We start from the raw sequence: 230,686 nt of genomic DNA on the forward strand, positions 1-230,686 counted from the left end.
CTGACCCGCGCCATGCCTCGCGCGCAACGCCCGGAAGCCGGTCTGACGTACCTCGCCGGTTTGCTGCACAACTTCGGTTACCTGCTGCTGGCCCACGTCTTCCCGCCGCACTTCTCGCTGATCTGCCGCCATCTGGAGGTCAACCCACACCTGTGCCACAGCTACGTCGAGCAACATCTGCTCGGCATCAGCCGCGAACAGATCGGTGCCTGGTTGATGCGCTACTGGGATATGCCTGAAGAGCTGGCCACGGCGCTGCGCTTCCAGCACGATCCGTCCTACGCTGGCGCTCATTGCGAGTACGCGAATCTGGTGTGCCTGTCGGTACGCTTGCTGCGTAAAAACGGCATCGGTTCAGGGCCGGAAGAGGACATCCCGGATGAACTGTTCGAACGCCTGGGCCTGCCACGCGAAAAAGCCGAAGAGTCCGTGAAAAAGGTACTGGACGCCGAAGTGCTGCTGCGCGAACTGGCGTCGCAATTCGCGACGTAGTGAGGGCGTCTGCGATAGGAACCCCCGGCGGCAACCACCGCCCAGCGGGAGACTGGTGATGCCGGTCGGTGTTCAGGTCATCGAGGGAAGACAACCCATGCCCTCCAGCGTGGCCTCCACCGCCTCGTCCAGCGGAGTGTGCGGTTCTTGGCCGAGTGTGGCTTGCACGTGCGCGCTGCTCATCCGAACCGGCGTGTACCACAGGTATCGCATCTCAAGTAGTTCGCGAAACGTCGCCACAAAAGGTGAAACCAGCTTAACCAGCCACCAAGGAAAAGCACGTAGCTTCGGCTGCCTACCACCACGCCCGGTTACGACGCGGCAGATCGCTTCAGCCATTTGCATTCCGTTGGCGTCCCAATGGCCAGCCATGTGAAATACCGCAAACGGCGCCAAGGCATCGCGACGCTCTAGCAATTGCACCATCGTGCGTGCCGCATCGGGAATATAGGACCATTGATGACCCACGCCGGCCAGGTTGGGAAGATTTATGGTCGCCACCGGCTGGCCCGGCTTAACCAAACCTTGCGAAAACCAACTACTGCCAGACTTCGGCCCGAAGAAGTCGCCGGCCCGTACGATAATCACCCGGCATCCCTGAGTCGTTGCAGACGCCAGGCGACGCTCCAGTTCCACACGAATGGCACCCTTGCGGGTTTTCGGTTGCTGCGGTGAATCTTCATGAAGCACTGGAAAGGCGCTCGGACCAAAGTTGTACACAGTGCCGGGCAGTACGACAGTGGCACCTTGCGCGCTCGCCGCTGCAAGGGTGTTGTCGAGCATAGGCAGCACAAGCTCGCCCCAACGGCGATATCCCGGCGGGTTCACTGCATGCACAATCACCGAGCAGCCAAGTGCTGCTACCATGACATCGTTGCGATTCATCGCATCACCGACGATCCAGGTAATGCCGTCCCGTTTCCCTGCGGCGTGCTGCTCTCCTCGACGGAGTGCGCGCACATCCCACCCGCTATCGCACAGCTGCCGCGCCATTTCGCCACCAATGCCACCGGTGGCGCCGAGAACCAGCACCGTGTTGTTGCCCGCCATGTTGAATCTCCGCTGCGTTGGAATGGAGAAAGTCTGGGCCGGATTACACCCGAATAGAATTGTTCAAGATGAGGCTGCTGCTATACATTTATGTATGGACTACGACATTAGCTGGGAACTTTACCGCTCCTATTTAAGCGTGCTGCAAGAAGGATCATTGTCCGGTGCGGCACGTGCAATGAGTGTGGCGCAACCGACGGTAGGCCGGCACATTGCGGCGCTCGAAAAGCAGCTCGGCGTGACCCTCTTCACCCGCTCTCAACGAGGCCTATTGCCTACCGAAGCAGCATTAGCGCTGAAGCCCTATGCCGATTCGATGAGGGCACATGCCACGGCCTTGAAACGAGCAGCTGAAAGTCTTGGGGACGGAGTCAAGGGAACGGTGCGCATCACTGCGAGCGAAGTCATCGGTGCAGAAGTCCTGCCACCCGTCATAGCGCGACTGCAGAGCAATTACCCAGCGTTGAAAGTCGAACTCGTTTTGACCAACCGGGTGCAAGACCTGCTTCATCGAGAGGCCGATATTGCAGTTCGTATGGCACAGCCTAAGCAAGACTCGCTCATTGCGCGACGCGTTGGAGAGATCGAGATCGGTTTGCATGCACATGAGCGCTATCTGCAAGCTCGTGGCACGCCCAGCACCTTGGTCGACCTCTCGCAGCACGCGCTGATCGGTTTCGACGAGGAAACACCATTTTTGCGCGCTGCTAGACAAGCGCTACCAGAATGGCAACGAGACAACTTCACACTGAGAAGCGATAGCGATCTCGCGCAACTGGCGATGATCCGCGCGGGCGCGGGTATTGGTGTGTGCCAAGTAGCGCTAGCCAAGCGCGACCCGGCATTGGTCCGCGTGCTTGCGCAACAATTTGGGGTCAGGCTGGAAACATGGCTGACCATGCACGAGGATTTACGCAACAGCCCACGCTGCAAAGTTACGTTTGATGCGCTTCTGCAGGGGCTTCAGCAACACATGTCCTAGGGAAACCCTTATACGGCGCCAGGCTTTCAGCACGATCCGCCGCTTGCCTGCAGGGGTTTTCTGATCAGGCCACTTTCTTCTTCGGCTTGAGGAACTTGGTCAAGCCCTGAAACCAGATCACCAGGCCCGGATTACCCGTGATCTGGATGTCCTTGTCCTGAATCCCCTGCATAAATGCCAATTGCTTGTTTTTAGCCCGCATCGTGGCGAAACCGAACCCAGCATCCTTGAACGAAATCGAGAACGCTGGCTCGGCGACCACGCCTGGACGGCTGGTGAGACGCTGGCCGCTCACGACGAAATGGCGCGCGACCGTGCCGTCGAATGTCTGCAGCTGGAAGGTCAATTCCTTACCGGCCAATTGATTCTGAAAAGCGGGATTGTTGCGGCTGGCTTTGGCCATCATTCGGCCAAGCATCCACAGGAGAAAACGAAATTTCATGCACACAGCCTCAACAGGGGCGCCGCTCAGGTCAAAAGCGGCCAGCGGTGCAGTGTAGCGGTTTGCCGCCCCGACAACAGTAGTGAAATGTTACTTGATCGGCGAGGATCGCTACAGAAGTCGGATTGTTCGACAATTAAACGTCTGCGCACCACACATTCTTCAAAGCCAAAAAAAGGGCATCCAACCTGATTGGAGTGCCCATTTTTGCTGCTGTTCGCTTCCCGCTGAAACCTCAAGCAGATTAAGGGTTAACGCTGTCTTTCAAAAATTTGCCAGGTTTGAAGGCTACGGTGTTACTCGCCTTGATTTTGACTGGCTCACCAGTTTGCGGGTTTTTGCCGGTGCGGGCACCGCGGTGACGCTGCAAGAAAGTGCCAAATCCCACCAGGGTGACGCTGTCTTTACGATGCAGTGCGCCAGTGATCTCTTCAAGCACCGCGTTGAGTACCTTGTTGGCTTGTTCTTTGGTGAGATCCGCTTTTTCAGCAATGGCGGCTGCGAGTTCTGGTTTACGCATATAAAGCCTCTTTGACGTTTTTTTGTTGTTATGTCCGTGCTGTTCTTCCCGAACAGCGACCAAGGCGCCGCAACAGCTCTACTATGCGGCAGACGAGAATGAGGATGGCATGCCATCGGGGCCCGCGCCAGCCTGTGCGCGACGTTTGTAGAAACAAAAATGGGGCTTATCCGACAGAACGACCTGTATTTACGCCAAGAGGGGCGGCAAGCCTTTGTTCAGTGCCATTTTTTCCATGACAGCGGTGCCGGTCAGGGCGTAACCCAGCAGGTTACCGTTGGCGTCCCGGCACAGGGCTTTGATATCGGCACCCTGCCCTTCAACGGTCCACACCCCTTCCATGCCGCGCGGTACTGGCGAAACCACCAACGGACACACCGGCGTTTTGACGGTGATCGGCATAGGGCCATAACTGACAGCGGTCGGGTTGCCGGCAAGGGTTTGCGCCAGTGCGCGCGCGCAGCTCATCAACGGCACGACGTAGAGCAGATTCAAGCCATCAACTTCCGCGCAGTCGCCCAGGGCGAAAATATTGGCATGGGATGTCTGCAAATGACGATCAACCACAATCCCGCGACCGGTCTGCAAACCTGCCGCAGCAGCCAGATCGACACGTGGACGCAACCCAATGGCCGACACAACCACGTCACACGAAAGCACTTCTCCATCGGAAAGATGGGCCTCAAGCCCATGCTCGGTGCGTAGCAGGCGCGTCATCACCGGCCCTAGATGGAAGCGAGCCCCAAGCCCTTCCAACCCCGCTTGCACCGCAGCAGCGGCTACCGGGTGAAGCAAGGTGGGCATGACTTGCTCGCAAGGTGCGACCAGGTCCACTTCATAACCACCGAGGATCAGGTCGTTGGCAAACTCACAGCCAATCAAACCGGCGCCCAGCAGCAATACCCGATGTTTACCTGCGGCCGCAGCGCGAAACCGCGCGTAATCCTCAAGATCGTTGATCGGGAATATCGCGTCACTGGCATCACCTTCTACAGGAACACGCACGGTTTCAGCGCCCCAGGCGAGGATCAGGTCGCGGTAGTACACGACCTCTTCGCCGATCCACAGGCGCTTGTGTCCCGGATCGATGCCGCTGATACGCGTATGGGTGCGCACTTCTGCTTTCAATTGCTCAGCCATGGCGCCGGGTTCGGCCATGCTCAAGCCATCGGCTTCCTTGTTCTTCCCAAAACCGGTGGAGAGCATTGGTTTTGAGTAGGAACGCCCGTCATCCGCAGTAATCAGCAGCAGCGGCGTTTCGCCATCGAGCTTGCGAAATTCCCGGGCGAGATTGTAGCCCGCCAGGCCAGTGCCCACGATCACGACAGGTGCGTTCATTCGGTTCTCCTGATTGAGGTGTAAAAGGTCGAACGGCAGATCAGCCGATTTCGATCATTTCAAAATCCATTTTGCCCACACCACAGTCCGGGCATAGCCAGTCCGCGGGCACATCTTCCCAGCGGGTTCCCGGCGCGATGCCATCGTCCGGCCAGCCGTCGGCCTCGTTATAGATCAAGCCACACACAATGCACTGCCACTTCTTCATCGGTAAATACTCTCGGTTCTCAGGCTGTCCTGGCCCAAGCGGTCGATGGGTAACTCGATTGCCGCCAGGCTCAGGGCGTTTTGTACTGATCGGTGCGCTCAGATGCAAGCGCGATCGACGCAACAGGGCGGTCCTCAGGGGTCAGGCCCAGCAATCAAACATGCTAAGCTCGCCACTTCGACTGTTGCCAATAATTACCCACCGTGTCCCACCAACGCCTTCTTCTTGTTGCCCCTGACTGGCTCCAGCAAAATCAGCTGATGGAGTTACCCGATTCTGTGACCCTCGATTGGCTATTCAATCAGGACTCGCTGACCCGCCGCCTAACTCGCCTTTCTGCCAATAGTTTCAGCGTGACCCCCCTGTTCGAGGGCTGGCAAACCCTGCGTGCGGACGAATGTGCAGCACTGGACTTGCCCGCTCAAAGCCTTGGCTGGGTGCGCGAGGTGTATTTGCGCGGCAATGCCCAAAAGTGGGTCTTTGCCCGTAGCGTCGCGGCACAAAGCGCCCTGCTGGAAGGCGGATTGAACATGGATGAGCTGGGCACGCGGTCACTGGGCGAGTTGCTGTTTTGCGACGCGGCGTTCGAGCGCGGCGCCCTCGAGGTGTGCCACTACCCCGGCGCGTGGCTGCCCGCTGATGATGCTGTCGAAGGCTTGTGGGGGCGACGCTCATGTTTCAGCCGTGGCGCCTTGAGCTTGTTGGTGGCTGAGGTCTTTCTGCCGAATCTGTGGCACGCGATTGAAGTCGCCGGGCCCGTTGTTACGGAGCATCATTGATGTACCTGAGCCTGCTTAAATCGCTGAACCGCCTAAATCCCCGGGCATGGGACTTTATCCAGCTGACCCGCATCGACAAGCCCATCGGCATTTACCTGCTGCTGTGGCCGACCCTGTGGGCGCTGTGGATCGCGGCCAAGGGCGTGCCGTCTTTGAGCAATCTGCTGATTTTCGTGATCGGCGTGATTCTGATGCGTGCCGCCGGTTGCGTGATCAATGACTTCGCCGACCGTAAAGTCGACGGCCACGTAAAACGCACCGAGCAGCGCCCGCTGGTCAGCGGCAAGGTCCGCTCGCGTGAAGCGCTGGTGTTGTTCGCGGTACTGGTGGGCTTGAGTTTTCTCCTGGTGTTGCTCACCAACTCGCAGACCGTCTGGCTGTCGTTCGGCGGCTTGGCACTGGCGGCGTGCTACCCCTTCATGAAACGCTACACCTACTACCCGCAGGTGGTGCTGGGCGCAGCGTTTTCGTGGGGCATGCCGATGGCGTTCACCGCCGAGACCGGCGACCTGCCGGCAGCGGCCTGGTTGCTGTACATCGCTAATCTGCTGTGGACTGTGGGCTACGACACCTACTACGCGATGACCGACCGCGAAGACGACCTGAGAATCGGGGTCAAATCCACAGCGGTGCTGTTCGGCGATGCCGACCGCGTGATCATTCTCAGTTTGCAGGGCCTGGCGCTGGGCTGTCTGCTGCTGGCCGGGTCACGCTTTGAGCTGGGCACGTGCTTCCACGCAGGTCTGCTGGTGGCCGCTGGGTGCTTTGTCTGGGAGTTCTGGTACACACGCAATCGTGAGCCGCAACGCTGTTTCAAAGCGTTTCTGCATAATCATTGGGCGGGGTTGGCCATTTTTGTCGGCATCGTCGCCGACTATGCACTGCGTTAACCGTCAGCGTTCAAGCAGACGGCTAACGCAACTGCCAGGCGCTTAATGCTTGGCGGCGTGCCACATGTCCATTTTGCCGTCGCCCATCATGTCTCCCGCCTTTTTGTCCATTTTGAAGGTGTAGAGCGGTTTGCCGTCATAGGCCCATTGCATCGTGCCATCATCGCGCTTGATCGTTGTCCACTCGCCAGCCGCTTTGCCGTCGGCAGGCGCCATCAGGGGTGGCCAGTTTTCAGCGCACGAGCCATTGCACATTGATTTACCGTTAGCGTCCTTGTCGAAGGTATACAGCGTCATTCCCTTCTGATCGACCATCATTCCGTTCTTGACCATGGCAGGGTCGGCAGCGAACGCCATCCCGGACGAAGCCAGTACCGCCGCGGTAAGCAAGCCAAGCAAGGTTTTCGAGATTTTAGCCATTTTAGATACATCCTCTTTTGTTTTAAGAGCGAACTCTAAGCTTAGACTCAAAATACGCAGGCATACTGGCCACTCCCAAGCTGTCACACGACTGCAATAATTCCGTTATCTAATGCGACTCAAGACAGTTAAATGACAAGAGGACAGAGCATGGCTGGCAGGAGCATTCTGATAGTTGACGACGAAGCGCCTATTCGCGAAATGATCGCCGTTGCGTTGGAAATGGCCGGCTACGATTGCATGGAAGCCGAAAACTCCCAGCAAGCCCATGCCATCATCGTTGACCGCAAACCGGACCTGATTTTGCTCGACTGGATGCTGCCTGGCACCTCGGGCATCGAATTGGCCCGCAGACTCAAGCGAGATGAGCTGACCGGCGACATCCCGATCATCATGCTCACCGCCAAAGGTGAAGAGGACAACAAGATCCAGGGCCTGGAAGTCGGTGCCGACGACTACATCACCAAGCCGTTCTCACCCCGCGAACTTGTCGCACGCCTCAAGGCGGTGTTACGCCGCGCCGGGCCGAGCGATGTCGAAGCACCAATTGAAGTGGGCGGCCTGTTACTCGATCCGATCAGTCACCGCGTCACCATCGACGGCAAGCCCGCAGAAATGGGCCCGACCGAATACCGTTTGCTGCAATTTTTCATGACCCACCAGGAACGCGCCTACACCCGTGGCCAATTGCTCGATCAGGTGTGGGGCGGCAATGTGTATGTCGAAGAGCGCACCGTAGACGTACATATCCGGCGTCTGCGAAAAGCCCTCGGCGACGCCTACGAGAATCTGGTTCAAACTGTTCGCGGCACGGGCTACCGTTTTTCCACCAAGAGCTGATCCCGCGCGTCTTAGCGCGTCGGCTGCTGACAGGCCTGATTGACCGCCCACTCGACAAGGATGCGTTTGAATTGAACCAAAACTGGCATGGCACCCTGATCCGTCACATGCTGCTATTGGTGACCGCCTGCTTGGTGATCGGTTTGGTCAGCGGTTATTACGGCTGGAGCCTGGCGATTGGGCTGGCGGTTTACCTGACATGGACACTCAAACAATTACTGCGCCTGCACCAGTGGCTACGCCAGCATAAACCCGACGAGCCGCCGCCTGACGGTTATGGCTTGTGGGGCGACGTGTTCGACAGCATTTATCAGCTGCAACGCCGTGACCAACGCGTTCGTGGCCGATTGCAAGCGGTGATCGACCGCGTTCAGGAGTCCACTGCGGCCCTCAAAGACGCAGTGATCATGCTCGACAGCGACGGCAACCTGGAATGGTGGAACCGCGCGGCGGAAACCTTGCTCGGCCTGAAAACCCCGCAAGACAGCGGTCAGCCTGTCACCAACCTGGTGCGTCATCCACGCTTCAAAGAATACTTCGAGCAGAACAATTACCTTGAGCCGCTGGAGATCCCCTCGCCGATCAATGATCGCGTGCGCGTGCAGCTGCTCATCACCCGCTATGGCAATAACGAACACCTGATGCTGGTCCGCGATGTGACCCGCCTTCATCAGCTTGAGCAGATGCGCAAAGACTTCGTCGCCAACGTCTCTCATGAGCTACGCACGCCACTGACGGTGATCTGTGGCTATCTGGAAACCTTGCTCGATAACGTTGAAGAGATAAACCCGCGCTGGACTCGTGCTCTGCAGCAGATGCAACAGCAGGGCGCGCGTATGCAAACCCTACTCAATGACTTGCTGTTGCTGGCCAAACTAGAAGCCACCGACTATCCATCGGGCAACCAACCGGTCCTCGTACCAACGCTGTTGCAGACCATCAAAAATGACGCCCAGGCGTTGTCCGGGCAGCGCAACCAGCGCATCACTCTGGAAATCGACAGCACACTCGGACTCAAGGGCAGCGAGCCCGAACTGCGCAGTGCGTTTTCCAATCTGGTGTTCAATGCGGTGAAATACACCCCGGCCGAAGGCGCAATCCACATCCGCTGGTGGGGCGACGAGCAAGGCGCACACTTGCGCGTACAGGATTCAGGCCCCGGCATCGAGGCCAAGCATCTGCCGCGCCTGACCGAACGGTTCTACCGCGTCGACTCCAGCCGAGCGTCCAATACCGGTGGCACAGGGCTTGGCCTGGCCATCGTCAAGCACGTGCTGTTACGCCATCGAGGCACACTGGATATCAGCAGCGTGCTGGGCAAAGGCAGCAGTTTTACCTGCCATTTTGCCCCTGCCCAAGAGATCAAGCTCTGAGCAAACCCTAGGCAAGCTGGCCGGTAGCCGCTACATTGCGCTCTTATGCTCGCCACTTTGGCTGCGGCAACCCCCTCGATAATACGGAACCTTTAAAACTCCACCATGGACCCTTCCCCTAGTTATAACCTAGCCTCACTTTTTGCCGATTTCGGCATGATTCTTTTTGCAATGGTCCTGGTTCTGCTCAACGGCTTTTTCGTTGCCGCCGAGTTCGCCATGGTCAAGCTGCGCTCGACCAAGGTCGAATCCATCGCCGTTAAAAACGGCTGGCGCGGTCATATCCTGCGCACGGTCCACAGTCAGCTGGACGCCTATCTTTCAGCTTGCCAGTTGGGTATCACCCTCGCCTCCCTCGGCCTTGGCTGGGTCGGTGAGCCTGCGTTTGCCCACTTGTTGGCACCGCTGCTGGACATGGTCGGCGTACAGTCGCCGGAATTGATCAAGGGCATATCGTTCTTCAGTGCGTTTTTCATCATCTCTTACCTGCACATCGTCGTCGGCGAGCTGGCCCCCAAATCCTGGGCGATCCGCAAACCCGAGCTGTTGTCGTTATGGACGGCCGTGCCGCTGTATATGTTCTATTGGACCATGTACCCGGCGATTTACCTGCTCAACGCCAGCGCCAACGGCATCCTGCGCATCGCTGGCCAAGGCGAACCCGGCCCGCATCACGATCATCAATACAGCCGTGAAGAACTGAAGCTGATTCTGCATTCGAGCCGAGGCCAGGACCCGAGCGATCAAGGCATGCGCGTGCTGGCCTCCGCCGTCGAAATGGGCGAACTGGAGGTGGTCGATTGGGCCAATTCCCGCGAAGACCTGGTGACCCTCGACTGCAATGCACCGCTCAAGGAAATCCTGGCCCTGTTCCGCCGTCACAAATTCAGCCGCTACCCGGTCTACGATGCAGAGCGTGGCGAATTCGTCGGCCTGCTGCACATCAAGGACTTGTTGCTGGAACTGGCCGCGCTGGACCATATCCCCGCGTCGTTCAACCTCTCCGAGCTGACCCGGCCATTGGAGCGCGTATCCAAACACATGCCCCTGTCACGCCTGCTGGAGCAGTTCCGCAAGGGTGGCGCGCACTTCGCACTGGTTGAGGAGGCCGACGGCAAAGTCATCGGTTACCTGACCATGGAAGACGTGCTGGAAGTATTGGTCGGCGATATCCAAGACGAACACCGCAAGGCCGAACGCGGCATTCTTGCCTACCAACCCGGCAAGCTGCTGGTGCGGGGCGATACGCCGCTGTTCAAGATCGAGCGCCTGCTGGGTATCGATCTGGACCACATCGACGCGGAGACACTCGCCGGATTGATCTACGAGACCCTGAAGCGGGTGCCCGAAGAAGAGGAAGTGCTGGAAGTCGAAGGCCTGCGCATCATCATCAAGAAGATGAAAGGGCCGAAAATCGTCCTGGCCAAGGTGCTCAAGCTCGATTGACCTGGAAAGGCCCATTCGTTCCCACGTGATGACGCAATCTACTGTGCGGTCTGTGTGGGAACGAGTTCATTCGTGATAGGGGTGTTCCGGACCGCCTCAGTTCCCGCCTACCGCAAAATTCGGCAGGCTGTCGACGCGCTCCGCGAACCGATAGGGAATCGACTCCAGCCCCAGCCCACCGTTACGCTGCACCACGAAATGCAGATGGGGCCCGCTGCTGTTACCGGTATTGCCGGAACGCGCCAGCGCGCTGCCGACAACGACGCGCTGACCTTCCTTGACGCTCACCGAGCCACGCATCAGGTGTAAATAGACACCCATGGTGCCGTCGTCGTGCAGTATCCGGACAAAATTACCTGAAGGGTCCGCACCGTGGCCCGATTGACCATTCTCGGTTTTAACCACCGTCCCCGCCCGAGCGGCAATGATTGGCGTGCCTTCGGGCATGGCAATGTCCATCGCGTAACGGCTTTTAATACCAAAGTGGCTGAAGGCGCCATTGGGACCCTGGCTCAAGCGAAAAGGCCCGCCCTGCCAAGGCAGCGGGTAACTGTAACCCTGAGGCTGACGCCCAGGGTCGCCCAGCGAGTAGCGCAGCTTGGGCGTGTAACTCAGCGCCTTGCCCGCCTGCCGGGGACTGAGCACGGCCAGACGCACAGCGCTGCGGGCGGGAATGACACGGTGGATCGGCTGCCCCGTGGTGCCCAGCACATTCTTCAGCGCCGTGACCTGCAACTCCACCTCGACAGGCGCATACGAATCGTTGCGCACAAACAGGCTGTGCACGCCCTTGTCCTTTTTGATGTTCAGATGCACCTGTTTTTCAAGGTGCTCGACGATCCGCTCGCGAGGCACCACCACCGTAGCACCCGCCGTTGGCCTGTCGGTAAACGAGACCACGCCATTGGCATCGGTGAATTTATAGATGGTCACCGCCACCGACGATTGCGCGGTCAGCAACAGAGCACACAGGAGTAAGCAGCGCTCGAGCATCGTGATTGATATCTGGGTAGTGGGAGGCAGGGAGAGCGTAGCAGCGATTTGCCGCCATTTGGGGGTGGCGGTATCAATCAGTAGCAAAGAGGCAGGGAAATCAGACAAACCGCGTCAGCACCTTCGCAGGCAAGCCTGCGAAGGTGCTGACGCTCAGGGATCAACCCCCCGGTACGAAGTGCTTTTGCGCCGTGCCGCGGGCGATCAGGCGGGAGACGTAGTCGAGTTTCTGTGCGTCCTGGTCGACAAAGCGGAAGGTCAGTTGCAGCCAATCGCTGTCGGGTTTGGGTTCGTAGGCGACGATGGCGTGTAGGTAGCCGTTGAGACGGGCGACTTCGGCGTTCTCGCCTTGTTCAAGGTCGAGTACGGCGCTGTCGAGCACCTGTGGCAGGACGTCACCGCGACGCACCACCAGCAGCGCTTCCTTGAGGCTCAGCGCCTTGATCACGCATTGCTGGTTACCACTGGGCAACCGCAATTGGCCTTGACCGCGGCCGCCAAGGGCTGGCGCAGCAGCAGGCGCAAAGGCCCGGGCAGACGAGTTGATCAACGGCGCCGCTTTCGGCCCGGTAGCTGGCGCAGCGGCCGGCCTGACCACTTCCGCCTTGCCACCGGTCAGGGCGCTGAGGGAATCGTTACCGAACGCCGAGTTCATCTTGGTTGGCGCGCTGGCCAACAGGGTGTCGAGCTTGCCGACTCTGGCCAGCGCCTTCTTGACCTTGGTCAGCAGCTGCTCATTGGTGAACGGCTTGCCAATAAAGTCGGTGACACCGGCCTGGATCGCCTGGACCACGTTTTCCTTGTCACCACGGCTGGTGACCATGATGAACGGCAAGGCCTTGAGGTTGTCCTGCCCACGGCACCAGGTCAGCAGTTCCAGACCGGACATCTCCGGCATTTCCCAGTCGCATAACACCAGATCGAACGCCTGACGCTCCAGCAAGACCTGAGCCTTGCGACCGTTGACGGCGTCTTCGATGTGAATGCCGGGAAAGTAGTTACGTAAACCTTTTTTCACCAGATCGCGAATAAATGGCGCGTCATCCACCACCAGTACACTGACTTTACTCATTGATCTTTCCTTTAAAATCCCGACAAGCATAGCGCTGGTTGATGGCCAATTGCTAAACCGATTAACGACGCCAGGACTTTTCGTTCGCGGGCGGCTTGAACTCAAAGCCCGTAACGAAAACGCCCGACAATGAGCCGGGCGTTTTTTTGCAGGCAGTCTTATTTATCGTCAGGTTTGACCAGAACATTAGCGCTATCGTCAATGACGCCCTGCACTTCTTCCCTCATGCGCTTGAGGCCCATATGGCGGACGTCGGTACCGCGCACCAGATAGATGACCAGCTCCGAAATATTACGGGCATGGTCGCCGATACGTTCCAGCGAACGCAGCACCCAAATCACGCTCAACACCCGCGAGATAGAACGCGGGTCTTCCATCATGTACGTGACCAGCTCGCGCAGCGCGGTTTTGTATTCGCGGTCGATGGTCTTGTCGTACTGGGCCACGGACAGCGCCAGATCGGCATCGAAGCGAGCGAACGCATCAAGTGCATCACGGACCATGTTGCGCACCTGATCGCCGATATGCCGCACTTCAACGTAACCACGCGGCGATTCGCCTTCTTCACACAGCTGAATGGCGCGCTTGGCAATTTTGGTGGACTCATCACCGATGCGCTCCAGATCGATCACAGACTTGGAAATGCTGATGATCAAACGTAGGTCGGAGGCCGCTGGCTGACGACGCGCAAGAATACGCAGACATTCTTCATCAATGTTGCGTTCCATCTGGTTGATCTGGTCGTCGATGTCACGAACCTGCTGGGCCAGGCCCGAGTCGGCTTCGATCAACGAGGTCACCGCATCGTTGACCTGTTTCTCGACCAAGCCACCCATTGCCAGCAGATGGCTGCGCACTTCCTCCAGTTCGGCGTTGAACTGCTGGGAGATGTGATGAGTAAGGCTGTCTTTATCGATCATGCTTATTGTCCTTGGAACGTCCAGTTAACTACGAGACCGCAGCAGTACTTCAGGGCCAACGAGCCAGGCCCTAGCCGTAACGACCGGTGATGTAGTCTTCTGTCTGTTTTTTCGCCGGGTTGGTGAACAGCGTGTCGGTATCACCGAACTCGACCAGTTTGCCCATGTACATAAAGGCGGTGTAGTCGGAGACCCGCGCCGCCTGTTGCATGTTGTGGGTCACGATGACAATGGTGTACTTGGCTTTCAGCTCGTAGATCAGCTCTTCGACTTTCAGCGTCGAGATCGGATCAAGTGCCGAGCACGGCTCATCAAGCAGCAGGACTTCCGGCTCCACAGCGATGGTACGTGCGATCACCAAACGTTGCTGCTGACCACCGGACAGTCCCAGTGCCGACTCGTGCAGGCGGTCTTTGACCTCCTCCCACAGTGCCGCACCCTTGAGCGCCCACTCGACCGCTTCATCGAGCACACGTTTTTTGTTGATGCCCTGAATACGTAGCCCGTACACCACGTTTTCATAGATGGTTTTCGGGAACGGGTTGGGCTTCTGGAACACCATGCCGACGCGGCGACGCAGTTCAGCCACGTCTTCGCCCTTGCGATAGATGTCGTGGCCGTACAGGTTGATGGCGCCTTCCACACGGCAGCCATCAACCAGGTCGTTCATCCGGTTGAACGTGCGCAACAAGGTTGACTTGCCGCAGCCGGACGGGCCGATAAAGGCGGTCACGCGTTGTTTCGGGATGTTCATGCTGACGTCGAACAACGCCTGCTTGTCGCCGTAGAACAGGCTCAGACCCGGCACTTCGAGCGCAACGGTTTCATTCGCCAGATTCAGGCCTTGCTTATCGCGTCCCAGGGCGGACATGTTGATGCCATGGGTATGGGTTTCGTGCTGCATAGGGTTACTCCATACGCTAACAATTCGTTTCATCGAACCGCCCTCCTCGCATGAGTGGGCGGCGCTCTTCAAATCAGCTATCCAGCGCTTTGTACTTCTCGCGCAGGTGGTTACGAATGGCCACCGCAGACAGGTTGAGCAAGGCGATCACCAGTACCAGCAGCAGCGCCGTGGCGTACACCAGCGGCCGCGCGGCTTCGACGTTCGGGCTCTGGAAGCCGACGTCATAAATATGGAAGCCCAAGTGCATGATCTTCTGGTCAAGGTGCAGGTACGGGTAGTTGCCGTCCACCGGCAGCGACGGCGCCAGTTTCACTACACCCACCAGCATCAACGGCGCCACTTCACCGGCAGCACGGGCGACCGCCAGAATCATCCCGGTCATCATCGCCGGGCTGGCCATGGGCAGCACGATCTTCCATAGGGTTTCAGCCTTGGTTGCGCCGAGTGCCAGCGAGCCCTCGCGAACGGTACGCGGAATACGCGCCAAGCCTTCTTCGGTGGCAACGATCACCACGGGAACGGCCAGCAGTGCGAGGGTCAGAGACGCCCAGAGCAAGCCTGGCGTGCCGAAGGTCGGCGCTGGCAAGGCTTCAGGGAAGAACAGCCGATCCACCGAACCGCCGAGCACGTAAACAAAGAAACCCAGACCGAATACCCCGTACACAATCGCCGGCACCCCGGCCAGGTTATTCACCGCGATACGGATCAACCGGGTGACCGGGCCTTGCCGTGCGTACTCTCGCAGGTACACCGCAGCCAGAACGCCGAACGGAGTGACGATCATGGCCATGATCAAGGTCATCATCACAGTGCCGAAAATCGCCGGGAAGATCCCGCCTTCGGTGTTGGCTTCACGCGGGTCTTCGCTGAGGAACTCCCACAATTTCTTGAAGTAGAAACCAAGCTTGGTAAAAGTGCCCATGGCATTCGGTTGGTAAGCGTGAACCACTTTGCCAACGCTGATCACCACTTCGGTGCCGTTGGCATCGCGGGCTGTCAGGCTGTCGCGATTGAATGCCTCATGCAACGAGCCCAGTCGCCCCTCAATCGCCTGGTAACGAGCGTCCAGTTCGGCGCGCTCGCTGTCCATGTCCGCTTGAGCGGCAGCATCGAGCTTGCCGTCGAGTTCCAGTTTGCGTTTGTGCAGACGCAGACGCTCGATGCCATGGTTGATGGCACCAATGTCTTTTTTCTCGAGCCTGCCAAGCTCACTGGCCAGGGTTTCGACGCGCTTGATTCGCTCTTGAAGAATCGGCCAGGCTGCTTCACCTTCGGCGATGACTTTGCCGTCTTCCTTGAGGTTGACCAGGTAGCCGTAGTAATTACCCCACTCACGTCGCTCCAGGGTCATCAGCTCGGCAGGTTTGCTCTGCTCCGTCAGCCATTCGCCGACAACCCAGGTGAAATCGCTTGGGTTGGTATCACGGTTACCGACCTTGAACAGCTCGCGAGTCATGAACTCCGGACCCACATCGGGTACCGGCAAGCCCGCACCCTTGAGGCGAACGCGAGGTACTTCCTCGGCCTGTACCACTTCACCGATCAATACATGGTTAGTCTGATTGGGCACGTTGTACTGCGCGCGCACCACATCAGCCGGCCAGAAGTGACCCAAGCCACGGACGGCGATCACTGTCAGCAAGCCCAGAGTCATGATCACCGCGATGGACACAGCGCCCGCGCTCATCCAGACGCCAGGGGCACCGCTCTTGAACCAACTCTTGAGGGAGTTCTGTTTCACAGACTTCTACCTTCCTTAGAGAGACGAATATTTCTTGCGCAGACGCTGACGAATCAGCTCCGCTAAGGTGTTCATCACGAAGGTGAACATCAGCAGCACCAGCGCTGCCAGGAACAGCACTCGATAATGGCTGCCGCCGACTTCGGACTCTGGCATCTCAACCGCGACGTTCGCCGCCAGAGTACGCATGCCTTCGAACAGGTTCATGTCCATGATCGGTGTATTACCGGTGGCCATCAGCACGATCATGGTCTCGCCGACAGCGCGGCCCATGCCGATCATCAAGGCCGAGAAAATGCCAGGGCTGGCGGTGAGGATCACCACCCGCGTCATGGTCTGCCATGGCGTCGCACCCAGGGCCAGCGAGCCCAGAGTCAGACCGCGCGGCACGCTGAATACGGCGTCTTCAGCGATGGAGTAGATGTTCGGAATCACTGCGAAACCCATGGCCAGCCCGACCACCAGTGCGTTGCGCTGATCATAGGTAATGCCCAGGTCGTTGGTGATCCACATGCGCATGTCGCCGCCGAAGAACCAGGTTTCCATATACGGGCTCATGCCCAACGACAACCAGCCCACCAGCAACACCACAGGTATCAGGATCGCGGCTTCCCAACCATCCGGCACTCGCAGCCGGAATGACTCAGGCAAGCGGCTCCAGATAAAGCCCGCCAACAGAATACCAATCGGTGTCAGCAGCAACAGGCTGAAGATCCCCGGCAAATGCCCTTCCAGATACGGCGCCAGAAACAGGCCAGCGAAAAAGCCGAGAATCACTGTCGGCATCGCTTCCATCAGTTCGATCACCGGCTTGACCTTGCGGCGCATGCCCGGGGCCATGAAGTAAGCGGTGTAGATCGCAGCGGCAATCGCCAGGGGCGCCGCCAGCAGCATCGCGTAGAACGCCGCTTTCAAGGTGCCGTAGGTCAATGGCGCGAGGCTCAGCTTGGGCTCGAAGTCAGTGCTCGACGCAGTGGACTGCCAGACGTACTTCGGTCCGTCGTAGTTTTCGTACCAGACCTTGCTCCACAGCGCGCTCCACGAAACTTCCGGGTGCGGGTTGCGCAGGCTCATTGGCAGCAACTTGCCGCCCTCTTCGACGATGACCTCGTCAGCACGTGGCGACAGTCCCATGACACCTGGGCCCTGAGCCACCTGATCGACCAACAGCGTGCGATGCGCGGTGCTATGGAACACCCCGAGCTTGCCGGAAGCGTCGAGGGCGACGAAGCCTTTACGGCGCTCTTCGCCGGTGATTTGTACGATCGGCGTGGTGCCCATCTGGAAGTCACGGATGTGCTCCAGGCGCAACTCGCCGTCGGTATCGCGGGCCATGAACCACTGAGCCAGACCGCCCGTGGTGCTGCCGATAATCAGCGACACACCGCCGACCAATTGCGTACTGGCGGAGACTTCAGCGTTACCGTCTTCCAGCAGTTTGTAGCGGCCGTTGAGGCTGCGATCACGCAAGCTGAAGACGTCGGCCTGAGCGCGACCGTTGATCACGTACAGCCACTGCTGGCGCGGATCGATAAAGATTGCCTTGACCACTTCGGTCATGTGCGGCAGTTCGATGCGGGTCAACTCGCTGGTGGTCTCCCCGGTCATCATGTTTTCTTCCTGGGACAAGGAGAGCACATGCAATTGCGAGCCGGTGGAACCCGCTACCATCAGGACTTTGTCGCTGGCGTTGAGGCTGACGTGCTCCAAGGGCCGGCCTTGTTCGTCCAGGCTCAGCGCCGCTTCGCCAAATGGATACGTGATGGTCGGACTGATGGTCTTGACGTTGCCCGGGTAGGTGATCAGGTAGTTGTGTTTGAACACCAGTGCCTGACCGTTGGACAGACCCAGCACCATCAACGGGCTGCCTGGCTGATCTTTACCGATAGCCGTCACAGTCGTGCCCGTCGGAATCGGCAAGGCGACATGCTTGAGCTCGGTCCCGTCGTCGATGCGGAAGAACAGCGCTTCACCCTTGTCGGATACTCGCAGGCCAACCTTGTTCTGCTCTTCGATGGCAATCATCAGTGGCTTGCCCGCATCCTGCATCCAGGCCGGATTGAGCGCCTTCTCGGTGGTCAGTTTCGCACCTTGGAACAAGGGCGCGACCACGTAAGCAAGATAGAAGAAAATCAGCGTAATAGCGGCCAGCACTGCCAGGCCACCGACCAGTACATACCACTGGGTCAGACGGTCTTTAAACGCGCGTATACGGCGTTTTCGCTTGAGCTCGGGCGCATTGAAGTCAATTCGCTCGGGAGGGGAATTTTGAGTCATGGTGGAATTGGCCAGATCATTCATGCGCTCACCCTAGCGGTCCTTTATTACAAAAACATGACAATGCGGTGACGCAAAAAATCCGCAGCCCAAAAGTACTGGCAGCGGACTACGAAATTAGTAGCGGGACCCCGTTGAATCAGGTCCCGCTCAGGTATTGAGATCGGGGCAAAAAGTGCGTGCCCCGCGTCAACCCTTACTTAGCAGCGCCTTCCTGCAAGCCCAGGTCAGCCAGTGCTTTTGCAGCAACCTTGGCTGGCAACGGGATGTAACCGTCTTTGATCACGACTTCTTGACCCTGTTTAGACAGGACCATTTTCACGAACTCGGCTTCCAGCGGTGCCAGAGGCTTGTTCGGCGCTTTGTTCACGTAGATGAACAGGAAGCGCGACAGTGGGTATTTGCCGTTCAGTGCGTTTTCTTCGCTGTCTTCGATGAATTCAGTGCTGCCTTTCTTGGACAGGGCAACCGTCTTCACGCTGGACGTTTTGTAGCCGATACCTGAGTAACCGATGCCGTTCAACGAGCTGCTGATCGAGCTTACAACCGAAGCAGAACCTGGCTGTTCGTTAACGTTAGCGCGGAAGTCGCCTTTGCACAGGGCTTCTTCTTTGAAGTAGCCGTAAGTGCCGGATACCGAGTTACGACCGAACAGTTGGATCGGTTTGCCAGCCAGGTCGCCGGTCACGCCAACATCACCCCATGTTTTGGCTTCGGCTTTGGCGCCACACAGACGGGTCGCGGAGAAGATCGCGTCCACTTGTTCCATGGTCAGGTGCTGAATCGGGTTGTCTTTATGTACAAAAATAGCCAAGGCATCGACCGCGACCGGGATTGCAGTTGGCTTGTAGCCGTACTTCTGCTCGAAAGCCGCCAATTCGGTGTCTTTCATTTTGCGGCTCATCGGGCCCAGGTTCGAGGTGCCCTCAGTCAACGCAGGTGGTGCGGTGGCCGAACCGGCTGCTTGAATCTGAATGTTCACGCTTGGGTATTCTTTTTTGTAAGCCTCAGCCCACAAGGTCATCAAGTTTGCCAGGGTATCGGAGCCGACACTGGACAGGTTACCCGAGACACCGGTGGTCTTGGTATAGCCTGGAATAGCTGGGTCAACAGCAGCAACCGCAGTGGCGGTGGCAACGCCTGCGGCGACGAAAGTCAGAGCCGCCATCAATCGCTTAAGTCTCATGCCTTGCTCCTAGCAAAATTGGATAGGTATTGGATCGACGCCAAGTATCTAAGGGCCGTGTGAACACTCTATGAAAGCAATGTGACAATTAGATGAAAGGCCATCATCGACTTTCAATGATAGCCGTTCAGTTCAGGAGGGGGCGGCGGCATTCGCCCAGCAGGCAAGGCGATTCAACACTCAGCGTTGCTTGCGCAACAAATGGATGCCAATCAGCATGCCCATGACGCAGAGGGCTGCCACGTACCAGGCCGGCCCCATTGGACTGGTCTTGAGCATGAGGGTCACCACCATCGGCGTCAGACCGCCAAATATCGCGTACGCCAGGTTGTACGAGAACGACAGTCCCGAGAACCGCACGGCTGCCGGAAAGGCCTGGACCATGACGAACGGCACCGCACCGATGACGCCGACAAATAACCCGGTGACGGCGTACAACGGAAACAGCCAGTCGGGGTGCGCCAAAAGGCTGTGATAGAACGTCCATGAACTGACAAGCAACGCCAGGCAACCGAGGATAAACACCCAGCCAGCGCCAAAGCGATCCGCCAGAGAACCCGCGCCGACACAGCCCAGGCTCAGGCAGACAATCGCCAGACTATTGGCCTTCAGCGCCGTCGCGGGGGAGAAGCCGTAAACCGTTTGCAATACCGTTGGGGTCATCAGGATCACGACGATGACGCCAGCCGACAACAGCCAGGTCAATAGCATCGATAACAGGATCGCCCCGCGATGGTCGCGCAACACGGCCTTGAGCGGCACCTCTTCGGCCAGCGCCTTGCGCAGCTGCAGCTCGGCGAAAACCGGCGTTTCATGCAGCCAGCGGCGCAGGTAAACAGACAGCAGACCAAATACGCCCCCAAGCAAAAACGGAATCCGCCATGCGTAATCGAGCATCTCCTCAGCGCTGTAGAGGCTATTGATCAGGGTGGCGACCAGCGAACCCAGCAAAATGCCCGAGGTCAGGCCGGCGGTCAGGGTGCCGCACGCGTAGCCAATGCTGCGCGGCGGCACATGCTCGGACACAAATACCCAGGCGCCAGGCACCTCACCGCCAATCGCCGCACCCTGAATAACCCGCATCAACAGCAGCAGAATCGGCGCCCACAGGCCAATCTGCGCGTACGTCGGCAACAAGCCCATGATCAGGGTCGGTACGGCCATCATGAAAATGCTCAGGGTGAACATTTTCTTGCGCCCCAAAAGGTCGCCGAAGTGCGCCATAACGATGCCACCCAGCGGTCGCGCCAGGTAACCGGCAGCAAAAATACCGAAGGTCTGCATCAGTCGCAGCCACTCAGGCATATCCGCAGGGAAAAACAACTTGCCGACCACAGTGGCAAAAAACACGAAAATGATGAAGTCGTAAAACTCCAACGCTCCGCCCAAGGCAGAAAGCGACAAGGTCTTATAGTCGCTGCGGGTCAGCGGGCGCGAGGGCTGCACGGTACTTGAGGACACAGTGGACATGGCAAGGGCTTCTCTTGGGATTGCTGAGCATCAGCAACGCTGGCTGAGGCTTGACGGCTTGCACACTTCCTCACTAAGGAAAACGCTGACATGGGCATCAAAATTGCCCTTATAGCGAAAAGTACAGAGTCGATCGGGTCCGGCACGATAGCAAATTCTCTAAAAAGCACACAGTCAGGCGCTTTACGCAGTCAAAATGAGAACCGAGTGGTCGTCGCATGGTCCATCGATCGATATACTCGCAGACCGTAAGAGACAATCCAGCGTACTCCGGGTTGCTGTGCGAAATCGCCGCTGAGCCCAATCCAGCCGCTTTCGCAGAGTTTCCCCTTAAGGCATCGCTGAAAGCGGATGAACGCAATTTGTTCATGAACATCGTTTTCACTGAGGCCTGTTAACCGCACCAAAACATTAAAGAGTCATGGGTCGAGGCACCCTAGGCATGATTGAACTCGAACAAGAAGATCCGATACCGCAGGGCGACCTTGCATTGCAAATTACTGCTTTGCCCCGCGAAACCAATGGTTTCGGCGATATTTTCGGCGGCTGGCTGGTCTCGCAAATGGACTTGGCGGGAACTGCCATGGCCAGTAAAGTCGCTGGCGGCCGCGTTGCGACCGTAGCCATTGATCGCATGGCATTCCTGATCCCGGTCGCAGTCGGCGCGCAATTGTCCTTCTATACCCAGGCCCTGGACATCGGCCGCAGCTCGATCCAGATGATGGTCGAAGTATGGAGCGATGACCCACTGTCCAGCGAATGGCGCAAAGTCACCGAAGCGGTGTTTGTGTTCGTCGCCATCGATGGTAGCGGCCGCACTCGCTCGGTACCGGCACGGCGATAAGCCTGGGTATCGGTCTGCTGGGGTAAACTCGTTGACTGTCGCACGGTCTACTTTTATCACTGTACTTGAGTGAGCACCCCCGCATGCCAACGCCCCATGTCGAATCCGTCAAACTCGGTGAGCTCAACTGCTGGCGCATCCGCCACGGTCAGGCCGAGTTACTCGTCGCCCAGCAAGGCGCGCACATCCTCAGCTACCAAGTGGACGGCGAGCCGCCACTGATCTGGCTAAACGACAAAGCTGTCTTCAAACAAGGCAAGCCGATCCGCGCCGGTATTCCGATTTGCTGGCCCTGGTTTGGCAATCTGGAGCGCAACCCTGCCAGCGTACAGGCGATGCGCAACAGCAGCGAACCGGCCAACGCCCACGGCGAAGTCCGGGTACTAGACTGGGAATTGCTGGGCATTGGCAATGATGGCGACGCGTTACTCGCCGAATTCGTATTGCCGCAGGCTGAAGGTCATTTGCCTGGTTGGCCGCATAACGTCGCCCTCAAACTGAGCATTCGTCTGGACGAGCAGTTGCATGTCAGCCTGCTCAGCTACAACGCTGGCACCGAAGACGTTACCTTCAGCCAGGCATTGCACAGTTATTTCGCGGTCAGCGATGCACGACAGGTCCACGTCGAAGGCCTGGACGGCTCGCGTTACCTGGACACATTGAAAAACTGGGAAGACGAGCATCGGCAGGACGGCGACCTGCATTTCACGGCCGAGACGGACCGCGTTTACCTGGACACACCGCACCATCTGAGCATCGTCGATCCGGGCTGGCAGCGACGGATTCAGATCATGACCAGCGGCTCAAAGTCAGCGGTGCTGTGGAATCCGTGGGTCGACAAGACCAGGACCTTAAGCGACATGGCCGAAGACGGCTGGCAGCACATGGTTTGTGTCGAGACCGCCAACGTCCTGTCCGATGTCGTCACGTTGGCGCCAGATGCCATGCACACCCTGAGTGTCAGCATCTGGGCCGAGCCGCTGGCGGCGTTGCCGGAAGCGTAACCGCTACAGGTCCGCTTCGACCACGACGCGGACCTTCGAAGCATCCAGCGCGTAGGCCGCATCGGCCATGTTATTGCTGACCGCCTCGACCTTCAGCGTGCCGATCACCCACAGCGGCGTGTAGATATCGTCCAGCTTCAGGCCTTTTGGATAACGCACCAGCACCAGTTGATTGGGTGGCGGCGGCGGCACATGGATGCATGCGCCCGGATATGGCACGAGGAAGAACAGGGTACTGCGGCCTTTCGCGTCTGTTTCCAGCGGCACGGGATAACCACCAAGACGGATATTTTTGCCATTCATGGCGGGTACGGTCTTGGCCGAGTACATCACGGCAGGCAAGCCTTTGCTCTGCTTCAAACCGCCTTTGCTATCGAACGTCCCCTGCGCTTCCGGGGAGTTGTGATCGATTTCAGGCATGGCCTCGAGGGCTTTTTGATCCGACTTGGGCATCAGCTCGAGCCAATCGGTTTCTGGCAGCTCGGCGCGGGCCAGCCCGGAAGCCAACAGCAGCGCTATAAGGAGGAGACGGCGCATGGGAGAGCTCGGCAATGTATGTGGTCTCACTAGCTCTCTGCGCAGCAATAGCGCAGAGAGCCGATGAATAACTGTCAGTCTTTTTTGATCATGCCGTAAAGCACCAGCAGCACCACCGCACCCACCAATGCGCCGAGGAAACCCGCGCCCTGGCCTGCCTGATAAATGCCCAGCGCCTGACCCCCGTAGGTCGCAGCCAGCGAGCCCCCGATACCCAGCACAATGGTCATGATCCAACCCATGCTGTCATCGCCTGGCTTGAGGAAGCGAGCCAGCAAGCCCACGATCAAACCGATAAAAATGGTTCCGATAATACCCATGCCTTTTCCTCTGTATTAATTGGACGAACCAAGGCCTGATGACGGCATTAGCGTCCTGTCATCAGAGAACCGCTGGCAGGATTGGTTCCACATGCGTCTATTGCAGCTATTACAGCTTGATCAGCGCTTCGACTTTTTTGATCTGCCGATCAAGGGTGGCGCGATCAGCACAGCGCAAGGTGGCGTGACCCACTTTGCGCCCAACCTTGAACGCCTTGCCGTAGTGATGCAGATGGCAGTCATCGATGGCGACGACCTTGTCCACAGCCGGCACTTCACCGATGAAGTTGAGCATGGCGCTTTCGCCGACCTTGGCAGTGGAGCCCAACGGCAAACCCGCCACCGCCCGCAGGTGGTTTTCGAACTGGCTGCACTCGGCGCCTTCGGTGGTCCAATGCCCCGAGTTATGCACACGGGGTGCAATCTCGTTGGCCTTCAAACCGCCATCGACTTCAAAGAACTCGAACCCCAGCACGCCGACATAATCGAGTTGCTTGAGTACGCGACCGGCGTAATCCTCAGCCAGCGCTTGCAGCGGATGCGCGGTGCTGGCAATCGACAGACGCAAAACCCCATTTTCGTGGGTGTTGTGCACCAGCGGATAGAAGCGCGTTTCGCCATCGCGGCCGCGCACGGCAATCAGCGACACTTCACCCGTGAAGGGCACGAAACCTTCCAGCAAACAGGCAACACTGCCCAACTCAGCAAACGTGCCGACCACATCAGCCGCTGTACGCAGTACTTTCTGGCCCTTGCCGTCATAACCGAGGGTGCGGGTTTTCAGCACGGCAGGCAGACCAATGCTGGCCACTGCGGCGTCCAGATCGGCTTGCGACTGGATATCAGCGAAGGTAGGCGTTGGAATGCCGAGGTCCTTGAACATGCTCTTTTCGAACCAGCGATCACGGGCAATCCGCAGCGCTTCGGCACTTGGATAAACCGGCACGAACTGCGACAGGAACGCCACGGTTTCTGCTGGCACACTTTCGAATTCGAAGGTCACCAGATCGACTTCATCGGCCAACTGGCGCAGATGATCCTGATCGCCGTAATCGGCACGCAGATGTTCGCCCAACGCAGCGGCACAGGCATCCGGCGCCGGGTCGAGAAAAGCGAAACTCATGCCTAGCGGGGTCCCTGCCAGAGCCAACATGCGACCCAACTGGCCGCCACCGATTACACCGATCTTCATGGAAAAACCTCAGGCGTCGCGTGGGTCTGGATTGTCCAGGACGCTGTCTGTCTGCTCAGCGCGGAATTTCTTCAGCACTGCATGGAATTGCGGGTGCTTGGCGCCGAGGATACTGGCCGACAACAATGCGGCGTTGATTGCGCCCGCTTTGCCGATAGCCAAGGTCGCCACAGGAATCCCGGCAGGCATCTGCACGATAGAGAGCAGGGAATCAACGCCCGACAACATCGACGACTGTACGGGCACGCCCAGCACGGGCAGATGAGTCTTGGCCGCACACATGCCTGGCAAATGAGCCGCACCGCCAGCACCGGCAATGATCACTTCAATGCCACGGGCTTCAGCCTGTTCGGCGTACTGGAACAGCAAATCCGGCGTCCGGTGGGCTGACACCACTTTGACTTCGTAAGGGATGCCTAGCTTTTCCAGCATATCGGCGGTGTGGCTAAGGGTGGACCAATCGGACTTGGAGCCCATGATCACGCCAACCAGTGCGCTCATCGTCGTGCCTCTTCTATTGGACGCCCGCAGGCGCGTCAAAAAACAAACAAGCCACGCGGGAGAACCGGCGTGGCTTGCTGTACGAATTATGGCCGGTCGAACCGGCCAAAGGCCGCGCAGTATACCGTAAAGCACAGGGAAGACAGCCCCCTTGGTGACCATCTGTCCGCAGGGCCCTGGCGAGGTCTGCACACGGCACCCGCGACCGAAATCCTTCATGGCAAAAGGTCCTACATCTTCTGTACGCAACTTACTACTTTAGGTGACGCCAACAGCAACTAACAAATCGCAACCGTTTCGGCTTAGCTGCTTTCATGTCTGAAGCAAACACAGTTCCGGGCAGACCCCGTCATCCAGTACGGACATTAATCAACGAAAACTATCGCCATCGAGATCGCCCATGCTCATTCATTTAAGAACACTCGCTTTAACACTAAGCACCCTGCTTACGATCATCATTCCACCGGCTTCCGCTGATGAGAAATTCACGAAAACTCCGCTCTACTTCTATGTATTTCTGCACGACGATATCCCACAAGCTGAACGCGAAAATATCGCTAAAGACTACTTCTCGTGGCTGCGCAAGGACCTTGAAAGCTTCACCCGGCGCAGGGTGTACATAGACTTCATACAGAACGTCGCGCCCATAACCCAATACCCGTATCAAGGTGAAAACCTGACAAAAATACTGGACGGCTGGCAACGAGAAGTGAATGACTACATCGACAAAAACAATCTGCCCATGAACAGCAGAACCAAGTATTTGCTGTTAACACACGAAAAAATAAACGGGATGACTTTGGGTGTCGCCAGAGACAAGAGTTACGCAGGCATTGCATCGCTGGGCAGTTACTCTGCCGCCGCGCATGAAATAGGTCATCTGCTCGGCGGGACGCATGAGCACTCAGAAGTTTTATTCAAAGGCAGTTGGTGGTGTGAAACCAATATATTCCCGACCCGCATCAACGTAAGAGCGAACTGTTACCACTACAGCGACAAAAACAAAGAAGCCATCGCCGCTTATTTGAGCGAATCGCCTTAAGCACTCAAGACGCACCCTGTGCCGCACCGCCTTCCAGCTTGCGCCACAACAACCGCACGTTGGCCTTGCGCACCAACGCACAACGGTACAAACGAATTTCCAGCGGCACATGCCATTGTGGGCCACCACACACCACCAACTCACCCCGCGCCAGTTCAGCACGCACGCTGAGCTGCGGCACCCAGGCGATGCCCAGGCCTTCGAGCGCCATGCTTTTCAGGCTGTCCGCCATGGCTGTTTCGTAGACCGTAGTGAAGCGCAAGCTGCGCTGACGCAGCAGCAGGTTCACCGAGCGCCCCAGAAATGCTCCGGCGCTGTAGGCGAGCAACGGCACACTGGCATCGCCTTCAAGGTCGAATAACGGTTGGCCGTTGGCGTCTGCCGCGCAGATGGGCAACATCTCCGTATGCCCAAGGTGCAGCGAGGGGAAAATTTCAGCGTCCATCTGCAGCGCCGCATCCGGGTCGTAGAACGCCAGCATCAGATCGCAACCGCCCTCACGCAACGCATGTACCGCATCGCCAACGTTGGTCGCCACCAGCCGGGTGGCAATGTTCAGCCCTTCGTTACGCAGCTGGGCAATCCAGCGCGGGAAAAAACCCAAGGCCAAAGAGTGCGCCGCCGCGACTTGCATGACTTCGCCCTGCCCGCCCTCCAGGTGATGCAGATGACGCAGCACCTCGCCAAGCTGCTCGACGACGGTGCGCGCGGTTACCAGAAACAGTTGTCCGGCAGCCGTCAGCTCGATGGGCGTGCGCGAGCGATTGACCAACGTCAGGCCCAGTGCCGACTCAAGGCTGCGAATCCGGCGGCTGAAAGCAGGTTGCGTCACGAAGCGACGCTCGGCCGCCTGGGAAAAACTGCGGGTGGCGGCCAGGGCACTGAAGTCCTCCAGCCATTTACTTTCCAGGTTCATCACGTCCTCCAATCACGGCAGGGACGGACTTGCAACGACCCGCCCCGCACCTGCAAAAAAGCAACTACATCTTGTTCATACGCTCGTCACAATCGTAACGTCACATCGACATTATGCCGTTTGTGCATAGGCCAGCGCTTAACAGCATTAGCCCAAAATTGCCCACAAGCCTAGCATCAGCGGCGTTCCGGCATTATCCGTGCCTTTCTTGAGACTATCTCTATCATGTCCTCCGCTGCATCATTGCGCATCGAAAAAGACCTGCTTGGCGTCCTTGAAGTACCCGCTGAAGCGTACTACGGCATCCAGACCCTGCGGGCGGTGAACAACTTCCGTCTCTCCGGCGTTCCGATTTCGCATTACCCGAAGCTGGTCGTGGCCCTGGCCATGGTCAAGCAAGCCGCCGCTGACGCTAACCGCGAACTCGGTCACCTCAGCGAAGCCAAGCACGCTGCCATCAGCGAAGCCTGCGCCCGTTTGGTTCGCGGCGATTTCCACGAGCAGTTCGTGGTGGACATGATTCAAGGCGGCGCTGGCACTTCAACCAACATGAATGCCAACGAAGTCATCGCCAACATCGCGCTGGAGGCCATGGGCCACAGCAAGGGCGAGTACCAATACCTGCACCCGAACAATGACGTGAACATGGCGCAGTCGACCAACGACGCTTACCCGACGGCAATCCGTCTGGGCCTGCTGCTCGGTCACGACGCCCTGCTCGCCAGCCTCGACAGCCTGATTCAGGCATTCGCCGCCAAGGGCCAGGAATTCAACCACGTTCTGAAAATGGGCCGTACCCAGTTGCAGGACGCCGTGCCGATGACCCTCGGTCAAGAGTTCCGGGCCTTCGCCACCACCTTGAGCGAAGACCTCAATCGTCTGCGCAGCCTCGCTCCGGAACTGCTGACCGAAGTGAACCTGGGCGGCACCGCCATCGGCACCGGCATCAACGCCGACCCCCGCTACCAGCACCTGGCCGTATCGCGTCTGGCGCTCATCAGCGGTCAACCGCTGGTGCCTGCCGCCGACCTGATCGAAGCCACGTCCGACATGGGCGCCTTCGTCCTGTTCTCCGGGATGCTCAAGCGTACTGCGGTCAAGCTGTCGAAAATCTGCAACGACCTGCGCCTGCTGTCCAGCGGCCCACGTACCGGCATCAATGAAATCAACCTGCCAGCACGTCAGCCAGGCAGCTCGATCATGCCCGGCAAGGTCAACCCGGTTATCCCGGAAGCGGTCAACCAAGTGGCTTTCCAGATCATCGGCAACGACCTGGCACTGACCATCGCCGCAGAAGGGGGTCAATTGCAGCTGAACGTGATGGAGCCGCTGATCGCTTACAAGATTTTCGACTCGATCCGCCTGCTGCAACGCGCCATGGATATGCTGCGCGAGCATTGCATCGTCGGCATCACCGCCAACGAAGCACGCTGCCGCGAACTGGTCGAGCACTCGATCGGCCTGGTCACCGCCCTGAACCCATACATCGGTTATGAAAACGCCACCCGTATCGCCCGCATCGCTCTGGAAAGCGGCCGTGGCGTACTGGAACTGGTGCGCGAAGAAGGCTTGCTCGACGACGCCATGCTCGCCGACATCCTGCGCCCGGAAAACATGATTGCGCCACGCTTGGTGCCATTGAAGGCCTGACCTTCAGCCCCAGGCAGCAACACGCTCACCAGGCTGAGAGACTAGACACCTCTCTCCCTTTTGAGGGCCCGAAGATCACTCTTCAGGCCCTTTTTTTTGCCAGCTTGTTTTTACTTTTCACTAGACACGCCATAGCCTTGGCCGATCACCCAAAGGAGAAGTGCCATGAATCGCGAAACCCCGCCACCCGCTCAGCAGGTCATGGTGCTCTACACCGGCGGCACCATCGGCATGCAGGCCAGCGCCAACGGGCTGGCTCCGGCTTCGGGATTCGAGGCGCGGATGGCCGAGCAACTGGCTGCCCAACCAGAACTGAAGGTACCGAACTGGCGGTTTCGCGAACTACTGCCGTTGATCGACAGCGCCAACATGACCCCCACCTACTGGCAGCGTCTGCGTGAAGCGGTGATCGAGGCCGTGGATGTCGATGGCTGCGACGCGGTATTGATCCTGCACGGCACTGACACCCTGGCCTACAGCGCGGCGGCGATGAGCTTTCAGTTGCTCGGGCTGAGCGCACCCGTGCTGTTCACCGGTTCGATGCTGCCCGCTGGCGTCGAGAACAGTGATGCCTGGGAAAACCTCAACGGCGCCCTGCTTGCCCTGGGCCAAGGCTTGGCGCCGGGCGTGCAGCTGTACTTCCATGGCGAGCTACTGGCACCGACCCGCTGCGCAAAAATTCGCAGCTTTGGTCGTCATCCGTTCGCCGCGTTGCAGCGCTCGCGGGAGGGTAAGTCGGCGCAGTCTGTGCCCGCTGCACTGGATTACCGTCAGCCGAAAAGCATCGCCAACGTCGCCGTGCTGCCCTTGTTTCCCGGCATCAGTGCGCAACATCTGGATGGTTTACTCGACAGCGGGATTCAGGCGCTGGTCCTGGAATGCTTCGGCAGCGGCACGGGCCCGAGCGACAACCCGGCATTCCTCGCCAGCCTGCAACGCGCCCGGCAACGCGGCATCTGCGTGGTTGCCATCACTCAGTGTCATGAAGGCGGCGTCGAACTGGACATCTACGAAGCCGGCAGTCGTCTGCGCGGGGTTGGCGTACTGTCCGGCGGCGGCATGACCCGCGAAGCCGCGTTCGGCAAACTCCATGCGTTGTTGGGCGCAGGGCTTGCGCAAGATGAAGTACGACGCCTGGTTGAGCTGGATGTGTGTGGGGAGTTGCGATAACCGTCAGGCCGCCTTCGCGGGCAAGCGCGCGCCCATTAGGGCGCGGCATACAACTTGCTCCACTCCCGGTTGTTACCCACCGCCGGAATTCGCTCATGCTGCATTCCCATCTCACCACCCTCAATGCCGTGTCGCTGGTACTCAGCACCTTCGAGGCTGAAGGTTTGTCCGGCGATGCGCTGCTGGCAGGCAGCGGGATCACTGCTGCGGACTTGGGCAGGCCCGATATTCGTATCGCCACCCACCAGGAAATGCAGGTCTGCGCCAATGCCGTTGCACTGCGCAAGGAAATCGGCCTGGAGTTGGGACGGCGCATGCACGTGTCATCCTATGGTGTCCTCGGTTACGCCCTGCTCACGAGTGCCACCTTAGGTGACGCCTTGCGCCTGGCGCTGATGTATCCGGCGCTCTTGGGAACACTGTTCGAACTGCGCCTGCATGACGATGGCGACCGCGTCTGGCTAAGCGCCAGCGATTACCGCGACAGTGAATCGCTGGCGGTTTTTAACGCCGAGCTGTGCCTGGCCTCGCTGAAAGTCATTTGCGATGACTTGCTCGGCAAGCCCCTGCCATTACTCAGCGCACGTTTCGCCCACGACGCCCCTGATTACACCGCCAGCTATCACGAAAGCTTTGCCTGCCCGTTGCAGTTCAACGCCCCCTTGTATGATCACGCCTTCGCCTTCGACAAACGCTGGCTTGAACAGCCGTTGCCGCTGGCAGACCCGATCACCCATCGCGACATGCACGCACGCTGTCGCCGGCAAAATATCGAGTTCACAGGTCGCCAGGCCTGGCTCGAACGCATCCGCCAATTGCTCGACGAGCTACGCTTCGAGCGAGCCAAGCACTTGCTGCATGAGGCCCGGTTACCCATCCACCGCATTGCCGAGGAACTGGGCTTCAGCGAGACCGCGAGCTTTCGTCACGCCTTCCTGCGCTGGAGCGGCGTCGCGCCCAGCCACTTCCGATTCTGATGCTGTTTGCACCCTCGCCTCGGTTTAGGGCGTGACGCCTCAATAAGAGGCGATATCCGGTCAGTGTTATTGGCCATATTTATCCCCTTTTGGCCGTTGCCGTCGTTCACTGATCCGCCGCGCACCGCAAGAATGAGGCACAGCCACAGCCCTAGGGGAGAATAAGAAGATGCTGACGATCTACTCGGATGATCATCACTTGCACCACGGTCGCTGCGAACTGATAGACGGGCAACTGATGCCCTGCTTTGAAATGCCCTCGCGCGCCGATCACATCCTGCAACGCGTACAGGCACGCCACCTTGGTCCGGTCGAGACGCCGCGTGACGCTGGTCTTGAACCGCTGAAGCGCATTCACAGTGAGGCGTACCTGACGTTTTTCCAGGGCGCATGGCAACGCTGGGCCGAGTTGAACCATGAAGGCGACTTGCTGCCCTTCACCTGGCCTGCGCGAACCTTGCGCGAAGTAATTCCTGCCAACCTGTTGGGTCAGTTGGGTTATTACAGCTTCGATGCCGGCGCACCGATTACCGCTGGCACCTGGCAAGCCGCCTATAGCGCAGCGCAAGTCGCTCTGACCGCTCAGGCCGCCGTCGAAAATGGCGCTCGTAGCGCGTTCGCATTGTGCCGACCACCCGGCCATCACGCCGCTAGCGATTTGATGGGCGGTTACTGCTACCTGAATAACGCCGCCATCGCCGCTCAGGCATTTCTCGATCAGGGCCGGCAGAAAGTGGCGATTCTCGATGTCGATTACCATCACGGCAACGGCACTCAATCGATCTTCTACTCACGCAACGATGTGCTCTTTACCTCGATCCACGGCCATCCTGAAGCCGAGTTTCCCTTCTTCCTCGGTTACGCCGACGAGCATGGCGAGGGGCCGGGCGAAGGTTTCAACTTCAACTACCCGCTGGCCGCTGGCAGCGACTGGGACCACTGGAGCGCTGCGCTGGAACAGGCCTGCAAGCAAATCGAGGCCTACGCCCCGGACGTGCTGGTGATTTCCCTCGGTGTCGACACGTTCAAGGACGATCCCATCTCGACGTTCAAGCTCGACAGCCCGGACTACCTGCGCATGGGTGAGCGCATCGCCCGTCTCGGCTTGCCGACGCTGTTCGTGATGGAGGGCGGTTATGCCGTCGAAGAAATCGGCATCAATGCCGTGAATGTGCTGGAAGGTTTCGAAAGCGCCTGACCCCACCGACTTATCAGGAAGATAACAATGAACAGACTCAAACGTCTTATTGCACCCGCCCTGTGTGCTTCCCTGCTCTGCGGCGCGGTCCAGGCCGAAGAGCAACGCACGCTGCGCGTTTACAACTGGTTCGACTACATCACCCCGCAGACGCTGGTGGACTTCCAGAAAGACACCAAGACCAAACTGATTTACGACATTTTCGACACCAACGAGGCGCTGGAAGCCAAGCTGCTGACCGGCAACTCCGGGTATGACGTGGTCGTACCGTCCAACGTGTTCCTGGCCAAGCAGATCGAGGCCGGGGTATTCCAGCCGCTGGACCGCAGCAAATTGCCGAACTGGCCGCACCTCGACCCCAAGCTGATGAAACTCCTGGAAGCCAACGACCCGGGCAATAAATTCGCGGTGCCCTACATGTACGGTACCATCCTGATCGGCTTCAACCCGGACAAGGTCAAGGCCGCGCTGGGTGACAATGCACCGGTCGACAGCTGGGACCTGATCTTCAAGGAAGAGAACATCAGCAAGCTCAAACAGTGTGGCGTGGCCCTGCTCGACTCACCGTCTGAAATCATGCCGCTGGCCTTGCAGCACTTGGGCTTGCCGCCAAACAGCACCAAGCCGGCCGACTACGCCAAAGCCGAAGCGCTGATGCTGAAGATCCGTCCGTATATCACCTACTTCCATTCATCGAAGTACATGGCGGATATCGCAAATGGCGACATCTGCGTGGCCGTCGGGTACTCGGGCAGCTTCTCGCAAGCGGCCAACCGCGCCAAAGAAGCCAAGAACGGCGTGGTCGTCGACATGCGCCTGCCTAAAGAAGGTGCCCCGATCTGGTTCGACATGCTCGCCATCCCTAAAGGCGCCAAAGACCCTGAAGACGCCTACACCTTCATCAACTACCTGCTGCAACCGAAGGTGATCGCGCCGATCAGTGATTTTGTCGGCTACCCGAACCCGAACAAGGACGCCACTGAGCTGGTCGATCCGGCGATTCGCAACAACCCGAATCTGTACCCGACCGAAGCGGCGATGAAAACCCTCTACACCCTGCAACCCCTGACGCACGATGCGGAGCGGGCGCGTACACGCGCCTGGACCAAGATCAAGTCGGGGACCTGATGCTGGAGCGGGCTTGCTCGTGATGCGGTATGGCTGACATACCGCATCACACCATTCGCATACAGGAAGCACGTAAGGCTTGTCGAACTTACGCCTTCCAGGCGTGCCGCAACTTGGCCAGCGCCTCGTGAATACCGGGTTCAGGCACCGCCGCAAACCCCAATACCAAGCCTGCCCGGTTATCCACGGGCGCGCTTGAGTCTGGCAACCAATAGTCGCTCAGCGGGTTGATTTCGACGCCTACACCTGCAGCCTTGGCCACCAGTTCACGCTCGCGCGCCAGGCTGTCCACGGGCACGGCGACATGCAGCCCCGCCACCACTTTGGGCATCGCCCCGCACCCAGGCACGTCTTCAGGCCAGCCTGCCAACAGCGCATCGCGACGACTCAGAGCCGCACGGCGCATGCGCCGGATGTGTCGCTGGAAATGCCCGGCAGCAATGAATTCAGCCATTACAGCCTGCGTACTGACTTCGGAGTGCCGCATGTCCAACGCCCGCCGTTGACCGAACGCACTCACCAATCCCAACGGCAGCACCAGATACCCCAAGCGCAACGCCGGAAAGGCGATCTTGCCAAAGGTGCCGACATACAAAACACGCCCGTGCCGATCCAGTGCCGCCAAGGGCGCCAGGGGCGCACCGCTATAACGGTACTCGCCGTCGTAATCGTCCTCGACGATCCAGCCTTGGGTGCGCTCGGCCCAGGCCAACAACTCCAGGCGCCGTGCCAGGCTCATCGTCACGCCCGTGGGGTATTGGTGCGACGGGGTGACGTAGGCCAGTGTGTAATCACCTTGCGACAGCGAAGTGCACTGCATGCCCTCGTTATCCACTGCGATACCGTGCAAGCGCGCACCGGCGATGGCAAACGCATGACCGGCCGCGCGGTAGCCGGGATTCTCCACCGCGACCGCATCACCCGGCGCCAACAGCAGCTGTGCACAAAGGCTGATCGCTTGCTGTGCGCCACTGGTGATCACTATTTGCTCAGCGCTGCAGTGCAGACCACGCGAACTGCGCAAATACGCTGAAATCAATTCACGCAGGCGCCAATCCCCGGCCGGCTCGCCGTACCCCAGCGTCCCAAGATCCGGCTTTCGCCAGAAAGCCGCGTGTAACTTACCCCAAACACCGAACGGGAACAGGTCAAACGCTGGCACACCGACCCGAAAGGCTCGCGGCGCATCGCCCTTTGGCTGGGGTAAATGATGCTGTTGCAGAAGGTTGAGCGCTGGGCTGTGGATAACTTTATTGGGTAAAAAACCAGGCATTTCGGGTGTGTTTGTGGATAAACCTGTGGGTAAGCCTGTTAACAACCCTGTGGATGGTTTTGTGGATAAGTAATTTGATGTGCGCTTCGTTGCACTCGGCTTTGTCGGTAATTGCGCAACGTAAGTGCCATCCCCGATACGGCCTTCGATGAAACCCTCGGCGTAGAGCTGGTCATAGGCGCGCATCACGCTGTTGCGCGAAATGGACAGCGACGTCGCCAGGTCGCGAGTAGCCGGCAGACGCGTGCCACTGCTCAGACCACCGTCGAGAATCCGCTGGCGCAAGAGTTGATACAGCTGCCGGCTTAGCCCGCGACGACGATCAAGTTCGATACCCGCAGGGTTGAACGGAAAAGACAGCGCGCTGGCGGACATGACATTGGCCCTACTAAATTGACGTGGAATGGCTCTTACAACCAACCAATAGCCTGCCTAGGATTTAGCCATCAGCCAAGGAAAAGCTTTATGTACATACCTCGCGCATTCAACGAAGACGACCTTTCAACCCTTCATCAGCAAATCGAAGGCACGCGCTTGGGCATTCTCGTGACCCATGGCGCACGCGGTCTCCTGGCCAACCACATCCCGCTGTTGCTCAGCCCTGAGCAAGGGCCTTATGGAACCCTGCATGGGCACTTGGCCAAAGCCAACCCGCAATGGCAGGAGATGGAGAGCGGCACCGAGGCCTTGCTGATTTTCCCTGGCCCGGACGCTTACGTCAGTCCGTCGTTTTACCCGAGCAAGGCTGAACACGGCCAAGCGGTCCCGACCTGGAATTACCTCGCGGTCCACGCTTACGGGCCTGCCGAGGTGTTTCATGACGCCCATCGCCTGCGCGATCTGGTTCGCGCGCTGACAGAGAAGCATGAAGCAGGTCGCGCCAAACCCTGGACGCTGGAGGACGCACCTGCCGACTACATCGACAAGATGCTCGGCGCTATCGTCGGTTTTGCAGTGCCTATCAGCCGACTGGAAGGCAAACGCAAGCTCACCCAGAACCGCAACGCTCCCGATATTGCCGGCGTGCGTGATGGCCTTGCCGCGAGCTCCGCGCCCAATGACAACGAAATAGCCCGATTGATGCGCTAAGGAGAAACCTGTGACCGCTATTCAGATCCGCTCTGTCACCCCGAACGATCACACTGCATGGCTACCGCTGTGGAAGGCGTACCTGAAGTTTTACAACACTGAACTCGCCGACAGCGTCACTGAAAGCACCTGGCAGCGCATTCTCGACCCCAGCGAGCCGACCCATGCCGCGCTGGCCTGGAACGATGGCAAAGCCGTCGGCATGGTCCACTTCATCTACCATCGCTCCAACTGGAGCATCAAAAATGCCTGTTACCTGCAGGACTTGATCGTAGTGCCGGAGCAGCGCGGCACCGGCGTCGGACGACAGTTGATCGAATTCGTCTACACCACGGCGCGTGAAGCCGGTTGTGACAAGGTTCATTGGTTGACCCACGAAACCAATGCCAGGGCGATTCAGCTGTATGAACGCATCGCCGAACGTCCTGGCTTCATCCAATTTCGCAAAGCACTCTAGGACTGGAACCTGCTCATGCCCACCACTGAACTGCACTGGCAACCCGCGACGCTCCCGGACAAAAGCACGCTGCATGGCCGCTTCATCCGCCTGGAAAAACTCGACCCTGTGCGCCACGGCGACGATCTATGGACTGCACTCCAAGGCCCAACCTCGGACCCGGCGCTGTGGGACTATTTGCCCTATGGGCCGTTTTTTGAGCGAAGCGAATTCGATGCATGGCTGAGTCGCCACGCCGCCGACACTGATCCGTGGTTCTACAGCGTGGTCAATCAGCAGACAGGCATTGTCGACGGCTGCCTGAGCCTGATGTCCATCGTCCCCGCCCATGGCCGGATCGAAATCGGTCATGTCACGTTTGGCGCCGCCATGCAGCGCACGCCCAAGGGTACCGAGACGATTTACTTGTTGGCCAAGGCCGCGTTTGCTCTGGGCAATCGGCGCCTGGAGTGGAAATGTAACGACGATAATCAGCGCTCCAAACGAGCCGCTGAGCGCTTCGGCTTCACCTTTGAAGGCACGTTCCGTCAGCACATGGTCATCAAAGACCGGAACCGCGACACCACCTGGTACTCGATCACCGATAACGAATGGCTGGCACTCCAGGCAGCGTTTGAAAGCTGGCTGGCGGTGGATAACTTCCGGGATGGGCAGCAAGTGAGAACGCTGGAGAGCTTCCGGGAACGGTGAAAGCTCATTGCGGGCAAGTGAAACCAACCCGGTCAGTAAAAAAACCGAAAAAAAAGGGGAGCCACATGTGCTCCCCCCAGAGTAAACCGTTAAACGCGTATCGAATCAGCCCTCGATTTCGACCAGGATCTCAATCAGGATTTCGCCCGGGTTGACCCGGTCGCCTTTGGCCACGTGGATCGCGAAGACCTTGCCGGCGATGGAGGCTTGTACCTCGGTCTCCATTTTCATCGCTTCGCTGATCAGTACAGCCTGGCCGGCTTTGACGATGTCGCCTTCCTTGACCAAGACATCCACGATATTGCCCGGCATGGTGGTGCTGACATGGCCCGGCGAGCTGGCCTGCGCGCGCTTGCCGATACCGCCACCGACGAATTCGTTGAGGGGCTCGAACACCACTTCTTCCGGCATGCCGTCGATGGTCAGGTAGAAATGACGCTTGCCCTCGGCTTTGACGCCGACGCCAGTGATGTCGACGCGGTAGCTTTCGCCGTGCACATCGATCACGAACTCGGTCGGTACACCCTCGCCGCCCGCCCTGCTCACGCCACCCGCGTCAGGGATCGGCAGCAACACTTCAGGGGTCAGGGTGCCGGCTTCGCGCTCTTCGAGGAATTTGCGTCCAATGTCCGGGAACATGGCGTACGTCAGCACGTCTTCTTCAGACTTGGCCACCGCGCCGATTTCCAGACGCAGCCTGGCCATCTCCGGCTTGAGCAAGTCAGCTGGACGCACATCGATCAGCTCTTCGTTACCGATGGCCTGACGACGCAGCGCTTCATCCACCAGACCTGGCGCCTTGCCGTAGCCGCCTTGCAGGTAGAGCTTCACTTCGTTGGTGATGGTTTTGTAGCGCTCGCCAGCCAGCACGTTGAAAAACGCCTGAGTGCCGACGATCTGCGACGTCGGGGTCACCAGCGGCGGATAGCCGAGGTCTTTACGCACACGAGGGATTTCGGCGAGTACTTCGCCCATGCGGTTCAGCGCGCCCTGCTCTTTGAGCTGGTTGGCGAGGTTGGAAATCATCCCGCCTGGCACCTGATTGACCTGCACACGCGTGTCGACCGAGGTGAATTCGCTTTCGAACTGGTGATATTTCTTACGCACGGCGTAGAAGTACAAGCCGATTTCCTGCAACAGCTCCAGGCTCAAACCGGTGTCGAATTCGCTGCCCTTGAGCGCAGCAACCATCGACTCGGTACCCGGATGGCTAGTGCCCCACGCGAAGCTGGAGATCGCGGTGTCGATGTGATCGGCGCCGTTTTCAATCGCCTTGAGCTGACACATCGCGGCCAGGCCAGCGGTGTCGTGGGAGTGGATGAACACCGGCAGCGACAGCTCCGTCTTCAGCGCCTTGACCAGCTCGCCCGTGGCATACGGTGTCAGCAGGCCTGCCATGTCCTTGATCGCGACCGAGTCGCAGCCCATGGCTTCCATTTGTCTGGCCTGAGCCACGAAAGCGTCAATCGTGTGAACCGGGCTGGTGGTGTAAGCGATAGTGCCTTGGGCGTGCTTGCCCGCCGCCTTGACCGCTTCGATGGAGACACGCAGGTTGCGCACGTCGTTCATCGCATCAAAAATGCGGAACACGTCGATACCATTGACCGCCGCCTTGGCGACGAACGCACGCACCACATCATCGCTGTAGTGACGGTAGCCCAGCAGGTTCTGGCCGCGCAGGAGCATTTGCAGACGGGTGTTGGGCAACGCCGCGCGAAGCTGACGCAGACGCTCCCACGGGTCTTCCTTCAAAAAGCGAACGCAGGCGTCGAACGTGGCGCCGCCCCAGACTTCCAGCGACCAGTAGCCGACTTTGTCGAGCTTGTCGCAGATTGGCAGCATGTCTTCAGTACGCATGCGGGTTGCGAGCAGCGACTGGTGGGCATCACGCAGGATGGTGTCGGTTACAAAGATTTTTTTGCTCATTGTTGTATTCCTCACAGGCCTGCGTGGGCGGCAATGGCGGCGGCGATGGCCAAAGCCAGCTCTTCGGGTTTGCGCTTGATCGAGTAGTTGGTCAGTTCGGGATGGCTTTCAACAAAGCTGGTATTGAACTGACCGCTACGGAATTCCGGGTTACGCAGGATTTCCTGGTAGTACGCGGCGGTAGTCTTGACCCCTTGCAGACGCATGTCGTCCAGGGCGCGCAAGCCACGGTCCATGGCCTCTTCCCACGTCAGTGCCCAGACGATCAGCTTCAGGCACATCGAGTCGTAATACGGCGGGATGGTGTAGCCGGTGTAGATCGCCGTGTCGGTACGCACGCCAGGACCGCCGGGCGCGTAATAACGGGTGATCTTGCCGAAACTCGGCAGGAAATTGTTTTTCGGGTCTTCGGCATTGATCCGGAATTGCAGGGCGAAGCCACGGTGAATAATGTCTTCCTGCTTGACCGAGAGCGGCAGGCCGGAGGCGATGCGGATCTGCTCACGGACGATATCGATACCGGTGATTTCTTCGGTGATGGTGTGTTCCACCTGCACCCGAGTGTTCATCTCCATAAAGTACACCTCGCCCTCGGCGAGCAGGAACTCCACGGTGCCAGCGTTCTCATAACCCACAGCCTTGGCCGCACGCACCGACAGGTCGCCGATGTAGGCGCGCTGTTCCGGGGTCAGTTGCGGGCTGGGGGCGATTTCGATCAGCTTCTGGTTACGGCGCTGGATCGAGCAATCGCGTTCGAACAGATGCACGACGTTGCCAAAGCTGTCACCGAGGATCTGCGCTTCGATGTGCTTGGGATTGACGATGCATTTTTCGAGAAACACTTCCGCAGAACCAAACGCCTTGGTCGCTTCCGAGATCACCCGAGGGAACGCCTGCTCCAGTTCTTCACGGCTGTTGCAGCGGCGGATACCCCGACCACCGCCGCCAGACGTGGCTTTGAGCATCACCGGGTAACCAATGCGCTCGCCTTCGACCAGCGCTTCAGCGATATCGGCGACGTTGCCTTCAGTGCCAGGTGTCACCGGTACACCGGCCTTGATCATGCTGCGGCGTGCTTCGGTCTTATCACCCATGCGACGGATGACTTCTGCCGACGGCCCGATGAATTTTATTCCACGTTCGGCGCAGATGTCCGCCAGTTCGGCGTTTTCCGAAAGGAAACCATAACCGGGATGCAAAGCATCACAACCGGTTTCTACCGCGAGATTAACCAGCTTGCGTGGGTTCAAATAACCGGCGAGTGGTTCAGCACCAATGCTGTGCGCTTCGTCAGCCCGTTTGACATGCAAGGCATGACGGTCGGCGTCGGAATAGACCGCAACCGAGCGAATGCCCATCTCGGCGCAGGCGCGCACGATCCGGACAGCAATTTCACCGCGGTTGGCGATCAGGATTTTTGTTATCACTGGCGTTTCCTCGACCGTTAGAACAGACGAACCGGCTGGGCCGGTCGGCGTGTAACCGCGTGTTACGTGCGGCCACATTGTGATAGCTACCCTATGCCTGAAGAAGGATTAACAAAAATCAATAAAAGTTGGGATATGCATAAGTAAAACCTTATAGTTGGTTTTTCAACCATCTTCAGAGGGGGTCAGCTATGCGTAAGTCATTGATGCGTATTACATTGCGTCAATTGCGGACGTTCAACGAAGTCTGTGACCTGAAGTCTTATAGCCGCGCCGCCGATGAAATGGCCCTCACACAACCGGCCGTCAGCCTACAAATTCGTCAGTTGGAAGAGCTGATTGGCCAGCCGCTGTTCGAGTATGTCGGCAAAAAACTGTACATGACGGAGGCCGCCGAAGCGCTACAAGCCGCCAGCAGAGACATTTTTGGGCGTCTGGAAAACCTGGATATGCAGCTGTCGGACATGCAGGGCTCGCTGCAAGGGCAACTCAAACTGGCCATCGAATCCAGCGCCAAATACTTCGTGCCGCATCTGTTTGCCGCGTTTAAGCGCCAGCACCCCGAAGTGATGCTGAACCTGACGGTGGTCAATCGCGCGCAGGTGATCAAGCGCCTGTCGGATAACCGTGATGATCTGGCGATTATGTCGATGGTGCCGCAGGACATGGGCCTGGAGTTCATGCCCTTCCTCAACAACCCGATCGTCGCGGTGGCGCCGTCGGATCATCCGCTGTGTCAGGTCGAGCAATTGACCCTGAAGGACCTTGAACCCTACCCCTTGCTGATCCGCGAAGCCGGTTCAGGCACGCGCAGAGCCTGCGAGGAGTATTTCAAGGAGAAGCGCGTGCACTTCACCCAAACCCTTGAGGTTTCTTCGGCTGAAGCTCAACGCGAATGCGTGGTGGCCGGTCTTGGCGTGGCGTTGTTGACTCGCCATGCTCTGAACCTAGAGCTGGCCACCGGGACGCTGCGCGAGCTTCCGGTGGCCGAATTGCCGCTGTACCGCAGCTGGTGCGTGGTGCAAGCCAAGGCCAAACGGCTGTCGCCGGTCGCGCATGCCTTTCTTGCATTCATCCGCACCGAACGCGCGCAGATCAGCCAGCTTGCTGAGCGTTTCGACGGGAGCCTTCCGAGGCCGTCTGCCACACATTAAGTGAGCCAAACTCGCCAATATCACCCACCTCGAAATAGTCGGAAAGCTTCTGCGCCAGTTTGCGCTGCTCAGAGTAGCTTTCGATCGCACGACGGAATTCCATGCGTCGCTGATCTTCCTGCTGTCGCCGGGTGTTTTTGGACGTATTAGCGGAGGTAGCGCTGGTGGCGCGCTGCTGCTGCGAGTCATCGTAGTGCCGAGGCATATCCTGTCTCCCATTGCGTTTGCGGGAGCTTGAGCATGATCGCCGTCAATGACGGTTGCACGGCGATAAGATGACAGGACGATGAAGCTTTGCGCTGTTGCGAAGGCGAGACGCCCAGCAATCAGTCGTCGAGCGCCTTGACTGACTTGGGCGACAAGCGAAGGCTGCGCAGACTGCGTTTAACGCTTTTAAGATGGTTGACCAGACTCGGGCCACGCGCCATGGCGACGCCCATCGCCAGCACATCGATCACCACCAGGTGGGCAATACGCGAGGTCAGCGGCGTATAGATTTCGGTATCTTCGTGAACATCAATCGCCAGATTGATGCTCGCCAACTCTGCCAATGGCGTCTGGCTCGGACACAAGGTCACCAGCGTGGCACCACTTTCACGGACCAGATTTGCAGTGATCAGCAGGTCTTTGGAGCGTCCGGATTGGGAGATGCAGATCGCCACGTCGGTGGGCTTGAGTGTCACCGCCGACATGGCCTGCATGTGCGGGTCGGAGTACGCCGCAGCCGTCAGCAGCAAGCGGAAGAACTTGTGCTGCGCATCCGCCGCCACCGCGCCGGATGCGCCAAAACCGTAGAACTCTACGCGCTGGGCCGACGCCATCGCCGTCACCGCCAACTGCAACGCGTGGGGATCGAGATGCTCACGAACCTCCATCAACGTGTGCAGGGTGGTGTCGAAGATTTTCAGGCTGTAATCGGCAACCGAATCATCTTCGTGGATCGCGAACTGACCAAAGCTGGCACCAGCGGCCAGGCTTTGCGCCAGTTTGAGCTTCAAATCCTGAAAGCCGGTACAGCCAATGGCACGGCAAAAGCGGACGATGGTGGGCTCGCTGATACCCACGTTGTGCGCGAGGTCAGCCATGGAGCTGTGCATTACAGCCGCAGGGTCAAGCAGCACGTGGTCGGCAACCTTGAGTTCCGACTTACGCAGCAGATGGCGTGACTGGGCGATGTGGTGCAACAGGTTCAAAGGGCTGGACTCGGCTAGTAAGGCTTGGGCGGGATGTAGCATGCTTGTAGTTATACTACATGCCCTGCGGCCCGCCCAGCTAAACGAGCTCGGTTTGACGATCTGCAACCTTTCCGCCGCCCTCATCATGCCAGCGCGGGCATGCCTGCGAATCAGGCAAAGCAGTCCGTCAGGCACACCGAGTTGCGGCCTTCGCAGACACGTCAGCCCGGAGGGGACCACGTCTGCTGCCCATGCTCGCGCAACAACCGCGTCGCAGCCTCTGCATCCACCGGACGGCTGATAAGGTAGCCCTGCACTTCGTCGCACTCGTGAGCTTTGAGGAAGTTCAGTTGTGCCTCGTTTTCCACACCTTCGGCGACGACTTTCAATTCCAGGCTATGGGCCATGGCGATGATAGCGCGGGTGATGGCTGCGTCTTCGGTGCCTTCGCCCAAGCCACGAATGAACGCCTGGTCGATTTTCACGTAATCCACGGGGAAGCGTTTCAGGTAACTCAACGACGAATAGCCAGTGCCGAAGTCGTCGATGGCCAGTTTCACGCCCAACTCATGCAGCTGATGGAACGTTGCGATGATGTGCTCCACGCCGTCGAGCAGCTGACTCTCAGTCAATTCCAGCTCAAGGTAGCGCGGTGCCAAGCCGGTTTCCTCAAGCACTTGGCGGACCAGACTGACCAACTTGCCCTGACGCAATTGATGGACCGAAAGGTTGACTGACACCCTGATCGGCTCCAGCCCCTGGCGCTGCCATTCACACGCCTGCCAACAGGCCTGACGTAACACGAATTCACCAATCGGCCCGATCAGCCCGGTCTCTTCCGCCAGCCCGATAAAGTCCCCTGGCGGCACCATGCCCATCGTCGGGTGCAGCCAGCGCACCAGCGCCTCAGCCGCGTTCAAACGGCCGGTCGCCAGACACAGCTTGGGCTGGTAGAACACCTGCAGCTGATTCTCGTCGAGCGCCTTGCGCAGCTGATTTTCCAGTTGCAGACGCTCCAGCGTGCTGGCTTGCAGGTTCTCGGTATAGAACTGAAAATTATTGCCGCCCAGATGTTTGGCATGCTGCATGGCCATGTTCGACTGACTGACCAGCGCCGAGATCTCTCGGGCCGAGTCTGGCAACAGGCTGATGCCCACTGACGCGCTGACCACCAACTCATGCCCGGCCACCGAAAGAGGCTGCCGTAATTTGGCCAGCAGGCGGCTGGTGACCCGTGCCAGGCTGGACAGGTTGCCGTAGGCATCGAATAACACCGCAAACTCATCACCGGATAACCGCGCGATGGTGTCGGCCTCGGGCAATGCGCTGGTAAGACGCCGCGCCACTTGCCTCAACAGTTGATCGGCGACTTCGTGGCCCAGGCTGTCATTGAGCAGCTTGAAGCGATCCAGATTGATGTGCAGCAACGCCAGGCTTCTACCGCCCTGTCGCACGCGCTGGCTGGCTTCACGCAAGCGCTCCTTGAACAACGAGCGGTTGGCCAGGCCGGTCAACTCATCGTAGTGCTTCAAATAGCGCATACGTTCTTCGAATTCGCGCCTTGCCGACAGGTCGGCGAAGAAGCCGACAATGTGGCTTACATTACCCCGCACATCGCGCACTACGTTCAATTGGAGCCATTGCGGATATAGCTCGCCATTTTTGCGAGTCTCAACCAGTTCGCCCTGCCAGCTATCGGTTTGCTCCAGCGATTCATGGATCGCTTGAAAATGGCGCCGGGCATCGCGGCTGCACGCCAGCTCAGTGACCTTGCAGCCCTTCATGTCTTCCTGCGGGTAGCCGGTCACTCGGCTGAACGCCCGATTGACCGCCAGCAGGGTGTATTTCGGATCAAGAATGACAATGCCTTCGCTTGCGGCTTCGAAGACCGTGGCGGCCAAACGGCGCTGTTCTTCCAGCTGTTTACTGGCGCTGATGTCGCGGCGGGTACCGAGCATGCGAATCACCCGGCCATCGCTGCTGCGCTCCACGGCGCGGCCACGGTCCTCGATCCAAACCCAGCGCCCGTCACCATGCCGGAAGCGATAGGCAACTTTATAGTCGTCCGTATGCCCCTTCAGATGGTCAATCATCGCGAGTTGCATCAACGGCAAGTCTTCGCGATGTATGCGTGGCTTAAGGTGGCTGAGCATGGCGGTCACGTGTTCCGGTTCCAGACCGAACAATGCTTTGATCTGCGTGTGGTGGACTTCATCGGTTTGCAAGTTCCAGTCCCACAGGCCCAGCTCACTGGCCTCAAGCGCCAGCGCCAGCCTCTCCTCACTCTTGCTCAGCGCCTGATTGGCCTCATCCAGCTCAAGGCTGCGCTGGACGACTCGGGCTTTGAGCCCGACCTGGGCCTCGCGCAATTCCCGCTCGGCCTTGCGTCGCTGTTCGATTTCCCGCGCCAACTCATGGTTGAGCTGCTCATCGTGGGCCTGTGCCTGCTGCAGATGCTCAATCAGCGCCTGATTCTGAAAGCGCTGAACCAACCCCTGACGGATCAAGCGATTAACCTGCAGGGCCACGACAATCAGCGCCACCAGTAATATCAGGCCAAGCCAGCCCCAGCCATGCTGCTCATCGCCATGCAAAAAAAGAAAGGTGATCGGGGGCAACAGGCACGACAAGGTAAAGGTCAGAAACGCCGGGATACTCACCGCGTAAGCAATACTGGCCGACAGCGTCGCGGCACCGATCAAGCCAAACACCCAGGCTTGCTGCTGAAAGCTATCCACCGGGACCAAGGCGATTGCCGCGCTGGCGAGGGTCAGGCCGCTGACGCCTGCACCCAGCAAAAACATCCCACGCCAGATCGGCTGCGCCTGGCGCAACAATGGCGCGGCGTTAAACGCCGCGACCTGGATGACGCGTAAACCCACCAGCGTCGTCAGCCACCCCAGCCAAACGCCGACCAGCAGATAACGCTGCGGGCTCCAGAGCAACCAGGCGCAGACCAGACCGTTGAGTAACATGAACAGGGTGGGCAACAGCGAACCCTGGTAAAGCAAACGTGTGCGTTCCACCGCAATCTGAGTGGCAAATTGCTCGCGGATAACTCGACCTGATGCGGTTGAGGCACCCGAGGAGCTGAGACTGGAGGTCATAGGCAGTGTTCTTATAATGGTGGAGCCCAAACGTCGACGGAGCATACACAAGCCGCTCGACAGACCAAACTCCCTTGACTCATAAAAACCGCAAAGAGGCCGCTCCACAGGGCTGTTTTCAAACCTCCCGGGCACGGCCTGCCATGCGTGCAGCCCTGACTTACCGGTCGTCATCGATAGGGCATTTATCGGCTTAAGCAAAGCTTGGTTTGCCCGACATAGCCCAGCACCCTAGAATGCGTCGATGCGCGATGATCTCTCCCTTCTGCTGAACTCCCTCAACGATGCCCAACGTCAGGCCGTAGCTGCCTCCGTGGGTCGTCAGTTGGTACTCGCCGGTGCTGGCTCCGGCAAAACCCGTGTGCTGGTGCATCGCATCGCCTGGTTGATCCAGGTCGAGCATGCCTCGCCACACTCGATCCTCTCGGTAACCTTCACCAACAAGGCTGCGGCCGAGATGCGTCACCGCATCGAACAGTTGATGGGGATCAACCCGGCTGGCATGTGGGTCGGTACCTTCCACGGCCTGGCGCACCGCTTGCTGCGGGCGCACTGGCAGGAAGCCGGACTGAACCAGAGCTTCCAGATCCTCGACAGTGATGACCAGCAACGCTTGGTCAAACGAGTGATCCGTGAACTGGGGCTGGACGAGCAGCGCTGGCCGGTACGTCAGGCGCAGTGGTTCATCAACGGGCAGAAAGACGAAGGCCTGCGGCCCAAGCATATTCAGGCCAGCGGCGATCTGTTCCTGACCACCATGAAATCGATCTACGAAGCCTACGAGGCCGCCTGCCAGCGCGCAGGGGTCATCGACTTCTCCGAGCTGCTACTGCGCGCCCTGGACCTGTGGCGCGACAATCCCGGCCTGCTGGCGCACTACCAGCGCCGCTTCCGGCATGTACTGGTCGACGAGTTCCAGGACACCAACGCCGTGCAATACGCCTGGCTACGGTTACTGGCCCAGGGCGGCGACAGCTTGATGGTGGTCGGCGATGACGATCAATCGATTTACGGCTGGCGCGGCGCCAAAATCGAGAACATTCATCAGTACTCGTCTGACTTCCCTGACGCCGAAACCATCCGTCTGGAGCAGAACTACCGCTCCACCGCCAGCATTCTCAAGGCCGCCAACGCCCTGATCGTCAACAACAGCGGGCGCCTGGGTAAAGAGCTGTGGACCGATGGCGGTGACGGCGAACCGATCAATCTGTTCGCCGCGTTCAACGAACACGACGAAGCGCGCTACGTGGTCCAAACCATCGAAAGCGCATTAAAGACCGGCCTGATGCGCAGCGACATCGCGATCCTCTACCGCTCCAACGCTCAATCGCGGGTGCTTGAAGAAGCGTTATTGCGCGAGCGGATTCCTTACCGGATCTATGGTGGTCAGCGCTTCTTCGAGCGCGCCGAGATCAAGAACGCCATGGCCTACCTACGCTTGCTCGACGGTCGCGGCAACGACGCCGCGCTGGAACGGGTGATCAACGTCCCGGCACGCGGCATCGGCGAAAAAACGGTCGAAGCCATTCGCGAACATGCCCGTCACGCCGACGTGTCGATGTGGGAAGCGATGCGCCAGCTGATCGCCAATAAAGGCCTGACTGGCCGCGCAGCCGGAGCGCTGGGTGGATTTGTCGAGCTGATCGAGAATCTGACCGCGAAAGTCATGGAGATGCCCCTGCATCTGATGACCCAAACCGTGATCGAGCAGTCCGGGTTGATCACCTACCACAAGGAAGAGAAAGGCGAAAAAGGCCAGGCTCGGGTAGAAAACCTTGAGGAATTGGTCAGCGCCGCGCGCAACTTCGAGAATGCCGAAGAAGACGCCGAGCTGTCACCGCTGGCCGGGTTCCTTGGCCATGCGTCGCTGGAGTCGGGCGATACTCAGGCCGATGAACATGAAGACAGCGTGCAATTGATGACGCTGCACAGCGCCAAGGGCCTGGAATTCCCCCACGTGTTCCTGGTGGGCATGGAAGAAGGCCTGTTCCCCCACAAGATGAGCCTAGAAGAGCCCGGGCGTCTTGAAGAAGAACGGCGACTGGCGTATGTCGGCATTACCCGCGCCATGCAGAAACTGGTGATGACGTATGCTGAAACCCGTCGCTTATATGGCAGCGAGACGCGCAATAAGATCTCGCGCTTCGTCCGGGAGATTCCGCCACCCCTGATTCAAGAGGTGCGCCTGTCCAACAGCGTCAGCCGTCCGTTCGGCGGCACGCAGAACATGGGCACAAGCAGCCTGTTCAATGGCACCGGCATCCCGGAAACCGAGTTCAGCCTCGGACAGCGGGTTCAGCATTCGGTGTTTGGCGAAGGAGTGATCCTCAATTTCGAAGGTGCCGGCGCTCAGGCACGGGTGCAAGTTAACTTCTCAGAAGGCAGCAAATGGCTGATGATGGGCTACGCCAAGCTGGAAGCGATCTGAGCCACTGAACATGTAGGATCAGCCTCAATATCTGAGGCTGCAGAGATATGCCCTACAGGCCACTCTTTGTGAGCCTGTTATAGGCCCAAGCAAAAGCCAGAAACATTTAGGCGCTAGCCATTGTCATTTCTCCTGTGCAACATGGCGCGCGTGCAATCCATAAATGGGAATTCCTTTATGCAACGTTTTCTAAGCATCGCTCTGGCGCTGTGCATCGGGCTCACAATGAGCCTCGAAGCCAACGCAGCGCGCTTCGGTGGCGGCAAGAGCTTCGGCTCGGCGCCCAGCCATCAATCCCGTCAAGCTGCGCCGGCCTCTCCGTCGGCTGCGCCTAACGCCGCTGGTCGCCCTGCTGCCGCTGCTGCTGGCGGTGCTTCTCGCTGGCTCGGCCCGTTGGCTGGCCTCGCGGCAGGCGGCCTGCTCGCCTCGATGTTCATGGGCGGCGGCTTCCAGGGCATGCAGTTCTTCGACATCCTGATCATCGCAGTCATCGGCTTCGTGATCTTCCGGTTCATCGCCGCGCGTCGACGCAAGCAACAAGAGCACATGTCCCCTGCCGGTCATGCGCCGTTCCAGCGTGAAACCCTCGAGCAACCGGCTCAGCCATCGGTTTTCGGCGGCTCGTCTGCAGCCCCGGTTGCAGCTCCGGTGATCAATGCACCGGCCTGGTTCAATGAACAACGCTTCCTCGAAGCCGCTCGCAGCCACTTCCAGTCGCTGCAACAGCACTGGGATGCCAACGAAATGGACAAGATTGCCGAATTCGTCACCCCACAAATGCTCCAGTTCCTCAAGAAGGAACGTGCAGACCTGGGTGATGGCTTCCAATCGACCTTCATCGACAACCTGACCGTGCAGCTTGATGGCCTGGATGATCGCTCGGATAAAACCGTGGCGACCTTGACCTTCTCCGGCGTGTCCAAAACTTCGCGCTTCGACCAAGGTGAAGTGTTCAGCGAAAGCTGGAACATGGAACGTCCGCAGGGTGACAACCAGCCTTGGCTGGTCGCCGGTATCCGCCAGAACGGCTGACGCTCGGCAGTGCTCGCAAGCGAATTGCACCGATAAGCAAAACCCCGGATAACCGGGGTTTTGTTTTTTTTTGGGCAACCGTTGTTTTGAGAAAACCTTACGCTACTGTATAACCCGCGCCATCAAGTTAGAGGATCCAGGCCGTGGAAGAAGTTATTGAAGAACTGCGTGAAAAAAACGAGCGGGTACCCGTACCCCTTGAGTTGCCCGAAGATGATGATCTGGTCGAGATCGAAGAACAGCTGTTCATCAACATTCCCTTCGTCTTCAAAGAGTTTTTGCTGACTGTCAGCGACGTGGTGTATGGCAGCCTGGAACCTGTGACCGTCATGGACCCGCAGTCCCATACCTACCTGCCCGAGGTTGCCGCAACGGCGTGGGATCTGGGCGTGCCTCGCGAGTTGATCCCGATCTGTCAGAGCGGCGATGACTATTACTGCGTCGAAGAAGACGGCACTGTCGTGCTGTGGTCCGCGGAAGAAGAACTGGTGACCGAAGAAAGCTGGGAGTCAGTCTGGCACTGGGCCCGGGATGTCTGGCTGGAAAGCTGAGACGTGCAACTCAGCGCCGCACACTGCGGCGCTGAAAGGAGTCGCCTCAATGCTCGGGCGGCTCCTGATGGTTACCCAAGGTTTCCAGCAAAGCGATCTGCATCCGCGTATGTACACGGATGCACCAGCGCCACAACACCGCGGCAACGATAGTGGCCACCACCCCAATCACCAGCAGTAATTCGTTAGTCGGCAGGATGCTCGCCGACAGCGCAGCCAGCAGCAGGAAAATCACCAACATCGACAGCAAAGGGATCACTTCTGCGATCACCCGACGCACGCGTTCGGTGTGGCGTCCGGCCATGGCGGGCTTAACGCTCATCTCGGCCAACAACATCGAAAGCGCCTTGAGCTTGCGGTAGGCCGCGATCAAAAACGGCAGCGACACCACCCCAGATCAACGCCTTGTGTTGGCTGTCATCGCGGGGCCAGTCGCTCAAATAACCGCCAATGCCCTCGGCGAAGTAACCGCCACAGAAGAAAATCGCCACCACCAGCGCCAGATTGACCCCGACCTGCAACAAAATCCTGCGGATCATCGACGCCAGCAACGCGCCCTGCCCCTGTGGCTGGATACTGCGCAGCCATTCCCCATACAGCCCGAAGACCCGCGCGATACGCTTAGGCATCATTGCCGCGAGCTTCATCGATAAAGGGTCCGCCGAGCGGATCAGGTAAGGCGTCAGCAAGGTGGTGATCACCGATACCGCCACTGCCACCGGATAGAGAAAATCGCTGGTGACCTGCAACGTCATGCCGAGGGCGGCGATGATGAAAGAGAACTCGCCGATTTGCGACAAACCCATGCCAACCCGCAAGGACGTGCGCCCATCATTCCCGGCGATAAAGGCACCCAGGCCACACGACAGCATCTTGCCCAGCACCACAGCGACACTGATCACGGCAATCGGCCAGGCGTAATCGAGAAGGATTTTCGGGTCGATCATCAAACCGATGGCAACGAAGAAAATTGCACTGAACATGTCGCGAACAGGTTCAATCAGCTGCTCTATTTTCAGCAACTGCCGCGATTCCGCCATGATCGCACCAATCAGAAAAGCGCCCAGCACCATGCTGTATTCAAGCTTGGCCACCAGTAGGCAAAATCCGAAACACAGACCGAGTACCGTCACCAAAAGCATTTCATTGCTTTCAAATCTAGCCACATACGCCAACAGGCGCGGGACCAGAAGAATACCGATCACCAGCGCTACAACCATAAACAGCGACAGCTTGCCGACGGTGGAAAATACCTCGCCGGAACTCACGGAGCCGCTGACCGCGATGCCGGACAGCAAGGCAATAATGCCAATACCGAGAATGTCTTCGACGATCAGGATCCCAAAAATCAGCTGGGCAAAACGCTGATTTTTCATCTTCAGGTCGTTCAACGCTTTGACGATGATGGTGGTTGAAGAAATCGCCAGAATCGCCCCGAGAAACAGCGAGTCCATGGCGTTCCAGTTGAAGAAACGCCCGATTTCGTAGCCGATCCAGATCATCAGCACGATTTCCAGAAAAGCCGCGATAAAGGCCGTGGCACCGACCTTGAACAGCTTGCGCAGGCTGAATTCCAGGCCCAGACAGAACATCAGGAAAATAACACCCAGCTCGGCCAAGGTCTTGATTGTATCCTCGTCGTGGATCAGGCCGAACGGCGGTGTGTGCGGGCCGATAATGAAACCGGCAACGATATAGCCCAGGACCACGGGCTGTTTCAGACGATGAAAAAGGACCGTTACGACGCCGGCGACCAGCATGATTACCGCCAGGTCCTGGATAAAACTGATGGCATGCATGGCGTGAAACTCCTTTTTTATGCGCTGAAAAACCCGACTCCAATGTAGGAAGTACCCGCGACCAAGGCTTTTTGCAGGTTAACACCGCACCTCTACGGAGAAAGTCGGTGCAATATATGGAAACAGATGGGCGCTTCGGCGTGACGGCGGCGGGTCCGCCAGCGTCCGGATAACTGATCTACAAGAACGCGAGCACCAGCATAGGTGCACTTCTGACACACCCACCCTGTGAGCACGCTATGGAACCCGGAAACACCCAGCTGTCGATGACTGTATTGATGACCCCGGACATGGCCAACTTCTCTGGCAACGTGCATGGCGGCACCCTGCTCAAGTACCTCGATGAGGTCGCTTATGCCTGCGCCAGCCGTTATGCCGGGCGTTATGTGGTAACCCTGTCAGTGGACCAGGTGATCTTTCGTGAACCGATCCACGTTGGCGAGTTGGTGACCTTCCTTGCGTCAGTCAACTACACCGGCAATACCTCGATGGAAGTGGGGATCAAAGTCGTCACCGAGAACATCCGCGAACGTTCGGTGCGCCACACTAACAGCTGCTTTTTCACCATGGTGGCGATAGACGACGAGCGCAAACCCGCTGCCGTACCTCCACTGGAACCGGCCAACAGTGAAGACAAACGTCGCTTCCTCCAGGCCAAGCAACGGCGGCAGATTCGTCAGGAGCTAGAAAAACGCTATCAGGACATCAAGGACGAAGCGCCTTAAGCGCCCACCGGGTCCGCTCGACGCGCACGCATCGAGCGGACCGCAAGCAAAGAAAGCAACAGGGATGAAATTTAAGCTGCACGGTATGACTGTAAATCGTCAGACCCAGTTAAGCTGGACGTTCTTTGTTGGAGCACTTTTTCATGCTGACCTTGGGCAACCTTTTTGTGCTGATGCTGCTGGCCACGGGCGGCGCCTGGCTGTGGCATTCCCATGGTTTGCGCGAGCGAGCACTGGCGCGAGTCAAGCAACACTGTGCCAAACTCGACGTCGAGCTGCTGGACGGCAATGTCGCTCTACGGCGTATAACGTTCGCCCGCGATGCCAACGGCAGAAAGCGCCTGGCCCGTGTGTATAACTTCGAATTCACCGTCACCGGCGAGCAACGCCACCCCGGCACCATCACCATGTTCGGCGCACACACCGCACTCATTGAGCTGGCGCCCTACCCGTTCGAAATCAAAACTCCGCCACCCAGCGCCAATGTGATCGAGATGAGTCAATGGCGTCAGGAACACAATAAGCGGAAACAATGAGCCCGTCGGTATAACGGTTCCCCGTTGTGGATAACTCGCTTTAGAGCAAGCAGACAGCCAGTCCCGCTTGCAACGCGGCCTCGTCCTGAGGCGCGGTGAATATCAGTTCCAGCCGTGAATCGCGGCGCCATTCACTGTTTTGCCAATGAATGGCCGCACCATCCAGCGCATTACCGGACAACCAACCCGCGTTGCTGTGGATAACCAGCTTGGCCCGTCGCCAATCCAGGCTATTGAGCCACTGCTGCACGCGCATCAGCTCGAATTGCTGGCTCGGATGCCAGCGCCAACCAATACTCCAGCCTTCCGCCTGGCCTTGGCTCAAGCAGATCGGCTGACGCGGGTCGGTCCAGATCGCAGGCAATTGCGCCAAACCCTTGGGAGCAACAAAGTTATCCACAGCCGCAGAGGCTTGCGCACCAATGCCCGGCAACTCGGATAACGGCAAAGCCGCTTGTTCGGTCCAGTACAACGGACGGTCCGGCAAGCGCCGGGCCAGCGCCTCGCGGGCGACAACGTCGAGCAGTGCGGACTTGTTCATCACCAACAAACCGGCATCGCCCAAGGCTGCTTGCTGACTGTCAGGCAAAGGCTGACCGGCCACCATCGCGGTCGCATCAAGCACCAGCACACACGGCTGAACAGCCAGGACCCCTTCCCAAGGCGGCTCACGCAGCTGCTCCATCAGTTGCGCCGGGTGGCCCAACCCGGAGGGCTCGATCAGCAGTCGATCCGGCCGCGCCTTACGCAACAGGCGCCCCAGCCCAACTTGAAACGGCGCGCCATTGACGCAGCACAAGCAGCCACCGGCCACTTCGCCAAGTGCGATACCATCGTCAGCCGTGGTCAACAGCGCAGCATCCAGGCCGATCTGGCCGAACTCATTGATCAAGATCGCCCAGCGCTCGTTGGCAGGCTTTTGCGCCAACAATTGCTTGATCAGACTGGTCTTGCCCGCGCCCAACGGACCGGCGATGACATGGGTGGGGATGTTCTGCAGCATGGGGCCAATTCTTCAGAGTGACGGTTACAGGGACAATCAATGCGCGCGATCTGGCTGGCAACACTGTTGTTGATAACATCGAGCGAGGCATGGGCCGAGGCATGCGTCGTACACAGCCACGCCGAACGACTCGACGTCAAAGTCTGCCAGGAAAATCGCAACATCCCGGCGAAGCTGTTTCACGACGGTTTTTGCCAACCACAACTGGCCGGGCAGAAAACCGAAGTGGAATACGTCGATCAATGCCCCGCCGGCGCTTTCGGCGTGTGCAGCAATGCTCAAGTCGCCAATATGCCCTATCACCAGAACATTCACTATTACGGCGTCGCCAGCGATGCGCACTACCTTAAGCCGTTTTGTGAGGGGCAGAGCCAGGGCCAGTGGCTTGCCCCTTAAGGTGCCACCTCGTCGTGCCATGGTCCGAACGGATCCGCCAACAGCGCCCAACTGTCTACGCCGCTGGTCATTTCCGCATCGGTCAGCAGGCAGCTGTCCAACTCATCGGTGAGCCGCGCGAAGTTGATGTGCTGCCCGATAAACACCAGTTCCTGACGGCAATCACCAGTCTCGGCGGTCCAGTTTTCCATGATCGCAGCGGTGCTTTCCGGGTCCTGCGGCCATTCCTGTTTGGGCACGAAGCGCCACCAGCGACCGGCAAAACCGTAACGCATCAAGCCGCCCGCCTGGGACCAACTACCCGCGTCCTGATGCTTGCTCGCCAGCCAGAAAAAGCCTTTGGAGCGCAGCAATTTGCCGTTGATCCACTCACGGTTGATGAAGTCGAAAAAGCGCTGTGGATGAAAGGGTCGACGGGCACGGTAAGCCGTCGAGGCAATGCCGTACTCCTCGGTTTCCGGCGTATGTTCGCCGCGCAACTCCTTGAGCCAACCCGGCGCCTGCGAGGCGCGCTCGAAGTCGAAACGACCCGTGTTCAGCACTTTTTTCAGCGGAATTTGCCCCATCACCATAGGAATGATTTCCGCCTGGGGATTGAGCCGCTCAAGTATCGCGATCAGCTCCAGACGTTCGCTGGAACTGATCAGGTCGATTTTGCTGATCAGAATGACATCGGCAAATTCGACCTGCTCGATCAGTAAATCGGTGATCGAACGTTCGTCATCCTCGCCCAGGGTCTCACCACGAGTCGCCAGGCTCTCGGCGGCCTGGTAGTCGATCAGAAAATTGATGCCGTCGACCACGGTGACCATGGTGTCCAGGCGAGCCATGTCGGCCAGGCTTTTGCCTTGCTCATCACGGAAGGTGAACGTTTCAGCCACGGGCAACGGCTCGGAAATCCCGGTGGATTCGATCAATAAATAGTCAAAACGGCCGTCCCGCGCCAAACGACTGACCTCTTCGAGCAAGTCCTCGCGCAAGGTGCAGCAGATGCAGCCATTGCTCATTTCGATCAGTTTTTCTTCGGCACGGTTCAGGCTCACATCGCGCTGAACCTCGCTGCCATCGATGTTTATTTCGCTCATGTCATTAACGATCACGGCCACGCGCATGCTTTCGCGGTTGCGCAGCACGTAATTGAGCAACGTGCTTTTGCCAGCCCCGAGAAATCCGGACAACACAGTAACGGGTAGACGGTCAGGCATCAGGTGTTCCTCATCAGGTAGCGTACGCGCTCAAAAAAGGCATCGTCGACTTTGTCGTTATAATATAACATGACATTTCCACCCTGACGACGGACCTTCAATGAACGCGCTGACTCTGCCGGATATCGCCTCCCAAGCATCACGCCAAGCCTTACCACTGGATTGGGTCGGCATGTGCGGCATCGCCCTGCCAATTGTGTTTAATGGCCAGCGAGTGAACGCCACAGCGGATGCAGGCGTGAGCCTCGACGATGGGGAAGTGCGAGGCATCCATATGTCACGGTTGTACCTGGCGCTGGAGATGCTCGATGAAGAAGACCTCACACCCGCATTACTGCACCGGGTTCTTCAGCAATTTCTCGACTCGCACCACGGTCTGTCTGCCAGTGCCTCTGTGCGCATTCACAGCCATTTGCTGCTGAAACGCCCGGCATTGATCAGCCCGTTGGCCGGTTGGAAGTCTTATCCGGTAGGGATTTTTGCTCGGCTGGAGCATGGAGTGTTCCACGTGGAACTAACATTCGACGTCAGCTATTCCTCGACCTGCCCATGCTCTGCCGCCCTTGCCAGGCAGCTGATTCAGGCGCAATTCATCTCTGACTTCGCCAATCGGCCGCTGGAGCATGCGGATGTACTGACATGGCTCGGTACGAGCCAGGGCATTGTTGCCACCCCACACAGTCAGCGCAGCAGCGCCCAGCTTGATGTTCAGCTGGACGTGCACGTGAACGAACTTCCGCTAATCCAACTTATTGATCACGTCGAGACCGCCCTTGGCACTGCGGTGCAAACGGCGGTCAAACGCGCCGATGAGCAAGCGTTTGCCTTGGCCAACGGGCAGAATTTGATGTTCTGTGAAGATGCTGCGCGACGGCTCCATCTGGCACTGAGTCAGGTCCCGGACATCAAGGGTTTCAACCTGAAAGTCATTCACGCCGAAAGCCTGCATGCACACGATGCTGTCGCCCGGAGCCGCTGGCAGCGAGGAATCAAGTCCGCGGTTTAACCGTCCCGCACTGCTGACCCAGCCAAACGGCACGGGTGTCCATGCTGCCGTTTTGCTGAGCGCCTGTGGCGTTGAAGGTACCCACGACTTTAGTGCTGAACTCGCGATCACTGGCGAACTGGGCTACCCCTGTACCTTGCGCTTTGGGGCAGCTGAAGCGGAACTTCCACGTCTTGCCATTGCGGTCGGTGATCTGTTGGTTGCAACCAGATTTGGGGTCTGTCAGCGGGATATTGTCAGTCTTGACCTGGTCCTGAGTCAGGCAGACTCGCACGCCCTTCCCGCCCAGCGTCACGCCCTGCTTTTGCATCATCTGTTCCATCATCGCTCGCTGCTCGGGCGGCAGGTTGTTCAACTGGGCAAGCATCAGCTGCAGGTCAGGCAACGGCTGGCCGTCTACCTGCATATTGCTCGACGTCAGTTCCCACAACCCTGGCTGCAACATCTGCGCTTGAGCGATCGGTGCAGCCAGACAAAACAGCAAAGCCAAAACGCGTTTGTTCATCTGAAAAATTCCTGAATATGAAAATGACCGGATTAGCTCCAGCCTGACGATGAGCGTTAGACGACGCAAGCGCCTACCAGTTGCATGCCGAATAAAATAGCGACAATCCCGACGGGCTGTGGTCTGTTAGAGACCTAAAAAGTTTAAAGCAAGGTTGCACATGGATTACCACAGCCCGCACTTCTTCGGCTACTTGATCGCTTTCACTCATCTGCTAGGCCTGATTGCTGCCATCCATGCACTGCTTACCGTACGCACCGCCCAAGGCTCGATAGCCTGGGCCATGCCGCTGTTATTCATCCCCTACGTAGCCCTCATTCCTTATCTGGTCTTCGGCCGTAGCTCATTTGATGCTTACATCAAAGCCCGTCGCCAAGCTAACCGGGAGATGCACGCGGCCATCGGCGATCTGAATTGGCGGCCCTGGATCGAAGAAGCCGTCACCGCCCGGCGCAGTAGCGCTTATGCCTCACTACGGGCCATGCCCAAGCTCGGACGTATGCCGTGCCTGGCGAACAACGAGGTAAAGCTGCTGATCAATGGTGAAGCCACGTTCGCCGCGATCTTCGAGGCTATTCGCCACGCCAGACAAGCGATTCTGATTCAGTTTTTTATCATTCATGACGACGATCTGGGTCGACGCCTGCAAGCGTTGCTTCTGGAAAAGGCCGCCGAAGGTGTGGCCGTCCATGTCCTCTACGACGGGATCGGCAGCCACGCGTTACCCAATTCCTACAGCACCACCCTGCGCGACGGCGGGGTGCAGATCAAGGCCTTCGCCACCCGTAGCGGCTGGCTTAATCGCTTTCAGGTGAACTTCCGCAACCACCGCAAAATCGTGGTGGTGGATGGTCTGCGTGGCTTTGTTGGCGGGCACAATGTGGGCGATGAATACCTGGGCAAACAACCACCGCTAGCCCCTTGGCGAGACACCCATGTGCAGGTAATCGGTCCCGTGGTCGCCTGCTTGCAGGAATCGTTCGCCGAAGACTGGTTTTGGGCCACTCGGCAGTTACCACCCTTGATCCTGCCCGACACCTATCCCGAAAATGGCGTGCTCTGCCAAGTACTGGCCACAGGCCCGGCGGACGCTCAGGAAACCTGCTCACTGTTTTTCGTCGAAGCCATCCATTCCGCCATGGAACGGGTGTGGATCACCAGCCCCTATTTCATTCCCGATGAAGCCGTGTTTGCCGCGTTGCGCCTGGCGGTAATGCGCGGTGTCGATGTGCGGATTCTATTGCCATCGCGTCCTGACCATTACGTGGTCTACGCCGCCTCCAGCCTGTTCGCGTTCGAGGCCGTGCGCGCAGGGGTACGCATCTTCCGCTATGAGCCGGGCTTCTTGCATCAGAAGGTGGTGTTGGTGGACAGCGAGATCACCGCCATCGGCAGCGCAAACCTGGATAACCGTTCGTTCAGGCTGAATTTCGAACTGATGCTGTTGACGGTCGACAGTGACTTCGCCAACGAAGTGGAGAAGATGCTCAATGACGACTTCGCCCTCGCCCATGAAATCGCCCTGGAGGAGAGAAAGCAAACGCATCGTCTGCAGCAGCTCGGCATGCGCATTGCGCGCCTGATCTCGCCCATTCTCTAAGCGCTGATGTCGTTCCGGGGTCACGAAACCCCGTAGCGACTGTCCCTGAATCACGCGATCAACGGTAGATATCAGCCCGCGTCATGGGCAAATCAAGGCTGCCGTCGGCATACGGTTTGACGGCCAGAATCTGATGCAGATTGATCCAGCCCTTGGCAAACGCATACGCACAGCCGGCCAGGTACAAACGCCAGATGCGTAAGATTTGCTCTGGAACCATGGTCGCAGCCTCCTCCAGCCGGCTTTCCAGACGCTCGCTCCAGTGTTCAAGTGTCCGAGCGTAATGCAGGCGCAGGCTTTCGACGTCGATGATCTCCAGACCCGCTTCACTGAGGTAAGCGCTGATCATCGACACGTGCGGCAACTCGCCATTCGGAAAGACATAACGCTCGATAAAATTGCCCGCGCCACGTCCCACTGGACGGCCATCGGTGTGCTTGGCGGTGATGCCATGGTTCATGACCAAGCCGCCTTCGCGGACCGCACCAAACAAGCGCTTGGCATACAGCTCCAGATTGGCGTGACCGACATGTTCGAACATGCCCACGCTGACGATTTTATCGAAGCGACCGTCCTGAGGCAGATCGCGGTAGTCCAGCAATTGCAGCTCAACCTGGTCCTGCAAGCCTGCCGCTTCGACCCGCTCACGGGCCAAGGCCAATTGCTCGCGACTCAGGGTGATGCCAAATACCTTTACCCCGTACTCGCGCGCAGCAAACCGCGACAGCCCGCCCCAACCGCACCCGACATCCAGCAGGTATTCACCCGGCTGCAAACGCAACTTGCGGCACAGGTGATGAAATTTGTCCTGCTGCGCTTGTTCGAGGGTCTCTGCGCCGGTCTTGAAATAGGCGCAAGAGTAGACCATCTCGCGGTCAAGCCAGAGCTGGTAAAACGCGTTGGACAGGTCGTAATGGTAAGAAATCGATGCCGCATCGGTGGCTTTATCGTGCTCTGAGCGCACGGGCTGGTCGCTGTCATCCTCATCCAGCAGCGCTTGACTCAACTCATCGCAAACCCGGATAACTTCGCGGATTGACCCTAGCAACTCCAGTCGGCCCTCAACGAAGGCGCCACCGAGCAAGTCCAGGCTGGGATGAGTGAATTGCGACACCAGTTGCGGATCTTTCACCACAATGGTGACGCTGGGCGCCGGACCAAGATCAAGCTCATGGCCGTCCCACAGTTTCAGCCGCAGTGGCAGGTGCAAATTTTGCAGGGCTGATGGAAGTTGCGCGAGCATGTAGTAACCCCCTTATCCAGAAGCGCAGGAAAAGAGTAGTCCATCAGCAGCCCACGCGATGGGGCTGCACAGCTATTGGCTTTATAGCTTCTGACGATGCCATGAAGCGTTGGGTCAACCGCCTTTAACCCGATGTTGCGAGCCAAACTCCAGCCTTCAATGGATTACCCACTGTAAGAATGACCCCTAATCTGTAACAGAGTTCTTCAAAGCTCAAGCTGATTTTTATACTTAACCGAGAGGTCTGGCTCGGCACTCTCGGCTAAAGGGTCGGATATTCAGGCCTGTGGCTTGATTTCCAGTTTCAACAACGGCTCCTGAAAACGCAGCAAACGACCTGCATTGCCAAGGACTAACAGGGTGCTGAGATTATGCAGCACGGCGGCAATCATCGCCCCTTCCGCACCCAGCAAACCGAAAGCGGCAAGGGCCACGATGGCCAGCGTCCAGCCCAGACCGATGATGACGTTGACGTGCAATGTCTGCCGGCATTGGCGGCTCAAGCGCACGCAGGTGCCCAAGCGACGCAGGTCACTGCCGATCAACACGATGTCAGCCGAAGCCAGCGCGATGTCCGCGCCGCCCGCGCCCATCGCAACCCCTACCACGCCGGCTTTGAGCGCCAGCGAATCGTTGATGCCATCGCCCACCACCATGGGCCGAAAGCCGCTCCTGATTTCACCCATGACCCGATTGAGTTTGTCTTCAGGCAACGCCTGGGCCTCGATATCACTGATACCCACTTCGCAGGCCAGGCTGTCGGCCACACTTTGACGGTCGCCGGTCAACAACAGTTGTCGACCCAGCCCCAGCTCACGCAACTCGGCGAGCGCCTGGCGGGCTTCCCGCTTGAGACTGTCGGCCAGCAACAACCAGGCGAGGAAAACACCGTCGACCGCGAGCCCGGCAATCGGGCCATCATGCGTCGGTACCGGTGACGTGCTAATGCCCAACGCATCGAACAGCTCAGGGCGGCCCAATGCGGCTTCGCCATGCTCGGTTCGCGCCACCACGCCCAAGCCCTGACGTTCACGAATGTCGGTCAGCGCCAACAACTGATCTTTGTCCACCAACCCAGCCAACGCGCGGCTGACCGGGTGACTGCTGGCCGAGCCGAGGCTGGCAGCCAATGGCAACACGTAGTTCTGCGGAGTCGATGCCGCTTCGACGGACTGCAAGCGCAAGCTGCCATAGGTCAGCGTGCCCGTCTTATCCACCACAAGAGAGGTCAGGTCCGCCAACTCTTCGAGAAAGGCCGAGCTACGAATCAAAATTCCATGCCGAGCTGCCACCGCGATCCCGGCAATCGCCGTCGCAGGGGCTGATAGCACCAGCGCGCAAGGGCACGCGGCGACCAGCACCGCCAGCATCGCTTGCGCGTCGTTGGTAATGAACCAGGTCACGGCCGCGATCATCAACACCAAGACCATGTAACTGCCGGCATAGCGCTCCAGCAGACGAGTAATCGGTGGCTTGGAGCGCTCGGCGCTTTGCATCAGCGCGATCACTTTTCCTAACGTTGATTCATTGCCAATACGCGTAACCTCGATCCGCAACAGGCCATCAAGGTTGATCGCGCCGCCGAACACGTCCATGCCGACCTTGGCCTCCAGGGGCACCGACTCGCCGGTGATCGGTGCGGTATCAAGACTGGCTTGCCCGGAGCGCACCACGCCATCGGCCGGGACCCGATCACCCGCCCGCACCTCAACCTGATCGCCGGCGACCAAGGTTGAGTTATCCACTTCGCGAACCGTGCCATCGGCGTCAATCAACCGCGCCTGGCTGCGGGTCAGCAGGCCCAGGGATTGAATGGCTTCCTGCGAACCGATGACGCTGCGCTCTTCCAGCACATGGCCGAAGATCATGATGATCGGCAACAAGGCGGCGGTCATCAGATCGCCGGTGGCCCAGGCACCTAGCATCGCCAGCGCGATCAACTGGTCAGTGATGCCGTGCAGGCTTGGGTAACGCAGGCTGTGCCAACCGGCACTGACCACCGGCACCGCGACCAGCAACGACGCCACGCCCAGCAGTACCTGACTGACACCGGTCTGTTCGGGCGCAACAAAACGCCAGACCAGGCCCAGACCGAGCAAACCCAGGGCAAGCATCGCCAGGGTCAATTGTCGGGCCGCACTGCGTTGTTCAGAACCGGTCAGCATGCTGACCGCGGACTCAGTGGCTGCGTGGGCACTCATTGTTCTGCTCCCTGAATGATCAGGCGGGAATCGTCATGGGGGTCGACGGTGGTCACCGAGCCTGCCTGGCCGAGAATTTTTGGCAGACGCTCACGATAAATCCGTAACAGCAGACCCGGGTCGCTTTTGTCATGAATCGACTGCGTCAGACTGGTGACCGTTGCCGTGTCGGTCTGTGCTTTGGCCAGGCGTTCGGTGGCCTGGGCATGGGCCACTTGCAAGGTGCGGTCAGACTGTTGCGTCGCGGTCTGGGTGAGCTTTTCTGCGTCGGTACGTGCGTTGGCCACCGCCTGATCCGCTTTCTGACTGGCCGTAAGAACGGCGTTAAAAGCCGCGACCGCTGTCGTGGGCAGACTTGACTGCACATCGACCCGAGCGACTTCGATACCCAGCCCGACGCCGGTCGCGGCCAGATCGGCCAAGCGCTGGTTGATGCCATGAACCAGATCGCCACGCAAACGCTCACGGCGTTCAGCGGCCTTGCTGTCGGGGCTGACCATCTCTGGCCGGGCCACCAGAATCGTGTCCAGATCGCGGGCAGCGGTCAGCGCCACAGCACTGCGATTCACCAGTCGATCCAATGCAGGCAGAACATGCTCGCCCTGCAACACGAAGGCATACGGGTCCGTCACTTTGTAGTACGCCGTCACATCGAGTTGTACGACGCCAGCATCACCGGTCAACAAAAAGCCGGAGCCAGACAGCGCATCGCTCATCGGTGTGGCGAAACTGGCGACCCGATCAGCATCAAGGGCCAGCCTGGATCGCAGTAGCGTTTCGACCCGGCGCTCGATCACCCGGTCCGCAGAGGGCAACAACACCACCTGCTCGAAAGGTTGCGGCCATGCCGTGAGCAGTCCGGCGTTCTGGATGCGTTCCAGCGCCCCGAAACGCATGACCACGGCGCGATTCTGCGGATCGATCTGGCGCACATTCGACAGCGCCCAGCCTAGCGCGGCCAACACCGTGACGGCATACAAACCGAGAAACGCCAGACGGCTCGCCTGCAGCCAGGGGCTGTTGACGGGGGGCGTTGAGGCGTAACGTCACTCATGGTTGCGATCCGCTTTTACCATCCAGCGTCGGCGGGCCGTCGACCAGCACGCGGAACGGCGCCGCGTCGGTGCGCAGGATCAGCTTGGTGCCCGGCGTCACTACCGTGCCCAAGGTGTCCAGCGAGCGCAGCAGGTTGTATAGCTGCGGCGAACCCGCGTAGGCACGGCCGTAGATTTGCGCCGCTTCGACGCGCGATTGCGCTTCGATGTCAGCAGCTTTGACCGTAGCGTCTGCTTCGACGATGCGCGCATCACGCTCGGCGGCCGCACGGATCTGCGCCGCTTCACGCTTGCCCACGGCCGTACGCTCGGTGGCAATGGTTTCCCGCTCGGCGCGCATCCGGTCTACCGTCGCATTCAGGGTCACGGACGGCAGGGTCAGACGCTCGATACCCACCTGCAAGACGCGGACGCCGTAAGTAGTGAGCAATTGCTGATCGATCTGTTGGCGCAACTGGTTTTCAAAGTCGGCGATCCGTACCTGGCTGGCGTCGGTATTGACCAGGCTGGCCAGATCGAAGCTGCTGGCCGTGGTTTCCAGCGCCGAGCCGACAAACGTGCGGATCTGCCGTGCGGCTTCGTCCGGCTGGTTCTGCACCGCGCGCATGAAGCGCTGCACGTTGTCCGGGTCGCCCTGAACCTGCCAGGCCACATAGGCCTGAACGATGATACGCAGGCCATCGCGGGTACCGACATCCTGCAAACCACTGGAGGTGGTGCGCAGGCGAAGATCCACCGGAATGGTCGCCTCGAACGGTGCCGGCCAGCGCCAGCTCAGACCCGGCTCGAGCAACACGCGGGAGGGGTTACCGAAGCGCGTGATAACGGTGGCTTCGCCCGAGCGTACTTGCACCAGGCTCGCGGCGGCCACGGCAAACGCGATGAGCAGCGCTGCCAATGCGGTTCGACGCCACGGGAACCCGGCTGCCGCAGAGGCATCGCCATGATGATGACCGTGGTGATGTCCCGCGTGGCCATGGTCGTGGCCAGCGTGATTCTGATGGTCTTGATGGCCGTGGTGATCATGGGAGTGAAACAGACTCAAGGGATGACTCCTTAATGAACGGCTTTACGCGGCGCCGTTGGGTCTGCCGGTAGCGTGAACGTGCGTAAATCAATGGTCGGCGCAGTGTCGCCGCCCAGTCGATGATCGAGAACCAGCAACTTGGCGTGGGCCAAACCCTGGCTCAGCTGGGTCAGGTATTGCTCCAGCAAAAATGCCTGACCGGCGTGGGCATACGCCTGGCGTTCAGCGCTAAAGCGCAAGTCCGCCCCCTGCGCCGTGGCCAGCACCTCGCGCGCACCGGCGGTGGCCTGGTCTTGCGCCACGCTGGCATTGAGTTGCGCCAGATTGGACTGCTCGCTGGCGGCACCGCGCTCTCGGGAAATCAACGCCTGAGCACTGATTTGTGCGGCTTGCACGCCATGGTAGGCATTGGCCGCACCGGCTGGCGGATGAATCGACTCGACCACGGTCGCGAGAATTTCCACGCCGCTGTCCAGCGTCCTCAGATCCGCTTGCACCGCATTACCAATATCGGCAGACAGCGTAGCGCGCTGCTCGCCGAGTAACTGATCGAGGGTACGCGAGGCAAAATCATGCACCAACACCCGGCTCGCCGTGCTGCGAATCAGCGTCGGCACGTCGGCACTGTTATAGGTCGCCGCCATCGCCGCCTGATCCGTCATGCCAATGCGATAAACGAATCGCACGTCCATGTTGACGATCTGGAAGCTCTGCTTCTGCGCAGAGGACCCAGTGCCGGACGGGTCACCCGTGCTGCTGGCGATCACCTGAGAGTTTTCATTGATATGGCTCGCATCCCACAAGCGATTGGCGCTCAGCGGAGCCGGGCCTTCGGCAGGCTCACGAACCTGTTCGGCAGCGTTGCCCTCGGTGACACTGGTTGCCAGCTCATGCACCACGCCGTTTTCCACCGCCAGCACCCGACCGAATGGCCATGGCAAGCCCGCGTGCAACCCAGGGCCGAACACCTCCACCGGCTTGCCAAAACGCTCGTAGATGCCGCGCCCCTGCATGGGAATTTCATGCACACCGGTCAGCATCCAGCCGAGCGCCACCACCACTCCCATAACCGGCAAAAAGGCGCGGCGCATGTAGGTAAACGCCCAAATTTGACGCAGATCGATGCCGAATCGATTGTGCAGTTCATTCTGCAAAGCCAGCAACGGCTGCGGCGGCCAGCGCAGCAGACCAGCCATAAAACTCTGGGCCAACAGGCGCGGCTCGATACGTTCGTTGCGCGGGCTGAACAAGGACGTCAATGCACGCAGCAGCAACTCCAGCGCCACCAGACCGGGTAATAGACCCATCAGCACGGCAAGCCGCGCCGGCCAGATGCGGTCGGGCGTCGAGAAGAACAGGCACAGCGCACTGAGCAGCAGGCAGGCAATCGCCACCCGCGTCAGTTGTGCCAATGACTCGGCTTCAGGCCATTCAGCAGTCAGCTCATGGCTCAACTGGCGCTCCAGCACCAGCAGCCCGAAAGCCAGCAGGAGGCTGATCCCCCCCGCCACGTTGCCCGTCGGCCCAAGGTTCGAACCGACAAGGTTCAAGTTCCAGACCATCTTTACCGCAAACATCACCAGCAGCGCCCAGCCGCCAAGCCACAACGTTGGCAAACCAACCTGGGTCAGCAGCGACGAGCCACTGCCGCTAATCCGGCCGAGCAAGCGCTCGTACCAGCCGGGTGCTTGTGCCGGAGCCGATTCTTCCTCTTCAGGGGGTTGCCCGACGACGCCCGCGCCCCGCTCCGCGACCAGGGTCTGCGCGCGCCAACGGGCACACCAGTAAGCCGACTGCAAACCCGCGACCACCAACCACAGGGCTGCAGCGTTGTTGACCAGCACTGCCGACCACAATGAAGTGGATGAAAAAAGCATGACAAACAACGCCAGGATAAAGGCCAACAACCCCAAGCCTGCCAGGCCATAAGCCAGCCGCAACAAACGTCGGGCGTGAAACTCGGCTCTTTGAAAGCGCGGCAAGCCATCAAGGCCCACACTTTCAACATCCAGATCAACCCGCATCGACACTCCAGACCTTGTTCAATAGTGAAGACAAACTGCCCATCAAAAACCGCCCTTTGCATCGACCCTGGCAGCGTGTTGCCGGGCAATGCTCCATGAACGTTACGATATAACAGAAATCTCGGGATTTTTGTCGACCGATTGCACCTTTTGCGGACACGCTGGCTTGACCTTCACGCGTCGCCCTAATCATATTTCGGTCATCATTCAACTGCTTAACGTGATCAGAATGGTTTTCCGCAGGCCGTCTACACGTCCTCCGTTATCCAGAAGTTAGCCCATGAGTAACGATGACGCTGCCATTCAATTGAGCAAATAATTGAGGGGCAACGGCTATGCCCTTGGCACCTCGAAACCGACTTTCTCAAGAAATATCCATCCATTAATATCGCCTCCTGATAAACCGATATCGATTTTTTCACCCATTTCGCGAACCAGCGGCCCACTTTGTTATCTAGTAATGGGCAGTTCCATGCGACCGAGGGCTTGATCGGGCGCATTTCCCACGCGTATGTGCAGGGCGGCACAGCATCACCTGAGAGGCTTCACCTTTATGAATCGCAGGAATCTTCTGAAAGCATCGTTGGCCCTGGCGGCCTATACCGGCTTGCCCGCTGCCGGGCTGTTTGCCGCACGCGCCATGGCAGCCACGGCCGACGGCGAGATCGAGCATTTCGATTTCGAGGCCCTGCAAGCTCATGCCAAGCAACTGGCCGGCAACCCCTTCGTCGATACCAGCCAACAATTGCCGCCGACCTTGGCGAAGATGACCCCACAGCAATTCAACGCCATCCAGTACGATCCCGCGCACTCACTGTGGAACGACATCAAGGGTCAACTGGATGTGCAGTTTTTCCATGTGGGCATGGGCTTCAAACAGCCCGTGCGCATGTACAGCGTCGACCCTCAAACCAAGGAGGCGCGCGAGGTGCACTTCCGCCCGCAGCTGTTCAACTACGAAAGCAGCGGCGTGGATAAGGCCCAGCTCAAGGGCGATCTGGGGTTTGCCGGCTTCAAGTTGTTCAAGGCACCGGAAATTGCGACTCACGACGTTTTGTCATTCCTCGGCGCCAGCTACTTTCGTGCCGTCGACAGCTCCGGGCAGTACGGCCTCTCCGCTCGCGGCCTGGCCATCGACACCTATGCCAAGCGCAAGGAAGAATTCCCCAACTTCACCAAGTTCTGGTTTGAAACACCGACCAAGGACCATACCCGCTTCGTCGTCTACGCCCTGCTGGACTCCCCCAGCGCGACAGGCGCCTATCGCTTCGACATCGATTGCCAGGCCAGTCAGGTGGTCATGGCCATCGACGCGCACATCAATGCGCGGCAAGCCATCGAGCAGTTGGGGATCGCGGCGATGACCAGCATGTTCAGCTGCGGCACCCATGAACGGCGAATGTGCGACACCATTCATCCCGAGATCCACGACTCCGACCGTCTGGCTATGTGGCGTGGCAACGGCGAGTGGATCTGCCGCCCGCTGAACAACCCGGCCACCCTGCAATTCAACGCCTTTGCCGACAAAGACCCCAAAGGCTTCGGCCTGGTACAGACCGATCACGAATTCTCCAGCTATCAGGACACGGTGGACTGGTACAGCCGCCGGCCGAGCCTGTGGGTCGAGCCGACTACCGCGTGGGGCGAAGGCTCTATCGACCTGCTGGAAATCCCCACCACCGGCGAGACGCTGGACAACATTGTGGCCTTCTGGACACCGAAAGCCCCCGTCACCGCAGGAACTTCGCTCAACTTCGGCTACAAACTCTACTGGAGCGCCCTGCCACCCGTTGGCACCCCGTTGGCCCGCGTGCACGCTACCCGCTCAGGCATGGGCGGCTTCATCGAAGGTTGGGCTCCAGGCGAGCATTACCCGGAAGTCTGGGCCCGTCGCTTTGCCGTCGACTTCACCGGCGGAGGTCTGGAAAGACTGGCCGAAGGCACAGGTATCGAACCAGTGATCACGGTATCCAGCGGCGAAGTGAAAGACTTCAATGTATTGCTGATCCCGGACATCAAAGGCTACCGCATAACGTTCGACTGGTACCCCAACAGCGACTCGGTCGCGCCGGTCGAACTGCGTCTGTTCATTCGCACCCATGACCGGACACTGAGTGAAACCTGGCTTTATCAGTATTTCCCTCCCGCAGCCGACAAACGCCGCTATAACTAAGTAACCAAGGGCGGGGTTTAAGGCTGGCGCGTGCAAAAGCGTCAGCCTTCTTTACAGGTATGTAAAGTTTTAGAGCCATAGAGCTCCCCTGGTTCTGGCTTGTTGATGCACTAAAAAACCACGTCAATTTTTCATCACCTATATATTTCAATAACTTGGGATTACAAGAAATCACAGGCAAAGGTCTTCCGTTAAAAGATTGACGAATTGATTTGACAGCGTTCGCAAGTGACGTTGATATACCGCTAATTGCCTCTCACATCACGCCCTCCGTCCTCGATTGAACCCCCATTAGTGGCTGTTCTATAGGCGGTAGCTTTGCCGTGCGCGATGGCGAACAAACATCCTTTATCTACGCGCTTCAGAGGGCAGCAAAACATGATGTCGAACTCCCCTTCCGCCTCAACTGAAAAGCCTTCGATTCTTTCATTCAATAAATCGACATTGGTCATCTGGGTGGCCATCAGCCTGATCGTGGTCGAAACCTTCTCCGGCGCCCTACGCTATTACTTCGATATGGCGGGGATTTCGACGCTGCTGTACCTGCCTAAAATGGGGTGTGCCGTGCTCTTCGCGCTGGAGCTACTGACCTTCAAAACCTCGCGCCTATTCTGGATCGGGTTGTTGTTACTGCTGTTATCCAGTCAACTGGCCCTCCTCCACGGCGCCAGCCTGAACAATGTAGGTTTCAGCCTGTTCGCCATCAGCCCGTTCCTGTTCGCGATAGTCTGCAGCGAGCACCTGATCAATCAAAGAAGCCTGTTAGGCAAGTGTGTCGCCCTGTGCCTGGTCGCCTCGGTGGTCGGGGTTCTTCTGGATAAATACACCACGGTGCCCTGGAAGGGTTACACCTACCAACTCGGATCGATTGAGCTGAGTGCCAACCGTGCGTGGACTGCAGACGACGTCGATCGACTCGCCGGGTTTGCTCGTGTGTCCAACGTATTGTCGATCACGATTGCGATCTTCAGTCTTTATCTGCTGATGTTCATCCGCTCCCGGATGTTGTTCGCCACGGTGTGTGTCGTAGCGTTTTTCAGCATTCTCCTGACCACCAGCAAAACCCCAACCGTGGCCTTTCTATGCACCCTGGGGCTGCTGGCCCTCATTCGCTACCGCTGGACCAGCGCATGGATTTTCGTGATCGCCGTGTCGATGGGCGTGATTTTGCCCGCCATGGGGGTGCTACATGACTTTGACCCCAATGCGGCCAGCAGCAACAGTGGCGGAGGCCTGGCCTCGTTTTATGATCGCCTGGTCAATACCTGGCCACATCTGATCATCCTGATCGCCAATGAGGGCTGGAGCTGGCTGGGCGTGGGTTTCGGTATGTTCGGCAGTGCTGTTTTTGTGTCCCCTGTGCCCCATGCCGATATGCTCGGCACATCGGACAACACCGCCGTTTACCTGTGGGCTATTTTCGGCTTCGCGGGGGTGTTGCTGTACATGCTGCAACTGCCGCTACTGTTCCTGCTGCGTGATTACTCGACAACCCGTATGGACCGCGCGCTATTGGCCGTCACCTTTTGCATCTGTGTGATCAGTTGGACCACGGACATGTTCGAGGTCACCATGTCCAACCTGTTTCTGGGGCTGGCAATCGGTCACACGCTCAACCGCACACTCAGCCCCCAAGACCACGCCAGCCCCGCACTGGCGCTCACGCCCCCCCTCGACACCCTGTCGTCAGCCCTGCCCGACCAGCGTTGAGAAGCCCAATGAAAACAAACCTTCGCCTCAGTATTTTCGTATGCCTTATGGGCCTGCTGCTCACCAACACAACCCGCGCCGAAGACGTCTTCATCGTGGGGGTTGGCACCCACTTGATGGAATCCCAAACCCTACAGAAACGCGCCCTGCAATCCGCTGCAGACGCTGGCATCACGTCCGTGCGCGACGATGCCTTCTGGTCGACCGCCGAACCTGCGCGCAATCAGCTGCGTATTCTTCCGTCGTGGGAAACGTACCTTAACGGCGCCAGAAACCTGCAGTTGAGCACCATGCTGATTTTTGGTTACGGCGCCGTTCCCTACGACGGTGCCAAGCCGCGCACGCCCAACGTCAAAGCCGCCTACCATAACTACATCGATTTCGTGAGCCGCCGGTTTGGGAGCAGAGTCGATTTTTACGAAGTCTGGAACGAGTGGGACATGGAAGGCACGAAAGACCCGGCGTTGAGCGCCGACTATGCCGCGCTGGCCAAAAGCGTCGTCCCATGGGTTCACAAAAACAATCCACATGCAAAAGTACTCGCCGGCGCCGTGACATCCAAAGGCATGCTCGACGGCTTCGTTGATCGCTTGATCGATGCCGGGACGCTGAACGAGGTGGACGGTCTGTCCCTGCACCCTTACGTGCATTGCATGAGCATGGCGCGCAACACCCCTGAAAGCTGGGCCAACTGGATGCGGGGCTACGAAGCCCAGGTGCGTGACCGTGCCAAAAAAGCGGTCCCGATTTACCTGACCGAAATGAGCTGGCCCAGCCACCAAGGCAACTGCGGGATCAGTGAAGCCAAACAATCGTCCTACCTTGCGCGCAGCTATTTCCTGGCGCGGACCATCCCCAATATCAAAGGGATGTGGTGGTATGACCTGCTCAACGACGGCCAGGACAAAGGCGAACAAGAACATAACTTCGGCCTGCTGCGACCGGACCTCCAGCCAAAACCCGCTTACAGCGTCCTCAAGGCCATCAGCCCGATACTGCGCGAATACACCTACGACGCCGACGCCAGCGTCCAGGCCGACGACGTCTACCTGCTCAACTTCCACAAAGGCCCGGAGCGCGTCGTCGTCGCCTGGACAGCCAGCCGATCACGGCAGAAAAACGTGCTCAGCAGCACCCAACTCAAAGGCAACGTTCAACTCATCGACACCGCAGAACCCGGCAAAGGCCTGCATGACAGCGGCGAGCCTTGGGCCTGCAATGCCTCCGGGTGCAGTGCGTCAGTGACCCTGAGCGACTTTCCGAAAATCATCCGATTGGGCACGCCAAGCGTGGTGTCCAAGCGCTGAGCGCTCAGCCGTTCGATTTGAGTTAATCCAGCTCCGCCAAAAATGCCCGGCAGACCGAAACGTCTGTGCGGGCATTTTTTTGGGTACGGAAAAATCCATTGAAGCTGGAGGGCATGGCGTTATTAACCCCTGCCGTCCTCCAGAAACACCCTTCGCAAACTGGCCCTGGCCGCCGTCCACTTGCTGGAAACAGCACAGGCTTTGGTCGAGTCAGCGCTGGTCAGGAATCAACCGGTTTCGGCCAGGAAGGGCTGAAGGGAGGCGAGTTAGAGCGTTGTGTCTAACGGATTCCACTGCATCGCTATCGAATGCCAGCGCCAACTTTATTGTTTCTATTCCATTCAAATATCCCCCCCGCCACCCCAAAACCGCCGTTCTCACGAACAGCGGTTTTTTTATGGGTCAACATTTCAGACCTTTCCTGCAACACGGCAAGGATTTGGCCTACAGACGATAAAAAACCTTTCACCGAACATGCCTTGGACAACTCTCCTTACAAAAGCCAGGACAGCGGAATGCCGACATTAGCTAATCAGCCAGACTTTAGCCTGACCATTGCCAGGCTAAAGCGGGATTACAACCTGCAGGTTCTTCAATTCACGGGGCAGGAAGGGTTAAACCAGCCATTTTGTTTCGATATTGAACTGGTCAGTGACCGCCCGGCGCTGGACCTGAATGACTATCTGCATAAGTCCGCGTTCCTCTCCCTCGGCGGTAAAAAGGGTTATGGCTTTCATGGCCTGATCCACGAGTTCGTTCAAGGCCAAACCCACTGGAAAGCCACCCATTACCACCTGAAACTGGTGCCACAGCTGTTTTACCTTGAGCACCGGACCAACCAGCGCATCTTTCAAAAAAAGACAGTGAAACAAATCATCGCCCAGGTGCTGGAAGAGCACGGCATCCTCTCGGATCGCTATCGCTTCGAGCTGGATGCCCGACACTATGAGCCCCGGAACTATTGCACCCAGTACAAAGAGAGCGACTTGTATTTCGTACAACGCTTGTGCGAGGAAGAAGGCCTCAGTTTTCGCTTCGAACACAGTCAAAACAGCCACATCCTGGTCTTCGCTGACCACCAGGACCGGTTCAATCGTCTGCCTGAGTCCACGGTGTATGTACCCGACAACGGCATGAACGCCGAGACCGTGGCCGTTAAGTCGTTCAGCGTGGGGATCAAAGGCAGAACCTCGCGGGTCACCCGCCGTCACTACGACTTTGAAACATCGAGCCGTCCTCTGGAATCAGCCTCCAGAGGCGATGATCGCGAGGCGTGGGATCACTTTCAGGAGTTGGAAAACTTCACCTACCCCGCGTATTTCAAAACCGCAGACCACGGGCGGCAGGTTGCGCGTAAATCGCTGGAAAGACTCCAATTGAACGCGTGCGTGGCGCGCGGGGCAAGCGACCAGCCGATGCTGCTCAGCGGCCACTTGTTTGCCCTTGAGGACCATCCGCGCAAGGACTGGAACACTCACTGGCTGCTCAATCACCTCACTCACCGTGGCCGGGCTCCGCAAGTGATGGAAGCCCTTAACAGCACGGCCCCCGAAGCGAAGGACGGTTTTGTCCAGGGCTACCAGAACACCTTCACCGCCACCCCTGAGCACGTGATTTATCGACCGCCACTGGATCACCCCAAGCCCGTGGTACTGGTCAGCCAGACCGCCACGGTCTGCGGCCCCAAGGATGAAGAGATTTACTGCGACGAATACGGCCGGGTCAAAGTTCGTTTCCGGTGGGACCGGTCCGGCTCAACCGACGAACTCAGCAGCTGCTGGGTGCGCGTGGTCACTGGCTGGGCGGGCAGTGGCTACGGCAGCAGCGTCATTCCACGGGTCGGCATGGAAGTGGTGATCGGCTATGACGAAGGCGATCCCGACTCGCCGATGCTCACCGGTTACCTGTTCAACAAGGCCAACACCGTGCCTTACCCGCTGCCCGCCAATAAAACCCGCAGCGTATTCAAATCACTTTCCTATCCAGGCGGAGGGGGTGGAAATGAAGTTCACATTGAGGATCGCAAGGGCAAAGAACGCATCTACCTGCACGCCCAACGCGACTTCCTGACCCTCGCCCGCAACGACCACACCCTTGAGGTGGATAACGAACAGCACACCACCATCAAAGCCAACGCCTACAGCGAATACCACGCCGAAGAACACCACACCACCCATGGCCTGCGCAAAACCCAGCTCAACGCCGACGACTCGCTGAACATCGCGGGCAGCAGCTACACCCAGGTCGCACACGCCGCCGTCATCCGCGCCGGGCAGGATCTGCACCTGCAATCGGGTATCAACGTGGCCATCGATGCCCAGGGTTTTCTCACGCTCAAGGGCGCAGGCCAGCACCTGGTGTTCACCCCGGCCGGGATTTTCAGCAGCAGCCTGATCACCGTCGGCGGTGCCCCCATCCCCGGCACCCCGCCCGCGATTCAACGGCCACAACTGCCCGGCGAAAGCGCACAAGAAGCCGCCGGCCGATTGATGGCGCTGTCGCCGTCGTTGCCGGAATTTTCCTGGGAGCACGAACCGGAGCCCGTTGAGGTGCTGCCGGAGCCAGCGGTGTGTGAAGAGTGCTTGCAGGCGGCTCAAGACGAACTCGAGGGCTTTGCGACCCGCTAATGCTCCAGTTCTTTTACCTACCAACTTCGGGACCCCACCATGGACTTTGAAATCCCCGCGTGTCTGCGTGACCTGAAACAACACGCAGACGCAGCAAGCCTCGACCACCTCGACATGATCATCAACGCCACGTTGCTGGATTACCCCTTGCTGCAACGGCTGGCCGAACTCGACCCGCCGCCCTTGCACACACCGCTGCTTGAGGGCACGCCGGAACACGCACTGGCCGCACAAGGCCCTGTGCATGTTCGTGTGTTCTGGGCACATGCGGCCCAGGTGAACTGGCTGGGGACGTTTGTCAGGGCGTTCGAACGCGAGTCCCGCGTGCTGTCGCTGTTAAGCCCCTGGCCGTTCGACGCGTTGAGTGAGCACCTGCGTTATTACACCCAGGCGCATTGGGACAAAGGCGCCAAGAGCGGCATCCTGCGTTACTACGACAACCGGTTGTTCAAGCACATCAGTGGCGTGTTTATCGAAGACGCGGCTCGCGACTTCCATGCCCCCGTCATCAGTTGGCACTGGACCGATCGCGATCACAAAGCGCAGATCATCGGTGGCTATAACCTCCCCTTTCACGAATTTACCCGCCCCAGTACGGCCTTGATGATGGACGCGTTTCAGGTCGAGTCCGTGTGCATGTGGAGTGATGCCGAGCAATGGGAGAAAACCCACGGTCTGTCGAAACGAAACTACCGGGTCGGCAAGGAACAACGAGTCTCCCTGCTTTATTTGGGGCACCTCGCCGCCAGTGACCTCCACCTTGAGGGCGAGGAGCACCGGGCATTTATGATCGAGTGGCTGGCCCGACACCTACCCGAAGACCTGCCGCAGACCGGTGGTTGGGCATGAGGCGCCCGCTCGCGCTTTGCCTGCTGACCTGCCTTGCGCTGCAAGCCTGCAGCCAATCATTGCCCGACCGACTCGGCGCGCCCATCGAGGGGTACAGCCACACCTCGGCGGCGATCAATTACTTCATGGTCAACGGCAACGGCGGTCCGAACATCGGCCCTTACGGCGGGGGCGGTAGCCAGAACTGCTGCGTGAGCCTGCCCCGCCAGTGGCACCCCGGCCTGACCGTGGTGGTGGAGTGGGAGAAGGATCCGAATACCGGTGACTCAGTTAACTGGCCCAAACCTCGCTACTCAGATGCTTGGCGAAAGGCCGCAAGAGAACACCAATCCAAATACACCCGCCATCGCGCCGTCGTGGAGGTGGCGCCGTATGAGCAACTCGGGTTGGTCAATGTGCACTTTCTGCCTTGCGATCAAGTCAAGGTGGCCGCCAGTCCTAGCTACCACGGTCGCCCAAATCACCCCTACAACTACCCAATGAAAATGGAAGTCCCTGCCGTATGTCCCGCACCCTAAACCCTGGCGCCTCACGCCGAAGGTCAGCACTTTGGGTGGCGGCTGCGCTGACCTGCCTTGCGCTTCAAGCGTGCAGCCAATCATTGCCCGACCGACTTGGCGCGCCTATCGAGGGCTACAGCCATACCTCGGCGGCGATCAACTACTTCATGGTCAACGGCAACGGCGGGCCGAACATCGGGCCTTACGGCGGGGGCGGCAGCCAGAACTGCTGCGTGAGCCTGCCGCGCAAGTGGCATCCCGGCCTGACCGTGGTGGTGGAGTGGGAGAAGGATCCGACGCCCTTTGATTCCGCAACATGGTCCGAACCGCGCTATTCCGACGCATGGCGCGCACGGATGAAAGAACAGAAATCCAAAAATACCCGCCATCGCGCCGTCGTGGAGGTGGCTCCGTATGAGCAACTCGGGTTGGTCAATGTGCATTTTCTGCCTTGCGATCAAGTCAAGGTCGCCGCCAGTCCCAGCTACCACGGGCGCCCCAATCACCCCTACAACTACCCCCTCAAGATGGAAGTCCCTGCCAAATGTCCCGCACCTTAAACCCTGGCGCCCCACGCCGAAGGCCAGCGCTTTGGGCGGCGGCTGCGCTCGCTTGCCTTGCGCTGCAAGCCTGCAGCAAATCACTGCCCGACCGACTGGGCGCGCCTATCGAGGGCTACAGCCATACCTCGGCGGCGATCAATTACTTCATGGTCAACGGTAACGGCGGCCCGAACATCGGCCCTTACGGCGGGGGCGGCAAGCAGAACTGCTGCGTGAGCCTGCCGCGCCAGTGGCATCCCGGCCTGACCGTGGTGGTGGAGTGGGAGAAGGATCCGACGCCCTTTGATTCCGCCACATGGTCCGAACCGCGATATTCCGATGCATGGCGCGCGCGGATGAAAGAGCAGAAATCCAAAAACACCCGCCATCGCGCCGTCGTGGAGGTGGCGCCGTATGAAGAACTCGGCGTCATCGATGTTCATTTCTTGCCCTGCAACCAAGTTGCCGTTTCGGCTGTCGCCGTTACGCCCGGCCAAGCCGGTTATCCCTTCAACTACCCGTCCAAAATGGAAGAGCCCTCGGTATGTCCAACACTTTGAATTCAGGCTCTCAACGCCCGGCCCCGGCGCCTTTAACGCCGACCCCGCCGTTCCCAAAAGAGGGGCTGCTGCCGCGCACGTCCGAGGATGTGGCGCTTAACTACCGCACACAGTATCGGCCCAAACTGTTGGCGGCCTATGCGGCTAAACGGGCCGCCAAGGCGGCGGGTGAAACCTATTCCGGCGCGCCGTGCATCAATGTGCTGAACATCACCCTGTGTTTCGACGGCACCAACAACCACGAACCCTCGGACAAACTCGGTCAGCCCCCGAGCACCAGCAACGTGGCACGGCTTTACCACGCCAGCGTCGGTGCCAACTCAGGCACAGAGCAGAGCCGGGCGAACACAAACGGGTTTTACGCCTATTACATGCAAGGGGTCGGCACCGAGTTCAAGGAAATCGGCGAGTTCGAACCACAAGATCTGGGGCTGATCGGCGCGGTCGGCGGCGAGAACCGGATCAATTGGGGCATCACGCGCCTGCTGGATGCTGTGGGTCGGGCCTGCGGCGAAGACCCGCTGACCGTAGATGCAGCCTTCGAACTGGTGCAAAAAATGGGCACCTCGTTCACTGAAGAGATGCTCGGTGCGACGCTGATCAAAAGTGGCGACAGCCGTCGGCAAGAGGCCCTGCAAGTGCCATTGCTGGCATTGCAAAAAAAGGTCGACTACGTGCATGCGCGCAAGACCAAACCGCGGATCATCGGCCTGCGCCTGTACGTGTACGGCTTTTCCCGGGGCGCCGCCGAAGCCCGGGCCTTTGCCACCTGGCTGGAGAGCCTGACCCAGGTCGAGGTCGAGGGTGAAACCTGTTACCTGTTTGCCGGCCTGCCGATCTGCATTGCCTTCCTGGGCCTGTTCGACACCGTGGCCTCCACCGGCATGGCCTACGCGATGCCCTTCGCCGAGGGCCATATGGGGTGGGCCGATGACTGCATGCGCCTGCCAGCGTCGGAGACGTTTCTGGAGCGCTGCGTGCATCTGGTCGCGGCCCATGAGCAACGGGTCTGTTTCCCGGTGGACTCGATCCGGCGCAAAAACGACCCCGATGACCCGAATGGCCCTTCGACCTACCGCGCCAATACGGTCGAATACCTGTACCCCGGCATGCACTCCGATGTCGGTGGTGGGTATTCGCCGGGCGATCAGGGCAAGTCGCTGGGTGGCCCTCAGGACGTGATGTCGCAGATTCCGTTGCAGCATATGTACGCCGAAGCTTATGCCGTAGGTGCACCGTTACAGGCTCCGAAAGACGTGCTCAGCGACGAACAGAGACAGGTCTGGCCGTGGCTGGCAATGGCGGAAGAAACAGAAATCGCCTTCGACATCTCCGAAACCCTCACCCTCCGTTTCAACACCTGGCTCGCCCACCACAAAACCGGCCCGCTGGAAGGCGCCTTGGCCGGTGAGCAGGCGCTGTTGACGGGGTGGCGGATCAATCGTTATGGCAGCTATCACTTCAGGACAACCTCCGCCTACCAGCATGTCAACGGCAAGGACATGACCCAGGAGGAATGGGATGCCCTTAAAGCGCTGCATGAGCGACAACTGGCCGAGAACAAGGCCAACCATGAGGGCCAACCGCTCAAGGAATTGTCAGGCACCTCGCTGGCAACGCATCAGGAATATCGGGCGCTCAAACAGGGTTATGAACAACGCGTCGGCGCGGCACAACCCATCGACTTTAATACCCATAAAGCCTTTGAACCCACGCTCGATCAGCGCCAGATGGACAGGGCCATGACCGAGTTCGGTCGCGACTATGACCCGAGCAACTGGTCGCTGGCGTTGGCCGGTGACGCCATCAGTTGGGCGACCATTCCCCATCTGCTGTTCGGGGGGTTGATATACCTGACCAACGAGCAGGATGAAGCCCAGGAATACCGTGACCTGCGCACCTCTGGTAACCAGGCTTACCTGGCGCTCTATGACTTAAAAACCGCCGAGCCCCTGACCGACACCGCTCGCACGCTCACCGACTTTTTCGACGAACAGGTCCACGATTCACGCGCCTGGTTCATGAACTCAACGGCCTTGGGCGAGCGCGAAGTGTTCAGTGATTACTTCCGCTACCGCTGCATCTTTTTCGACACCGAATCCAACAAGTCCCTGTCGCCGGTGGCGAGGGCCGGGCAAGTGATTGGGGTGGGTATTGCGGTGGCCAGTGTCGGTTTGAGCATCAAGCGCCACGACCCGCGTTATCTGGTGGGTCTGCTGATTCCATCGCTGGGCATCCCCGTGTTTCGCGGCAAGGTGGGCTTTCCGCAAGTCAGCGCGTTTGATTCTGTCACGGGCATCGCCCTGCCGATGCTGGACAATCTCGACAACATTCGGGCGTTCAGCAAAGACCCTGGCGATATGCTGAAAATGGTGAAGGCCTTGCCCACACCGCCGGCCCTCAGCGCAGAAACCGCGACCACGCCTGAGTTGCAAAAACTGCTCAAGGCCACGGAAACGGCGAAGGCTTTGGCGAAGGTTAAGGACCTGCTCGACACGTTGCCCGATGAATCGAAGATGGGGTTGTTGGATCAGGTGAAGGGAGCATTGGGTAGCGGGGTAAGTTGATGACCGCTTCGCAGCGGGACGCGTAGTTGCAAGCCTGCTCCCATAATGGAACGCACTCGTCCGTAGGAGCTGACTTGTCTGCGAATAAGCCCGGTACGGGCTTCCGGCAGGTTTGGGTTTAACTCACAATTTGCGCTTGCGCGGTGAGGGGCAAGACGGTATCTACAAGTAATGTTCTATTTCAAACGGTTATTGCTTGCTTGATAAGAGCAGGCTTGCCGGGATTAGAACCAGCGCCAGGATTTGGCGGGAGGTGCGGCTCGGAAAAAATCGCGTAATGCAGCGGCATCTATCGTGCGTTTTTTCGGGTTCAGCGCCAGCGCGGTTCGCAGGGCCGGCCAGCAGGTTTTGGGCAGGTGTTTGGGCTTTTTCAGTTTTCGGTCCAGTTTTTTCTCGCGGGCTTCGACGCCCGTCAGTCGCTGGAAAGGATGTTTGCCGCCCGCCAGTTCGAACAGCACACAGGCGACAGCGTAAACATCGGTGCTCATCGACAAGGGGCCGCCTTCGAGTAACTCGGGGGCCGCGTAGTTAGGTGTCCAGGCCTTGATGCGCTCGCGGCTCAGGGTCGGCAGCCCTGGAAGGACGCCGTCCATGGCCTGCCCGAGGCCAAAGTCGAACAGGCGCACGCCGTCTTCGGTGAGCATCACGTTGCTGGGCTTCAAGTCACCGTGCAGCACGCCTCGGCCATGGGCATGCGCTAGGGCGTCCAGCAATTCGATGGCGATATCGCGCAGTTCGATCCAGGGTACGCCGAGTGGCCGTTCGCACAGCAAGCGGTCCAGCGGCAGACCTTGCATCAGCTCCATGGTGATAAAGGCCCGCCCACAGGCCGAGTCCACGTCGAAATCAAACATCTGCATCACGCCGGGGTGGCGCAGGTGTCGGGTCAACGCGAACTCGCTGTACAGCAACGCGTTGGCATCCGGCGTTTCTGCGAACGCTTCGCCGAGGATTTTCACGGCTATCTCGGCGCCAGTTTCACCGAACTGCTCATGCAATAAATCCCGCGCCCGATAGACCGTGCCCATGCCACCGGCACCCAGCAAACGCTCAATGCGATAACGGCCAGCCAGCACGTCGGGCAGCGGTGGCAGGGGCTCGGTCATTGGCTGATCACCACGGCGGTCAGGTTGTCCCGCGCGCTGCCACGTCGTACTTCGTCGAACAGCGCGTGCATCGATTCCAGGCTCAAGGCTTCGCGCAACATTTCGTTGTCGAGGCCCTGATAAAACCCGTCACTGCACAACAAAAACACATCGCCCGAACACACCTCCAACTCCAGCACTTCCAGCTTCAGCTGGTCGGTGGCACCTATGGCGCGGGTCAGTGCGCGGGCGTTGGGGGATTGGCTGGCTTGTTCGGGCGTCATTTTTTGCTCGTCGATCAGTTGCTCCAGCAGCGAGTGATCGCGGGTCAATTGATGCAGACGACCCTCGCGCAGCAGGTAGCAACGGCTGTCACCCGCCCAGACACAGGCGCCGCGTGTGCCGTCGATCAACAGTGCCACCACCGTACTGCCCATGATGCTGTCGCGGCGATCCGGGGTGATGGTCAACTCCTGACTCATTCGTCGATTGAGCCAGTGCAGACACTTGCGCACGGCAATCACACGCTCGTCGAAGCGGCCCTCCTCGGGCAGTTCGGCGAGGTGGGTGATAATCATCTGGCTGGCGACATCGCCACACTGATAACCGCCCATGCCATCGGCGACCGCCCACAATCCGTGCTGCGGACAGTCAAGAAACGCGTCCTCGTTGCGCGCCCGCACCTTGCCGGTGTCGGTACGCGCCACACTGCGCCAAGGGTTGGCCGGCCCCATCAGAGCTGCGCCGGCAGACGGAAGCTGCGTAAGCCTTCGACGTCGAACGGGTTCGGCGAGCGCTGACTGAGCAACAGGTAGTTGGCGCGCAGGCCACCCACATCGGCCTTGAGCACCATCACATCGCGGCCTTTCAGGTATTCGGTTTGCATCAGATCGAACAGGCGGAACAACGACCACGGGCCGGTATTTTTCTCGATGCCCACCGGGCGACCGACCATTTTTTCCAGCACCAGACTCGTGCGCCCGTCTTCGGCGTCGGTTGGCCAACTGAACGACATCGGCACGATAGGGCCGTGGCGGTAGTCCATCTGCTGATTGCCGAAACGGAATTCGGCACGGCTCACGGTTGGGTCCAGGGTGTAGGGCTCAAGCTTGAATTGCACCTGTGGCTCGTTCGAGTTCTGCGCAAAGAAGCTTTGACGGATGACCTGCACGTGGCCCATTTGCGCCAGGTACAGACGAGACATCGGCAAGCTGCGGCCGTCGATGCTGCGCAGACGGTAGTTGCCCGCGCTGCCACTGACGAAGGGCCGCATGTAGGTATCGAAGAATCGATCCGCAACGCCTTGGGCCTTGAAGAACTCGCGGAAATCGCTGATGGCGACGTCGCTGGTGCTGTGGGCATTGAACGGATAACGCTGATGCAGCGCCTTGCTGTAGAACGCGTGCAGTTCCGTCTGATAACGCTGATTCAGGTACTGATAGGTGTCGTCGAGCACCAGCATCCAGGTGTCTTCGGCCAACACGTCCAGCCAGCCACTGATGGGGCGTGGCAAACGGCTGGTTGCACCGCGCAGGCTATTCAGCGCATCACGCTGGCCGCTCATGCGCAGCTTCGCCATTTCGTAAGCCGCCTGTTCCGGCTGACTGGAACGCGCCAGGCTCGCGACCTGCAATTGCAGATCGTTGAGCGCTTGCAGGGTTGGCATCAGCTCTGCTGCCGGACCGTTGTTGGCGTCCAGCAGTTGATGCAACGGTTCGAAACGGCGCTGCATGGATTTCTTTGCAGTGTCCGGCAGACTTTTGGCGAGTGTGCCTTGCGCCTTACCGGCTGCCGCAGCGGCGACTTTGCCTATGGCGCCCAATTTGCCGCCCGCATCGCCGACCGCTTCGGCCAGTTGCTCGGTGCTTTCGCTGAGGTCCGGGAAACGGGTGTTGTCGCGTACTTCCACCAACAGTTGCAGCAGCGGTGAATTGGCGGCAGTCAGGCCAGCAAGTTGACTAGCACCCTCGCCCGCGCTGCTGAATGGCTGCAAACCCATTTGGCCGATGGCTTCGCCCCAATGGTTGGCGTAGTCACGGAAATACAGCTGCTCCAGTTCGACCATCAAGCGCCGCAAGTCCATGCCGCTGATGCCGGTGCTTTCACCCAGTACCCAGTTATCCCGCAGGATTTCGTTCACCAGACTCGCACCCTGGGTGGTGAAAAATTGCTGATAACCGCGTTGGGTATAGAAGCCAGGAATCAGGTAATCGGTGCCGCTGAACAACGCGCCTTGTGGGCCGAGGTGCTGGCTGAGGCGGTATTCCGGCAAGCTGTGGGCTTGTTCACGCAGGGCGCGATACACCACAGCGGATTGCGATTCGGCCCGCAGGACCTGACGTGCCTGGGCCACCAAACCGTCGTTAAGTGGATAGACAAATCCGTGTGTGAGCAGGCGACTGAAATGCTCGTTCAAGCCGTTCTGCACCGGGGCGTTGCCGATGTAGCGCAGCGACCAATCGGCTGCAACCCATTCCTTGAGCCAAGTCGAATCACGGCGCTCGGTGAGGTTGAGCATCAGGTAGGCGCGCAGGCTGCCCAACAGCCGTTCGCGGTCGTTCATGTTGGCGCGTACTTGCGCTTCAAGGGTGCGGGCGACGCGTGGCAACAGCTGTTCTTTCAATTCACGCTGGTAGGCATCGTCGAGCACCGGGTAACTCGGCTCGCCCTGATAAAGCCCGTTGCGTTCATGCAACTGCACATCACTGAGCGCAGGGAATACGCGACTTGCAGCGTAGCCCGTGTCCAACAGCTGAAGCGCCGCCATGGCGTCATCTTGAGGCCCCAACTCGGCGTGCTGTTTAGTCAGGTTTTGCGCGAACTCTCGCAGTTGTTCAAGACGGCTGTGGTTGGCAGAAAAGCCAAGGGCCCAGAGCAGACCGCATACTCCCAGCGCAGAAAATGCCGTCACGTACAACGCACGCTGACCCCAGTGGATACGGCGGCGCTCGCGCTTGTTGAGGCCCGCGAGTTCGGCTTCGGGGAAGATCACTCGGCTTAGCAGGTGATTGATGAAGCGGGCCGAGCCGGTGAATAGCGGAAATGCCGCGTCGCTTTTTCCTGCGCCCTTGAGCGGGACGCCTGACTGAGTGGCGCTGGTCAGATAGAAGCCACGAAGTCGGCTGGCACTTTGGTAGCGATTGCCGCCCAATGTGTCCTTCACGAACTCGCACAGGCCTGGGCCAATCGCGCCCAATTTATGCGGGAAATCGAGAATAACGGCACTTCTCTCAGGCACACGCTCCTGATGCATGCGCGTGATCACCTGGCTATTGAGGCGTTGCAGCAGTGCTTCAAATTCCTGGCGCAACACCTTGAGATCATTGCCGTTCTGATCATCGGCAAAGCTCGCACCCAACACCTGATCGCTCTCCTGTTTTGTGAGCTGATCGAAAAACACCTCGAAGCCCGCAATCTCATCCGCTTTGCTGAGCACCAGGTACACCGGCAGATCAACGCGTAGTTGCTGACGAATATCCTTCAGGCGGCTGCGCAATGTCGTTGAGAGACGCTTTAGTTCATCCGGCCCATCGCTTTTTTTGCGACCCAACAGCTCGGCTGGAACCGTAATGATGACCCCATTGAGTGGTCGGTTTCGGCGACGCATGCGCAGTAGATTGAGGAGGGTTTTCCAGGTGTGTTGGTCAGCATCGTCCTTCGAATCCAGAGCGGATCCACCGGTATCAATCAACACACCCTGTTCACCGAAGTACCATTCGTAAAACGTTGGGCTCGGCTCTGCCTTGGTGTCGACTTCGTTAAGTGGAAACTCCAGACCCGAGTGTTTCAGCAGGCTGCTCTTGCCGCTCTTCTCCGGGCCGATCAACAAATACCACGGCAAATCGTTGCGCCAGCGCTCGCTGCGTCCGCGATACAGGCTGGCGGTTTTCAGGGTTCGAAGCGCTTTTTTGAACAGTTTGCGCAGCCGCTTATCTTTATTCGCGATGTCCTGCTCAAGCTTCAGACGGGCGTTGCCAGCCTCGCTTCCTTCGGCTTCCTGTTTACGCTGTGTGCTCCGCCAGCTTTCAAAAACGACGAACAGACCCCATGCCAGAAACAGCGCGCTGATGCTCAGCAAACGAGCGCTCGCGTCTTCCCAGAACTTGTAATCGTCAACGGCCAGCAGCGGCCCCAGAAACCACACTGCAAGCGCGGCCAACAGGACCAGCAACAGCGTCCAGACCCACGTCTTTCCGAGGAAGGTCGCCAGCTTTTTAAAGAATATTTTCATCGTGCTTCCCTGCCCTGCAACGGCGTTTGAGTCGTTGCAGCATCAAGCTGACGGTAAGGTTCAAGAACAGTCTCGCGCTGTTCGCTCAGTACCCAGGCGAACCCGGAATACATGACCGCCAGACACATCAGGGTGAACAGGACGACCAACCACCACGGGACGATGCGCACCAGGTTTCGGCGCTTGTCCTGGAGGCCATGCCAATGGGGCGACAGCTCACGCGGAACGTCGCCGCGCAGGTGGCGAATGGTTCGGTAGAGGCCATCGCGGATGTCTTCCAATTCGGTCTTTTCCTGGCCATCGACGCCGTATTTACCCCTGAACCCCAACGCCATACATAGGTACATCAGTTCAAGCAGGTGCAAGTGCTTGACCGGGTTGACGCTGTAACGGGTCAATATCTCGAAGAACGCTTCACCCCCAGAGGTTTTCTGGTGAAACTCGTTCAGCAGGGTCGTCTTGGACCATGTACTGCCCTCGCCTGCCTTGGTTTGCAGCACCGCCTCATCGACAAAGGTACAGAGCACATAGGACGCGTCATTCAGCAGATGACGCTCGGCGCCGAGCTTTGCAGCATGTGCTTGATACCCCTTTAGGTCAGCCAACAACGTGCTGTGTAGGGTTTCGAGGCTGGCCTTCTTGTCCAGTTTTTTGAGCCCCGCAACGGCCGACAGCACATGAGCGGCTGCGGCGACCAGCGGGTTAATACTTGCGCTGTAGGTGTGGAGCGAATGGCTTTGGGCGGATTGGTTTTTTTGGGCTTCCAGATCCTGGGTCTGGGTCGAAGCTGTCGCACCCGTCAGAGGCTCTATGCCAGGGCCGGGGCCAGATGCACCGTTGAAAACAGTTAAGTCATCCGCGCCGAGTTGTTTATCTGTCGTTAGATCACTCATTTCTTGATCGCCCAAAAATCGAGTTCAAGGGCAGCGATTTCGCTAGACACATGGAACGCAAAACCACCGGACTTCTTCAGTTGCGCCGATTCCTCGGTGTCCAGATCAAGAATGAAATAGGCCTTGTCGGCATGAAACGCGAGTTCCCGGGGGGCGACGGGCAGCGGTCTGAGCTTGAAGCCCGGCAGGTGTAGATTGACCAGATTGCGGATGGTTTCAACCGTGCCGATCTTGAGCTGGGCAGGCAGGCGATTGCGCAGTTCTTCAGCCGTGCAATGGGCGCCGGCTACCAGCACGAAGGTCGAGCTGTCGAAATGTTGATGGTCGGCGATTATCGCGACCTGGACACCGTAATCGCGAGCTGTGATCGGCAGCGGCGTCGCATGTTCTTCAAGCACCATCGCCATCAATTGGCGGAAAACATTCAACAGCGCTTCAAAGCTCAGGCTCAGATCGCTGTGTCTATAGTTGAGCGTCACGGGTACGCGCCTGTTGGCGCTGGCGAAAGTCGATAACTCACCCACCACCGTCAGTAGCGTGCGGTACAACTCCTCGGGGTGGACGTGTTGCAGATCTTTGTAATGAAGCAGGATCAACTGCGTGCGATTCATCATCTGCATGAGCATAAAATCACCCACCTCAGAGCCACCCATCTTGCCGTTGGAGCTCAGGCGCTCGGCCAAGGCCGCACAACGGGTGTCCACCAACCGGATCACTTCGTCCAAACGTCTCAGCAAATACTTCGAAGCCTTGGAATGAATGACCGTCGGCGAGTAACTGTCATTCATCGTGACCCCGCCATCCTCCGTGCAATCAGTGATCTCTCCCACCTTCAGCGTTACAAAAACCTGATCGCTTTGTTGCTCGCCCAGCAGCAAACAAAAATTCGGTCGGCCGCAGTGCACCTGACTTTCAATGCCCTCCCCGGCATTTGAATTGGCAATCGACATGTCGTAGATGGTGTAGCGCGCCAGCACGTCTTTATCTGTCTCCTCTCGGGCTTCGATGTAGTTGCCTGTCATCAGCGGCAGCCCGAGGTAGACCGCGGTTTTGCCGATGTTGTGCGGCACTTGCACCATCAGCGGCTCGATAAGACCCTCCAGGTTAAACAAGCTTCCGTCGGGGAGAATGCCGCTTGCGCGACTGAGTACCAGCTTGCCGATTTTTAAAGGTTCTACCTCGATCTCCAGCTCAAGAAACCCCCACATGTAACGCCCCAGCAACTGGGTGCGGGTTTTCATCTGGTGGTCGTAATAACGGTCGTTGTGCTGGAAGTGCTGTGGGCGCAGAAGCATGCCTTCGCGCCAAATCACTTTATGGGCGTTCATGGTCAGTCTCCTGCCGTGGCGAGTGGATTAAGCGCGTTGTGGATACCGGCCTGATCCAGGCGCAGCTCGGCGTAGGTCCGCTCGGTCGGCGACAGCTGGATCACATAGCGCCATTTGGTTTCTGGCAGGTCACGGTAGGCCGCCAGCACGCCGACATAGCGGCTGCCACTGTCGACGCTGAGCTTGAGGTCGATGCTTTCGCCCGGCCGTAACTCCAGCTCTTCACCGGCCACCCAATCGGGCGCCAGCGATTCCTTGGGCCGTTCATACAAGCTGAAAAAATCGCCATTCTCGAACGCCACCGGGTTCTTCAACTCCAGCAAGCGCAGCACAATCGGCGAGGGTCGACCGTGGAGGTCGGGGTTGAGTTGGTCACTGGCCGTCAGCTTTAAATCCAGCTTGGTCAGTTTGGAATACGGCGACAGCGTCGAGCACCCCGCCAGGAGCAACAGGGTCGCCATGGCGGCCAGAGTTTTGAAACGGGACATATTCAAACTGGACATGCGCATCATCCTTGGTAATCGGTGTGAAGACTGTCGACCAGCCGGACCTGTTCTTCGTAGGCTTGGGCAAAGTCGCGCGCCAACAGGCGTTCGCTCCAGTCATCGTCCTGGCTCAATGCCTGGTGATAACGGCCATATGCGCGCCACTGGCTGCCGGCTGTGGCAAACAGCGGGTTGTGTCCATCACGCTCGAAACGCAGGGTCAGGTGCTGCGGCGCGAAATGCTCCAGGGTGCTGCGCAGGGCCGCGCGGCTGGCGCTGAGCAAAGCCACCTGGTGCGCTTGCAGGTCATGAAACGTCCGACTGATCGCCTGTTCCGCGCTTAACTGCGGCTTGCTGGCGAGCAGCAAACTGTTCACGGCTTCGCTGGCATTCACGGCATGCTTGAGCGGATTTTTGTGGGTGTACTGCCCAGTGGTCAGTGCCAGGCGCAGTTCGTTTTTCAGCTCGCTGCGGGTGCGCAAACTCTGCTGCAAGCCGCCCACACACTGCTTGAACAGTCGCGCAGTGTTGACCGCCAAGGCTTCTCTGCCCTCCGGGTCCAGATCATCGATGTCGATGCCTAGCGCCTGGGCAAATTGTTGCCAGAACGCTTCGCCCTGACGTGCTGGTGGTGGTGCCGGTGGCGGCTCGGGAATGGGCTCAGCAGCCGGCGCCACCAACGTCGGGGTCCGCACGTGCTCCCTCTCGATGGGCGCGTAGTCCGCGCACTGCTGCGGTTCTAGCACGGGCATGTTCGAGGCGACTGGTTGATCCACAGAAGCCATTGGCATCTCCCCGAAATAGGCATCCTCGGGAATGGTCATCCCGCTGCCCGACAGTGGTGTCGGAAGGCTGACCTCGGCGGCCGGCTCGACCAAATCGCGCAGCACCTGCGCCCGGATTTTGAACCGGCCCAAATGGTACTCACCACCGTCGACGATGCGCTGTTCATCCCCGTGCTTCATCCGCTCGCCACTGGTGTTGTCCCAGGTACCGTTGGTGCTGAGGTCGGTCAGGCAAAAATGGCTGCCGCAATAGCTGACCAGCGCATGTTGGCGAGACACTTGGCTAGTGGAGTCGATAATCACCCAGCCGGAGTGCCCTCTGCGGCCAATCGAACCGCCCGCCACCGTGAACACTTTGCGGTTCACCTGCGAAGGGTCCGACTGTTCGCTGTTTAGTATTTCCAGAACCAGTTCCATTGTGCTGCTCTCCTTGCGGTCACTTGCCGCGATTGACCACATGCGGGTCACCCAGGGGACGATAGGTGTCGTCGTTGAATTTGTAGTTGCCGCTACAGCCGCCAAGGGCACTTGAAACGAGCAGCGCCAGCAAGACAGCCGACCAGTGACGAACAGACATCAGAGGGTCTCCATGAGTGAGTGCAGGCAGAGCTGCAAGGGAACGGGATGGGTGTGAAAACGGGATCGACATGCGCGGCTCAACTCCCCACATCGCAAGCGCGAATATTCAAACGAGCCATGCGATACAGCAGGGTGCGTCGTGGCAGTCCCAGTTGGCGGGCGGCGATGGTTTGATTGCCATCGGTCTTGCGCAGGCAATCGAGCAACAAGCCGCGTTCGATCTGGCTCAGGCGTGCGCGCAGGTTCAGCCCACTGTCAGCAGGCTCCAGCGCACGCCGCAGGGCAAAGTGCTCGGGCAGTAACTCATCGCCTTCGCACAACAGGATGGCGCGCTCGACGAGCCCCTTCAGTTCACGGACATTGCCGGGGAAGGCGTAGCCACACAGGTGGTCGAGCGCGGCATCGGACCAGTCCAACTGATCGAGCTTGAGAAAGGTGCAGGCCTGACGGGCAAAATGCCGCGCGAGATCCAGCGCATCACCGCCACGGTCCCGAAGCGCTGGCAGCTCAATGGGAAATTGCGCCAGGCGGTAATACAGGTCTTCGCGAAAGCGACCATCGGCCACCCGTGCAATAAGATCGCAATGAGTCGCGGCGATGATGCGCACGTCGATTTTGTGCGTGTCGTTGGAACCCAACGGGCGGATCTCGCCTTCTTGCAGCACACGTAAAAGCTTGGCTTGCAGCGACAGGGGCATGTCGCCAATCTCATCGAGCAACAGGGTCCCGCCATCAGCGGCATCGAACAGGCCCATGCGGTCACGGTCAGCGCCGGTGAAGGCACCTTTGCGGTAACCGAACAGCTCGCTTTCCAGCAAGCTCTCAGGAAACGCCGCGCAATTCTGCACAATGAATGCCTTGGAGCTCCGCGACCCGCTGTCATGAATGGCGCGCGCCACGACTTCCTTGCCGGTACCGGTTTCGCCCATGAGCAGCACGGTATAAGGGTTATTCAGCACCTTGCCGATCAGCTTGCAGGTCTGGCGCATGGCAGGACTTTTACCGATCAGTCCGTAGCCACTGGCGACCGGCACCACGTCGACCGAAGAAGGCGGCGCGCCGGGTGATCGGCGCGATGGCTGCAGCAGGCGCATCTGCCCTAGGGCGAACGCACCCAGTTGACCCAGCGAATCGGCGAATCCCGCGAGTTCGCGATGATCACGGCTCGCGCAGACCAGCAATCCGCTGACGGCCTTGTGTTGATCGAGCAGGGGTACGCACAGCAGCGATTTCCAGGGCTTTGCGCCTGGTGGCAGAAAATCGGTCTCGTGCAGGCTGGCATTCAACTCACACAGGCTGACCACTTTGTTCTGGCACAACGCGTATTGCAGCAACTGCTCGCCATCGTAATCCGCAGGCAGGCTCGTGGCGGCTCTTGGCTGTAAAAGTCCCTGCCAATATTCGGCATTCAGAATGAGGCGGGTATGCGTGGCATCCAGCAGATACAACTGGCTGAGTTCACACGCGCTGAGCTCGGCGGACGCACGCACGAAATCGCCAAGCAACGTCGCCCCATCGTCAGCCCGGGACAGATGGGTAAACTGCGCCAACAGCGCCTGAGCGAAACGCAAGGGTTGCGGCACATGTGTGAACATCACGTCCACCTCACGCAAACTCGCACACGACAGCGCCTTGCTCATCGAGAGTGGCGTGCACCCGCTTGAGCGTTTCTCCAGCAGCCATGGCGTCGAGCAGCCGGTCGGCAATCAGTGGCAGCACGTGGGAATCGAGCAAGTAGTCGATCAGGCGCGCGCCGCTATCGCTCTGGGTGCAGCGCTCGGCAAGATGATCGACCAGCGCCTGGCAATGGCTGAAATCCAATCGGCGTCGCGTCAGACGCTCGGCCAGACGTTGCAGTTTGATCTCGATCAGTTCGCGCAATACCGGGCCACTGACCGGGTAGTAAGGCACCACTCGCATTCGCGCCAGCAGTGCCGGTTTGAAGTGCTGGCTGAGCACCGGGCGGATGGCTTCTTCCAGCGCTTCGGCAGTGGGACGATTACCGTTGCTGCAGAGCGCATTGATACGCTCGCTGGCCAGGTTCGAGGTCATCAGGATCAGCGTATTGCGAAAGTCGATTTCGCGCCCCTCGCCGTCATTGGCGATGCCCTTGTCGAAGATTTGGTAGAAGAGATTCAGGACGTCGGGATCGGCTTTTTCGACCTCGTCGAGCAGCACCACCGAGTACGGCTTCTGCCGAACCGCTTCGGTGAGCATGCCGCCTTCGCCATAACCGACATAGCCAGGTGGCGCACCGATCAACCGGGAAACGGTGTGCTTTTCCTGAAATTCGGACATGTTGATGGTGGTGAGAAAACGCTCGCCGCCGTACAGTAAGTCCGCCAGCACCAGCGCGGTTTCGGTTTTACCCACGCCGCTAGGACCGACCAACAGAAAGACCCCGACCGGCGCATCCGGTTTATTCAGCCCGGCCGCGGTAGCGCGCATCGAACGATCCAGTGCATGCACCGCCTGCTCTTGCCCCCGAATACGCGCGCGCAAATCGATGGCGAAGCTGGCAACCCTGGCATTGTGTTCGCGCGCCATTTGCGCCAGAGGCACGCCCGTCCAGGCGCTGATCACTTCGGCAACCTGTCGCGGGCACACCTCAAAACTCACCAGTCGTTCCAGCGCTTGCGCCTCAATCAGCGTGCGATGGGTTGCCTGCAATTCGGCTTCAAGGGCCAGCAGCCCGGCTGCTGCATCCTCAGTGGTTGCACCGACTTCATCGTTTTCAACGGAGCGCGCCTGGGCCACTTGCTGACGTAGCTCAAGTAGGCGTTCCGCGAGCTGCCGTTGTTCACCCCAACTTTTTTCCAGTGTTTGTTGTTCGCGCTCGGCTTCTTCAAGACGCTCTTCCAATACGCTCAATGCGTCTTGATCGATCAGCAGTCCTGCCTCGGCATCCCGACGCAACGCAATACGTTGGCGCCCTCCTTCGGCCAACTCGCTGCGCACCCGCTCCAGACATTCCGGCGCGGCGGCGAGGCTGATGCGCACCCTGGCACACGCGGTGTCGAGCACATCAACAGCCTTGTCCGGCAGCAGTCGACCCGAGAGATACCGCGCCGACAATTCGGCCGCTGCCACGACCGCATCGTCACGCAGATAGATGCCGTGGCTCTTTTCATAAATCGGTGCCAGGCCACGCAGAATAGTGATCGCCTCACTGACCGTAGGCTCATGCAGCTGCACTGGCTGGAAACGCCGCGCCAATGCCGGGTCTTTTTCAAAATATTTTTTATACTCGGCCCAGGTGGTCGCAGCGATGGTGCGTAACTCTCCCCGGGCCAGCGCCGGCTTGAGCAGGTTGGCGGCGTCCGAACCTCCCGCCTGGCCTCCCGCACCGATCAAGGTGTGGGCCTCATCAATAAACAGGGTGATCGGTTTGGGTGATGCTTTTACTTCATCGATCACGCCTTTCAAGCGCCGTTCGAACTCACCTTTGACGCTGGCACCGGCTTGCAGCAAGCCCATGTCCAGCGACAGCAATTCGACGCCCTTGAGCGCCTGCGGCACTTCGCCCCGCGCAATGCGCAAGGCCAGCCCCTCAACGATGGCGGTTTTGCCGACCCCCGCTTCACCCACCACAATGGGATTGTTTTTCCGCCGACGGGCCAGAATGTCGATCATCTGGCGGATAGCCCCATCGCGACACAGCACCGGATCTAGCTTCCCGTCGCGGGCTTGTTGAGTCAGGTTGTGAGTAAAACGTGCGAGCAGCGACTCACCTGTTACAGCGGGTTTACCGGCAGCGTCCGGCTCGGCTTTTTCTGACAACGCAAAGTCCCTCAGGCGATCACCGTCCAACGTGGCCAGCAGTGCCTGATAACGACTGCCGGCGTAACGCATCGGGTTACGCAGCAGCGCCAGAATCAACGCGGACTGGGCCACCTGGCTCTGGCCCAGTTCCAGATTGGCAACCAGTAAGGCGTCTTGCAGCCATTGCACCAACTCGGGCGCAAACACCGGATTGCGCGAAGCGCTGTGCTCGACTCGCGGTTGCAATGCAGCAGCCAGCTCACCGGCATCGACCTGTGCATCCAACAGTGCTCGCGCCAACAACCCCTGCGGTCGCTCAAGTAGCGCGAGCAGCAGGTCTTCGACCAGGATTTTGCTACCGCCACGAGCCACACAACGCTCGGCAGAACCTTCCAGGTCGCGGCGGGTTTCGGCGTCGAGCGCCTGAATTAGTTGTTGCAGGTCTACGTTGATCAAAATCAGGCGTCCTTAATGGATTTTGCTGCCGAGGGTGACGATGCCGTCGGCGCGTTCGCGTCCGAGCCAGCTGGTCCAGCCAAGACGACAGTCGTTCTGCGGGTCGAGGCGCAGCTCACGAATTTCTTCATGACGCAGTACCAGTCGAATGTCGTAATCAAGCGGGTCTCGCAGGGTGAAACGCACCAGCGCGCATAACGGCTGATAGCCCGTGCCAATGGGGAGAAAGTCGTGAAAGCTCTGCCAACTCAGTTCGCGGATGTGCACGCGAAACTTGCCGCCGCAATCGCGCACTCGCTCGCCCAGCACAAGGTCCTCGCCCAGCCGGCTATTGGCGGTTCCCAGACGATTACGCTGCTCTTCGAGAATCTGCACCGTGCGCTCGATGCACTGTTCAATAACCAGTTCGGCGTGCTTGAAGTAGTACCGCAGCACGGCCTCGATCAGCGCTGCCGAATGAGCACGCAGGCTGAGCAGGCCCAGGTAAGGCAGCAACCGTTTCCAGTTCAGCTCCCTGGCTTCGCGAATAGCCTCACCACCCAGCCCGATCAAGGCGAAAAGCTGTGCCGAAAACGGGTCCTGCGCTTTGCTTTCGAAACGCGCTTGATAGCGATATTTGCGCCAGATCGGTAGCAGCAAACGTTGCAAGCGATGATGAAAAAGGTCGAGGAAATCGCGCGTCGAATTGCCCTCTTCGCGGTCCCCTAGAGCTTGCTCGCCATAGAAGGCGGGCAGCGGCGAGCCCGCCCCCATCAGGCTGATCAAGTTAAGACGCAGGCGCGCCCGCATCACCCCGTGCTCTTCAAAAAACTGCACGCGGTCTATATCGCTGCCAGGAAAGCCAAAGCTTGGGTTGGCCTGAAATTCCAGCAGGTCATACAGCTGCTCGTCATTCATCGGGGCGTTGGATTGACGCAACCGCGCCATGATCTGCGGCACCGCCTGGAAGATCGAATACTCGCGTATGGCCTTGCTCAACCCGCTTAAAGCAGGGGCTGCAGACCCATTCGTGGTGTCCATTGGTACTCCTCACCCTGTGTGCTTTTCACGTGTAGTTCGTGGTACGAATTGAGGCTGGCATAGAGCGCGAAGAACTCGTTGAGCACCGAAGCGAAGAGGAACAAATCGCCTTCGCCGACGTAGCCCTGAGGGTCGATGATCAGTTCCGTGCGCAAACCGCGCAGAGGCAAGCCGCGATGTAGACGGTCAACGGGTTGATGGCTGATGGACTTCAGGGCGTTAAGACGGGGTTTGCTGGCATTACGAGCCTGTTGGTCGTAATAGCGCGGCAGGTCGTAGGTTTCGAGAATCACCTTGAGCGCGTTGACGTTGACAAGGGACACGTAGTTCAGCGACATGTTGCTGATCAACTTCCACAAGAAGTCGCTATTCAGGGGGGGTGGATAACTCGACGTCGGGCTGAGGATATTGCGAAAAGTCAGGGACTCACGCGCACCTGAAGCCGCCACGCAGATATCCCCTTTCTTGAGCTGACGTGGCAAATTCTGATTGGTGCAGGTCAGTTCGATGGACACCGTGTCAGTACTGTCAGGGTCATGAAGGCCAAAACGCAGGAACGTGTCCAACCCCTCGTGCAGCAATGATTGACGCTGCCGAACGCTGTAATGCGGGCGGGCCTGTAACGCGTCGAAACTTGGGTCGTGCTCGAAGGACTCGAACGGCACGAACACCTTCGCATCAGCTTCACCCTTTTGACTGGCGCTCACGCTATCCACGGAAAACACACCGTAGTTCCCCCGATTCTTTTCATCGGGTAGCAACAGGTACTCGTCCTCCCTGCCATCAAACCTGATCGGCGACGCATGGTGCTTGAACAGATTGGCGATGGGCGTGCAATACAGCTTCACGTTATTCAGCGTCGGGCGCTGGCGCTGCATGCCGTTTTTATTGATGGTGAAACGCAGCAAGACACTCCGCGCGCGCTTGAGCGTGTCTTCAGGGATACGTCCGAGAACACCCAGCCCGGACAGGTCAACGAACAGAAACTTGTCCTGGAACGCAAAATATTCCTGCAAATAGCGGTAACCGCGAAAGGTGTTCAGCGGGTAAGGAATCAATGCCTCATCTTCGGCAAACCCGACGGGCTGGACGTTTTCACTTGGCAATAGGAATGACAACGTGTTGCCTAGATCCACACCTTTCATGTGCTCATGTTTAGCGTCCAACGGAATCACCTCAATGCTGTCCAGATGACGCAGCAGGCTGAGATGAAGCGTCTGGCTGATGTAGCGGTCACCGGCAAAGTGCAGACGAAGACGGCTTAGATCGAGCTCGCCAAGATGCCCGTCACACGTCATATCCAGCCGCAGCGTCAGCAGGGCGCCGTCGCCATTTTCCGAATAATTCAAAGCACCCAATTGCAGGGCCGATACCTCGGTGGCATAACACGTGCTGAAACCACACACCACACCATCAAGAGACTGACTTTCAACATGCATATTGCGTTCAGCCAAAAGTGCCGGACCCGCCTGCTTCAAGGGGTCGAACTGCAACATGCTGAACGCCGGCAACGGGCGCATGTAGTTCGGCCACAACAGGTACATCAACGAATGGGTCAGCTCGGGCAGCTCATCATCGAGTTTCTGTCGCAGACGCCCCGTAAGAAACGCAAAACCCTCAAGTAGACGTTCCACATCGGGATCACACCCGCTCTGCCCAAGAAAAGGCGCCAACGCAGGGTTACGTTCAGCGAAAGCACCGCCCAACTGACGCAGTGCGTTCAGTTCGCTTTGGTAGTACTGATTAAACGACACGGGCGATAACCTTCCTGCACGCACACTGCGTGGTTGATTTTTTCGGGTGCGACAGTGCCGCTTCAGATAAAAAATGTTCCACGTGGAACACGCGCTTTCGCTGATAACAAGGGAGGCTTGATACTTAACCGTGACCTGTCCGTTGCTGTTCAGGCGCGCGGCAAAACTCACCAGGCGCTTGATGCCATTTACTTCGAGCAAACCCTCGATGGTGAATGCCAGTCTTAAGGGGTCGTTCTCGTTCGGAAGAGAATGGACTTTCACATCGGCCAGACGCGGCTCATACGCGCTCACGAAACCCTCTATGGCCGAGCCGGCCTGACTCAAGGACTCATGCAGGCTCAAGCTCATATTGTTCAGGTCCGGCAGCCCGTAGTCGGGAAGCGTCTGTACGCTGCCTGCACGAGTACTGAGCATTTTTGCCAAGTGGGCAGCCACCGAGTCCATGGCGCAATCCTCGCGACTTGATTCACTTCGCTTACGCGTGTCGCCGCCAAGGCGCTCGAAAAGGCTGCCGTATGCCGTCATGACGTTGCTCCGCTTACTCTTTGTCCAACTTGCCAACCAGCGACAAGGTGAAATCCGCCCCCATGTATTTAAAGTGCGGGCGCACGTTCAAGCTGACGCGATACCAGCCAGGCTCGCCTTCAACGTCGCTGACGACGATTTTTGCGGAGCGCAGCGGACGGCGGCCACGGACTTCAGAACTAGGGTTTTCTTGGTCTGCGACGTACTGGCGAATCCATTTGTTCAACTCTTGCTCAAGGTCGGTACGTTCCTTCCAGGAGCCCAGTTGTTCGCGTTGCAGCACTTTGAGGTAGTGCGCCAGACGATTGATGATGAACATATAAGGCAGCTGGGTGCCCAGTTTGTAATTCAGCTCGGCAGTTTTGTCTTCTTCACTGTTGCCAAAAAACTTCGGTTTCTGCACCGAACTGGCCGAGAAGAACGCAGCGTTGTCACTGCCCTTGCGCATGGTCAGGGAAATAAAACCTTCTTCCGCCAACTCGTATTCACGACGGTCAGAGACCAATACTTCGGTTGGAATTTTGGTTTCGATTTCGCCCATGCTGTGGAAGTGATGCAGCGGTAAATCTTCAACCGCCCCTCCGCTCTGTGGGCCGATGATGTTCGGGCACCAGCGGAACTTGGCGAAGCTGTCGGTCAACTTGGTCGCGAACGTGTAGGCCGTGTTGCCCCACAAATAGTGTTCGTGACTGGTGGCGACATTTTCTTTGTAGACAAAGGTCTTCACCGGATTTTCTTCAGGGTCGTAAGGATTACGCAGCAGGAAGCGCGGCACAGTCAGGCCAACATAACGCGCATCTTCCTGTTGCCGGAAACTTTGCCATTTGGCGAATTGCGGACCTCCGAAGTGATCTTTCAGGTCTTTCAGATCAGGTAAGCCGGTAAAACTTTCCAGACCGAAAAACTTCGGGCCCGCAGCCGCAATAAACGGCGCGTGTGCCATACACGCAATGCTGGAAACATACTGCATGGTTTTGACGTCGGGCGAACTTGGCGAGAAGAAGTAGTTGGCGATGATTGCGCCTACGGGCTCGCCACCGAACTGACCGTATTCAGCGGTATAAACATGCTTGTAAAGGCCCGACTGCATAACTTCCGGCGAGTCTTCAAAATCGTCCAACAGATCTTGCTTGGAAACGTTAAGCACCTGGATCTTGATGTTTTCACGGAAGTTGGTGCGCTCAACCAACAACTGCAGACCACGCCATGAAGCTTCCAGCGCCTGGAATTCCGAGTGGTGCAGAATCTCGTCCATCTGGCAGCTGAGCTTGGCATCGATCTCGGCGATCATGCGGTCAACCATGGCTTTCTTTACAGGCTCGCCGTTGTTCTGCGGCTTGAGCAACTCTTCGATGAAGGCCGAGACACCGCGCTTGGCGATTGAGTAGGCATCATCGTTGGGGCTGAGTCTAGTCTCGGCAATGATGCGGTCGAGGATGCCGCCTTCGAGTAGTTCAGTACTTTTTTGCTGTGCAGCTTTAGTGCTCATAGAGATGGCTTCCTTTGCTGATGAGGTCTCAAGCGTCCGGCGTAGCGGCGGCATTCATGCTCAGTTCACCCAGAACACGGGCACGCGCTTCATCGTCGGCGAGTACACCTTCGATAGCCTTTCGGAAAGCTGGCGCATTACCCAGCGGACCTTTGAGGGCCACAAGCGCATCCCGCAGCTCCATCAGTTTTTTCAACTCTGGAATCTGCTCGATCAGGTTGGCCGGGCCGAAATCTTTCATCGAGCCGACCTTGAGGTTGATCGCCAGCTCATCGGTGCAGCCCTCCTCCTGAAGACGATTGGGTACGCTCAGCGTCAGGCGCAGTTTTTGGTTGGCCAGCACGTCGTCAAAGTTGTTTTTGTCGATGCTGATCGGCTTGCGATCCTCGACTTTGCGTTCATCCGCTTGCTGGGTGAAATCACCCAGTACCAGCAGCTTCAGCGGCAGCTCGATTTCTTCTTGAGCATTGCCAAGCGCGGGTTTAAAGGTGACGTTGATGCGTTCTTTAGGGGCAACCGAGCCTTCTTTGGCCATGGCGTTTCTCCTTGCGGTTATGACCCGAGGGCCTAGGGAAGTACTACTTCAAGATCGAGGTGGCACAACCGGTGGTAAACATCTTCCTTGCGCTCTCGCACCACTTGGTTTTGCGGCAACAGTTCGCAGCAGCTATACAGGAGGTGCAGCACTTGCAGCGCAAGGTCGGGCTCCCAGGCATCAAGGCCGGCATCCCGTAATTGCTGATCGAGAGTCTCAAGCTGGGTCTTGGCCAGTTCGTACTTCTTGGCCTGGTAACACAGTCGAGCGAGGCTCAATCGCCAGAAAAAACGTACCCTTCCACCTTGAGCGCTCTGCAAGCCCTGCTTGAGAATCTGCACGGCAGCCTTGAGACCATCCCGGCGCAAAACGGGCAATACGTCTTGCAAGGCGTCTTCCCAGACGGCTTGAGTGTTATCGCTTTGCAGCGCGCCGGGCGCATCGACCACTTGCAGATGAACCAACACATGGGCGCTGATCCAGCTACGTGTAGCGTCATCCGCGAACGGCACACCGTCGTGAAAGCGCAGGTCGACTATTCCCGGCAAACGCTGCAGCAATAGCGAAAGCTGAACCTCGACCTCGCGCATGGCCAAATCGGCATTGAGCCGCTGCAGGCACTCCCACACCATGCGTTGGCCGTCGAACCAGAACGGAGAAACAGCAAGGCTGGCCTCCAGATCGACCAGTAAATCGGCGTACTGCCCTTGATCCAGGCGCTCCTGATAGCTTTTCAGCCTGTCCGCCGGCAGCCCGCGCAAGACGGTGATGTATTCGGCGTTACGCTCCGGGAGCGCCTCAATCGTCAGCCACAACAGGGTCCGATTGAGGCGTAAGGCACGAAGGTCGGTGGCTTTCTGGCGTAGCCACCAGGCGCACAAAGGCCGTGCATTTTCCTGCTGCACACGCAGGGCTTTTTGCGCGTCCTTTTCATTGTCGATGGGCGAACCCGGGGTGAAGAGTTGAGTGGCCGCCTGTTTCACCTGGGCGAGCGCCGCGCCCATCGCCCCTGGCTCAGGCTGGTTACTCGCTGCGCGCTGCACCATGGCTGCCAGTCGTCGCCGGATTGGCAACAACAACGGGGCGTCATTGCCCAACTGCAGCGTCAGCAGGGCATCCAGGCCCTCAAAGTGTTCAACCAGACGCCTGAACAGGGACAACTGCTCTTTAATCGGCACGCTCTCTGCCAACACCTGCTCAAGACGCGGCAACAACCAATTGAAGGCGGCTACGCGGGTACGCGATTTGAGCGGGTGCAAGCACTCCCAGTGGTCTTTGCAAAGGTGATGAAGCAGGCCGAACCCCGCCAATAAGCCTGCAAACGAATTTTTTTGGTACAGTGCCCACGCCAGCCAAACCGCCACACGCAGGTCTTTGGAGTGATCACGCAAGATCAACTCGCTGTCATCAAGGATTTTTTGCCAGTCGATTCGGCTGTTCTCATGCAGCGAATGGGCCTTGCCCAGCTCACTTTCCACCGCCTCGTATTCGTTGGAAAAACGAATATCATCCCCGGCGAAGTGCTCCTTGGAGATGGGGGTCCTGGCAAGATCCAGGTAACGGGCAGACAACTCAAGCGAGTAAGTCATCCGAGGCACGCACTGTCTGCACAATACGGAACGCACATCAATGCATGAGTACCTAATGCAGGTGCGCTAAACCAACTCCATGCGGGCGTGCAGAGCACAATCCTTTTATCGCACACCATAATCAGCTACCTCGGACAATGGCGGCGATCTTAAGAGGAGACAGTCTCTGCGTATGTAGGAAAACGCCACCGCGCCTTACAGAAACGTCTGAGAGAATAGTGGCCGGTTTCTTACCTCAAACTTCGCACATTTAAGCTCGCAAAAGTTTGTAGGAAGTTTCCCTCATGTAAGTCGGAAACTAGAGATTATTAAATGGCCTAAATAACGTTTAATATTATATTCAGGCACTGTTTGTTCTAGCCGTAACAATGACTTTTATCACTAATACAACGTGATGCTATTAAACTGATCGATATTACGATGCACTTTCGTCTGGTACTTTTCTTTGTGCCGGTGGCATCGTGCACGTTTGGGTATGAGATGAGTGCTCGCGCTCAGTCCAGCCGCCCGCGCCCGAATGAAAATTCGGGCTATTGGGGCCAAATCTTGGCAAAGATGTGCGGGGAAGGCGTACTGCCCCCAAGGGAGCAACATCCGGAAGATGAGCGCTGATCAGAACAAGATCAGCGTTCTGCGACAGTCTTTCAATTGCAAACTAAGAGGTTGCTGTGAGCGCCAGGAGGGACGCCCGCGCGTCATTCCTCCTAGTGCGACAGTTTTTTACTCAGCGACAGTTTTTATTGTCTATAACCACGGTTGATCCTACTGAATAAAGTCTGTCGGATCGAGCCCAGCAATTACAGGGGCTAGCCTGCGGGCTGATCAGAAATAAAGTCTGTCGCAACACCAATTTTGTGAGCTGTTGCCGTTCGACCTACTAAATAAAGTCTGTCGTAAACTTACAACGTATTGATTTTAAATATTTTTTCCATCTAAAAACAGCTAATGCGCCGAGCGCAAGCACAATGGAGCTACCACGGTCGAGAATCCCTCAGGCCGTCGGGTGCCCGATGGAGAGGCCACTCCTTTTGAAAGCAACGCACCTCTTATATTGCACTGCCATAACGGGCCGGGGATGAGTACCTTTCAGGTGATATTAGAGATACGTCAATTCTGGGTTGTGTCTGGGCCTACAGCAGCACGCAATTCTCGGCACTCAAGGCCGTGGTCTACGACTTCAGCTCGAGCTGTGCCGGCGAATATGCGCGTAACTTCCTAGGCACGTGGAACGGCAAGCTGGTCTGCGATGACTTCGCGGGTTACAAGGCCGGTTTCGAGCTGGGCATTACTGAAATAGGCTGCATGGCGCATGCCCGTCGCAATTTCTCTGATCTGCACATGGCCATGCGGAGCAGGCGCTTCATTCGATTGGCGGTCTCTACGACGTCGAGCAACATGCCAAAGAAATGAGCGAATAAGACAGTTGGCGACTACGCCATGTACCGAAGCTGCGAGCAAGTGAGATCGAGCATTGCTGCCGCATCGGTTGACGCCTAATCCCGCGTAATTGTCCGCTTTTGGCCAACTTCTGCCGGTCACGGCCACCCAGTTTGCTAGTCAAATCCAGTGAAAACGAGTGGTCAAGTCGAATGCAAATGAATGGGCAAGTGGAGTGCGATTACCCAGCTAGCGTCTAGTCGGTTCAATGCTGCCCCTTGCCTTGATGCTTCCTCTGAAAACCCAAACACATTCCGATACCGTTGGCCTTGCTGCCGATCCATACGCCAGTAGGAGAAACCCATATCGAGGCGGGCTCTTACTTGGGGCCAGAAGTAAACGTCATCCAAAGCGAAAATGGAAATGAACAAGGAAGGGCTTTCAATCAAAATCAAATCTTGGTGGCGGTATGTTCACCCTGACCTTGCGGATCTGACTTGCAATGAAACGTGCATCTTGCAATAGCCGCTGCCCTGGAATGTACCAAGGCGGTGTTTCCGTGTTGCTGTCGGAAAAATTGTAGTATCGGGTACTCTCGTCCGTATCCCAGACGGACATTTCCTCATAGTGGAATTCTTTCTGCCCGTATGAAAAAAAATGCTCATGATCGAGATTACGGACCAGGCGTTCGATCATGCCCTCGAGTCGGTTCAGGTATTTGTACGCTTCAATTCGCGCCTGAAAAGTTACGATGTGGTTGAGCGCTTTAAGTCCGTTGCGCTTGCTGACACCATCCAAACTCTCGCACTGTGCTAACGAGGGTCTGACCGCTCGCGCCATGTCCCGCGTTTGACCCATGAGTTCGAGAAACTCCCTCATTCCAAAGATTGTTGAGGAAGCAACTTTCTCTGTTTCGCCCAGCGAGGCAATAGCGATGGCATCCAACGATTGAGTAAGAACATTGATCGCATCCAGGACTCTGGGAGATTTTCCGCCCCCACCCGGGGGCAACGAACACCCTAAGGTGCTGGCGGCGCCGATCACGGTCTTGAGATCTACACCGTTTAAGTTGTGGTATTGCGGGTGGGCCAAGTGAAAACCCCACTTCCATGCCAAGAATAAATCGGTACACAGAATCGCTCTGATCTCCGGCCAGTTCAGCAAATACAGCTTTGGGAGTCGTACCGCGGGCAGCATGGGAGGCACCTGTCCGGGATGTTTATCATCCTCTAAGGCAGAATTGTGCTGTGTCACGAATTTGCTCACCTGTTGGTTTGTTTCCTCGAGTGACGTGACTATGAAATGCGCACTTAGAGGCGCGTGGTAGCCTTCCAAGGCTCGAAGCTCTTTTTGAAGATGTGCTAGATTGAATTTTTCGACCCGCTTGCATTGCATTGTCGCGGGTGAAAAATGGTCGAAAATATCCACGCCGTTCTGGGTGTCACCGTTTTTTCCGTATCCCGACGACACCCAGTAATTGACAGTCGGGCGACGACCTATGCTGTATTTGTGTTGCACTAACGGAAAAGCGTCCACGCAGAAACTCTGGAATTCTTGCCATGTGCTTGGTGGCGTAATACCACGGGTTTGGTCCGAAGCTGCTGTGAGCAGTGTATTCATGGCTATGTTTCCATCCATGGTGTGAGAACGTTGGCCCAATAATGGCCCAATAGTGGCGCTGTAGGTTATCAGCACTTTGTCTGACTAAGAGCCCAGTGCATGACTTCTTTCTATAGCTGCCTGAATGAGCGCTTTGCCGACCCCCTGCCCCCGGGCAACCGCGTGAGCGCGGACGGTCATTGCGTGCGGCATCACGACTGAAAACACTCATTCGGCATGTCGAACATGGGCAGTCGCAACGACTTGATTGAGGCCGTAAAGCCGTTTGGTTAAGACCAGGTGGCAACGCTAAAGCAGCGACCGCACAGAGTGGTTACCTTGGCGTGCGGCGGGCTGGAGTCCGATGCAAACGACTGATCAAGTCGAATTCAAATGAGTGGGCAAGTGCATTGCCAACGCGTGGTCAGGTTGGGTGCAATTAACCATCCCGTACTGATAATCGTCTTACCCTGCTCGAATCGAGAACCGCTCCGGACTATTTAGTACGTTACGCTACCATTCCACCCCTCGGTCAAAAGCCGAAAATAGCTTACATCAACTGGGTTTTTCGTTGCCGTCGGGGGATTGCGGCTAGAAAGGCTTCATTGGTTCGTCAACGGAGCGGATATGAAAGCAGTCATCGCAAAGTCGACACGTCCCAGGTCCAGCCGGTGGGAGACTCAAGAGGACATAATCGCAGACGGGTTCGTCTGCACAGATAGTGCACACATCCAAACTTCCCGCTACCCGGATGGCCGCTTCCGTCATCGCAGCCTGCTTTGGGTCCCACTCGCGCAGCGAAGCGAACCATTCTGGCGTGTGCGGACGAAGCAGAGTGCGAGGCTCCGGCTCAAGCAGCCCCTTACGCTCAAGCCAAGTAGTTGCCGCCCTAATGCGACGAGCATGTAGCTGTGTCAAAAGCTCGTACAGCTCTATCTTCAGAGCGAAATATTGGCGCGGATGCAATGCGTTCACGGTCACGTAGCCCGCATGGTTCAGGACAAAACGGTTTTGCCCTAACTTCTCGCTTGCCAGCAGCTCTTCACAGTATCTCTGCTTGTACTCCGCACAGCTTTCGGATCCCTCCATGAAGGAGACGTGATACTGCCAAGCATTCCTTTCAAACTCATCCTTCCACAGTTCCAGATACCTTGAAGTTCTCAGAGCTTGTACTAGGTGATCATCTGCCTCCTGATGGTCCACTAGGTATGCATCAATGTCGTTGAGTGATTCAATCTCAGAGGACAGCTTTCGGGCTTCCCGAAGCAAGGCATTGGTTGAATCCCGCATAGCCTGAACGTGGTCAATATCTTCACGCCAGCGAGCCTCTTCTTCCGCATTGAGATCTCTCAGCACATTAGGAACCTCAAAAAGCGCGGCGCTATTCAGTAACTCCCCTGGATGGCAAAAGTCAGCATCCGGCACTAGGTTTGCACCGGCCCTATGATAAGCCTGCGCGACCAATCGCGAGCAGAACTGCCTCCGACCGGCCACAAAACCAGCCAACACGCTCTTGGCGGCGCCGATCTTGGTGTATCGAGTACCAACCGCAGCTCTGGCGAAGGTGATAACAGAGTGCAGTTGGTCAGTAGTCAGGGGCACAATCGGTCGAAGAACGTGCCCAGCGCAGCCTGGCTCAAGTATCATCCGCTCGAGATTGCGTGCATGAACACCGTCACCAGTAGAATCGATCACACTCGACTTCCCCACACAAATCATAGCGTGAGAGATGTCCGCGCCGATGGCCTTACGGATCGTTTTGCTCATGGGTTCGGGCGTGGTTGTCAGTACAATATCGCCGAGCTGGATGAGGTCGGAGGCGAACACCCGAGGCCTCAGTTCCAATTCATTCATCTCGCCTTCCATATTGAATATTGCTCCTGTGCAAGTACTGAACGATGGATATTGGTGACCGATCCGAGATGTCCAAAACTGAATAGGCATTCAAGCAGGTAGATGCCGAGCTGTCCCGATGATGGTGAGAGATTTCGCTCCTCGGGTCATTGCGACGTACAAATCCTTCGCATCAAGCGAGTCGGCATCAAGAATGACGGCGTGGTCATACTCAAGGCCCTTGACCAGCAATGTGGTTCCAATCAGCTTACGATGGCTGATCGGCCGCCCCGAATGCCTCATCTCGCGCTGGTAAAGAATACCGGCCTCCACGAGCGTCGCGGCTTGGCCATCAACATGAATCTTGAGCACGCTCAAGAAACGATAGAGTAAGTCACGGCGATAGGCTGAAGTTTCAGGGTTGCTCTTCAAGGTTTGAAAGAATGCCTTGAGATAGCTGCTCGACGGGTCAGACAAATAGTCATTCGCCGCCTGGAGTACCAGCGGATATTTGGTAGTTTGGCGAAGCTTGGTCACCTCGCCTCGTCTTGTGCCTGCCGTTAGCGTGCCAGGTACGCCTGTGAAGCATTTCATCGCAAACGTTACGGCGAGCAGAAAGCCATCCTGAGCGCTTTTTACAGCCCCAAGCTTTTTGAGGAATAAGTGCAGATCTTTCCCTTCGATTTCCTCGATTGACGAAAAGCGTCCGGCCATGGATTTCGCCAAGAGATGCGTTTTGTTCTTGGACTGCTGATCGCCACCGTGCAGGGCGATGACGCTCTCATTATGGTTCAACAGCCCACAGAGAGCTGAGTACTGTTTAGCGGCTAGATACTCGGGCTGAGAGTGAACACTAATTACGCTCGGTGGCAGTTTGGCCAGAAGGTCAATCTTTTGGCCGAGCTCAATCTTTCGCCTTGCCTCTTTTAGCCACTCGCCAAGGGCTGGACTCTTCGCGTTGATCCACCGCCAAGGGACCTCCAGCTGTCCCAAGCAAACAAATTCGGGGTAGATGCTGGCTTCCCAATCAACGGGCTTGCCGTCGTCAAAATCGAATATGGCTTGCAGGGGATCGCCCAAGAGTCGACTTGGAAGAAATTCTGCCAGGCTGCAGACCAAGTCATGCTGCAAGTCCGAGCAGTCCTGGTACTCGTCGACGTAAAGACCTATATAGCTGGACGACACGGCATCGCGAATAAACCTTTTCTCCAGCAAACGGGAGCAGCACTCGTACAATTTATTCCACTGTTTGCTGGTCGGGTTTTCAATTTTCCACCCTGATGCCTTCGGGTATGCCAGACAGATTCGAAGTGCCCAACTAGCGATCGTATCGACCTGGTACTGGGAAGCACGAACGCCCAAGTACGCCATTTTGGTTTTAATCGAGTTCACGCCGGCAAAAGTGTGCGTCAGGATAAGCTGTCGGCCACTGGACGCTCGCACCGCCATCGCAATGAGATGGGTCTTTCCAAACCCAGCAGGCGCGATCACATAGCCTTTGGTGATGCAGTCGTTGAGCTTGATTGCGAGATCGTCAGACACGCTCTGCCCACTCCCAAAGTTTTCCCAACTCCAAGGCGAGATTCGTTTTTCCAAACACCGGATCCTTGAACGCCGGGGACACTGTCTTAAACCACAAGTCGCCTCTGGTCGTGTCCTTAAACCAACCCGCGTTTTTGTTCTTGGCTGCAGCACCAATGGCAGCCCTCAGCTTAAGGCTATCTGGCCACGCGCCCAGGTCTTCGGGAAGCGCTTCCTGATACTGGGTCCTCACTTGGTCGTACACAGGGTAGGAGAGTTCATTTTGGGCAAGCCTCAAACTGGCTAGAACATATACCCAAGGTAGATCCTGAAACGCCCGCTCTTCGAGGGAAAGTTGGTCGCTCCATAGGTACGTTGGAACTCCGATAGCCGCAAGATTAGCCGCATCGGCAGGTGAAAAAAGCTTTTCCGCATCGCCGTCAGCAAGTACCGACACGTCGTAGCACAGCGACTGAAAAGCCTTTGCGATACCCTTTAGATTTCCGGCACCTCTAGCATCCAGGAGCGCCACACCGTGGTATGAAAATGGGTCTCGCGCATTCTCAACTTGATGATCGTCAAACCCTCTGAGGAAGCCGACCTCGGTCGCACCCTCACACACGATGACCTTCTTCGACAAGAATGCTTCAGCGTTTGAGCGGATCTTCCCCTGAATCTCATGCTCCTCTAGACCCTTTTTGGCAGCGGAAATAATCGTCACAACACCGCCCTTGCTGTGGACGACATGAAGGTCCTGCACTGTAAGTTCGCGAAGCACCATGGGCGAGTGAGTGGTCAGAAAATACTGCCCACGCTTGTCCTCTCTGATGTGCTTGATGAGACGTGTAATTCGATGAGGCTCCAGGCCAAACTCCAACTCATCGAACAAGGTAATGTGGCCTTCCTCCAGCCCTGCTTTCTGGATTCCGCACTGAAGCATGCGGCGAGACCCGAGACCTAACTGCCGCAACGGGATTTCGCCGTCATGCAGGGACAGGCCGCCGATTTTCAGATTGATGGAAGCTAGGTCGAGATGTGCCTTGTATCCGTCAAGAACCGGGACACCCAACAGCTTCGCAATCTCTTGCGATTTGGTTGCTGCGGTGTCGAAATTTGTCAGGGTGACAGCCCGGTCGACATCGAGCGAACTCCTCGCGGTCCTCGATGCATTGGCCAATAGCTCGCTCAAGCTCTGCGCCGCGGTAAGCTTGGCAAGAGCAGTTCCGTTTGCCCAGGAAAGCTCTCGTTCGCTAAATACTCCGATGAGGCCCACGCCGACCTTGTTTCTGTCTACCTGTTTGAACGGCACTCCGTCAGGATTGCGATCGCACACGACTGTCCACTTCGGCTCCAGGTCCTTTTCGACGGTAAGCCGGGCGGTCAATACGCTTTCAAAATGATCATCTGGCTCGTCATGAAGCTTCTGAGCTGCCGCGTCCCAGCCCCGTAGGTGAAGCCCGTACTTATTGAGTGCACAGAAATCCGCTGCCAAATGCCCGATTGTGATCTCAATGACGATGGGGTCAGCGATCTTGCATTGGTAAAAATCTGAGTCGCTGAGAGCCAGATTCCACTGGGGATGGAACGTGTACCGGATGGCTTCCAGGATTGTGGATTTTGAGGAGTCGCCCTTGCCTATGAGGCAAAAAATGTCGGCTGTTGGCACGTTCCAATCAAGCGCTTTCACCCCTCGAAAGTTCTTGATCACGATCTTTCTAATTTTCACCGACCGGTATCCTCTGAACGTCATCTATGAGTAAGGCGAAATTCGTTTGTAGCGCCTCACCTGGCTCTCAAGGAGCGCAGCGGGAGTGGCCATTCGCCTTACCCATCATAGATACATCCAGCAAGCCCGGGGAACTGGCCGTACGAATCCGTCGGAGATCGCATTATCCCGCAGGCTTAGGGGATACCTACTGGAGAGGAATCACATCGAATGCTGATCACCCCCGATTCTGTAATCGAACAGCAGTCATCTTGGCCCTTTGCTGCTCCCTGACCACAGCCTGCTGATCTATTCGCGTCTGGATTTGGGTGTAGAGCTGAGCCCGCTCGTTGTCTCGGTCGGCCACCGTAACCACCAGCGAGTACTGTTCCTTTTCTGCGGCCGAGGGATTCCAGTCACGATCCTGCCTGACTACGACCACAAACCACTTCTCGCCAGGTTTTCCTTGTTTGAACGTCCAGCGAGAAGACTGAACCGTACCGTGGTTTCTCATCTGGGCGGGAATGTCGCGATTTGTGTCCCTGGCCTCTTTGAGTACCTCCGTCGTCTTTTTCATCTCCTGGCTAAAGTGTTTCTGTACCTCCTCCAGCGAGGTGCCTGTGACCAAGCGGTAATAAATCTGGGTAGCCAGATACTCAATCCGGGTAGTCCGGACTACTGGCGAGTAAGCCAGTGTTATTGAAAGCTCTCGCGTCCCTCGAGCGGAGCGCAAATAGTCCTCCGGCAACGGCAGTTCAAAGAACTGGCATCCGTCGTTCTCGATAGTTTCCTCCGACATCAACACCACGACGTTATCGGAAGACCTGAAAAGATCAGCCTCACTCACCACTCCATAGCCGGCTACATCCCTTTCTACGTCACGGTTCCAGGTGGCCTTCGCCTTCTTGTAGCTCTTTCGAAACTCCTCAGAAAACGTCGAGGTGACCGCATCCGGCAGATAAGCCTGATTGACCAGCATTGCGCGAAGCATGTTCGCTGACGCCGTTGGGTACGCGTTCAGCAGGCGCCCGGCTAGGTGAGTGATGTACGGCGCCGCCAAGCTAGTTCCGCTGATCTCCTTGAAGACGGTATTCCCCGTCCACTGGTGGTTGAGCGTTAACACACCCAACCCCCGCATGTGTGGCGCCCATTGCGCGTTTGCTTGCCTCATAGGACTGGCGAGATTGCCGCCGGCCGCAACGAGCTCGGGCTTGATCGCGCCTTTTACCGACGGACCGTGCCGCGTGAAGGGAGATGGCTGGTTTTCCGAAGCAGGTGAGAGTTGGTAAATCTCCGGATACTTCTGACTATCAATCGTGGCGTTGTGCCGGGAGATGCTTCCCACAGTCAACACCATCATTGCAGGTGCGGGGTCAATGATTGCGCTCTGGGCAGCGATTAGGTACTCCGGGTACTCGTCGCGCCAACTATTGATTGGGACCGGCGGGTTTTCGGAGCCACAGAAATTGCCCGTAGAGACTACGAACAAGATGTTGTACCTCCGGGAAAGAACATCCAGGATGTAGGCTAGTCCTCTGACGTGCGCACCATCGTAGGGAGCATTATTGTTGCCCAGCGAGAGGTTGAAGATCCGGCAGCCGAGTTCGACGAAATGCTCTACAGCCTTCGTCAGCGATACCTCGAGTGTGAGTTCGTCGTAGACCGCATTACCTGTATGCGGACATTTCTTCATGACTTTTCCATTGAAAAGCCAGAACTCCGGCTTCCAGAAATTGGAGTTGTTACAGCCCTCCACGTCGCCATACAGGGCAACGCCGGCCACAGCGGTGCCGTGACCCGCTTCATCTGCATCCCCCTCTTCATCGACGAACGAGGCGCTCTCAGCCATTGCAGGCTTCAGGAGGGGATGATTCCCGTTGATGCCGCTGTCTAGAATGCAGACGCGGGCTGCGTCATTGGGTGGCGCCGGGATGTTGAGAGGCAACTCATTGATGTCTCGGTTCAGCTGTTGAATGCTAATCCCGGTGGCTGGAATGAGGTCCACTAGGCGAACATCGCGCTGGTTCAGCAGCAACTGTGCTTGCACAGGAGTCACCTCGACCCGGTACATGAGGAGGCTGTCCAGATTGATCCTGTCGAGCTTCTTGATGTGCTCGGAGGCAAGCCAGGTCTCGAAAGAAGTGGTGAGCAGAACACGACTCGGGTGATGCGCAACCTGAATAGGCCACAGTTCGACATCGAGCTTGAAGGTGGGGGTGTCCGGTAACCCTATGTTCTTAAGAGCCCAGCTCTTCCGATCTTCTGCGGACCAAGCATCTACACCTGCAATAGCCTCCAGAATCTGGCGATGGGTCAACCCCGAGTCCATAACACCCAGCTTTTGCAGATGAGCAGTAAATTTGGCTAGACCTTCCTCACTCGCGAACACTACACAAAGTTGCTTGCCTTCTTGGCTAACAAATTCCAACCCATGTGTATTCAGGTTGGCGAAGGTAAGTGCGCCCTCGTACTCCAGCTTTAGAACGTAAGGGGATTTGTCTGACGAGCCGATCTGCTTCTTGGCTAACCCTTCCGCTTTGGCGAAATATGCGTTGAGCTTTTGACCGTGACCGCGCCTATCTTCCCGGGTGACGAAGTGAGGGGGACTCTTGGTCCGGCGCGAGTTATCCAGAACTTCCCGTGTAATGCTCAGATGCTTGTAGGTTGCCACCGCTTCTTCCTTGAAAATTTATGTTTTAGGACTTTCTGAGGTCCTCCCGCACAAGAGCGCTTCTAAGCTCCTTGATGGTCAGAAACTCTTGCTCTCGCAGGATCATCCGCTTGGCGGCGCGGCGAATAACCCGCTCGATATCCGCGCCGCTCTTACCTTTAAACTCCTTCAATACTTCTTTGTCGTCAATCTCGAATTGACGACGGATCCCTCGCAGTTTCAGCAACAAGATTTCCTTCAACTGCTTTTCATCCGGAAGCGGAAACTCGATCGACTCATCGAATCGTCGCCAAATGGCAGAGTCCAAAATCTTCTCATGGTTGGTAGCCGCCAGGATCAAACTAAGACCTTCGTATGAGTCCATCATCTGAAGGACCGCGTTTACAACACGTCTTAGTTCGCCATGGTCGCCACTATCACCACGTTCTTTACCGATTGCATCGAACTCATCGAAGAGAACAACAAACGGATGTTGGGCAATAAAATCGAAGACCTTGCGTAGGTTGGCCGCCGTTTCGCCCAGGAAAGAGGACATCAATGCATCCAAGCGGACGATAGCTAAAGGGCGATCAAGCTCGAAGGCTACGACCTCTGCGGCTAGCGTCTTTCCGCAGCCGGGTGGGCCGAAGAAAATCACCTTGCCTGCGGGCTTCATGCCGTAGCTGCGCAGCACATCAGCACGCCGGTTCTCCTCGAGGATTTCCTCCAATGCAGCGGAACTGCTGGGGGGAAGTATCACTTCATCAAGAGAGCGCTTTGGAGTTCTTATATCAAGCAGCGGTAAACCACGCTCCTTGTCTACGGGAACGTCGTAGTGAGCTCGCGGCGTATTACTGGATGCCTTGAGATTTAAATCGCTGCCGTAAAGGATCTGCTCCAGATCGTTAGCCAGAAGATGATGCTGCTTCTGCCGCTCCTCCTCGATAACCGCTTTAGAGGCAAGACGAAACGCATCGGCATCGCCAGCGGTACCTGCTCGGAACAGCTGGCGGAGAATTTTTCCATTTGCCATAATCACCACCTTCTAAGTTATTGATTTATAAACTTATATAGACTTCGACAAACCCTGTCGCGACTACATAATTTCCAATAACTTGTCTCGCATTTTGATTTTCATAATCAGGCACTCCATTCCCAATTCAACATCTGTATACACACGTGCTAACACTTAGGAGCCGGGCAGCTGGCATGGCGGCGTAGCCTAGTTCATGTTGGAGTGGTCTTAAATGGCCCCTCCCGAAATTCCGCCGAGCTGCAACCTGTCACCCCACCTCTCGACCGATTGCCAGAGCCATCCAAGATGGCAGTAGCGACCGCACCGAGCTCAACGCCTGCCAGTCGATGGGAGTCAGCTGTATACGCAGCGTTTCCATTACCTCACCTATACGCCGCTCTCCCAACCAAGCCAAGGCTCGAATTACAGCACCGGCGGTCGTGGAACCAAGCGCTAGCATCCAGCGGGGGGCGTGCTTGATCTCAGCCGTTACTTCTCCCACTTGAAGCGTCCGAGCGCGCCCACTGGTGAGAAACGCGTCCCCACTCGGCACTTGCACCGACAGGCCCAGCATCTTTGCGGAACGCGCCCCATCAAGGACGATGTCTTCCTGATTCTTCGAGGCTAGAGCACTGACAACCTTTTCCATCGCCGGCGTTACATACCTACCTTGATCGGTGATGGCCGCTAGGTAAAGCCCACGAGACGCACGGATTAGCTTCCCAGCCTTCGCCAATCGTGACAGCGCCTGGTCTACGGCGGCCCGGCTTCCCAAGTGCAGAAACTCCTTGGCGCTCAGCAAGCCACCCTCAGGCAGACGTCGGCTGTGCTCGAGGATCGATTCGGGGAGGGTCTTCATAGGGCTTAAGCAACTCTCGCGAATTTAATGTCAGAAGTTTGTATTTATTTCTGACATTGGTCAAGTAATGATCATTCCCAACCATAAATCGGCTCAACGCCTCTGGAGCCGGCCTGCCGCCACATGTTGTCGCTGACGCGGAATTGCCCTAAGGCCGAGATGTCACTGACCTAGCGTGACTCTCGAAACATTGCAGTTGCGGGAGTTGCGCCAATTTGGAGATGGGGCAGTCTTGAGCCGGTAAGCCGCTAAGTAGATCAATTCGGCATAAACCTCAACAAGAGGGCGGCGGATGCAAACCCGCCTCTTACTCAATCTGCTATCTGGCCTTAGCAAGGTAATGATCAAGTCGCAACAGGTAGCGCTTGCTGTCATTTTGTCGCTATTATGCCGCCACGACAGCAAAATGCCCTCAAAATGACAGCGAGTATCGTCCATGGCCAGATTAAGCGTTCGCGACTTTCCTGATAATTTGCACCAGCTGCTGCTCCAGTCAGCTGCCAGGCATGAACGATCGCTAGAGGGGGAAACCCGGTTTGGCCTGGCGCGCTACCTTGAATCTCTCAACGCGCCCAAGCCTGAGGCGGCGTCCTTGTGTGAATCCTGGCAGCGCTCTACAGGCCAGCGCTTGCAAAAGCTATTTGCGCGCTTGCGCGAAGACAACGTTTTTTCCTGGGGCGAGCGCAGCGATTTCCCTCACTTGGCCTTGGCCTTGGGGGAACCGTCGCCGGCAACGCTGATGAACTGCATCGACGGTCGTGAAGCGCTGCCCTTTGATCTGGCCAAACGTATTGCTGACCGCTACGGGTGCAGTCTGGAGTGGCTTATCAACGGCTCTAGCTCTATGTTTCCATACCCAGAAATTGGCGGGGACTATCGCGAGTTTTTCGAGCCAGCTATCAGGGGCACCGGTATCAATATCAAGCTGGTCCGGCTCTGCACCTCTGAGGATGCCGAAGGCAATCCAGGCCGGCATGACGGTACCTTGCTGATATTCAGATGCAAGGACGACAAACTAAGCATTGCCGCGGGGTATAGCGGTCGCTTTTATCTAAATGGTCATATGGGTGGTGGTGGCCATAGCTGCCTGGAAGGTTTCGTCAACTTTCTCAATCAGAATCAAAACGTGCAATTCAGCGAATACAACTGTACGGCGCCGATTGACGAATCTGCGATGTGGGACCACCACCCCAACTACTACCTTGATCTCAAGCATTGCAGTCAAGCGTCCTGGCTATACCCACTCCGCGCTGGTAGGTCGCCTTCCAGCATTGACTGGACGCAGCAGCACGCCTATATGAGCCCAAAGCAAAGCGATCAGCTACTTTCATAAGCAAGGCTCATCTGCTGGGCACTGGCATAGCCTTTGAACTAGATTGAGCGAAACCTTCTCTTGTAGGACAGGTACTCGTCGACCTAGAGGCCTATGTAGCTGGACGACACGGCCTCACGAATGAACCTCTTCTCCAGCAAACGGGAGCAGCACTCGTACAATGTCGTCTTTCCATCGAAGGAGAAACATCGAGAGCCACGGAGCAAGATGCAGATCGGCCTGTTTTGCCTTTAGGCCAGCCCGTGAGAGCTAAACTGAAGACCTGCGGAGCATGAGTGGCCAAGCACTGCTGCGCGATGTTTCTGAGGGCCTCAATATGACCATGCCGAATGAACGCACCCGGGCAGTCATCCAAACGGGAGAGTTTCTGCTCGAGCTATCTCGAGATTCCTCGCTGCCAGAGCGGATACGCCGTGACGCCAAATTTCTCCTGCGTCACTACCCAGACCAGTTCCAGATGCTCCTTGCTGGACGGATTGAAGAAGCATCAGATTCTGACGTATCCCCATCGGGTCCAGTCTTCAGCTCCTCAATCGAAAGCAGCTATCACTCCCCGATCGTTTACGCTGCAGACGCGAAAATCCCCAGATGAACGGTTGGGATAGAGCCGTCGGAGCCTTGGCCGCCGCTCGAAAAGTCGTTTTTTTCACCGGTGCCGGCATCTGTGCTGCAAGTGGAATTCCAACATTTCGCGAAAAGCTCACAGGCCTCTGGGAGAAACACGCCCCTGAAAGATTGTAAACGGCACGGGCTTTTTCGAGAGACCCCTCAACTGGTTTAGGGGGTGGTATCTGTGGCGGCGCTCCCAAGCTGGCCAGGCCCAACCAAACGCCGCTCATCTTTCGATTAGCCGACTGGCGACCACCGGCAAATAGGTTTCGGTCATCACTCAGAATATCGATGACCTGCACGAGCGCGCGGGGTCTCAGAACGTCGTGCATTTGCACGGCAGCTTGATCAATCCGATCTGCGTTGCCTGCAGGCGTCCGGCGGTAATCACGACTGATCAATTTCAGGTTTCTGCAGCAGGAGAATGGGTAGAGCCGCCCCGGTGCACACGGTGCAATGGGAAACTCCGGCCTGGAGTTGTGTGGTTTGGAGAGGATCTGCCTGCTGGAGCCTGGAAAGCAGCAATGGCCGACGTCAGAAATTGCGACGCCCTGATCTCCGTGGGGACTTCAGGAGTCGTCAGGCCTGCGGCGGATATTCCTGAAATCGCATTGGCATCTGGCGCGACAGTTATACACGTCAACATCGCAGACGTTTGCTTGAGGTCCCCAAACGAATTGATGCTGTTGGGCTCGGCCGCGCAGGTGTTGCCTGCGCGATTGCAGGCGACACCCTCGAGATAAAGCTGGCAGCAATGCTTTCATAGCGCTTACTTTGCAGGCCCTCGCGGCTTAGGCGACCCTTTGGATTCGAATAGCAGTCGGCTGTATGCATCCTCCAAGCCCTCCCGAGTTTGCTTGGGTAAGGCTGGTTTCTTCTCACGCTTTGGCTTCGAAGATGGATTGGAAGGTGAACCCGGTGGATGGAGCTGCTCGAAAGTCTTGCGCTCCTCGGCTGTAAGGGATGAAACAAAAACCTTCTCGCTCACCCGTGAAGCACGATCGTCCCTGGCAAAGCTCAAGACGTTTGATGGCATCGGCACCGGGAACGGGCAACGAAGGTCAGGCCTGCCCCCGGTTTTGCTCTTATGAACGCTGAGGCGAATTAGCTCCTCGACGTCGTCCCTACTGCTGGAGTACGAGGCTGAAAGGTATGCATTGTTGACGTCCTCCAGAGTAATCGTATGGCGACGGGCCGCACGGGCTTCGAGATACGCCACCTTGATCAGTTGAACCGCCAGACGCTTTATACCGAACGTCCAGCGATACAGCTCATGTACAAGGGCGGCTGGATCTGCGGATACGCGTCGTCCACTCACCCGGATGCATTCTCGAACATATTCCTCCCAAGCTTTCGAGTCAGGATGGTCCGGCAGCATGACGCGGAGGTCGGATAGAAGCCGTTGCTTGTCCTCACTGTTTCTTGTCAGCAGTTTGTGGCCCAAGCTGTAGTTCGCCACATAGATCATCGGAATCCCCAGCCCGGCCACGGTGAGGAGAATATCCGTGACCCGGGCTATGCCTTGACCAGTGCTCTGATGCTGCATCTCTTCGAGCATCATTAGTGATACACCGTCACGATTGACCCTACGCCGGCACTCCGTCAGCAGCTTTGATGTGTTCGCTCTAACTCCTGCCGCGTCGCCGCCGAGGAAGTCTTCCAACAACTGCCTGCCGCCAGCCTTCCCCCTTGCGCTGGCGTACCAGTACGAGATTAAGGTATGCGGTTCATGGTAATGAGCCGATGCATAAGGAGCAGGTCCAGGCATTACCTTCATCAGCGCTCTAATAGTTTGGCTCTTCCCAATGCCAGCAAGGCCGGTAAGGCAAGTAGGGAACGCCTCCTCCTCAGGGGGGTGATACAGCCGCCGCTGATATTGCTGGTCAGTGGAAAAGCTCTCGGCCGAAAAGCTGCGCGCACGGTCAACGCTGTCTTTGATGAAGTCCAAAGAAAACTGGTTGGGAAGGAAAATCGTCTTCAGGGCCTCCGACAAACGCTCAGCGGCCAATGCGGGACTCAACTCCTCAAGACCGGTCACCGGATCAGGATGCACTGTAACCAACCGCCGGATATCAGCCGGCGTGTCCGGTCCGTCAAAGCGCGTGGAAAAGATGTTAGTCATGGCCTTTCCCCATCAACCGCTTCTGGTCGGCGGCATCACGCTCGGCCGCTCCGCCCTTTGCAGGACGCCCCAGCTTGCGAGTACCACTGTCCCAGGCTTTGCTTGTTGCGTGAAGAAACTGGGCATTGCGATCCTGGAGGATCGCGGGCTGTTCTTCACGAAGCTTCGCCTTGCCGCTCAGCCGATTCTCATTGAGCACTTGAAGATCCGAGAGCGAAATGTCGACACTGCTGGGATGGACGCTCGCTGGCTTTACAAAATCGAGTTCGTACAAGACACCCTCTAACTCGATCCAGATATGTCTGACACACATGGTCATCACATAAGCTGAGACCCGTATCTGGCCATTGAGCGCAATCCTGTCAAAAACTTCGGTATCTATCAGCTTTGAAGAGTTGTACTTACGGCCATAAAAATAAACCCCACTTCTTTTAATGTGTGCCGGATGAGGAGTCAGGAACTCTCGCACGGCGTAGTCGAAAGTAACCTCCGTTCCCGCATCGTAACCAAGATCACTGTAGAACTTGTAAATATTATGTGGGGTTGGACTGAAGCCCACTTCCAGCATTTCAGGTGTCATTCTCCCCTCAGCATCAGAAGCGTTATTATCATAAATAGCTTGCAAAATATGCCGCTTGCACATCTCCACAAAGTTGAGCGAGCTATGAAAATGTGTTTGCTGATCATTGTCAGACTTGGTCCGAGGATGTGACGATTCGACCGTCGCTTTCGACTGACCCGAGTGGGTCGGAGTGAGCTCGAGCCTGGATAGCCAACTCATCATCTCGCCACGAGCGACTGCTTCTGAACGATTTGGTACGCCCATGGTGGAGCCAGGTCCACGATCGAAGACGATGTTTTGTGGCAGACCATAAGTGGGCCAGTCCTCTTCTCTAATCGTCAATCCAAATAACGAGGCATATTTGACCTTACCTATGGCCGTCGAAAACAGGGCCATCCGGTAAGCTTCCATATTCTCTTTGTTTTCGGAGAATCCCAAGGCGACGACGGCACCAGACTGGCCACACACCCCTCGAACTATACAAGCCGAATCCATAGCGGATCCTTCCAGCAAACCAGATATTTTTCCTTTGGGGTTATAACCATCGAACTCAACAAGTTGGTTAACATTGACGAGATCGTGAGCGAAGCTTCCAACAATTCCAGACTTTGCTCGAGCACCGCTGGGACCTCTGCGTGCTTTCCTATACGCCTTGGTGCTTATCACCTGACCAAGATAGTAGTCGTACTGTCCTTTTGTGGGAAATGGCTTCCCTTCAGGATGATAGAACTTCTTACTTCCCTCTGAAGTTGTTAGAGGAATACAACCGAACTCACCTACTAGCACGGCACCAAAAATCTCAGCGTCAGATTTTGTTTTATCATTGTAATTGATGAACCCATTAATAATAGAAGCCTGCATTTCGGGCGTGGCGGGGAATCGGGATTTGCGTCCCGACCTAGGCGGACGTCCCAACATTTGCCCGTCTGCGGCCTGTTCCCTCTTGCCTGTTCCACAACGGTCGAACTTAGGCATAAGCGCCCACTTCGAGCGGCCGAATACCAGATAGGTAAAAAACCAAAACCTCAACCGGGCGGCGTTCTGAGAGGGGGACTGGTTGGCGGCATAGGCATTGATGATCGACTCGGGATTGTCGCTGGAGAGGATCTCCTCAGCATCGTCTACCAAATCCGCTATGGCGAGGTAACGCTTGTTTACCATTTCATCGTAGCTTTTCGTTGGCCTTACCCGATCCATTTCCAATTGATCCACTGAAATACCCCTGATGGCCTGCAACCAGGGAGGTGTGGCGTCACTGCCACATTCCAAAAGATCACCATTGGTCAATGCCAGATCAAATTCAGGCCGGGAAAACGTTAGCAAACTCGCAGTGGTGCCTTTTTCATCAAAAAATACAAGGCGCGCCCTATTCGCCTTGCCGGCACTTGCAAGAAAATAGTATTCGACATCCTTCGTCAGCCCTCTGAATCCCTCAGGTGCTTTCAGCTTGGAGCCAGTTATCATTCGGGCAGTCCGGCAAAAAGTGAGCCATAGACTTGCAGAACATCCGGCGCATCCGTCACCAATGGATGATCGATAAGAATAGGGTCAAACAAACTGACCTGGAGCTTGCGCTCCCATATGTCTTTGTAGATCTTCGTAAGAAACAGATCACGCCGTCCCCACTGTTTTCCGTACATTAAGGCAACGGACGCTACTGGTCTCCCATGAGTGACACAGTCTCTGACGTCATGTGAGAAGTCCTCGAGAAGATTTGATTCGAGGCAGATTTCGCGATCATGATAGCTATATAGAAGATCCAAGTTGGCCACCAAGACTGGGTCCAACAGGTCCCTAGAAACCCTCACAGTCCTGATACCTGCACTATGGTAGTACGCCTCTTCCAAGGCATGCCGCAAGCGAGCTTTCTCGCGGTCTTCTTTTTGTTTCGCAAGGCTCTTCAAGCTTCCCCGAGCAACCTCGTCAAAATCCATCGCACTCAACTTCACTGTCCAGTTCACAGCGTAGGGGACTGAGCCTTGCGGCTGGATATAGAGAAGAAGATCGCCAAGATAGGGGTGGGGAACCCTCTGGCGTTCACCATCACCGTAGGTCACGACTACGGTCGCGTGTTTAAGCCCGATTTCCTCTGCCACCAATGATGTTCCCTTCACCGGCAGAAGTTCCAGTCCAGCAGTTAAGGGGTGCCCTTGAAGTGGATGAACGTGTGGAATTGGACTGAGCATTTTCTGCTCATGCAACTCAAATACATCGGTATTATAAAGAGCCAGTTGGGCGAAGATCCTTTCAGGTGTAGAAAGAAGATGCAGTGCTCGGCCAAGCTTCCTGCTATTAAGGCGGCAAATACGAGAGCCCTTGGGAGCCTCACCAGGGACTGAGTAAATTCCGGCTAAGTAGTTATCTCCCCACTTGAAGCGGCCTTGTCGACCTATAATGCGAAGTAACGATTTTTTAAGATCCACTAATTTAATCCATCGTCCATTCATCCTTAGCAGGCAACGTATAACAGCCCACCTGAATCGGATGAATAAGTAGTCCAATAGCGCGCTGGCACGCCGATGGCCGCATTACGCGCAATTTACTTTTCTCGGGATGAGCGGAGCCGTGCAGGGCTTGACGCCCTACGCTAGTGAATGGACAATGGATTCGTCAGGAGTCGAAAGCTGACTTATCCTCAAAGGCCCAAGGTCACACTTGGGCCTTTGTCTATCTGGCTCCTGGGTCTTCTATCCAGTTTCCATTTTGTTTTCCTCAGGCCTGATTAATAGGCAGGCAACTATCTAATTTTAGCTGTCTGCACTTTGGCAGCTGCCTCTCCGTTAATTAGGCAGAGTTTTCATCGCTTGCTTGTCGTGCACTTTCAGTTCCAGTCATGCCTTTAGTAACCGTTACTTAACGCCGCATGGTAACGCCGAAAAATGGCAATTGACAACCGGAATAAATCAGCTAAGTTCCGCCTCCGACGGCGGATTTATGCTGAATTTCCAGTATTTTCGGTGCTTGGACGGCTAAAAACTGGCACACCTAGATGATAAAGAAATTAAAAACTAGCGGTAGATGCCTACGGTTATGAGACCTCAGATTCGTGAATAACCATCCGCTGTTTAGGTGGAATGGATACGAAGCGCGAGGTGCCGGCCGCTATACTAATCTCCTCTGACCCCGACTAGGAGGCCGCATGAGCGCCGCTTCAGGTCAGGAATGGGTGGCAAGGCCATTCCCTCGGCTGGACTGGCTACCCGACGAGACACTGTTCAGTTTGTGCAGTCGACAGCATCTGGTAATGGGTAACTTAAACCCTGGGACGACATCTACCTCGGTGTTGGGACTACGTCAACAATTTATAAAACATGATATCCCCTGCGGAATTTCAGCGTTAGAACGAACTGGGTTCGAATACTGGGGCAGTGCAGAATCTATTCTTCTTAATCACACAATATTCCCACTATTTGTTCCATTTCAAAATAAAGTTAAAATTGAAGACGCGATAAGAACTGTAAAAAGCGAACGCCTTGATTCAATTAAATATCGACTTGGCCTGGTATCAAGCGGCTTTGGCGCTGAACACCCGTTGAAAGCATGTCCGTACTGTATGCGCGAGGATGTGCACGCCCATGGCATAGCTTACTGGCACCTCACACACCAATATCCAGGTGTGTTGATCTGTCCACGCCATGAAGCTTGGCTCATGGCATCCACCAAAAGTAGACGGTGGTCTGGTCGGTTTGAATGGTCGCTACCTGCCAAGGAATTCTTGATCGAACAGACCTCATCTCAGAAACTCTGGTCACGTCCAGTTTTTTTGGCCTTGGCGGACAATGTCATCGACCTTGCGTCCATCGGCCGAGCGAGGTCCTTCGAACCTTGCGCCGTCGCCACGGCCTATCGAACAGCTTTACTCCACGGGAGCAGATCTGCATCACTGCTCGACCGCACCGAGCCGCTTCGCCGCTTTCATCTTTTTGAATCATTGCCGACAGACAAAAAAAGCTCAGAGTCATTTGTGAACCAGTTTGTCCGTACCCCCCGCGGAAGCATTCATCCTCTGAAACATCTGATTCTGATTGATTGGCTATTTGATGACCTGCACTCGTTTCTAGAGGCCTACAAAGCCGAAGTGGCCAGATCAGCCCAGCAAGTGGCACGCACTCCATCGCGGTTACCTGATAAGCGAGTCTCGCTATCAAGCTCTGGGGCTCCAGCCAAAAACGCTCCCAGGCCCAAACGACTAAAAGGCCAGCTCAAGGAGGATCTGCTTTCAAGACTGGCTGAGGGCGTGTCGAAACAGGTGCTTTGTGACGAGTTTCAAATCACTGTCTCCACGATCAATAAGCTACTACGTGCCCATCCAGCGACCTACGCCATAGCACTTAAAGCTAGGCACCGCCGCGAGATTGATGAGCACAGGAGTCAGTGGCAACACTTGCACAGTTTGTATCCTGAATTGGGAGTTCAGGCTTTGAGGAACACAATGCCTCCTCTCTACGCCTGGCTTTATCGAAACGACAAAGCCTGGCTGATAGCCGAAGAGCAAACCTTCGCCAAACCTGCGCACGTGAACAAACACCATGTTGACTGGGAGGCCCGGGATTATCGGCTACTGAGCATGTTGCATAACGCGTGCGAGTCGATCGCTTTACCGCAGCGCGGTCCGGTCACAATGGCCCAGCTGTACGCCATGATCCCCATGCTCTCGACTTGCCTAGAAAATCGGGGCCAATACCCCGAGTCCAGAGCATACCTGTCTACGGTGCTGGGTCGCTTCAAGCCGCAAGATCTCCTCGACCACGGATAGGGTATTAATGCATCCGAGCGTAGCTAGCTAAAGGTCGAACAAGATCGACGACTACGACCTCTGCCCGCCAAGACCAAAGTGTGAGTAACGTCATGACCGAAGCCCAACGCTGGACAGTGAAATGACAAGATCCTGCGGATGGAAGTGGCGACGTCATCATTGACTTGCGGCCGGACCTTCTCGCCAGTTTAGGACTGAGCATCGGCGACGTACTGACCATTGAAGTGATCGGCGGCGCGATAGTTCTGACGCCGAAGTCGAGCGACTCAGCTACACCCTGAATGGCGCCGGCGCGCTTTACCTAATCGTCAAACAGGCGAACGGCACATCTGAGTGGCGGCGTTTGGGCATTGATTGCCGGCGTATGGGATGTAGATTCAACCGTTCGCGAGGGCAGCAATCGGCCGATTGTGTTGAAAAAGTCGGTTTTCTTAAACTGCCGAAAAATTGATCGGTGAAAGCGCCTTTTAGCACGCTGCTACGTGAAATCTCAGTCCGAATGCCTCTGCGAAAATTCTGGATTTCTATCTCAGGCGCTTACTTTTTTGCCATGGAAACTAAGGCCGACTTTTTCAACAGAATCGGCCAAAAGCAGACGTTCGGCAGTAGGGTCTTTTCCCTTGTTTCTCCATCCTGTACGCGCTAGCCTCAATGCTGTTTTAACCTCCACGAACAGGAAGAGTCAGTCACCCTATGAATTTGGATCGTGCAAAGCAGCTGATTCATGGAGAGTTAAATCATGACTTCCCTATTGAAAGTCTCATCCATGTACTTGAAGCTGCCATTGAGCTGATTTCTCTTCCGGACAATGACTTCTGCTGGTCAAGTTGGGAGGGCGAAGAACAGGCAAAGAGAGAATTGCTAGGTTTGGTCAGCACGCTGAAATCTGGCGTGTTACCCGAAAGGATAAAATTTGCTGTTCTGTTTGCTCCAACCGGTCCACTGCAAGAAGTCAGTCTGAGCAGTGGTTGGGCGGCCCCCTTCCTTAAAGTGGCTGAGAAATATGATGAAGTTGAAGCATTGCTGTGGTGAGCGGGCCAACAACGCACTCAATCTCGTCCACTAAACCGCATTTACGCGTTTTGTAACTGAGCCTTCGTGTATGGCCGCTTTGGGTTGTGGATTGCTGCCCGTCGCAAATAACCGCAATCGGCCAAGAGCGGCCTTTTGGCTACCACGAGGCGAAGAAATGACGTCTACCACTAAAGGCTTCAACTGATCTAAAGTACTGCCATGAGCACACTCATCGAATTGACTACATCTCTGCACTTAACTGATATTGCTATTAATGCCGTCGGCGGATTCCTCGGCAGCGCTTTACTGCTGTGGCTTGCAATGGGAAGGCAAGGTATTAAAACCTTGAGATCCAGAATCGCACGACCGACCGTCCTATTACAGCCCCGAAAAACGCCTGAAAATATCTTCACGGGCATCGAATTGGGAGCACCTGCAGAATGGATCAAGGAGCAACTAGGGCCCCCGAATAGGATCGCTGAGAATTGGTGGGGCTACCGATTTTCCGACTCCCTGGTTTCTCTTACATTCGACGCAAGCCATTCTCTATTGACGCTCGCTGTAGCACTCACAGATGAAACTACGATCTTTGAGTTTCCAGCAATGCATTTCGATTGCCCGCCACTAGGGAAAATAGCCCTGTCTGACCTTGAGGTGGATCATCTCTCATTAGAGTTCAATGAATCGACCCGGCACAGTGAACTACTCATCAGCGGCCGCGAGGGTCCGCGAGGGGCCTGGCATTACATCGCTTTCGGAGCGCTAAGTCCGCACATCCCGGGACCTCTGTCGGAAAGTGATTTTCGCTGGGACAAGGACGAAGCCGCGCTTATAGGTCCCGCCGATCAGGTGAAGATCAACTGGGCTGCGGTGTCGGCAACTTCAGAAATTGGCACGTTCCCATGGGATTTTGGTCTGAGGTTGTAAGGTTTGCCAAGTCCTCTATAGACACTAATGTCCGCAACGGGTCGATTGATGACTGTCGCGAAGGGCAGCAGTCGACCGATTCTGTTGAAAAAGTAGATCTCCTGCTTGGCCTTTGGCAAAATATGGACATCGGCCGGCGGGAGGGTTCGCAGCATGATGGGACAATTGTCGAGTGGACAGGAACGGCTGTTTTACTCGTTCAACATTGAAGATCACATCCCAGCAAATCACCTCCTGCGCAGCATTGATCGATGTCTCGATCTGAGCGACCTGCGCCATTACCTCGCCGATTTCTACAGCCCGATTGGGCGTCCTTCGATTGATCCTGAGCTGATGATTCGCATGTTGGTTGTGGGCTATTGCTACGGCATTCGTTCAGAGCGCCGGTTGTGCGAAGAGGCCCATTTGAACTTGGCGTACCGCTGGTTCTGTCGGTTGAGCCTTGAAGATGAAGTCCCCAATCACTCTACTTTTTCCAAGAATCGCCATGGCCGTTTCCGGGACAGCGATCTGTTTCGTTGGCTGTTTAATGAGGTGCTGCGCCGCTGCATGGACGCAGGTCTGGTCAAGGGTGAAGGCTTTGCCGTGGACGCTAGCATCATCAAAGCGGATGCCAATCGGCAGCGTGGCGTTCCGGGAGATGAAGACGTCAACTGGAGCGATCCTTCGCTAAGTACTCGTGCCGTACGTGAGTACCTTGAAGCGCTGGATGAAGAGGCTTTGGCTGAAACACTGCCTAAGCGCCTGTCGCTGACCGATCCTCTCGCTCGTTGGACAGCAGCTCCAGGAGGCCCGGCGTTCTTCGCTTACTCGACGAACTATCTGATTGATGTCGAGCATGGCGTGATCATGGATGTGGAGCCGACACCGGCTCATCGAACAGCCGAGGTCGAGAGCACCAAAATCATGATTGAGCGGGTCGAAGAACACTTCGATATCAAGCCGGATCGGCTCATCGGCGATACCGCTTATGGAACCGCACCGATGTTGGCCTGGATGGTTGACGAAAAAGAGATCGAGCCACATGTGCCGGTTTGGGACAAAACCGAGCGCAAGAACGACAGTCTCTCGAGTAGCGATTTTCAATGGAATGAAGAAGCGCAGGAGTATCGCTGCCCCACCGGTCATGCCCTGCGCAGCGAGTGGCGAGCCTTCAAGAACCAGCGCTCACATGTCACGAAAGCCGACACCATCATCTTTCGATCACGACAAACCGACTGCGCGAAATGCTCGATGAAAGAGCGCTGCTGCCCGAGCATTCCGGTTCGGAAAATCGCCCGTAGCATCCATGAAGCCGCGCGTGATGTTGCTCGGCGGATCGCCGCGACGCCTCAATATGTATGCTCCCGCCACGAACGGAAGAAGGTCGAAATGTTGTTTGCTCACCTCAAGCGAATCTTGAAACTGGATCGCTTGCGATTGCGAGGTATGAGCGGTGCGAGCGATGAGTTCACATTGGCGGCAGCGGTACAGAATCTGCGGAGACTGGCCAAACTGACTTCCCAAGGGCCACCAACCACGGGATAGGTGCGCCCGGAGTAAGCAAAAAACCTCAAATTAATCCACTGACAAAGCTGCAACGGTCAACGCAAAACCGAAAAACCACCCAACGTGGTGAATAGGTTCTGAAGTGACGGCCAACCTCGATGTCTTCCAGTCTGAAATTCCGACTTTTTCAACACAATCGACCCAAAGCAGTCGTTGAGCCGCGAAACATCCGCTAGCGGGCAAACTTTCTCGCGCCGGCGACACACAGGATCACCGCAACGGTGACGCCGAGCATGCCAAGGCTGACCTGTTCGTGCAGCAGTGCGGCGGCCAGCGCCAAGCCAAAAAAGGGTTGTAGCAGTTGAAGCTGCCCGACAGCAGCGATGCCGCCCTGCACCAGGCCGCGGTACCAGAACACGAAGCCGATCAGCATGCTGAATAGCGACACGTAAGCCAGGCTCAACCACGCCGGTGTGCTGATGCCCGAAAACGAAGCGGGTGCCAACCACGCTGTCAAAGGCATCACGACCGGCAGCGACAACACCAGTGCCCAGCAGATCACCTGCCAACCGCCCAAAGTTTTGGAAAGTTTTGCCCCTTCGGCATAGCCGAGGCCGCATGCAACAATCGCCAAGAGCATCAGAATGTCGCCGGTCCGTGAGGCTGTCAGTCCCTGAGTGACGGCAAACCCGACGACCAGCAGGCTGCCTAAGACCGAGAAAAACCAGAACACCGGTCGGGGGCGCTCGCCACCCCGCACTACGCCGAACGCGGCAGTCGCCAGCGGCAGCAGGCCGACGAACACAATGGAATGGGCCGACGTCACGTATTGCAACGCCAGTGCCGTCAGCAGCGGAAAACCGATCACAACGCCCATCGCCACGATGATCAAGGACAGTAACTGCTGGCGTGCCGGGCGCTGTTCTTTGAACAGCAAGAGCAGGCACAGCGCGAGCACGCCGGCGATGGCGGCCCGCACCACGGTCAGAAATACCGGGTCAAATTCCAGCACGGCGACGCGAGTGGCGGGCAGAGAACCGCTGAAGATCGCGACACCGATGAGGCCATTGATTACACCGCTCGCTGGTTTTTCTGTCGCTGGGTTAAGCAGGTTAGAGGCGCGTTCCATTGAGTGTCCACTCCGTGTTGGGTTGCATAAAGCGCATCGTATGACCGAATATCCAGACAATCAAAAAATTGTCATGGATACATCTCGATATGCCCCGCTCCCGGTACAAGTCGTTGGTAGACACCTTTGCAGCCGATATCCGCGCTGGGCGATTGTCTCCCGGTACCCGTTTGCCGACACACCGCCAGCTCGCGGCCACCCATGGATTGGCCTTGGTCACCGCCAGCCGGGTGTATGCAGAACTGGAGGCCATGGGGCTGGTCAGCGGGGAAACCGGACGCGGGACGTTCGTGCGGGAAACGTCATTGCCGCCCGGCCAAGGTATCGACCAGCCGGACGTCGCGGCGGGGGTGATTGACCTCAATTTCAACTATCCAGCGGTGCCGGGGCAGGCCGACCTGTTGCGCAATGCCTTGCGGCAACTGGCGTTGTCCGGTGACCTGGAAGCGCATCTACGCTACCAGCCACATGCGGGCCGCCTGCATGAACGGGCTTCAATTGCGCGTCATCTGATCCACCGTGGCGTCACGGTCGATGCCGAGCAGATTCTGATTGTCAGTGGCGCCCAACACGGTTTAGCGGTGAGCCTGATGGCGTTACTGCAACCCGGTGACTTGATCGCGGCAGATGCATTGACCTATCCGGGGTTCAAGTTGCTGGCCAAGGCATTGCACCTTGAAGTGGCGCCCATTCCTGCCACTGCTCAGGGGCCGAATCTCGATGCCCTCGCCACGCTCTGCCGCCGTCGTTCGGTGCGCGCTGTGTACACCATGCCCACGCTGCACAATCCGTTGGGTTGGGTGATGCCTGCCGATCAGCGCGAGCGCTTGGTGGCAATCGCCCGCGCGCATGACCTGATGATCATTGAAGACGCTGCGTACGCGTTTCTGGCGCAGGATCCGCCGCCACCCATCATTGAGTTGGCCCCTGAAAGAACGCTCTATGTGTCGGGGTTTTCCAAGAACATCGCCACCGGGTTACGCGTCGGCTTTGTCGCAGCCCCTGTGCACCGGGTGGACGCATTGAAGCGCACGGTCAAGGCCACCACGTGGAACACACCCGGCGTCATGACTGCCATCACCTGCGCCTGGCTCGACGATGGCACGGTCGACATGCTGGAAGCGCAAAAGCGCGCGGACGCCCGAGCCCGGCAGGCGCTGGCCGACACGTTGCTATCAGGGTTGCCAGTGGTGCGTCATCCATCTTCGTACTTCCTGTGGCTGCCGTTGGCGGAGGACGCGAGGGCGGATCAGGTCGCCCTGGAATTAATGCGCGAGCACGTGTCGGTGTCGACGGCCGAGCCGTTTTCCACCTCGGTTCACATCCCTCATGCAATCCGGCTGGCGCTCGGCTCGGTGAGCATGGACACCCTGCGTGAGGCGCTGATCACCGTGAAGCGGGTGGTGGGGGCCTATACCTGATGCTGGCCGCTGCTCATGGATACAAAAGTGACGTCTGTTTTTGACTGGCAGTACGCAGAGCATTTCGAATGGCTGCAACTGGCCGATTTCTGCCGGTCACGAACGGAAGTAACCGTACAGAAGCTGTCATTCACTGCCCATGTAAAGCCTTGCATGGCCTAGCCGATGATCATCACAAGGCAGTTCATTCATGTCGCCGTGGTCTGGGGAGTCAGCAGAAGCGGCGAGTAGATGAATGTTCTTTTCCTACGCTGTCTAGAATTCCTGACGTAAAGTGCTTTTTGGCCAGTTAATGTCTAGGAAAATAGATGCTATGCGACTCTCCATTCAATCGGATCAAGTGCTCGCCGCCACAGTAGGGGCACACCTTCAAATGCTGCAGTTGAAGAGGAACATCAGCCTTGAGACAGTAGCGGAGAACGCGGCGATCAGCCGGCAGACCCTGCACCTAATGCTCAATCAAGGCAAAGGCACCTTGATCAATCTGATCGCCGTTTTGCGCGCCCTCGGCGAGTTGGAGTGCCTGAGTTCGTTGTTGGAGGCTGATCAGTTGAGCCTCGGTAGAGCATCCCGCTAACTGGTCATTTTGTGAAGTCGTACGTTTAGCTTACTGGGTCGTGCATCTTGCCAAGATCAACGTGGTTGATCTCGTAGACCTATTGCCGCCTGTAGATACCCGGCGGTGCATTCTTAACGAGTTCAGGTTGAGGTTGAGGACCTTTTCTTTTTGGTCGCTCAAAATTACAGCAGGGATAATACACCGGCCGCCAATCCCACATCCCCCAAACTTTTTTTGCCGGGAAAGGGCAACTCCAATACCCCACACCATGTTTATAGTTCTCTTCAACGAAATGTGTTGATTCCTGGTGGCCTGCGATATAAGTCGACAACAGAGACTCGATCGGCCGAATTTCGTCCCCGTAAGCTTTCACATCACAAACGAAGTCAGCAAAACTTTCATAGGTTTCGACTATAGCTTGAATAATAAAATCAGTGGGTTCATCAGATGGAAGCCTGTTTACAGACCTCGCGTTCTTGACAATTCCCAGCCGCCTTTCAATTTTATCTCCCAAACACCTGTCGGATTCAGAATTCCAGATTTTTTGCTCGAAGACTCCTTCTTGATGGATTTTTTCATTTAAGACCGCGAGAACCGCCTCCTCCGAAAGGTGATGAGTGAATGACAGAATGTCCGTAAAAATCTGAGCTTTCTTCAACTCAAATGGATCTGTGTTCAACGTCACAGGGCAGTTTTTTAGATGTCGTCCCTCACAAGCCTTCCACATCACCCCCAGATCATGACCTCCATGGGAAAACTGCTTGTCACAATGCGGGCAACGTTTGACTAGCTCTACATTGTGCTCCGCACAGACTTTCAGCTTAAAACAGTGAGCACGCCGCCAGAAAGAAAATCCTAAGCGCTCAATATCCTCTGCAACACAAACCGGGCAAAAACCTGATGGATTTCTATTTGAATCATAGAAACTTGAATAACTTATATACTCGTTCCTAGAGTAAGAAATATCTTGAATATTCTTAAAAACTGCCGTGAAAGGATAGTTAGTATGCCTATGCAGCATCTTGTTCAAGCCGTAACAGCCAAACCATCCCAGTGCTTCAGCAATTATCGAAACATCTGCTCGTGAGGGGCTTTTTGGAAACTTCCGAAACACTTCCGTGGAAGAGTGTTTTCCTTTAATAAAAAGAGTTCTCTCCACAAAGGAACGCATAGTCTCCTCTGGCTGAATCGCTAGGATCATTTTGGGCTTTCAAACCTTGAGCTACGCCCAGAGCGGGGAGGAGCGGAGGAAAGCGTCGCTAGCTACCGAATCGGAGGGGGCGTAGGCGCCAGCGACAGACTTTATTTAGTTCCGACAGACTTTATTTCGTAGTTTCACGGTTTATCCACCTGTGGATAACTTATTCCACAGTCACTGATTTAGCGAGGTTGCGCGGCTGGTCGACGTCTGTGCCTTTGAGTACGGCCACGTAGTAGGACAGCAGTTGCAGCGGGATGGTGTAGAGAATCGGCGCCAGGGTGTCGACGATATGCGGCATGGCGATGACGTGGGTGCCTACGCCATTGCTCATACCGGCGTGCTCATCAGCGAAGACGATCAATTCACCGCCGCGTGCACGGACTTCTTGCAGGTTGGATTTGAGTTTTTCCAGCAACTCGTTGTTGGGTGCGACGGTCACGACCGGCATGTCGCTGTCGACCAGTGCCAACGGGCCGTGTTTGAGTTCGCCGGCAGGATAAGCTTCCGCGTGAATGTAAGAGATCTCTTTGAGCTTGAGCGCACCTTCCATGGCCACCGGGAACTGCGCGCCACGGCCAAGGAACAAGGTGTGGTGCTTCTCAGCAAACAGCTCTGCGACTTTTTCGACGGTGCTGTCCATGGCCAACGCTTCGCCCAGACGGGTCGGCAGGCGGCGCAGCTCTTCAACCAGTTCAGCTTCAACGCCGTCCTCAAGAGTACCTTTGACCTGTCCAAGCGCCAGGGTCAGCAGCAGCAGGGCAACCAATTGCGTGGTGAAGGCTTTGGTGGAGGCAACGCCGATTTCCGGACCGGCCTGGGTCAGCAGGGTCAGGTCGGACTCACGCACCAGTGAGCTGATGCTCACGTTGCAAATGGCGAGGCTGCCAAGGAAGCCCAGTTCTTTCGCGTTACGCAAGGCCGCGAGGGTGTCCGCGGTTTCGCCCGACTGCGAGATCGACACGAACAGCGTGTCAGGCTGCACCACTACTTTGCGGTAGCGGAATTCGCTGGCCACTTCGACCTGGCACGGGATACCAGCCAAACCTTCTAACCAATAACGCGCCACCATACCGGCGTGGTAGCTGGTGCCGCAGGCGACGATTTGCACATTACGTACTTTGGCGAACAATTCAGCAGCTTGCGGACCGAACGCCTGCACCAACACTTGCTGTTGACCGAGTCGGCCTTCCAGGGTGCGCTGCACGACTTTAGGTTGTTCGTGGATTTCCTTGAGCATGAAGTGACGGAACTTGCCCTTATCCGCGGCTTCGGCGTCTTCACGATATTGCACGACTTCACGCTCGACTGGCAGACCATCCAGGGTCCAGATCTGCACGCTGTCACGATGGATTTCGGCGATATCGCCTTCCTCCAGGTACATGAAACGGTCAGTCACCTGCCGTAAAGCAAGCTGATCGGATGCCAGGAAGTTCTCGCCCAGACCCAGACCAATCACCAACGGGCTACCACTGCGGGCGGCGAGTAAGCGGTCAGGCTGTTTGGCACTGATCACGGCCAGACCGTAAGCACCGTGCAATTCCTTGACAGCGGCTTTCAGCGCGACGGTCAGGTCGCCACAGTCTTTGAGCTTGTGGTGCAGGAGGTGGACGATGACTTCGGTGTCGGTGTCCGACGTGAAGACGTAACCCAGCCCTTTCAAGCGCTCGCGCAGCTCTTCGTGGTTCTCGATAATGCCGTTGTGCACGACCGCCACCTCATCAGCGGAGAAATGCGGGTGGGCATTACGCTCGCACGGGGCGCCATGGGTTGCCCAGCGGGTGTGAGCGATACCCAAACGGCCAACCAACGGCTCGCCAGCAAGGGCTTGCTCCAACTCAACAACCTTGCCCGAACGACGGCAACGTTCCAGCTTCCCGGCATTGCTGAAAATAGCGACGCCTGCGCTGTCGTAGCCACGGTACTCAAGGCGTTTCAGGCCTTCGAGCAAAATGGCAGTAATATTGCGCTCAGCAACGGCGCCGACGATTCCACACATGGTTCTCTCCTAGCAAACGGCGGCGCAAATCAAGGTTATGCCCCGGGCTTGAATCTGTTCGCGTACCTCGGTGGGTAAACGATCATCGGTAATAAGGGTATGGATGCTGCTCCAGGGCAGCTCCAGGTTAGGAATTTTGCGACCTATTTTATCGGCTTCGACCATCACGACGACTTCGCGCGCGACCTCCGCCATGACTCTGCTCAAACCCAACAGCTCGTTGAACGTCGTAGTCCCGCGGCTCAAATCAATACCATCGGCACCAATGAACAACTGATCAAAATCGTATGAGCGCAACACCTGCTCAGCGACCTGTCCCTGGAAGGATTCGGAATGAGGATCCCATGTGCCACCCGTCATGAGTAACACCGGTTCATGTTCAAGTTCGCTCAGGGCTATCGCAACGTGCAGCGAGTTAGTCATCACCACCAGGCCAGGTTGTCGGCCCAACTCAGGAATCAACGCGGCGGCGGTACTGCCACTGTCGACGATGATGCGCGCATGCTCGCTAATGCATGATGCCGCAGCGCGAGCGATGGCTTGCTTGTACTTCGACACGGGCTGGCAACTATCGCCTATCAGCTCCTGCGGCATGGTGACGGCACCGCCATAACGACGCAACAGCAAACCATTGTTTTCAAGCGCGCCAAGATCCTTTCGAATCGTCACCTCCGAGATCTCGAAGCGTTTCGCCAATTCGTCGACACTGACTTCGCCCTGCTCGTTGAGCAAGGCCAGAATATTGTGACGACGCTGGGGGGTATTACGTTTCGACATGACAGCTTAAGTTTCGATTCGAAAGAAAACGAAAGCAATCAAAACCTATTAGCGTATTTCCGTCAAGCTGAAAAATACAGTGGATAACATTTCACCTGTGGATAACTGTAAGCGCTGGCTTATCTGCGAACCAGGCAAGGTGGTCCTTCAGGCACACCGAGTTGCGGCCTTAGCAAACAAGCCAGCTCCTACAGGGTTATTTGATTTTTACCGGTCGCTTCCACCCATCAATATTGCGCTGACGTGCACGGCCGATTGCCAACTGTTTTTCAGCAACGTCTTGAGTGATGGTGGAGCCCGCCGCCGTGGTGGCGCCGGATGAGATATCCACAGGTGCAACCAAGGAGTTATTGGAACCTATGAATACGTCCTCCCCCAACACGGTCCTGTGTTTGTTCGCGCCGTCGTAGTTGCAGGTAATGGTGCCAGCGCCGATGTTGGTTCGCGCCCCGACTTCGGCATCGCCAAGGTAAGTCAAATGCCCGACCTTCGCGGCTTCACCCAAATGCGCGTTCTTCAGCTCGACAAAGTTACCCACATGCGCGCGCGCATCCAGCACGCTGCCTGGGCGAAGACGAGCAAACGGACCGACATCGCTGTCCTCCCCCAAGACTGCCCCATCGATATGGCTGTTGGCTTTGATGATCGAGCCTTTGCGCAGGGTGCTGTTTTTGATCACACAATTCGGGCCAATGACCACATCGTCTTCGATGACGACACGCCCTTCGAGGATCACATTGATATCAATCAGAACGTCGCGACCCACGCTGACGTCGCCTCGCACGTCGAAACGTGCGGGATCGCGCAAGGTCACCCCCAGAGACATGAGCCGCCGAGCCTCCCGTTGCTGGTAATGACGCTCCAGCTCGGCCAGTTGCTTGCGATCATTAGCACCCTGGACTTCCATGGCATCCAGAGGCTGCTCAGTGGCAACCACCAGGCCATCGTTCACGGCCATGGCAATGACGTCGGTCAGGTAATACTCGCCCTGCGCATTGTTATTCGACAGGCGACCCAGCCAGTCTGCCAGTCGCTTGCCAGGCACCGCGAGAATACCGGTATTGCCTTCAGTGATGGCTTTCTGCGCCTCGGTCGCATCCTTATGCTCGATGATGGCACTGACTCGCTGTTGTTCATCACGCACGATGCGACCATAGCCAGTGGGATCGGCAAGATTGACCGTCAGCAAGCCCAACTGCTCGGCGCTGACCTTTTTCAGCAGGCGTTGCAAGGTTTCTACTTCGATCAACGGTACGTCGCCATACAGGATCAGAACGTTCTCGGCAGTCAACTCAGGCAGCGCCTGAGCAACGGCGTGGCCGGTGCCCAGCTGCTTATCCTGCAAAATAAAGTTCAAGTCATCTGCGGCCAAACGTTCACGAACGATATCGGCGCCGTGACCGATCACCACATGGATGCTCTGTGGATTAAGTTGACGGGCGCTGTGGATAACATGGCCGAGCATGGAATCCCCGGCCACCGGATGAAGCACCTTGGGCAGCGCGGAACGCATGCGAGTGCCCTGGCCTGCGGCGAGAATAACGATATCGAGTGACATGACTGGCTACCAATCCTGGGTGGTCAGCGGCTGTGACCAGGGGTGATTTTCAAAAAAAGAAAAAGGGTAGCCGAGGCTACCCTTTTTCTCAATCGCGCAGAAAGCAGACGGGATTAACCGCCAAACTTTTTGCGAATTTGCTGAATCGTGCGCAGCTGAGCTGCAGCCTCGGCCAGACGTGCGGCCGCAGAGCCATAATCGAAATCTGCGCCTCTTTCATGCAGCGCCTTCTCAGCAGCCTTAACAGCCAGCTGAGCGGAGGCTTCGTCCAGGTCGGCAGCACGTTGCACGGTGTCGGCAAGTACCTTGACCATGTTCGGCTGAACCTCGAGGAAACCGCCTGAGATGTAGTACACCTCAGCTTCCCCGCCCTGTTTGATCAAGCGGATCGGACCTGGCTTCAGATCAGTGATCAGCGGCGCGTGGCCTGGAGCGATACCAATATCACCCAGGTTGCCGTGCGCAATCACCATCTCGACCAGACCGGAGAAAATTTCTCCTTCCGCGCTAACGATATCGCAATGGACTGTCATAGCCATTTGCTTGCCTCAACCTGATTAGCGCCCGTTGCCGGGCGCCGGGATTACAGTTTTTTGGCTTTCTCGATCGCTTCTTCGATGCCGCCTACCATGTAGAACGCTTGTTCTGGCAGGTGGTCGTAGTCACCGTTGAGGATGCCTTTGAAGCCAGCAATGGTGTCTTTCAGGGAAACGTATTTACCCGATGCACCGGTGAAGACTTCAGCCACGAAGAACGGCTGCGACAAGAAGCGCTGGATCTTACGAGCACGGTTTACCAACTGCTTGTCGACTTCCGACAGCTCGTCCATACCCAGGATCGCAATGATGTCCTTCAGTTCTTTGTAACGCTGCAACACGTACTGAACGCCACGAGCGGTGTCGTAGTGATCCTGGCCGATAACGTTCGGGTCCAGCTGGCGCGAAGTCGAGTCCAGTGGATCGACCGCTGGGTAGATACCCAGAGAGGCGATGTCACGGGACAGTACGACGGTGGCGTCCAAGTGGGCGAAGGTGGTCGCAGGCGACGGGTCAGTCAAGTCATCCGCAGGTACGTATACCGCTTGGATCGAGGTGATCGAACCGTTTTTGGTGGAAGTGATGCGCTCTTGCAGCGTGCCCATCTCTTCAGCCAGAGTCGGCTGGTAACCTACTGCGGAAGGCATACGGCCCAGCAGTGCGGATACTTCAGTACCGGCCAGGGTGTAACGATAGATATTGTCGACGAACAACAGAACGTCGTTACCTTCGTCACGGAACTTCTCGGCCATGGTCAGGCCGGTCAGTGCTACGCGCAGACGGTTACCCGGCGGCTCGTTCATCTGACCGTATACCAGCGCCACTTTGTCGAGAACGCTGGAGTCCTTCATCTCGTGGTAAAAGTCGTTACCCTCACGGGTACGCTCGCCCACACCAGCGAACACGGAATAACCGCTGTGTTCCATGGCGATGTTACGGATCAGTTCCATCATGTTTACGGTTTTGCCTACACCGGCACCACCGAACAAACCGACTTTACCGCCTTTGGCGAACGGGCAGATCAGGTCGATAACCTTGATGCCGGTTTCCAGCAGGTCGTTGCCGCCTGCCTGTTCCGCGAAGGTTGGCGCAGGACGGTGAATGCCCCAGCGCTCTTCGGTGTCGATCGGGCCAGCTTCGTCGATCGGGTTGCCCAGAACGTCCATGATCCGGCCCAAGGTCGCTTTACCGACAGGTACGGAGATGGCTGCGCCAGTGTCTTTGACTTCCAGACCGCGCTTCAAGCCTTCGGTGGAACCCATCGCAATGGTGCGGACCACGCCGTCGCCCAGCTGCTGCTGAACTTCAAGGGTGGTCCCGGCCGCGCTTTGTACCAACAGCGCGTTGTAGATGCTCGGTACGTTTTCGCGTGGGAATTCCACGTCGATCACGGCGCCGATGATTTGAACGATACGTCCGCTACTCATTAGCTGGATCCTCTGAATATTTGAACCGTTAAACCGCGGCAGCGCCGCCGACGATTTCCGAGATCTCTTGGGTGATCGCAGCCTGACGCGCCTTGTTGTAGACCAGTTGCAAATCGCTGATCAAATCACCGGCGTTATCAGTGGCGTTCTTCATTGCGATCATCCGCGCGGCTTGTTCAGCTGCGCTGTTCTCGACCACCGCCTGGTACACCTGCGACTCCACGTAGCGCACCATCAGGCCGTCAAGCAGCTCTTTGGCGTCGGGTTCGTAGAGATAGTCCCAGTGGTGCTTGAGTCCTTGATCCGGGGTTGCCACCAGCGGAATCAACTGCTCCACCGCTGGCTGTTGCGTCATGGTGTTGATGAACTTGTTGGATACCACGGACAGGCGATCAATACGGCCATCCAGATAGGCATCCAGCATCACCTTGACGCTGCCGATCAAGTCATTGATCGACGGCTCTTCGCCCAAGTGGCTGATCGCAGCGACGACGTTACCGCCGAAGTTGCGGAAGAATGCCGCACCTTTGCTGCCGACCACGCACAGATCGATCTCTACGCCGTTTTCACGGTTTACCGCCATGTCCTTGACCAAAGCCTTGAACAGGTTGGTATTCAAGCCGCCACACAGACCACGGTCACTGCTCACAACGACATAACCAACACGCTTTACTTCGCGATCGATCATGAACGGGTGGCGGTATTCCGGGTTGGCGTTGGCCAGATGTCCGATTACCTGGCGGATGCGCTCCGCGTAAGGACGGCTAGCGGACATACGCATTTGAGCCTTGCGCATTTTGCTGACCGCCACTTTTTCCATGGCGCTGGTGATCTTTTGCGTGCTTTTGATGCTCGCAATCTTACTGCGAATCTCTTTTGCGCCTGCCATGTAACACCTATCAGGTTAGCAAGCGGGAGCCTCTCGGCCCCCGCTGCGGCTTACCAGGTTTGGGTGGCCTTGAACTTCTCGATACCGGCTTTGAGGCCAGCGTCGATTTCGTCATTGAAGTCACCCTTCACGTTGATCTTCGCCATCAAATCGGCGAGATCGCGGTTGAAGTAAGCAATCAGAGCCTGCTCGAAGCTGCCGATTTTTGGAATCTCGATGTCCACCAGGAAGCCACGTTCAGCGGCATACAGGGACAACGACATATCAGCGATAGACATCGGCGCGTATTGCTTTTGCTTCATCAGCTCGGTAACGCGCTGACCATGCTCAAGCTGCTTGCGAGTGGCTTCGTCCAGGTCAGAAGCGAACTGGGCGAATGCCGCCAATTCACGGTACTGAGCCAGAGCGGTACGGATACCACCGGAAAGCTTCTTGATGATCTTGGTCTGAGCGGCACCACCCACACGGGATACCGAAACACCGGCGTTCACAGCAGGACGAATCCCGGAGTTGAACATGGCCGATTCCAGGAAGATCTGACCGTCGGTGATCGAAATCACGTTGGTCGGAACGAACGCGGAAACGTCGCCAGCCTGGGTTTCGATGATCGGCAGTGCGGTCAAGGAACCGGTTTTGCCGGTTACTGCACCGTTAGTGAACTTCTCTACGTATTCTACGGAAACACGCGATGCGCGTTCCAACAGACGGGAGTGGAGATAGAACACGTCACCTGGGTAAGCTTCACGGCCTGGTGGACGACGAAGCAGCAGGGAAATCTGGCGGTAAGCCACTGCTTGCTTGGACAGATCGTCATAAACGATCAGCGCGTCTTCACCGCGGTCACGGAAGTATTCGCCCATGGTGCAGCCGGAGTACGGAGCAAGGAACTGCAACGCAGCAGATTCGGAAGCACTGGCAGCAACGACGATGGTGTTAGCCAACGCGCCGTTCTCTTCGAGTTTGCGAACCACGTTGGCGATGGTCGATTGTTTCTGACCAATTGCCACGTAGACGCAGAAGATGCCGCTGTTTTTCTGATTGATGATCGCATCGATCGCCAGAGCGGTTTTACCGATCTGACGGTCGCCGATGATCAGCTCGCGCTGGCCACGGCCGACAGGGATCATGGCATCTACAGCCTTGTAGCCAGTCTGCACAGGCTGATCTACCGACTTACGCCAGATCACACCCGGAGCAACCTTCTCGACAGCGTCGGTGAGGACGTTGTTCAGAGGGCCTTTGCCGTCAACTGGGTTACCCAGTGCGTCGACTACGCGACCCAGCAGTTCCGGACCAACCGGAACTTCGAGGATGCGGCCTGTGCACTTGGCGCTCATGCCTTCAGCCAGAGTCGTGTAAGCGCCCAATACCACAGCACCTACAGAGTCTTGCTCAAGGTTAAGCGCCATACCGAAGACGCCGCCCGGAAACTCGATCATCTCGCCGTACATGACGTCGGCCAGACCGTGAATCCGCACGATGCCGTCAGATACGCTGACGACAGTGCCTTCGTTACGGGCTTGGGAGGTTACATCGAGCTTGTCGATGCGACCCTTGATAATTTCACTTATTTCGGAAGGATTGAGTTGCTGCATTGCTCTGCTGCCCCTTCAAACTCAAGATTTCAATGCTTCGGCCAGTTGCGCGAGTTTGCCACGAACTGAGCCATCGATAACCAGGTCGCCGGCGCGGATGATGACACCACCTATAAGGGTGGCATCCTCCGCAGCGTGCAGGCGCACTTCCCGGCCGAGCCGTGCACTGAGAACCTTGGCGAGTTTGTCTTGCTGTTCTTCGTTCAATGCAAAAGCACTGGTGACGTCCACATCAACCGATTTTTCCTGCTCAGCCTTGTACAGGTCGAACAGTGCGGCGATCTCCGGCAATAGCGGGAGACGGTCGTTTTCGGCAACGATATGAATGAAGTTCTGTACTTTTACATCAAACTTGTCGCCACACACTTCGATAAAAGTGGTGGCCTTATCTGCGCTCGTCAGTCGCGGGGCCTTGAGTACGCGCTGCATTGTGTCGTTTTGCGACACAGCTGCAGCCAAGCCGAGCATGGCTGACCAATTGGCCAGTTGCTGGTGGGCCTGGGCGTGCTCAAAGGCTGCCTTAGCGTAAGGTCGGGCCAACGTGGTCAGTTCTGCCATGATCGCCCTCGCTTAAATTTCAGCAGCCAGTTTATTAACCAGCTCCGCGTGCGCGTTTTGATCGATTGTGGCACCCAGGATCTTCTCGGCACCGTTGACTGCCAGGCTGCCCAATTGGGCGCGTAGCGCGTCTTTGACGCCGTTCAGTTCCTGCTCGATCTCGGTCCGAGCCTGAGCCTTCACACGGTCAGCTTCGACAACAGCCTGTTCACGGGCTTCATCGATAATCTGATTACCGCGTTTCTTTGCTTGCTCAATGATTTCAGCTGCCTGAGCTTTAGCATCGCGCAGTTGCTGACCCACTTTATCTTGGGCCAACTCCAGGTCACGAGTTGCTCGGCTAGCAGCGTCCAATCCATCCGCGATCTTCTTCTGACGTTCGTGCAAAGCCGCGATGACCGGAGGCCATACGAACTTCATGCAGAACAGTACAAAAATGAAGAACGCAACGGACTGGCCAATCAGGGTTGCATTAATGTTCACGCCAACACCTCGCTCGTTCGTTGTCCATCACACTTGCTCAACTCGAAAAACCGAGTAATTAGTGAGCCAGTTGACCAACGAAGGGGTTCGCAAAGGTGAAGAACAGAGCGATACCAACACCGATCATGGTCACGGCGTCGAGCAGACCAGCGACGATGAACATTTTAACTTGAAGCATTGGGACCATCTCTGGTTGGCGAGCTGCGCCTTCCAGGAATTTACCGCCCAACAGGCCGAAACCAATTGCGGTACCCAGTGCGCCCAGGCCGATCAACAGTGCAACAGCGATAGCGGTTAGACCAACTACAGTTTCCATCTTTCCTCCCGACTTTTACGTCGTATTGGTTAGGTTTTTAGATTAAAGCGGTAAAGCAAAATCGTTTTTACAGCAGCCCTTCCGGGCACCCTCTCACCAACGCAAGAGGGTCATCAGACACGCCAGGCGAGTCTTAATGGTTCTCTTCGTGAGCCATCGAAAGGTAGACGATGGTCAGCATCATGAAGATGAACGCTTGCAGGGTGATGATCAGGATGTGGAAAACTGCCCACGCCCATTGCAGCACAACACCCAGGCCACTGAGCCAGAGCAGACCGCTGCCGAACATAACCGCGATCAGGATGAAGACCAGCTCGCCAGCGTACATGTTGCCGAACAGTCGCAGTGCCAACGAAATTGGTTTGGCAATCAGCGTCACGAATTCAAGCAGGAAGTTCACCGGAATCAACAACGCCTGAACAAAAATGTTCTTGCTGCCGAATGGGTGCAGGGTCATTTCGCCGACGAAACCGCCGATGCCCTTGATCTTGATGCTGTAAAAAATGATCAGCGCGAACACCGACAAGGCCATGCCCAGGGTCGCGTTAGGATCTGTCGTCGATACCGCACGGAACGGAATGTGCGAGTCGCCAGTGATCAGGACAGCCAGTTTCGGAATCCAGTCGACCGGTACAAGGTCGACGGCGTTCATCATGAACACCCAGACGAAAATGGTCAGTGCCAATGGCGCAATGACAGGGCTACGACCGTGGAAACTGTCTTTTACGCTGCCATCAACGAATTCCACCAGGACCTCGACGAAGTTCTGCAGGGCGCCCGGCTGACCAGAGGTCGCCTTTTTAGCCGCCATGCGGAAAATCAATACGAAGATCAAACCCAATGCTACCGACCAGCCGAGGGTATCGACGTGGAAAGCCCAGAAGCCCATGTCTTTGGCTTGAGCTGCGGAGTGGGCAAAGCCCCAACCGCCGGTTGGCAATTGACCAAAGGTCAGGTTCTGCAAGTGGTGCTGGATATAGCCCGAAGCGGTTTCTGCTGCCATGGTTGCCTCAAACGCCCTAAGGTCTCGAAAGTCTTGTTCTCATAAGCAGGGGAGCAAACCAGCTGACCGACTGGGTCAACATGAACACGCCGAATACAGCCAGCGGCGCCAGTGGCTTCACACCTACAAAGGTCAGCGCAAAAAACGCTGCCGTCAAAATCAGTTTGCCAGCCTCGCCGGCATAAAAAGACCGGACTATGGCTTGCGCTGCTCTAGCACCGGAAAACCGGAACGCCTTATGAGCAAAATACAAATTGGGCAGCCAAGCTATCAAACCTCCGCAAAGGCCTGAGTACCCAGCTACGACTCCGTGCCACTGCCACAGCGCCAAAGCTGCCAGCAGCAGGACTACACATTGAGCCAGCAGTACCGGAAAAACCGCCAAGCGATGGAACGGCAGGCGGTTTTGCGTGCGGCTTTCCATCACAACTGCTCCTCGAATGCCGGCCGCCAAAATCAATAACTTGGCATCATTTGTGCCGACAAAATGCGCGCAGAGTATAGGGGCGCTTTACCCCCTATTCAACTGTTAGGTAGTGATTTCCGACTACACGCTACAAAGCAATTGTTTCAGCGAATGTGAGCAAGGACACCCTGCAACTCATCCAGTGAATTATAGCGAATCACTAACTGTCCTTTTCCCTTCTGACCGTGGCGAATCTGCACCGCAGAGCCTAGGCGCTCGGCCAGGCGCTGTTCCAGGCGACTAATATCGGGGTCGGATTTGACCGGTTCAGAGGACCCGGCAGAGGCTGGTTTGCCACTCAACCACTGGCGAACCAATGCTTCAGTCTGGCGCACAGTAAGGCCGCGTGCGACAACATGTCGCGCCCCTTCAACCTGCTGTTCTTCGGGCAAACCGAGCAATGCACGCGCATGGCCCATTTCCAGGTCGCCGTGGGACAGCATGGTTTTGATGACTTCAGGCAAAGAAATCAAACGCAGCAGGTTGGCCACAGTAACGCGCGACTTACCCACCGCATCCGCGACTTGCTGCTGAGTTAGTTGGAATTCCTGCTGGAGACGCTGTAAAGCGACCGCCTCCTCGACAGGATTGAGGTCTTCGCGCTGAATGTTCTCGATCAATGCCATGGCGATAGCCGTTTCATCGGGCACATCGCGGACCATGGCTGGAATAGTTTCCAGCCCTGCCTGCTGGGCGGCACGCCAGCGACGTTCACCTGCAATGATTTCAAAGCGCTTGTCGGCAATCGGACGCACCACGATTGGCTGCATGACGCCTTGGGCTTTGATCGACAGAGCAAGCTCTTCAAGCGCCTGGGGGTCCATGTCGCGGCGTGGCTGGTATTTACCGCGCTGGATCAGGTCCAGTGGCAAATGCTGCAGTTCACGTTGATCGGCCTGAACAGCCTGTTCTTCCAGCGCACTGACGGTCGGACTGCTTAGGAGCGCGTCCAGCCCACGTCCGAGACCTCGTTTCTTAACGGCCATGCGGATTCCTTAATTTGCCTGAGCGGTGCGCGAGTTGCGACGTTGACGGCGAACCATCTCACCAGCCAAGGCAAGGTAGGCCAAGGCGCCACGCGATGTTTTGTCATACGTCAGCGCCGGCATGCCAAAACTCGGTGCTTCAGCCAGACGGATATTACGTGGGATGACCGTGTCGTAGAGCTGTTCCCCGAAATGCTCTTTGAGCTGATCGGAAACATCGTTGATCAAACTCAGTCGCGGGTCGTACATGGTGCGCAGCAAGCCTTCGATCTTTAGCTGCGGGTTGAGCAGCTCGGCGATGCGCTTGATGTTATCCACAAGGTCGCTCAGCCCTTCGAGCGCAAAGTACTCACACTGCATGGGGATAATGACCCCGTCAGCGGCAACCAGAGCGTTCAAGGTAAGCATCGACAACGACGGAGGACAGTCGATGAGGATGTAATCGTAATTCTCGCGAATAGGCGCCAGAGCGTTGCGCAGACGACTTTCCTTCAACTGCATGTCCAGCAGAACCACTTCGGCCGCCGTCAGATCACGGTTGGCTGGCAGCAACTGATACCCGCCGTGTTCGGAGAACTGCATGGCCTGGGCCAGATCGCATTCGCCGATCAGTAGGTCATAAACCGAATACTCAAGCGCGTGTTTATCCACACCGCTGCCCATCGTGGCGTTGCCCTGCGGGTCGAGATCGATCAACAACACACGGCGCTTGGTCGCGACCAGTGACGCTGCGAGGTTGATACAGGTGGTGGTTTTACCCACACCACCTTTTTGGTTCGCTATCGCGAATACCTTAGCCATTCTTGCTTGTGTTCCCAATCATGCCGTGCGGCGCAGTATCAGCAGATGACGTTGGCCCTGGCAACCTGGAACGGTCAAGGCTTGTGCGCTATCGAGGTGAAAATCTGTCGGCAATGCTACCAGCTCATCGGCGGGATGCAGCCCTTTCATCGCCAACCATCGCGTATCCGTGTCGCCCAGGTGCCGGGTCCACTCAGTAAAGTCTTCCAGACTGCTGAACGCTCGGGAAACGATTCCGGTGAAGGGTAGCTCAGGTTTGAACGCTTCCACACGGCTGTGGATAACTTCCAGGTTATCCAGCTTCAGCTCGAGTTTCACTTGAGTCAAAAAACGGGTTTTTTTGCCGTTGCTGTCGAGCACTGTGACTTTCATTTCAGGAAATAGGATCGCCAACGGAATACCGGGCATTCCGCCACCGCTGCCTACATCAAGCCAGCGATCGCCGGCGATGAAGGGCACTACGCTGAGGCTGTCGAGCAAATGCCGCGAGACCATTTCATCCGGGTCGCGTACAGCCGTGAGGTTGTAAGCCTTGTTCCACTTGATCAACAGCGCCAGATAAGCCAGTAACTGGCTGTGTTGGCTGTCGCTCAAGTCGACACCGAGTTGCTGGGTACCTCGGGATAACTCTTCGGCATGTTGCGGGGTGACCATAGAACTCAAGCGCTTTGCTCCAACTGACGGCCCGCGCCGCGTTTTTTCAAATGGATCATCAACAGCGAGATCGCCGCCGGGGTGACGCCAGGAATCCGCGAGGCCTGCCCGAGGGTCTCCGGACGAGTTATCCCCAGCTTGCTCTGGATTTCCTTCGACAGGCCGGAAATACCAACGTAGTCGATGTCTTCTGGCAATTTGGTGTCTTCGCTGGCGCGCAGCCGGGCGATTTCGTCCTGCTGACGGTCGATATAACCGGCGTATTTGGTCTTGATTTCAACCTGCTCGGCGACCTGTGGATCGCTACACCCATCACCGGTAATCGCTACCAGACTGGCGTAATCGATTTCCGGACGTGTCAGCAGGTTGAGCAAATTGTATTCGTGGGTCAGCGGCGTGCCGAAATGCGCGGAGATAGCATCTCCCTGCTCAGTGCCGGGACGTACCCACGTGCTTTTCAGGCGCTGTTCTTCCAGCTCGATGCTTTCACGTTTGGTGCAGAAAGCCGCCCAACGCGCATCGTCGACCAGTCCCAGCTCACGGCCTTTCTCGGTCAGGCGCAAGTCAGCGTTGTCTTCACGCAGGATCAACCGGTATTCGGCTCGAGACGTGAACATCCGATAGGGTTCTTGCGTTCCCAAGGTAATCAGGTCGTCGACCAGTACACCGATGTACGCCTCGTCGCGCCGCGGGCACCAGCTGTCTTTGCCTTGGGCGCGGAGTGCGGCATTGGCACCCGCAAGCAAACCTTGGGCAGCGGCTTCTTCGTAGCCTGTCGTACCGTTGATCTGCCCTGCGAAAAACAGGCCGCCAATTACTTTCGTTTCCAGACTGTATTTCAAATCACGAGGATCGAAATAATCGTATTCGATGGCGTAGCCAGGACGAACGATATGGGCGTTTTCCATCCCGCGAATAGACCGCACGATCTGCAACTGAACATCGAAAGGCAGTGAAGTGGAGATGCCGTTCGGATAGAGCTCGTGGGTGGTCAGTCCTTCGGGTTCGATGAAGACCTGATGACTTTCCTTGTCGGCAAAGCGGTGAATCTTATCTTCAATCGATGGGCAATAACGTGGACCAATACCCTCGATCACCCCGGAATACATGGGCGAGCGATCAAGGTTGGCCGCGATGATTTCATGCGTCCGGGCGTTGGTATGGGTGATCCAGCAGCTGACTTGCGCAGGATGCTGCTCTTTGGACCCCATGAACGACATGACGGGAATAGGCGTATCGCCTGGTTGCTCGGTCATCACCGAGAAATCCACCGAACGGCCATCGATGCGTGGCGGCGTACCGGTTTTCAAGCGACCTACCCGTAACGGTAACTCACGTAACCGTTGAGCCAAGGCAATTGATGGCGGATCGCCCGCACGCCCACCGGAATAGTTCTGCATCCCGATGTGGATAAGTCCACCGAGAAAGGTCCCTGTCGTCAAAACAACCGAGTCGGCCAGGAAACGCAGACCCATCTGTGTCACTACACCGTGAACTTGATCTTGTTCAACGATCAGGTCATCGCAGGCTTGCTGAAATATCCACAGGTTGGGCTGATTCTCGAGGATTTCGCGAACAGCCGCCTTGTACAGCACGCGGTCGGCTTGAGCGCGAGTAGCGCGAACGGCTGGACCTTTACGGCTGTTCAACACACGGAACTGGATGCCGCCTTTGTCGGTGGCAATCGCCATGGCGCCGCCAAGGGCATCGATTTCCTTGACCAAGTGGCTTTTGCCGATGCCGCCAATTGCGGGGTTGCAGCTCATCTGGCCGAGGGTTTCCACGTTGTGCGTGAGCAGCAGGGTTTTGGCACCCATGCGTGCCGACGCCAGTGCGGCCTCGGTACCGGCATGACCGCCGCCGATGACGATCACTTCAAAACGGGAAGGGAATTGCACCACGCACCTCGTGCCTGCTCTTGAGAAATAGGAATGGGAAATCAGGGCAGTCGGCAAGTATAGGGACTTCCCCCCCACGAAGGAACCTTCGTGCACAAAATTTAACCAGCTGTGGATGACTGGCAGATATAGAAATTAAAAAGAAAGAAATTTATAAATCTTTGTTTTTATGTTTATTTCTACTGAGCTACATTTCTGTGGATAAAATCTTACAGGCCTTTATATTCAATATGTACAGCGATTCAAAAGTCTGTGGTCATGTGCCTGTGAGGCCCTTGGATAAGTGGTTTAAGCCTGTGGATTAAACAGGTACTTGTCCACAGGGCGCTTTATCCTCTGTTTTTAGGCCTACTTATCAACCGAGCTGAGGGGCAGTTATTCACAGGGCTTAATCCACAAAAAAGCAGGCTGCTTGTTAAAAAAAAGGTACAGGTAGGCAACCGAGGCCAGAGTATTTCTGTTCAGTTGGATAAATGAGCGGCGGGGTTGGTTGTTGGAACGGGCTTGCCAGCGATCCTTTGATGCGTGGTGTCAGTACACAGCTATCGCGGGCAAGCGCATTCCTGTGAAGCAGGGAGTGTTATTTACCGATACAGAAACTGGAAAAAATTCGCCCCAGCAGGTCGTCTGAGCTGAAAGCGCCAGTAATCTCGCCCAGGGCCTGTTGTGCCTGACGCAAATCTTCAGCGAGGAGCTCACCGGCACCGGCAAGGGTCAATTGAGCACGGCCGTGCTCAAGCGACGTGCTGGCATGACGTAATGCTTCCAGATGTCGCCTGCGAGCGCTGAAGCTGCTTTCAGAGGTTTGCTCGTAGCCCATGCACTCTTTTAAATGGTTGCGCAGCAGTTCCAGACCTTCACCAGCGGCCATTGCGCTCAGGCTGATCGTCACGTGGCCATCGATGTTGCGCTCCAGGATGACGGGATCACCGCTCAAGTCAGCTTTGTTACGAATCAGCGTGACCTTCGCCGGATCTGGCCGCTGTTCAAGAAACTCAGGCCATAAGGCAAACGGGTCATTCGCTTCAGGTGCAGTCGCATCCACGACCAGCAAGACCCTATCAGCCTCACCAATCGCCTTTAACGCCCGTTCCACGCCAATTTTCTCGACCTTGTCGTCGGTATCACGCAACCCGGCTGTATCGACCACATGCAACGGCATGCCATCGATGTGGATATGTTCGCGCAAGATATCCCGGGTAGTTCCCGCTATCTCGGTAACAATGGCTGCTTCTCTGCCGGCCAACGCGTTCAACAAGCTCGATTTGCCAGCGTTGGGTCTGCCCGCAATAACGACCGTCATGCCGTCACGCAGCAGCGCACCTTGCCCGGCCTCACGCAAGACTGTGGATAACTCTTCGCGCACCGAATCGAGCATGCTCAACACATGGCCATCGGCAAGAAAGTCGATTTCCTCTTCGGGGAAGTCGATAGCAGCCTCGACATAGATCCGCAGATTGATCAGTTTTTCCGTCAAGTTATCCACACGCCGGGAAAAGGCGCCTTGCAAAGAACGCAGCGCATTACGTGCCGCTTGAGCGGAACTGGCTTCGATCAAGTCTGCTATCGCTTCAGCCTGCGCCAGATCGAGCTTGTCATTGAGAAACGCGCGTTCGCTGAATTCCCCAGGTCGAGCTAGCCGGCTGCCCAATTGCAGGCAGCGCTGCAGCAACATATCCAGCACGATGGGACCGCCGTGTCCCTGAAGTTCGAGCACGTCTTCGCCAGTGAATGAGTTCGGACCAGGAAAATACAGAGCAATGCCTTCATCGATCACCTGCCCCGTCTCATCGCTGAACGGGCCGTAATGGGCATAACGCGGTGTTGGCTCACGACCGATGATTGCTTGCGCTGCACTGCTTGCCAATGGGCCCGATATGCGCACGATGCCCACACCACCTCGGCCTTGGGCGGTTGCAATCGCAGCTATGGTTTCACGAGGGACGTTCATGGCCAGGCTCTCTAGGCAAATAGCGGATAGCAAAACGCCCCACGAGGGGGCGCTTTGCATGACTTACTAACAGGTTAGATCAAGCTTCCGCTTTCTTGGTAGCGGCTTCGATCTTACGTGTGATGTACCACTGCTGCGAGATCGACAGGCAGTTGTTGACTACCCAGTACAGCACTAGACCTGCAGGGAACCAGAGGAAGAAGAAGGTGAAGATGATTGGCATCAGCTTCATTACTTTTGCTTGCATCGGGTCCGGCGGAGTCGGGTTCAGACGCTGCTGGATAAACATCGTCGCGCCCATGACGATAGGCAGGATGAAGAATGGATCCTTGATCGAAAGGTCAGTGATCCAAAGCATGAATGGAGCCTGACGCATTTCCACGCTTTCCAGGAGAACCCAGTACAGCGAGAGGAAGACCGGCATTTGCACAAGAATCGGCAAGCAACCACCCAACGGGTTGATCTTCTCTTTCTTGTACAGCTCCATCATAGCTTGCGACATTTTCTGCCGGTCATCGCCATGCTGTTCTTTCAACGCCGCGAGTTTCGGTGCGACGGCACGCATGCGGGCCATGGATTTGTAGCTGGCTGCCGACAGAGGGAAGAAAATCCCTTTGATCAGCATGGTCAGCAGGATAATTGAGAAACCCCAGTTACTGACCAGGCTGTGGATATGTTGCAGCAGCCAGAAGATCGGTTGGGCAATGAACCAGAGAATGCCGTAATCGACAGTCAGTTCCAGACCTGGGGATAACTCTTTGAGCACCGCTTGGCTTTTTGGACCCGCGTACAGAGTGGCACTGGTTTGAGCGGTTGCACCGCTAGCAACGGTCAAAACAGGGCCAGTGAAGCCGATGATGTAGTTGCCTTGGCTGTCTTTACGCGTCTGCATGACATTGCTGTCGTTCTTGTTCGGAATCCAGGCAGTCACGAAGTAGTGCTGCAACCAGGCTACCCAGCCACCTTGAACGGTTTCTTTTAGCGCGGCTTTGTCGATGTCTTTCATCGACACTTTTTTGTAGGGTTCAGCAGGTGTACCCAATGCGGCGCCCAAATAAGTCGCCGTACCGGTCGCGGTGGTCGAAGACGGATCGCCACTCGAGTCACGCTTGAGTTGTGCAAACAGATTACCAGCCCATGGCTGACCGCTCTGGTTGTCGATCAGGTAGGTGACACCCAGATCGTACAGGCCGCGCTTGAAGGTAAAGCGCTTGATGTAATTGACGCCGGCATCTGTGAACTTCAGGTCAACGACCAGTTCATTCTGACCATCGGCCAGTTGATAAGTCTTTTGTACGCTGGTGTAAACAGGCCGACCTGATGCACGAGCATCCGGACCGTTGGTACCTGTCAGCCCGCTTTGTGCCAGATAAGTCCGCTCGCCGCCGTTATCGAACAGCTGGAACGCAATCTCCGGATGGTCTTGGCGTCGTGGATAAAGGGGCAACCGCAACTGTGCGACATCACCACCTACCGGGTCGATCTCCAGATTGAGCACATCCGTTTTTACCTGGATGAGATCTTTACTGATGGCGACTTGTGTTTCAGTCGGAGCAGCGGCGTCAGTGTTGGCGCTCGGAACATCGGCACTTGCAGAAGCATTCGAACCAGTCGCCGTATCCGGTATACCCGAAGCGGTGGTACTGGCAGCAACACTCTGAGTCGGCAGGGCAGCCTGACCATAGTCCTGGTTCCATTTCAGGACCCCGGCATAAGTCACGATTGCCAGGGCGACGATCAGGATCGTGCGTTTTATATCCATGATTACTCGGCCATCGAAGAGGAACGGGAGGTAGGAACGGGTGGAACCGGGTCAAAACCACCGGCATTCCACGGATGACAGCGACCTAAACGACGAAAGGCCAGCCAGCCACCGCGTAGAAGGCCATGATTTTCGATGGCTTCATACGCGTAGCAGGAACAACTGGGGTAGAAACGACAGTGGCTGGCCATTAGCGGGCTAATGGCATAGCGATAGAACTGGATCGGAACGAGTGCCAGTTTACGCATCTGGACTGTCTACCCCTACAGTTTCGGTTTTAACTTCTGGAGCTGGTCGGCTGCGTGCCAAACGTTTCCAGAGTTTGCCGAAATGCTGAATCAATTCGGGGTTTTCTATCTCACCCAAACCTTTGCGCGCGACGATTACGATATCCCAGCCGACCAAATCATCTTGGTGCAGGCGAAAGGACTCGCGCATTAGGCGTTTCAAGCGATTGCGCTCAACGGAGAGCTTTACGCTCTTCTTACCGATCACTAACCCCAAACGGGGGTGATCCAAGTCGTTGTTGCGCGCAAGGAGCAAGAGATTTTTCCCCGGAACCTTGCCGGTGGGGGAGTCAAAGACTGCCTTGAAGTGTCGGGGTGTCAGAAGACGCTTTTCCCGACTGAAGTCTCGACTCACCACCTGTGCCGAGTTATCAAACTGCCAAACGCTTACGGCCCTTGGCGCGACGACGCGACAGGACTGCACGACCGTTTTTGGTGGCCATGCGAGCACGGAAACCGTGAGTGCGAGCGCGCTTGATGGTGCTGGGTTGGAAAGTACGTTTCATGGCGTGTTACCTGGTTCGTCCACAACGGGCCGGAATGGCCCCCGTTTTAAGAGACCGGGGATTCTAGAGAAAGCAAGCCTCTAGGTCAATTTCCAACCAGCGTTTCCTTCATTTACTTCTCAACAGCCTTTTTCTCAGGCGTGCCGTTTTTGTCTGAGAAACCAGGACCTACCCTGTGATCAAATATAGAAATAAAGAAGGAAAGTATTTAAAGCTCTTTTGTAATGCTTATAAAAGCTAGGGAAGGCATCTTCTGTGGATAACCGCCTCTAGCCCTTTAAAATCAATGTGTACAGAGGATGATAATACGGTTGAGAAACGGTGCTCTACCTGTGCTGCACTGTCGGATAAGCTGTGCATGGAATGGCCTCTTATCCACAGGCAGGTTATCCACAGAGTTCAGACCTGACTTATGCAATGGGCTGAAGCACGCTTATCCACAGAGCTTATGCGCACGCCGTTGGTCGCGTAATTTCTGGATAAGGCCTTGATTCATCGTGATCTCAGAGCAACCTACATGTGGATAAGTCGGGCGCTGATCGTTACAATGGCGGCTGTTTTTGCCTCACCGGCTTTCAACTTAGGGGATATCCGTGTCAGTGGAACTTTGGCAGCAGTGCGTGGAGCTTTTGCGCGATGAGCTGCCTGCCCAGCAATTCAACACTTGGATCCGTCCGCTACAGGTCGAAGCCGAAGGCGACGAGTTGCGTGTCTATGCACCGAACCGTTTCGTTCTCGATTGGGTCAACGAAAAATACCTGGGGCGCTTGCTTGAACTGCTCGGTGAGCATGGGCAAGGACTCGCGCCTGCGCTTTCCTTATTAATAGGCAGCAAACGCAGCTCTGCTCCGCGTGCAGCTCCCAATGCACCATTGGCTGCTGCGGCGTCCCATGCTGTTACGGTCAATCAGGTTGCCGCGTTGCCGGTTCAGCAGACCTCTTCGCCAGCGCCTAGCCAAACGATTGCGGTCAGCGATGAGCCTTCGCGTGCGAGCTTTGACCCCATGGCTGGCGCTAGCTCTCAGCTGGCGCCGGCGCGTGCCGAGCAGCGTACCGTTCAGGTCGAGGGCGCACTCAAGCACACCAGCTACTTGAACCGGACCTTTACCTTCGAGAATTTCGTCGAGGGTAAATCCAACCAGCTGGCCCGCGCGGCGGCCTGGCAGGTTGCGGATAACCCTAAGCATGGTTACAACCCATTGTTCCTTTATGGTGGGGTGGGTCTGGGTAAAACCCACTTGATGCATGCTGTGGGTAACCATCTATTAAAGAAGAACCCGAATGCCAAGGTTGTGTACCTGCATTCGGAGCGCTTTGTGGCTGACATGGTGAAAGCGCTGCAGCTCAATGCCATCAACGAGTTCAAGCGTTTTTATCGTTCAGTTGATGCGTTGCTGATCGATGACATTCAATTTTTCGCCCGCAAAGAGCGTTCCCAGGAAGAGTTTTTCCATACGTTCAACGCCTTGCTTGAAGGTGGTCAGCAGGTCATCTTGACCAGCGACCGTTACCCGAAAGAAATTGAAGGCCTTGAAGAACGGTTGAAATCTCGGTTTGGCTGGGGGTTGACGGTGGCCGTTGAGCCACCGGAGCTTGAGACCCGCGTGGCAATCTTGATGAAAAAAGCGGATCAGGCGAAAGTTGAACTGCCCCATGACGCTGCCTTTTTCATTGCGCAACGTATTCGTTCCAACGTACGAGAGCTCGAAGGTGCCCTGAAGCGGGTGATCGCTCACTCGCACTTTATGGGACGCGATATCACGATCGAATTGATTCGTGAATCGCTGAAAGATTTGTTGGCGTTGCAAGACAAATTGGTCAGTGTGGATAACATTCAGCGCACCGTGGCTGAGTACTACAAGATCAAAATTTCTGACCTGCTTTCCAAACGACGCTCACGTTCGGTTGCACGTCCTCGACAAGTCGCGATGGCGTTGTCCAAAGAATTGACCAACCACAGCTTGCCTGAGATTGGCGATGTGTTTGGCGGACGCGACCATACGACCGTTTTGCATGCATGCCGAAAAATCAACGAGCTTAAGGAATCCGACGCGGATATTCGCGAGGACTACAAGAACCTGCTGCGGACACTCACGACCTGATGACACCAGCGCAGCTTATTAAGGCAAGGGACTAGACCATGCACTTCACCATTCAACGCGAAGCCTTGTTGAAACCTCTGCAACTGGTCGCCGGCGTCGTTGAACGCCGACAGACCTTGCCAGTGTTATCCAACGTGCTATTGGTTGTAGAAGGCCAGCAGTTATCGCTGACGGGTACCGACTTGGAAGTCGAGCTGGTAGGCCGTGTTCAGTTGGAAGAGCCCGCCGAGCCAGGCGAGATCACTGTTCCTGCGCGCAAACTCATGGATATTTGCAAAAGTCTGCCCAATGATGCGTTGATCGATATCAAAGTCGATGAGCAGAAATTGGTGGTAAAAGCGGGACGCAGCCGTTTTACTTTGTCCACATTGCCTGCCAATGACTTCCCAACAGTGGAAGAAGGTCCTGGGTCGCTGACGTTCAATCTGGTGCAGAGCAAGTTGCGCCGTTTGATCGAGCGCACCAGCTTCGCCATGGCGCAGCAGGACGTTCGTTATTACCTCAACGGTATGTTGCTCGAAGTGCACGCTGGCGTGCTACGTGCCGTCGCAACTGATGGTCACCGTCTGGCAATGTGCTCCATGACGGCCGAGATCGAGCAAGTTGATCGTCATCAAGTGATCGTGCCGCGTAAGGGCATCCTTGAACTGGCGCGACTGCTGACTGAGCAGGATGGGATTGTGAGCATCGTCCTGGGCCAGCATCATATCCGTGCTACCACAGGCGAGTTCACCTTCACCTCGAAACTGGTCGATGGCAAGTTCCCTGATTACGAACGCGTTCTGCCTAAAGGTGGCGATAAGTTGGTATTGGGTGATCGTCAGGCATTGCGTGAAGCGTTCAGCCGCACGGCGATTCTGTCCAACGAAAAGTATCGTGGTATCCGTTTGCAGTTGGCCAATGGTCAATTGAAGATTCAGGCGAACAACCCTGAGCAGGAAGAGGCAGAAGAAGAAGTCGGCGTCGATTACAACGGCGGCCCACTGGAAATTGGTTTCAACGTGAGTTATCTGCTCGACGTGTTGGGCGTGATGACAACTGAGCAAGTGCGTCTGATTTTGTCTGACTCCAACAGCAGCGCGCTGGTGCAGGAATCGGATAACGATGATTCCGCTTACGTCGTTATGCCGATGCGTCTGTAACTCCCAATGTCCAGCAGAGCCTAGATGTCCCTCAGCCGCGTCTCTGTCACCGGGGTGCGCAATTTGCACCCGGTGACGCTCTCCCCTTCCCCCCGCATAAATATCCTTCACGGCGCGAATGGCAGTGGCAAAACCAGTGTACTGGAAGCCATTTATTTGCTCGGTCTTGCTCGCTCATTTCGCAGCGCACGATTGCTGCCCGTGATTCAGTACGAGCAACCCGCCTGCACGGTTTTTGGTCAGGTTGAACTCGCTCAAGGTGGGCACAGCAGTCTGGGTGTGTCGCGGGATCGCCAGGGGGAGTTTCAGATCCGTATCGACGGGCAGAATGCGCGAAGTGCAGCACAGCTGGCTGAAGCGTTACCTCTGCAACTGATTAACCCCGACAGCTTTCGACTCCTTGAAGGTGCTCCCAAGATCCGACGTCAGTTCCTCGATTGGGGAGTGTTCCACGTGGAACCTCGCTTTATGTCGACGTGGCAACGCTTGCAGAAGGCCCTGCGGCAGCGGAACTCATGGCTGCGGCATGGTACACTTGACGTCGCTTCACAAGCGGCTTGGGACCGGGAGTTATGCCTGGCCAGCGCTGACATCGATGAATATCGTCGAGCCTACATCAAGGCTCTAAAGCCAGTTTTTGAAAAAACCTTGAGCGAGTTGGTTGAACTTGAAGGTTTAACCCTGAGCTATTACCGCGGTTGGGACAAGGAGAAAGAGCTGAGTACAGTGCTCGCGTCTTCCCTACACCGCGACCAGCAAATGGGGCATACCCAGGCCGGACCGCAACGAGCTGATTTGCGCCTTAGATTGGGCGCTCATAATGCCGCTGAAATTTTATCTCGTGGCCAGCAGAAGTTAGTGGTCTGCGCTCTGCGCATTGCTCAAGGCCATTTGGTCAGCCAGGCACGGCGCGGCCAATGTATTTATCTGGTGGACGATTTGCCGTCTGAACTGGACGAGCATCATCGCCGCGCGCTTTGTCGCTTGTTAGAAGACTTACGCTGCCAAGTGTTTATCACCTGTGTAGACCATGAATTATTGAGGGAAGGCTGGCAGACGGAAACGCCAGTCGCTTTGTTCCACGTGGAACAAGGCCGTATCACCCAGACCCACGACCACCGGGAGTGAAGGCATGAGCGAAAATCAAACGTACGACTCCTCCAGCATTAAAGTGCTGAAAGGGCTAGATGCCGTACGCAAGCGTCCCGGTATGTATATCGGTGACACCGACGATGGCAGCGGTCTACACCACATGGTGTTCGAGGTGGTCGATAACTCGATCGACGAAGCTTTGGCTGGCCATTGCGACGAAATCAGCATCGTTATCCACCCTGATGAATCGATCACCGTCCGCGACAACGGTCGCGGTATTCCGGTAGACGTGCACAAAGAAGAAGGCATTTCGGCAGCTGAGGTCATCATGACCGTGCTGCATGCTGGCGGTAAGTTCGATGATAACTCTTACAAAGTATCTGGCGGCCTGCACGGTGTAGGCGTTTCAGTGGTAAACGCCCTTTCCGAATTGTTGCTGCTGACCGTACGTCGTAGCGGCAAGGTTTGGGAACAGACTTATATCCATGGTGTTCCACAGGAACCCATGCGTATCGTTGGCGAAAGTGATTCAACCGGTACCGAGATTCACTTCAAGCCATCCGACCTGACCTTCAAGAATATTCACTTCAGCTGGGATATCCTGGCCAAGCGTATTCGAGAACTCTCATTCCTCAACTCTGGCGTGGGCATCGTCCTCAAAGACGAGCGCAGCGGCAAAGAAGAGCTGTTCAAATACGAGGGCGGTTTGCGCGCGTTCGTTGAGTATCTGAACACTAACAAGACTCCAGTGAACCAGGTATTCCACTTCAACATCCAGCGCGACGATGGCATTGCTGTCGAGATTGCTTTGCAGTGGAACGATAGCTTCAACGAGAATCTGTTGTGCTTTACCAACAATATTCCTCAGCGTGACGGCGGTACTCACCTGGTAGGTTTTCGCTCGGCTCTGACGCGGAATCTGAACACTTACATCGAACAGGAAGGTCTGGCGAAGAAGCATAAAGTTGCCACCACCGGTGACGATGCACGTGAAGGTTTGACCGCAATTATTTCGGTCAAAGTGCCAGATCCAAAGTTTAGCTCGCAAACCAAAGACAAGTTGGTTTCGTCCGAAGTGAAAACTGCGGTCGAACAGGAAATGGGTAAACACTTCTCCGACTTCCTCCTGGAAAACCCGGGCGAAGCAAGAGCGGTTGTCGGCAAAATGATTGATGCTGCGCGCGCCCGTGAAGCGGCTCGTAAAGCCCGTGAGATGACTCGTCGTAAAGGTGCGCTGGATATCGCCGGTCTGCCAGGCAAGCTCGCTGACTGCCAGGAAAAAGACCCTGCCCTTTCCGAACTGTATCTTGTGGAAGGTGACTCTGCTGGTGGCTCCGCCAAGCAGGGACGCAACCGTAAGACTCAGGCGATCCTGCCGCTTAAAGGCAAGATCCTCAACGTAGAGAAAGCGCGTTTTGACAAGATGATCTCTTCGCAAGAAGTGGGCACCTTGATCACAGCGCTGGGCTGCGGTATTGGCCGCGATGAGTACAACATCGCCAAGCTGCGCTATCACAACATCATCATCATGACCGATGCTGACGTCGACGGTTCGCACATCCGTACGTTGCTGTTGACCTTTTTCTTCCGTCAACTGCCTGAGTTGATCGAGCGTGGCTACATCTACATCGCTCAACCGCCGTTGTACAAAGTGAAGAAAGGCAAGCAAGAGCAATACATCAAAGACGACGAGGCCATGGAAGAGTACATGACCCAGTCGGCTCTGGAAGATGCCAGCCTGCACCTCAATGAATCGGCTCCAGGGATCTCGGGTGAGGCGCTGGAGCGTCTGGTCAACGATTTCCGTATGGTCATGAAGACGCTCAAGCGCTTGTCGCGTTTGTATCCTCAGGAACTGACCGAGCATTTCGTTTACCTGCCGCCAATTTCGCTTGAGCAGCTTTCTGACCACGCGGGCATGCAGGCATGGTTGGCGCTGTTTGATGCGCGTTTGCGCGTCGGTGAGAAGTCAGGTCTGGTCTACAAAGCCAGCCTGCGTGAAGATCGTGAACGTAACGTCTGGCTGCCAGAGGTTGAATTGATCTCTCACGGGTTGTCCAATTACGTGACCTTCAACCGCGACTTCTTCGGCAGTAACGATTATAAAACCGTGACGGCTCTGGGCGCGCAAATAAGCACCTTGCTTGAAGAAGGCGCTTACGTACAACGCGGCGAACGCAAGAAGCCGGTCAATGAGTTCAAGGAAGCCCTTGCCTGGTTGATGGCGGAAAGTACCAAACGCCATACCATCCAGCGCTATAAAGGTCTGGGTGAAATGAACCCGGATCAACTTTGGGAAACCACCATGGACCCAAGCGTACGTCGGATGCTCAAGGTCACGATTGAAGATGCCATTGGTGCTGACCAGATCTTCAACACCCTGATGGGCGACGCGGTAGAACCACGTCGTGACTTCATCGAACGAAATGCCCTGGCGGTGTCAAACCTCGATTTCTAAGGGGCTGTAGGTTCTCAAAATAAATGAGAATTCTCACAAATAGTTGAATCACGCTACACAAAAAAGCCAACGCTTATTCAGCGTTGGCTTTTTTGTATCTGCGCGTTTGATAGATTTTGGATAAGCGATTCAGCTTTATAACGTCGATGATTTTTATAAGAAAAGACAGAGAGGAATCCCTATCCAAAACGTTATTCGTTAACTCGACTGTCGGCGCTGATTGACAACTGACTCACCGGGGATGCGGACAAAAACTTGGACTGGTTATGCCGCGAAGCCCAGGCTTTCACGATACTCAATGGGACTGAGCGCGCCGAGGGAAATCTTTATACGTTTTTCGTTGTACCAGCGAATGTATGAATCCAAGGCCTGAATGAACTGCTCGATGCTCGTTGACTGCCAGTTGCGAGGATAGAACAGTTCCGTTTTCAGTCGGCCGAAGAAACCTTCACAAGCCGCGTTGTCTGGTGAGCAGCCTTTGCGCGACATCGAACGAATCAGCTTCGCATCAGCGATGCGCGATAACCAGCCGGGCCAGCGGTAGTGAGCGCCACGATCGGAGTGAACAACAGGCCGTTTATCGTTGCTGGCCACCGTTTCGATAGCGGCATCCAGCATCGTGTTCACAAGCTCGGCGTCGGGACGCGTGCCGATCGACCAACTGATGACCTTTCCATCGAAGCAGTCGATCATGGGGGACAGGTACACCTTACCGGCCGGGATCTGGAACTCCGAGATGTCGGTCAGCCATTTCTCATTCGGAGCTAGAGCCGTGAAGTCGCGGTTGAGGAGGTTTTCCGGCGCCGGACTGATCTCCCCGAGGTAGGAAGCATATCGACGCCGTTTCGGCTTGGCGACGACTAGGCACTCCTGCTTCATCAAGCGCTGCACCACCTTCTCTGAAAGGCGCACACGCTGCCTGCTTAACGAAGCTCGCATCCGACGGTAGCCATAGCAACGATGATTGCGCTCGAATATGTCCGCCATGGCACGACGCACTTCGGTGTACTTTTCCGCGACCTGCATTCGGGCTCGATGATAGAAATAGGAGCTTCGGGCCAAGCCCAGTGCTTCAAGCAGCTCTGACAAGGAGTATGTCTGCCTCAGGGCATCAGCCAGCAATGTCTTCTCCCGATTGGTCAGGACTTGCCGGTTGATGCCCGTCTCTTTTTTTATGAGTTCATTCGCCCTCATCAACAGGTCATGTTCAAGCTGCAAACGGCGAACATCGAGCTGGAGAGATTCGAGTTGCCGCTGCAACTCCTCTCGTTCCGGTGACGATGAGGGTTCAAGTCGACACTTCATGGATGGGGATACCTCTGGGCCGAGTAGCTGGTTTTTCCAGTTGTACAAGGTCGGCCTGCACACGCCCAGCTTTTGAGCCAGGGCTTTCGCACTTTCTTTTCGCGTGCACAGCGCGATGACCGCTGCCTGCTTCACCGCTGGCGGCCGGGCTAACCCGTCTGATCGACCGACAACACGCGTATGCAACTCGGGGTGCATTTCGTAAATCCAGGCACGCAACGAATCCCGCGCGGGGTAGCCTAACGCCTTGATGGTAGCGGCGATGTTGCGACCGTATTCGAGATAGTGCCCGACAGCCTTTTCCCTTTGGGCCAGTGAGTACTTCGACTTCGAGTTCTCGTAGCCACGCGGCAGGTCGAGGCATCGCTCATACTCTGCGTGCCAGCTCTTCAAAGAGTTCTTCGTCGGGTAGCCCAACTGACGAATAGTTGCCCCGGTTCGCTTGCCCAGTTTGATGTAGAGCTTGACCGCTCGGATACGGTCTTCGTATGAATACATGAACTACCTCCAGGTAGTCCAAGATTTCCGCCGCATCCCCACCCTGCCGATTGCAATTTAATCTAGGGCGGGCTGCTGATTCCACATTTTATGACCCATGTGCTCTTGCTCGAAAGCTGAGTGGGAGCAGCTGAACACTTGGGGCTGTTTTCAGCCGGCAGGACAGCTGTTACTAGATCAATTCACGGTCAGCGGCAACAGTGTGGTGCCAGATCGGCCAGCACCTGGCTGACAGAGCGACGGCCCTCGGGCTGACTGGAGAAGGGCAAGTGCAAGCGTTCCTGCAGCAGTGCCTGCATTGGCAAGGCATAGGCCGCGTCATCGTCGCTCCTGGCGAAATAGTGCAGGTGGGCGCTTCGATTCAATGATGTCAGGTTTTGAAATGCGCGCCCGCTTCCAGCGCCGCGCACCCCGGTGCTATCGGGCTGACGGTGATTTCTTTGATAGAGGCTGAGAGCATTCGGCAATCAGTGATTGTGTAGTTCATACGAGAATCAGCTTTCCTGGCTTAGCGGCGTTTCATGCAGGTAGATCCATTGGGCGTTGCGGTGATGCAGGCCAATGATCGCCACCGAAACCCTTGAGCTTTCGCGCTGGTCGAGGCGATGGGTTTCCTTGTAGCGGATCGCCACGCTGTGGCCTTCCTGCCAGACCGTCTGCAGATCGCTGATGACGATCTCCAGGCCTGGCTTGGCGCCGACTGCACCCCTGAACATCTGTTCGATCGTCGCCCGGCTGACGATGGCAGCCGAGGTGGTGACCATGGTGAAGTGCTCGGCGAATGCCGACATCAGCGGCTCGAGCGCGGCCTGCCCGTTACCGTTTGCGTCGGTGAACAGGGTGTGGATCAACTCGTGCACGTGATGAATGCTGTGGTGTGCCTGTTCAACTATTTTGTTGTGCATGACAGTCCTTTTGAGTGTTCAACTGACTCAGTTGAAAGAGTGGAAACAGGCCCACCAGTGCGGCGATGGCGAAAGTCGCGTGGTAGGCCTGGGTGGTATCGAAATGCTTCAAGAGCAGGTTGAAAACCATCAGGAAGAGGGCGGCGCCGATGCTGAATGACATCTGTCGGTTGATGTTCCAGATGACACTGGCCTTGTGGGTATCGCGGCCCTCAAAGTCTATCAATGACGTGGTTTGTGCGGTGTTGGCACCGATGCCGCCGCCGACCCCCATCAAGCTGTAGGCGATGACAATCACCAAAAGGTCTGAGGGATCGTTCACCAGTAACAAGGTGGCGATGCCGGCGCTGTGCAACAGCATGCCGAGGGCAAACAGCCGCTTGGCGCTCATCCGGTTATAGACCCGGCCACAGATCAGCATCGCGATGAATGCGCCGATGGCGTACAGGATCATGAACATCCCTGTCAGTCGGGCGCTGAAGTGCAGGGTGTTTTGCAGGAAGAAGATGCTCATCAAGTTGACCCCCGTGAACACACCGGGAATCGCGTAATAGATAAAGATGGAGGTGCTGAGTTTTTTGCTTTTGAGCAGGCTCAGTTCAATGATCGGATTTTTGCAGGTGCGGTAGTGCAGCCCGTACAGCACGACGAACGTAACGCCGGCCATGACGAAGAAGGCAGCCACCAGTGCCGGAGAGTCGCCGCCATACAACGACATACCCATCAGCAGGCTGCCGAGTGCGGCGCTGACCAGCAGCAAGCCCTTGATGTCCGGACTAGGCAAACTCGTCGGTCGCGCTTCGTTGATCCAGAACCAGGACAGCAACGCCGCGATCAGCGAGAACGGAATGTTGCTGTAGAACACCCAGCGCCAGGAGCTGCTGTCGACGATGACGCCGCCGATCGTCGGTGAAATGGCTGGCGCTATCAGGGCAACGGCCATGACCAACGTGGATATTTTCGCGCGCTGCTCACCCTTGAACAGGTTGAACGTCAACGCCTGGCCGACAGGAATCAACAGGCCGCCGCCAATCCCCTGGACGAAGCGCCAGATCACCAGCTCGTTGAAACTGTTGGCCAGCCCACACATCCACACGGAGGCTGTGAACACGATCATCGAGGCGGTGAGGATTTCCCGATTGCCAAAACGACCGGCCAGCCAGGTGCTGACCGGGATGATCAGTGTCAGCCCCAGAATATAAGCGTTAGCCACCCAGGCAACGTCTGAAGTACTTACGTGCAGCGCCGCCGATATACTCGGTAATGCGACCGCCGACATAAAGATGTTAATGCAGTCTATAAAAAAGCCGATCAGGAATATTAGTGCAACTTTGTAGCGATAGGTCATGTTGTTTCCCCTTTGCCGCAAAGCATAGGGGCGGTCGACTTGAACTGTCGATACGACTATCCTTGAAACAATGTTTGACGGGATTTAACAGTGAGCCCTATTGCTATGCACACTCATCTTAATCGGGTCCAGACATTCCTGGCCGTGGTCGATTTTGGTTCTTACACCAAGGCTGCCAATTACCTGAGCATCAGCAAAGCCATGGCCAGCCTGCATGTCAAGGCGCTGGAGGACGTGCTGTCAGCGACGTTGTTGATTAGAAATACCCGAAATCTATCCCTCACCGAAATCGGTCAGGACTTTTATGAAGCATTCAAAGGTATTGTCGCGGACATCGATAACGCCTTCGATAATGTATTAAAAGGGCATAATCGGGTGTCCGGCAAGTTGCGCTTCAGTTCCACCAGTGAATACGGCGAGGCTTATATTCTTCCGTTGATACCGCAATTTATAGAGCGCTATCCGGAAATAAAACTCTGTTATAACTTTAACGCGTCACTCAATGATCTGGTGGCGGAAAAGTTAGACCTCGTTATCCGTTTAGGCAGTTTGGCGGACTCGGCTTTCAAGAGCCGTAAACTGGCGGATTATGAAATTGTCCTAGTGGCGACCGAGACGTTTCTTGCGCGTCACCCGGTGCAAACTCCTCAGGACCTGAATTCGGTGCCGTGGATCGCCAACAGCAACCTGCAGGCACCGACCCAGTGGACGTTGCGCCATCCGCACTTGGGGACTGTCGAGATCAACGGGATCAATCAGTTTGAATCCAATTCTTCCACGGCTATCCGCTCCATGACGTTGTCGTCGCTGGGCGTCTCGGTGCTACCCGCGTGGGTGGTCAAGGACGACATTGTCAGCGAGCGGTTGATTCGCCTGTTGCCCGATTATTCGTTGCCCTCGCAATCCGTCAACGTGGTGTTTCCCAACAGCCCGCATTTGCCCCACAAATCGAGGGCGTTCATTGATTTCCTGTTGCTGCATCTGGCGCAGTAAGTACCAAATAAAAGCCCCTGAATGAGAGATTCAGGGGCTTTCGTTTAACCGGATTTCCGATCATTGTGCGAATAAGCAAGAAAATCGCTCCGTTTTAGGACGCTGCGATTGCTCGAAAGTGTTTTCACACAACCTCGGCATGAAGCAGCCGCTTGAAAGCGTCTACGAAACTAAGGGCGATTCAAAAGCCAGGATCAGTAATGGCCACGTTGACAAATTTCGAGAAAGCACACATTTCGTTCATGACACTATTCGACTCCACTGCGTTCAAAACACACTCAGCGCAAGCTGGGCAAAAATCGCCCGTCACACCAGCACAACGCTTAGCGTTGGCTTTTTTATAACGAAAATTTAACCGGGGATGAACATTCCAACGGCTGCCGCTCCCATGACTGCCGTTGCTATCCAGCCGAGGATGAGCAGAGGTCTGCTTGCTGTAAAAGCACCCATTACAGATTTCTTCGAAACCAGGAGGAGAATGACAACCATCAGGGGCACGGCGACCAGACCGTTGATGACAGCGCTCCAGAACAACGCCTTCATTGGACTTATTGGCGAATACTGGATGCCGAGTCCGGCAAGTACGCTGATGGAGATGATGGCGTAGAACCCACGCGCATCATTCACTTTTCGTTCGAGGCCCTTCCTCCAGCCCATGGCTTCGGAAAGAGCATAGGCTCCAGAGCCCGCCAACACAGGCACGCCGATCATGCCGACACCGAGAATGCCAAGCGCGAAGAGCATGTAGGCAAAGTCACCGGCGAGCGGTCGCAGAGCACTTGCTGCCTGCGCTGCCGTGTTGATGTCGGTAACGCCAGACACGTGGAGCGTAACGGCGGTCGCAAGAATGATGAAGTAGGCGGTGAGATTGGAGTAGAGCATGCCGCTCCAGGTATCCCATTGGATGCGTCGGAGTTCCGGTGCGGCGGAGGGCGCATCGCGCAGGAGTGGCATGCTGCTTGAGTGTGCTTCCATGTCCTCAACTTCTTCTGAGGCCTGCCAGAAAAAAAGGTATGGACTGATGGTCGTGCCGAAAACCCCGACGACCATGGCAGCAGTGCTCGAGTCCAGGGTGATTTGGGGCCAGAACGTGTGTGTTGCGACCTGCCCCCAGGGAACATGAACCGTAAACAATACGGCGGCGTAGGCCAATAGCGAGACCGTCAGCCACTTCAAGATGAAGACGTAACGGTGATAAGGAACGAACAGCTGCAGCAGGATCGTCACGGACACAAAAAAAGCAGTCATGAGGTGCCGGTTGACGCCAGAAACCAGTTCCGCAACCTCGCCCATGGCAGCGACATCTGCGGCAATATTCAGGGTGTTGGCCACGAGCAGTAGACACAAAACGCACGGAAGTACGATGGGCGGGAACGCATCCTTGATATTGGCAGCGAGTCCTTTCCCTGTAACTCGGCCGATGTTCGCACACATCGATTGAATGGCGGCCATCAAAGGATAGGCCACGGGCATCGTCCACAGCATATCAAGGCCAAATTGCGCGCCAGCCTGGGAGTACGTAGCAATACCACTTGGGTCGTCGTCCGCCACACCGGTAATGAGGCCCGGCCCGATTCGCGACAACGGGTGCTCCTTCAGCCGCTTCCAAAGAACCCCACAGGTACGCATCAGTCGCACGACTTACTCCTGGGCTGCCCTGTGCAATAAGCTTTTAATGTCGAGAATGAAGCACTGAGATGTGTTCATTTCCTGTACCGGGGCACCGTAAGAATAATCACTCAGTGGGTTATAACGATCAAAAAATGAATGGGTTGAAAGCCCCGGATAAAAAGTCAGACAAGCCCACGGCAGATCACCTAACGCACTCATATTCCTCCCCTGCAACCCAAGGTAAAACACGGTTACTTCATGACATTATTGGCGGAACTCAAAGAAACCATACACTAAGCAATGGCATTGTCAAATCACTGACTAAGGCAGTGGAAAAACAAAATAAAGTCAAGTATTTGACTGCTTGTAAGAGAATAATAGATGTTTTTTGATCAATCATTACCTCATTCTCAACAGGCATGGCCTGAGTGAAATACGATGTAATCGGTCATAAAAAAAGCCGGCCTCATGGGCCGGCTTCGTCACAATCCTGAAAACTTATGCACTTTTTTTGCTCATTAATCAGCTTAAGAAATAAGTATATAAATTAATAAGTTGGCGCGATTTTTTTAAAGGATTGCAAAAATGGTGCACAGGTTATCCACAGATCCTAAACAACCGCATTCTCTTCGCTCGGTGCTGGTGCAACCACTGACCCCATAGCGCGTTGCGTTGCTTCATTCCAGGCCGCGACCCGGTCATTAAGCGCTGCGATGGCGCGTGGGCCCGTGCCCTCGGCATACATAGGTTCGCCAATAACTAACTCAATGGTGCCCGGCTTTTTCGCCCAACCTTCTTTTGGCCAGTACTTGCCTGCGTTGTGTGCAATGGGCAGCACCGGCAGGTTTGCATTCACGGCCAGCGCTGTGCCACCTCGGGAGAACTTACCAATCTGTCCAAAAGGAACGCGAGTACCTTCCGGAAAGATCAACACCCATACGCCATCCTTGAGCAGTTCATGGCCTCTTTTGGCGACATGCTTGAGTGCCGCTTTTGGATTGTCACGATTGATCGCAATCGGCCGTAGCATCGCCATCGCCCAACCGAAGAACGGGACGTACAACAGCTCACGCTTGAGCACCTGGCTCAGAGGTTCGAAGTGCGCCGAGAGGAAGAAGGTTTCCCAGGTGCTCTGGTGATTGGACAGAATCACACAGGGCTGTAGCGGGATATTTTCCTGACCTTTTACTTCGACATGAATGTTCAAAAACACCCGCGTCAGCCACAACGCACAGCGGCACCAGTACACGTTGATAAAACGGTAGCGGGCGCGGAAAGGCAAAAACGGGGCGACAAAGAAACTCAGTGTGCACCACAGAAGAGAAGTGGTGCACAACAGCAGGTAAAAGAAGAAGGTTCTGATTGCCTGCATGATCGACATAGGAGCTTTTACCGTTGCGGGCGATGCCCGTCTATTTACAAGTGTGGATAAGTTCTGCGGCAACCGCCGCCAGATCGTCAAAAACCAGAGTGCCTGGGGGCAAAGGGTTACCCATTGTTTTGAGACCTTTACCGGTCTTTACCAAAACTGGTTGAGAGTCGACGGCCAGCGCCGCCTCCAAGTCACCCTTACTATCGCCAACAAACCAGATGCCCGCCAGATCTACCGCGTAATGATGGGCAATCGCTTTGAGCATGCCCGGTTTTGGTTTGCGGCAATCGCAGCCTTCATCCGGACCGTGTGGACAAAAAACGATCAGGCCGACTTCACCACCCTGCTCTGCCACCAGATGGCGCAAGCGCGCGTGCATGGCTTCGAGTGTGGCGACATCGTAAAACCCGCGGGCAACGCCGGACTGGTTAGTGGCGACGGCCACCGTCCAGCCGGCCTTGCTCAGGCGTGCAATAGCCTCGATCGAGCCCGGAAGGGGAATCCACTCCTCCACCGACTTGATGTAAGCGTCGGAGTCATGATTGATTACCCCGTCCCGGTCCAGAATCAGCAGCTTCAAGCCTTGCCCCTTCAACATCATCCCAGCAGCGAAATGTCGGCAACGCCCAGGAACAGGCCGCGTAAGCGAGCCAGCAAGGCATAACGATTGGCGCGTACGCTGGCATCTTCAGCATTGACCATCACGGCTTCGAAGAACGCATCGACTGGCTCGCGCAACGCAGCCAAACGAGCCAGTGCTTCACTGTACTGACGCGCTGCGGCCATCGGTTGCACCGCTTGGTCCGCTTGCTGAATCGCCGAGTACAACGAAAACTCGTGCGCGTTATCGAAGTATTTAGGTTCGACGGTGCTGGCGATATTGCCTTGCGCCTTGCTCAACAGGTTCGACACACGCTTGTTCACCGCCGCCAACGCGGAAGCTTCAGGCAGCTTGCGGAAGGCTTGCACCGCTTGAACCCGCTGATCGAAATCAAGGGCTGAAGCCGGTTGCAGAGCCCGTACCGACAGATACGTAGCGACTTCGACACCTTCATCTTCGTAACGCGCACGCAGGCGGTCGAAGATGAACTCCAGCACTTGTTCGGCCAGGCCGGCGGGTTTGATCTTCGCACCGAACTGAGTCACGGCGAAGGTCACGGTCTGCACCAGATCGAGGTCCAGCTTCTTGTCGATCAGGATCCGCAGCACGCCCAACGCAGCGCGGCGCAGTGCATACGGGTCTTTGCTGCCGGTGGGCAACATGCCGATACCGAAGATGCCGACCAGCGTGTCGAGCTTGTCGGCCATGGCGACGGCTGCACCGGTCAGAGTGGTTGGCAGTTCGGCGCCAGCACCACGAGGCATGTATTGCTCGTTCAGTGCCAGTGCGACGTCTTCAGGCTCGCCGTCGGCCAAGGCGTAGTAATAACCGGCAACACCCTGCATTTCAGGGAATTCGCCGACCATCTCGGTCGCCAGATCGCACTTGGACAGCAAACCTGCACGTGTTGCGCGCTTGGCATCTCCACCAATGCGGGGGGCGATGAAGGCAGCCAGTTTCGATACGCGCTCGGCTTTATCGAAAACACTGCCTAACTGGGCCTGGAACACTACGTTTTGTAGGCGCAGATTGAAGGTTTCCAGCTTCTGCTTCTTGTCTTGCTTGAAGAAGAATTCGGCGTCGGTCAACCGTGGGCGAACCACTTTTTCGTTGCCGGAAATGATTTGCGCCGGGTCTTTGCTCTCAATGTTGGCCACGGTGATGAAGCGTGGCAGCAACTTACCGTCGGCATCCAGCAGGCAGAAATACTTCTGGTTGTCCTGCATGGTAATGATCAGTGCTTCTTGCGGCACGTCGAGGAAGCGTTCTTCGAACGAGCACACCAGCGGTACAGGCCATTCGACCAGCGCGGTGACTTCATCGAGCAGGCTTGGCGGCACAATCGCGGTGCCTTCCTGCAGTGTTGCCAGTTCGGCGACGCGCTTGCTGATCAGCTCACGACGCTCGGCGAAGTCAGCCAATACGTGGGCGCCACGCAAGTCTTGCAGGTAGTTGGCAGGCGAAGTGATGCGCACGCTTTCCGGGTGATGGAAACGGTGACCACGGGAGTCACGGCCTGCGGTCTGAGCAAGGATGGTGCAATCGACCACTTGATCGCCAAACAGCATGACCAGCCATTGGGTTGGACGCACGAACTCTTCTTTGCGCGCACCCCAGCGCATGCGCTTGGGGATCGGTAGGTCGTTCAGAGAGTCTTCAACGATGGTTGGTAGCAGACTCGTCGTCGGCTTGCCGACGATGTTCTGACTGAACCGCAACTTCGGCCCGCTCTGATCGATCTCGCTCAGTTCTACGCCGCACTTCTTGGCGAAGCCCAGTGCGGCTTGAGTCGGATTGCCTTCAGCATCGAAGGCGGCCTGGCGTGGTGGACCGTCGAGGTTGACGCTGCGATCCGCTTGTTGCGTAGCGAGTTGGGTAATCAGTACGGCCAGACGACGCGGCGCAGCGTAGACCTGTTTGGCGCTGTAGCTGAGGCCAGCGGCCTGCAAGCCTTTTTCGATGCCCGCGAGGAACGCGTCACCCAGAGCGCCAAGGGCTTTGGGTGGCAGTTCTTCGGTGCCCAATTCAACCAGGAAATCTCGAGCACTCATTGTGCAGCCTCCAGCTTAGCCAACACTTCATCACGTAAATCGGGGGGTGCCATCGGGAAGCCCAGCTTGGCTCGGGCTTGCAGATAGCTCTGCGCTACCGAACGGGCCAACGTCCGTACCCGCAGGATGTACTGCTGACGCGCGGTGACCGAAATCGCCCGACGTGCATCCAGCAGGTTGAAGGTGTGCGAGGCCTTGAGGACCATTTCGTAGCTTGGTAATGGCAGCTGGAGCTCAATCAGGCGACTGGCTTCGCTCTCATAGAAATCAAACAGTTCAAACAGTTTCTCAACGTTGGCGTGTTCGAAGTTGTAAGTCGATTGCTCGACCTCGTTCTGGTGGAACACATCGCCGTAGGTCACTTTGCCGAACGGGCCGTCGGTCCAGACCAGGTCATAGACCGAATCCACACCTTGCAGGTACATGGCCAGGCGTTCCAGACCGTAGGTGATTTCACCGGTCACCGGGTAGCACTCAATGCCGCCTGCTTGCTGGAAGTAGGTGAACTGGGTGACTTCCATGCCATTGAGCCAGACTTCCCATCCCAGACCCCAGGCGCCAAGCGTTGGCGATTCCCAGTTGTCTTCGACGAAACGAATGTCATGCACGAGTGGATCAAGGCCAACGTGCTTCAGGGAGCCGAGGTACAGCTCCTGGAAGTTGTCCGGGTTAGGCTTCAATACCACCTGGAATTGGTAGTAATGCTGCAAGCGGTTCGGGTTTTCGCCGTAGCGGCCATCAGTCGGGCGTCGGCTGGGCTGCACATAAGCGGCGTTCCAGGTTTCCGGGCCGATGGCGCGCAGAAACGTAGCGGTATGGAATGTGCCGGCGCCGACTTCCATATCGTAGGGCTGAAGCACCACACAACCTTGCTCGGCCCAGTATTGTTGAAGGGCGAGGATCAAGTCTTGGAAGGTACGCACGGCTGGCGTAGGCTGGCTCACGAAATTCACCTGTGCTGGGGCTGCGATTTAAAGAGCGGGAGTATACCCGATTCGGCCGCACCTCCACCCTTGGAGCCTTATGCCACGCTGCTTTTGGTGCAACGAAGATCCGCTATACATCGCTTATCACGATCAAGAGTGGGGCGTGCCGTTGCGCGATGCGCAGAAACTCTTCGAGTTGCTATTGCTCGAAGGGTTCCAGGCCGGTCTTTCCTGGATCACGATTTTAAAGAAACGCGCACGCTATCGTGAAGTCTTGTTCGGCTTCGATGTGCAGCGCGTGGCGCAGATGAGCGACGCTGAAATCGAAGCGCTGATGCTCGACCCCGGCATCATCCGCAACCGCCTCAAACTCAATGCCGCCCGGCGCAACGCGCAGGCCTGGCAAGCCCTGGAAGACCCGGTGGAATGGCTTTGGTCGTTTGTGGACGGGCAGCCAAAAATCAATCACTTCGAGGGTCGCAGCCAGGTTCCGGCCGTCACTCCTGAAGCTGAAGCGATGAGCAAAGCCCTGAAAAAGGCTGGCTTCACGTTTGTCGGACCCACGATTTGCTACGCCTTCATGCAGGCCGCAGGCATGGTCATGGATCACACCCTTGAGTGTGATCGATACGCCGTCTTGAGCCGCTGATGGTTACAATAGCGGCCTTGCGAATTCGGGAGTGATCTGTGGATAAGTTCAAAGGCGCCCTTTTGGTCGGGCTTTTGCGGCTATTTGCCCTGTTGCCATGGCGAGTGGTGCAGTGGGTCGGTACGTCCATCGGCTGGTTGATGTGGAAACTGCCCAACCGTTCGCGCGAAATAGCGCGTATCAATCTGTCCAAGTGTTTCCCTGAGCTGGACGCTGGCGAACGTGAGCGTCTGGTTGGCCGCAGTCTCATGGACATCGGCAAGACGTTCACCGAAAGCGCCTGCGCCTGGATCTGGCCCGCTCAGAAATCAATCGATCTGGTGCGTGAAGTCGAAGGGCTTGAAGTGCTGGAAGCCGCGCTGGCCTCAGGCAAGGGCGTGGTTGGCATCACCAGCCACTTGGGCAACTGGGAAGTGCTTAACCACTTCTATTGCAGCCAGTGCAAACCGATCATTTTTTACCGGCCGCCGAAACTCAAGGCGGTGGACGATCTGCTGCGCAAACAGCGTGTGCAACTGGGCAATCGCGTGGCGGCCTCGACCAAAGAAGGCATCCTCAGCGTTATCAAGGAAGTGCGCAAAGGCGGTTCAGTGGGTATTCCGGCCGATCCCGAGCCCGCTGAGTCTGCAGGTGTGTTCGTGCCCTTCTGCGCGACCCAGGCGTTGACCAGCAAGTTCGTGCCCAACATGTTGGCCGGAGGTAAAGCCGTGGGCGTTTTTCTGCATGCGATCCGTCTGGCCGATGGTTCCGGTTACAAGGTGATCCTCGAAGCGGCCCCCGAGGCGATGTACAGCACTGACACGCAAACGTCGGCGGCGGCCATGAGTCAGGTTGTCGAGAAGTACGTGCGGGCTTACCCCAGCCAGTACATGTGGACGATGAAGCGTTTCAAAAAGCGTCCACCGGGCGAAAAGCGCTGGTATTGAAGGCTGCCAGCTGTGGATAACTGCTGCAATTGAAGTTATCCACAGTCTTGGCAACCACTTTCCAGTGATTCGATCATGGGATTGTCCCGTACCGGCCTTTCCAATTGATCGGTGCCGCTGATTAAAAAAAGCTCAAGCCGACCTGAAACAGCCGCTCTACGTCGCGGATATATTTTTTATCCACAAGGAACAGAATCACGTGGTCGCCGGACTTGATCACCGTGATGTCGTGGGCGATCAGCACTTCTTCGGCGCGAATGATTGCGCCGATGGTAGTGCCTGGCGGCAGTGTGATGTCACGGATGGCGCGACCGATGACCTTGCTCGACCTGGCATCACCATGGGCGACGGCTTCAATGGCTTCGGCTGCACCACGACGCAATGAATGCACGCTGACAATGTCGCCACGGCGAACGTGAGTCAGCAAGGTGCCGATAGTCGCCAGTTGCGGGCTGATCGCGATATCGATCTCGCCGCCCTGTACCAGATCCACATACGCCGGGTTGTTGATGATGGTCATCACTTTGCGTGCGCCGAGGCGTTTGGCCAACAGCGAGGACATGATATTGGCCTCGTCATCGTTGGTCAGCGCCAGGAACAGATCGACTTCGGCGATGTTTTCTTCCAGCAGTAAATCCCGGTCCGACGCGCTGCCCAGCAGGACCACGGTGTTATCCAGTGTTTCCGAAAGGTGACGACAGCGGGCCGGGTTCATCTCGATGATCTTGACCTGATAGCGACTTTCGATGGCTTCGGCCAGCCGTTCACCGATATGCCCGCCGCCCGCGATGACGATGCGTTTGTAGCTTTCATCCAGGCGGCGCATCTCGCTCATGACGGCGCGGATGTTTGCTTTGGCCGCGATGAAAAACACCTCGTCATCCACTTCAATGACGGTATCGCCTTGGGGGGCTATCGGCCGGTCACGGCGGAAAATCGCGGCGACCCGGGTGTCGACGTTAGGCATGTGTTCGCGCAACTGACGCAGCTGTTGGCCGACCAGCGGCCCGCCGTAGTACGCCTTGACCGCCACCAACTGGGCCTTGCCGCCAGCAAAATCGATCACTTGCAGCGCGCCGGGGTATTCGATCAGGCGCTTGATGTAGTTGGTCACCACCTGTTCCGGACTGATCAGCACGTCCACGGGGATCGCGTCGTTATTGAACAGACCGGCACGGGTCAGGTAGGCCGCTTCGCGCACGCGGGCGATTTTGGTCGGGGTCTTGAACAGGGTGTAAGCAACCTGACAGGCGAGCATGTTGGTCTCGTCGCTGTTGGTCACCGCCACCAACATATCGGCATCATCCGCGCCGGCCTGACGCAGCACCGTGGGGAACGAACCGCGGCCCTGAACGGTACGGATATCAAGGCGATCGCCCAGATCACGCAAGCGATCGGCGTCGGTGTCGACCACGGTGATGTCATTCGCTTCACCGGCCAAATGTTCAGCCAGCGTACCGCCGACCTGTCCTGCGCCGAGGATGATGATTTTCATCGTTCACTCCTTGAAACGAGTTAGCACGGCAAACCCGATGCAGGAGCGCGCTTGCAGCTACGCGCCCCCGCCGTGATCGGCTGCGTATGCGTAGCAGTCGGGAAAATATTGGATTCACCACCGGAGGAAGGTCGTGCCGACCTTATCGCAGGCAAGCCAGCTCCTACAGGATCCGGCATTACACAGCCGCGATCTTGATCAGCTTGGCATAGTAGAAGCCATCGTGGCCGCCTTCCTGGGCAAGCAGCTGGCGACCGTGCGGTTGTTTCAGGCCGGGCGGCTGTTGCCCGAGCTGACCGGCGATGTCCAGTTCGCGCGCGCCGGGTGTGCGAGCCAGGAACGCCTCGATTACTTCGGTGTTTTCCATCGGCAGCGTCGAGCAGGTGGCGTACAGCAGGATGCCGCCGACTTCCAGCGTCGGCCAAAGCGCGTCGAGCAATTCGCCCTGGAGCGTGGCGAGCGCGGGAATGTCGTCAGCCTGACGCGTGAGCTTGATATCCGGGTGGCGACGGATCACGCCCGTCGCCGAACACGGCGCATCGAGCAGGATGCGTTGGAACGGTTTACGGTCCCACCATTGGCCTGTGTCACGGGCATCGGCAGCGATCAGCTCGGCGTTCAGGCCCAGGCGATCAAGGTTTTCCCGGACGCGGACCAGGCGTTTGGCCTCCAGATCCACCGCGACCACACCTGCAAGCAATGGCTGTACTTCCAGCAGATGGCAGGTTTTGCCGCCAGGGGCGCAGCACGCGTCGAGTACGCGTTGGCCGGGGACCAATTGCAGCAGGTCGGCAGCCAATTGCGCGGCTTCGTCCTGCACGCTGATCCAGCCTTCGGCGAAGCCAGGCAGGGTGCGCACATCGCACGGTTCGTTCAGCACAATACCGTCCTGGCTGAAGACGCAGGCGTGGGCTTCGATCCCGACGTTTTGCAGCATCTGCAGGTACGTATCGCGGCTGTGGTGACGGCGATTGACCCGCAGGATCATCGGCGGATGGGCATTGTTGGCCGCGCAGATCGCTTCCCACTGCTCTGGCCAATACGCCTTCAACGCTTTTTGTAGCCAGCGTGGGTGCGCAGTGCGGACCACGGGGTCATGTTCCAGCTCGGCCAGAAGTGCTTCGCTTTCCCGTTGGGCGCGACGCAGTACGGCATTCAGCAACGCCTTGGCCCAAGGCTTTTTCAGCTTGTCGGCGCACCCGACTGTTTCACCGATGGCGGCGTGGGCCGGGATGCGCGTGTAGAGCAACTGATAGAGGCCGACCAACAACAATGCCTCGACATCGGCATCGACGCTTTTGAAGGGCTTTTGCAGGAGTTTTGCCGCCAGTGCGGACAGTCGTGGCTGCCAGCGAGCAGTACCGAAGGCCAGGTCTTGAGTCAAACCGCGATCACGGACCTCGACTTTATCCAGCTGGGTGGGCAGCGAACTGTTCAGCGAGGCTTTGCCATTGAGGACGGCGGCCAATGCTTTGGCGGCAGCGAGACGCGGGTTCATTGGCCGTGCACCGTCTGCTCGGGCGCAATGACACCCAGCACCGTGCCAACAGCGAATTTCTCACGACGGCTGTTGAACAGGTCCGCGAAGTTCAGCGCTTTGCCCCCCGGCAATTGCAGGCGCGTCAGGCGCAAGGCCTGTTGGCCGCAGGCGACAATCAAGCCGTCCTTGCTGGCGCCGAGGATTTCACCCGGTGCGCCCTGCCCGTCGTCGAGACTGGCTGCCAGCACTTTCAGGGCTTCGCCATTGAGTGTGCTGTGGCAGATCGGCCAAGGATTGAACGCCCGCACCAGACGCTCCAGCTCAATAGCCGGACGGCTCCAGTCGACGCGCGCTTCGTCTTTGTTCAGCTTGTGAGCGTAGGTCGCCAGGGTGTCGTCTTGGACTTCACCCTGCAACGTGCCATCGGCCAGCCCGGCGATGGCTTGAATCACTGCGGGCGGGCCGAGCTCGGCGAGCCGGTCATGCAGGCTGCCACCGGTGTCCTCGGCAGTGATCGGGGTCGTGACTTTGAGCAGCATTGGCCCGGTGTCCAGGCCTGCTTCCATACGCATTACCGTCACGCCGCTCTCGGCATCGCCGGCTTCTACCGCACGCTGAATCGGTGCGGCACCACGCCAGCGTGGCAGCAGCGAAGCGTGGCTGTTGATGCAGCCCAGGCGGGGAATATCGAGCACCACTTGCGGCAGGATCAGGCCATAGGCGACCACCACCAGCAAGTCGGGCTTGAGCGCGGCCAGCTCAGCTTGAGCGCCAGCATCACGCAGGGTTGGCGGTTGCAATACGGCGACACCGTGCTGCTCAGCCAGCTGTTTGACCGGGCTCGGCATCAGCTTTTGCCCACGGCCAGCCGGGCGATCAGGTTGGGTGTAGACCGCAATCACTTGATGGGGGCTGGCGAGCAAAGCCTTGAGGTGTTCGGCGGCAAATTCCGGGGTGCCGGCGAAGACGATGCGCAGTGGCTCAGTCATGGGCTTCTCGATAAAGGAAATACACAGACGTGTAGGAGCGGGCTTGCCCGCGAAGGCCGCAACCCGGTGTGCCTGATGTGGACCATGTTGCCTGGTTCGCAGACAAGTCAGCGCCTACAGGTTGAAGGATTTGAATCGGATCAAGCGTTCTGCTTGTGCAGTTTTTCCAGCTTCTTCTTGATCCTGTCGCGCTTGAGGGTGGACAGGTAATCGACAAATAACTTGCCGTTCAGGTGATCGCATTCATGCTGGACACACACCGCCAGCAAACCCTCTGCGATCAGCTCATAGGGCTGACCGTCCCGGCCTAGAGCCCTGATTTTGACTTTCTGTGGGCGGTCGACGTTTTCATAGAAGCCTGGCACTGAGAGGCAGCCTTCTTGATACTGCTCCACCTCGTCGGTCAGGATGTCGAACTCGGGGTTGATGAACACCCGTGGATCGCTACGATCTTCGCTAAGGTCCATGACCACGACACGCTTGTGCACGTTGACCTGAGTTGCAGCCAAACCAATGCCTGGCGCTTCGTACATGGTTTCAAACATGTCGTCGACCAACTGGCGAATGCCGTCGTCTACCACTGCCACAGGTTTGGCGATGGTGCGCAGGCGCGAATCGGGAAATTCGAGGATGTTTAAAATAGCCATATACGTTAGAGCTGCACTTGTAGGGTAAAGTCCAAAATCGGCTGCCGGGTTTCGCCGGTTAGAGCTGGCAACCTTGCAAAACCTGAGCCTCTGGGGCTCTTAGTGTTTCACGCGAAGCCATATGATAAAGGGATTCACCGCATGAGGAAATCACTACTCGCCCTGCTGCTGTTGGCCTCTACCGGCCTTTGTCAGGCGCAAGTGCAGCTCAGGGAAGGACATCCACAGAATTACACCGTCGTCCAAGGTGACACGCTTTGGGACATTTCCGGCAAATTTTTGCGCGAGCCATGGAAGTGGAAGGAGATATGGAAGGCCAATCCGCAGATCGCCAACCCTGACCTGATCTACCCGGGCGACTTATTGTCCCTGGTGTATGTCGATGGCCAGCCGCGGATGGTACTCAACCGTGGTGCTTCACGTGGCACCATCAAGCTGTCGCCCCGGATTCGTACCACGCCGATGGCCGAAGCGATCCCAAGCATTCCGCTGGCCGCGATCAATAGTTTTCTGCTCAACAACCGCATCATCGATGACCCCGCCGATTTCCAGAAAGCCCCGTACATCGTCGCCGGTAACGCCGAACGCGTGCTCAGCGGCATGGGTGACCGGATCTACGCGCGGGGCAAATTAGACCCTGAGCACACCGCCTATAACCTCTTCCGTCAGGGCAAAACCTACACGGACCCGTTGACCGGGCAGTTTCTCGGGATTAACGCCGATGACATCGGCAGCGGTGAAATCGTTGCCCACGAAGGCGATGTCGCGACCCTGGTGTTGCAGCGTTCGACCCAGGAAGTGCGTCTCGGCGACCGGCTATTCATCAGCGAAGAGCGGCCAATCAACTCGACTTTCATGCCCAGCTCACCTCAGACCGAAGTTAACGGCCTGATCATCGATGTGCCGCGCGGAGTGACCCAGATCGGTGAACTCGATGTGGTGACGCTGGATCGGGGTAAGAGCGATGGGCTGGCCGAAGGCAATGTGCTGGCTATTTACAAGACCGGCGAAGTCGTTCGTGATCGGGTGACGGGTGAGCAAGTGAAGGTCCCGGATGAGCGCGCGGGATTGGTGATGGTTTTTCGCACTTATGAAAAGCTCAGCTATGGTTTGGTACTCAATGCCACGCGTTCTTTAGCGGTCATGGACAAGGTGCGGAACCCGTAAAGCTATGTGTCGAAATAGGGTCATGTCTGTCCACCGGACATGAACTTATCAAATAGTTACTAACAGAGTTATCCACAGGTTGTCCGGCTGTTAACGGGGCGCTACAGATCAAGGAAGATCTATGCCGCTGTTCGATACTGCTGCGTCCTCACCTGCCGAACTTGAAGCGCGCTTACGTGTGCATCGTCTGCCTGAGGTGGGGCCAAAACGCTTTCATAAGCTAATCAATGCCTTTGGTTCGGCGTCGGCCGCACTCAGCGCTCCTGCCAGCGCCTGGCGTGCCTTGGGCTTGCCAAGCGCCAGCGCCGAAGCCCGGCGCAGCCCACAAGTCCGCGATGGCGCCAGTGCTGCTTTGGCTTGGCTTGAGCGTCCCGGTCAGCATTTACTGATGTGGGACGACCCCACCTACCCTGCACTGCTGGCTGAAATTGCCGATGCACCGCCGTTGCTGTTTGTGGCCGGTGACCCGAGCATTCTTGAGCGTCCGCAGTTGGGAATGGTCGGCAGTCGACGCGCTTCCAAGCCTGGACTGGATACGGCCACAGCCTTTGCCCGAAGCCTGGCGGGCGCCGGTTTTGTCATCACCAGCGGCCTCGCGCTGGGTATCGATGGTGCCGCGCATCAAGGTGCTTTGGACGTTGGTGGGCAGACAATTGGCGTCTTGGGCACGGGCATCGAAAATTTTTATCCACAGCGCCATCGTCAGTTGGCAGCGACCATGAGTGCCCAAGGCAGTGCCGTGGTTTCCGAGTTCCCTCTGGACGCCGGGCCGCAGGCGAGCAACTTCCCACGCCGCAATCGAATCATCAGTGGATTGTCGCTGGGTGTGTTGGTGGTCGAGGCCAGCGTCGCCAGCGGTTCGTTGATCACCGCACGGCTGGCAGCGGAACAGGGCCGCGAGGTGTACGCGATTCCAGGCTCGATTCATCACCCCGGTGCCCGCGGGTGTCATCAACTGATTCGTGACGGTGCGGTGCTGGTCGAAACCGTCGAACACATTCTTGAAACCCTGCGCGGTTGGCAGAACATTGCCAGCCCTGCGGCCGCCTCTATCGCGCCCTTGCCGTCAACAACCGCTGCCAGACATCCCCTGCTTGATTTGTTGCATGCTGCGCCACACACCAGCGAAGGGTTGGCACTGTCGAGCGGCTGGCCGTTGCCAAAAGTATTAGCAGCGTTGACCGAGCTGGAACTGGATGGGCGCATCAGCAGTGAGGCAGGACGATGGTTTGGCCGTGCGCGCTGAGGTTAAACTGCCCGTAGCGTTTACCCGGAGAGAGAACAATGGTCAGCAGTTGGCGTGTGCAGCAAGCCGCACGAGAGATTCGAGCCGGTGCGGTGATTGCCTACCCAACCGAGGCGGTATGGGGGCTGGGCTGTGATCCCTGGAATGAAGAGGCGGTGTATCGGTTGCTGGCAATCAAATCCCGTCCTGTGGACAAAGGCCTGATTCTGGTGGCCGACAACATCCGCCAGTTCGACTTTCTCATGGAGGACTTTCCTGAAGTCTGGATCGATCGTATGGCCAGCACTTGGCCAGGCCCCAATACCTGGCTGGTGCCGCATCAGAACCTGCTGCCCGAATGGATCACTGGTATTCACGACACGGTGGCATTGCGCGTCAGCGATCACCCGCAGGTGCGTGAACTGTGTTCGCTGGTCGGACCGCTGATCTCGACATCCGCCAACCCGCTCGGGCGTCCGGCTGCCCGGACGCGTATTCGGGTTGAGCAGTATTTCCGTGGGGACATCGACTGGGTGCTCGGCGGCCTGCTGGGTGGGCGCAAGCACCCCAGTCTGATCCGTGACCTGGTGACCGGCGAGGTTGTTCGTCCAGGCTAGGGTTTTGGGCTTATGGAATCAGAATCGTTGAGCCTGTGGTGCGCCGGGCGCTGAGCTCGGTTTGCGCCTTGGCTGCGTCTTTCAAGGCGTAGCGCTGGACGTCACCCACCTTGACCTTGCCGCTGGTAAGCATCGCGAACAGCTCGTCGGCCATGCGTTGCAGGTTTTCGGGGTTGGCGTAAGTAGCCAGTGTTGGGCGAGTGACGTACAGCGAGCCTTTCTGCGCGAGAATTCCCAGGTTAACCCCGGCCACGGGCCCTGATGCGTTGCCGAAGCTGACCAACAAACCGCGCGGCGCCACGCAATCGAGCGACGTCAGCCACGTGTCTTGCCCCACACCGTCGTATACCACCGGGCATTTCTTGCCGTCGGTTAATTCCAGAACCCGTTTGACCACGTCTTCTTTGCTGTAATCGATGGTCGCCCATGCACCGAGTGCCTTGGCATGAGCGGCTTTTTCCGGCGAACTGACAGTCCCGATCAGCTTCACACCCAGGGCCTTGGCCCATTGGCAAGCCAGCGAACCGACGCCGCCAGCAGCGGCATGGAACAGCACCGTTTCACCACTCTTCACCGCATACGTCTGACGCAGCAGATATTGCACGGTCAGGCCTTTAAGCATCACCGCTGCAGCGTCTTCGAAGCTGATTGACTCCGGCAACTTCACCAGATTCGCGGCGGGAATCACGTGGATGTCACTGTATGCACCCAGTGGACCAACGCCGTATGCCACGCGGTCGCCGACCTTGAACTGGCTGACTTCGCTGCCGACCGCTTCAACCACACCCGCCCCTTCGGTCCCCAGGCCTGACGGCATGGATGGCGCCGGATACAGCCCGCTGCGGAAATAGGTGTCGATGAAATTGAGGCCAATCGCCTTGTTGCGCACGCAGACCTGCTGTGGGCCCGGTTCGGCAGGTTCGAAGTCCACATACTCAAGGACTTCAGGGCCACCCACGGTGCTGAATTGGATACGCTTTGCCATCTGTTCATCTCCGGTGATGAGTGGAAACAAAAAATACGGAAAAAGACTACTACGAAAAGGGCCATCGAACGCTCTCCCTTGATCTTCGTCAACTGCGGCGGCCATAACGCCGGTGGTATGCTACGCGCCAATTTGCCACCCCCCGTAACCCCGGTGGCTCAGTGATGTTTCAAGGTGACCCGATGACTACCCGCACCGAGGCCGTTAAAGCCTACCTGCTTGACCTGCAAGACCGGATTTGCAACGCATTGGAAGCCGAAGATGGCAGCGCCCGCTTCGTCGAAGATGCCTGGACTCGCCCGGCTGGCGGCGGTGGGCGTACCCGAGTCATCGAGAATGGCGGAGTGATCGAAAAAGGCGGGGTTAACTTCTCCCACGTATTCGGCACCGGCCTGCCACCGTCAGCCAGCGCCCATCGGCCCGAGCTGGCCGGGCGAGGTTTTGAGGCGTTGGGCGTGTCGCTGGTGATCCACCCGCACAACCCGCATGTACCGACTTCACACGCCAACGTGCGTTTTTTCATCGCCGAAAAAGAAGGCGAAGAGCCGGTCTGGTGGTTCGGCGGCGGTTTCGACCTGACGCCGTATTACGGGGTAGAAGAAGACTGTGTGCATTGGCACCGTGTCGCCGAGCAGGCCTGTGCGCGGTTTGGGGCCGATGTCTATCCGCGTTACAAGGCATGGTGCGACACCTACTTCCACATCAAACATCGCAACGAACCACGCGGTATTGGCGGCTTGTTTTTCGATGACCTGAACGAGTGGGATTTCGACACCAGCTTCGCCTTCCTGCGCGCGATTGGCGATGCGTACATCGAGGCCTATCTGCCGATCGTCCAGCGCCGCAAGGCCACGGCGTATACCGCGCAACAGCGGGAGTTTCAGGAGTTTCGTCGCGGCCGTTACGTCGAGTTCAATCTGGTCTATGACCGTGGCACACTGTTCGGCCTGCAATCAGGTGGGCGTACCGAGTCGATCCTGATGTCACTGCCGCCGCACGTGCGCTGGGGCTATGACTGGAAAGCCGAGCCCGGCACCGAAGAAGCCCGTCTGACCGAGTATTTCTTGCAGGATCGCGATTGGTTGGCGCAGGCCTGATACCGGGTCAAAATTCAGGAATCCCCATGGACCGCTACGTCGTTTTCGGTAACCCCATTGGTCACAGCAAATCGCCGTTGATCCATCGTCTGTTCGCCGAGCAGACCGGTCAGCAGCTCGATTACAGCACCTTGCTGGCGCCGCTGGACGATTTCATCGGCTGCGCTCAGGCGTTCTTTGAGCACGGCCAGGGCGCCAACGTCACCGTGCCGTTCAAGGAGCAGGCCTTTCGCTTGGCCGACAGCCTGACCGAGCGCGCACAGCGTGCGGGTGCCGTGAACACGTTGCGTAAGGGGGCCGATGGTCGACTGCTCGGCGATAACACCGATGGCGCGGGGTTGGTGCGGGATTTGAAGGTAAATGCCGGCGTCAGCTTGCAGGGCAAACGCATCCTTCTGCTCGGCGCGGGTGGTGCGGTACGGGGTGCGCTGGAGCCGCTGCTGGCTGAAAAACCGCTGGCGGTGGTGATCGCCAATCGCACCGTGGAAAAAGCCGAGTTGCTGGCCCATCAATTCGCCGACCTGGGGCCGGTGTCCGCCGCTGGTTTCAGTTGGCTGGCAGAGCCGGTAGACCTGATCATCAATGCCACTTCCGCCAGCCTCGCGGGTGAGCTGCCGCCGATTTCGCCAAGCCTTATTCTGCCGGGTCACACCGTCTGCTACGACATGATGTACGGCAAAGAGCCGACGCCATTCTGCCGCTGGGCCACCGAGCACGGCGCGGCCCACGTGCTGGACGGTCTGGGCATGCTCGCCGAGCAGGCTGCGGAGGCGTTCTATCTATGGCGCGGCGTTCGCCCGGATACGGGGCCTGTGCTGGCTGAGTTACGACGGCAGTTGGCCAGCGCCTGATGCCTGGGCGCCCGCCCGGTCACCGTTAATCCTCGAACAGAATCGGGCATTTCTCTGGTCCTTCGAGCTTGCGCAGTTCCTCGATCACTTGGGGCCGGGCGCGCCTGAGGGTCAGGCTGCGGCCATGGGCACGCAGGCGGCGGGCTTCCTGATGGAGCATTTCAACGCCTGAATAATCGATGAAGTTGATGTGTTGCGCATCGATCACCACGCGCGGCCCCTTACTGCGTTGCAGAATGACTTGCAGGTAATGGCTGGCGCCGAAAAAGATCGAGCCGCCGACCCGCAGGATATCGTCGTCGCCATCGCGCCACTGCTGGACCCGTGGTTGTGAGGTGCGCTTGAGGTAGAAGAACAGCGACGCCAGCACGCCCGCGTAAATCGCCGTTTGCAGCTCCAGCAACAGGGTCGCCAGGCAGGTCAGTGCCATCACCAGGAACTCTGGATGACTGACGCGGAACAGCGAGCGAATGCCGCGATGGTCGACCAATCCCCAGCAGATCAACAGGATCGATGCTGCCATGCTCGGGATCGGGATGTGTGCGATCAACGACGCCCCGGCCACCGCGAACAACGCCACCCACAGCGCCGAAAATACCCCGGCCAATGGCGAGCGAGCGCCGCCTTCGTAACTCAGGCCTGATCGAGTAAAGGAGCCGGAGGACAGATAGCCCGAGAACAAGGCGCCCACCATGTTGGACAGGCCTTGGGCGCGAAGTTCTTGATTGGCGTTGAGCAATTGTTGCGAGCGTGCGGACAGCGAGCGGGCAATCGACAAGCTGGTGACCAGCCCGAGCATGCCTACTGCCACGGCACTGGGCAGGAGTTTCAGAGCCAGCTCCAGGTCCAGTGGTAATGCACTGAACGGCGGCAAATGCCCAACGAAGGCGCTGACCAACTTAACGTGGCCGAACATCGCGGGCCACAGCCAGACCAACACACTCCCGGCCACCAGGGTGATCAGTAGCGTCGGCCAACGGGGCACCAGGTATTTCAGAAACGCGCCCAGGCCCAGGGTTATGGCGCCTAGCATCAACGAGGGGTGGTCGATCTCGCCCCGATGCTCAAGCAGCGTCATCAGGCTTCGAAGCGCGGTAGTCTGGCCGCTGAGTTCCAGGCCGAACAAATTAGGCAGTTGCCCCAACGCAATCACCACGGCGGCGCCCAAGGTAAAGCCCAGCACCACCGAATGTGAAACGAAGTTCACCACAGCGCCAAAGCGCAGCAGCCCCAGCAGCCATTGAAAGATCCCGGCGAGAAAGGTTAGCAACAGGATCAAGGTGATGTAGTCCTGGCTGCCCGGAGCCGCCATGGGACTGATGCTGGCGTACAGCACGATAGAGATCGCCGCGGTGGGGCCGCAGATCAAGTGCCACGACGAGCCCCACAGGCAGGCGATCAGCACCGGAACGATGGCCGCGTACAGACCGTATTCAGGCGGCAAGCCGGCGATCAGGGCGTAAGCGATGGATTGCGGCAGCGCTAGAATCGCTCCGCTCAGCCCCACCACGGCATCACGACCGACGCTGGCGCGGGTCTGCCGGGGCAGCCATTCGAGGAACGGCAAAAATTTGTGGCGATTGAGCCAACCCATGAAACTCTCGGTAATTTTGCAGAGGCGTAAGGGTGAGGTTTTAGCGATGTGGGCGCAAGTGAAGGTGACCGCTGCGCGCTTCTACAGGGAAATGCGATCTACTGTAGAAGCGCGCTTGCCCGCGATAAGCCCAAAGGGCTTTAAAGCGTGGCTTTTACCGCCGTCAGTGCATCCTTCTCGTCGAGGGTTTTCACCCCGTCGAGCCATTTATCCAGGACTGCCGGGTTGGCTTTGATCCAGGCCTTGGCCGCTTCAGTGTTGGTGATTTTCTTGTTAACCACCTCGGCCATGATGCTGTTCTCCATTTCCTGGGTGAAGCTCAGGTTGGTCAGCAACTTGCCTACGTTCGGACAGGCCTGGCTGTAGCCCTTGCGGGTCAGGGTATAAACGCTGCCGGTGTCACCGAAATAAGCCTCGCCACCTTTGAGGTAGTGCATTTTCAGCTGCACGTTCATCGGGTGCGGGGTCCAGCCGAGGAACACCACGAAGCTTTGTTTCTTCACGTTGCGACTGACTTCAGCCAACATCGCCTGCTCACTGGACTCAACCAGTTTCCACTGGCCCAGGTCGAATTCGTTCTTTTTGATGATCGATTGCAGCGACAGGTTGGCCGGTGCGCCGGAGCCGATGCCATACAGCTTCTTGCCGAACTTGTCGGCAAACTTGTTCAGGTCGGCAAAGTTATGCACACCCGCGTCCCAGACATAGTCCGGCACGGCGAGGGTGAATTCGGTGCCGTCCAGGTTCTTGGCCAACTGTGTGACATCGCCATTGGCCACGAACTTGTCGTAAAAGCCTTGTTGCGCAGGCATCCAGTTGCCGAGGAAGACATCCACCTGGCCATCCTTGAGCCCACCGTATGCAATCGGTACCGCGAGCGTGTCGACCTTGGCCTTGTAACCCATGCCGTCCAGCAAGACGCTGGCGATGGCGTTGGTCGCGGCGATATCGCTCCAGCCCGGATCCGCCATTTTTACCGTGCTGCAACTCTGCTCGGCATAAGCGGAAACGCTGCCCAATGCCATGAAACCGACCGCAAGTGTTGTGGATAACTTCATCATGAGTGTGCCCCTTTGGTTTTTTTAGTCTTGGCAGGGTTAGGGTTGTGGATAACGTGCTTTGCGTTCCAAGTCATCAAGGTCGATGTGGTTACGCATGTATTGCTGACTGGCGTCTACCAGCGGCTGGTGATCCCAGCTCTTCAGCTTGCCGATGGCCAACGACTGCGCGACAAAGCGCCGCCGACGTTGACTGGCGAGCACTTGTTGGTGGATCGCCGGTATGTCCCACTTGGCCCGTGCTTCGGCCAGAAAATCAGCGAACAGTTGCTGATGCGCCGGTGACTGGCTCAGCTCTTCGCGTTCTTGCGGATCATTGTTCACATCAAACAGCAGGCAAGGGTCCTGTTCCGAATAGATGAATTTATAGGCGCCACGTCGAATCATCATCAACGGACCGATCGTGCCTTCGGCCATGTATTCGCCAAACACTTCGTCATGCCCCGGCTCACCCCGCAAATGGGGGACCAGTGAGCGACCGTCTAACGGCAGGCCGGCTTCCAGTTCGCCCTCGGCCAGCGCAACGAAGGTTGGCAGTAAGTCGGCGGTGGACACCGCAGCGCTGACCCGACCCGCCGTGAACTGCCCCGGCGCGTAGACCAGCAGTGGTACGCGGGCTGACATCTCGAACCAGTGCATTTTGTACCAGAGGCCGCGCTCGCCCAGCATGTCGCCGTGGTCGCCCGAGAACACGATAATGGTGTCGTCGGCCAGACCGGTGTCTTCGAGGGTTTGCAGGAGCTTGCCGACATTGCTATCGATGTAACTGCACGCCCCGAAATAGGCGCGGCGCGCATCGCGAATCTTATCCACAGGCATCGGCTTGTCCCACAGGTCGTAGACCTTGAGCAGACGTTGCGAGTGCGGGTCTTGCCCGGCTTGATCGGCATGCGGTCGCGGCAGCGGGATGTCTTCGTCGCGGTACATGTCCCAGAAGGTTTTCGGGATGGTGTACGGGTCGTGAGGGTGGGTCATGGACACGGTCAGGCAGAACGGCTGATCACCCTCTTCGCGGATGTGATCGAACAAATATTGCTGGGCCTTGAACACCACCTCTTCGTCGAAATCCAGCTGATTGGTGCGCACGCAGGGACCGGCTTGCAGCACCGACGACATGTTGTGATACCAGCTTGGCCGCACATCCGGCTCGTCCCAGTTCACTGACCAGCCATAGTCAGCCGGGTAAATGTCGCTGGTCAGGCGTTCTTCATAGCCGTGTAACTGGTCCGGCCCGCAAAAGTGCATCTTGCCGGACAGCGCGGTCTTATAGCCGAGGCGACGCAGGTAATGGGCATAGGTCGGTACATCGGCCGGGAAATCAGCGGCGTTGTCATAGGCGCCGATCTTGCTCGGCAGTTGGCCGCTGACCAGGGTGAAACGCGAGGGCGCGCACAGCGGACTGTTGCAATAGGCAGCATCGAATACCACGCCTTCGGCGGCGAGGTGGCTCAGATTGGGCATTTTGATAGGAGATGAGGCGTAAAACGGCAACATCGGCGCGGCCATTTGATCGGCCATGATGAAAAGAATGTTCTTGCGCTTCATGTATTCGCGGCATTCCATAGTGGATATTTATGCGAGAGTGCTGCGCTTGAGGATGCGACCCACAGGTTTAGTGGTAAAGCCCATGCAAAACAATACCTAGGATAAGCTCAGCTTATGTATGAAGCTCTTGGTGATCTTTCACTGGATCTGCTGCGTGCTTTTGAGGCCGCCGCGAGACAGCGCAGCTTTACCGCGGCGGCTGTTGAGCTGGGCACCACGCAGCCTGCCGTCAGCCAGCAAATAAAACGCCTGGAAGAACAGCTTGCTACACGGTTGTTCGACCGCATCTATCGGGGCATCGAGCTGACAGAGGCGGGCGAGGTGCTGTTCGGTTATGTGCAAGCCGGGTTGCAGTCCATCGAGGGCGGGCTAAATGCCGTCACCGCCCAGCGCCAACATGAGGTGCTGCAGGTCGCCACGGACTTTGCGTTTGCCGCCTATTGGTTGATGCCGCGTCTGCATCGGTTTCACCAGGCCAATCCGGATGTGGACGTCAGCTTGGTCACCAGTGAGCGTAGTTACAACATGTTGCGCGCCGATGTCGACGTCGCGGTGCTGTTCGGCGATGGGCGTTTCAAGCAGGGTGAAAGCCGTTGGTTGTTCAGCGAAGAAGTGTTCCCGGTGTGCAGCCCGCAATTGCTGGCCGGGCGTTCCCTGCCCTTGCCCACTGATGCGCTGCTGGAGCTTCCACTGCTGCACTTGCGGGGCGAAGGCAGCAGCAATTGGTTCGACTGGAGCGGCGTGTTTCGTGCGCTGAATATTCAGCAGGCACCTGCCCCCGGCCAATTGCGCTTCGACAATTACACCCTGCTGATCCAGGCTGCAATTGCCGGTCAGGGCGTGGCCATCGGTTGGCGGCATCTGGTCGATGCGCTGCTGGAGCAAGGGCTGCTCTGTCGCCCCATCGCCGCCACCGCCATCTCGGCCCACGGTTATTACGTCGTACTGCCCCAGCGAAAACGGCGAGTGCAACTGGTGCAGCAATTCGTCGACTGGCTGGCGACCGAGCAGGCGCAGAGTGGGGACTTGCTGGCGGGCAGGCCGTTGCCCTCGATTGCGGTGTGATCCGGCAGTCGTCTACACATTTCATTTAGCACACAAAATTCACGTGCTCTCGCACATGCAGGTTCAAGAGCAATTCATCCGCGATGCCTGCGGCCACTCGAGCCAGCCGCTCCAGGGGTTCGGCCAGGCCCGGTTCAAGGGTGTCGCTGATCTGGCTAAAGTGCTCGATGCTCAGCCCGAGTACGCCTTGGGGAGCGTTGACCAACGTCCAGTCCAGGTCACTGTCGCGCAATAACTCGACGATGGTTTCCGCCGCATTTCGCTGTTGCTCGTCAGTTTCAGGCGCCTCGTCAAGCACGGCGAAGTTGCCCGCCAGCACCAGTCGCTTGATACCCATGCGTTGCATGCCTTGGATCAAGTTCTGGGTGGCGCTGATTTGATCTACTGGCCCCGGCGTTATCGCGGGTCGCGTTTCACCGCTGCCCACGGGCAATACGTGGGCGTCCAGCAGGCAAATGACCGCCGAGCAGCCAGCTACGCTTTGACTGACGCGCTCGGCGTCGAACAGGTTGCCGACTTTGGTGCGCAATCCCGGACGCGGCGCCAAGGCGTTCAAATCATCGAGAATGGCGATGACTTCATGCTGGCGCCGCAGGAATTCTGCCATCAAGGCGCTGCCAAAACTGCTGATGGCACCGTACAAAACCAGTTTCAGAACCGGAGTTTCGGCATTCTTCATAGCGAGTAATCCTTGTCTGTGGATAACGTCTCTCTAAGGTTCTGACCCTTTTTATCCCGCAGCAGTTCGCGTCCGCGCAGCGGTTATTTGGAGATTGAGCAATGCACGGTGTTGAGGGCTACCACGCCCACGTTTATTTCGACGAGCAGACCATCGATCAGGCCCGTGCATTGTGCGAAGAGGTTGCGCGGCGTTTTGGGGTAAAGATGGGGCGGATGCATGAAAAGCCGGTAGGTCCGCACCCAAACTGGAGCTGCCAGCTGGCGTTTGATCACGCCCAGTTGGCGGATGTGGTGCTCTGGCTGGCGCTTAATCGCAAGGGGTTGGTGGTGTTGCTGCACCCGCTGACGGGCGATGACCTGGCGGACCACACGGAGCATGCGATCTGGATGGGGGCGGTTCGGGATCTGGACGTTTCGATGTTCAAGCGGTAAGAGGGTTAGTCAGCGTGACGAATCTGCAGGAGAAACCGGGACGCGCAGTCGGGTTGGCTCCTGCAGAGAATCAATCAGTTCAGCACGCCCTCAAGGATGGTGTAGATCACCCCGGTGGTCAGCGCGATCAACACTATGTCGGGGCCCACTCGACGCCATTCGTAACCGTCGTAACGCGGCAATTGCTCAATCGCGCGCGGGTCCAGGCGCTCGCCGTAGCCGTAGGGCAGTGGACGGCCGCGCTCAATACGGAAGCCTGGAGGCAGAGGTTGGCCACGACCGATGAATTCGCGGTGATCATGAAAGGACCGTCGCGCCTCGTCAAAATTTTCTGGCGGGCGACGTGGGCCATGATCGTCACGACGATCATTGCGCTCATCGTGGCCGCGATTTTCCTGGTTGCCATTGCCTTGGTGATTTTCGCCCTGACGGCCGCCATCCTGGCCGCCACGCTGATCGCGTTCATCGGCATGCAACAACGGGCTGGCACTGATCATCAAGATACCCAGGCCTGCAATCAAACGGGTTGGCAGTTTCATTTCTCGTTCCTCGAAATTCGGTCAGCAAAAAGGGGTTTAAGCCATCGGCTCTAAACCCCTTTCGCTTGTTACTTGGTGTGTCTGCCGAGGTTTAAATTCCTCGCTCACCCAATCTTTACTCTTACTTGACACGGGCCTTGCGCACGCCTTCGGCCAAGGCCGAGCACAGGCTCAACACGTCGTCGATTGCCTGCTTCGGTGACGCGGCGGTGGCGATCTTGTCCACCAGTGCCGAACCCACTACAACGCCGTCAGCCAGTCTGGCAATCGCGGCCGCCTGCTCTGGAGTACGGATACCGAAACCGACGCTGATTGGCAGATCGGTGTGGCGACGCAGACGTTCGATGGCGGTTTTAACTTGATCCGAGGTCGCGGAACCGGCCCCGGTGACACCCGCGACCGACACGTAGTAAACGAAGCCGGAGCTGCGTTCCAGCACGCGTGGCAGGCGCGCGTCATCGGTGGTCGGTGTGGTCAGGCGAATGAAATCGATGCCTGCGGCCTGGGCCGGGGTTGCCAGTTCGGTGTCATGCTCTGGTGGCAGGTCGACGATGATCAAACCGTCGACCCCGACTTCTTTGGCTTGAGCGACGAACGCTTCGACGCCAAAGCGGTGGATCGGGTTGTAGTAACCCATCAGCACGATCGGGGTGGTCTGGTCATTGACGCGGAATTCGCCAACCATTTTCAGGGTTTTCGCCAGTGTCTGCCCAGCGTCCAGTGCGCGCAGGGTCGCCAGCTGGATCGCCACGCCGTCGGCCATTGGATCGGTGAACGGCATGCCCAACTCAATCACATCGGCACCCGCTGCTGGCAGGCCTTTAAGAATGGCCAGCGATGCATCGTAGCCAGGGTCGCCGGCGGTGACGAAGGTCACCAGTGCCGCACGGCCTTCGGTTTTCAGCTCGGCAAAGCGTTGTTCCAGGCGGCTCATACCAGTTTCTCCTGAGTCTTGGCATCGGCGGCCATATGGTCCATCACGGTTTGCATGTCTTTATCGCCACGGCCCGAGAGGCAGACCACCATCAAGTGGTCATCGCGCAGGTTGCTTGCACGTTTCATGGCTTCGGCCAAGGCGTGCGCGGTCTCCAGAGCGGGGATGATGCCCTCCAGGAGGCAGCAGTGGTGGAAGGCTTCGAGGGCTTCGTCATCCGTGATGCTGACGTACTCAACGCGCTTCACTTCATGCAGGTAAGCGTGCTCAGGGCCAATGCCAGGGTAATCCAGGCCAGCTGAAATCGAGTGCGCGTCGGTGATCTGGCCGTCGGCATCCTGGAGCAGATAGGTGCGATTGCCGTGCAATACGCCGGGAACACCGCCGTTCAGGCTGGCGGCGTGCTTGCCGGTATGAACCCCGTGACCACCGGCTTCGACGCCGATGAGTTTGACGCTGGCATCATTGAGGAACGAGTGGAACAGGCCCATGGCGTTGGAACCGCCACCGACACATGCGATAAGGCTGTCTGGCAGGCGGCCCTCTTTTTCCTGCAGTTGTACTTTGGTTTCTTTGCCGATGATCGACTGAAAGTCGCGCACCATCGCCGGGTACGGGTGTGGACCAGCCACGGTACCGATCATGTAGAAGGTGTCGTCGACATTGGTCACCCAGTCGCGAAGGGCTTCGTTCATGGCGTCTTTCAGGGTGCCGGTGCCGGAGGTGACCGGGACGATTTCCGCGCCCAACAGCCTCATGCGGAACACGTTGGCCTGTTGACGCTCGATGTCGGTGGCGCCCATATAGATCACGCACGGCAGACCGAAGCGGGCAGCGACGGTGGCGGTAGCCACGCCATGCATGCCAGCACCGGTTTCAGCGATCAGGCGTTTCTTGCCCATGCGCTTGGCCAGCAACACCTGGCCAATACAGTTGTTGATCTTGTGCGCGCCGGTGTGGTTCAGCTCTTCGCGCTTGAAGTAGATTTTCGCGCCGCCGCAATACTCGGTCAGGCGTTCCGCGAAATACAGCGGGTTTGGACGGCCGATGTAGTCGCGCTGGAAATAGGCCAGTTGCTCGATGAATTCAGGATCAATCTTGGCGGCTTCGTACTCGCGGTTCAGGTCGAGTACCAGTGGCATCAAGGTTTCAGCCACGTAGCGGCCGCCGAATGAGCCAAACAGGCCATTGGCATCAGGGCCGCTGCTGAAGTTAGTCTGGGTCATGGGACCTCCAGGTGGTTTGAAGAAAAGGATTAGCCAATCAGGCAATGAGCTCACTTTAACCAGCACGAGCATCAATGAAAACCGATAAGATCAACGCAACCTGTCAGGAAAACTCACAGATACCATGAGCCGCGATCTCCCTCCCCTCAACGCCCTGCGCGCTTTCGAAGCGGCGGCGCGCTTGAACAGCGTCAGTCAGGCTGCCGAGCAGCTGCACGTCACCCACGGGGCGGTCAGTCGCCAGCTTAAAGTGCTTGAAGAGCATCTGGGGCTGGCCTTGTTCGTCAAGGATGGGCGCGGCCTTAAACTCACAGATGCCGGCATTCGTTTGCGTGATGCCAGTGCCGAGGCGTTTGAGCGGTTGCGTACCGTGTGTGCGGAGCTGACCCACGATAAGGCTGATGCGCCTTTCGTTCTCGGCTGTTCGGGCAGCCTGCTGGCACGCTGGTTTATCCCGCGCCTGGGCCGACTGAATGCCGAACTGCCGGATCTTCGTCTGCACTTGTCGGCGGGCGAAGGCGATCTAGACCCGCGTCGACCGGGTCTGGACGCGTTGCTGATCTTCGCCGAGCCACCATGGCCTGCGGACATGCAGGTCTATGAACTGGCCAGCGAGCGTATTGGCCCGGTCCTCAGCCCACGGTTTGCGCGTTTCGAGCACCTGCGCCAGGCACCAGCTCAAGCGCTGCTGAGTGAGGCATTGCTGCAAACGACGTCGCGTCCGCAAGCCTGGCCTCTTTGGGCACAACAAAACGGCATCGAGCCTGCTGCCTTGCATTACGGGCAGGGTTTCGAGCATTTGTATTATTTGCTGGAGGCAGCCGTCGCCGGGCTGGGCATCGCCATTGCCCCGGAACCCCTGGTCGCCGATGATTTGCGCGCCGGACGCCTGGCTGCGCCTTGGGGTTTCAGTGAAACCCCGGCGCAGCTGGCGTTATGGGTACCTAAACGCGCCGCAGACGGGCGTGCTCAGCAGTTGGCGCAGTGGCTCAAGACTGAGCTTGAGCGTGCTGCCAGCGGCTGATCAGTGAGTGCGTTTGCACAATAGGTAAGCTGCCAGCAGACCGACAGCGCCTACGGCCACACCTGCGGTGGTCCACGGGTGTTCTTGAGCGTAATCACGGGTAGCGACACCGGTTTCGCGGGTCTTTTCCTTGACGTCTTCATACACATCACTGAGCAGGTGGCGTGAATGGCTCAGTGCGCTTTCGGCGTTGGCTTTCAAGGCTTTCAGGGTTTTGTGCGACTCTTCCGAGGCGTCGGACTTAAGGCTCTCAAGGGACTTGAGAAGGCTTTCGATCTCGGCTTCCATGCTTTGCAACGAGGCTTTACGTAAAGAAGTGTTGGCCATGGTGGATCTCCTGCATTGATGAGAGGCGTGTGTTCTTTCCGACTGCGGGGTTTGAGGAAAGTGCGGTGCGTATTAACGTTTCAGATGATTTTCGCTCAGGGAGTAAGGTGCAATTTCACTGCTACGCTCTTATCGACACCTTCAGGAGAACCGTCATGACTGATCACCATACCTACAAGAAAGTCGAGTTAGTCGGCTCATCGTCCACAACGATTGAAGACGCCATCAATAATGCAATCGCTGAAGCCAATAAGAGCATCAAGCACATGGAGTGGTTCGAAGTGCTGGAAACCCGAGGGCACATCAGAGAGGGCAAGGTTGCACACTATCAGGTCACCCTGAACGTCGGCTTCCGGATTGAGAATAGCTGACTGCGCTGAACTTTCGCACTGGCCGATTGCCATAATTTCCGCTACACACAAGAGAACCCGCTGTCTAGAAACGGTTGGCGCGGTCAAGGACTTGGGTTGTTTTTCAACCTGGTTAATTTAACGAGGGAGTGTGACCAATGAAGAAAATTCTACTGGCAGTTGGTTTGTTAAGCATTGCGGGAACTGCGATGGCAGCTGGCAAGTCCTGTGATGATTTGAAGTCGGAAATCGACGCGAAGATCAAGGCAAAGGGCGCCTCGACCTACACGTTGGAAGTCGTCGCCAAAGGCAGTGCGGCCGACGGGAAAGTAGTCGGTACCTGTGAACGCGGTACCAAGGAAATCGTGTACAAACGCGGCTGACTTATCGCTGTTTCATAAAAAACCGACGCACATGGCGTCGGTTTTTTATGTCCAGTGACGGGGTTTTCGCCACTCTTTTTTTGGGTGAGCCTCAGCCCAGCACGGTTTGCGCCAGAATCTCATACGAGCGCAGTCGATCCGTGTGTTCATACAGGTCGCAGGTGAAGATCAACTCATCGGCTTGGGTCTGTTCCAGCAGCACATCCAGTTTGGCGCGGATTTTCTGCGGGCCGCCGACCATCGCCAGGCCGAGGAAACTCGCGACCGCTTCGCGCTCATGGGGTAACCATAGGGCGTCCATGGTGTCGACCGGTGGACGCTGCATCAGGCTTTGGCCGCGCATCAACGCCAGAATCCGCTGATAGACCGAGGTTGCCAGGTAATCCGCATGTTCGTCGGTATCGGCAGCCACCAATGGCACGCCGAGCATGACGTACGGCTTTTCCAAATAGGTCGAGGGCTTGAAATGATTACGGTAGACGCGAATGGCTTCGTGCATGTAACGCGGCGCAAAGTGTGAGGCAAAGGCATATGGCAGACCGCGCTCCCCTGCCAGTTGCGCGCTGAACAAGCTGGAACCCAGCAACCAGACCGGAACGTTAGTGCCCGAACCCGGCACAGCGATCACTTTTTGATCAGGTGTGCGCGGTCCGAGATAGCGCAGAAGCTCGGTGACGTCTTCAGGAAAATCGTCGGCGCTGCCGGATCGCTCACGACGCAGGGCGCGAGCGGTCATTTGATCGGAGCCTGGTGCGCGGCCCAGGCCCAGGTCGATCCGCCCCGGGTACAGGCTGGCGAGGGTGCCGAACTGTTCTGCGATTATCAGCGGTGCATGGTTGGGCAGCATGACCCCGCCCGCCCCGACCCGAATCGTCGAGGTGCCACCGGCCAGATAGCCGAGCAACACCGCTGTCGCGGAGCTGGCGATGCCGTCCATGTTGTGGTGCTCAGCGACCCAGAAACGGTTGTAACCGAGTTTTTCAACATGCTGCGCCAAATCCAGCGAATTACGCAGAGACTGCGCCGGGCCGGCATCCTGGCGCACGGGCACCAGATCGAGGGTTGAGATTTTGATATCCGCTAAACGTTTCATAAGCCGCTAAATAGCCTCTGGAGTGCGTTGTGCAGGCTTGGCCTATGACGCCTGAGGATGACCAAAACCTACCCTGATTTATAAAGAATGTGGGCAGATATCTGAGATTCAATGGCTGGGCCGGAAAAGTCCTACTGAATTACTAGGTTTTACCGGCAGTTGAACTTTATCGAGACGGCCATCCTCAGAACCTTAGTCCCTGTGCGAACCCCCTCGCACACTGTCATGAGGAGAGACCATGAGCATTATCAAGAAAGCATCGGCACATTGGGAAGGCGATCTGAAGAGCGGTATTGGTAGCCTCTCCACCGAAACCAATGTCCTTAACAAAGCACCCTACGGCTTCAAGGCGCGCTTCGAAGGCGGCAAGGGCACCAATCCGGAGGAGCTGATTGGCGCGGCTCATGCGGGCTGTTTCTCTATGGCGCTGTCGATGATTCTCGGCGAAGCCAATCTGAAAGCCGACAGCATCGATACTGAAGCCCAAGTGACCCTGGAGCAATTGGCTGAAGGTTTTTCCATCACTGCCGTGCACCTGATCCTTAAAGCGAAGATCCCGGGCGCCACGCAGCAGCAGTTCGACGAACTGACCAGGAAAGCCAAGGAAGGCTGCCCGGTGTCCAAAGTGCTGAACGCGAAAATCACCCTGGACGCAACGCTGGTCAGCTAATCGACCTCGTTGCCACGACTAGGCCCGCACAGCTCAGCCTGTGCGGGCTGTTCACTCGCTCTGCCCTCCGTATTCAGCCGCTATTGACGTCACACGTGGCCGACGTAATGAAAGTCGAATGGATCGTTGCAGCGTTAGCGCAGTACTCTGTGCGCCGTATCGAAGGAGTCGAGTATGAAACGTTTCGTTTTAGCTGTTATCTGTACCGTATCGGCCACCAGCGTGTTGGCGGCAGTCAAACCCTGCGAAGAACTCAAGGCCGAGATCGAGTCCCGAATCCAGGCCAATAATGTGAGTTCCTACACCCTGGAAATCGTCAGCAATGACGAAGTGCATGACCAGAACATGGTCGTCGGCACATGCGAGGGCGGCAGCAAAAAAATCATCTACCAAAAGAACGACAAGTGATCACAGACAGGTGACCTCGCGGTCTTCGGCGACCATCTGGCGCTGGGCGTCATACAAACGGCCGCTGATGGTGATGCCAGCCGAGCGTCCTTCGAGACGATAACGTTGCCCTGGGGCGAAGTGGTCATAACGCAGGACGATGTAACACGTCCGTTGCGAGCTCTCGAACATTCCGCCAAACCCGCCGCCGTAGATCTCGTAGTCATACCGCATCTGCAACTCGTGGCTGCCGGGCGGCACCTGAAAGTAACGCCCGTCGTCCAGTCGCTTACCGTCGAGCTTGTCGGCCATCACCAGGTTCCCGGTGTAGGTGAACATCTCGACCCACGCCTGTTGCGGGTCAGCAGGCGGCATAGGGCTGGCGCACCCGGCGAGGGCAATCAGGGCAGATATCAATAATGGCTGGCGCATGGCAGGCTCCGTGATCGAACACGTGTTAATGATAGTTGCGTCAGGGGCGGACTGTCCGGCATAACGCTTATTCAATAAGAGATTAAGGCCGGAGCATGATTCGACACGACAGGCTGTTTCTCAGCCGTGGTTTTGCGCTACTGACGTTGTTCTTGCTTGGCGGCTGCTCCAGCATCGATTACTACAGCCAACTGGCCAGCGGTCAATGGCGCTTGCTGCATGCCCGTGAACCGGTGGCCGAGGTCATCGCCGACCCCAATAGCGCCCCGGCATTGCGCGAGCATCTGATCAAATCGCAGCAGGCTCGGGCTTTCGCCAGCCATCAACTGCACCTGCCGGATAACCCCAGCTACCGCCTGTATGTCGATATCGGCCGACCTTATGTGGTGTGGAATGTGTTCGCGACAGGGGCGTTCTCGCTGGACCCGGTCACCCATTGCTTTCCAGTCGCCGGGTGCGTCGCGTATCGCGGTTATTACAGCCAGGGCGCAGCCAGAGGCGAGGCCGCGTTGCAGCGTCAGGCAGGCATGGATGTCTACGTCAGTGGGGTAGAAACATATTCCACGCTGGGCTGGTTCGACGATCCCATTCTTAGCTCGATGCTCAGTCGGGGTGATGAGCGCATGGCCGCGTTGATTTTTCACGAGCTGGCGCATCAGCGTTTTTATGTGAAGGACGACACTGAGTTCAACGAGTCTTATGCCAACTTCGTCGAGCAGGAAGGCGCCCGCCAATGGCGGGCGGCACGAGGGTTGGCCCCGCAAAGCCTGGCGGCCTCGAAACAGAATGATCAGTTTATTCAGTTGGTTCTGGATACTCGGGAACGCTTGAAGGCACTGTACGATCAGCCACTCGCGGCCGAGATGATGCGTGAGCGCAAAGCGGCGGAGTTCGAGCGGTTGCGCCGTGATTATAGGCAGATGCGCGATACGCAGTGGGCAGGCGATAAACGCTTCGATCCCTGGATCAATGCGCCGATGAACAACGCCAAACTGCTGCCCTTTGGACTCTACGACCAGTGGGTGCCGGCATTTGCCGCGCTGTTCAAGCAGGTCAACGGTGACTGGCCCGCGTTCTACGGCGCAGTGGAAAAGCTGGGAGCGCTGCCGATGGAACAGCGCAAGGCGGCGTTGCGGAGGCTGGCGGGATCAGACACATGACTGTAGGAGCTGCGAAGACCATTCAACGCGGCCCACCGGCTGCCCCTTGATCCCGATCATGGCGGCAGGGTCAAACCCAAACCCGTCGGAAGCCCGTGCCGGGCTTATTCGCAGACAAGTCAGCTCCTACAGGGGATCAGCTCACAGCGGCTGATCGTAACCTTCGGCCAGGTGTTGATCCTTGAGCTTCACGTAGTTGCTGGCGCTGTAGCTGAAGAATGCGCGCTCTTTGTCTGTCAGCGCCCGCACCTGTTTCACCGGGCTGCCAACGTACAGAAAGCCGCTCTCCAATCGCTTGCCCGGCGGTACCAGGCTGCCAGCGCCGATGATCACCTCGTCCTCGACCACCGCACCGTCCATGACGATGCTGCCCATGCCGATCAAGATGCGATTACCGACCGTGCAGCCATGCAGCATGACTTTATGGGCGATGGTCACTTCATCGCCAATCAGCAGGGGAAAGCCGTCCGGGTTGAACGGGCCCGCATGGGTAATGTGCAGCACGCAGCCGTCCTGGACACTGGTGCGCGCGCCGATGCGGATGTGGTGCATGTCGCCGCGAATCACGGTCAACGGCCAGATCGAACTGTCGGCGCCAATCTCTACATCGCCGATCACCTCCGCCGAATAGTCGACAAATGCGCGCTCGGCGAGCACTGGAATGTGGTGCTGATATTTGCGAATAGCCACGATAGGTTCCTTCTCTGAGACTTATAGATGGGTCTGAGTGCTGCGGTCAGCGTCGATTGTAATTAAGATGTGCCAGTGATTCTTCCAGCCAAGGTGCTAAACCGTGAGCGCGAACAACCCTCTTTTACAGTCGTATGACTTGCCACCCTTCTCGGCGATCCGCGCTGAGCACGTCAAACCGGCGATTGACCAGATCCTTGCCGACAACCGTAGCGCGATTGCCGAGATCCTTGTGACCCAGGGCAAACAGCCGACCTGGGCCGGTCTGATCCTGGCCATGGACGAGCTCAATGACCGCCTGGGCGCGGCCTGGAGCCCGGTCAGCCACCTGAATGCCGTGTGCAACAGCGCCGAATTGCGCGAGGCCTATGAGTCTTGCCTGCCAGCGTTGAGTGCCTACTCTACCGAGATGGGCCAGAACCGCGAACTGTTCCAGGCTTTCGAGGCATTGGCCAACAGCCCGGAAGCCGCCGGCTTCGACGTGGCGCAGAAAACCATTCTCGAACACTCGCTGCGTGATTTCCGCCTGTCGGGTATCGACTTGCCGCCTGCACAGCAACAGCGTTATGCCGAGGTGCAGAGCAAATTGTCTGAGCTGGGCAGCCGCTTCTCCAACCAACTGCTCGATGCGACGCAGGCGTGGACCAAGCACGTTACCGACGAAGCCGCCCTCGGCGGCCTGACGGACTCGGCCAAAGCGCAGATGGCCGCCGCAGCCAAGGCCAAGGACCTCGACGGCTGGTTGATCAGCCTGGAATTCCCGAGCTACTACGCGGTAATGACTTACGCCGAAGACCGCGCCCTGCGTGAAGAAATTTACGCGGCCTACTGCACCCGAGCTTCCGATCAGGGCCCGAATGCCGGTCAGAATGACAACGGTCCGGTCATGGAAGACATCCTCGACCTGCGCCGTGAATTGGCCCAGCTGCTCGGTTTTGCCAGCTTCTCCGAGTTGAGCCTGGCGACCAAAATGGCTGAGACCAGCGATCACGTGTTGAGTTTCCTGCGCGATCTGGCCAAACGCAGCAAGCCGTTCGCCGTTCAAGACCTGCAACAGCTCAAGGCCTATGCCGCCGAGCAAGGCTGCGCCGACCTGCAAAGCTGGGACAGCGGTTTCTACGGGGAAAAGCTCCGTGAGCAACGCTACAGCGTCTCCCAGGAAACCCTGCGCGCTTACTTCCCAATCGATAAAGTGCTGACCGGCCTGTTTGCTATCGTGCAGCGCCTGTATGGCATTGAAATCGCCGAGCAAACAGGTTTTGACACCTGGCACCCGGATGTTCGTCTGTTCGAAATCACAGAAAACGGCCAACACGTCGGACGCTTCTTCTTCGACCTCTATGCTCGCGCCAACAAACGTGGCGGCGCCTGGATGGACGGCGCACGGGATCGTCGTCGTACGGCTAAAGGTCTGCTGCAAAATCCGGTGGCGAACCTGGTGTGCAACTTCACCCCTGCGGTAAGCGGCAAGCCTGCGCTGCTGACCCACGATGAAGTGACCACCCTGTTCCACGAATTCGGTCATGGCCTGCATCACCTGCTGACCCGCGTCGAACACGCGGGCGTGTCGGGTATCAACGGCGTGGCGTGGGACGCGGTCGAGTTGCCGAGCCAGTTCATGGAGAACTGGTGCTGGGAGCCTGAAGGCCTGGCGCTGATTTCAGCGCATTACGAAACCGGCGATGCGCTGCCGCAGGACTTGCTGGAAAAAATGCTCGCCGCGAAGAACTTTCAGTCCGGACTGATGATGGTTCGCCAGCTGGAATTCTCGCTGTTCGACTTCGAACTGCACGCCACCCATGGCGACGGTCGCAGTGTGCTGCAAGTGCTTGAGGGCATTCGCGATGAAGTGTCGGTGATGCGTCCGCCGGCCTATAACCGCTTCCCCAACAGCTTCGCGCACATCTTTGCCGGCGGTTACGCGGCGGGTTACTACAGCTATAAGTGGGCTGAAGTGTTGTCGGCCGATGCGTTCTCGAAGTTCGAGGAAGAAGGGGTGTTCAACTCCGACACCGGTCGCGCGTTCCGCGAAGCGATTCTGGCGCGCGGCGGCTCACAGGAGCCGATGGTGCTGTTCGTCGACTTCCGCGGACGTGAGCCGACGATTGACGCACTCTTGCGCCATTCAGGCTTGAGTGAGGGAGCGGCACTATGACTGAGGCACCGGTAACGATCACCAAAAGACGCTTTATTGCCGGGGCTGTCTGCCCGGCGTGCAGCGAGCCTGACAAGTTGATGATGTGGAGCGAGAACGACGTCCCTCATCGCGAATGTGTGGGCTGCGGTTACTCCGACACCCTCAACGAGCAGGGGCTGTCCGTGCCCAAAGAACTCGGCACGCGGGTCAACAAACCAGTGGTAAAAGCGGCCGATCCAAAGGTGCAGGGCGTGCAGTTTTTCCCTAATCCCAAGCTGAAAAAGCCGGTTGATCCAAGCTAGATCGCTGGTTTCCCCCTGCAGGAGATGCCATCCCATCGTCGACGCCGCGCTATCGACGACGGGGCGGGGCCTCCTGCAGGTATTTCCCCGATATCCCCTCCAAAACATAACCGCTCGCCAGAGACGGGAATGGTCTTTTTTCGCCTAAACGAACGGTTATTTCGAATCTGATACCGATTTCATTTGTCGGAATGATCTGATTTTTGATGCTGAAACGATTTTTCTTATTGTTAGCCTGCTACCATTTGTAACTAAAGCTTGCCGGCGTGTTCTGTAATCAAAGTCGTGACACCTTGTCTGTGCGACCCAACAGCCCCGAAAAGACGGGCCGTCCAAGAGCGGCTCCTTAACCGTGATCGCAAGATGAGGTCTCCCATGTCTGAGCAAGACAATCCGCGGCGTGAGTTTCTGCGCAAAACCCTGACGTTGATCCCCGTGGTGACGGTTGCCAGTGCTGGTTTCGGTCTGGGCAGTAGCGTCGTGTTGGCCCAACCACCGGTCGTGACCACCGCCACACCGCCACCCGAAGCCCCTGCCAGTCATGGGGTGTACGAGCCGAATTATTTCACGGCTGAAGAATGGGCCTTCATCAACGCGGCGGTCGCGCGCCTGATTCCGGATGACGAACAAGGTCCTGGCGCCCTGGAAGCCGGTGCGCCGGAATACATTGATCGGCAGATGAACACGCCGTATGCCAGCGGTGCACTGTGGTTCATGCAAGGGCCTTTCGTGGCCGACGCGCCGAAGGAAATGGGTTGGCAGAGCAAGCTGGTGCCCAAGGACATCTACCGTCTGGGCATCGCTGACTGCGACATCTGGTGCAAACAGCAATACGGCAAGGTCTTCGCCGAGTTGAGCCCGTCTGCGCAGGACGAGGCACTCAAGCAGCTGGAAGCAGGCAAGGCGACGTTTGACAGCGTGCCGCCGAGTCTGTTTTTCAATCTGTTGCTGCAAAACACCAAGGAGGGTTTTTTCTGCGACCCGATCCACGGTGGCAATAAGGGCCTGGTTGGCTGGACCATGGTCGGTTTCCCAGGCGCTCGCGCCGATTTCATGGATTGGGTCGAACGCAACGAGCCCTACCCGTTCCCGGCAGTGTCTATTCGCGGCGAGAGGGCTTGAGCATGGCAACCATCATGAAGAAGGTCGATGCAGTGATCATCGGCTTTGGTTGGACCGGCGCAATCATGGCCAAGGAACTCACCGAGGCCGGGCTCAATGTGCTCGCCCTTGAACGCGGACCGATGCAAGACACCTACCCGGACGGTAACTATCCTCAGGTAATCGACGAACTGACCTACAGCGTGCGCAAAAAGCTGTTTCAGGACATCTCCAAGGAAACCGTGACCATCCGTCACAGCGTCAATGACGTGGCCCTGCCTAACCGCCAACTCGGTGCGTTTCTGCCCGGCAATGGTGTGGGCGGCGCGGGTTTGCATTGGTCCGGCGTGCATTTTCGGGTCGACCCAATCGAGCTTCGCATGCGCAGTCATTACGAAGAGCGCTATGGCAAAAGCTTTATCCCCAAGGACATGACCATTCAGGATTTCGGCGTCAGCTATGAAGAGCTGGAGCCGCACTTCGACTTCGCCGAGAAAGTCTTCGGCACCTCCGGTCAGGCGTGGACGGTCAAGGGCGAGAATGTCGGCCAGGGCAAAGGTGGCAATCCATATGCGCCCGATCGCTCCGATCATTTCCCCCTGGTGCCGCAGAAAAGAACCTACTCCGCGCAGCTGTTTCATACAGCTGCCGGCGTCGCGGGCTACAAGCCGTATGACCTGCCCTCGGCCAATACCTCAGGGCCTTACACCAACCCTTATGGCGCGCAGATGGGGCCGTGCAATTTCTGCGGATTTTGCAGCGGGTACGTGTGCTACATGTATTCCAAAGCCTCACCCAACGTGAATATTCTGCCGGCGCTCAAACAGACCCCGACGTTCGAGCTACGGCCCAATTCCCATGTACTGCGAATCAACCTCGACAGCAGCAAAACCAAGGCCACCGGCGTGACTTACGTCGATGCGCAGGGCCGGGAAATCGAGCAGCCGGCGGATCTGGTGATCCTCGGTGCGTTTCAGTTCAATAACGTGCGCATGCTCCTGCTTTCCGGGATCGGCAAGCCTTACGACCCGAAAACCGGAGAGGGTGTGGTCGGCAAAAACTTCGCCTACCAGAACATGGCAACCATCAAGGCGTTCTTCGACAAAGACGTGTACACCAACAACTTCATCGGTGCGGGTGGCGCGGGCGTTGCGATTGATGACTTCAACGCGGACAACTTCGATCACGGGCCGCACGGTTTCGTCGGGGGCTCACCGATGTGGGTCAACCAGGCGGGCAGCCGGCCGATTGCCGGTACGTCGAACCCGCCGGGTACGCCAGCCTGGGGCAGTGCCTGGAAGCGCACCACCGCCGATTTTTATTCGCACCAAGTGTCGATGGACGCCCACGGCGCGCATCAGTCCTACCGGGGTAACTACCTGGATCTCGATCCGACCTACCACGATGCCTACGGCCAGCCTTTATTGCGCATGACCTTCGACTGGCAGGAAAACGACATCAAGATGAACCAGTTCATGGTCTCGAAACTGAGCAAAATTGCCGAAGCCATGAACCCCAAAGCCATCGCCGTGTTGGGCAAAAAAGTGGGCGAGCACTTCAACACAGCTGCCTACCAGACCACCCACCTGAACGGCGGCGCGATCATGGGCACCGACCCGAAAACCAGTGTGATCAATCGCTACCTGCAGAGCTGGGACGTGCATAACGTTTTCGTCCCGGGGGCGTCAGCTTTCCCACAAGGTCTTGGTTATAACCCGACAGGTCTGGTGGCTGCGCTGACCTACTGGTCGGCCAAGGCAATTCGCGAGCAGTACCTGAAAAACCCAGGCCCGCTGGTTCAGGCATAAGGAGCGATGATCATGAAAAATCTGCTTATCGCGACCTTGGCCCTGTGTTTTGGTGCCCCTGCTTTCGCTGTTGATAACCCGGACTCGGGGTTAATCAAACAGGGCGAATACCTGGCGCGTGCCGGTGACTGCGTGGCCTGCCACACCGCGAAGGATGGCAAGCCATTCGCCGGTGGGCTGCCTATGGAAACGCCCATTGGCACGATTTACTCGACCAACATCACCCCGGACAAGACCGGCATAGCCGCCTACAGCTTCGAGGACTTTGACAACGCTGTGCGTCAGGGTGTCGCCAAAAGCGGCAGCACCTTGTACCCCGCCATGCCCTATCCATCGTATGCGCGAGTGACCGAAGCCGACATGCAGGCGTTGTACGCGTACTTCATGAAAGGTGTAGAGCCCGTCGTTCAGGACAACAAGGCCGTCGACATCCCCTGGCCATTGAGCATGCGCTGGCCGTTGACGGGCTGGCGCTGGATGTTCGCGCCGAAGGTCGAGGCCTATCGGGCACCAGTCGCGCAAGATGCAGTGGTCAGTCGTGGCGCGTACCTGGTTGAAGGCCTTGGCCATTGCGGCGCGTGCCACACACCGCGGGCCATCAGCATGCAGGAAAAAGCCTTGAGCGCGAATGAAGGCAGCGTATTCCTGTCCGGCAGCGCACCGCTTGAAGGCTGGATCGCCAAAAGCCTGCGTGGCGATCATAAAGATGGCCTGGGGAGCTGGTCCGAGGCGCAGCTGGTTCAGTTCCTCAAAACCGGCCGCAGCGACCGCAGCGCAGTGTTCGGTGGTATGACCGACGTGATCGTGCACAGCATGCAATACATGAGCGATGAAGATTTGACCGCCATCGCCCGTTACCTGAAAACTCTGCCTGCCAACAACCTCGACGATCAGCCCCATCAATACGATGAGCAGGTCGCCAAAGCGCTGTGGAAAGGCGATGACAGCAAAGCCGGCGCTGCGGTCTACATCGATAACTGCGCCGCCTGCCACCGCACCGATGGCCACGGCTATACCCGCGTGTTCCCGGCACTGGCAGGCAACCCGGTGTTGCAGTCCGAAGACGCGACCTCGTTGATTCACATCGTCCTCAAAGGCGGCACGCTGGCGGCGACCCATACCGCGCCGTCGACCTTCACCATGCCCGCCTACGCCTGGCGTCTGTCGGATCAGGAAGTGGCTGATGTGGTCAACTTCATCCGCAGCAGTTGGGGGAATCAGGCGGGAACGGTGAAGGCTGGGGATGTCGCAAGCATCCGCAAGGCCGGTTGATTAATGTGTGAGGGACCGCTCGCCCGGTGACGCTAGGCAAAAGGGTTGATCGCGGATACTGTATGCATAGACAGTATCCGGAGAACCCTAATGCCCACTGCTCTGCCCCCGCGCGGACGCGGAACCGCGAGTAATCCACACAATCGCTTCGCGCCCAACCGTTCGGTCGCGGAGGATGACGGCTGGTATCAGGAAGTACCGCGGACCCAAGGCACCGAGGTGTGTAGCGAGACGGCGAAAACCATTATTACGCGCAACACCTCGCCGGACATTCCTTTCGACCGCTCCATCAATCCTTATCGCGGCTGTGAGCACGGTTGCATTTATTGTTATGCGCGGCCCAGCCACGCCTATTGGGACATGTCGCCTGGGCTGGATTTCGAGACCAAGCTGATCGCCAAGACCAACGCTGCTGCGGTGTTGGAGCAGCAACTGTCCAAGCCGGGCTACCGATGCGCGCCGATCACGTTGGGGTCCAATACCGATCCTTATCAGCCGATTGAGCGTGAATACAAAATCACCCGCGCGACCCTGGACGTGTTGTTGCGCTATCGTCATCCGGTGACGATCATCACCAAGGGGTCGTTGATTCTGCGTGACCTTGATCTGCTCGCCGAGTTGGCAAAGCAGCGGCTGGTGTCGGTGTTTATCAGCCTGACGACCCTTGATGATGAGCTCAAACGTATCCTTGAGCCTCGTGCGGCGGCGCCCAAGGCGCGGCTGAGGGCGATTCGGGTGATGCGTGAGGCGGGTATTCCCGTTGGCGTGTTGTGCGCGCCCATGATCCCGATGATCAACGACAGTGAGCTGGAAAGCTTGCTGGCTGAAGCCAAGGCGGCCGGTGCATTGAGCGCAAGCTACGTGATGCTGCGTTTACCGCTGGAGGTCGCCCCGTTGTTCGAGGAGTGGCTTCAGGCGCACTATCCACAGCGGGCAGCGCATGTCATGAGCCTGATTCGGCAGAGTCGCGGCGGCGAGGTGTATGACAGTCGTTTTGGCGTACGGATGCGCGGTGAAGGACCATTCGCCGATTTGCTGGCCCGGCGTTACAGTGTGGCGATCAAGCGGTTGGGCCTGAACCGGCGCGAAGGCTTTGATCTGGATTGCGACGCGTTTTGTCCGCCAGGGGGGCAGATGTCGTTGTTGTAGTGAGGCAGTCCCCATTGGCCCCGGGAACCTCGGCCTAGGGCGTTTTATTAAGTTTCAATTAAGCTTGGACGGCTACTGTCGACCCTGGAGTGACTGATCAGTCGCGCTCCAGGAGCAGCAGGAAAATCCACATCAATCCGTCAGAGAGAACCAGACATGAGTGACATGGATAAACAGCCTCCGGCTGCGTCGGCCAGCGCCTCGCCAGAGACGGAAAATGCCGAGGCAGCGCTTCAGCATATCGTTGACGGTTTTTTGCATTTTCGTCATGAGATCTTCCCGCAGCAGGAAGAACTCTTCAAGAAGCTCGCCACGGCTCAGCGTCCTCGGGCCATGTTCATCGCCTGCGCCGATTCACGCATCGTTCCCGAGCTGATCACCCAAAGCGCCCCCGGCGACCTGTTCGTTACCCGTAACGTCGGGAATGTCGTGCCGCCTTACGGTCAGATGAATGGCGGCGTTTCCACCGCCATTGAATACGCGGTCATCGCCTTGGGCGTGCAGCACATCATCATTTGCGGGCATTCCGATTGCGGCGCCATGCGCGCCGTCCTCAACCCTCAAACTCTGGAGAAAATGCCCACGGTCAAGGCATGGCTGCGGCATGCCGAAGTCGCCAAGACGGTGGTCGAAGACAACTGTCATTGCGCCAATGAACAGGAAAGCATGCACGTGTTGACCCAGGAAAACGTCATCGCCCAGTTGCAGCATTTGCGCACGCACCCTTCGGTAGCGTCGAAGATGGCCAGTGGTCACTTGTTCATCCACGGTTGGGTCTACAGCATCGAGACCAGCGAAATCCTGGCTTACGATGCCTCGCAAGACCGGTTTCTGCCGCTCGACGGCACCCATCCGATACCGGTGGCAACACCCAGAGCGCGGTTTTAGACGCTCGCGTCTGATTCACAGCTGACTTTCATAAAATCCTTCTTGGGCCTTTAACGGCAGTGCTTTCTATGCGCTGGCGGGCCTTGTTACGTCTGAAGAATCCCGGAGAGTCGTCATGGGTACTGCAGAACTGAAATCCGTTTTGCCTCGGGAGCTATTGGCTTCCGTGGTGGTGTTCCTCGTCGCCCTGCCCTTGTGCATGGGTATTGCCATTGCCTCGGGCATGCCGCCTGCCAAAGGGCTGATCACGGGCATTATCGGTGGTCTGGTGGTGGGTTGGCTGGCCGGCTCGCCGTTGCAGGTCAGCGGTCCGGCCGCCGGTTTGGCTGTCCTGGTCTTTGAAGTGGTGCGCGAACACGGGATGGCGATGTTGGGGCCGATCCTGCTTCTGGCGGGTCTGCTGCAGGTTTTGGCGGGGCGCTTCAAGCTTGGCTGCTGGTTTCGGGTCACCGCGCCTGCGGTGGTCTACGGCATGCTCGCCGGGATTGGCGTGCTGATCGTCCTGTCTCAAGTGCATGTGATGTTTGATGGCGGACCCAAACCGTCCGGGCTGGATAACCTGATCGGGTTCCCCGCGAGACTGATCCAGGCTATCGGGCCGGGCACCGGCTTACAGGCCGGGATGCTTGGGCTGGGTACGATTGTGGTGATGTGGCTGTGGGACAAATGGCGACCAACGGCGTTGCGCTTTGTACCGGGCGCGTTGCTGGGTGTCGGTCTTGTCACCGTTGTCAGCCTGGCGTTCGCCCTGCAAATCAAGCGCGTCGAGGTGCCGGCCAATCTTGCTGAAGCCATCGACTGGTTGCGCCCCGCCGACCTGCTGAGTCTGGCGGATCCGGGTATTTTGATCGCGGCCTTCGCGGTGGCATTTATCGCCAGTGCCGAGACGTTGTTGTCCGCCGCTGCGGTGGATCGCATGCACAATGGCCCGCGTTCGGATTTCGACCGGGAACTGACCGCCCAAGGAGTGGGCAACATGCTCTGCGGTTTGCTCGGTGCCCTGCCGATGACCGGGGTCATTGTGCGCAGCTCGGCCAACGTCCAGGCCGGTGCTCGTACACGGCTGTCAGCGGTTTTTCACGGCGTCTGGTTATTGGCCTTCGTGTTGCTGCTGTCCAGTGTGCTGCAAAGCATTCCGGTCGCCAGCCTGGCGGGCGTTCTGGTCTATACCGGGTTGAAACTGGTCGACCTCAAGGCCTTTCGCGGGCTGGGTCGCTATGGCCGGATGCCGATGTTCACCTACGCCGCAACTGCAGTGGCGATCATCTTTACGGATCTGTTGACCGGAGTATTGATCGGTTTCGGTATGACCTTGGCCAAACTGGCCTGGAAAGCATCGCGTTTGAAGGTCAGTCTGGTTGATCTCGAAGCCGAGGGGGAAATGGAGTTGCGATTGATGGGCGCTGCGACCTTCCTCAAAGTCCCGATGTTGACCCGGATTCTGGGGACCGTTCCGCACGGCAGCACGGTGCATGTGCCGCTCAATAACCTGAGTTATATCGACCACTCGTGTCTTGAGCTGCTTGAAGAGTGGGGACGCGCCAATGCGGCCACAGGCTCGCGGTTGATCATCGAGCCTCGTGGCCTTAAGCGTCGACTGGAGGGGAGATTGCGCACAACGGCAGGCCTTGGTTCGGCCTGAGTCGTGCGCGGTGTGGCGGTGCGCTGCAAGCCGTGGTGTCAGACGGCGCGGGTTTGCTCTAGATCAAGCCCGACGCCCAGCTGGCGCGACAGACACGGCCAGCGCTTCCATGCGGCTTCGGTGTCCGGGCTGATCAGGCGGTCGCGATAGGCTTCGACGGAATCGAGCGCGAAGCTTTCATCGTCGAGCATTTCGTCTACGGCATGATGGACGGCTTCGTCCAGTTGATTGGCGAACGCTTCGCCAATCAACTGGTGGGCAATCACGCTGGCCACGGTGGTATTCGATGGAATCAGCGGTTGGCCGAAGTGCTTGATGTAGAGGTCATTCACTTCTTCGACCAGACGATGGGCCAGATAGGCTTCATCCAGCAGGCTGTCCAGACCCTCGTGGCCGTCCATGATTGTCGGCGGCTGAAGAAAAAAGTGTTCGGCGATCTTCAATACGGGTTTGATTTGATCCTCGATACCGGCTTCGAGCGCGACCTCGTGGGCGGCGTCGAGCAAGTCCGGAACCAACTCGATATAAGCTGCAACAAAACGTGTCAGAACACCCTTTGCGTCCAGTTCAGGCAGGTGAATGGCAGGGTGAAGGTGTGGCAATTGAGTTTCCAGCTGACGTGACAATTGGCCGGTTTCGGCCTCGTGTTGATGTGCACGTTGAATCTGCTCGCGCAAAGCGGCGGTGTTCATGAAGGCTCCTGAAAGCAGTGAAGCAGGATTGAAAAGAAAACGAAGTCATACGGTAGCGTGCTTATAAAATTTTATAAGACGCATTTGTCATAACAAATTCACATTTATGTGAATGAGATCTAAGGCGTGTCCAATTGCGTTACACATTTCGCGCCCGATATAGCCCCGAATCGACAATTTAGCCAGCTAACTAGTTTCGCCACATCGCATTGCGAGGTCTGAGTCGCTGTCTATACTCGGGGCTGAAGGAAGATTAGCTGGTGACGCCCGACTGCATTTGCAGCCCTGGCCCCGACCGCCAAGTCCCCATTCTTGGCCGTCGCTCCCTTGGCCGCAGGTGAAAGCCGGCGGGATAACAAGAACGATAAGGGGAACCCGCAATGATGCGACATCCACATGTCTGGATGGGCCTCCTGTTGTGGTCGGTATTCAGCCAGGCACAAGCCGCCTGGACCACGAATATGGCGCCGGGAGCGACTGTAGTCAGTCACGAAGTATTCGACCTGCACATGACCATCTTCTGGATCTGTGTGGTGATCGGCGTTGTGGTATTTGGCGCCATGTTCTGGTCGATGATCGTCCACCGTCGCTCCACCGGTCAGGTGGCAGCCAAGTTTCATGAGAGCACGACCGTCGAAATTCTCTGGACGATTGTGCCCCTCCTGATCCTTATCGTAATGGCCATTCCGGCGACCAGAACCCTGATCAAGATGTACGACACCAGTGAGTCGGCGCTTGATATTCAGATCACCGGTTATCAGTGGAAATGGCATTACAAATACCTGGGGCAAGACGTCGAGTTCTTCAGCAACCTGGCGACCCCGGCGGCTCAGATTCATAACAAAGAAGCCAAGGGCGAAAATTACCTGCTGGAAGTCGACGAACCGTTGGTGGTCCCGGTGGGTGTGAAAATACGCTTTTTGGTGACCGCAGCCGATGTTATCCACTCCTGGTGGGTGCCGGCCTTTGCGGTTAAACGCGATGCCATTCCGGGGTTCGTCAACGAAGCCTGGACCCGCGTCGATACGCCTGGCATCTATCGCGGTCAGTGCTCTGAACTGTGCGGCAAGGACCACGGTTTCATGCCCATTGTGGTCGAGGCCAAGTCCCAGGCCGATTTTGATACCTGGCTGGCGGGACGCAAAGCCGAGACGGTCAAACTAAAAGAACTGACCAGCAAAGACTGGACACTGGATGAGCTGGTCGCCCGCGGCGACAAGGTCTACCACACCACCTGCGTGGCGTGTCACCAGGCCGAGGGTCAGGGTTTGCCACCGATGTTCCCGGCGCTGAAAGGCTCGAAGGTGGCCACCGGGCCTAAGGCAGACCACTTGAGCACGGTCTTCCATGGTCGGCCAGGCACGGCCATGGCGGCGTTCGGCAAACAGCTTTCCGAGGTCGATATCGCGGCGGTGGTGACCTACGAGCGTAATGCATGGGGTAACAGCAAAGGCGACATGGTCACCCCCAAAGACGTGCTGGCTCTGAAACAGGCGGACAGCAAATGATCCCTTCAATTGCCTATTCCTCTCGTTTCGCCCTGGCGTGCTTCGCTCCCCGTTTTGCAGGAGACAGGACATGAGTGCAGTGATCGATGACCATGGCCACGCCGGCCATGATGACCACGCTCACGGCCCCGCAAAAGGCCTGATGCGTTGGGTGCTGACGACTAACCACAAAGACATTGGCACGCTGTACCTGTGGTTCAGCTTCTGCATGTTTTTACTGGGCGGCTCTTTCGCCATGGTGATTCGTGCCGAGCTGTTCCAGCCGGGTCTGCAAATCGTCGAGCCGGCCTTCTTCAACCAGATGACCACCATGCACGGGCTGGTGATGGTGTTCGGTGCAGTGATGCCCGCGTTCGTCGGCCTCGCCAACTGGATGGTCCCGTTGATGATCGGCGCACCGGACATGGCCCTGCCGAGGATGAACAACTTCAGTTTCTGGTTGCTCCCGGCTGCGTTCCTGTTGCTGGTGTCGACGCTGTTCATGCCGGGTGGTGGGCCGAACTTCGGCTGGACCTTCTACGCCCCGCTGTCGACCACCTACGCGCCGGAAAGCGTGACCTTCTTCATCTTCGCCATCCACTTGATGGGCATCAGCTCGATCATGGGCGCGATCAACGTGATCGCGACCATTCTCAACCTGCGTGCGCCCGGCATGACCTTGATGAAAATGCCGCTGTTCGTCTGGACCTGGCTGATCACGGCCTTCCTGTTGATTGCGGTGATGCCGGTGCTGGCAGGTTGCGTGACCATGATGTTGATGGACATCCACTTCGGCACCAGCTTCTTCAGTGCGGCGGGCGGCGGTGACCCGGTGTTGTTCCAGCACGTGTTCTGGTTCTTCGGGCACCCTGAGGTGTACATCATGATCCTGCCGGCATTCGGCGCGGTCAGCTCGATCATCCCGACCTTCTCGCGCAAACCGCTGTTTGGCTACACGTCGATGGTGTATGCCACGGCGAGTATCGCCTTCCTGTCGTTCATCGTCTGGGCCCACCACATGTTCGTGGTCGGTATCCCGCTGGTGGGCGAGTTGTTCTTCATGTATGCCACCCTGCTGATCGCCGTGCCCACCGGGGTCAAGGTGTTCAACTGGGTCAGTACCATGTGGCAGGGGTCGCTGACCTTCGAGACACCGATGCTGTTCGCGGTGGCGTTCGTGATCCTATTTACCATTGGCGGTTTTTCCGGGCTCATGCTGGCGATAGCCCCGGCGGACTTCCAGTATCAGGACACCTACTTCGTGGTCGCGCATTTCCACTATGTACTGGTGCCGGGTGCGATCTTCGGGATCTTCGCGTCGGCCTATTACTGGTTGCCGAAATGGACCGGACACATGTATGACGAAACCCTCGGCAAGCTGCATTTCTGGTTGTCGTTCGTGGGCATGAACATGGCCTTCTTCCCGATGCACTTCCTTGGTTTGGCGGGCATGCCGCGCCGGATTCCGGATTACAACCTGCAGTTCGCCAACTTCAACATGGTGTCGTCCATCGGTGCCTTCACCTTTGGCGCGACGCAGCTTTTCTTCCTGTTCATCGTGATCAAAACCATTCGTGGTGGTCCGCCAGCACCGGCCAAACCGTGGGACGGCGCTGAGGGCCTGGAGTGGAGTATTCCTTCGCCTGCGCCCTATCACACCTTCACGACACCTCCGGAAGTGAAATGACATGAGCGAAGCGCGCTCGATCAAACGCCTGGTGATCCGCCTGTTATTGCTGGTGGTCGTGATGTTCGCCTTCGGTTTTGCTTTGGTGCCGCTGTACGACGTGATGTGCAAAACGCTCGGTATCAACGGCAAGACCGGCGATAAATATGAAGGGTCGCAGGTCGTTGATCTGAATCGTCAGGTGCGGGTGCAGTTTGTCTCGAGCAACAACGTCGACATGGTTTGGGACTTCTACCCCAAGGCGGAGGAACTGATTGTGCATCCCGGTGCGGTCAACGAGATGCTGTTCGTGGCCCATAACCCGACCAACAAGCCGATGACGGCGCAGGCTGTCCCCAGCATTTCGCCGGGCGACGTCGCGGTTTACTTCCACAAGACCGAATGCTTTTGCTTCACCCAGCAAGTGCTGCAGCCGGGGGAACGCATTGAAATGCCGGTGCGATTCATCGTTGATCGCGACCTGCCCAAGAGCCAGAAAGAACTGACGCTCGCTTACACGCTGTTCGATATCACCGCTCGCCAACCACCGGCTGCAAAAGTGGCAAGCAATGGCGGTTAGGACCTGGATTCATCCAGGGCGCCCGATAAGGAGAACAATAAGATGGCAATTTACGAGCATTACTACGTTCCCGCGCAAAGCAAATGGCCGATCATCGCCACGGTTGGCATGTTCGTCACGATGTTCGGCCTGGGCACTTGGTTCAACGACATGAAGGCAGGACGGCCTGATTCCCACGGGCCACTGATCTTTTTCGTCGGCGGCCTGCTACTGGCCTACATGCTGTTTGGCTGGTTCGGTGCCGTGATCAAGGAAGGCCGCAGCGGTCTGTACAGTGCGCAGATGGATCGCTCGTTCCGCTGGGGTATGAGCTGGTTCATTTTTTCTGAAGTGATGTTCTTTATCGCCTTCTTTGGTGCCCTGTTTTACGTGCGCAACCTGTCGGGTCCCTGGCTGGGCGGTGAGGGCTCCAAGGGCATCTCACACATGCTCTGGCCTAATTTCCAGTACGCCTGGCCGCTGATGAATACCCCTGATCCAAAACTTTTCCCGGGTCCTAAAGAGATCATCAATCCGTGGCATTTGCCGCTGATCAACACCCTTTTGCTGGTCAGCTCCAGTGTCACGGTCACCATCGCTCACCATGCGTTGAAAAAAGGCCATCGCGGCGCCCTGAAAATCTGGCTGGCACTGACGGTCTTGTTGGGGCTGGGTTTTCTGGCGTTGCAGGCTACCGAATACATCGAGGCCTATCACGAGCTGGGGCTGACCCTCGGCTCAGGCATTTATGGCGCAACCTTCTTCATGCTCACCGGGTTTCACGGGGCCCACGTCACCATCGGCACGATCATTCTGTTTGTGATGTTGATGCGGGTGATGCGGGGGCACTTTGATGCCGAGCATCAATTCGGCTTCGAGGCGGCGAGTTGGTATTGGCACTTTGTCGACGTGGTGTGGATCGGCCTGTTTGTCTTTGTCTACGTCTTGTAGAGGCAAGGCTTACCAGCTGACGTGAGAGACCAATTGACCACTGTAGAAGCCCCACGCAATCAGGATGACGGTGATGGCGGTCAGGCTGACACGCACGGTCAGGGCCCTTACCACTCGGGTGGAACCGCTGTCGTCTTTGACTAGAAAGAACAGGCCGCTGAATAGACTGATCATCGTGGCAATAAGCAGTAGAACAATCGCCGCTTTGAGCATGATGAAACTCCATGACGTTGGGGGAGGTATAGGCGATGTATTGCAGTATAGCTACCCACAATGGGGGCATGTCATGAAGCGCTTCCAACCTGGCCGGGCACCGACAGTGGTGGTGTTTCTGTTACTGCCGCTGCTGATTTTTCTCGGCTTCTGGCAGCTTGATCGAGGCGAGGAAAAACGCGTATTGCTGACCCATTACGCCGAGCGCCGCGCGGCTGAACCGATGCCGGGCACCCACCTCGAACAAACAGTCGACCCCGCCTATCGTCGCGTGCAGTTGCGCGGCCAGTTCGACGCCGAACACACCCTGCTCCTGGACAACAGCACCCGTGGCGGCAGGCCCGGTGTCGAGTTGATCCAACCGTTTCACGATCAGGCCAGCGGGTTGTGGCTGCTGGTCAATCGTGGCTGGCTGCCTTGGCCGGAACGTCGCACGCCGCCGGTATTCAACACCCCCAGCCAAGTCTTGAACCTCAACGCCTGGGTGTATGTGCCGTCTGGCGCCACCTTCCAATTAGCGCCCGACCCTGTGGGTGCCCCATGGCCGCGTTTGGTCACGGCGGTGGATCCGACAACGCTCTGGCCCGAACTGGGACGCCAGGGGTATGCCGATGAATTGCGGCTTGAGCCGGGCGTTGCCGCGTATCAACTCGATTGGCCGGTGGTGGCGATGGGCCCGGAAAAACACCTCGGTTACGCCGTTCAGTGGTTCGCCATGGCGGCGGCGCTGTTCGGCCTTTATCTGTACCTCGGATTACACAACGCCAAGGAGAAAAACCATGGGAGCGGCCATGAATCCACTCAACATGTCTGAAACACGCGCGCCGCAGGGTCGCCGCAAGGGACGTTTGCAACTGATTCTGGTGTTGCTGGTGGCCCTCGGCCCGATCCTTCTGGCGACCGGCATGTACAAGTTGCAGTTCTGGGTGCCGGACGGCCGCAGCTACCACGGCGAGCTGATCGGTAACGGGCAAGGTCGCGCCGACCTCGGGGTGCCGGCCGACGAGCCCCGTTGGCAACTGCTGGTCAGTGCGCCGCAGGGCTGTGCGGCAGATTGCCAACAGCTGGTCTATCTGGCGCGGCAGGTCCAGATCGGTCTTGGCCGTGATGCGACTCGCGCCAGCCATGCGCTGGCTACCGCACAACCGCTGGAGGCCAATTACTCGGCGAAGCTGACGCGCGAATACCCGCAGTTGCAGCGCTATCCGCTGGATCTATCGCGGTACAACACCCTTGCACCCGGCGTTGAAGCGCCACACCTCTGGATCGTCGATCCCCACGGCAACCTGGTGCTGCGTTACGACGCCAAGGTCGACGGCAAGGACCTGCTCAACGATCTACGCCAACTGTTGAAACTGTCGAACATCGGATAGGGCATCGTCATGGCCAGACCTGGATTTCGCCTCGCTTTGTTTGCCACGCTGCTTGCGCTGGTTGTGGTGTTGCTCGGTGCCTACACCCGGCTGACCCACGCAGGGTTGGGATGTCCGGACTGGCCTGGCTGTTACGGTTTTATCAGTGTGCCCAACAGCGAGACGCAACTGGCGCATGCCGAATTGCACTTTCCCGAGGCACCGGTAGAAGCCCGCAAGGGCTGGAACGAGATGGTCCACCGTTACTTCGCGGGCACGCTGGCGCTGATGATCATGGCGCTGGCGGCCCAGGCCGTGCGTCGTCGCCATAACGGTGGGCAGCCGCTGAAATTGCCGCTGCTGATGCTCTGCGTGGTCATCGCTCAGGCCGCGTTTGGCATGTGGACGGTGACCCTCAAGCTATGGCCGCAGGTGGTTACGGCGCATTTACTCGGCGGCGTCGCGACCTTGAGCCTGCTGTTTTTGCTGACGCTGCGTTTGTCCGGGGCCTTTGCACCCTTGCCGCAGCTACCTTCTCGATTACGCCTTCTGGCGGCGTTGGGGTTGGTGCTGGTGATTGGGCAAATCGCCCTCGGCGGCTGGGTCAGCTCCAACTATGCCGCAGTGGCCTGTATCGACTTGCCCACCTGTCATGGCGAATGGTGGCCCAAAGCAGACTTCGCCAATGGCTTTCACCTCACGCAGCACATAGGCCCGAACTATCTGGGGGGGCAACTGGACAGTGATGCCCGCACCGCGATCCACCTGACGCATCGCGTCGGCGCAGTCGTGGTGACCTTGGTACTGCTGGCGCTGGCCTGGCAACTGCAGCGAGCCGGGCTCAAAGGCATGGCTTCTCTGGTTTTGCTGGCCCTGGCGGCTCAGGTGGGATTGGGTATCAGCAACGTGATTTTTCATCTGCCGCTGCCGATTGCCGTGGCCCATAACGCTGGTGGTGCGGCCTTGATGTTGACCCTGACCCTGGTGAATTACCGCACACGCTCAGCCCTTGGTTGGGCGACCAAGACGAAACGCCGACACCGCTTTGAAGTGCAAGGATCGGCTCACGGGCAGCTTCAACCCGGCAAATAACCTGGCACAGAATAATAACGAGAAGGAGAGACGCCATGGCTACTCTAATCAGCGAGCGACACAGCCAGGCCATTTGGCGTGACTACCTCGAACTGACCAAGCCCAAAGTGTTGGTGCTGATGCTGATCACCTCACTGGTCGGCATGTTCCTCGCCACACGCGCTGGAGTGCCTTGGACGGTACTGGTGTTTGGCAACATGGGGATCGCTTTTTGCGCGGGCGGCGCGGCGGTGGTCAATCACGTGGTGGATCGACGCATTGATGCCGTGATGGCACGCACCCACAAGCGACCAATCGCTGAAGGACGCGTGTCACCTGCGTCGGCCATGACCTTTGCCTTGCTGCTGGCGGTGGCCGGGCAAGCCTTGCTGTTGGCGTTCACCAACCCGCTCACGGCGTGGCTGACGCTGGCCTCGTTGCTCGGCTATGCAGTGATTTACACCGGCTTTTTGAAGCGCGCCACACCGCAGAATATTGTGATCGGCGGCCTGGCCGGGGCCGCGCCGCCGCTGCTGGGTTGGGTTGCCATCACCGGGCATGTCAGCGCCGAACCGCTGCTGCTGGTGCTGATCATCTTCGCCTGGACCCCGCCGCACTTCTGGGCGCTGGCGATCCATCGCAAAGAGGAATACGCCAAGGCAGACATCCCGATGCTGCCCGTCACCCACGGCGAGCATTACACCAAGGTGCATATTCTGCTGTACACCTTCGTCCTGCTCGCGGTCAGCCTCATGCCCTACGTGATTCACATGAGCGGCATGCTGTACCTGCTGTGTGCCCTGGGGCTGGGTGCGCGCTTTCTGCAATGGGCCTGGGTGCTGTACCGTGGCAGTAAGCCGCACGCGGCGATCAACACCTTCAAGTACTCTATTTACTACTTGTTCCTGCTGTTTATCGCGCTGCTTGTCGACCACTACTTATTGTTGAATCTATGACTCGAGTTCAGAAAACCGTTTTTATTCTGGTCGCCCTGGTGGCGTTGGTCCTGGGCCTTACCGTCAACAAGGTGCTGTCTGGCAGAGGACAGGGCGATCCGACGGCGCTGATTGATGCAGGCATCATCCTGCTACCTACCAGCCGCAGTCTGCCTGACGTGAAGATGACCAATCAGGATGGCAAGCCGGTCGTCATGAATGAGTTGAAGGGTAAATGGACGATGCTGTTTTTCGGCTATACTTTTTGCCCGGATATCTGCCCAACCACGCTCGCCCAGCTGCGCCAGATCAAAAGCGAATTACCCAAGGACGTTGTGGGCAAGCTGCAAATCGTATTGGTCAGCGTCGACCCCAATCGCGATACACCGCAGCAGCTCAAGCAATACCTGGGCTACTTCGACCCCGAGTTCCAGGGAGTGACCGCGCCCGTCGACGACATCCAGAAACTCGCCAACGCCGTGAGCATTCCATTCATCCCTGCCGACACCAGTAAGCCCAACTACACCGTCGACCACAGCGGCAACCTCGCCCTGCTTGGTCCGGACGGCACCCAGCGCGGGTTTATCCGGTCGCCGCTGAATAACCAGAAAATGATCGCGCAATTGCCGGGGTTGTTGGTCCGGGAGTAACCGGACGCTGATGGCCGTTTCGCGAATGAAGGCGACATCACTTGGCAAACAACTGGCCAATGTCTTTGAAGGCTTTGAACTCCAGCGCATTGCCACACGGGTCGAGCAGGAACATGGTCGCCTGCTCGCCCACCTGGCCCTTGAAGCGAATGTATGGCTCGATAACGAACGCGGTTTCCCGGGATTGGAGTCGATCGGCCAGCGCTTCCCATTGATCCCATTCCAGCACCACGCCGAAATGCGGCACGGGCACATCATGGCCGTCCACCGGATTGCTCAGGGCTTGCTCCTGCGACGTGCTTTTTGCTTGGTGGTGAATCACCAACTGGTGGCCGAAGAAATTGAAGTCGACCCAATGCTCGCTGCTGCGGCCTTCGCTGCAACCGAATACATCGCCGTAGAAATGCCGGGCAGCCGCCAGGTCATAGACCGGTACCGCCAAGTGGAAGGGGGGCAGCGCCATGACAAGCATCCTCGTTCAGGGAGTGAAAGTGTCCTGAGTCTAGGCTAATGGCGCGTGGGGGTGTTTGATCAGAATGCCGGAACGATTGCACCCTGGTATTTTTCCAGCATGAATTGCTTCAGTTCCGGGCTGTGCAAGGCGACGACCAGTTTTTGCATGGCAATCGAGTCTCTGTTTTCCGGACGTGCTACGAGGATGTTCACGTAAGGCGAGTCGCTGCCTTCGATGAGCAACGCGTCTTTGGCAGGGTCCAGTTTGACGCTCATCGCGTAGTTGGTGTTGAGCAGCGTCAGGTCAACCTGGGTAACCACGCGCGGCAATGTGGCCGCTTCCAGCTCGCGGAATTTCAGGTTTTTCTGGTTCTCGGCGATGTCTTGAGGCTTTGACAAGATGTTGCCCGGATCTTTAAGCGTGATCAGCCCGGCTTTGGTCAGCAACAGCAAGGCTCGACCTTCGTTGGCGGGTTCGTTGGGTAAGGCGATGTTGGCGCCATCGGGCAGGTCGTCGATCTTTTTTAGTAGGCCGTTCGAGTAAGCGCCCATGGGCTCGACGTGAACCTTGGTCACGGCAATCAGGTCGGTGCCGTTGCTTTTGTTGAACTCATTCAGGGCCGGCTGATGCTGGAAGAAGTTCGCGTCGAGGCTTTTATCCGCGAGCAGCGCATTGGGCTGGATGTAGTCGCTGAATACCTTGATTTGCAGGTCGATCCCTTCCTTGGCCAGCATCGGCTTGATGAACTCAAGAACCTCCGCATGGGGCACAGCCGAGGCGCCGACGGTCAAAGTTTCATCGGCGTGCGCGCCCAGAGCAACAACTGCAGCCAATGCGGCGAGTAGCTTTTTCATGCACTAACTCCGTTGAAACGGCCGCCTGCTGACGGGGCGGCTCTGGCCGGTCGGGCCTTGGCGGATCGGCGACCCGCCATTGTGTTTAGCGATTGCTGTTATCGGTGGGTGAAGTGCGTCACCAGCTTGTCGCCGATGGTTTGCAGAATCTGTACCAGCACCAATAACAATACGACCGTGACAAACATCACATCGTTCTGGAAGCGTTGATAACCATAGCGAATAGCCAGGTCGCCCAGACCTCCGGCACCGACTGCACCGGCCATCGCGGTGAACGACACCAGTGCGATAGCCGTGACGGTTATGGCCGCCAGAATGCCGGGCCGCGCTTCTGGCAACAGTGCCTTGATGATGATTTGCCGAGTGGTGGCACCCATGGCCTGGGTCGCTTCGATGATGCCGCGATCCACTTCCCTCAATGCGGTCTCGACCAGGCGAGCGAAGAAGGGCGTGGCGCCCGCCACCAGTGGCGGCAAGGTGCCGAGGACCCCGAGCGATGTGCCGGTGATGATTTCGGTCAGTGGCATCATCACGATCAGCAAAATGATGAACGGCAACGCCCGCAGCAGGTTGACGATCAATGCCACGCCGGAATACAGACGGTCGTTCTCCAGTAACTGGCGCGGCGAGGTCAGGAACATCAACACGCCCAGCGGCAGCCCCAAGAGCACGGTAAAGGCCAGGGAAACGCCGAGCATCACCAGGGTGTCGCCCGTGGCGATCCAGATTTCGTACCAGTCGACGTTGGAAAACAGGTGGGTCAGGGCATCCATCAACGCAGCACCTCCATGTGAACATCCGCGGCGGTGAAGCGGGCGAAGGCTGCTTCCATGTCGCCACCGGTAATGGCCAGGGTCAGTTGCCCATAGGGGGTGTCTTTGATCCGGTCGATGCGCCCGGCGAGGATGCTGTAATCGACCCCGGTCTCCCGGGCGACAGTGCCCAGTAGCGGTGCGTAGGTGGCATCACCCTGGAACGTCAGGCGCACGATGCGGCCCTGCACATGGGCGAAATCATCGCGCAGTTCACCTTCGTCGATTTGCTCGTCTTCTTGCACGAAACGCTTGGTGGTCGGGTGCTTGGGATGCAGGAACACATCCGTCACGCTGCCCTGCTCGACGATCCTCCCGGCATCCATGACGGCAACGTGGTCGCAGACGCGGCGGATCACGTCCATCTCGTGGGTGATCAGGACAATGGTCAGATTAAGCTCGCGATTGATCTCGGCCAGCAATTGCAGGACCGATGCCGTGGTTTGCGGGTCAAGGGCGCTGGTGGCTTCGTCGCACAGCAGGATTTTCGGCTTGGTCGCCAGCGCACGGGCAATACCTACCCGCTGCTTTTGCCCGCCAGACAACTGGGTCGGGTATTTCTTTGCCTGATCGGACAGGCCCACGCGCTCAAGCAGTTCGGCCACGCGCTGATCGATCTGGCTGCGTGACATATCACCGGCCAGGGTCAACGGCATGGCAACGTTATCGGCGACGGTCTTGGAGGACAGCAGATTGAAGTGCTGGAATATCATCCCGACCTGTTGCCGGAAGCCTCGCAGAGCGTTGGCGTCGAACGCGGTGACATCTTCACCGTCGACGATGATCTGCCCGCCACTCGGGGTTTCCAGGCGATTGATCAGGCGCAGCAACGTGCTTTTTCCCGCGCCGGAATGACCAATCAGGCCGAAGACCTGACCGTCTTCGACACGCAGGCTGGTGGGATGCAGGGCGGGAATTTCCCGATCTGCGACCCGATAGGTTTTATGGACGTTATGAAACTCGATCACGTAGCGAACCTTGTGGGGGCGCGGTAAGAAAGGGTGGTGGAAGTGGCCGGATGCTCAGGCGTTCTTACTACCAGCGGACACCGGCTGGATAAGCCGGGCGCGCATTTTAGCCTGTCCAGCTGGAGGTTCTTAGCATTTATTTGATGGCAAACCTGCGAAACGGCAATAACGAGGTCGGTGGCGGCGGATTGCAGTGGTTTGCCTGTTGGTTAGACCAAAGGTCATGAAAAACACGGAACGGCTGTTTTGAGCCTGAGTCAGTAATAAAGCGTCTCGATTTTCCTGAATGACGTGCCAGGAAAGGTTTTGCCGATCAGGCCCCGCGATTCAACCCGCGCCAGGGCCGCCCGCAACCGAGGAGTTTTAGTCTGATGGCTACCAAGAAGACCACAACCACTACCACGACCGGCGCCAGTTCCAATGTCAGCCACAGCCAGCTGGCTGGCACTGACACCCTGGACCGTGGCAATACCAACGCCAAGCTGGACAGCCTGGAGCCGTTCCGTTCCGATGCCACCGAGCAGGCGCTACGCACCAATCAGGGCGTAAAAATTTCCAATAACCAGAACACGCTCAAGGTCGGTGATCGGGGTCCGTCCTTGCTTGAAGATTTCATCATGCGTGAAAAAATCACCCACTTTGACCATGAGCGCATTCCCGAGCGCATCGTGCATGCGCGGGGCACGGCGGCGCACGGTTACTTCCAGACCTATGAAAACCATGCCGCCCTGACCAAGGCCGGTTTCCTCCAGGACCCGGGGAAAAAGACCCCAGTGTTCGCGCGATTTTCCACCGTCCAGGGGCCGCGTGGCTCGGGCGATACCGTGCGTGACGTGCGCGGATTTGCGGTGAAGTTTTACACCGATGAAGGCAACTTCGATCTGGTCGGCAACAACATGCCGGTGTTCTTCATTCAGGACGCGATCAAGTTCCCGGACTTCGTTCACGCGGTAAAACCCGAGCCTCATAATGAAATGCCCACCGGCGGCTCCGCTCACGATACGTTCTGGGATTTCGTTTCGCTGGTGCCGGAGTCGGCGCATATGGTGCTGTGGACGATGTCCGACCGGGCCATCCCGAAAAGCCTGCGGACCATGCAGGGGTTTGGCATCCACACCTTTCGCTTGATCAACGCGGACGGTAAGTCGAGCTTCGTTAAATTCCACTGGAAGCCCAAATTTGGCGTGTGCTCGCTGCTCTGGGACGAGGCGCAGAAGCTGGCTGGCAAGGACACGGACTTCCACCGTCGAGACTTATGGGAGTCGATTGAAACCGGCGATTACCCCGAATGGGAATTCGGTGTGCAGATTATCGCGGAGGAGGATGAGCATACATTCGATTTCGACCTGCTCGACCCGACCAAGCTCATCCCCGAGGAGTTAGTGCCGGTGACGCCGTTGGGCAAAATGGTGCTTAACCGCAACCCGGACAACTTTTTCGCCGAGACCGAGCAGGTTGCGTTCTGCCCTGGGCATATCGTGCCGGGCATCGACTTCTCCAATGATCCGCTGCTGCAAGGTCGACTGTTTTCCTACACCGACACGCAGATCAGCCGTCTGGGCGGACCGAACTTCCACGAGATTCCGATCAACCGCCCTGTCGCACCCAACCACAACGGGCAACGTGACGCGCAACATCGCACCACCCTCGACAAGGGGCGCGCGTCTTACGAGCCTAACTCCATTGACGGTGGCTGGCCGAAAGAGACGCCGCCCGGGGCTCAGGATGGGGGTTTCGAGACCTATCCAGAGCGCCTCGAAGCGCACAAGGTTCGTCGTCGTAGTGAATCGTTCGCCGACCATTTTTCACAAGCGACCCTGTTCTTCCAAAGCATGAGCGACCATGAGAAAGAACACATCATCGCGGCCTACAGCTTTGAGTTGGGCAAGGTGGAGCGCACCTGGATTCGTGAGCGTCAGGTGAATGAGATTCTGGCCAATATCGACCTGAAGCTGGCCGCGCGCGTGGCACAAAACCTCGGTTTGCCTGCGCCGACTGCCGGTACCGTGCCCGGAAAGGCGGCGGTGACTCAATCCCCTGCGCTGAGCCAGGTCAACTTGCTGTCGGGCACCATTGTTTCGCGCAAAGTGGCCATCCTTGCAGCCAACGGCGTCGATGGTGCTGCCATCGCTGCGCTGAAGAAGGCCCTGGAAGTCGAAGGTGCGCACGCCAGGCTGCTAGGGCCTACCTCGGCGCCCGTCACCACGGCGGATGGCAAGCACCTCGCGGTGGACGCCTCTATGGAAGGCATGCCGTCGATCGCTTTCGACGCGGTGTTTGTGGCGGGCGGGGCCGAGTCGGTGAAAGCACTGAGCGCCAATGGCGTGGCATTGCACTTCGTGCTCGAGGCCTACAAGCACCTCAAGGCTATTGCGTTGAATGGGGAAGCAAAACAATTGCTGGACGTGCTGCATCTGTCAGCTGATGAAGGCTTGCTGGTTGGCGGTAATGACAGCAAGGCGTTCAAGGCGTTTTTCGCGGCGATGGCCCAGCATCGGGTGTGGGCGCGTGAGCCTAAAACCAAGGCTGTTCCGGCGTGATGACACACGGTCGACTGTAACTCCAGGAGCGCGCTTGCAAAATCGCATAAACCGTCAGCGTTTTTGGGACCGCTTCGCGGTCCATCGCGGGCAAGCACGCTCCTACAGTTGATTTTCGTCGCACATAAGTCTGTGGAGGACGCTACAGCTTCGCGGGTTTGAGAACGATATGCGCAGGTTGGCTGCGATCGATCTGCCGCTCCAGCTGTAATTCAAAGTCAGGATTGATTTTGATGACCCGTTTGGTCAACAAGGTTGCCAACCACGGGTAATCATCAGTGCGTGGCACTTGCAGGATCACTTGGCAGTTGAAAGCGGTCACGTCTGCGGCAATCGCGTCAAACTGGCGACGTAACTGCGTCATATCGCCGATTTTAAGTGCGATGGTGGTGCTTTCGACGGTGGGGTCGATTACCTTCGCGATACGTTTGGCTTCCGCAGCTTTCAGCTCGGCTTCGGCTTTTTCCAGTTCGGCTTTGCGTGCCTGGGTAATTGCACCATTCACGCCGCTAGTGAGCGCCGGGGCCTTGGGCATGAGTGCTCGGGCGCGGCTCAATGCGGTGGCCGCAGCGTTCACATCGCCCTTTTGCAGGACGATTTGACTGCGCTTCAAGTACGCCTCTGCCAACTGGTGTTGGTACTGCTCGATGCGCGGGTCGTCTGGCATCTGCGTTTGCAGAGCCTGCAACTGGTCTTCAGCGGTGGCCAGTTCGCTGCTGGCGATACTTTGCTCAAGCTGCTCAAAGCCCGTGGGCGCGGCGGCAGGCGCGGGCGTTTCGACTGTCGGCGCACTTTGGCAGGCGCCCAACAGGATGGAAAATGCGGCAAGGAGCAGATAACGGGAGGCGAACAGCTTCATTCCTGCGATTCTCTAATTGCGCAAAAAACGAGCAAGTCTACACCGCTCGCCGGGGGAGGACAAAACTCAACAAGAACAACGCGGCGGCGCATACCACTATAGACGGTCCAGCCGGGGTGTCTTTGAACCACGATAAGGCCAGCCCGCCACAGACTGCAACCACGCCAAGCGCACTGGCGCCCAAAGCCATTTGCTCGGGGGAACGTGAGTGGCGTTGCGCGGCGGCTGCAGGAATGATCAGCAGCGAGGTGATCAGCAGGACACCAACGATTTTCATGGCCACCGCAATCACAATCGCGATCAGCAACATCAATGTCATGCGCAAGGCCGCGACGGGTAAGCCTTCGACGGTCGCCAGTTCTTCATGCACCGTAATGGCCAGCAATGGTCGCCACAGGGCGACGATCAGCGTCAGTACCGCCGCGCTGCCGCCCATAATCCAGGCCAGATCGGTGGGGCTGATCGCCAGCAGGTCACCAAACAGATAACCCATCAGGTCAATACGAACGTTGTGCATGAAGCTGAGGACTACCAGCCCCAGTGACAACGTACTGGGCGCGAGAATCCCCAGCAGCGTGTCCGATGCCAGCGCCTGGCGCTGTTGCAGCGTCACCAACAGGATCGCCAGCAGGAGGCAACCGACGGTAACCGCCAGCGCCGGGCTGATATCCAGCACAAAGCCCAATGCCACGCCGAGCAAGGCCGCATGGGACAGGGTGTCGCCGAAATAAGCCATACGCCGCCAGACCACGAACGAACCCAAAGGGCCTGCAACTATTGCCAGCGCCAGACCCGCGAGCAAGGCATAGAGTAAAAAGTCAGCCATGCTTGCAGTTGTCTCCGTGGACATGAGTAGGGGGCGTGCCGGGCGCTGATGCAGCCTCTTCGACCACTGCGCCGTGTAAGTCATGGGCGTGATCGTGGTGGTGGTGATAGATCGCCAGGCTTTGCGCGTTTTTGCCGAACAATTCGACAAACGCCGGATCGTTGCTGACTTGCTCCGGGTGGCCTGAGCAGCACACATGCCGGTTCAGGCAAACTACCTGGTCGGTGGTGCTCATGACCAGGTGCAGGTCATGGGACACCATCAGCACGCCGCAGCCGTAGCGGTCGCGCAGGCGGGTGATCAAGCTGTACAGCTCAGTCTGGCCAGCCACGTCGACACCTTGCACGGGCTCATCAAGGACCAGCAACTCGGGTTCACGCAATAATGCCCGGGCCAGCAGCACGCGCTGCATCTCGCCGCCGGATATCCCTTGCAGCGGGCTGTCGATGACTTTCTCGGCACCTACTTCGATCAACGCCGCCAGCGCTCGTGGCCGGTCAACGCCGGGGACCAGTCGCAGAAAGCGCAGCACCGACAGGGGTAATGTGGGGTCCACATACAGCTTTTGCGGCATGTAGCCGACACGCAACTTCGGTTTGCGCCAGACGCTGCCCGAGTTCGGTTTGAGCAGGCCCAGAACCGCCCGCACCAACGTGGTTTTGCCTGCGCCGTTAGGCCCGATCAGGGTCACGATTTCGCCCGGTTTTACGCTGAGCTGAATGTTTTCCAGCACGTTTTGCCCGGCAAACGTAACGGTGACCTGATCGAGACGGATCAATGCAGTGCTCATCAGGCCGCCTTGCAGCCCGAACACAGGCCAACAATTTCGACCGTTTGCCCTTCTACGGTGAAACCCACCTCCGCCGCAGCGGCGATGATTGCCTTGCTGATGGCTGGGTGTTGCAGCTCGATAGCGGCATGGCACTCCCGGCAGATCAGAAACTGGCCCTGGTGCGCGTGCGTCGGGTGATTGCAGCCGGTAAAGGCGTTGAGCGATGCGATGCGGTGGACGAGGCCGTTTTCCAGAAGGAAATCCAGCGCGCGGTACACGGTGGGCGGCGCGGCGCGGCGGCCGTCTTCTTCACTGAGGACCGCGAGAATGTCATAGGCGCCCAACGGTTTATGACTCTGCCAGACCAGTTCCAGCACGCGGCGACGCAGAGCGGTCAGGCGCAGACCTTGGCTCGCGCACAGCGCATCAGCCTCGGAGAGCGCGGTGTGCACGCAATGTGAGTGATCATGGGGGCGACTGGCCAGCGGTGTGTTGAGCATGGGCGGCGACGACTTTTGTGAGAGACGTTATTATGTTACCTGTTCCTGCCTCCTTGAGTGGTCATCGTGTTCCGTCTTTTTGCCATTTTTATTGCTTTAAGTGCCAGTTTGCTGGTGATCAGCCCCGCTCACGCCGAGGTTCGGGTGCTGACCAGCATTAAGCCGTTGCAGCTGATTGCCGCTGCGGTGCAGGACGGCGTGGGCTCGCCAGAGGTGCTCTTGCCGCCCGGTGCGTCGCCGCATAACTACGCCTTGCGCCCGTCCGACGTACGGCGCGTGCGTGAAGTCGATTTGTTTTATTGGATCGGTCCAGACCTGGAAAGCTTCCTGCCTCGTGTGTTGCAAAGCCGAACGCTGCCGGTGGTGACGGTGCAATCGTTGCCGGAGTTGCGCCTGCGTCACTTCGCGGCGGACAGCCAGTCCCATGAGGCTGCCGATCCCGCCGAGCATGACCACGACCATCGCCCCGGCAGTCTGGATGCCCACTTATGGCTGTCATCGGTCAATGCGCGGGTGATCGCTGCGCGTATGGCCACTGATTTAAGTGCGGCCGACCCCACCAACGCGGCGCGCTATAAAAGCAATGTGAAGGTGTTCGATGAACGCCTCGACGCCATGGATGCGCGGGTAAAGGCGCGGGTTGCGGACGTCGCAGGAAAACCGTTCTTCGTGTTTCATGAAGCATTCGATTACTTCGAGGATGCCTACGGTCTCAAGCATACGGGGGTGTTCAGCGTCGCCGCTGAAGTGCAGCCCGGCGCGCAGCATGTTGCCGCCATGCGCGCGCGGTTGAGCGAAGTGGGCAAGACCTGCGTGTTCAGCGAGCCGCCGATGCGTCCGCGTCTGGCCGAAACCCTGACTGCGGGGCTGCCGGTCAAACTGGCGGAACTCGATGGATTGGGCGGCTACACCCCTGCCACCGCTCAGGGTTATGAGCAGATGGTGGAAAAGCTGGGTAATGATTTGGCAGGGTGTCTGGAGTCGCTTTGATGGGGCGGTGTCTGAGTCATTGCTTTTCAGGCGAGTGAGTTCGCTCCCACAGATTGAGAGCGAACTCATTCGTGAAGCGTACGCCGCTGACTACAGGGCGAACGGCAGCGGCGTATGCACGTGCTGGCGCTGGGCCAAACGTTGCTGAAACTCCATAGGGTCATGGATCAGTACGTCCTGCCCGGCAAAGGATTCCGCCGCGATCAGGCGTGACAGCCAGAAACGCACGCAGGCTACGCGCAGCATGGTCGGCCACAGTTCGGCTTCGCCGGCGGTGAACGGACGCAAACCGGCGTAGGCACCGAGCAAGGCACGGGCGCGCGCACCGTCGATCTGACCGTCTTCTTCAGAGCACCAGTCATTGAGGGCAATGGCCAGGTCGTAAAGCATTGGCCCGGAGCAGGCGTTGTAGAAATCGATCAGCCCGGTCAAGTGCGTGCCTTCGAACAAGGCGTTGTCGCGAAACAGGTCGGCGTGCAGGTTGGCGCGTGGCAAGGCCATGATTCTCGGCGCGAGCCGTTCGAACTCTTCAAGTGCCGCCTGCAGCAGTGCGCTTTGCGTCGTGTCCAGGTGCGGCATCAACGTCGCGCCTTCGGCCTGCATCCAGTCCAGCCCCCGATCAGTCTTGCGCTCCAGCACATGCCCATGCGTGGCCAGATGCAAATGCCCCAGCAATTCGCCGATCTGTACGCAATGCTGGGTGTTCGGTTCGCTAACGTGTTTGCCCGGGAGCCTTGGCTGCAGCAGTGCCGGCTTGCCCGCCAGCTCGCGTAATGCGTGGCCGTCGGTGGTGCGTAGGGCGTAAGGCACCGGCAGATTGGCGTCGTGCAGTACGTCGAGCAGCTTGATGAAAAACGGTAGATCCTTGACTGGCCCGCGCTCAACCAGGGTCAGGACGAACTCGCCCTGCTCCAGGCTGACGAAGAAATTGCTGTTCTCGCTGCCGGCAGCAATGCCCTGAAAATCATGTAGACGGCCAAGCCCATAAGGGGCGAGAAACGTTTCCAGCTCAGGTCGAGCCAGGGGGGTAAATACGGACATGGTCAAGACTGCCAGTAAACAAAGTGAATGTTAGGCACTACCACTCGAAGATTTTCCATTCGGGAATCAGCATGTCCGGTTGGTCCGAACGAATGAAGTTGGCCTGAGTGCCATCGGAGCGTACTAGAAAGTACGGTTTACCGCCTTTGGGTGTGATCTTGATTGCGTAAAGAAACCCGTTCTGGCGGTATTCCTGAATGGTTTTGTCGCCTTCGGTGCGGATGGTAACGTCTGGATCCGCAGAAGGAGCCCCAGTGTCAGCAGCAACTGCAACCAGCGGGCAAAGTGCCAACAGGCTGGCCAGCAACAGGCGATTTGTTGTGCGCATGATAACCTTGTCCTTTTGTCGTCATTGGTCCTCGCATTCTAGCGCCGACCCCGCTGAAAAGGTTGATCTTGCTCATGAACCAAGCACCCCTCGTCCTGGTGGACGGTTCTTCCTATCTTTACCGTGCCTTTCACGCGCTACCGCCACTCGCTACGTCTAGGGGATTGCCTACGGGGGCGGTCAAGGGTGTGCTGAACATGCTCAAAAGCCTGCGTCGGCAGTATCCTGAAAGCCCGTTTGCCGTGGTTTTCGACGCAAAAGGCGGCACGTTCCGCGATGCGTTGTTTGCCGAATACAAGGCTAATCGCCCAAGCATGCCCGACGATCTGCGGGTGCAGGTCGATTTGCTTCACGCCTGCGTCAAAGGTCTGGGCTACCCGCTGCTCTGCGTCGAAGGCGTCGAGGCCGATGACGTGATCGGTACGCTGGCCCGCAGCAGCGCGGCCGCCAACCGCCCGGTGATTATCTCTACCGGCGACAAGGACATGGCGCAACTGGTCGATGGGCACATTACCTTGGTCAATACGATGACCGGTAGCGTGCTGGATGTGGCTGGCGTGAAAGAGAAGTTTGGTGTCGGTCCTGAACACATCATCGATTATCTGGCGCTGATGGGGGACAAAGTCGACAACATTCCGGGCGTGCCCGGTGTTGGCGAAAAAACCGCGGTCGGCCTGTTGGTCGGTATCGGCGGTGGTCTTGTCGAGCTGTACGCAAACCTGGACAAGGTTGCCGCACTGCCGATTCGTGGCGCGAAAACCCTGTCGGCCAAGCTTGAAGAGCACAAGGACATGGCGTTCCTGTCCTACGAGCTGGCGACGATCAAAATCGACGTGCCATTGGACGTCGAGCTGGACGCCCTGCACTGCGGCGAACCGGATCGCGAGAAGCTGGTCGAGCTGTACACCGAACTGGAGTTCAAAAGCTGGATTGACGAATTGCAGCGCGAAGCCAAGCGCGCCGGTGAGGAAATCGTCGTTGCACAGGAGCCGGTGGTCACCGAAGCGCGCTACGAAACCATTCTTGAACAGGATCAGTTCGAGGCCTGGTTGAAGAAGTTGAGCGACGCCAAGCTGTTTGCCTTCGTCACCAAGAGCAACGGTCCGGACGCACAAAAGGCGCAGTTGGTCGGCATGTCGTTTGCGGTCAAGACTAACGAAGCGGCTTATATCCCGCTGACCCACTCATACATGGGCGTGCCCCAGCAACTGGATCGAGACACCGTGCTCAGGGCGCTTCAGCCGCTGCTTGAGGACCCCGGGAAGGTCAAGGTCGGTCAGCACGCCAAGTTCGATATCAACATCCTCGCCAACTGCGCCATTGGCGGTGATCAGCGCCAAGGTATCACCGTGCGGGGCCTGGCGTTCGACACCATGCTCGAATCCTATGTGCTCGACTCCACTGCGACCCGGCACGACATGGACAGCCTGGCCCTCAAATACCTGGGCCACACGACCACCAGCCTGCAAGACATTGCCGGCAAGGGCGTGAAACAACTGACTTTCGATCAGATCGCGCTGGAGCAAGCCGCGCACTTTGCCGCCGAAGACGCGGATGTAACCCTGCGGTTGCATGAAGCCCTGATGGAAAAGCTCGCCCTTACACCAAGCCTGATGCCGGTACTCACCGACATCGAAATGCCATTGGTACCGGTGTTGGCGCGAATAGAGCGTCAGGGTGCGTTGGTCGATGCCAAATTGTTGGGTATTCAGAGCGTCGAACTGGGCGAGAAAATGATCGCCCTGGAGCGAGAGGCGTTTGCTATCGCCGGCGAGGAGTTCAACCTCGGCTCACCCAAGCAGCTCGGGGTCATTTTGTACGAAAAGCTCGGTCTTCCGGTCCTCAGCAAAACGGCCAAAGGCCAGGCGTCTACCGCAGAAGCGGTGTTGGCCGAGTTGGCTGAGCTGGATTACCCGCTGCCTAAAGTGCTGATGCAGTACCGCTCCATGAGCAAACTGAAGAGTACCTACACCGACCGTTTGCCGGAGCAGATCAACCCACGCACCGGGCGCGTTCATACGTCCTACCATCAAGCGGTTGCGGCGACCGGGCGCTTGTCGTCCAGTGATCCTAACCTGCAGAACATCCCGATCCGTTCGGCCGAAGGGCGCCGGATTCGTCAGGCTTTCGTTGCGCCCAAGGGCTACAAGCTGCTGGCCGCCGACTATTCGCAGATCGAGCTGCGAATCATGGCGCACCTGGCCAAGGACGAAGGGTTGCTGCATGCCTTCCGCAACAACCTGGATGTGCACCGTGCGACGGCTGCCGAAGTGTTTGGCGTCGAGTTGGAGGACGTCACCACCGACATGCGTCGCAAGGCCAAGGCGATCAATTTCGGTTTGATCTACGGCATGAGTGCGTTTGGTCTGGCGAAACAGATCGGTGTCGACCGCAAACAGTCGCAGGCGTATATCGACCGCTATTTTGCGCGCTATCCCGGTGTGCTGGATTACATGGAGCGCACGCGCGCGCAAGCGGCCGAGCAGGGCTTTGTAGAAACTCTTTTCGGCCGTCGGCTCTATCTGCCGGATATCAATGCCAAGAACCAGGCCTTGCGCAAAGGTGCGGAGCGTACTGCGATCAATGCGCCTATGCAGGGCACTGCAGCCGACATTATCAAGAAAGCCATGATTGCGGTCGATGGATGGCTGACTGACTCCGGTCTGGATGCCAGGGTTATTCTTCAGGTCCACGATGAATTGGTGCTGGAAGTGCGCGAAGACCTCGTTGAGCAGGTGCGTGAGGAGATTCGGCACTACATGAGTGGGGCAGCTAAACTCGATGTGCCGCTACTCGTCGAAGTAGGTGTTGGCAACAACTGGGACGAAGCACACTGATTGTGCTGAATAAACGTGCCTGGACTGCGACTTAAAGTCGCAGTCCAGCAGGTGTTTCGCCCCGGTTTCTCAGCTTATTCCTGAAATGAAGCACCGCTATAGCGAACCGCATCTAGATGCTCAGGAACTAAATCGGAGAATTCCCAGTCAGAGATTGGGAATGGGTGTGAAGCCCTTCAAGCTCCTAATGTTGTGTTAAGTGTTGGCAGATATCTGGACCACGCCCTAATGGTCTGGATCTTAAACCCCGAACTTCCCCCTCCCCATAAGAAGTCCGGGGTTTTTTTTGCCTGCGATTTTACGTTGCAGACGGCTCGGCACCCTTGTCCGCCAGCTCCATCCATCCCGCCAATACAGTGTAGGCGTCTTCCAGGCCCATGCGCTTGGGGGCTGAAAATAACTGGATGCTCACTGCATTGCCCCAGCCTTTATGAATTTCGGCCTGCACTTTGAGCAGGGCATTTTTCGCTGCGCCGTACGTCAGCTTGTCGGCTTTGGTCAGCAGAATATGCATAGGCATGTGGCTGGCGACGGACCAATCGAGCATCAGCAGGTCGAAATCGGTCATTGGATGACGGATATCCATCATCAGAATCAAACCTTTGAGGCTTTCGCGGCTGCCTAAATAGGCTTCCAGGTGACGCTGCCAGTGCAATTTAAGCGGGATTGGCACCTTGGCGTAGCCGTAACCGGGCAAGTCCACCAGGCGACGATGATCGTCGAGACTAAAGAAGTTCAGCAGCTGTGTACGCCCTGGAGTCTTCGATGTACGGGCCAGGCTGGCGTGAGTCAGGGTGTTCAGTGCGCTCGACTTACCGGCGTTGGAACGTCCTGCGAAGGCCACTTCAAAGCCTTCGTCGTCGGGACATTGATCGACTTTGGCCGCGCTGAGCATGAAAGTTGCCTGTTGGCACAGGCCGAGGATGGGGTTCTTGAGTTGCATGGGATTTCCGATGAGGGCGGTGC

At 57.5% G+C, this 230,686-nt stretch carries 203 protein-coding genes and 8 pseudogenes (1 of these 211 only partly in view); 89 read left to right on the top strand and 122 right to left on the bottom strand.

What is annotated here, in order from left to right; translation table 11 throughout:
- Positions 1-492: the 3' portion of an aminoacyl-tRNA deacylase and HDOD domain-containing protein gene (locus tag RHM55_RS14290; protein ID WP_322177014.1), read on the top strand. Its footprint begins 906 nt before the window's first position; 492 of the gene's 1,398 nt are visible here — the last part of the coding sequence; its start codon lies beyond the left edge, outside the window; it ends in the stop codon at positions 490-492.
- Positions 493-564: 72 nt separating this feature from the next.
- Here RHM55_RS14290 and RHM55_RS14295 read toward each other — a convergent pair whose 3' ends face one another.
- Positions 565-1,542 (bottom strand): NAD-dependent epimerase/dehydratase family protein, encoded by a 978-nt coding sequence (locus RHM55_RS14295; protein ID WP_322177015.1) that lies wholly within the window; start codon positions 1,540-1,542, stop codon positions 565-567.
- Positions 1,543-1,636: 94 nt separating this feature from the next.
- Here RHM55_RS14295 and RHM55_RS14300 point away from each other — a divergent pair, with 94 nt between their 5' ends.
- Positions 1,637-2,524, top strand: coding sequence for a LysR family transcriptional regulator (locus tag RHM55_RS14300; RefSeq protein WP_322182944.1), 888 nt, complete (start codon positions 1,637-1,639; stop codon positions 2,522-2,524).
- A gap of 64 nt (positions 2,525-2,588) precedes the next feature.
- Here RHM55_RS14300 and RHM55_RS14305 read toward each other — a convergent pair whose 3' ends face one another.
- From RHM55_RS14305 to RHM55_RS14320, 4 genes are all read right to left on the bottom strand, one after another.
- The gene (locus RHM55_RS14305; protein WP_322177016.1) at positions 2,589-2,966 is read right to left on the bottom strand and encodes a helicase; all 378 of its coding nucleotides are present in this window, start codon (positions 2,964-2,966) and stop codon (positions 2,589-2,591) included.
- A gap of 244 nt (positions 2,967-3,210) precedes the next feature.
- Positions 3,211-3,486 carry an HU family DNA-binding protein gene (locus RHM55_RS14310; protein ID WP_219063073.1) on the bottom strand — a complete coding sequence of 92 codons (276 nt, stop codon included), beginning with the start codon at positions 3,484-3,486 and terminating at the stop codon, positions 3,211-3,213.
- 189 nt (positions 3,487-3,675) lie between these two features.
- Positions 3,676-4,824 carry an NAD(P)/FAD-dependent oxidoreductase gene (locus RHM55_RS14315; RefSeq protein ID WP_322177017.1) on the bottom strand — a complete coding sequence of 383 codons (1,149 nt, stop codon included), beginning with the start codon at positions 4,822-4,824 and terminating at the stop codon, positions 3,676-3,678.
- 40 nt (positions 4,825-4,864) lie between these two features.
- Positions 4,865-5,032 carry a rubredoxin gene (locus RHM55_RS14320; protein ID WP_017528588.1) on the bottom strand — a complete coding sequence of 56 codons (168 nt, stop codon included), beginning with the start codon at positions 5,030-5,032 and terminating at the stop codon, positions 4,865-4,867.
- A gap of 260 nt (positions 5,033-5,292) precedes the next feature.
- Between RHM55_RS14320 and RHM55_RS14325 the strand changes: the two genes are divergently transcribed.
- On the top strand, positions 5,293-5,811 hold the full coding sequence (locus RHM55_RS14325; RefSeq protein WP_322177018.1) for a chorismate lyase: 519 nt from the start codon (positions 5,293-5,295) through the stop codon (positions 5,809-5,811).
- Positions 5,811-6,701: a 4-hydroxybenzoate octaprenyltransferase gene (ubiA, locus tag RHM55_RS14330; RefSeq protein ID WP_322177019.1), complete on the top strand. Its 891-nt coding sequence runs from the start codon at positions 5,811-5,813 to the stop codon at positions 6,699-6,701. The genes RHM55_RS14325 and ubiA overlap by 1 nt, the downstream gene beginning before the upstream one ends.
- A gap of 42 nt (positions 6,702-6,743) precedes the next feature.
- On the opposite strand, the gene RHM55_RS14335 is transcribed toward ubiA, so the two are convergent.
- On the bottom strand, positions 6,744-7,121 hold the full coding sequence (locus RHM55_RS14335) for a hypothetical protein (RefSeq protein WP_322177020.1): 378 nt from the start codon (positions 7,119-7,121) through the stop codon (positions 6,744-6,746).
- Between the two features lie 150 nt (positions 7,122-7,271).
- On the opposite strand from RHM55_RS14335, the gene phoB reads away from it, so the two are divergent.
- From phoB to RHM55_RS14350, 3 genes are all read left to right on the top strand, one after another.
- On the top strand, positions 7,272-7,961 hold the full coding sequence (gene phoB / locus RHM55_RS14340) for a phosphate regulon transcriptional regulator PhoB (protein WP_219063077.1): 690 nt from the start codon (positions 7,272-7,274) through the stop codon (positions 7,959-7,961).
- A 107-nt stretch (positions 7,962-8,068) separates the two neighbouring features.
- Positions 8,069-9,334: a phosphate regulon sensor histidine kinase PhoR gene (phoR, locus tag RHM55_RS14345; protein ID WP_322182947.1), complete on the top strand. Its 1,266-nt coding sequence runs from the start codon at positions 8,069-8,071 to the stop codon at positions 9,332-9,334.
- Between the two features lie 105 nt (positions 9,335-9,439).
- Positions 9,440-10,780 (top strand): hemolysin family protein, encoded by a 1,341-nt coding sequence (locus RHM55_RS14350; RefSeq protein WP_322177021.1) that lies wholly within the window; start codon positions 9,440-9,442, stop codon positions 10,778-10,780.
- 96 nt (positions 10,781-10,876) lie between these two features.
- Here the strand turns inward: RHM55_RS14350 and RHM55_RS14355 are convergent, their stop codons facing one another.
- The 8 genes from RHM55_RS14355 to RHM55_RS14390 all read right to left on the bottom strand — a co-directional run bounded on the left by RHM55_RS14355 (position 10,877) and on the right by RHM55_RS14390 (position 21,346).
- The gene (locus tag RHM55_RS14355; protein WP_322182949.1) at positions 10,877-11,773 is read right to left on the bottom strand and encodes a peptidoglycan DD-metalloendopeptidase family protein; all 897 of its coding nucleotides are present in this window, start codon (positions 11,771-11,773) and stop codon (positions 10,877-10,879) included.
- 160 nt (positions 11,774-11,933) lie between these two features.
- Positions 11,934-12,845, bottom strand: coding sequence for a response regulator (locus RHM55_RS14360; protein WP_322177022.1), 912 nt, complete (start codon positions 12,843-12,845; stop codon positions 11,934-11,936).
- Between the two features lie 158 nt (positions 12,846-13,003).
- On the bottom strand, positions 13,004-13,765 hold the full coding sequence (phoU, locus tag RHM55_RS14365) for a phosphate signaling complex protein PhoU (protein ID WP_322177023.1): 762 nt from the start codon (positions 13,763-13,765) through the stop codon (positions 13,004-13,006).
- A 70-nt stretch (positions 13,766-13,835) separates the two neighbouring features.
- Positions 13,836-14,669, bottom strand: a complete 834-nt coding sequence (pstB, locus tag RHM55_RS14370; protein ID WP_219063106.1) for a phosphate ABC transporter ATP-binding protein PstB — start codon at positions 14,667-14,669, stop codon at positions 13,836-13,838.
- A 73-nt stretch (positions 14,670-14,742) separates the two neighbouring features.
- Complete coding sequence (gene pstA / locus RHM55_RS14375) at positions 14,743-16,359, bottom strand: phosphate ABC transporter permease PstA (RefSeq protein ID WP_322182951.1); 1,617 nt, start codon at positions 16,357-16,359, stop codon at positions 14,743-14,745.
- 69 nt (positions 16,360-16,428) lie between these two features.
- On the bottom strand, positions 16,429-18,714 hold the full coding sequence (locus RHM55_RS14380) for an ABC transporter permease subunit (RefSeq protein WP_322177024.1): 2,286 nt from the start codon (positions 18,712-18,714) through the stop codon (positions 16,429-16,431).
- A 172-nt stretch (positions 18,715-18,886) separates the two neighbouring features.
- Entirely contained in the window at positions 18,887-19,876 is a 990-nt protein-coding gene (locus RHM55_RS14385; protein ID WP_219063083.1) for a phosphate ABC transporter substrate-binding protein PstS family protein, read from the bottom strand.
- A 180-nt stretch (positions 19,877-20,056) separates the two neighbouring features.
- Positions 20,057-21,346: an MFS transporter gene (locus RHM55_RS14390; RefSeq protein WP_322177025.1), complete on the bottom strand. Its 1,290-nt coding sequence runs from the start codon at positions 21,344-21,346 to the stop codon at positions 20,057-20,059.
- Positions 21,347-21,788: 442 nt separating this feature from the next.
- On the opposite strand from RHM55_RS14390, the gene RHM55_RS14395 reads away from it, so the two are divergent.
- Together RHM55_RS14395 and RHM55_RS14400 are read left to right on the top strand one after the other, a co-directional pair.
- A complete protein-coding gene (locus RHM55_RS14395; RefSeq protein WP_322177026.1) occupies positions 21,789-22,190 on the top strand; it encodes an acyl-CoA thioesterase in 402 nt (133 codons plus the stop codon).
- 83 nt (positions 22,191-22,273) lie between these two features.
- The gene (locus RHM55_RS14400) at positions 22,274-23,194 is read left to right on the top strand and encodes a D-hexose-6-phosphate mutarotase (RefSeq protein ID WP_322177027.1); all 921 of its coding nucleotides are present in this window, start codon (positions 22,274-22,276) and stop codon (positions 23,192-23,194) included.
- Positions 23,195-23,197: 3 nt separating this feature from the next.
- Here the strand turns inward: RHM55_RS14400 and RHM55_RS14405 are convergent, their stop codons facing one another.
- From RHM55_RS14405 to purE, 4 genes are all read right to left on the bottom strand, one after another.
- Positions 23,198-23,731, bottom strand: a complete 534-nt coding sequence (locus RHM55_RS14405) for a DUF3299 domain-containing protein (RefSeq protein ID WP_322177028.1) — start codon at positions 23,729-23,731, stop codon at positions 23,198-23,200.
- A gap of 74 nt (positions 23,732-23,805) precedes the next feature.
- Positions 23,806-24,051: a GlsB/YeaQ/YmgE family stress response membrane protein gene (locus tag RHM55_RS14410; RefSeq protein WP_322177029.1), complete on the bottom strand. Its 246-nt coding sequence runs from the start codon at positions 24,049-24,051 to the stop codon at positions 23,806-23,808.
- Between the two features lie 109 nt (positions 24,052-24,160).
- Positions 24,161-25,243, bottom strand: coding sequence for a 5-(carboxyamino)imidazole ribonucleotide synthase (locus RHM55_RS14415; protein WP_322177030.1), 1,083 nt, complete (start codon positions 25,241-25,243; stop codon positions 24,161-24,163).
- Between the two features lie 9 nt (positions 25,244-25,252).
- On the bottom strand, positions 25,253-25,744 hold the full coding sequence (gene purE / locus RHM55_RS14420; protein ID WP_219063090.1) for a 5-(carboxyamino)imidazole ribonucleotide mutase: 492 nt from the start codon (positions 25,742-25,744) through the stop codon (positions 25,253-25,255).
- Positions 25,745-26,144: 400 nt separating this feature from the next.
- Between purE and RHM55_RS14425 the strand changes: the two genes are divergently transcribed.
- The gene (locus tag RHM55_RS14425; RefSeq protein ID WP_322177031.1) at positions 26,145-26,786 is read left to right on the top strand and encodes a hypothetical protein; all 642 of its coding nucleotides are present in this window, start codon (positions 26,145-26,147) and stop codon (positions 26,784-26,786) included.
- A 4-nt stretch (positions 26,787-26,790) separates the two neighbouring features.
- Here the strand turns inward: RHM55_RS14425 and RHM55_RS14430 are convergent, their stop codons facing one another.
- Positions 26,791-27,702, bottom strand: a complete 912-nt coding sequence (locus RHM55_RS14430; protein ID WP_322177032.1) for a LysR substrate-binding domain-containing protein — start codon at positions 27,700-27,702, stop codon at positions 26,791-26,793.
- A 225-nt stretch (positions 27,703-27,927) separates the two neighbouring features.
- Between RHM55_RS14430 and aspA the strand changes: the two genes are divergently transcribed.
- The 5 genes from aspA (at position 27,928) to RHM55_RS14455 (ending at position 33,825) form a co-directional block, all read left to right on the top strand.
- The gene (aspA, locus tag RHM55_RS14435; protein ID WP_322177033.1) at positions 27,928-29,352 is read left to right on the top strand and encodes an aspartate ammonia-lyase; all 1,425 of its coding nucleotides are present in this window, start codon (positions 27,928-27,930) and stop codon (positions 29,350-29,352) included.
- Between the two features lie 165 nt (positions 29,353-29,517).
- A complete protein-coding gene (locus RHM55_RS14440; RefSeq protein WP_322177034.1) occupies positions 29,518-30,522 on the top strand; it encodes an asparaginase in 1,005 nt (334 codons plus the stop codon).
- 95 nt (positions 30,523-30,617) lie between these two features.
- Positions 30,618-31,499 carry an AraC family transcriptional regulator gene (locus RHM55_RS14445; RefSeq protein WP_322177035.1) on the top strand — a complete coding sequence of 294 codons (882 nt, stop codon included), beginning with the start codon at positions 30,618-30,620 and terminating at the stop codon, positions 31,497-31,499.
- A gap of 169 nt (positions 31,500-31,668) precedes the next feature.
- Positions 31,669-32,697: a histone deacetylase family protein gene (locus tag RHM55_RS14450; RefSeq protein WP_322177036.1), complete on the top strand. Its 1,029-nt coding sequence runs from the start codon at positions 31,669-31,671 to the stop codon at positions 32,695-32,697.
- A gap of 27 nt (positions 32,698-32,724) precedes the next feature.
- The gene (locus RHM55_RS14455) at positions 32,725-33,825 is read left to right on the top strand and encodes a polyamine ABC transporter substrate-binding protein (protein WP_322177037.1); all 1,101 of its coding nucleotides are present in this window, start codon (positions 32,725-32,727) and stop codon (positions 33,823-33,825) included.
- An 88-nt stretch (positions 33,826-33,913) separates the two neighbouring features.
- On the opposite strand, the gene RHM55_RS14460 is transcribed toward RHM55_RS14455, so the two are convergent.
- Complete coding sequence (locus tag RHM55_RS14460) at positions 33,914-35,473, bottom strand: PLP-dependent aminotransferase family protein (protein ID WP_322177038.1); 1,560 nt, start codon at positions 35,471-35,473, stop codon at positions 33,914-33,916.
- 90 nt (positions 35,474-35,563) lie between these two features.
- Here RHM55_RS14460 and RHM55_RS14465 point away from each other — a divergent pair, with 90 nt between their 5' ends.
- Genes RHM55_RS14465 through RHM55_RS14475 form a run of 3 tightly spaced genes read left to right on the top strand, consistent with a single transcriptional unit; the run spans position 35,564 to position 37,334 of the window.
- Complete coding sequence (locus RHM55_RS14465) at positions 35,564-36,187, top strand: FMN-binding negative transcriptional regulator (protein ID WP_322177039.1); 624 nt, start codon at positions 35,564-35,566, stop codon at positions 36,185-36,187.
- A gap of 10 nt (positions 36,188-36,197) precedes the next feature.
- Entirely contained in the window at positions 36,198-36,644 is a 447-nt protein-coding gene (locus RHM55_RS14470; protein WP_322177040.1) for a GNAT family N-acetyltransferase, read from the top strand.
- Between the two features lie 15 nt (positions 36,645-36,659).
- On the top strand, positions 36,660-37,334 hold the full coding sequence (locus RHM55_RS14475) for a GNAT family protein (protein ID WP_322177041.1): 675 nt from the start codon (positions 36,660-36,662) through the stop codon (positions 37,332-37,334).
- Positions 37,335-37,439: 105 nt separating this feature from the next.
- Here the strand turns inward: RHM55_RS14475 and oadA are convergent, their stop codons facing one another.
- Together oadA and RHM55_RS14485 are read right to left on the bottom strand one after the other, a co-directional pair.
- Positions 37,440-39,260 (bottom strand): sodium-extruding oxaloacetate decarboxylase subunit alpha, encoded by a 1,821-nt coding sequence (gene oadA, locus RHM55_RS14480; RefSeq protein WP_322177042.1) that lies wholly within the window; start codon positions 39,258-39,260, stop codon positions 37,440-37,442.
- An 11-nt stretch (positions 39,261-39,271) separates the two neighbouring features.
- Positions 39,272-40,687, bottom strand: a complete 1,416-nt coding sequence (locus RHM55_RS14485) for an acetyl-CoA carboxylase biotin carboxylase subunit (RefSeq protein ID WP_219064594.1) — start codon at positions 40,685-40,687, stop codon at positions 39,272-39,274.
- Between the two features lie 191 nt (positions 40,688-40,878).
- On the opposite strand from RHM55_RS14485, the gene RHM55_RS14490 reads away from it, so the two are divergent.
- Positions 40,879-41,841 carry a LysR family transcriptional regulator gene (locus tag RHM55_RS14490; RefSeq protein WP_322177043.1) on the top strand — a complete coding sequence of 321 codons (963 nt, stop codon included), beginning with the start codon at positions 40,879-40,881 and terminating at the stop codon, positions 41,839-41,841.
- On the opposite strand, the gene RHM55_RS25945 is transcribed toward RHM55_RS14490, so the two are convergent.
- The 3 genes from RHM55_RS25945 to RHM55_RS14505 all read right to left on the bottom strand — a co-directional run bounded on the left by RHM55_RS25945 (position 41,783) and on the right by RHM55_RS14505 (position 46,123).
- A complete protein-coding gene (locus RHM55_RS25945) occupies positions 41,783-41,944 on the bottom strand; it encodes a PA3496 family putative envelope integrity protein (protein ID WP_407074662.1) in 162 nt (53 codons plus the stop codon). The genes RHM55_RS14490 and RHM55_RS25945 overlap by 59 nt on opposite strands.
- 223 nt (positions 41,945-42,167) lie before the next feature.
- Positions 42,168-43,034 carry a transcriptional regulator HexR gene (gene hexR / locus RHM55_RS14500; protein ID WP_322182953.1) on the bottom strand — a complete coding sequence of 289 codons (867 nt, stop codon included), beginning with the start codon at positions 43,032-43,034 and terminating at the stop codon, positions 42,168-42,170.
- Between the two features lie 203 nt (positions 43,035-43,237).
- Complete coding sequence (locus RHM55_RS14505) at positions 43,238-46,123, bottom strand: EAL domain-containing protein (RefSeq protein WP_322177044.1); 2,886 nt, start codon at positions 46,121-46,123, stop codon at positions 43,238-43,240.
- Positions 46,124-46,367: 244 nt separating this feature from the next.
- Between RHM55_RS14505 and uvrD the strand changes: the two genes are divergently transcribed.
- The 3 genes from uvrD (at position 46,368) to RHM55_RS14520 (ending at position 50,134) form a co-directional block, all read left to right on the top strand.
- On the top strand, positions 46,368-48,551 hold the full coding sequence (gene uvrD / locus RHM55_RS14510; protein WP_322177045.1) for a DNA helicase II: 2,184 nt from the start codon (positions 46,368-46,370) through the stop codon (positions 48,549-48,551).
- 177 nt (positions 48,552-48,728) lie between these two features.
- Positions 48,729-49,583 carry a Tim44 domain-containing protein gene (locus RHM55_RS14515; protein WP_322177046.1) on the top strand — a complete coding sequence of 285 codons (855 nt, stop codon included), beginning with the start codon at positions 48,729-48,731 and terminating at the stop codon, positions 49,581-49,583.
- A 143-nt stretch (positions 49,584-49,726) separates the two neighbouring features.
- Positions 49,727-50,134 (top strand): SMI1/KNR4 family protein, encoded by a 408-nt coding sequence (locus tag RHM55_RS14520; protein ID WP_322177047.1) that lies wholly within the window; start codon positions 49,727-49,729, stop codon positions 50,132-50,134.
- 46 nt (positions 50,135-50,180) lie between these two features.
- On the opposite strand, the pseudogene RHM55_RS14525 reads toward RHM55_RS14520, so the two are convergent.
- Positions 50,181-51,933, bottom strand: a pseudogene (locus tag RHM55_RS14525) (cation:proton antiporter).
- A 239-nt stretch (positions 51,934-52,172) separates the two neighbouring features.
- On the opposite strand from RHM55_RS14525, the gene RHM55_RS14530 reads away from it, so the two are divergent.
- Positions 52,173-52,658 carry an acyl-CoA thioesterase gene (locus tag RHM55_RS14530; protein WP_322177048.1) on the top strand — a complete coding sequence of 162 codons (486 nt, stop codon included), beginning with the start codon at positions 52,173-52,175 and terminating at the stop codon, positions 52,656-52,658.
- Between the two features lie 143 nt (positions 52,659-52,801).
- Complete coding sequence (locus RHM55_RS14535) at positions 52,802-53,194, top strand: DUF3301 domain-containing protein (protein ID WP_322177049.1); 393 nt, start codon at positions 52,802-52,804, stop codon at positions 53,192-53,194.
- Between the two features lie 40 nt (positions 53,195-53,234).
- On the opposite strand, the gene RHM55_RS14540 is transcribed toward RHM55_RS14535, so the two are convergent.
- Positions 53,235-54,197, bottom strand: a complete 963-nt coding sequence (locus RHM55_RS14540) for a CobW-like GTP-binding protein (protein WP_322177050.1) — start codon at positions 54,195-54,197, stop codon at positions 53,235-53,237.
- A gap of 39 nt (positions 54,198-54,236) precedes the next feature.
- Here RHM55_RS14540 and RHM55_RS14545 point away from each other — a divergent pair, with 39 nt between their 5' ends.
- Positions 54,237-54,593, top strand: coding sequence for an NADH:ubiquinone oxidoreductase (locus RHM55_RS14545; RefSeq protein WP_322177051.1), 357 nt, complete (start codon positions 54,237-54,239; stop codon positions 54,591-54,593).
- Here the strand turns inward: RHM55_RS14545 and zigA are convergent.
- On the bottom strand, positions 54,590-55,798 hold the full coding sequence (zigA, locus tag RHM55_RS14550; RefSeq protein WP_322177052.1) for a zinc metallochaperone GTPase ZigA: 1,209 nt from the start codon (positions 55,796-55,798) through the stop codon (positions 54,590-54,592). The genes RHM55_RS14545 and zigA overlap by 4 nt on opposite strands.
- Positions 55,799-55,898: 100 nt before the next feature.
- Here zigA and folE2 point away from each other — a divergent pair, with 100 nt between their 5' ends.
- Entirely contained in the window at positions 55,899-56,804 is a 906-nt protein-coding gene (folE2, locus tag RHM55_RS14555; RefSeq protein WP_322177053.1) for a GTP cyclohydrolase FolE2, read from the top strand.
- On the opposite strand, the gene RHM55_RS14560 is transcribed toward folE2, so the two are convergent.
- Entirely contained in the window at positions 56,788-57,309 is a 522-nt protein-coding gene (locus RHM55_RS14560; RefSeq protein WP_322177054.1) for a DUF3617 domain-containing protein, read from the bottom strand. The two genes, folE2 and RHM55_RS14560, sit on opposite strands and share 17 nt — an antisense overlap.
- A gap of 160 nt (positions 57,310-57,469) precedes the next feature.
- Between RHM55_RS14560 and cls the strand changes: the two genes are divergently transcribed.
- Entirely contained in the window at positions 57,470-58,909 is a 1,440-nt protein-coding gene (gene cls / locus RHM55_RS14565) for a cardiolipin synthase (protein ID WP_322177055.1), read from the top strand.
- 58 nt (positions 58,910-58,967) lie between these two features.
- On the opposite strand, the gene cfaB is transcribed toward cls, so the two are convergent.
- The 5 genes from cfaB to RHM55_RS14590 form a co-directional block, all read right to left on the bottom strand.
- On the bottom strand, positions 58,968-60,152 hold the full coding sequence (cfaB, locus tag RHM55_RS14570; protein WP_322177056.1) for a C17 cyclopropane fatty acid synthase CfaB: 1,185 nt from the start codon (positions 60,150-60,152) through the stop codon (positions 58,968-58,970).
- 278 nt (positions 60,153-60,430) lie between these two features.
- On the bottom strand, positions 60,431-62,353 hold the full coding sequence (locus tag RHM55_RS14575; protein ID WP_322177057.1) for a cation-translocating P-type ATPase: 1,923 nt from the start codon (positions 62,351-62,353) through the stop codon (positions 60,431-60,433).
- Positions 62,350-63,363, bottom strand: coding sequence for a protease modulator HflK (locus tag RHM55_RS14580; RefSeq protein WP_322182955.1), 1,014 nt, complete (start codon positions 63,361-63,363; stop codon positions 62,350-62,352). Before RHM55_RS14580 ends, RHM55_RS14575 begins: the two co-directional genes overlap by 4 nt.
- 40 nt (positions 63,364-63,403) lie before the next feature.
- A complete protein-coding gene (locus RHM55_RS14585; RefSeq protein ID WP_322177058.1) occupies positions 63,404-64,453 on the bottom strand; it encodes a protease modulator HflC in 1,050 nt (349 codons plus the stop codon).
- An 11-nt stretch (positions 64,454-64,464) separates the two neighbouring features.
- Positions 64,465-66,459: a protease modulator HflK gene (locus tag RHM55_RS14590; RefSeq protein ID WP_322177059.1), complete on the bottom strand. Its 1,995-nt coding sequence runs from the start codon at positions 66,457-66,459 to the stop codon at positions 64,465-64,467.
- A gap of 553 nt (positions 66,460-67,012) precedes the next feature.
- Here RHM55_RS14590 and RHM55_RS14595 point away from each other — a divergent pair.
- The 9 genes from RHM55_RS14595 to RHM55_RS14635 all read left to right on the top strand — a co-directional run bounded on the left by RHM55_RS14595 (position 67,013) and on the right by RHM55_RS14635 (position 79,294).
- Positions 67,013-68,632, top strand: a complete 1,620-nt coding sequence (locus RHM55_RS14595; protein WP_322177060.1) for a glucan biosynthesis protein D — start codon at positions 67,013-67,015, stop codon at positions 68,630-68,632.
- A 378-nt stretch (positions 68,633-69,010) separates the two neighbouring features.
- Complete coding sequence (locus RHM55_RS14600; protein ID WP_407074661.1) at positions 69,011-70,342, top strand: O-antigen ligase family protein; 1,332 nt, start codon at positions 69,011-69,013, stop codon at positions 70,340-70,342.
- An 8-nt stretch (positions 70,343-70,350) separates the two neighbouring features.
- Positions 70,351-71,649 carry a hypothetical protein gene (locus RHM55_RS14605; protein WP_322177062.1) on the top strand — a complete coding sequence of 433 codons (1,299 nt, stop codon included), beginning with the start codon at positions 70,351-70,353 and terminating at the stop codon, positions 71,647-71,649.
- Positions 71,650-72,164: 515 nt separating this feature from the next.
- Positions 72,165-74,276 (top strand): type VI secretion system tip protein TssI/VgrG, encoded by a 2,112-nt coding sequence (tssI, locus tag RHM55_RS14610; protein ID WP_322177063.1) that lies wholly within the window; start codon positions 72,165-72,167, stop codon positions 74,274-74,276.
- Between the two features lie 39 nt (positions 74,277-74,315).
- Positions 74,316-75,125: a DUF4123 domain-containing protein gene (locus RHM55_RS14615; RefSeq protein ID WP_322177064.1), complete on the top strand. Its 810-nt coding sequence runs from the start codon at positions 74,316-74,318 to the stop codon at positions 75,123-75,125.
- A complete protein-coding gene (locus tag RHM55_RS14620) occupies positions 75,122-75,643 on the top strand; it encodes a DUF3304 domain-containing protein (protein WP_322177065.1) in 522 nt (173 codons plus the stop codon). The genes RHM55_RS14615 and RHM55_RS14620 overlap by 4 nt, the downstream gene beginning before the upstream one ends.
- A complete protein-coding gene (locus RHM55_RS14625) occupies positions 75,628-76,185 on the top strand; it encodes a DUF3304 domain-containing protein (RefSeq protein WP_322177066.1) in 558 nt (185 codons plus the stop codon). The genes RHM55_RS14620 and RHM55_RS14625 overlap by 16 nt, the downstream gene beginning before the upstream one ends.
- Positions 76,170-76,727, top strand: a complete 558-nt coding sequence (locus tag RHM55_RS14630; protein ID WP_322177067.1) for a DUF3304 domain-containing protein — start codon at positions 76,170-76,172, stop codon at positions 76,725-76,727. Before RHM55_RS14625 ends, RHM55_RS14630 begins: the two co-directional genes overlap by 16 nt.
- The gene (locus RHM55_RS14635; protein ID WP_322177068.1) at positions 76,712-79,294 is read left to right on the top strand and encodes a DUF2235 domain-containing protein; all 2,583 of its coding nucleotides are present in this window, start codon (positions 76,712-76,714) and stop codon (positions 79,292-79,294) included. The genes RHM55_RS14630 and RHM55_RS14635 overlap by 16 nt, the downstream gene beginning before the upstream one ends.
- Positions 79,295-79,518: 224 nt before the next feature.
- Here RHM55_RS14635 and RHM55_RS14640 read toward each other — a convergent pair.
- From RHM55_RS14640 to tssA, 16 genes and pseudogenes are all read right to left on the bottom strand, one after another.
- Positions 79,519-80,382 (bottom strand): annotated as a pseudogene (locus tag RHM55_RS14640) (serine/threonine-protein kinase); the annotation flags it as partial.
- Between the two features lie 14 nt (positions 80,383-80,396).
- A complete protein-coding gene (locus RHM55_RS14645; protein WP_322177069.1) occupies positions 80,397-81,113 on the bottom strand; it encodes a PP2C family serine/threonine-protein phosphatase in 717 nt (238 codons plus the stop codon).
- On the bottom strand, positions 81,113-84,610 hold the full coding sequence (gene tssM, locus RHM55_RS14650) for a type VI secretion system membrane subunit TssM (protein ID WP_322177070.1): 3,498 nt from the start codon (positions 84,608-84,610) through the stop codon (positions 81,113-81,115). Before tssM ends, RHM55_RS14645 begins: the two co-directional genes overlap by 1 nt.
- A complete protein-coding gene (gene icmH / locus RHM55_RS14655) occupies positions 84,607-85,503 on the bottom strand; it encodes a type IVB secretion system protein IcmH/DotU (protein ID WP_322177071.1) in 897 nt (298 codons plus the stop codon). The genes tssM and icmH overlap by 4 nt, the downstream gene beginning before the upstream one ends.
- Positions 85,500-86,831, bottom strand: coding sequence for a type VI secretion system baseplate subunit TssK (gene tssK / locus RHM55_RS14660; RefSeq protein WP_322177072.1), 1,332 nt, complete (start codon positions 86,829-86,831; stop codon positions 85,500-85,502). The genes icmH and tssK overlap by 4 nt, the downstream gene beginning before the upstream one ends.
- A gap of 2 nt (positions 86,832-86,833) precedes the next feature.
- The gene (gene tssJ / locus RHM55_RS14665; protein ID WP_322177073.1) at positions 86,834-87,334 is read right to left on the bottom strand and encodes a type VI secretion system lipoprotein TssJ; all 501 of its coding nucleotides are present in this window, start codon (positions 87,332-87,334) and stop codon (positions 86,834-86,836) included.
- A gap of 5 nt (positions 87,335-87,339) precedes the next feature.
- Complete coding sequence (gene tagH, locus RHM55_RS14670; RefSeq protein ID WP_322177074.1) at positions 87,340-88,518, bottom strand: type VI secretion system-associated FHA domain protein TagH; 1,179 nt, start codon at positions 88,516-88,518, stop codon at positions 87,340-87,342.
- 19 nt (positions 88,519-88,537) lie between these two features.
- On the bottom strand, positions 88,538-88,678 hold the full coding sequence (locus tag RHM55_RS14675; RefSeq protein WP_322177075.1) for a type VI secretion protein: 141 nt from the start codon (positions 88,676-88,678) through the stop codon (positions 88,538-88,540).
- A 79-nt stretch (positions 88,679-88,757) separates the two neighbouring features.
- Positions 88,758-90,275, bottom strand: a complete 1,518-nt coding sequence (locus RHM55_RS14680; protein WP_322177076.1) for a sigma-54 interaction domain-containing protein — start codon at positions 90,273-90,275, stop codon at positions 88,758-88,760.
- Positions 90,276-90,285: 10 nt separating this feature from the next.
- On the bottom strand, positions 90,286-92,898 hold the full coding sequence (tssH, locus tag RHM55_RS14685) for a type VI secretion system ATPase TssH (protein ID WP_407074613.1): 2,613 nt from the start codon (positions 92,896-92,898) through the stop codon (positions 90,286-90,288).
- 12 nt (positions 92,899-92,910) lie between these two features.
- On the bottom strand, positions 92,911-93,918 hold the full coding sequence (gene tssG, locus RHM55_RS14690) for a type VI secretion system baseplate subunit TssG (RefSeq protein ID WP_322177077.1): 1,008 nt from the start codon (positions 93,916-93,918) through the stop codon (positions 92,911-92,913).
- A complete protein-coding gene (gene tssF, locus RHM55_RS14695) occupies positions 93,882-95,672 on the bottom strand; it encodes a type VI secretion system baseplate subunit TssF (RefSeq protein WP_322182959.1) in 1,791 nt (596 codons plus the stop codon). The genes tssG and tssF overlap by 37 nt, the downstream gene beginning before the upstream one ends.
- A 186-nt stretch (positions 95,673-95,858) precedes the next feature.
- Positions 95,859-96,200, bottom strand: a pseudogene (tssE, locus tag RHM55_RS14700) (type VI secretion system baseplate subunit TssE); the annotation flags it as partial.
- A 13-nt stretch (positions 96,201-96,213) separates the two neighbouring features.
- Positions 96,214-97,689 (bottom strand): type VI secretion system contractile sheath large subunit, encoded by a 1,476-nt coding sequence (gene tssC, locus RHM55_RS14705; protein WP_322177078.1) that lies wholly within the window; start codon positions 97,687-97,689, stop codon positions 96,214-96,216.
- A 28-nt stretch (positions 97,690-97,717) separates the two neighbouring features.
- Positions 97,718-98,224, bottom strand: coding sequence for a type VI secretion system contractile sheath small subunit (tssB, locus tag RHM55_RS14710; RefSeq protein WP_322177079.1), 507 nt, complete (start codon positions 98,222-98,224; stop codon positions 97,718-97,720).
- Between the two features lie 32 nt (positions 98,225-98,256).
- Positions 98,257-99,813 (bottom strand): type VI secretion system protein TssA, encoded by a 1,557-nt coding sequence (gene tssA / locus RHM55_RS14715; RefSeq protein WP_322177080.1) that lies wholly within the window; start codon positions 99,811-99,813, stop codon positions 98,257-98,259.
- Positions 99,814-100,935: 1,122 nt separating this feature from the next.
- Between tssA and RHM55_RS14720 the strand changes: the two are divergent.
- Positions 100,936-101,228 (top strand): annotated as a pseudogene (locus RHM55_RS14720) (IS66 family transposase); the annotation flags it as partial.
- Between the two features lie 403 nt (positions 101,229-101,631).
- Here the strand turns inward: RHM55_RS14720 and RHM55_RS14725 are convergent.
- The 7 genes from RHM55_RS14725 to RHM55_RS14755 all read right to left on the bottom strand — a co-directional run bounded on the left by RHM55_RS14725 (position 101,632) and on the right by RHM55_RS14755 (position 112,372).
- Complete coding sequence (locus RHM55_RS14725) at positions 101,632-102,810, bottom strand: hypothetical protein (RefSeq protein ID WP_322177081.1); 1,179 nt, start codon at positions 102,808-102,810, stop codon at positions 101,632-101,634.
- A 570-nt stretch (positions 102,811-103,380) separates the two neighbouring features.
- A complete protein-coding gene (locus tag RHM55_RS14730) occupies positions 103,381-104,643 on the bottom strand; it encodes a YiiX/YebB-like N1pC/P60 family cysteine hydrolase (RefSeq protein ID WP_322177082.1) in 1,263 nt (420 codons plus the stop codon).
- Between the two features lie 90 nt (positions 104,644-104,733).
- Positions 104,734-106,164 (bottom strand): UvrD-helicase domain-containing protein, encoded by a 1,431-nt coding sequence (locus tag RHM55_RS14735; protein ID WP_322177083.1) that lies wholly within the window; start codon positions 106,162-106,164, stop codon positions 104,734-104,736.
- On the bottom strand, positions 106,157-107,869 hold the full coding sequence (locus RHM55_RS14740; RefSeq protein ID WP_322177084.1) for an ATP-dependent nuclease: 1,713 nt from the start codon (positions 107,867-107,869) through the stop codon (positions 106,157-106,159). The genes RHM55_RS14735 and RHM55_RS14740 overlap by 8 nt, the downstream gene beginning before the upstream one ends.
- A gap of 217 nt (positions 107,870-108,086) precedes the next feature.
- Entirely contained in the window at positions 108,087-110,519 is a 2,433-nt protein-coding gene (locus tag RHM55_RS14745) for a S8 family peptidase (protein ID WP_322177085.1), read from the bottom strand.
- Between the two features lie 25 nt (positions 110,520-110,544).
- On the bottom strand, positions 110,545-111,531 hold the full coding sequence (locus tag RHM55_RS14750; RefSeq protein WP_322177086.1) for an ATP-binding protein: 987 nt from the start codon (positions 111,529-111,531) through the stop codon (positions 110,545-110,547).
- A gap of 250 nt (positions 111,532-111,781) precedes the next feature.
- Positions 111,782-112,372 (bottom strand): DUF6088 family protein, encoded by a 591-nt coding sequence (locus RHM55_RS14755; RefSeq protein ID WP_322177087.1) that lies wholly within the window; start codon positions 112,370-112,372, stop codon positions 111,782-111,784.
- A gap of 436 nt (positions 112,373-112,808) precedes the next feature.
- Between RHM55_RS14755 and RHM55_RS25950 the strand changes: the two are divergent.
- The 4 genes and pseudogenes from RHM55_RS25950 to RHM55_RS14770 all read left to right on the top strand — a co-directional run.
- Positions 112,809-112,871, top strand: a pseudogene (locus RHM55_RS25950) (hypothetical protein); the annotation flags it as partial.
- Positions 112,872-113,021: 150 nt separating this feature from the next.
- Entirely contained in the window at positions 113,022-113,705 is a 684-nt protein-coding gene (locus tag RHM55_RS14760) for a hypothetical protein (RefSeq protein WP_322177088.1), read from the top strand.
- A 271-nt stretch (positions 113,706-113,976) separates the two neighbouring features.
- A complete protein-coding gene (locus tag RHM55_RS14765) occupies positions 113,977-114,297 on the top strand; it encodes a BPSL0761 family protein (RefSeq protein WP_322177089.1) in 321 nt (106 codons plus the stop codon).
- A pseudogene (locus RHM55_RS14770) lies at positions 114,294-115,057 on the top strand (SIR2 family NAD-dependent protein deacylase). Before RHM55_RS14765 ends, RHM55_RS14770 begins: the two are co-directional and overlap by 4 nt.
- 26 nt (positions 115,058-115,083) lie before the next feature.
- Here RHM55_RS14770 and RHM55_RS14775 read toward each other — a convergent pair.
- Genes RHM55_RS14775 through RHM55_RS14785 form a run of 3 tightly spaced genes read right to left on the bottom strand, consistent with a single transcriptional unit; the run spans position 115,084 to position 119,421 of the window.
- A complete protein-coding gene (locus tag RHM55_RS14775; RefSeq protein WP_322177090.1) occupies positions 115,084-116,436 on the bottom strand; it encodes a transposase in 1,353 nt (450 codons plus the stop codon).
- The gene (locus RHM55_RS14780; protein ID WP_322177091.1) at positions 116,429-118,462 is read right to left on the bottom strand and encodes a transposase; all 2,034 of its coding nucleotides are present in this window, start codon (positions 118,460-118,462) and stop codon (positions 116,429-116,431) included. Before RHM55_RS14780 ends, RHM55_RS14775 begins: the two co-directional genes overlap by 8 nt.
- Positions 118,459-119,421: a hypothetical protein gene (locus RHM55_RS14785; RefSeq protein ID WP_322177092.1), complete on the bottom strand. Its 963-nt coding sequence runs from the start codon at positions 119,419-119,421 to the stop codon at positions 118,459-118,461. The genes RHM55_RS14780 and RHM55_RS14785 overlap by 4 nt, the downstream gene beginning before the upstream one ends.
- A gap of 716 nt (positions 119,422-120,137) precedes the next feature.
- Here RHM55_RS14785 and RHM55_RS14790 point away from each other — a divergent pair.
- From RHM55_RS14790 to RHM55_RS14805, 5 genes are all read left to right on the top strand, one after another.
- Positions 120,138-121,754 carry a TnsD family Tn7-like transposition protein gene (locus RHM55_RS14790; RefSeq protein WP_322177093.1) on the top strand — a complete coding sequence of 539 codons (1,617 nt, stop codon included), beginning with the start codon at positions 120,138-120,140 and terminating at the stop codon, positions 121,752-121,754.
- Between the two features lie 164 nt (positions 121,755-121,918).
- Complete coding sequence (locus RHM55_RS25955; RefSeq protein WP_416151982.1) at positions 121,919-122,035, top strand: AbrB/MazE/SpoVT family DNA-binding domain-containing protein; 117 nt, start codon at positions 121,919-121,921, stop codon at positions 122,033-122,035.
- A gap of 412 nt (positions 122,036-122,447) precedes the next feature.
- A complete protein-coding gene (locus tag RHM55_RS14795) occupies positions 122,448-122,786 on the top strand; it encodes a hypothetical protein (RefSeq protein ID WP_322177094.1) in 339 nt (112 codons plus the stop codon).
- 201 nt (positions 122,787-122,987) lie between these two features.
- The gene (locus RHM55_RS14800; RefSeq protein ID WP_322177095.1) at positions 122,988-123,695 is read left to right on the top strand and encodes a hypothetical protein; all 708 of its coding nucleotides are present in this window, start codon (positions 122,988-122,990) and stop codon (positions 123,693-123,695) included.
- Between the two features lie 153 nt (positions 123,696-123,848).
- Positions 123,849-125,222: an IS1182 family transposase gene (locus RHM55_RS14805; protein ID WP_322177096.1), complete on the top strand. Its 1,374-nt coding sequence runs from the start codon at positions 123,849-123,851 to the stop codon at positions 125,220-125,222.
- 193 nt (positions 125,223-125,415) lie between these two features.
- Here the strand turns inward: RHM55_RS14805 and RHM55_RS14810 are convergent, their stop codons facing one another.
- Complete coding sequence (locus RHM55_RS14810; protein WP_322177097.1) at positions 125,416-126,312, bottom strand: DMT family transporter; 897 nt, start codon at positions 126,310-126,312, stop codon at positions 125,416-125,418.
- A gap of 89 nt (positions 126,313-126,401) precedes the next feature.
- Between RHM55_RS14810 and RHM55_RS14815 the strand changes: the two genes are divergently transcribed.
- The gene (locus RHM55_RS14815; protein ID WP_322177098.1) at positions 126,402-127,733 is read left to right on the top strand and encodes a PLP-dependent aminotransferase family protein; all 1,332 of its coding nucleotides are present in this window, start codon (positions 126,402-126,404) and stop codon (positions 127,731-127,733) included.
- Positions 127,734-128,046: 313 nt separating this feature from the next.
- Positions 128,047-128,310, top strand: coding sequence for a hypothetical protein (locus tag RHM55_RS14820; protein WP_322177099.1), 264 nt, complete (start codon positions 128,047-128,049; stop codon positions 128,308-128,310).
- 79 nt (positions 128,311-128,389) lie between these two features.
- Here RHM55_RS14820 and RHM55_RS14825 read toward each other — a convergent pair whose 3' ends face one another.
- The 22 genes from RHM55_RS14825 to rpmH form a co-directional block, all read right to left on the bottom strand.
- The gene (locus RHM55_RS14825; protein ID WP_322177100.1) at positions 128,390-129,493 is read right to left on the bottom strand and encodes a TniQ family protein; all 1,104 of its coding nucleotides are present in this window, start codon (positions 129,491-129,493) and stop codon (positions 128,390-128,392) included.
- Positions 129,494-129,653: 160 nt separating this feature from the next.
- The gene (gene glmS, locus RHM55_RS14830) at positions 129,654-131,489 is read right to left on the bottom strand and encodes a glutamine--fructose-6-phosphate transaminase (isomerizing) (RefSeq protein ID WP_322177101.1); all 1,836 of its coding nucleotides are present in this window, start codon (positions 131,487-131,489) and stop codon (positions 129,654-129,656) included.
- Between the two features lie 9 nt (positions 131,490-131,498).
- A complete protein-coding gene (locus tag RHM55_RS14835; protein ID WP_322177102.1) occupies positions 131,499-132,266 on the bottom strand; it encodes a DeoR/GlpR family DNA-binding transcription regulator in 768 nt (255 codons plus the stop codon).
- A gap of 196 nt (positions 132,267-132,462) precedes the next feature.
- Entirely contained in the window at positions 132,463-133,824 is a 1,362-nt protein-coding gene (gene glmU / locus RHM55_RS14840) for a bifunctional UDP-N-acetylglucosamine diphosphorylase/glucosamine-1-phosphate N-acetyltransferase GlmU (RefSeq protein ID WP_322177103.1), read from the bottom strand.
- Positions 133,825-133,937: 113 nt separating this feature from the next.
- Positions 133,938-134,363, bottom strand: coding sequence for a F0F1 ATP synthase subunit epsilon (locus tag RHM55_RS14845; RefSeq protein ID WP_219063395.1), 426 nt, complete (start codon positions 134,361-134,363; stop codon positions 133,938-133,940).
- A 44-nt stretch (positions 134,364-134,407) separates the two neighbouring features.
- A complete protein-coding gene (atpD, locus tag RHM55_RS14850) occupies positions 134,408-135,787 on the bottom strand; it encodes a F0F1 ATP synthase subunit beta (RefSeq protein WP_322177104.1) in 1,380 nt (459 codons plus the stop codon).
- Positions 135,788-135,815: 28 nt separating this feature from the next.
- Positions 135,816-136,676: a F0F1 ATP synthase subunit gamma gene (gene atpG / locus RHM55_RS14855; protein WP_322177105.1), complete on the bottom strand. Its 861-nt coding sequence runs from the start codon at positions 136,674-136,676 to the stop codon at positions 135,816-135,818.
- Between the two features lie 50 nt (positions 136,677-136,726).
- Complete coding sequence (gene atpA, locus RHM55_RS14860) at positions 136,727-138,271, bottom strand: F0F1 ATP synthase subunit alpha (RefSeq protein WP_322177106.1); 1,545 nt, start codon at positions 138,269-138,271, stop codon at positions 136,727-136,729.
- Between the two features lie 21 nt (positions 138,272-138,292).
- Positions 138,293-138,829: a F0F1 ATP synthase subunit delta gene (locus tag RHM55_RS14865; protein ID WP_322177107.1), complete on the bottom strand. Its 537-nt coding sequence runs from the start codon at positions 138,827-138,829 to the stop codon at positions 138,293-138,295.
- A gap of 12 nt (positions 138,830-138,841) precedes the next feature.
- Positions 138,842-139,312 carry a F0F1 ATP synthase subunit B gene (locus RHM55_RS14870; RefSeq protein WP_322177108.1) on the bottom strand — a complete coding sequence of 157 codons (471 nt, stop codon included), beginning with the start codon at positions 139,310-139,312 and terminating at the stop codon, positions 138,842-138,844.
- Between the two features lie 58 nt (positions 139,313-139,370).
- Entirely contained in the window at positions 139,371-139,628 is a 258-nt protein-coding gene (atpE, locus tag RHM55_RS14875) for a F0F1 ATP synthase subunit C (RefSeq protein ID WP_019694395.1), read from the bottom strand.
- Positions 139,629-139,761: 133 nt separating this feature from the next.
- Positions 139,762-140,631 (bottom strand): F0F1 ATP synthase subunit A, encoded by an 870-nt coding sequence (gene atpB / locus RHM55_RS14880; RefSeq protein ID WP_322177109.1) that lies wholly within the window; start codon positions 140,629-140,631, stop codon positions 139,762-139,764.
- A 16-nt stretch (positions 140,632-140,647) separates the two neighbouring features.
- Positions 140,648-141,055, bottom strand: a complete 408-nt coding sequence (locus RHM55_RS14885; protein WP_219063388.1) for a F0F1 ATP synthase subunit I — start codon at positions 141,053-141,055, stop codon at positions 140,648-140,650.
- Between the two features lie 146 nt (positions 141,056-141,201).
- The gene (locus RHM55_RS14890; protein ID WP_322177110.1) at positions 141,202-142,083 is read right to left on the bottom strand and encodes a ParB/RepB/Spo0J family partition protein; all 882 of its coding nucleotides are present in this window, start codon (positions 142,081-142,083) and stop codon (positions 141,202-141,204) included.
- Positions 142,084-142,092: 9 nt separating this feature from the next.
- Positions 142,093-142,884, bottom strand: coding sequence for a ParA family protein (locus RHM55_RS14895; protein WP_219063386.1), 792 nt, complete (start codon positions 142,882-142,884; stop codon positions 142,093-142,095).
- Between the two features lie 18 nt (positions 142,885-142,902).
- A complete protein-coding gene (gene rsmG / locus RHM55_RS14900; RefSeq protein ID WP_322182961.1) occupies positions 142,903-143,538 on the bottom strand; it encodes a 16S rRNA (guanine(527)-N(7))-methyltransferase RsmG in 636 nt (211 codons plus the stop codon).
- Between the two features lie 5 nt (positions 143,539-143,543).
- Positions 143,544-145,436 carry a tRNA uridine-5-carboxymethylaminomethyl(34) synthesis enzyme MnmG gene (gene mnmG / locus RHM55_RS14905; RefSeq protein ID WP_322177111.1) on the bottom strand — a complete coding sequence of 631 codons (1,893 nt, stop codon included), beginning with the start codon at positions 145,434-145,436 and terminating at the stop codon, positions 143,544-143,546.
- A 580-nt stretch (positions 145,437-146,016) separates the two neighbouring features.
- Complete coding sequence (mnmE, locus tag RHM55_RS14910; protein ID WP_322177112.1) at positions 146,017-147,387, bottom strand: tRNA uridine-5-carboxymethylaminomethyl(34) synthesis GTPase MnmE; 1,371 nt, start codon at positions 147,385-147,387, stop codon at positions 146,017-146,019.
- Between the two features lie 79 nt (positions 147,388-147,466).
- On the bottom strand, positions 147,467-149,149 hold the full coding sequence (gene yidC / locus RHM55_RS14915) for a membrane protein insertase YidC (RefSeq protein ID WP_322177113.1): 1,683 nt from the start codon (positions 149,147-149,149) through the stop codon (positions 147,467-147,469).
- Positions 149,150-149,151: 2 nt separating this feature from the next.
- Positions 149,152-149,397, bottom strand: a complete 246-nt coding sequence (yidD, locus tag RHM55_RS14920) for a membrane protein insertion efficiency factor YidD (protein ID WP_219063382.1) — start codon at positions 149,395-149,397, stop codon at positions 149,152-149,154.
- On the bottom strand, positions 149,390-149,791 hold the full coding sequence (rnpA, locus tag RHM55_RS14925; RefSeq protein ID WP_322177114.1) for a ribonuclease P protein component: 402 nt from the start codon (positions 149,789-149,791) through the stop codon (positions 149,390-149,392). Before rnpA ends, yidD begins: the two co-directional genes overlap by 8 nt.
- A 16-nt stretch (positions 149,792-149,807) precedes the next feature.
- A complete protein-coding gene (gene rpmH / locus RHM55_RS14930; protein ID WP_002551315.1) occupies positions 149,808-149,942 on the bottom strand; it encodes a 50S ribosomal protein L34 in 135 nt (44 codons plus the stop codon).
- A gap of 593 nt (positions 149,943-150,535) precedes the next feature.
- Here rpmH and dnaA point away from each other — a divergent pair.
- The 4 genes from dnaA to gyrB are packed head-to-tail and all read left to right on the top strand — an operon-like array spanning position 150,536 to position 156,736.
- Complete coding sequence (dnaA, locus tag RHM55_RS14935; protein ID WP_322177115.1) at positions 150,536-152,044, top strand: chromosomal replication initiator protein DnaA; 1,509 nt, start codon at positions 150,536-150,538, stop codon at positions 152,042-152,044.
- A gap of 38 nt (positions 152,045-152,082) precedes the next feature.
- On the top strand, positions 152,083-153,186 hold the full coding sequence (gene dnaN, locus RHM55_RS14940; RefSeq protein WP_322177116.1) for a DNA polymerase III subunit beta: 1,104 nt from the start codon (positions 152,083-152,085) through the stop codon (positions 153,184-153,186).
- Between the two features lie 24 nt (positions 153,187-153,210).
- Positions 153,211-154,314, top strand: coding sequence for a DNA replication/repair protein RecF (recF, locus tag RHM55_RS14945; protein WP_219063378.1), 1,104 nt, complete (start codon positions 153,211-153,213; stop codon positions 154,312-154,314).
- Positions 154,315-154,318: 4 nt separating this feature from the next.
- Entirely contained in the window at positions 154,319-156,736 is a 2,418-nt protein-coding gene (gyrB, locus tag RHM55_RS14950) for a DNA topoisomerase (ATP-hydrolyzing) subunit B (RefSeq protein ID WP_322177117.1), read from the top strand.
- Positions 156,737-157,000: 264 nt separating this feature from the next.
- Here gyrB and RHM55_RS14955 read toward each other — a convergent pair whose 3' ends face one another.
- The 4 genes from RHM55_RS14955 to RHM55_RS14970 form a co-directional block, all read right to left on the bottom strand.
- Positions 157,001-158,539 carry an IS3 family transposase gene (locus tag RHM55_RS14955; protein WP_322177118.1) on the bottom strand — a complete coding sequence of 513 codons (1,539 nt, stop codon included), beginning with the start codon at positions 158,537-158,539 and terminating at the stop codon, positions 157,001-157,003.
- 188 nt (positions 158,540-158,727) lie between these two features.
- Positions 158,728-158,904 carry a hypothetical protein gene (locus RHM55_RS14960; RefSeq protein WP_322177119.1) on the bottom strand — a complete coding sequence of 59 codons (177 nt, stop codon included), beginning with the start codon at positions 158,902-158,904 and terminating at the stop codon, positions 158,728-158,730.
- Positions 158,905-159,033: 129 nt separating this feature from the next.
- The gene (locus RHM55_RS14965; protein ID WP_322177120.1) at positions 159,034-159,444 is read right to left on the bottom strand and encodes a DUF4440 domain-containing protein; all 411 of its coding nucleotides are present in this window, start codon (positions 159,442-159,444) and stop codon (positions 159,034-159,036) included.
- On the bottom strand, positions 159,425-160,792 hold the full coding sequence (locus tag RHM55_RS14970) for an MFS transporter (protein WP_322177121.1): 1,368 nt from the start codon (positions 160,790-160,792) through the stop codon (positions 159,425-159,427). The genes RHM55_RS14965 and RHM55_RS14970 overlap by 20 nt, the downstream gene beginning before the upstream one ends.
- Positions 160,793-160,897: 105 nt before the next feature.
- On the opposite strand from RHM55_RS14970, the gene RHM55_RS14975 reads away from it, so the two are divergent.
- Complete coding sequence (locus RHM55_RS14975) at positions 160,898-161,785, top strand: LysR family transcriptional regulator (protein WP_322177122.1); 888 nt, start codon at positions 160,898-160,900, stop codon at positions 161,783-161,785.
- Between the two features lie 181 nt (positions 161,786-161,966).
- Here RHM55_RS14975 and RHM55_RS14980 read toward each other — a convergent pair whose 3' ends face one another.
- The 6 genes from RHM55_RS14980 to glyQ all read right to left on the bottom strand — a co-directional run bounded on the left by RHM55_RS14980 (position 161,967) and on the right by glyQ (position 168,364).
- The gene (locus RHM55_RS14980; protein WP_322177123.1) at positions 161,967-162,095 is read right to left on the bottom strand and encodes a type II toxin-antitoxin system MqsA family antitoxin; all 129 of its coding nucleotides are present in this window, start codon (positions 162,093-162,095) and stop codon (positions 161,967-161,969) included.
- A 41-nt stretch (positions 162,096-162,136) separates the two neighbouring features.
- Positions 162,137-163,414: a divalent metal cation transporter gene (locus RHM55_RS14985; RefSeq protein ID WP_322182963.1), complete on the bottom strand. Its 1,278-nt coding sequence runs from the start codon at positions 163,412-163,414 to the stop codon at positions 162,137-162,139.
- Positions 163,415-164,006: 592 nt separating this feature from the next.
- Entirely contained in the window at positions 164,007-164,777 is a 771-nt protein-coding gene (locus RHM55_RS14990) for a lysophospholipid acyltransferase family protein (protein ID WP_322177124.1), read from the bottom strand.
- A 31-nt stretch (positions 164,778-164,808) separates the two neighbouring features.
- Positions 164,809-165,348 carry a D-glycero-beta-D-manno-heptose 1,7-bisphosphate 7-phosphatase gene (gene gmhB, locus RHM55_RS14995; protein WP_322177125.1) on the bottom strand — a complete coding sequence of 180 codons (540 nt, stop codon included), beginning with the start codon at positions 165,346-165,348 and terminating at the stop codon, positions 164,809-164,811.
- Positions 165,349-165,365: 17 nt separating this feature from the next.
- The gene (gene glyS / locus RHM55_RS15000) at positions 165,366-167,420 is read right to left on the bottom strand and encodes a glycine--tRNA ligase subunit beta (RefSeq protein WP_322177126.1); all 2,055 of its coding nucleotides are present in this window, start codon (positions 167,418-167,420) and stop codon (positions 165,366-165,368) included.
- A complete protein-coding gene (gene glyQ / locus RHM55_RS15005; protein WP_219063354.1) occupies positions 167,417-168,364 on the bottom strand; it encodes a glycine--tRNA ligase subunit alpha in 948 nt (315 codons plus the stop codon). The genes glyS and glyQ overlap by 4 nt, the downstream gene beginning before the upstream one ends.
- A gap of 79 nt (positions 168,365-168,443) precedes the next feature.
- On the opposite strand from glyQ, the gene RHM55_RS15010 reads away from it, so the two are divergent.
- Both RHM55_RS15010 and RHM55_RS15015 read left to right on the top strand, forming a co-directional pair.
- On the top strand, positions 168,444-168,995 hold the full coding sequence (locus RHM55_RS15010; RefSeq protein ID WP_322177127.1) for a DNA-3-methyladenine glycosylase I: 552 nt from the start codon (positions 168,444-168,446) through the stop codon (positions 168,993-168,995).
- Positions 168,996-169,033: 38 nt separating this feature from the next.
- Positions 169,034-169,921, top strand: a complete 888-nt coding sequence (locus RHM55_RS15015) for a lysophospholipid acyltransferase (protein ID WP_322177128.1) — start codon at positions 169,034-169,036, stop codon at positions 169,919-169,921.
- A gap of 121 nt (positions 169,922-170,042) precedes the next feature.
- On the opposite strand, the gene trkA is transcribed toward RHM55_RS15015, so the two are convergent.
- The 4 genes from trkA to def form a co-directional block, all read right to left on the bottom strand.
- Positions 170,043-171,416, bottom strand: coding sequence for a Trk system potassium transporter TrkA (gene trkA, locus RHM55_RS15020; protein ID WP_322177129.1), 1,374 nt, complete (start codon positions 171,414-171,416; stop codon positions 170,043-170,045).
- Between the two features lie 178 nt (positions 171,417-171,594).
- Positions 171,595-172,914 (bottom strand): 16S rRNA (cytosine(967)-C(5))-methyltransferase RsmB, encoded by a 1,320-nt coding sequence (gene rsmB / locus RHM55_RS15025; RefSeq protein ID WP_322177130.1) that lies wholly within the window; start codon positions 172,912-172,914, stop codon positions 171,595-171,597.
- Complete coding sequence (gene fmt, locus RHM55_RS15030; protein WP_322177131.1) at positions 172,911-173,885, bottom strand: methionyl-tRNA formyltransferase; 975 nt, start codon at positions 173,883-173,885, stop codon at positions 172,911-172,913. Before fmt ends, rsmB begins: the two co-directional genes overlap by 4 nt.
- A gap of 140 nt (positions 173,886-174,025) precedes the next feature.
- Positions 174,026-174,532: a peptide deformylase gene (gene def / locus RHM55_RS15035; protein WP_322177132.1), complete on the bottom strand. Its 507-nt coding sequence runs from the start codon at positions 174,530-174,532 to the stop codon at positions 174,026-174,028.
- Positions 174,533-174,673: 141 nt separating this feature from the next.
- On the opposite strand from def, the gene RHM55_RS15040 reads away from it, so the two are divergent.
- From RHM55_RS15040 to RHM55_RS15050, 4 genes and pseudogenes are all read left to right on the top strand, one after another.
- A complete protein-coding gene (locus tag RHM55_RS15040) occupies positions 174,674-175,699 on the top strand; it encodes a LysM domain-containing protein (RefSeq protein WP_322177133.1) in 1,026 nt (341 codons plus the stop codon).
- A 121-nt stretch (positions 175,700-175,820) separates the two neighbouring features.
- A pseudogene (gene dprA, locus RHM55_RS15045) lies at positions 175,821-176,715 on the top strand (DNA-processing protein DprA); the annotation flags it as partial.
- Positions 176,716-176,780: 65 nt separating this feature from the next.
- A pseudogene (locus RHM55_RS25960) lies at positions 176,781-176,945 on the top strand (DNA-protecting protein DprA); the annotation flags it as partial.
- A gap of 38 nt (positions 176,946-176,983) precedes the next feature.
- Positions 176,984-177,541: an L-threonylcarbamoyladenylate synthase gene (locus RHM55_RS15050; RefSeq protein ID WP_322177135.1), complete on the top strand. Its 558-nt coding sequence runs from the start codon at positions 176,984-176,986 to the stop codon at positions 177,539-177,541.
- Between the two features lie 10 nt (positions 177,542-177,551).
- On the opposite strand, the gene RHM55_RS15055 is transcribed toward RHM55_RS15050, so the two are convergent.
- Positions 177,552-178,526, bottom strand: coding sequence for an NADPH:quinone reductase (locus RHM55_RS15055; protein WP_322177136.1), 975 nt, complete (start codon positions 178,524-178,526; stop codon positions 177,552-177,554).
- A gap of 182 nt (positions 178,527-178,708) precedes the next feature.
- Between RHM55_RS15055 and hemF the strand changes: the two genes are divergently transcribed.
- Both hemF and aroE read left to right on the top strand, forming a co-directional pair.
- Entirely contained in the window at positions 178,709-179,623 is a 915-nt protein-coding gene (hemF, locus tag RHM55_RS15060; RefSeq protein WP_322177137.1) for an oxygen-dependent coproporphyrinogen oxidase, read from the top strand.
- A gap of 26 nt (positions 179,624-179,649) precedes the next feature.
- On the top strand, positions 179,650-180,474 hold the full coding sequence (gene aroE, locus RHM55_RS15065) for a shikimate dehydrogenase (protein WP_322177138.1): 825 nt from the start codon (positions 179,650-179,652) through the stop codon (positions 180,472-180,474).
- A 25-nt stretch (positions 180,475-180,499) separates the two neighbouring features.
- On the opposite strand, the gene RHM55_RS15070 is transcribed toward aroE, so the two are convergent.
- From RHM55_RS15070 to betC, 3 genes are all read right to left on the bottom strand, one after another.
- A complete protein-coding gene (locus RHM55_RS15070) occupies positions 180,500-182,068 on the bottom strand; it encodes a SulP family inorganic anion transporter (protein ID WP_322177139.1) in 1,569 nt (522 codons plus the stop codon).
- 140 nt (positions 182,069-182,208) lie between these two features.
- A complete protein-coding gene (gene choX / locus RHM55_RS15075; protein ID WP_322177140.1) occupies positions 182,209-183,129 on the bottom strand; it encodes a choline ABC transporter substrate-binding protein in 921 nt (306 codons plus the stop codon).
- 36 nt (positions 183,130-183,165) lie between these two features.
- Positions 183,166-184,671, bottom strand: a complete 1,506-nt coding sequence (gene betC / locus RHM55_RS15080; protein WP_322177141.1) for a choline-sulfatase — start codon at positions 184,669-184,671, stop codon at positions 183,166-183,168.
- A 114-nt stretch (positions 184,672-184,785) separates the two neighbouring features.
- Here betC and RHM55_RS15085 point away from each other — a divergent pair, with 114 nt between their 5' ends.
- Positions 184,786-185,736 carry a choline sulfate utilization transcriptional regulator gene (locus RHM55_RS15085; RefSeq protein ID WP_322177142.1) on the top strand — a complete coding sequence of 317 codons (951 nt, stop codon included), beginning with the start codon at positions 184,786-184,788 and terminating at the stop codon, positions 185,734-185,736.
- 25 nt (positions 185,737-185,761) lie between these two features.
- Here RHM55_RS15085 and RHM55_RS15090 read toward each other — a convergent pair whose 3' ends face one another.
- The gene (locus RHM55_RS15090; protein WP_322177143.1) at positions 185,762-186,415 is read right to left on the bottom strand and encodes an NAD(P)-binding oxidoreductase; all 654 of its coding nucleotides are present in this window, start codon (positions 186,413-186,415) and stop codon (positions 185,762-185,764) included.
- Positions 186,416-186,516: 101 nt separating this feature from the next.
- On the opposite strand from RHM55_RS15090, the gene RHM55_RS15095 reads away from it, so the two are divergent.
- Complete coding sequence (locus RHM55_RS15095) at positions 186,517-186,849, top strand: DOPA 4,5-dioxygenase family protein (protein ID WP_322177144.1); 333 nt, start codon at positions 186,517-186,519, stop codon at positions 186,847-186,849.
- 74 nt (positions 186,850-186,923) lie between these two features.
- Here RHM55_RS15095 and RHM55_RS15100 read toward each other — a convergent pair whose 3' ends face one another.
- The 3 genes from RHM55_RS15100 to trpB all read right to left on the bottom strand — a co-directional run bounded on the left by RHM55_RS15100 (position 186,924) and on the right by trpB (position 189,548).
- On the bottom strand, positions 186,924-187,388 hold the full coding sequence (locus tag RHM55_RS15100) for an anti-virulence regulator CigR family protein (RefSeq protein WP_322177145.1): 465 nt from the start codon (positions 187,386-187,388) through the stop codon (positions 186,924-186,926).
- A gap of 121 nt (positions 187,389-187,509) precedes the next feature.
- The gene (gene trpA / locus RHM55_RS15105) at positions 187,510-188,322 is read right to left on the bottom strand and encodes a tryptophan synthase subunit alpha (RefSeq protein ID WP_322177146.1); all 813 of its coding nucleotides are present in this window, start codon (positions 188,320-188,322) and stop codon (positions 187,510-187,512) included.
- Positions 188,319-189,548: a tryptophan synthase subunit beta gene (trpB, locus tag RHM55_RS15110; RefSeq protein ID WP_322177147.1), complete on the bottom strand. Its 1,230-nt coding sequence runs from the start codon at positions 189,546-189,548 to the stop codon at positions 188,319-188,321. Before trpB ends, trpA begins: the two co-directional genes overlap by 4 nt.
- Positions 189,549-189,672: 124 nt before the next feature.
- On the opposite strand from trpB, the gene RHM55_RS15115 reads away from it, so the two are divergent.
- The gene (locus tag RHM55_RS15115; protein WP_219063332.1) at positions 189,673-190,572 is read left to right on the top strand and encodes a LysR family transcriptional regulator; all 900 of its coding nucleotides are present in this window, start codon (positions 189,673-189,675) and stop codon (positions 190,570-190,572) included.
- Here the strand turns inward: RHM55_RS15115 and RHM55_RS15120 are convergent, their stop codons facing one another.
- The gene (locus RHM55_RS15120) at positions 190,573-190,899 is read right to left on the bottom strand and encodes a DUF883 family protein (RefSeq protein ID WP_322177148.1); all 327 of its coding nucleotides are present in this window, start codon (positions 190,897-190,899) and stop codon (positions 190,573-190,575) included. It lies immediately after the preceding gene.
- 155 nt (positions 190,900-191,054) lie between these two features.
- Here RHM55_RS15120 and RHM55_RS15125 point away from each other — a divergent pair, with 155 nt between their 5' ends.
- Both RHM55_RS15125 and RHM55_RS15130 read left to right on the top strand, forming a co-directional pair.
- Entirely contained in the window at positions 191,055-191,270 is a 216-nt protein-coding gene (locus RHM55_RS15125) for a dodecin (RefSeq protein ID WP_322177149.1), read from the top strand.
- 137 nt (positions 191,271-191,407) lie between these two features.
- Complete coding sequence (locus tag RHM55_RS15130; protein WP_322177150.1) at positions 191,408-191,632, top strand: DUF1161 domain-containing protein; 225 nt, start codon at positions 191,408-191,410, stop codon at positions 191,630-191,632.
- Positions 191,633-191,723: 91 nt separating this feature from the next.
- Here RHM55_RS15130 and RHM55_RS15135 read toward each other — a convergent pair whose 3' ends face one another.
- Positions 191,724-192,725 (bottom strand): LLM class flavin-dependent oxidoreductase, encoded by a 1,002-nt coding sequence (locus RHM55_RS15135; protein WP_322177151.1) that lies wholly within the window; start codon positions 192,723-192,725, stop codon positions 191,724-191,726.
- Positions 192,726-192,963: 238 nt separating this feature from the next.
- Between RHM55_RS15135 and RHM55_RS15140 the strand changes: the two genes are divergently transcribed.
- Positions 192,964-193,395, top strand: a complete 432-nt coding sequence (locus RHM55_RS15140; protein WP_322177152.1) for an OsmC family protein — start codon at positions 192,964-192,966, stop codon at positions 193,393-193,395.
- A gap of 174 nt (positions 193,396-193,569) precedes the next feature.
- On the top strand, positions 193,570-193,803 hold the full coding sequence (locus RHM55_RS15145; protein WP_219063326.1) for a DUF1161 domain-containing protein: 234 nt from the start codon (positions 193,570-193,572) through the stop codon (positions 193,801-193,803).
- On the opposite strand, the gene RHM55_RS15150 is transcribed toward RHM55_RS15145, so the two are convergent.
- Positions 193,804-194,214, bottom strand: coding sequence for a hypothetical protein (locus RHM55_RS15150; protein ID WP_322177153.1), 411 nt, complete (start codon positions 194,212-194,214; stop codon positions 193,804-193,806).
- 95 nt (positions 194,215-194,309) lie between these two features.
- On the opposite strand from RHM55_RS15150, the gene RHM55_RS15155 reads away from it, so the two are divergent.
- Positions 194,310-195,374 (top strand): aminopeptidase, encoded by a 1,065-nt coding sequence (locus RHM55_RS15155; RefSeq protein WP_322177154.1) that lies wholly within the window; start codon positions 194,310-194,312, stop codon positions 195,372-195,374.
- A 141-nt stretch (positions 195,375-195,515) separates the two neighbouring features.
- On the opposite strand, the gene RHM55_RS15160 is transcribed toward RHM55_RS15155, so the two are convergent.
- Positions 195,516-196,064, bottom strand: coding sequence for a gamma carbonic anhydrase family protein (locus RHM55_RS15160; protein ID WP_322177155.1), 549 nt, complete (start codon positions 196,062-196,064; stop codon positions 195,516-195,518).
- A 103-nt stretch (positions 196,065-196,167) separates the two neighbouring features.
- Here RHM55_RS15160 and prlC point away from each other — a divergent pair, with 103 nt between their 5' ends.
- The 8 genes from prlC (at position 196,168) to RHM55_RS15200 (ending at position 206,363) form a co-directional block, all read left to right on the top strand.
- Entirely contained in the window at positions 196,168-198,219 is a 2,052-nt protein-coding gene (prlC, locus tag RHM55_RS15165; RefSeq protein ID WP_322177156.1) for an oligopeptidase A, read from the top strand.
- On the top strand, positions 198,216-198,503 hold the full coding sequence (locus RHM55_RS15170; RefSeq protein WP_322177157.1) for a YheV family putative zinc ribbon protein: 288 nt from the start codon (positions 198,216-198,218) through the stop codon (positions 198,501-198,503). Before prlC ends, RHM55_RS15170 begins: the two co-directional genes overlap by 4 nt.
- A gap of 375 nt (positions 198,504-198,878) precedes the next feature.
- Entirely contained in the window at positions 198,879-199,625 is a 747-nt protein-coding gene (locus tag RHM55_RS15175) for a gluconate 2-dehydrogenase subunit 3 family protein (RefSeq protein WP_322177158.1), read from the top strand.
- 2 nt (positions 199,626-199,627) lie between these two features.
- A complete protein-coding gene (locus RHM55_RS15180) occupies positions 199,628-201,412 on the top strand; it encodes a GMC family oxidoreductase (RefSeq protein WP_322177159.1) in 1,785 nt (594 codons plus the stop codon).
- Between the two features lie 12 nt (positions 201,413-201,424).
- Positions 201,425-202,684, top strand: coding sequence for a cytochrome c (locus RHM55_RS15185; protein ID WP_322177160.1), 1,260 nt, complete (start codon positions 201,425-201,427; stop codon positions 202,682-202,684).
- A gap of 90 nt (positions 202,685-202,774) precedes the next feature.
- On the top strand, positions 202,775-203,833 hold the full coding sequence (locus RHM55_RS15190) for a PA0069 family radical SAM protein (RefSeq protein WP_322177161.1): 1,059 nt from the start codon (positions 202,775-202,777) through the stop codon (positions 203,831-203,833).
- Between the two features lie 156 nt (positions 203,834-203,989).
- Complete coding sequence (locus RHM55_RS15195; RefSeq protein ID WP_322177162.1) at positions 203,990-204,721, top strand: carbonic anhydrase; 732 nt, start codon at positions 203,990-203,992, stop codon at positions 204,719-204,721.
- Positions 204,722-204,836: 115 nt separating this feature from the next.
- Positions 204,837-206,363, top strand: a complete 1,527-nt coding sequence (locus RHM55_RS15200) for a SulP family inorganic anion transporter (protein ID WP_322177163.1) — start codon at positions 204,837-204,839, stop codon at positions 206,361-206,363.
- A 38-nt stretch (positions 206,364-206,401) separates the two neighbouring features.
- On the opposite strand, the gene RHM55_RS15205 is transcribed toward RHM55_RS15200, so the two are convergent.
- Positions 206,402-207,055, bottom strand: a complete 654-nt coding sequence (locus tag RHM55_RS15205; RefSeq protein WP_322177164.1) for a hypothetical protein — start codon at positions 207,053-207,055, stop codon at positions 206,402-206,404.
- 380 nt (positions 207,056-207,435) lie between these two features.
- Between RHM55_RS15205 and coxB the strand changes: the two genes are divergently transcribed.
- The 4 genes from coxB to RHM55_RS15225 all read left to right on the top strand — a co-directional run bounded on the left by coxB (position 207,436) and on the right by RHM55_RS15225 (position 211,718).
- Positions 207,436-208,563, top strand: a complete 1,128-nt coding sequence (gene coxB, locus RHM55_RS15210; protein WP_322177165.1) for a cytochrome c oxidase subunit II — start codon at positions 207,436-207,438, stop codon at positions 208,561-208,563.
- Between the two features lie 70 nt (positions 208,564-208,633).
- Positions 208,634-210,229 (top strand): cytochrome c oxidase subunit I, encoded by a 1,596-nt coding sequence (ctaD, locus tag RHM55_RS15215; protein ID WP_322177166.1) that lies wholly within the window; start codon positions 208,634-208,636, stop codon positions 210,227-210,229.
- Between the two features lies 1 nt (position 210,230).
- Positions 210,231-210,788: a cytochrome c oxidase assembly protein gene (locus RHM55_RS15220; RefSeq protein ID WP_322177167.1), complete on the top strand. Its 558-nt coding sequence runs from the start codon at positions 210,231-210,233 to the stop codon at positions 210,786-210,788.
- A 42-nt stretch (positions 210,789-210,830) separates the two neighbouring features.
- Positions 210,831-211,718, top strand: a complete 888-nt coding sequence (locus RHM55_RS15225) for a cytochrome c oxidase subunit 3 (RefSeq protein ID WP_322177168.1) — start codon at positions 210,831-210,833, stop codon at positions 211,716-211,718.
- 9 nt (positions 211,719-211,727) lie between these two features.
- On the opposite strand, the gene RHM55_RS15230 is transcribed toward RHM55_RS15225, so the two are convergent.
- Entirely contained in the window at positions 211,728-211,931 is a 204-nt protein-coding gene (locus RHM55_RS15230; protein WP_322177169.1) for a twin transmembrane helix small protein, read from the bottom strand.
- Positions 211,932-212,004: 73 nt separating this feature from the next.
- Between RHM55_RS15230 and RHM55_RS15235 the strand changes: the two genes are divergently transcribed.
- From RHM55_RS15235 to RHM55_RS15255, 5 genes are read left to right on the top strand one after another with little or no spacing between them, the layout of a single operon-like run.
- Positions 212,005-212,745, top strand: a complete 741-nt coding sequence (locus tag RHM55_RS15235; protein WP_322177170.1) for an SURF1 family protein — start codon at positions 212,005-212,007, stop codon at positions 212,743-212,745.
- Positions 212,711-213,304 carry a hypothetical protein gene (locus RHM55_RS15240; RefSeq protein ID WP_322177171.1) on the top strand — a complete coding sequence of 198 codons (594 nt, stop codon included), beginning with the start codon at positions 212,711-212,713 and terminating at the stop codon, positions 213,302-213,304. The genes RHM55_RS15235 and RHM55_RS15240 overlap by 35 nt, the downstream gene beginning before the upstream one ends.
- 9 nt (positions 213,305-213,313) lie before the next feature.
- Positions 213,314-214,375 carry a COX15/CtaA family protein gene (locus tag RHM55_RS15245; protein WP_407074612.1) on the top strand — a complete coding sequence of 354 codons (1,062 nt, stop codon included), beginning with the start codon at positions 213,314-213,316 and terminating at the stop codon, positions 214,373-214,375.
- A 35-nt stretch (positions 214,376-214,410) separates the two neighbouring features.
- Positions 214,411-215,310 carry a heme o synthase gene (gene cyoE / locus RHM55_RS15250; RefSeq protein WP_322177172.1) on the top strand — a complete coding sequence of 300 codons (900 nt, stop codon included), beginning with the start codon at positions 214,411-214,413 and terminating at the stop codon, positions 215,308-215,310.
- Positions 215,307-215,939 carry an SCO family protein gene (locus RHM55_RS15255; RefSeq protein ID WP_322177173.1) on the top strand — a complete coding sequence of 211 codons (633 nt, stop codon included), beginning with the start codon at positions 215,307-215,309 and terminating at the stop codon, positions 215,937-215,939. Before cyoE ends, RHM55_RS15255 begins: the two co-directional genes overlap by 4 nt.
- A 37-nt stretch (positions 215,940-215,976) precedes the next feature.
- On the opposite strand, the gene RHM55_RS15260 is transcribed toward RHM55_RS15255, so the two are convergent.
- The 4 genes from RHM55_RS15260 to RHM55_RS15275 form a co-directional block, all read right to left on the bottom strand.
- Positions 215,977-216,402, bottom strand: a complete 426-nt coding sequence (locus RHM55_RS15260; RefSeq protein WP_322177174.1) for a VOC family protein — start codon at positions 216,400-216,402, stop codon at positions 215,977-215,979.
- Between the two features lie 68 nt (positions 216,403-216,470).
- Positions 216,471-217,247 (bottom strand): MetQ/NlpA family ABC transporter substrate-binding protein, encoded by a 777-nt coding sequence (locus RHM55_RS15265; protein WP_322177175.1) that lies wholly within the window; start codon positions 217,245-217,247, stop codon positions 216,471-216,473.
- 98 nt (positions 217,248-217,345) lie between these two features.
- On the bottom strand, positions 217,346-218,020 hold the full coding sequence (locus RHM55_RS15270; protein ID WP_322177176.1) for a methionine ABC transporter permease: 675 nt from the start codon (positions 218,018-218,020) through the stop codon (positions 217,346-217,348).
- A complete protein-coding gene (locus tag RHM55_RS15275; protein WP_219063298.1) occupies positions 218,020-219,027 on the bottom strand; it encodes a methionine ABC transporter ATP-binding protein in 1,008 nt (335 codons plus the stop codon). Before RHM55_RS15275 ends, RHM55_RS15270 begins: the two co-directional genes overlap by 1 nt.
- 371 nt (positions 219,028-219,398) lie before the next feature.
- On the opposite strand from RHM55_RS15275, the gene katE reads away from it, so the two are divergent.
- The gene (katE, locus tag RHM55_RS15280; protein ID WP_322177177.1) at positions 219,399-221,567 is read left to right on the top strand and encodes a catalase HPII; all 2,169 of its coding nucleotides are present in this window, start codon (positions 219,399-219,401) and stop codon (positions 221,565-221,567) included.
- 142 nt (positions 221,568-221,709) lie between these two features.
- Here katE and RHM55_RS15285 read toward each other — a convergent pair whose 3' ends face one another.
- The 4 genes from RHM55_RS15285 to zur are packed head-to-tail and all read right to left on the bottom strand — an operon-like array spanning position 221,710 to position 224,524.
- Complete coding sequence (locus RHM55_RS15285) at positions 221,710-222,426, bottom strand: PA5502 family lipoprotein (RefSeq protein WP_322177178.1); 717 nt, start codon at positions 222,424-222,426, stop codon at positions 221,710-221,712.
- 37 nt (positions 222,427-222,463) lie between these two features.
- Complete coding sequence (znuB, locus tag RHM55_RS15290; protein WP_322177179.1) at positions 222,464-223,252, bottom strand: zinc ABC transporter permease subunit ZnuB; 789 nt, start codon at positions 223,250-223,252, stop codon at positions 222,464-222,466.
- Entirely contained in the window at positions 223,245-224,042 is a 798-nt protein-coding gene (znuC, locus tag RHM55_RS15295; RefSeq protein WP_322177180.1) for a zinc ABC transporter ATP-binding protein ZnuC, read from the bottom strand. Before znuC ends, znuB begins: the two co-directional genes overlap by 8 nt.
- Positions 224,042-224,524 (bottom strand): zinc uptake transcriptional repressor Zur, encoded by a 483-nt coding sequence (zur, locus tag RHM55_RS15300; RefSeq protein ID WP_322177181.1) that lies wholly within the window; start codon positions 224,522-224,524, stop codon positions 224,042-224,044. Before zur ends, znuC begins: the two co-directional genes overlap by 1 nt.
- 66 nt (positions 224,525-224,590) lie before the next feature.
- Here zur and RHM55_RS15305 point away from each other — a divergent pair, with 66 nt between their 5' ends.
- The gene (locus RHM55_RS15305; RefSeq protein WP_322177182.1) at positions 224,591-225,514 is read left to right on the top strand and encodes a zinc ABC transporter substrate-binding protein; all 924 of its coding nucleotides are present in this window, start codon (positions 224,591-224,593) and stop codon (positions 225,512-225,514) included.
- Between the two features lie 90 nt (positions 225,515-225,604).
- On the opposite strand, the gene RHM55_RS15310 is transcribed toward RHM55_RS15305, so the two are convergent.
- Both RHM55_RS15310 and RHM55_RS15315 read right to left on the bottom strand, forming a co-directional pair.
- Complete coding sequence (locus RHM55_RS15310) at positions 225,605-226,555, bottom strand: homoserine kinase (RefSeq protein WP_322177183.1); 951 nt, start codon at positions 226,553-226,555, stop codon at positions 225,605-225,607.
- Between the two features lie 37 nt (positions 226,556-226,592).
- Positions 226,593-226,883, bottom strand: a complete 291-nt coding sequence (locus RHM55_RS15315; protein ID WP_322177184.1) for a DUF2782 domain-containing protein — start codon at positions 226,881-226,883, stop codon at positions 226,593-226,595.
- A 74-nt stretch (positions 226,884-226,957) separates the two neighbouring features.
- Here RHM55_RS15315 and polA point away from each other — a divergent pair, with 74 nt between their 5' ends.
- On the top strand, positions 226,958-229,720 hold the full coding sequence (gene polA / locus RHM55_RS15320) for a DNA polymerase I (protein WP_322177185.1): 2,763 nt from the start codon (positions 226,958-226,960) through the stop codon (positions 229,718-229,720).
- A gap of 298 nt (positions 229,721-230,018) precedes the next feature.
- On the opposite strand, the gene yihA is transcribed toward polA, so the two are convergent.
- Positions 230,019-230,663, bottom strand: coding sequence for a ribosome biogenesis GTP-binding protein YihA/YsxC (gene yihA, locus RHM55_RS15325; RefSeq protein ID WP_322177186.1), 645 nt, complete (start codon positions 230,661-230,663; stop codon positions 230,019-230,021).
- Between the last annotated feature and the right edge of the window lie 23 nt (positions 230,664-230,686).

The sequence above is a fragment of the Pseudomonas sp. MH9.2 genome (assembly GCF_034353875.1).
GTDB lineage: Bacteria > Pseudomonadota > Gammaproteobacteria > Pseudomonadales > Pseudomonadaceae > Aquipseudomonas.

Bases quoted from the DNA above. Each gene is read 5' to 3' on its own strand.
- RHM55_RS14295 (WP_322177015.1), bottom strand. From the start codon at position 1,542: ATGGCGGGCAACAACACGGTGCTGGTTCTCGGCGCCACCGGTGGCATT.
- RHM55_RS14300 (WP_322182944.1), top strand. From the start codon at position 1,637: ATGGACTACGACATTAGCTGGGAACTTTACCGCTCCTATTTAAGCGTG.
- RHM55_RS14305 (WP_322177016.1), bottom strand. From the start codon at position 2,966: ATGAAATTTCGTTTTCTCCTGTGGATGCTTGGCCGAATGATGGCCAAA.
- RHM55_RS14310 (WP_219063073.1), bottom strand. From the start codon at position 3,486: ATGCGTAAACCAGAACTCGCAGCCGCCATTGCTGAAAAAGCGGATCTC.
- RHM55_RS14315 (WP_322177017.1), bottom strand. From the start codon at position 4,824: ATGAACGCACCTGTCGTGATCGTGGGCACTGGCCTGGCGGGCTACAAT.
- RHM55_RS14320 (WP_017528588.1), bottom strand. From the start codon at position 5,032: ATGAAGAAGTGGCAGTGCATTGTGTGTGGCTTGATCTATAACGAGGCC.
- RHM55_RS14325 (WP_322177018.1), top strand. From the start codon at position 5,293: ATGGAGTTACCCGATTCTGTGACCCTCGATTGGCTATTCAATCAGGAC.
- ubiA (WP_322177019.1), top strand. From the start codon at position 5,811: ATGTACCTGAGCCTGCTTAAATCGCTGAACCGCCTAAATCCCCGGGCA.
- RHM55_RS14335 (WP_322177020.1), bottom strand. From the start codon at position 7,121: ATGGCTAAAATCTCGAAAACCTTGCTTGGCTTGCTTACCGCGGCGGTA.
- phoB (WP_219063077.1), top strand. From the start codon at position 7,272: ATGGCTGGCAGGAGCATTCTGATAGTTGACGACGAAGCGCCTATTCGC.
- phoR (WP_322182947.1), top strand. From the start codon at position 8,069: ATGCTGCTATTGGTGACCGCCTGCTTGGTGATCGGTTTGGTCAGCGGT.
- RHM55_RS14350 (WP_322177021.1), top strand. From the start codon at position 9,440: ATGGACCCTTCCCCTAGTTATAACCTAGCCTCACTTTTTGCCGATTTC.
- RHM55_RS14355 (WP_322182949.1), bottom strand. From the start codon at position 11,773: ATGCTCGAGCGCTGCTTACTCCTGTGTGCTCTGTTGCTGACCGCGCAA.
- RHM55_RS14360 (WP_322177022.1), bottom strand. From the start codon at position 12,845: ATGAGTAAAGTCAGTGTACTGGTGGTGGATGACGCGCCATTTATTCGC.
- phoU (WP_322177023.1), bottom strand. From the start codon at position 13,765: ATGATCGATAAAGACAGCCTTACTCATCACATCTCCCAGCAGTTCAAC.
- pstB (WP_219063106.1), bottom strand. From the start codon at position 14,669: ATGCAGCACGAAACCCATACCCATGGCATCAACATGTCCGCCCTGGGA.
- pstA (WP_322182951.1), bottom strand. From the start codon at position 16,359: ATGAGCGCGGGCGCTGTGTCCATCGCGGTGATCATGACTCTGGGCTTG.
- RHM55_RS14380 (WP_322177024.1), bottom strand. From the start codon at position 18,714: ATGAATGATCTGGCCAATTCCACCATGACTCAAAATTCCCCTCCCGAG.
- RHM55_RS14385 (WP_219063083.1), bottom strand. From the start codon at position 19,876: ATGAGACTTAAGCGATTGATGGCGGCTCTGACTTTCGTCGCCGCAGGC.
- RHM55_RS14390 (WP_322177025.1), bottom strand. From the start codon at position 21,346: ATGTCCACTGTGTCCTCAAGTACCGTGCAGCCCTCGCGCCCGCTGACC.
- RHM55_RS14395 (WP_322177026.1), top strand. From the start codon at position 21,789: ATGATTGAACTCGAACAAGAAGATCCGATACCGCAGGGCGACCTTGCA.
- RHM55_RS14400 (WP_322177027.1), top strand. From the start codon at position 22,274: ATGCCAACGCCCCATGTCGAATCCGTCAAACTCGGTGAGCTCAACTGC.
- RHM55_RS14405 (WP_322177028.1), bottom strand. From the start codon at position 23,731: ATGCGCCGTCTCCTCCTTATAGCGCTGCTGTTGGCTTCCGGGCTGGCC.
- RHM55_RS14410 (WP_322177029.1), bottom strand. From the start codon at position 24,051: ATGGGTATTATCGGAACCATTTTTATCGGTTTGATCGTGGGCTTGCTG.
- RHM55_RS14415 (WP_322177030.1), bottom strand. From the start codon at position 25,243: ATGAAGATCGGTGTAATCGGTGGCGGCCAGTTGGGTCGCATGTTGGCT.
- purE (WP_219063090.1), bottom strand. From the start codon at position 25,744: ATGAGCGCACTGGTTGGCGTGATCATGGGCTCCAAGTCCGATTGGTCC.
- RHM55_RS14425 (WP_322177031.1), top strand. From the start codon at position 26,145: ATGCTCATTCATTTAAGAACACTCGCTTTAACACTAAGCACCCTGCTT.
- RHM55_RS14430 (WP_322177032.1), bottom strand. From the start codon at position 27,702: ATGAACCTGGAAAGTAAATGGCTGGAGGACTTCAGTGCCCTGGCCGCC.
- aspA (WP_322177033.1), top strand. From the start codon at position 27,928: ATGTCCTCCGCTGCATCATTGCGCATCGAAAAAGACCTGCTTGGCGTC.
- RHM55_RS14440 (WP_322177034.1), top strand. From the start codon at position 29,518: ATGAATCGCGAAACCCCGCCACCCGCTCAGCAGGTCATGGTGCTCTAC.
- RHM55_RS14445 (WP_322177035.1), top strand. From the start codon at position 30,618: ATGCTGCATTCCCATCTCACCACCCTCAATGCCGTGTCGCTGGTACTC.
- RHM55_RS14450 (WP_322177036.1), top strand. From the start codon at position 31,669: ATGCTGACGATCTACTCGGATGATCATCACTTGCACCACGGTCGCTGC.
- RHM55_RS14455 (WP_322177037.1), top strand. From the start codon at position 32,725: ATGAACAGACTCAAACGTCTTATTGCACCCGCCCTGTGTGCTTCCCTG.
- RHM55_RS14460 (WP_322177038.1), bottom strand. From the start codon at position 35,473: ATGTCCGCCAGCGCGCTGTCTTTTCCGTTCAACCCTGCGGGTATCGAA.
- RHM55_RS14465 (WP_322177039.1), top strand. From the start codon at position 35,564: ATGTACATACCTCGCGCATTCAACGAAGACGACCTTTCAACCCTTCAT.
- RHM55_RS14475 (WP_322177041.1), top strand. From the start codon at position 36,660: ATGCCCACCACTGAACTGCACTGGCAACCCGCGACGCTCCCGGACAAA.
- oadA (WP_322177042.1), bottom strand. From the start codon at position 39,260: ATGAGCAAAAAAATCTTTGTAACCGACACCATCCTGCGTGATGCCCAC.
- RHM55_RS14490 (WP_322177043.1), top strand. From the start codon at position 40,879: ATGCGTAAGTCATTGATGCGTATTACATTGCGTCAATTGCGGACGTTC.
- RHM55_RS25945 (WP_407074662.1), bottom strand. From the start codon at position 41,944: ATGGAATTCCGTCGTGCGATCGAAAGCTACTCTGAGCAGCGCAAACTG.
- RHM55_RS14505 (WP_322177044.1), bottom strand. From the start codon at position 46,123: ATGACCTCCAGTCTCAGCTCCTCGGGTGCCTCAACCGCATCAGGTCGA.
- uvrD (WP_322177045.1), top strand. From the start codon at position 46,368: ATGCGCGATGATCTCTCCCTTCTGCTGAACTCCCTCAACGATGCCCAA.
- RHM55_RS14515 (WP_322177046.1), top strand. From the start codon at position 48,729: ATGCAACGTTTTCTAAGCATCGCTCTGGCGCTGTGCATCGGGCTCACA.
- RHM55_RS14530 (WP_322177048.1), top strand. From the start codon at position 52,173: ATGGAACCCGGAAACACCCAGCTGTCGATGACTGTATTGATGACCCCG.
- RHM55_RS14535 (WP_322177049.1), top strand. From the start codon at position 52,802: ATGCTGACCTTGGGCAACCTTTTTGTGCTGATGCTGCTGGCCACGGGC.
- RHM55_RS14540 (WP_322177050.1), bottom strand. From the start codon at position 54,197: ATGCTGCAGAACATCCCCACCCATGTCATCGCCGGTCCGTTGGGCGCG.
- RHM55_RS14545 (WP_322177051.1), top strand. From the start codon at position 54,237: ATGCGCGCGATCTGGCTGGCAACACTGTTGTTGATAACATCGAGCGAG.
- zigA (WP_322177052.1), bottom strand. From the start codon at position 55,798: ATGCCTGACCGTCTACCCGTTACTGTGTTGTCCGGATTTCTCGGGGCT.
- folE2 (WP_322177053.1), top strand. From the start codon at position 55,899: ATGAACGCGCTGACTCTGCCGGATATCGCCTCCCAAGCATCACGCCAA.
- RHM55_RS14560 (WP_322177054.1), bottom strand. From the start codon at position 57,309: ATGAACAAACGCGTTTTGGCTTTGCTGTTTTGTCTGGCTGCACCGATC.
- cls (WP_322177055.1), top strand. From the start codon at position 57,470: ATGGATTACCACAGCCCGCACTTCTTCGGCTACTTGATCGCTTTCACT.
- cfaB (WP_322177056.1), bottom strand. From the start codon at position 60,152: ATGCTCGCGCAACTTCCATCAGCCCTGCAAAATTTGCACCTGCCACTG.
- RHM55_RS14575 (WP_322177057.1), bottom strand. From the start codon at position 62,353: ATGAGTGCCCACGCAGCCACTGAGTCCGCGGTCAGCATGCTGACCGGT.
- RHM55_RS14590 (WP_322177059.1), bottom strand. From the start codon at position 66,459: ATGCGGGTTGATCTGGATGTTGAAAGTGTGGGCCTTGATGGCTTGCCG.
- RHM55_RS14595 (WP_322177060.1), top strand. From the start codon at position 67,013: ATGAATCGCAGGAATCTTCTGAAAGCATCGTTGGCCCTGGCGGCCTAT.
- RHM55_RS14600 (WP_407074661.1), top strand. From the start codon at position 69,011: ATGATGTCGAACTCCCCTTCCGCCTCAACTGAAAAGCCTTCGATTCTT.
- RHM55_RS14605 (WP_322177062.1), top strand. From the start codon at position 70,351: ATGAAAACAAACCTTCGCCTCAGTATTTTCGTATGCCTTATGGGCCTG.
- tssI (WP_322177063.1), top strand. From the start codon at position 72,165: ATGCCGACATTAGCTAATCAGCCAGACTTTAGCCTGACCATTGCCAGG.
- RHM55_RS14615 (WP_322177064.1), top strand. From the start codon at position 74,316: ATGGACTTTGAAATCCCCGCGTGTCTGCGTGACCTGAAACAACACGCA.
- RHM55_RS14620 (WP_322177065.1), top strand. From the start codon at position 75,122: ATGAGGCGCCCGCTCGCGCTTTGCCTGCTGACCTGCCTTGCGCTGCAA.
- RHM55_RS14625 (WP_322177066.1), top strand. From the start codon at position 75,628: ATGTCCCGCACCCTAAACCCTGGCGCCTCACGCCGAAGGTCAGCACTT.
- RHM55_RS14630 (WP_322177067.1), top strand. From the start codon at position 76,170: ATGTCCCGCACCTTAAACCCTGGCGCCCCACGCCGAAGGCCAGCGCTT.
- RHM55_RS14635 (WP_322177068.1), top strand. From the start codon at position 76,712: ATGTCCAACACTTTGAATTCAGGCTCTCAACGCCCGGCCCCGGCGCCT.
- RHM55_RS14645 (WP_322177069.1), bottom strand. From the start codon at position 81,113: ATGGGGCCGGCCAACCCTTGGCGCAGTGTGGCGCGTACCGACACCGGC.
- tssM (WP_322177070.1), bottom strand. From the start codon at position 84,610: ATGAAAATATTCTTTAAAAAGCTGGCGACCTTCCTCGGAAAGACGTGG.
- icmH (WP_322177071.1), bottom strand. From the start codon at position 85,503: ATGAGTGATCTAACGACAGATAAACAACTCGGCGCGGATGACTTAACT.
- tssK (WP_322177072.1), bottom strand. From the start codon at position 86,831: ATGAACGCCCATAAAGTGATTTGGCGCGAAGGCATGCTTCTGCGCCCA.
- tssJ (WP_322177073.1), bottom strand. From the start codon at position 87,334: ATGTCCAGTTTGAATATGTCCCGTTTCAAAACTCTGGCCGCCATGGCG.
- tagH (WP_322177074.1), bottom strand. From the start codon at position 88,518: ATGGAACTGGTTCTGGAAATACTAAACAGCGAACAGTCGGACCCTTCG.
- RHM55_RS14675 (WP_322177075.1), bottom strand. From the start codon at position 88,678: ATGTCTGTTCGTCACTGGTCGGCTGTCTTGCTGGCGCTGCTCGTTTCA.
- RHM55_RS14680 (WP_322177076.1), bottom strand. From the start codon at position 90,275: ATGTTCACACATGTGCCGCAACCCTTGCGTTTCGCTCAGGCGCTGTTG.
- tssG (WP_322177077.1), bottom strand. From the start codon at position 93,918: ATGGACACCACGAATGGGTCTGCAGCCCCTGCTTTAAGCGGGTTGAGC.
- tssC (WP_322177078.1), bottom strand. From the start codon at position 97,689: ATGAGCACTAAAGCTGCACAGCAAAAAAGTACTGAACTACTCGAAGGC.
- tssB (WP_322177079.1), bottom strand. From the start codon at position 98,224: ATGGCCAAAGAAGGCTCGGTTGCCCCTAAAGAACGCATCAACGTCACC.
- tssA (WP_322177080.1), bottom strand. From the start codon at position 99,813: ATGACTTACTCGCTTGAGTTGTCTGCCCGTTACCTGGATCTTGCCAGG.
- RHM55_RS14725 (WP_322177081.1), bottom strand. From the start codon at position 102,810: ATGAATACACTGCTCACAGCAGCTTCGGACCAAACCCGTGGTATTACG.
- RHM55_RS14730 (WP_322177082.1), bottom strand. From the start codon at position 104,643: ATGAATGAATTGGAACTGAGGCCTCGGGTGTTCGCCTCCGACCTCATC.
- RHM55_RS14750 (WP_322177086.1), bottom strand. From the start codon at position 111,531: ATGGCAAATGGAAAAATTCTCCGCCAGCTGTTCCGAGCAGGTACCGCT.
- RHM55_RS14755 (WP_322177087.1), bottom strand. From the start codon at position 112,372: ATGAAGACCCTCCCCGAATCGATCCTCGAGCACAGCCGACGTCTGCCT.
- RHM55_RS14765 (WP_322177089.1), top strand. From the start codon at position 113,977: ATGAGTGGCCAAGCACTGCTGCGCGATGTTTCTGAGGGCCTCAATATG.
- RHM55_RS14775 (WP_322177090.1), bottom strand. From the start codon at position 116,436: ATGACTAACATCTTTTCCACGCGCTTTGACGGACCGGACACGCCGGCT.
- RHM55_RS14780 (WP_322177091.1), bottom strand. From the start codon at position 118,462: ATGATAACTGGCTCCAAGCTGAAAGCACCTGAGGGATTCAGAGGGCTG.
- RHM55_RS14790 (WP_322177093.1), top strand. From the start codon at position 120,138: ATGAGCGCCGCTTCAGGTCAGGAATGGGTGGCAAGGCCATTCCCTCGG.
- RHM55_RS14795 (WP_322177094.1), top strand. From the start codon at position 122,448: ATGAATTTGGATCGTGCAAAGCAGCTGATTCATGGAGAGTTAAATCAT.
- RHM55_RS14800 (WP_322177095.1), top strand. From the start codon at position 122,988: ATGAGCACACTCATCGAATTGACTACATCTCTGCACTTAACTGATATT.
- RHM55_RS14805 (WP_322177096.1), top strand. From the start codon at position 123,849: ATGATGGGACAATTGTCGAGTGGACAGGAACGGCTGTTTTACTCGTTC.
- RHM55_RS14810 (WP_322177097.1), bottom strand. From the start codon at position 126,312: ATGGAACGCGCCTCTAACCTGCTTAACCCAGCGACAGAAAAACCAGCG.
- RHM55_RS14815 (WP_322177098.1), top strand. From the start codon at position 126,402: ATGCCCCGCTCCCGGTACAAGTCGTTGGTAGACACCTTTGCAGCCGAT.
- RHM55_RS14820 (WP_322177099.1), top strand. From the start codon at position 128,047: ATGCGACTCTCCATTCAATCGGATCAAGTGCTCGCCGCCACAGTAGGG.
- RHM55_RS14825 (WP_322177100.1), bottom strand. From the start codon at position 129,493: ATGATCCTAGCGATTCAGCCAGAGGAGACTATGCGTTCCTTTGTGGAG.
- glmS (WP_322177101.1), bottom strand. From the start codon at position 131,489: ATGTGTGGAATCGTCGGCGCCGTTGCTGAGCGCAATATTACTGCCATT.
- RHM55_RS14835 (WP_322177102.1), bottom strand. From the start codon at position 132,266: ATGTCGAAACGTAATACCCCCCAGCGTCGTCACAATATTCTGGCCTTG.
- glmU (WP_322177103.1), bottom strand. From the start codon at position 133,824: ATGTCACTCGATATCGTTATTCTCGCCGCAGGCCAGGGCACTCGCATG.
- RHM55_RS14845 (WP_219063395.1), bottom strand. From the start codon at position 134,363: ATGGCTATGACAGTCCATTGCGATATCGTTAGCGCGGAAGGAGAAATT.
- atpD (WP_322177104.1), bottom strand. From the start codon at position 135,787: ATGAGTAGCGGACGTATCGTTCAAATCATCGGCGCCGTGATCGACGTG.
- atpG (WP_322177105.1), bottom strand. From the start codon at position 136,676: ATGGCAGGCGCAAAAGAGATTCGCAGTAAGATTGCGAGCATCAAAAGC.
- atpA (WP_322177106.1), bottom strand. From the start codon at position 138,271: ATGCAGCAACTCAATCCTTCCGAAATAAGTGAAATTATCAAGGGTCGC.
- RHM55_RS14865 (WP_322177107.1), bottom strand. From the start codon at position 138,829: ATGGCAGAACTGACCACGTTGGCCCGACCTTACGCTAAGGCAGCCTTT.
- atpE (WP_019694395.1), bottom strand. From the start codon at position 139,628: ATGGAAACTGTAGTTGGTCTAACCGCTATCGCTGTTGCACTGTTGATC.
- atpB (WP_322177109.1), bottom strand. From the start codon at position 140,631: ATGGCAGCAGAAACCGCTTCGGGCTATATCCAGCACCACTTGCAGAAC.
- RHM55_RS14885 (WP_219063388.1), bottom strand. From the start codon at position 141,055: ATGGAAAGCCGCACGCAAAACCGCCTGCCGTTCCATCGCTTGGCGGTT.
- RHM55_RS14890 (WP_322177110.1), bottom strand. From the start codon at position 142,083: ATGGCCGTTAAGAAACGAGGTCTCGGACGTGGGCTGGACGCGCTCCTA.
- RHM55_RS14895 (WP_219063386.1), bottom strand. From the start codon at position 142,884: ATGGCTAAGGTATTCGCGATAGCGAACCAAAAAGGTGGTGTGGGTAAA.
- rsmG (WP_322182961.1), bottom strand. From the start codon at position 143,538: ATGGTCACCCCGCAACATGCCGAAGAGTTATCCCGAGGTACCCAGCAA.
- mnmE (WP_322177112.1), bottom strand. From the start codon at position 147,387: ATGAACGTCCCTCGTGAAACCATAGCTGCGATTGCAACCGCCCAAGGC.
- yidC (WP_322177113.1), bottom strand. From the start codon at position 149,149: ATGGATATAAAACGCACGATCCTGATCGTCGCCCTGGCAATCGTGACT.
- yidD (WP_219063382.1), bottom strand. From the start codon at position 149,397: ATGCGTAAACTGGCACTCGTTCCGATCCAGTTCTATCGCTATGCCATT.
- rpmH (WP_002551315.1), bottom strand. From the start codon at position 149,942: ATGAAACGTACTTTCCAACCCAGCACCATCAAGCGCGCTCGCACTCAC.
- dnaN (WP_322177116.1), top strand. From the start codon at position 152,083: ATGCACTTCACCATTCAACGCGAAGCCTTGTTGAAACCTCTGCAACTG.
- recF (WP_219063378.1), top strand. From the start codon at position 153,211: ATGTCCCTCAGCCGCGTCTCTGTCACCGGGGTGCGCAATTTGCACCCG.
- gyrB (WP_322177117.1), top strand. From the start codon at position 154,319: ATGAGCGAAAATCAAACGTACGACTCCTCCAGCATTAAAGTGCTGAAA.
- RHM55_RS14955 (WP_322177118.1), bottom strand. From the start codon at position 158,539: ATGTATTCATACGAAGACCGTATCCGAGCGGTCAAGCTCTACATCAAA.
- RHM55_RS14965 (WP_322177120.1), bottom strand. From the start codon at position 159,444: ATGCACAACAAAATAGTTGAACAGGCACACCACAGCATTCATCACGTG.
- RHM55_RS14970 (WP_322177121.1), bottom strand. From the start codon at position 160,792: ATGACCTATCGCTACAAAGTTGCACTAATATTCCTGATCGGCTTTTTT.
- RHM55_RS14975 (WP_322177122.1), top strand. From the start codon at position 160,898: ATGCACACTCATCTTAATCGGGTCCAGACATTCCTGGCCGTGGTCGAT.
- RHM55_RS14985 (WP_322182963.1), bottom strand. From the start codon at position 163,414: ATGCGTACCTGTGGGGTTCTTTGGAAGCGGCTGAAGGAGCACCCGTTG.
- RHM55_RS14990 (WP_322177124.1), bottom strand. From the start codon at position 164,777: ATGTCGATCATGCAGGCAATCAGAACCTTCTTCTTTTACCTGCTGTTG.
- glyS (WP_322177126.1), bottom strand. From the start codon at position 167,420: ATGAGTGCTCGAGATTTCCTGGTTGAATTGGGCACCGAAGAACTGCCA.
- RHM55_RS15010 (WP_322177127.1), top strand. From the start codon at position 168,444: ATGCCACGCTGCTTTTGGTGCAACGAAGATCCGCTATACATCGCTTAT.
- trkA (WP_322177129.1), bottom strand. From the start codon at position 171,416: ATGAAAATCATCATCCTCGGCGCAGGACAGGTCGGCGGTACGCTGGCT.
- rsmB (WP_322177130.1), bottom strand. From the start codon at position 172,914: ATGAACCCGCGTCTCGCTGCCGCCAAAGCATTGGCCGCCGTCCTCAAT.
- fmt (WP_322177131.1), bottom strand. From the start codon at position 173,885: ATGACTGAGCCACTGCGCATCGTCTTCGCCGGCACCCCGGAATTTGCC.
- def (WP_322177132.1), bottom strand. From the start codon at position 174,532: ATGGCTATTTTAAACATCCTCGAATTTCCCGATTCGCGCCTGCGCACC.
- RHM55_RS15040 (WP_322177133.1), top strand. From the start codon at position 174,674: ATGAGGAAATCACTACTCGCCCTGCTGCTGTTGGCCTCTACCGGCCTT.
- RHM55_RS15050 (WP_322177135.1), top strand. From the start codon at position 176,984: ATGGTCAGCAGTTGGCGTGTGCAGCAAGCCGCACGAGAGATTCGAGCC.
- RHM55_RS15055 (WP_322177136.1), bottom strand. From the start codon at position 178,526: ATGGCAAAGCGTATCCAATTCAGCACCGTGGGTGGCCCTGAAGTCCTT.
- hemF (WP_322177137.1), top strand. From the start codon at position 178,709: ATGACTACCCGCACCGAGGCCGTTAAAGCCTACCTGCTTGACCTGCAA.
- aroE (WP_322177138.1), top strand. From the start codon at position 179,650: ATGGACCGCTACGTCGTTTTCGGTAACCCCATTGGTCACAGCAAATCG.
- RHM55_RS15070 (WP_322177139.1), bottom strand. From the start codon at position 182,068: ATGGGTTGGCTCAATCGCCACAAATTTTTGCCGTTCCTCGAATGGCTG.
- choX (WP_322177140.1), bottom strand. From the start codon at position 183,129: ATGATGAAGTTATCCACAACACTTGCGGTCGGTTTCATGGCATTGGGC.
- betC (WP_322177141.1), bottom strand. From the start codon at position 184,671: ATGAAGCGCAAGAACATTCTTTTCATCATGGCCGATCAAATGGCCGCG.
- RHM55_RS15085 (WP_322177142.1), top strand. From the start codon at position 184,786: ATGTATGAAGCTCTTGGTGATCTTTCACTGGATCTGCTGCGTGCTTTT.
- RHM55_RS15090 (WP_322177143.1), bottom strand. From the start codon at position 186,415: ATGAAGAATGCCGAAACTCCGGTTCTGAAACTGGTTTTGTACGGTGCC.
- RHM55_RS15095 (WP_322177144.1), top strand. From the start codon at position 186,517: ATGCACGGTGTTGAGGGCTACCACGCCCACGTTTATTTCGACGAGCAG.
- RHM55_RS15100 (WP_322177145.1), bottom strand. From the start codon at position 187,388: ATGAAACTGCCAACCCGTTTGATTGCAGGCCTGGGTATCTTGATGATC.
- trpA (WP_322177146.1), bottom strand. From the start codon at position 188,322: ATGAGCCGCCTGGAACAACGCTTTGCCGAGCTGAAAACCGAAGGCCGT.
- trpB (WP_322177147.1), bottom strand. From the start codon at position 189,548: ATGACCCAGACTAACTTCAGCAGCGGCCCTGATGCCAATGGCCTGTTT.
- RHM55_RS15115 (WP_219063332.1), top strand. From the start codon at position 189,673: ATGAGCCGCGATCTCCCTCCCCTCAACGCCCTGCGCGCTTTCGAAGCG.
- RHM55_RS15120 (WP_322177148.1), bottom strand. From the start codon at position 190,899: ATGGCCAACACTTCTTTACGTAAAGCCTCGTTGCAAAGCATGGAAGCC.
- RHM55_RS15125 (WP_322177149.1), top strand. From the start codon at position 191,055: ATGACTGATCACCATACCTACAAGAAAGTCGAGTTAGTCGGCTCATCG.
- RHM55_RS15130 (WP_322177150.1), top strand. From the start codon at position 191,408: ATGAAGAAAATTCTACTGGCAGTTGGTTTGTTAAGCATTGCGGGAACT.
- RHM55_RS15135 (WP_322177151.1), bottom strand. From the start codon at position 192,725: ATGAAACGTTTAGCGGATATCAAAATCTCAACCCTCGATCTGGTGCCC.
- RHM55_RS15140 (WP_322177152.1), top strand. From the start codon at position 192,964: ATGAGCATTATCAAGAAAGCATCGGCACATTGGGAAGGCGATCTGAAG.
- RHM55_RS15145 (WP_219063326.1), top strand. From the start codon at position 193,570: ATGAAACGTTTCGTTTTAGCTGTTATCTGTACCGTATCGGCCACCAGC.
- RHM55_RS15150 (WP_322177153.1), bottom strand. From the start codon at position 194,214: ATGCGCCAGCCATTATTGATATCTGCCCTGATTGCCCTCGCCGGGTGC.
- RHM55_RS15155 (WP_322177154.1), top strand. From the start codon at position 194,310: ATGATTCGACACGACAGGCTGTTTCTCAGCCGTGGTTTTGCGCTACTG.
- RHM55_RS15170 (WP_322177157.1), top strand. From the start codon at position 198,216: ATGACTGAGGCACCGGTAACGATCACCAAAAGACGCTTTATTGCCGGG.
- RHM55_RS15175 (WP_322177158.1), top strand. From the start codon at position 198,879: ATGTCTGAGCAAGACAATCCGCGGCGTGAGTTTCTGCGCAAAACCCTG.
- RHM55_RS15180 (WP_322177159.1), top strand. From the start codon at position 199,628: ATGGCAACCATCATGAAGAAGGTCGATGCAGTGATCATCGGCTTTGGT.
- RHM55_RS15185 (WP_322177160.1), top strand. From the start codon at position 201,425: ATGAAAAATCTGCTTATCGCGACCTTGGCCCTGTGTTTTGGTGCCCCT.
- RHM55_RS15190 (WP_322177161.1), top strand. From the start codon at position 202,775: ATGCCCACTGCTCTGCCCCCGCGCGGACGCGGAACCGCGAGTAATCCA.
- RHM55_RS15195 (WP_322177162.1), top strand. From the start codon at position 203,990: ATGAGTGACATGGATAAACAGCCTCCGGCTGCGTCGGCCAGCGCCTCG.
- RHM55_RS15200 (WP_322177163.1), top strand. From the start codon at position 204,837: ATGGGTACTGCAGAACTGAAATCCGTTTTGCCTCGGGAGCTATTGGCT.
- RHM55_RS15205 (WP_322177164.1), bottom strand. From the start codon at position 207,055: ATGAACACCGCCGCTTTGCGCGAGCAGATTCAACGTGCACATCAACAC.
- coxB (WP_322177165.1), top strand. From the start codon at position 207,436: ATGATGCGACATCCACATGTCTGGATGGGCCTCCTGTTGTGGTCGGTA.
- ctaD (WP_322177166.1), top strand. From the start codon at position 208,634: ATGAGTGCAGTGATCGATGACCATGGCCACGCCGGCCATGATGACCAC.
- RHM55_RS15220 (WP_322177167.1), top strand. From the start codon at position 210,231: ATGAGCGAAGCGCGCTCGATCAAACGCCTGGTGATCCGCCTGTTATTG.
- RHM55_RS15225 (WP_322177168.1), top strand. From the start codon at position 210,831: ATGGCAATTTACGAGCATTACTACGTTCCCGCGCAAAGCAAATGGCCG.
- RHM55_RS15230 (WP_322177169.1), bottom strand. From the start codon at position 211,931: ATGCTCAAAGCGGCGATTGTTCTACTGCTTATTGCCACGATGATCAGT.
- RHM55_RS15235 (WP_322177170.1), top strand. From the start codon at position 212,005: ATGAAGCGCTTCCAACCTGGCCGGGCACCGACAGTGGTGGTGTTTCTG.
- RHM55_RS15240 (WP_322177171.1), top strand. From the start codon at position 212,711: ATGGGAGCGGCCATGAATCCACTCAACATGTCTGAAACACGCGCGCCG.
- RHM55_RS15245 (WP_407074612.1), top strand. From the start codon at position 213,314: ATGGCCAGACCTGGATTTCGCCTCGCTTTGTTTGCCACGCTGCTTGCG.
- cyoE (WP_322177172.1), top strand. From the start codon at position 214,411: ATGGCTACTCTAATCAGCGAGCGACACAGCCAGGCCATTTGGCGTGAC.
- RHM55_RS15255 (WP_322177173.1), top strand. From the start codon at position 215,307: ATGACTCGAGTTCAGAAAACCGTTTTTATTCTGGTCGCCCTGGTGGCG.
- RHM55_RS15260 (WP_322177174.1), bottom strand. From the start codon at position 216,402: ATGGCGCTGCCCCCCTTCCACTTGGCGGTACCGGTCTATGACCTGGCG.
- RHM55_RS15265 (WP_322177175.1), bottom strand. From the start codon at position 217,247: ATGAAAAAGCTACTCGCCGCATTGGCTGCAGTTGTTGCTCTGGGCGCG.
- RHM55_RS15270 (WP_322177176.1), bottom strand. From the start codon at position 218,020: ATGGATGCCCTGACCCACCTGTTTTCCAACGTCGACTGGTACGAAATC.
- katE (WP_322177177.1), top strand. From the start codon at position 219,399: ATGGCTACCAAGAAGACCACAACCACTACCACGACCGGCGCCAGTTCC.
- RHM55_RS15285 (WP_322177178.1), bottom strand. From the start codon at position 222,426: ATGAAGCTGTTCGCCTCCCGTTATCTGCTCCTTGCCGCATTTTCCATC.
- znuB (WP_322177179.1), bottom strand. From the start codon at position 223,252: ATGGCTGACTTTTTACTCTATGCCTTGCTCGCGGGTCTGGCGCTGGCA.
- znuC (WP_322177180.1), bottom strand. From the start codon at position 224,042: ATGAGCACTGCATTGATCCGTCTCGATCAGGTCACCGTTACGTTTGCC.
- zur (WP_322177181.1), bottom strand. From the start codon at position 224,524: ATGCTCAACACACCGCTGGCCAGTCGCCCCCATGATCACTCACATTGC.
- RHM55_RS15310 (WP_322177183.1), bottom strand. From the start codon at position 226,555: ATGTCCGTATTTACCCCCCTGGCTCGACCTGAGCTGGAAACGTTTCTC.
- RHM55_RS15315 (WP_322177184.1), bottom strand. From the start codon at position 226,883: ATGCGCACAACAAATCGCCTGTTGCTGGCCAGCCTGTTGGCACTTTGC.
- polA (WP_322177185.1), top strand. From the start codon at position 226,958: ATGAACCAAGCACCCCTCGTCCTGGTGGACGGTTCTTCCTATCTTTAC.
- yihA (WP_322177186.1), bottom strand. From the start codon at position 230,663: ATGCAACTCAAGAACCCCATCCTCGGCCTGTGCCAACAGGCAACTTTC.